The sequence below is a fragment of the Pedobacter jejuensis genome, from assembly GCF_003725795.1.
Taxonomy (GTDB): Bacteria; Bacteroidota; Bacteroidia; order Sphingobacteriales; family Sphingobacteriaceae; genus Pedobacter; species Pedobacter jejuensis.
The window spans coordinates 1-230,686 of sequence record NZ_RBEE01000023.1 but is presented as its reverse complement, the minus strand read 5'-3'; the positions used below and the strand labels follow the sequence as shown (position 1 = coordinate 230,686).

General features: G+C 36.7%; 155 protein-coding genes, 1 tRNA gene and 1 pseudogene (1 of these 157 cut by a window edge). 45 read left to right on the top strand and 112 right to left on the bottom strand.

Going from position 1 to position 230,686, the window contains the following annotated elements; all coding sequences use genetic code 11:
* The 3 genes from D7004_RS11735 to D7004_RS11725 form a co-directional block, all read left to right on the top strand.
* Window positions 1-237, top strand: partial view of a nitrilase family protein gene (locus D7004_RS11735; RefSeq protein WP_208646831.1) — the 3' portion only. 567 nt of this gene lie to the left of the window's left edge; 237 of the gene's 804 nt are visible here — the last part of the coding sequence; its start codon lies off the left edge, out of view; the stop codon is at window positions 235-237.
* A gap of 57 nt (window positions 238-294) precedes the next feature.
* On the top strand, window positions 295-1,329 hold the full coding sequence (locus D7004_RS11730; protein WP_123206040.1) for a N(4)-(beta-N-acetylglucosaminyl)-L-asparaginase: 1,035 nt from the start codon (window positions 295-297) through the stop codon (window positions 1,327-1,329).
* A gap of 69 nt (window positions 1,330-1,398) precedes the next feature.
* A complete protein-coding gene (locus D7004_RS11725; protein ID WP_123206039.1) occupies window positions 1,399-2,172 on the top strand; it encodes a copper homeostasis protein CutC in 774 nt (257 codons plus the stop codon).
* A gap of 344 nt (window positions 2,173-2,516) precedes the next feature.
* Here D7004_RS11725 and D7004_RS11720 read toward each other — a convergent pair whose 3' ends face one another.
* From D7004_RS11720 to D7004_RS11710, 3 genes are all read right to left on the bottom strand, one after another.
* Window positions 2,517-2,915, bottom strand: a complete 399-nt coding sequence (locus tag D7004_RS11720; protein WP_123206038.1) for a DUF983 domain-containing protein — start codon at window positions 2,913-2,915, stop codon at window positions 2,517-2,519.
* Window positions 2,916-3,028: 113 nt separating this feature from the next.
* Window positions 3,029-3,610 (bottom strand): Crp/Fnr family transcriptional regulator, encoded by a 582-nt coding sequence (locus D7004_RS11715; RefSeq protein ID WP_123206037.1) that lies wholly within the window; start codon window positions 3,608-3,610, stop codon window positions 3,029-3,031.
* Between the two features lie 23 nt (window positions 3,611-3,633).
* Window positions 3,634-4,620 (bottom strand): D-alanine--D-alanine ligase, encoded by a 987-nt coding sequence (locus tag D7004_RS11710; RefSeq protein WP_123206036.1) that lies wholly within the window; start codon window positions 4,618-4,620, stop codon window positions 3,634-3,636.
* A 215-nt stretch (window positions 4,621-4,835) separates the two neighbouring features.
* On the opposite strand from D7004_RS11710, the gene D7004_RS11705 reads away from it, so the two are divergent.
* The 6 genes from D7004_RS11705 to D7004_RS11680 all read left to right on the top strand — a co-directional run bounded on the left by D7004_RS11705 (window position 4,836) and on the right by D7004_RS11680 (window position 9,002).
* On the top strand, window positions 4,836-5,606 hold the full coding sequence (locus D7004_RS11705) for a PASTA domain-containing protein (protein WP_123206035.1): 771 nt from the start codon (window positions 4,836-4,838) through the stop codon (window positions 5,604-5,606).
* A gap of 17 nt (window positions 5,607-5,623) precedes the next feature.
* Window positions 5,624-6,679, top strand: coding sequence for an endolytic transglycosylase MltG (gene mltG, locus D7004_RS11700; RefSeq protein ID WP_123206034.1), 1,056 nt, complete (start codon window positions 5,624-5,626; stop codon window positions 6,677-6,679).
* Window positions 6,679-7,086, top strand: coding sequence for an acyl-CoA thioesterase (locus D7004_RS11695; RefSeq protein WP_123206033.1), 408 nt, complete (start codon window positions 6,679-6,681; stop codon window positions 7,084-7,086). The genes mltG and D7004_RS11695 overlap by 1 nt, the downstream gene beginning before the upstream one ends.
* Before the next feature lie 8 nt (window positions 7,087-7,094).
* On the top strand, window positions 7,095-8,084 hold the full coding sequence (locus D7004_RS11690; RefSeq protein WP_123206032.1) for a YihY/virulence factor BrkB family protein: 990 nt from the start codon (window positions 7,095-7,097) through the stop codon (window positions 8,082-8,084).
* A 94-nt stretch (window positions 8,085-8,178) separates the two neighbouring features.
* Window positions 8,179-8,268: transfer RNA gene (locus tag D7004_RS11685), tRNA-Ser, on the top strand.
* A 245-nt stretch (window positions 8,269-8,513) separates the two neighbouring features.
* Complete coding sequence (locus tag D7004_RS11680; protein ID WP_123206031.1) at window positions 8,514-9,002, top strand: Arm DNA-binding domain-containing protein; 489 nt, start codon at window positions 8,514-8,516, stop codon at window positions 9,000-9,002.
* A 98-nt stretch (window positions 9,003-9,100) separates the two neighbouring features.
* On the opposite strand, the gene D7004_RS11675 is transcribed toward D7004_RS11680, so the two are convergent.
* The 14 genes from D7004_RS11675 to D7004_RS21025 form a co-directional block, all read right to left on the bottom strand.
* Window positions 9,101-11,422, bottom strand: a complete 2,322-nt coding sequence (locus D7004_RS11675) for a DUF5703 domain-containing protein (RefSeq protein ID WP_123206030.1) — start codon at window positions 11,420-11,422, stop codon at window positions 9,101-9,103.
* Between the two features lie 96 nt (window positions 11,423-11,518).
* Window positions 11,519-12,946 (bottom strand): sialate O-acetylesterase, encoded by a 1,428-nt coding sequence (locus D7004_RS11670; protein WP_123206414.1) that lies wholly within the window; start codon window positions 12,944-12,946, stop codon window positions 11,519-11,521.
* Between the two features lie 83 nt (window positions 12,947-13,029).
* The gene (locus D7004_RS11665) at window positions 13,030-16,431 is read right to left on the bottom strand and encodes a glycosyl hydrolase (protein WP_208646830.1); all 3,402 of its coding nucleotides are present in this window, start codon (window positions 16,429-16,431) and stop codon (window positions 13,030-13,032) included.
* Between the two features lie 135 nt (window positions 16,432-16,566).
* On the bottom strand, window positions 16,567-17,859 hold the full coding sequence (gene fucP / locus D7004_RS11660; protein WP_123206029.1) for an L-fucose:H+ symporter permease: 1,293 nt from the start codon (window positions 17,857-17,859) through the stop codon (window positions 16,567-16,569).
* Between the two features lie 134 nt (window positions 17,860-17,993).
* Window positions 17,994-18,440, bottom strand: a complete 447-nt coding sequence (locus D7004_RS11655; protein ID WP_123206028.1) for a MaoC family dehydratase — start codon at window positions 18,438-18,440, stop codon at window positions 17,994-17,996.
* 225 nt (window positions 18,441-18,665) lie between these two features.
* Window positions 18,666-19,733: a Gfo/Idh/MocA family protein gene (locus D7004_RS11650; RefSeq protein ID WP_123206027.1), complete on the bottom strand. Its 1,068-nt coding sequence runs from the start codon at window positions 19,731-19,733 to the stop codon at window positions 18,666-18,668.
* Window positions 19,730-20,968 carry an extracellular solute-binding protein gene (locus D7004_RS11645; RefSeq protein ID WP_123206026.1) on the bottom strand — a complete coding sequence of 413 codons (1,239 nt, stop codon included), beginning with the start codon at window positions 20,966-20,968 and terminating at the stop codon, window positions 19,730-19,732. The genes D7004_RS11650 and D7004_RS11645 overlap by 4 nt, the downstream gene beginning before the upstream one ends.
* Window positions 20,961-22,124: a CaiB/BaiF CoA transferase family protein gene (locus D7004_RS11640; RefSeq protein ID WP_123206412.1), complete on the bottom strand. Its 1,164-nt coding sequence runs from the start codon at window positions 22,122-22,124 to the stop codon at window positions 20,961-20,963. The genes D7004_RS11645 and D7004_RS11640 overlap by 8 nt, the downstream gene beginning before the upstream one ends.
* Window positions 22,125-22,256: 132 nt before the next feature.
* On the bottom strand, window positions 22,257-23,408 hold the full coding sequence (locus tag D7004_RS11635; RefSeq protein WP_123206025.1) for a CaiB/BaiF CoA transferase family protein: 1,152 nt from the start codon (window positions 23,406-23,408) through the stop codon (window positions 22,257-22,259).
* Complete coding sequence (locus D7004_RS11630; RefSeq protein WP_123206024.1) at window positions 23,405-24,565, bottom strand: ABC transporter substrate-binding protein; 1,161 nt, start codon at window positions 24,563-24,565, stop codon at window positions 23,405-23,407. Before D7004_RS11630 ends, D7004_RS11635 begins: the two co-directional genes overlap by 4 nt.
* 116 nt (window positions 24,566-24,681) lie before the next feature.
* Entirely contained in the window at window positions 24,682-27,204 is a 2,523-nt protein-coding gene (gene galB, locus D7004_RS11625; RefSeq protein WP_244214321.1) for a beta-galactosidase GalB, read from the bottom strand.
* A gap of 1 nt (window position 27,205) precedes the next feature.
* Window positions 27,206-28,312 carry a glycoside hydrolase family protein gene (locus D7004_RS11620; RefSeq protein WP_123206023.1) on the bottom strand — a complete coding sequence of 369 codons (1,107 nt, stop codon included), beginning with the start codon at window positions 28,310-28,312 and terminating at the stop codon, window positions 27,206-27,208.
* Window positions 28,309-29,694 (bottom strand): alpha-L-rhamnosidase-related protein, encoded by a 1,386-nt coding sequence (locus D7004_RS21030; protein ID WP_279634757.1) that lies wholly within the window; start codon window positions 29,692-29,694, stop codon window positions 28,309-28,311. The genes D7004_RS11620 and D7004_RS21030 overlap by 4 nt, the downstream gene beginning before the upstream one ends.
* 48 nt (window positions 29,695-29,742) lie before the next feature.
* A complete protein-coding gene (locus tag D7004_RS21025) occupies window positions 29,743-31,062 on the bottom strand; it encodes a family 78 glycoside hydrolase catalytic domain (RefSeq protein WP_244214319.1) in 1,320 nt (439 codons plus the stop codon).
* A gap of 273 nt (window positions 31,063-31,335) precedes the next feature.
* On the opposite strand from D7004_RS21025, the gene D7004_RS11610 reads away from it, so the two are divergent.
* Window positions 31,336-32,109 carry an IclR family transcriptional regulator gene (locus D7004_RS11610; RefSeq protein ID WP_123206022.1) on the top strand — a complete coding sequence of 258 codons (774 nt, stop codon included), beginning with the start codon at window positions 31,336-31,338 and terminating at the stop codon, window positions 32,107-32,109.
* Between the two features lie 115 nt (window positions 32,110-32,224).
* On the opposite strand, the gene D7004_RS11605 is transcribed toward D7004_RS11610, so the two are convergent.
* The 21 genes from D7004_RS11605 to D7004_RS11510 all read right to left on the bottom strand — a co-directional run bounded on the left by D7004_RS11605 (window position 32,225) and on the right by D7004_RS11510 (window position 71,465).
* Window positions 32,225-34,390 (bottom strand): alpha-L-rhamnosidase-related protein, encoded by a 2,166-nt coding sequence (locus tag D7004_RS11605; protein WP_123206021.1) that lies wholly within the window; start codon window positions 34,388-34,390, stop codon window positions 32,225-32,227.
* 81 nt (window positions 34,391-34,471) lie between these two features.
* Window positions 34,472-36,061, bottom strand: a complete 1,590-nt coding sequence (locus D7004_RS11600) for a sodium:solute symporter family transporter (protein WP_123206020.1) — start codon at window positions 36,059-36,061, stop codon at window positions 34,472-34,474.
* A gap of 279 nt (window positions 36,062-36,340) precedes the next feature.
* Entirely contained in the window at window positions 36,341-36,871 is a 531-nt protein-coding gene (locus D7004_RS21020) for a Gfo/Idh/MocA family oxidoreductase (RefSeq protein WP_244214318.1), read from the bottom strand.
* 29 nt (window positions 36,872-36,900) lie between these two features.
* Window positions 36,901-37,425, bottom strand: coding sequence for a Gfo/Idh/MocA family protein (locus D7004_RS21015; protein ID WP_244214317.1), 525 nt, complete (start codon window positions 37,423-37,425; stop codon window positions 36,901-36,903).
* A 93-nt stretch (window positions 37,426-37,518) separates the two neighbouring features.
* Window positions 37,519-40,104, bottom strand: coding sequence for an L-rhamnose mutarotase (locus D7004_RS11590; RefSeq protein ID WP_244214316.1), 2,586 nt, complete (start codon window positions 40,102-40,104; stop codon window positions 37,519-37,521).
* Window positions 40,105-40,152: 48 nt separating this feature from the next.
* The gene (locus D7004_RS11585; RefSeq protein ID WP_244214315.1) at window positions 40,153-41,064 is read right to left on the bottom strand and encodes a sugar phosphate isomerase/epimerase family protein; all 912 of its coding nucleotides are present in this window, start codon (window positions 41,062-41,064) and stop codon (window positions 40,153-40,155) included.
* Entirely contained in the window at window positions 41,061-42,893 is a 1,833-nt protein-coding gene (locus tag D7004_RS11580) for an acetylxylan esterase (RefSeq protein WP_244214314.1), read from the bottom strand. Before D7004_RS11580 ends, D7004_RS11585 begins: the two co-directional genes overlap by 4 nt.
* A gap of 10 nt (window positions 42,894-42,903) precedes the next feature.
* Window positions 42,904-43,197 carry a GIY-YIG nuclease family protein gene (locus D7004_RS11575; RefSeq protein WP_123206018.1) on the bottom strand — a complete coding sequence of 98 codons (294 nt, stop codon included), beginning with the start codon at window positions 43,195-43,197 and terminating at the stop codon, window positions 42,904-42,906.
* Window positions 43,198-44,286: 1,089 nt separating this feature from the next.
* Window positions 44,287-45,519 carry a sialidase family protein gene (locus tag D7004_RS11570; protein ID WP_244214313.1) on the bottom strand — a complete coding sequence of 411 codons (1,233 nt, stop codon included), beginning with the start codon at window positions 45,517-45,519 and terminating at the stop codon, window positions 44,287-44,289.
* A gap of 697 nt (window positions 45,520-46,216) precedes the next feature.
* On the bottom strand, window positions 46,217-48,952 hold the full coding sequence (locus tag D7004_RS11565) for an alpha-L-rhamnosidase (RefSeq protein ID WP_123206017.1): 2,736 nt from the start codon (window positions 48,950-48,952) through the stop codon (window positions 46,217-46,219).
* A gap of 98 nt (window positions 48,953-49,050) precedes the next feature.
* Window positions 49,051-51,858, bottom strand: coding sequence for a glycoside hydrolase family 2 protein (locus D7004_RS11560; RefSeq protein WP_123206016.1), 2,808 nt, complete (start codon window positions 51,856-51,858; stop codon window positions 49,051-49,053).
* Window positions 51,858-53,186: a sialate O-acetylesterase gene (locus tag D7004_RS11555; protein WP_123206015.1), complete on the bottom strand. Its 1,329-nt coding sequence runs from the start codon at window positions 53,184-53,186 to the stop codon at window positions 51,858-51,860. Before D7004_RS11555 ends, D7004_RS11560 begins: the two co-directional genes overlap by 1 nt.
* Window positions 53,187-53,415: 229 nt before the next feature.
* The gene (locus D7004_RS11550) at window positions 53,416-55,248 is read right to left on the bottom strand and encodes a sialidase/neuraminidase family protein (RefSeq protein ID WP_123206014.1); all 1,833 of its coding nucleotides are present in this window, start codon (window positions 55,246-55,248) and stop codon (window positions 53,416-53,418) included.
* A gap of 89 nt (window positions 55,249-55,337) precedes the next feature.
* Window positions 55,338-56,270, bottom strand: coding sequence for a glycoside hydrolase family 43 protein (locus D7004_RS11545; RefSeq protein ID WP_244214312.1), 933 nt, complete (start codon window positions 56,268-56,270; stop codon window positions 55,338-55,340).
* 203 nt (window positions 56,271-56,473) lie between these two features.
* Window positions 56,474-57,874 carry a glycoside hydrolase family 140 protein gene (locus D7004_RS11540; protein ID WP_123206013.1) on the bottom strand — a complete coding sequence of 467 codons (1,401 nt, stop codon included), beginning with the start codon at window positions 57,872-57,874 and terminating at the stop codon, window positions 56,474-56,476.
* Between the two features lie 3 nt (window positions 57,875-57,877).
* Window positions 57,878-61,075 (bottom strand): DUF6298 domain-containing protein, encoded by a 3,198-nt coding sequence (locus tag D7004_RS11535; RefSeq protein WP_244214311.1) that lies wholly within the window; start codon window positions 61,073-61,075, stop codon window positions 57,878-57,880.
* Between the two features lie 437 nt (window positions 61,076-61,512).
* Window positions 61,513-63,153, bottom strand: coding sequence for a polysaccharide lyase (locus D7004_RS11530; RefSeq protein ID WP_123206012.1), 1,641 nt, complete (start codon window positions 63,151-63,153; stop codon window positions 61,513-61,515).
* Window position 63,154: 1 nt separating this feature from the next.
* On the bottom strand, window positions 63,155-64,813 hold the full coding sequence (locus D7004_RS11525; RefSeq protein ID WP_123206011.1) for a pectate lyase family protein: 1,659 nt from the start codon (window positions 64,811-64,813) through the stop codon (window positions 63,155-63,157).
* 389 nt (window positions 64,814-65,202) lie between these two features.
* Window positions 65,203-67,047 (bottom strand): RagB/SusD family nutrient uptake outer membrane protein, encoded by a 1,845-nt coding sequence (locus D7004_RS11520; protein WP_123206010.1) that lies wholly within the window; start codon window positions 67,045-67,047, stop codon window positions 65,203-65,205.
* An 11-nt stretch (window positions 67,048-67,058) separates the two neighbouring features.
* Window positions 67,059-70,331 (bottom strand): SusC/RagA family TonB-linked outer membrane protein, encoded by a 3,273-nt coding sequence (locus D7004_RS11515; protein ID WP_123206009.1) that lies wholly within the window; start codon window positions 70,329-70,331, stop codon window positions 67,059-67,061.
* A gap of 453 nt (window positions 70,332-70,784) precedes the next feature.
* A complete protein-coding gene (locus D7004_RS11510; RefSeq protein WP_123206008.1) occupies window positions 70,785-71,465 on the bottom strand; it encodes a DUF3826 domain-containing protein in 681 nt (226 codons plus the stop codon).
* A 390-nt stretch (window positions 71,466-71,855) separates the two neighbouring features.
* On the opposite strand from D7004_RS11510, the gene D7004_RS11505 reads away from it, so the two are divergent.
* Window positions 71,856-72,725 carry an AraC family transcriptional regulator gene (locus D7004_RS11505; protein WP_123206007.1) on the top strand — a complete coding sequence of 290 codons (870 nt, stop codon included), beginning with the start codon at window positions 71,856-71,858 and terminating at the stop codon, window positions 72,723-72,725.
* A gap of 20 nt (window positions 72,726-72,745) precedes the next feature.
* On the opposite strand, the gene D7004_RS11500 is transcribed toward D7004_RS11505, so the two are convergent.
* From D7004_RS11500 to D7004_RS11470, 7 genes are all read right to left on the bottom strand, one after another.
* The gene (locus tag D7004_RS11500) at window positions 72,746-73,678 is read right to left on the bottom strand and encodes a dihydrodipicolinate synthase family protein (RefSeq protein WP_123206006.1); all 933 of its coding nucleotides are present in this window, start codon (window positions 73,676-73,678) and stop codon (window positions 72,746-72,748) included.
* Window positions 73,679-73,714: 36 nt separating this feature from the next.
* The gene (locus tag D7004_RS11495) at window positions 73,715-75,286 is read right to left on the bottom strand and encodes a sodium:solute symporter (protein ID WP_244214310.1); all 1,572 of its coding nucleotides are present in this window, start codon (window positions 75,284-75,286) and stop codon (window positions 73,715-73,717) included.
* Window positions 75,287-75,380: 94 nt separating this feature from the next.
* The gene (locus D7004_RS11490) at window positions 75,381-78,944 is read right to left on the bottom strand and encodes a malectin domain-containing carbohydrate-binding protein (RefSeq protein ID WP_244214309.1); all 3,564 of its coding nucleotides are present in this window, start codon (window positions 78,942-78,944) and stop codon (window positions 75,381-75,383) included.
* Between the two features lie 20 nt (window positions 78,945-78,964).
* Entirely contained in the window at window positions 78,965-81,793 is a 2,829-nt protein-coding gene (locus D7004_RS11485) for a glycoside hydrolase family 95 protein (RefSeq protein ID WP_167459481.1), read from the bottom strand.
* Between the two features lie 9 nt (window positions 81,794-81,802).
* Window positions 81,803-83,395, bottom strand: coding sequence for a glycoside hydrolase family 28 protein (locus D7004_RS11480; RefSeq protein ID WP_123206003.1), 1,593 nt, complete (start codon window positions 83,393-83,395; stop codon window positions 81,803-81,805).
* Between the two features lie 18 nt (window positions 83,396-83,413).
* Window positions 83,414-84,967, bottom strand: a complete 1,554-nt coding sequence (locus D7004_RS11475; RefSeq protein WP_244214308.1) for an MGH1-like glycoside hydrolase domain-containing protein — start codon at window positions 84,965-84,967, stop codon at window positions 83,414-83,416.
* Window positions 84,967-87,711 carry an alpha-d-galacturonidase gene (locus tag D7004_RS11470; RefSeq protein WP_123206001.1) on the bottom strand — a complete coding sequence of 915 codons (2,745 nt, stop codon included), beginning with the start codon at window positions 87,709-87,711 and terminating at the stop codon, window positions 84,967-84,969. Before D7004_RS11470 ends, D7004_RS11475 begins: the two co-directional genes overlap by 1 nt.
* Window positions 87,712-88,244: 533 nt before the next feature.
* On the opposite strand from D7004_RS11470, the gene D7004_RS11465 reads away from it, so the two are divergent.
* Entirely contained in the window at window positions 88,245-89,090 is an 846-nt protein-coding gene (locus D7004_RS11465; RefSeq protein ID WP_123206000.1) for a hypothetical protein, read from the top strand.
* Between the two features lie 247 nt (window positions 89,091-89,337).
* Complete coding sequence (locus D7004_RS11460) at window positions 89,338-89,682, top strand: hypothetical protein (protein ID WP_123205999.1); 345 nt, start codon at window positions 89,338-89,340, stop codon at window positions 89,680-89,682.
* Between the two features lie 216 nt (window positions 89,683-89,898).
* On the opposite strand, the gene D7004_RS11455 is transcribed toward D7004_RS11460, so the two are convergent.
* The 8 genes from D7004_RS11455 to D7004_RS11420 form a co-directional block, all read right to left on the bottom strand.
* Window positions 89,899-91,140: an alkaline phosphatase family protein gene (locus tag D7004_RS11455; protein WP_123205998.1), complete on the bottom strand. Its 1,242-nt coding sequence runs from the start codon at window positions 91,138-91,140 to the stop codon at window positions 89,899-89,901.
* Between the two features lie 132 nt (window positions 91,141-91,272).
* Window positions 91,273-92,730, bottom strand: coding sequence for a SusD/RagB family nutrient-binding outer membrane lipoprotein (locus D7004_RS11450; protein ID WP_123205997.1), 1,458 nt, complete (start codon window positions 92,728-92,730; stop codon window positions 91,273-91,275).
* A 16-nt stretch (window positions 92,731-92,746) separates the two neighbouring features.
* Window positions 92,747-96,169 carry a SusC/RagA family TonB-linked outer membrane protein gene (locus tag D7004_RS11445; protein WP_123205996.1) on the bottom strand — a complete coding sequence of 1,141 codons (3,423 nt, stop codon included), beginning with the start codon at window positions 96,167-96,169 and terminating at the stop codon, window positions 92,747-92,749.
* 130 nt (window positions 96,170-96,299) lie between these two features.
* Entirely contained in the window at window positions 96,300-97,295 is a 996-nt protein-coding gene (locus tag D7004_RS11440) for a FecR family protein (protein ID WP_123205995.1), read from the bottom strand.
* A gap of 101 nt (window positions 97,296-97,396) precedes the next feature.
* Window positions 97,397-97,966 (bottom strand): RNA polymerase sigma factor, encoded by a 570-nt coding sequence (locus tag D7004_RS11435; RefSeq protein WP_123205994.1) that lies wholly within the window; start codon window positions 97,964-97,966, stop codon window positions 97,397-97,399.
* A 267-nt stretch (window positions 97,967-98,233) separates the two neighbouring features.
* Window positions 98,234-99,265, bottom strand: coding sequence for a GntR family transcriptional regulator (locus D7004_RS11430; protein WP_123205993.1), 1,032 nt, complete (start codon window positions 99,263-99,265; stop codon window positions 98,234-98,236).
* A gap of 85 nt (window positions 99,266-99,350) precedes the next feature.
* Window positions 99,351-100,604: a glycoside hydrolase family 28 protein gene (locus D7004_RS11425; protein ID WP_123205992.1), complete on the bottom strand. Its 1,254-nt coding sequence runs from the start codon at window positions 100,602-100,604 to the stop codon at window positions 99,351-99,353.
* A gap of 415 nt (window positions 100,605-101,019) precedes the next feature.
* Window positions 101,020-104,721, bottom strand: a complete 3,702-nt coding sequence (locus tag D7004_RS11420; RefSeq protein WP_123205991.1) for a two-component regulator propeller domain-containing protein — start codon at window positions 104,719-104,721, stop codon at window positions 101,020-101,022.
* Window positions 104,722-105,453: 732 nt separating this feature from the next.
* Between D7004_RS11420 and D7004_RS11415 the strand changes: the two genes are divergently transcribed.
* From D7004_RS11415 to D7004_RS11400, 4 genes are all read left to right on the top strand, one after another.
* Window positions 105,454-108,678 carry a SusC/RagA family TonB-linked outer membrane protein gene (locus D7004_RS11415; RefSeq protein ID WP_123205990.1) on the top strand — a complete coding sequence of 1,075 codons (3,225 nt, stop codon included), beginning with the start codon at window positions 105,454-105,456 and terminating at the stop codon, window positions 108,676-108,678.
* Window positions 108,679-108,692: 14 nt separating this feature from the next.
* Window positions 108,693-110,693, top strand: coding sequence for a RagB/SusD family nutrient uptake outer membrane protein (locus tag D7004_RS11410; RefSeq protein ID WP_123205989.1), 2,001 nt, complete (start codon window positions 108,693-108,695; stop codon window positions 110,691-110,693).
* 262 nt (window positions 110,694-110,955) lie between these two features.
* A complete protein-coding gene (locus D7004_RS11405; RefSeq protein ID WP_123206404.1) occupies window positions 110,956-112,566 on the top strand; it encodes a family 43 glycosylhydrolase in 1,611 nt (536 codons plus the stop codon).
* A gap of 111 nt (window positions 112,567-112,677) precedes the next feature.
* Window positions 112,678-115,047 carry a glycosyl hydrolase 115 family protein gene (locus D7004_RS11400; RefSeq protein ID WP_123205988.1) on the top strand — a complete coding sequence of 790 codons (2,370 nt, stop codon included), beginning with the start codon at window positions 112,678-112,680 and terminating at the stop codon, window positions 115,045-115,047.
* A gap of 68 nt (window positions 115,048-115,115) precedes the next feature.
* Here the strand turns inward: D7004_RS11400 and D7004_RS11395 are convergent, their stop codons facing one another.
* The 9 genes from D7004_RS11395 to D7004_RS11355 all read right to left on the bottom strand — a co-directional run bounded on the left by D7004_RS11395 (window position 115,116) and on the right by D7004_RS11355 (window position 130,832).
* Window positions 115,116-117,773, bottom strand: coding sequence for a glycosyl hydrolase (locus D7004_RS11395; RefSeq protein WP_244214307.1), 2,658 nt, complete (start codon window positions 117,771-117,773; stop codon window positions 115,116-115,118).
* 119 nt (window positions 117,774-117,892) lie between these two features.
* Complete coding sequence (gene rhaM / locus D7004_RS11390) at window positions 117,893-118,201, bottom strand: L-rhamnose mutarotase (RefSeq protein ID WP_123205986.1); 309 nt, start codon at window positions 118,199-118,201, stop codon at window positions 117,893-117,895.
* A 46-nt stretch (window positions 118,202-118,247) separates the two neighbouring features.
* Window positions 118,248-119,375: a glycoside hydrolase family 88/105 protein gene (locus D7004_RS11385; RefSeq protein ID WP_208646829.1), complete on the bottom strand. Its 1,128-nt coding sequence runs from the start codon at window positions 119,373-119,375 to the stop codon at window positions 118,248-118,250.
* A 45-nt stretch (window positions 119,376-119,420) separates the two neighbouring features.
* Window positions 119,421-122,327: an exo-beta-1,4-galactosidase gene (locus tag D7004_RS11380; RefSeq protein ID WP_123205984.1), complete on the bottom strand. Its 2,907-nt coding sequence runs from the start codon at window positions 122,325-122,327 to the stop codon at window positions 119,421-119,423.
* A 203-nt stretch (window positions 122,328-122,530) separates the two neighbouring features.
* On the bottom strand, window positions 122,531-123,325 hold the full coding sequence (locus tag D7004_RS11375; RefSeq protein WP_123205983.1) for a rhamnogalacturonan acetylesterase: 795 nt from the start codon (window positions 123,323-123,325) through the stop codon (window positions 122,531-122,533).
* Window positions 123,326-123,435: 110 nt separating this feature from the next.
* The gene (locus D7004_RS11370) at window positions 123,436-124,209 is read right to left on the bottom strand and encodes a rhamnogalacturonan acetylesterase (protein ID WP_123205982.1); all 774 of its coding nucleotides are present in this window, start codon (window positions 124,207-124,209) and stop codon (window positions 123,436-123,438) included.
* A 12-nt stretch (window positions 124,210-124,221) separates the two neighbouring features.
* On the bottom strand, window positions 124,222-126,078 hold the full coding sequence (locus tag D7004_RS11365) for a rhamnogalacturonan lyase (RefSeq protein ID WP_123205981.1): 1,857 nt from the start codon (window positions 126,076-126,078) through the stop codon (window positions 124,222-124,224).
* A 44-nt stretch (window positions 126,079-126,122) separates the two neighbouring features.
* Window positions 126,123-127,451, bottom strand: a complete 1,329-nt coding sequence (locus D7004_RS11360; protein WP_123205980.1) for a rhamnogalacturonan acetylesterase — start codon at window positions 127,449-127,451, stop codon at window positions 126,123-126,125.
* 723 nt (window positions 127,452-128,174) lie between these two features.
* A complete protein-coding gene (locus D7004_RS11355; protein ID WP_123205979.1) occupies window positions 128,175-130,832 on the bottom strand; it encodes an alpha-L-rhamnosidase in 2,658 nt (885 codons plus the stop codon).
* 204 nt (window positions 130,833-131,036) lie between these two features.
* On the opposite strand from D7004_RS11355, the gene D7004_RS11350 reads away from it, so the two are divergent.
* A complete protein-coding gene (locus D7004_RS11350) occupies window positions 131,037-131,369 on the top strand; it encodes a hypothetical protein (protein ID WP_123205978.1) in 333 nt (110 codons plus the stop codon).
* Between the two features lie 61 nt (window positions 131,370-131,430).
* On the opposite strand, the gene D7004_RS11345 is transcribed toward D7004_RS11350, so the two are convergent.
* Window positions 131,431-131,823, bottom strand: coding sequence for a response regulator transcription factor (locus D7004_RS11345; protein WP_123205977.1), 393 nt, complete (start codon window positions 131,821-131,823; stop codon window positions 131,431-131,433).
* Window positions 131,824-131,864: 41 nt separating this feature from the next.
* Window positions 131,865-132,629, bottom strand: coding sequence for a DeoR/GlpR family DNA-binding transcription regulator (locus D7004_RS11340; RefSeq protein WP_123205976.1), 765 nt, complete (start codon window positions 132,627-132,629; stop codon window positions 131,865-131,867).
* 156 nt (window positions 132,630-132,785) lie between these two features.
* Here D7004_RS11340 and D7004_RS11335 point away from each other — a divergent pair, with 156 nt between their 5' ends.
* Genes D7004_RS11335 through D7004_RS11325 form a run of 3 tightly spaced genes read left to right on the top strand, consistent with a single transcriptional unit; the run spans window position 132,786 to window position 136,655 of the window.
* Window positions 132,786-134,375, top strand: a complete 1,590-nt coding sequence (locus D7004_RS11335; protein ID WP_407946542.1) for a glycerol-3-phosphate dehydrogenase/oxidase — start codon at window positions 132,786-132,788, stop codon at window positions 134,373-134,375.
* Between the two features lie 19 nt (window positions 134,376-134,394).
* The gene (gene glpK / locus D7004_RS11330) at window positions 134,395-135,885 is read left to right on the top strand and encodes a glycerol kinase GlpK (protein ID WP_123205974.1); all 1,491 of its coding nucleotides are present in this window, start codon (window positions 134,395-134,397) and stop codon (window positions 135,883-135,885) included.
* A gap of 32 nt (window positions 135,886-135,917) precedes the next feature.
* The gene (locus D7004_RS11325; protein ID WP_123205973.1) at window positions 135,918-136,655 is read left to right on the top strand and encodes an MIP/aquaporin family protein; all 738 of its coding nucleotides are present in this window, start codon (window positions 135,918-135,920) and stop codon (window positions 136,653-136,655) included.
* Between the two features lie 186 nt (window positions 136,656-136,841).
* Here D7004_RS11325 and ligD read toward each other — a convergent pair whose 3' ends face one another.
* The 3 genes from ligD to D7004_RS11310 all read right to left on the bottom strand — a co-directional run bounded on the left by ligD (window position 136,842) and on the right by D7004_RS11310 (window position 141,277).
* Complete coding sequence (gene ligD / locus D7004_RS11320) at window positions 136,842-139,547, bottom strand: DNA ligase D (RefSeq protein ID WP_123205972.1); 2,706 nt, start codon at window positions 139,545-139,547, stop codon at window positions 136,842-136,844.
* 119 nt (window positions 139,548-139,666) lie between these two features.
* Window positions 139,667-140,026 (bottom strand): hypothetical protein, encoded by a 360-nt coding sequence (locus D7004_RS11315; RefSeq protein WP_123205971.1) that lies wholly within the window; start codon window positions 140,024-140,026, stop codon window positions 139,667-139,669.
* 246 nt (window positions 140,027-140,272) lie between these two features.
* Window positions 140,273-141,277, bottom strand: coding sequence for an LLM class flavin-dependent oxidoreductase (locus D7004_RS11310; RefSeq protein ID WP_123205970.1), 1,005 nt, complete (start codon window positions 141,275-141,277; stop codon window positions 140,273-140,275).
* A 150-nt stretch (window positions 141,278-141,427) separates the two neighbouring features.
* Here D7004_RS11310 and D7004_RS11305 point away from each other — a divergent pair, with 150 nt between their 5' ends.
* Complete coding sequence (locus D7004_RS11305) at window positions 141,428-142,147, top strand: DUF481 domain-containing protein (RefSeq protein ID WP_123205969.1); 720 nt, start codon at window positions 141,428-141,430, stop codon at window positions 142,145-142,147.
* A 14-nt stretch (window positions 142,148-142,161) separates the two neighbouring features.
* Here D7004_RS11305 and D7004_RS11300 read toward each other — a convergent pair whose 3' ends face one another.
* Together D7004_RS11300 and D7004_RS11295 are read right to left on the bottom strand one after the other, a co-directional pair.
* Window positions 142,162-142,851 (bottom strand): competence protein CoiA family protein, encoded by a 690-nt coding sequence (locus D7004_RS11300; RefSeq protein WP_244214306.1) that lies wholly within the window; start codon window positions 142,849-142,851, stop codon window positions 142,162-142,164.
* Complete coding sequence (locus tag D7004_RS11295) at window positions 142,844-143,158, bottom strand: hypothetical protein (protein ID WP_123205968.1); 315 nt, start codon at window positions 143,156-143,158, stop codon at window positions 142,844-142,846. Before D7004_RS11295 ends, D7004_RS11300 begins: the two co-directional genes overlap by 8 nt.
* A 368-nt stretch (window positions 143,159-143,526) precedes the next feature.
* On the opposite strand from D7004_RS11295, the gene D7004_RS11290 reads away from it, so the two are divergent.
* From D7004_RS11290 to D7004_RS11275, 4 genes are all read left to right on the top strand, one after another.
* The gene (locus D7004_RS11290) at window positions 143,527-143,727 is read left to right on the top strand and encodes a hypothetical protein (RefSeq protein ID WP_123205967.1); all 201 of its coding nucleotides are present in this window, start codon (window positions 143,527-143,529) and stop codon (window positions 143,725-143,727) included.
* Between the two features lie 130 nt (window positions 143,728-143,857).
* A complete protein-coding gene (locus tag D7004_RS11285) occupies window positions 143,858-144,457 on the top strand; it encodes a cupin domain-containing protein (protein WP_123205966.1) in 600 nt (199 codons plus the stop codon).
* A gap of 84 nt (window positions 144,458-144,541) precedes the next feature.
* On the top strand, window positions 144,542-146,374 hold the full coding sequence (locus D7004_RS11280; RefSeq protein WP_123205965.1) for an ABC transporter ATP-binding protein: 1,833 nt from the start codon (window positions 144,542-144,544) through the stop codon (window positions 146,372-146,374).
* A gap of 249 nt (window positions 146,375-146,623) precedes the next feature.
* Complete coding sequence (locus tag D7004_RS11275; protein WP_123205964.1) at window positions 146,624-147,151, top strand: hypothetical protein; 528 nt, start codon at window positions 146,624-146,626, stop codon at window positions 147,149-147,151.
* A gap of 61 nt (window positions 147,152-147,212) precedes the next feature.
* Here D7004_RS11275 and D7004_RS11270 read toward each other — a convergent pair whose 3' ends face one another.
* From D7004_RS11270 to D7004_RS11260, 3 genes are all read right to left on the bottom strand, one after another.
* Window positions 147,213-147,443, bottom strand: coding sequence for a hypothetical protein (locus tag D7004_RS11270; protein ID WP_123205963.1), 231 nt, complete (start codon window positions 147,441-147,443; stop codon window positions 147,213-147,215).
* Window positions 147,444-147,595: 152 nt separating this feature from the next.
* Complete coding sequence (locus tag D7004_RS11265; protein WP_123205962.1) at window positions 147,596-148,582, bottom strand: 2-hydroxyacid dehydrogenase; 987 nt, start codon at window positions 148,580-148,582, stop codon at window positions 147,596-147,598.
* A gap of 105 nt (window positions 148,583-148,687) precedes the next feature.
* Complete coding sequence (locus tag D7004_RS11260) at window positions 148,688-148,954, bottom strand: hypothetical protein (RefSeq protein WP_123205961.1); 267 nt, start codon at window positions 148,952-148,954, stop codon at window positions 148,688-148,690.
* A gap of 475 nt (window positions 148,955-149,429) precedes the next feature.
* On the opposite strand from D7004_RS11260, the gene D7004_RS11255 reads away from it, so the two are divergent.
* The 7 genes from D7004_RS11255 (at window position 149,430) to D7004_RS11225 (ending at window position 156,226) form a co-directional block, all read left to right on the top strand.
* On the top strand, window positions 149,430-150,527 hold the full coding sequence (locus tag D7004_RS11255) for an AI-2E family transporter (RefSeq protein WP_123205960.1): 1,098 nt from the start codon (window positions 149,430-149,432) through the stop codon (window positions 150,525-150,527).
* A 146-nt stretch (window positions 150,528-150,673) separates the two neighbouring features.
* Complete coding sequence (locus D7004_RS11250; RefSeq protein ID WP_244214305.1) at window positions 150,674-151,600, top strand: endonuclease/exonuclease/phosphatase family protein; 927 nt, start codon at window positions 150,674-150,676, stop codon at window positions 151,598-151,600.
* 112 nt (window positions 151,601-151,712) lie between these two features.
* On the top strand, window positions 151,713-154,367 hold the full coding sequence (locus D7004_RS11245) for a glycoside hydrolase family 78 protein (protein WP_123205958.1): 2,655 nt from the start codon (window positions 151,713-151,715) through the stop codon (window positions 154,365-154,367).
* Between the two features lie 154 nt (window positions 154,368-154,521).
* Entirely contained in the window at window positions 154,522-154,740 is a 219-nt protein-coding gene (locus tag D7004_RS11240; protein WP_123205957.1) for a DUF6965 family protein, read from the top strand.
* Window positions 154,741-154,836: 96 nt separating this feature from the next.
* Window positions 154,837-155,067, top strand: coding sequence for a hypothetical protein (locus D7004_RS11235; protein ID WP_123205956.1), 231 nt, complete (start codon window positions 154,837-154,839; stop codon window positions 155,065-155,067).
* A gap of 149 nt (window positions 155,068-155,216) precedes the next feature.
* Window positions 155,217-155,747: a DinB family protein gene (locus D7004_RS11230; RefSeq protein ID WP_123205955.1), complete on the top strand. Its 531-nt coding sequence runs from the start codon at window positions 155,217-155,219 to the stop codon at window positions 155,745-155,747.
* A 275-nt stretch (window positions 155,748-156,022) separates the two neighbouring features.
* Window positions 156,023-156,226 carry a hypothetical protein gene (locus D7004_RS11225; protein WP_123205954.1) on the top strand — a complete coding sequence of 68 codons (204 nt, stop codon included), beginning with the start codon at window positions 156,023-156,025 and terminating at the stop codon, window positions 156,224-156,226.
* Window positions 156,227-156,250: 24 nt separating this feature from the next.
* Here D7004_RS11225 and D7004_RS11220 read toward each other — a convergent pair whose 3' ends face one another.
* The 4 genes from D7004_RS11220 to D7004_RS11205 form a co-directional block, all read right to left on the bottom strand.
* On the bottom strand, window positions 156,251-156,508 hold the full coding sequence (locus tag D7004_RS11220; protein ID WP_123205953.1) for a hypothetical protein: 258 nt from the start codon (window positions 156,506-156,508) through the stop codon (window positions 156,251-156,253).
* A 161-nt stretch (window positions 156,509-156,669) separates the two neighbouring features.
* Complete coding sequence (locus D7004_RS11215) at window positions 156,670-158,157, bottom strand: TolC family protein (protein ID WP_208646828.1); 1,488 nt, start codon at window positions 158,155-158,157, stop codon at window positions 156,670-156,672.
* A gap of 15 nt (window positions 158,158-158,172) precedes the next feature.
* Window positions 158,173-159,531 carry an HlyD family secretion protein gene (locus tag D7004_RS11210; protein WP_123205951.1) on the bottom strand — a complete coding sequence of 453 codons (1,359 nt, stop codon included), beginning with the start codon at window positions 159,529-159,531 and terminating at the stop codon, window positions 158,173-158,175.
* Window positions 159,524-160,528 carry an ABC transporter transmembrane domain-containing protein gene (locus tag D7004_RS11205; RefSeq protein WP_123205950.1) on the bottom strand — a complete coding sequence of 335 codons (1,005 nt, stop codon included), beginning with the start codon at window positions 160,526-160,528 and terminating at the stop codon, window positions 159,524-159,526. The genes D7004_RS11210 and D7004_RS11205 overlap by 8 nt, the downstream gene beginning before the upstream one ends.
* A 155-nt stretch (window positions 160,529-160,683) precedes the next feature.
* Between D7004_RS11205 and D7004_RS21150 the strand changes: the two genes are divergently transcribed.
* Together D7004_RS21150 and D7004_RS11195 are read left to right on the top strand one after the other, a co-directional pair.
* Window positions 160,684-160,851, top strand: coding sequence for a DUF2256 domain-containing protein (locus D7004_RS21150; protein WP_341867670.1), 168 nt, complete (start codon window positions 160,684-160,686; stop codon window positions 160,849-160,851).
* A 261-nt stretch (window positions 160,852-161,112) separates the two neighbouring features.
* The gene (locus D7004_RS11195) at window positions 161,113-161,382 is read left to right on the top strand and encodes a hypothetical protein (protein WP_123205949.1); all 270 of its coding nucleotides are present in this window, start codon (window positions 161,113-161,115) and stop codon (window positions 161,380-161,382) included.
* A 10-nt stretch (window positions 161,383-161,392) separates the two neighbouring features.
* Here D7004_RS11195 and D7004_RS11190 read toward each other — a convergent pair whose 3' ends face one another.
* Window positions 161,393-162,472, bottom strand: a complete 1,080-nt coding sequence (locus tag D7004_RS11190; RefSeq protein WP_123205948.1) for a sensor histidine kinase — start codon at window positions 162,470-162,472, stop codon at window positions 161,393-161,395.
* Between the two features lie 267 nt (window positions 162,473-162,739).
* Here D7004_RS11190 and D7004_RS11185 point away from each other — a divergent pair, with 267 nt between their 5' ends.
* Window positions 162,740-162,955, top strand: a complete 216-nt coding sequence (locus D7004_RS11185; protein WP_123205947.1) for a cold-shock protein — start codon at window positions 162,740-162,742, stop codon at window positions 162,953-162,955.
* Here the strand turns inward: D7004_RS11185 and D7004_RS11180 are convergent.
* The 13 genes from D7004_RS11180 to D7004_RS11120 form a co-directional block, all read right to left on the bottom strand.
* Window positions 162,952-163,296: a hypothetical protein gene (locus D7004_RS11180; protein WP_123205946.1), complete on the bottom strand. Its 345-nt coding sequence runs from the start codon at window positions 163,294-163,296 to the stop codon at window positions 162,952-162,954. The two genes, D7004_RS11185 and D7004_RS11180, sit on opposite strands and share 4 nt — an antisense overlap.
* Before the next feature lie 67 nt (window positions 163,297-163,363).
* The gene (locus D7004_RS11175; protein WP_123205945.1) at window positions 163,364-166,129 is read right to left on the bottom strand and encodes a DUF5695 domain-containing protein; all 2,766 of its coding nucleotides are present in this window, start codon (window positions 166,127-166,129) and stop codon (window positions 163,364-163,366) included.
* Between the two features lie 164 nt (window positions 166,130-166,293).
* Window positions 166,294-167,619 carry a paraquat-inducible protein A gene (locus D7004_RS11170; RefSeq protein ID WP_244214304.1) on the bottom strand — a complete coding sequence of 442 codons (1,326 nt, stop codon included), beginning with the start codon at window positions 167,617-167,619 and terminating at the stop codon, window positions 166,294-166,296.
* Between the two features lie 44 nt (window positions 167,620-167,663).
* Window positions 167,664-168,989, bottom strand: a complete 1,326-nt coding sequence (locus D7004_RS11165) for a paraquat-inducible protein A (protein WP_123205943.1) — start codon at window positions 168,987-168,989, stop codon at window positions 167,664-167,666.
* Between the two features lie 273 nt (window positions 168,990-169,262).
* On the bottom strand, window positions 169,263-171,431 hold the full coding sequence (locus D7004_RS11160; RefSeq protein ID WP_167459480.1) for an outer membrane beta-barrel family protein: 2,169 nt from the start codon (window positions 171,429-171,431) through the stop codon (window positions 169,263-169,265).
* A 110-nt stretch (window positions 171,432-171,541) separates the two neighbouring features.
* Window positions 171,542-172,666, bottom strand: coding sequence for a helix-turn-helix domain-containing protein (locus D7004_RS11155; RefSeq protein WP_167459479.1), 1,125 nt, complete (start codon window positions 172,664-172,666; stop codon window positions 171,542-171,544).
* A 229-nt stretch (window positions 172,667-172,895) separates the two neighbouring features.
* A complete protein-coding gene (katG, locus tag D7004_RS11150; protein ID WP_123205940.1) occupies window positions 172,896-175,172 on the bottom strand; it encodes a catalase/peroxidase HPI in 2,277 nt (758 codons plus the stop codon).
* A gap of 207 nt (window positions 175,173-175,379) precedes the next feature.
* Complete coding sequence (locus D7004_RS11145) at window positions 175,380-177,416, bottom strand: glycoside hydrolase family 65 protein (RefSeq protein WP_123205939.1); 2,037 nt, start codon at window positions 177,414-177,416, stop codon at window positions 175,380-175,382.
* Between the two features lie 139 nt (window positions 177,417-177,555).
* The gene (locus D7004_RS11140; RefSeq protein WP_123205938.1) at window positions 177,556-179,064 is read right to left on the bottom strand and encodes a RagB/SusD family nutrient uptake outer membrane protein; all 1,509 of its coding nucleotides are present in this window, start codon (window positions 179,062-179,064) and stop codon (window positions 177,556-177,558) included.
* An 18-nt stretch (window positions 179,065-179,082) separates the two neighbouring features.
* Window positions 179,083-182,100, bottom strand: a complete 3,018-nt coding sequence (locus tag D7004_RS11135) for a SusC/RagA family TonB-linked outer membrane protein (RefSeq protein ID WP_244214303.1) — start codon at window positions 182,098-182,100, stop codon at window positions 179,083-179,085.
* A 107-nt stretch (window positions 182,101-182,207) separates the two neighbouring features.
* Window positions 182,208-183,128, bottom strand: a complete 921-nt coding sequence (locus D7004_RS11130; RefSeq protein ID WP_123205937.1) for a carbohydrate kinase family protein — start codon at window positions 183,126-183,128, stop codon at window positions 182,208-182,210.
* A gap of 6 nt (window positions 183,129-183,134) precedes the next feature.
* Window positions 183,135-184,316: a glycoside hydrolase 100 family protein gene (locus tag D7004_RS11125; RefSeq protein ID WP_123205936.1), complete on the bottom strand. Its 1,182-nt coding sequence runs from the start codon at window positions 184,314-184,316 to the stop codon at window positions 183,135-183,137.
* On the bottom strand, window positions 184,316-185,665 hold the full coding sequence (locus tag D7004_RS11120) for an MFS transporter (RefSeq protein WP_123205935.1): 1,350 nt from the start codon (window positions 185,663-185,665) through the stop codon (window positions 184,316-184,318). The genes D7004_RS11125 and D7004_RS11120 overlap by 1 nt, the downstream gene beginning before the upstream one ends.
* Window positions 185,666-186,083: 418 nt before the next feature.
* Here D7004_RS11120 and D7004_RS11115 point away from each other — a divergent pair, with 418 nt between their 5' ends.
* The 4 genes from D7004_RS11115 to D7004_RS11100 all read left to right on the top strand — a co-directional run bounded on the left by D7004_RS11115 (window position 186,084) and on the right by D7004_RS11100 (window position 189,291).
* Complete coding sequence (locus tag D7004_RS11115; protein WP_123205934.1) at window positions 186,084-187,079, top strand: LacI family DNA-binding transcriptional regulator; 996 nt, start codon at window positions 186,084-186,086, stop codon at window positions 187,077-187,079.
* Window positions 187,080-187,274: 195 nt separating this feature from the next.
* Window positions 187,275-187,928 (top strand): GTP cyclohydrolase I FolE, encoded by a 654-nt coding sequence (gene folE, locus D7004_RS11110; protein WP_123205933.1) that lies wholly within the window; start codon window positions 187,275-187,277, stop codon window positions 187,926-187,928.
* Complete coding sequence (locus D7004_RS11105; protein ID WP_123205932.1) at window positions 187,928-188,647, top strand: SDR family NAD(P)-dependent oxidoreductase; 720 nt, start codon at window positions 187,928-187,930, stop codon at window positions 188,645-188,647. The genes folE and D7004_RS11105 overlap by 1 nt, the downstream gene beginning before the upstream one ends.
* 26 nt (window positions 188,648-188,673) lie before the next feature.
* A complete protein-coding gene (locus D7004_RS11100; RefSeq protein ID WP_123205931.1) occupies window positions 188,674-189,291 on the top strand; it encodes a MarR family winged helix-turn-helix transcriptional regulator in 618 nt (205 codons plus the stop codon).
* A gap of 29 nt (window positions 189,292-189,320) precedes the next feature.
* Here the strand turns inward: D7004_RS11100 and D7004_RS11095 are convergent, their stop codons facing one another.
* From D7004_RS11095 to D7004_RS11080, 4 genes are all read right to left on the bottom strand, one after another.
* On the bottom strand, window positions 189,321-189,692 hold the full coding sequence (locus tag D7004_RS11095; protein WP_123205930.1) for a hypothetical protein: 372 nt from the start codon (window positions 189,690-189,692) through the stop codon (window positions 189,321-189,323).
* Between the two features lie 257 nt (window positions 189,693-189,949).
* Window positions 189,950-190,693, bottom strand: a complete 744-nt coding sequence (locus D7004_RS11090; protein WP_244214302.1) for an endonuclease/exonuclease/phosphatase family protein — start codon at window positions 190,691-190,693, stop codon at window positions 189,950-189,952.
* A 114-nt stretch (window positions 190,694-190,807) separates the two neighbouring features.
* Entirely contained in the window at window positions 190,808-192,583 is a 1,776-nt protein-coding gene (locus tag D7004_RS11085) for a RagB/SusD family nutrient uptake outer membrane protein (RefSeq protein WP_123206400.1), read from the bottom strand.
* Between the two features lie 28 nt (window positions 192,584-192,611).
* A complete protein-coding gene (locus D7004_RS11080) occupies window positions 192,612-195,920 on the bottom strand; it encodes a SusC/RagA family TonB-linked outer membrane protein (protein ID WP_244214301.1) in 3,309 nt (1,102 codons plus the stop codon).
* A gap of 264 nt (window positions 195,921-196,184) precedes the next feature.
* Here D7004_RS11080 and D7004_RS11075 point away from each other — a divergent pair, with 264 nt between their 5' ends.
* Window positions 196,185-197,210 carry an aminotransferase class V-fold PLP-dependent enzyme gene (locus tag D7004_RS11075; RefSeq protein ID WP_244214300.1) on the top strand — a complete coding sequence of 342 codons (1,026 nt, stop codon included), beginning with the start codon at window positions 196,185-196,187 and terminating at the stop codon, window positions 197,208-197,210.
* Here D7004_RS11075 and D7004_RS11070 read toward each other — a convergent pair whose 3' ends face one another.
* From D7004_RS11070 to D7004_RS11050, 5 genes are read right to left on the bottom strand one after another with little or no spacing between them, the layout of a single operon-like run.
* Window positions 197,211-198,182 carry an L-histidine N(alpha)-methyltransferase gene (locus D7004_RS11070; RefSeq protein ID WP_123205928.1) on the bottom strand — a complete coding sequence of 324 codons (972 nt, stop codon included), beginning with the start codon at window positions 198,180-198,182 and terminating at the stop codon, window positions 197,211-197,213.
* Window positions 198,183-198,188: 6 nt separating this feature from the next.
* Complete coding sequence (gene egtB / locus D7004_RS11065; RefSeq protein ID WP_123205927.1) at window positions 198,189-199,340, bottom strand: ergothioneine biosynthesis protein EgtB; 1,152 nt, start codon at window positions 199,338-199,340, stop codon at window positions 198,189-198,191.
* Window positions 199,340-200,908 carry an ABC transporter permease/substrate-binding protein gene (locus D7004_RS11060; RefSeq protein ID WP_123205926.1) on the bottom strand — a complete coding sequence of 523 codons (1,569 nt, stop codon included), beginning with the start codon at window positions 200,906-200,908 and terminating at the stop codon, window positions 199,340-199,342. The genes egtB and D7004_RS11060 overlap by 1 nt, the downstream gene beginning before the upstream one ends.
* Entirely contained in the window at window positions 200,901-201,857 is a 957-nt protein-coding gene (locus D7004_RS11055) for an ABC transporter ATP-binding protein (protein ID WP_123205925.1), read from the bottom strand. Before D7004_RS11055 ends, D7004_RS11060 begins: the two co-directional genes overlap by 8 nt.
* Before the next feature lie 2 nt (window positions 201,858-201,859).
* Entirely contained in the window at window positions 201,860-203,245 is a 1,386-nt protein-coding gene (locus tag D7004_RS11050; protein ID WP_123205924.1) for a mercuric reductase, read from the bottom strand.
* Between the two features lie 208 nt (window positions 203,246-203,453).
* On the opposite strand from D7004_RS11050, the gene D7004_RS11045 reads away from it, so the two are divergent.
* Window positions 203,454-203,936, top strand: a complete 483-nt coding sequence (locus tag D7004_RS11045; RefSeq protein WP_123205923.1) for an ankyrin repeat domain-containing protein — start codon at window positions 203,454-203,456, stop codon at window positions 203,934-203,936.
* Here D7004_RS11045 and D7004_RS11040 read toward each other — a convergent pair.
* From D7004_RS11040 to D7004_RS11030, 3 genes are all read right to left on the bottom strand, one after another.
* Window positions 203,933-204,538: a hypothetical protein gene (locus D7004_RS11040; protein ID WP_123205922.1), complete on the bottom strand. Its 606-nt coding sequence runs from the start codon at window positions 204,536-204,538 to the stop codon at window positions 203,933-203,935. The two genes, D7004_RS11045 and D7004_RS11040, sit on opposite strands and share 4 nt — an antisense overlap.
* A 124-nt stretch (window positions 204,539-204,662) precedes the next feature.
* Window positions 204,663-206,855 carry a catalase gene (locus tag D7004_RS11035; RefSeq protein WP_123205921.1) on the bottom strand — a complete coding sequence of 731 codons (2,193 nt, stop codon included), beginning with the start codon at window positions 206,853-206,855 and terminating at the stop codon, window positions 204,663-204,665.
* 5 nt (window positions 206,856-206,860) lie between these two features.
* A complete protein-coding gene (locus tag D7004_RS11030) occupies window positions 206,861-207,415 on the bottom strand; it encodes a YciE/YciF ferroxidase family protein (protein ID WP_123205920.1) in 555 nt (184 codons plus the stop codon).
* A gap of 316 nt (window positions 207,416-207,731) precedes the next feature.
* Between D7004_RS11030 and D7004_RS11025 the strand changes: the two genes are divergently transcribed.
* Both D7004_RS11025 and D7004_RS21275 read left to right on the top strand, forming a co-directional pair.
* The gene (locus D7004_RS11025) at window positions 207,732-209,261 is read left to right on the top strand and encodes a PAS domain-containing sensor histidine kinase (RefSeq protein ID WP_123205919.1); all 1,530 of its coding nucleotides are present in this window, start codon (window positions 207,732-207,734) and stop codon (window positions 209,259-209,261) included.
* 1 nt (window position 209,262) lies between these two features.
* A pseudogene (locus tag D7004_RS21275) lies at window positions 209,263-209,624 on the top strand (response regulator).
* Between the two features lie 214 nt (window positions 209,625-209,838).
* On the opposite strand, the gene D7004_RS11010 reads toward D7004_RS21275, so the two are convergent.
* The gene (locus D7004_RS11010; RefSeq protein WP_123205916.1) at window positions 209,839-210,300 is read right to left on the bottom strand and encodes a PA2169 family four-helix-bundle protein; all 462 of its coding nucleotides are present in this window, start codon (window positions 210,298-210,300) and stop codon (window positions 209,839-209,841) included.
* Between the two features lie 254 nt (window positions 210,301-210,554).
* Here D7004_RS11010 and D7004_RS11005 point away from each other — a divergent pair, with 254 nt between their 5' ends.
* Window positions 210,555-211,760, top strand: coding sequence for a sensor histidine kinase (locus tag D7004_RS11005; RefSeq protein ID WP_123205915.1), 1,206 nt, complete (start codon window positions 210,555-210,557; stop codon window positions 211,758-211,760).
* Here the strand turns inward: D7004_RS11005 and D7004_RS11000 are convergent.
* The 9 genes from D7004_RS11000 to D7004_RS10960 all read right to left on the bottom strand — a co-directional run bounded on the left by D7004_RS11000 (window position 211,757) and on the right by D7004_RS10960 (window position 230,241).
* Complete coding sequence (locus D7004_RS11000) at window positions 211,757-212,812, bottom strand: CehA/McbA family metallohydrolase (protein WP_244214334.1); 1,056 nt, start codon at window positions 212,810-212,812, stop codon at window positions 211,757-211,759. The two genes, D7004_RS11005 and D7004_RS11000, sit on opposite strands and share 4 nt — an antisense overlap.
* 178 nt (window positions 212,813-212,990) lie before the next feature.
* Window positions 212,991-214,394 (bottom strand): alkaline phosphatase, encoded by a 1,404-nt coding sequence (locus D7004_RS10995; protein WP_123205913.1) that lies wholly within the window; start codon window positions 214,392-214,394, stop codon window positions 212,991-212,993.
* Between the two features lie 9 nt (window positions 214,395-214,403).
* Complete coding sequence (locus D7004_RS10990) at window positions 214,404-215,468, bottom strand: phosphatidylinositol-specific phospholipase C1-like protein (protein WP_123205912.1); 1,065 nt, start codon at window positions 215,466-215,468, stop codon at window positions 214,404-214,406.
* A 22-nt stretch (window positions 215,469-215,490) separates the two neighbouring features.
* Complete coding sequence (locus D7004_RS10985) at window positions 215,491-217,080, bottom strand: RagB/SusD family nutrient uptake outer membrane protein (RefSeq protein WP_123205911.1); 1,590 nt, start codon at window positions 217,078-217,080, stop codon at window positions 215,491-215,493.
* Between the two features lie 11 nt (window positions 217,081-217,091).
* Window positions 217,092-220,079 (bottom strand): SusC/RagA family TonB-linked outer membrane protein, encoded by a 2,988-nt coding sequence (locus tag D7004_RS10980; RefSeq protein ID WP_123205910.1) that lies wholly within the window; start codon window positions 220,077-220,079, stop codon window positions 217,092-217,094.
* Between the two features lie 258 nt (window positions 220,080-220,337).
* Complete coding sequence (locus D7004_RS10975; RefSeq protein ID WP_123205909.1) at window positions 220,338-222,776, bottom strand: bifunctional YncE family protein/alkaline phosphatase family protein; 2,439 nt, start codon at window positions 222,774-222,776, stop codon at window positions 220,338-220,340.
* Between the two features lie 789 nt (window positions 222,777-223,565).
* Window positions 223,566-228,641 carry an nSTAND3 domain-containing NTPase gene (locus D7004_RS10970; RefSeq protein ID WP_123205908.1) on the bottom strand — a complete coding sequence of 1,692 codons (5,076 nt, stop codon included), beginning with the start codon at window positions 228,639-228,641 and terminating at the stop codon, window positions 223,566-223,568.
* Window positions 228,642-228,648: 7 nt separating this feature from the next.
* Complete coding sequence (locus D7004_RS10965) at window positions 228,649-229,689, bottom strand: ComEC/Rec2 family competence protein (protein ID WP_123205907.1); 1,041 nt, start codon at window positions 229,687-229,689, stop codon at window positions 228,649-228,651.
* Window positions 229,690-230,241, bottom strand: coding sequence for a hypothetical protein (locus D7004_RS10960; protein WP_123205906.1), 552 nt, complete (start codon window positions 230,239-230,241; stop codon window positions 229,690-229,692).
* Window positions 230,242-230,686 lie beyond the last annotated feature (445 nt).

Below are 230,686 nucleotides of genomic sequence, written 5' to 3'. Positions count from 1 at the left end.
CCTGCAAGAGCAATAGAAAATCAAAGCTATGTAATTGCTGTAAATCGTGTTGGACATGATGGAAATCAAGTTTATCACGGAGGACATTCTATGGTCATCGACCCTTATGGAAGCACAGTTTATTACAAACCCGAAGATGAAGATATGTACACCGTTACCATAAATTATGAAGAATTGGTAAAAATAAGGCGCCAGTTCCCATTTTTAAAAGATGCTGATAAATTCCAAATAGAGTAATACAGATATAATTGGCAATACTTAAAATATTAACCTAAAAAAATCATCACCAAACAGATGTTTAATCGTCGTAAATTTATAAAAGCCTCTGCTCTTTCAGCAGGCTTATTAGCACTTGATAAAACCAGCATGGCCAATGTTTTGCCATCTCAACCAAACAAACCAGCAAATTTGCCCATTGTAATTTCTACCTGGGATTTCGGCATTGCAGCTAATGCAGATGCCTGGAAAGTTCTATCAAAAGGTGGTAAATCGCTTGATGCTGTTGAACAAGGCGTTTGGGTACCAGAAGCCGATGAAAAAAATCAATCAGTAGGTTATGGAGGTTTACCAGATAGAGATGGTAAAGTTACATTAGATGCTTGCATCATGGATGAACTCGGAAATTGTGGAGCTGTTTTAGCTTTAGAACATATTAAACATCCGATTTCTGTTGCACGAAAGGTTATGGAAAAAACTCCTCACGTAATGCTTGCTGGAGATGGAGCACTACAATTTGCTTTAGAACAAGGCTTTAAAAAAGAAAATCTGCTTACACCATCTAGCGAAAAAGCCTGGAAAGAATGGCTTAAAACTGCCAAGTATGAACCTGTAATGAATATTGAGAATAAGCTTTACGACAAAGCTGCACCTCAAAAATTACCTGGAAACCAATACAATCATGATACGATTGGCATGTTAGCCATAGATGCGAAAGGAAATATTTCTGGTGCTTGTACAACAAGTGGAATGGCATATAAATTACATGGCAGAATTGGCGACAGCCCCATAATTGGTGCAGGCTTATTTGTTGATAATGAGGTTGGAGGAGCTACTTCTACAGGTGTTGGAGAAGAAGTTGTTCGTAATGTTGGGTCGTTTTTAGTAGTTGAACTTATGCGACAAGGCTACACCCCAGAAGCTGCTTGTAAAGAAGCCGTTATGCGCATTATAAAGAAAAAACCAGAAACTGCAAAGAACATTCAGGTGGGTTTTTTAGCCATCAATAAAAAAGGCGAATATGGTGCTTATGCCATTCAGCAAGGATTTAGCTATGCAGTTTGTAATGCTGAAAAACAAGATTTGCTCATCAAAGGGAAAAGTTACTATTAATCTCCCGAAACCACTATCTAATCAATGAACTGCTTCAAAAGACAGAACAATTAATTTTTTTAAAATAACATGAACGCTGTACATTCAAAGCCTCCATTGGGAGTTATAAGAATATTAGAAGTATGTGCAAATGGCTACGAATCTGCTTTGGCAGCACAAATTGGTGGTGCTAAAAGAGTAGAATTTTGTGATAATCTGGCCGAAGGTGGAACCACACCAAGTTATGGACAAATTGCACTGGCTAAAAAAAACCTCACCATAGAGATTTGGCCGATAATTCGTCCTAGAGGTGGTGACTTTTTGTATTCAGACCTTGAATTTAACTTGATGAAAGAAGATATAAAAATCTGTAAATCATTAAATTGTAATGGCATTGTTATCGGAATATTAACAGCAGATGGACATATAGATAAACCTCGCTGTGCTGAATTAATTGAGTTAGCTAAACCTTTGCCAGTAGCTTTTCATAGGGCTTTTGATATGAGCAACGATATGAATAAAGCTTTAGAAGATTTAATAGATTTAGGAGTTGTACGTGTACTATCTTCAGGAGGCGCAAACTCTGCAATTGAGGGTGCTGATGTTTTGGCACAATTAATCCAAAAAGCAAATGGACGAATTTCAATTATGCCTGGTGCAGGAATAAATAAAGATAATATTCAAGAACTGATGCTAAGAACCGGAGCAACAGAATTTCACGCCTCAGCTAAAAGCTTTGTAAATAGCCAAATGATATTCAGAAATACGCAGACGAAAATGGGAAGTATTGAAGATGAGTATCAATATGAACTAACATCTGTTGAAAAAGTAAGAGCTTTAGTTAAGTTGATAACTGGGAATTAATTTAAACTAGTAACCTGATTTCAATTATTAATTTTCTTTAACATTATTTATAAGCTGATTTGTTTTATAGTTAACGTCAACCTGAATTTATTTCAGGGTCTTTGTTGCAGGAAAGATGACGAAATAAATTCGGCATGAGGTATCTTACAAGCAATACGGCGATAAAAAAGCAAAATATTAAGTTAAGAATCGAACTCAGATTAGAAAATTCAACTTGATATAAACATTATAACTTATTAAAAATTAGATAAATAAATAATGTTATTTTATTTATTTTCAACATAAAAATTTCTTTTTTGTCTACTAAAAAACTGGGGCTAAATCATGAAGCAAATAAGTCTCATTTATTTTTTATCTCCACTACCAGGAACGTAGCCTAATCCTGGTGTTAACCAATGCAGAAGAATAACTCTGGAATAACGGTAATTTATTGGAGAAAGCAGTAGCACACCAACAAGGATTAAACCGACGTAATACCATAAATTTTCGTACACCAGCTCCAAACCTAAAACGTATGAAGCTACGCCGATTGTTATAATTTCAGCAACATTCATAGCATAACTCACAAACATCGAAACATAAAAAAAACCAGGTTCTCTTTCAAATTTTAAATTACAAACCGGGCAATTTACATTCGTTTTTTGCAGTTTAAACGCATAAGCATTTCCAGAAAAAATATCTCCTTTGCGGCAACGTGGGCATTTACATTGTATAACAGCCTGAAATTTTGATAACTCTGCCATAATCTATCTTATTTATTGATGCAAAGCTAATCCTTAAAAAACTGAATAATTATGATCTGTATCATATTTAAGAACAGTAAAAAACGCCAAATGTTATAAGGGTTTTGAATTGATTATTTCTTTATAATTTTTCCTTTATGAAGCAGAATTAATCCTTTATCAGCTAGCAATTTAACACCTCTAATTACGGTTTCAACACGCAGACCTGTCATATCAGCAAGATCTTGTCGGGTAACATTTAAGCTATCGCCTTTTGCTAAATCGGTAAATAAATAATTTATAATGGTTTCTAACCGATGTTCAGCTTTTTCATTCGCCAGTTCTTCCAGCATCATTGATTTATAAAAAAGTCTATTGCTTAAAACCTTAATTAAATCCATACTAAAATCAGAATCACTTTTCAATAGTTTAAAGAAATCATCTCTTCCTAAGGCAATTAATTCTGAATTTTTATTGGCAATTGTAAATGCCAGATATGGCCTATTTACCAACAATGCAGGCTCTCCAAAATATTGTCCGCTTTTAAAAACCCCTTGAATGAATTCTTTTCCTTCTTCGCTAACCGTAACCATTCGTATTTCACCACTTTTAATAAAATAAACAAAGCGTGGTTTCATACCAGGTTCGTAAATAATCGAATCTTTAAGAACGCTTTTTATCGGAAATCCTTTATCAATTAATTGTTGAATATACATCTGGCAGTTACAAAAAACTATTTTTAGCCTAAAGTTTCCTTCATCAAGCCTGTATAAAATTCTTTTAAAGATAATCCCATTGCCGCCACTTGTTGTGGAATAAAGCTTGTGGCAGTTTGCCCAGGAATTGTATTTATCTCAATGAAATAAAATTTACCTGTTTCATCCTCCAGGAAATAATCTATCCTAACTACTCCCCTACAATTTAGCTTACTGTAAACATCTTTTACAATTTGATGAACTCGTGCAAATTCTTCTTCAGTCATTTCACCTGGTGTAATTTCTTGAGTTGCGCCTGGAGTATATTTGGCCTCATAATCAAAAAACTCATTTTCGGGGATAACTTCAGTAGTTGGTAAAACCGTAATTTCTCCTTTAGCCTTAAAAACTCCAATAGAAAATTCCCTCCCGCTTACAAACTCCTCAATCAATACCTGTGTATCTTCTTTAAATGCCTTTTCTAAAGCACTTTCCAAATCATCGGCATGTTTTACTTTACTCATCCCAATACTACTACCACCACTATTGGGTTTTACAAAATATGGTAATCGTAAGTCTTGTTTAATTTGCTTTAAATCGTAATTTTCATTTTTAAAAATTTGGATGGATTTAGCCGTGTATAAATTGTCGATTCCTGCAACAATGGATTTGGTATAACCTTTATTCATCGTTATTGATGAAGTTAAAGCATCGCAAGTAGTGTATGGAATATGAAGCATATCAAAATAGCCTTGCAATTTCCCATCCTCACCCGGCGAACCGTGAATGGCAATAAACACACCATCGAACTTAATTTTTCGTCCATCAAAATTTAACGAAAAATCGTTTTTGTCTACTTCTATTTTAAAAGAATCAGCCGGTTCGTAAAACCAGCCATTATCATTTAGCATAATTTTATAAACATCGTATAGATTGGTATCAATATTTTGAGCAATTGTAGCTGCACTTTTTACTGAAACAACCCATTCGCCTGTGGTACCGCCTGTTAGCAATGCAATCGTTTTTTTCATGTTATAAAATCCTTTTTTAGAAATAGAAATTGATGTAAATATATCTTCAAAAATATAAATATCTTTGAGCAATATTTAATTTTGAATTGGAGAAATAACATTAGATGGTATTGTATTTGCTAAAAGCAGTGCATGCAATAATTCAAAAATCGCATATTCAATAATGAAAATAACTACATTTGAGTTTATAGCATTAACCACAGAATTTAAGATTCATGTCTAAATTTATAGATTATTTAAAAACCAGTTCTTTCAGAAAGACCATATTAGCAGCTGTTATTACCGTATTTGTACTGTTACTAGTTGCCTTTTTTAGTTTAAGATTTTACACCAAACACGGGCAAGGGTTAAATGTACCAATGGTAAAAGGACTTTCTTTTACTGATGCAGTTGTAAAACTGGAAGAAGCCGGACTTAAATATGAGGTAGATTCTGTTTTTATTTTAGACCAACCTGCGGGAATAGTTATCGACCAAGACCCTGATCCAAATACATTTGTTAAAGATAATAGAACCATCTATTTAACAATAAACGCCGGAAACATTCCCAATACTAAGTTTCCTGATATTGCATTTAAAACTTTAAGAGAGGCACAGGCAATTATAGAAAGTTCGAGGTTAAAGCTAGGCGATACCACATACAAAGCAGATGTAAGTCTTGATGTTGTTTTAGAAGCAAGCTTCGGCGGACAGCCAATACAAGCAGGAGAAACCATTCCGGTTGGGTCAAGAATCAATCTGGTATTGGGTGATGGACGTGGGAACCAGGATGTAGATATACCTCAATTGCTTGGCTTAACTATTGATGAAGCTAAATTTAGTTTAAAAGGTTCTGCACTTACCCTGGGTAATATTTTATATGAAGGAACGATAACGGATAGTGCGAATGCAGTTATCACCAAACAGGACCCAATGCCTGCAGATTCTATAACTAAAGTTACCATCGGCACAAAAATTAATATCACGTTATCTAACAAGCAATTATAAATTCGCATCGAAACATAATGACTGAAGTAGTAAAAAATAAAATGAGCGGCGGTAAAAAAGCTGCATTAATTATAGCAGTAGTAGTAATTCTAATTGCAGGATACTTTGCAGGAAATTTATACAAAGTATATTTCGCTCCAAATGTTACGGATAATCAAAAATACCTATACATAAAAACCAATTCTGATTATAACGCATTGGTAGAAAATTTGAAGACAAAAGATATTGTTAAAAGTGTTTCTTCATTTGAAACCGCAGCAGGGAAAATGAACTTAACGGGTAATGTTAAGCCCGGCCGTTATCGTTTGAGGAAAGGAATGACCAACCGAACGCTTATCAATTTGATAAAGGCAGGTAATCAAGAACCGGTAAAATTGAAATTTCAAAACATCCGTAAAAAGGAAGACTTTGCGGCTTATTTGGCGAGCAACTTAGAGGCAGATTCTTTAAGCTTCATAAGCGTACTCAATTCTACCCCACTCATTTCAAAATATGGCTTTAACCAGGATAATGTTTATGCTATGTTTATTCCAAATACTTATGAAATGTATTGGAATGTTTCGCCAATAGAGTTTTTCGAGCGCATGCATAAAGAATATAATAACTTTTGGACTGCCGAGCGTAAACAAAAAGCTTCAAGCTTAAATTTAACACCTGCACAGGTTTATACCTTAGCTTCGATAGTTGATGCAGAGGCATTATATGATAAGGAAATGCCCATTATTGCAGGCTTATATTTAAATCGATTAAACAAAGGTGTTTTACTACAGGCAGACCCAACCGTAATATTTGCTAACAATGATTTCACGGTGAAACGTGTTACCAATAAACTTTTACAAGTACAATCATTATACAATACATACAAATACGCAGGACTGCCTCCTGGACCTATCATGATGCCGAGCATAAATGCAATTGACGCGGTATTAAATCGCGACCAAAACGATTACATTTACATGTGTGCGAAAGAAGACTTCTCTGGGTACCACAATTTTGCAGTAACCAAACAACAGCATGAAATAAATGCTAAAAAATATCGTGAGGCTTTAAATAAAAGAAACATTTTTAAATAATGTACAGCCACACAACTAAAATAAGGGTTCGTTATGGTGAAACCGACCAAATGGGATATATGTATTACGGCAATTATGCCCAATATTACGAGGTAGGTAGAGTTGAAATGTTGCGTAGCTTAGGTATGAGCTACAGCTCTATGGAAGCTGAAGGCATTATGATGCCTGTATTGGAATTAAAATGTAAATACATTAAACCTGCCCACTACGATCAGGAAATTACCGTTAAAACTATTGTTAACGTATTACCAGGCATTCGTATTTATTTTGAATATGAATTGTATAATGAGAAAGATGAACTCATTAACATTGGTGCAACAACACTCGTATTTGTTGATATGAAGAAAGGTAAACCAACAAATCCTCCCGAAAATTTTATGAAAAAAATATCGGCATTTTTTAATTAATACTTAAAATGGAATGGTTACACAGGCAATTATTACATCTTAAATTCTATTCAAATTTTATTGAATGGTCTAAAGGTTGTGTATTGCCTGGTTTTAGTCCGCTTCCGCTCTATACTGTTGCAACCTTCTTTTTTAAAGAAATTGGCAAAGAGTCATTAGTTAATAAATCCTCTTCTCTTGCGTATAGCTTTATGCTTGCTATATTTCCAAGCATTATCTTCTTGTTCACACTAATACCATTTATACCGATATCGGGCTTTCAAGACAAGCTATTAAGCTTAATCGAACTGATATTACCACACAATGCATTCGAAGCGTTTGAGGTAACCTTAAAAGACATCGTTAAAAACCAAAATAAAGGTTTACTATCCTTCGGTTTTTTATCCGCTATATTTTTTGCGACAAACGGTGTTAAAAATTTAATGAAGGCATTTAATAAAGCCTCATTAGTCATCGAAACTAGAAGTTGGATAAAACAGCGGATAATTGCTTTGGTTTTAACCATGACAATCTTTTTCTCTGTTATATTATGCATTAGTGCAATGGCAATTGGAGAATTGCTTTTGAATTATATTAAAACAGAACTACACATAAAAGATAGCCTCGCTGTTTACGCCATACAGCTCACCAGATGGACACTTTTGACGGTTTTGTATTTTATAACGATTTCGATTTTGTACCGTTACGGACCATCACATGCAAAAAAATGGAAGCTTTTTAGTGCAGGTTCATGGCTGGCCACTATTTTGGCATTTTTAACGATTTGGGGCTTTTCATTTTACATTAATAACTTCGGCTCTTACAACAAAGTTTATGGCTCAATCGGGACATTAATTGTGGTTATGATTTGGCTTTACTTAAATTCTTTAATCTTATTAATCGGATTTGAGCTAAATGCAAGCGTTGATGTGAGCAAAAGAAGCGTTAAAATCCTTCGTCCCACCTTCAATTTATTCAAAAAAACGGCTTCAATTGAGGATAATATTACCAAGAAATAATTTTTTCTCTCTCTGTGTTAAGCAATTATCAACTTTTTAGAAAAAAAACGCAATCACTATTTGCAGATTTAAATGGGATTTGTACTTTTGTCGCGGAGAGTTGGCAGAGTGGTCGATTGCGGCAGTCTTGAAAACTGTTGACTTGTTAAAGGGTCCGCGGGTTCGAATCCCCCACTCTCCGCCAAAACGGTGTAAAAGCCTCTAAAAGCCTGCAAATCGAATGATTGCAGGCTTTTTTCGTTCACTGAGGGCACCTTTTTATCTACTCACTAACATATCACTGGTGAGTGATTCGGTGAGTTGAAGGGGAAAATAAAATGACTCACCGAATTCGATGTAATTAACTAATAATCAAGGTTTTCAATAGATGAACATCTTGACTTTTTCTGTCTGCAAAGCTAGATTTGTTAACTATTAATGTAAAACATTATGAAAACCAATTTCAGCTTGCTTTTTTACTTAAAGAAGCCAAAGAATTATCAAGACGGACCAGTTCCAATCTACATGAGAATTACTGTAGACGGAAAACGTTCGGAAATTACATCGGGAAGATCATGTGTGCCTGAGGGGTGGAGTGCCGTAAATGGAAGAGCTACGGGTAAAAAGGAAGATGCCAAATCCCTGAATGCGTATCTATCGGATCTTCAGTTTAAGGTCAATGAGGCGCATCGCCACTTAGTCCTTAATGGTAAATTGTTAACCGCAGACACCATTCGAGATAAGTTTCTTGGTAAAGAGGAACAACAATATACATTGATAGATGTATTTAAGGAACATAACAGAAAACTTGAAGTTCTTGTAGGGACAGAATATACCAACGGCACGGCAGAGAGATATCGTACTTCCTTAAAGCATACGGTCGACTTTCTTAAATGGAAATATTCCATAGACGACATTTTAGTAAAAAAGATAAACTAAATCCATTTTGAAATATTTAATTTATTTGCCCCTGATTTTCACAGATAAACACAGATTCTACTTTGTTAAATTCCTGCTCATCCTATTTCTGTGGTTAATTATTTAATCATATTAATTAAATCTGCCTTTCTGGATTCGGGCAATACTTTTAAATTTATCAATTTTCCACCCTTTAAAGTTCCTTCAACAGTAGTTTTGTAGGGTGCATAAAGCTTGAAATGAACATCCCAGTCTTTAGGCCAAGCCGGGAACAGATAAATCTTTTTTTCGTCTGCCTGCAACAGCATTTCCTGCAAACCAATCATGCCCGAACCACCCCAATTATGGTCGGGTGTCCAATCAAAACCAGGCCCCCAAAATGCAGGAAAACGTCGCCCGGAATCTTTCAGTTTCGCCGTGGTTAATCTTGCAGCATCTTCTGTTAACCCAAGTCTTGCTGCAAATATATTATCCTGTTTCCAACCCACGTGACTACGGAATTTCAAAACATCTGCATCATATTTGAAAGTATTTATCGCCGTGTCTAAACCAGGTTTTCCAATTCCATAAATTCCCCAGGGGTAAACCGGGTACAACTGCGGACTTTCGGTATTGTTAATTCGTTCCCAATGCATTGCGGGCGCAATTGTGGTATGTCCCTGGAAATTCCTGAAACTTATTGGCGGAATAGTTCTCAACATCCCCAGCCATTCTTCTTTTTGTTTTTCGGATAAACCGGGGTAAGCAATTAATCTTTCTAAGACAGTTTTCAAAGCAGCGATTGTTGATGTAGAATTATATGCCATTTTATAGGTTTCAGCTCCGGAACCCGGATATAGAACCAAATGACCATCAGCATCTAAACCCTTTGCCCCTCTTTGCTTAGCCAGAAAAGTATAATGTTCTTTGAAAAACGTAAGAGAGCTTTCAATCAGCGGAAGATATTTTTGAATGTTATCACCATTGTATCTTTCCGTTTCCAAAATCATCATACAGAACTCCAAAACAGTATCCCATTCGTATTCAAGCCAAGCATTATATTCCATGCCTTTATTGAAATCGGCAGGACGTTTCCAACCGTATTCGGCTGGATTTGGCAATCCAAAGTTCTCTAATTGCTCTGTAAAACTTGCCCCTTTATGCCCCCAGGCAGATTGTGTTCTGATTTCAGCATTCTTTAACAAGTTTAGATAGAAATCAAATTGAGGTTTCATGAGCTCAAAATCTCCGGCTTTTAGCATTGGCCAATACACCAAACGCTGGTTTTGAGCGGTATGTGTTCCACCTCCCCAATTCCTGAAGTCTGGTGAGTATTTTAAAGTTGAATCGGTGAGTTGCGGGTCGAATGTAAATAAACCACCGTTGAACTTTGTCGGATATTTTCCAAAAGCATTACAACCCAACATGTACCGGAAGAGTCGATAATTTTTAGCGGATTGATTTGCGGTTTCGTCTTTTGAATTAATGTAAATGAAACTTTTTTTCCAGAAATCGTTCCACCATTGGATACAGGCTTTTTGGTTGGTTTTTGTGTTTATTTCATTTAAGCTTTTCTCCCAATCCTGAACAGATTCAGTTTTTGAAATATTTAAAGTGATGGTAACATGAGCAGATTTGGATGGCTTTTTACTTTTCAAAACCCAGCCTTTATATGGTGTATTTAAATATGTTCCACTATAATTTCCTGAAGAAATCATGTTATCACCTTGCATAGAACCGCCAAAAATCAGGTTCTTAAGCGGATTGAACAATTCAGCTTTTCTAAATTCCAATCCTTGTTGTTTTACCGTAACGTCAAAAACGGTTTCAGGTTTATTTCGATGATAAAACTGAATAGCATTATTTTTAAATACAATTTCATCTTTAAAGGTCTTCACAATTCCTTGTGGCGCCCATTTATAAGAATTCTGGTTATTCTCCTTGCCTTTGGTAATTTGGTCTTCAAATCTCCAGCTTTCATATCTTGCCTCGGTAATTATTTTTTGATTTGATTTAATGTTCAGGTGGATTACTGGATTAAACACATCAACCCAAACTTTGATTTGAGTATTGATTTTGCCATTGGAACCTGAAATTTGTGCGCAACCATCGTTCAAAATCAGCTCCTGTCTGAAAGTCTTTCCTTCGAAAGGATTAGGACTGAATTTGAGTTTTACCCTGCCGAGCTTTAACAGTGTATTATTTTCATCAAACGTTCCGCTGCGAGATAAATAAAGATAAACTTCGCCTTTTTCTACCCAAAGGTTTAAACCAATATCACCTCCACCAACGGGCATCGATTCTGATGAATTATGACTTTGGGAAGTCCAGACAATGTTATGTGTTTCTTTTTCTTGCGAAAAGGCATTGGCAGTTACCAACCACAAAGACACGAAGAACACAAAGAAAGGATTTGTTTTCTTTGTGCAATTGAGATATTTGAAGACCGTGTATTTCGGCATTATTTTTCCTTGTATTTATTTAATATTCTCGTCATTGCGAGGCACAAAGCAATCTCTTATAAAATAGATTGCTTCGTGTCTCGCAATGACGTATCGCTAATTATCCCATTCATCAGTGCGGAAAGAAGAAACCGGCAAGCCATCGTTTCCGAATAAATCGCCAATTACAAAATCCTTAAATGCATAACGAACTGCAATCGGTGTTTTCACTTCTTCTGCCGAAACGGTTATGCTACTTCCTGTTATCGAGGCTTTCGCCGGATAAAATTTCTTGTCTGCTCCTGCTATTTCAAATAAACTCAACTCGTTACCAAATGAAGTTAAGCCATTCGTTACATTTTGAAACTTAATTACTGCTTTATTTTTTTCGATACTTAAAGATTCATAAACCGGACTTAATGCCCCAAAACCTTTTATGCCATAAGTTTGGGCCAAAGCAAGGTAAGCCAAACGTGTTCCGACTTGTTTTTTATTAGCTGGATGAATTGATTTTTCTTCTCCAATATCCATTAATACGGCCATGCCCGAATTCGAAATTTTGGTCAGAGATTTTCGCTGCGCATCTCTTAAAAATGCTGAATTAAACTTTTCACCTACATGATAAGGGGGAAGTTGTGTGTAATTGTAAGGCGCAATCTGTGCATAATAAAAAGGGAATTCACCATTATCCCAATTTTTGCGCCATGAAGATACCATCGCCGGAAATAACGCTTCATATCTATCCGGACGTTCATAATTTGATTCTCCTTGGTACCAAATGGCACCTTTTATTCCATAACCAATAAGGGGATAAAGCATGCCATTATAAAGCGTTGTTGGTGTTCTGCTAACTTCTTTAATTGTGTCTCCTTTTGTCGGAATTTTAACTTCAGGGAATGCTTTTAAATCTTCAGGAGACATCCATGCCTCAATTGTAGCGCCACCATAGCTATCATTTATAATTCCTACAGGAACATTTAACATCTCGCTCAATAAAGAGCCAAAATAATAAGCCGTTGCACTGAAATTGGAAACGGTTTCAGGTGCTGCTAATTTCCATGGTGAAGGTTTGCTGTTATCCTGACGTTCTGTAATTGAAGAACGTGGAACGGTATATAGCCTGATGTTTTTATTGGTTGATTTTAAAATTATTTCATTTGAACCAGTAATTGGCTGGCCTTTAAAGCCTTTCATCGGCATTTCCATATTCGACTGGCCACCGCAAAACCAAACCTCACCGATTAATATATCTGTTAAAACCAGTTTTTCGCCGTCGTTTAATTCGATGTCATAAGGTCCGCCCGCAGCTGGTGTAGTAACTTTTATTTTCCACTTCCCATCTTTCTCTGATGTAACCGAATAGTTCTTGTTATTCCACGAAGTATTGATTTCTACCTTTGTTAACGGTTTAGCCCAACCCCAAACAGCCACATTACTTTGTTGTTGCAAAACCATGTGGTCGGTAAAAATAGATGCGGGTTTAACCGTTGCCGATGCAATAATGCAATAAGCTAGGTTTAAAAGTATTGTGAGTTTTAGTTTCATTTTAGTTTCGTTTGTGGTCATTGCGAGGCACGAAGCAATCGCTCTTCATTAGATTGCTCCGTGCCTCGCAATGACGATGAGTTTTATTTCTCTTCGGTTTGTATCACTACTGGCCCTAATAATCCTGCAGGATTTAAGGGTTTCCCCTCCAAACGGAAAGGCGCAGTAGTTTTGGTAATTTTTTTATTTTCAGGCAATTTGCTATCTCCAATTAAACGATTTGCCCAGGTATTAGTCACTTCAATTTCGATTTTATTTTCGCCATTTTTGATGGCTTTGCTGATTTCCAAACGGTGCGGAGCAGTCCATAAGGTACCACAGTTTATACCATTGATTTTTACTTCAGCAATGCTGGAGAACTCGCCTAAATCAATCCAAATTTTATCATTCGGATTTCCGTTGAAAGTGAAGTTTTTAGTGTAAATAGCAGTGCCCGAATAGTATTTAATCAAGCTGTCAGCGCTTTTTGTCCAATCTGTTAACTCACTAAAAATGATGGCATTTGATGGCCCAGCATAAGCGATATCGAATTTTGCCTGCCAGGATTTTGAGATATCTTGGATGGTTTTAAAACTCGACCAGTTATTACCTTTGTTCGATTGGGTTTGCTTAGTTGGTTGTTCGAAGAGTACAAAAATCGATTGTTTTGGTTTTAGTTCTATCTTTAAAGTTGTTCTACCATTTGATATTTTCCATTCTCTTGCTTCAATTTTTTGGTTACTTACCGCATTGTAAAATTCAGGCACTTTACCGGAAACTCTAAATGAAGTCGAAATAATTCTATTCTCATTTTTCTGATTGGATATGAAGTAAATATCTTTTTCAGCAGACTTCCTGTGTGTAAATGCTAATTTATCAGCTTGTTTAGGCTGTCCTTCAACAGCATAAAAATCGGGGTGCAAAGTCATTTTTTCAAAGCTTTCTCCGTAATATGGTGCCTTATAAATTTGTCCTTTTCCTAAATTCTTGGTGTAAATTGGACTAATATCGTTATAAACCTCACTAAAACCTTCTCCCCAAATCTCCTCAACAACCCTATCAAATTCAGCCTTGCTTACTTGCTTTATTCCATTTTGATACAAAGGTTTATCTGCAACAATAACCTTGACACCAGCCTTAATTAATTGAGAAAGTTTTTTAACTACCTCATAACTCATGTATTGATAATTCGGATTCAATTTCAATTTGCCTGTGAAAACTAAAATTTTATAGGTTGCACCGCTTTCAAAAACGACCTCGCCATTTTTAACGATTGCCGTGCTTAACACATCAGGATTAAAACTATCATAAGCATAGCCACGTAAAGGATTTACCCAGTTTTCGGGGTCGGCCATGTTGGCTGAATGTGTTACGCCAGCAGGAATTTGCCGTAATGGTTCTCCCATATTTGCCAAACGTTTTCGCTCTGATTCCACTACATCCCCACCAAAAATTCCTGGTAAGGTTTCTACTAATCTATCTGGTAAAACCGAGCGACGAGGAAATTCTTCTCCTGTAAAAACGGCGATATCCACTACAGGTTTTCCCTGCTGCAATAAATTTTGAGTTCGCTCTGCGTAATCTATCCAAGCTTTTCCTGCTTTCCACCAGGTTTGGTCGCGTTGAAAATACAAACCCACGCCGTCTAAAGTCATACCGGGTTTTCTATCCATCCAGGGGTTATGCGTAAAAACATGGTATACTAATTTATTTATGCCAAGCGCATAATTCCTATCCTGCAAAGCCTTCATATTCGCCGGACTTTCATTCCAATCCATACGAACGGTTGTAAATGCCTCTGCCTGAATGATTTTTTTGCCGTAGATATGGGCACCGGAAATGGCATCGAGCATATCATTGGGTTTATCATGCGTCGGGCTGTTCAGCCAGAATTCTCCCATCGGTACATCAACAGTTTTGTAATGCATTAAACCATCGCTCATCATGGTTGGCGCAATACTTTCGGCGGTAAAAGTTACGCCCTTCTCCTTTGCCAATTTTGCCAGGATTTTGTAGAAATGGTCAACCACCAGTTCGGAAATAGTTTTTCTAACATCGTACAGAAAATTTTCAGAAACCGATACACTTTCTACAGGCAAGCCTGTAATGATTGGTAAATAAGGCGTTAAATCGTAACCTCTGCGTTTTAAAAACTCAGCCTTAAATAACGGCGACCAGTTCTGGCTACCACACTCCCAACTATCGACATGAAAAACGCTTAAAACTTTTTTTGCAATTTCCGGCCCGCCATGTTTTAAAGCTTGGCCATACCAACTATCAAACTGTAATTTTACGGCCTCGGGATTAAATTTATCACATTCCAAACCCATTCCTCCACCTGCAGTGGCATTGGTGTGGCCTGTAGAAGTATGACCAACTCTTAAAATTGTCCAATTGCCTTTCGGGGATTTCCAGTTTAAAGACCCATCAGGGTTTAGTTTATCGGTAAGGTTGATAATTTTATTCAAAGGAACACATAATTTTTTGGCGATTTGGTCATCAGTACTTCTCTTACTAACACGCCAAACAGAACCATTTTTACCCTCAAATTGATTAATTTGTGCCTCGGAGCTTAACTCGAGATTTACCAATTTTAATGATGGCTTCCATTTAGCAGCATCCAAATCTTCGGCGCCGGGCTCAGAACCCCTTTTATCATAAATAAACCTGAAAAACCTTGCAATAGTTGGTTTAATAGAATGTGTTACATTTTCATCAGTATCTTGCCAACCATGGCGAGGCGGCTCCAATCTTCCAATGGAACGAAAAACTTTACCATCATCACTCACTTCTATCGCTAAACGTTGCGCCTGATAATTATTTCCACTGATTTTAATGGTAACTGTTCTGCAGGTGAATGGCTTTTCGAACTCATATTGAATGTAACATGGTTCATTTGAACCGAAGTTTTTCTTATTTCCGGGTTGAATCAAATCTGTGGCATCAGCGCCATTACTTGCTGTAACTTTAGGGATAACTGTCCTGGTTGAAATGTTTTCGCCAATCGGCGATGGATAGGCATAAACCGCAATATCTCTATAATAGTTTTCTTTAGATTCAGGCTTTGGCAATATAATTTTGGCAGAAGAATTATTGATCAAAGACTTAGACCAAACAACTTTTTGCATGGATTTTTCAGGCGTAATCCATGGACCACCGGCAAGAGCAAAGCCATCGCTAACGTGCATTCCTATTTTTAAATCCAGGCGCTTTGCCTCATTCATCGCAAATTCCACCAACTTCCACCATTCCGGTGTGAGTTGAACAGCAGGCGGAGCATAAACAGGCGCCTTATCAGGGCCTTGAATGCTCATTAAATAAGCACCCGCAATTCCGTTCGATTTCATTGCTTCTAAATCGGCAGTGATGCCTTGTTTTGAAACAGCACCCTTAACCCAATACCAAAATACCCAAGGTTTCGCATTATCATTTTGTTGCGCATTAAGCTTAAAGCAAAAAACGCAAAAAAGAAAGAACAAGAAGATTTTACTAAACATTGGTTTCATTTTGATTTCTTTTCGTTATTGCAAATTTTCGGTTTTGACCGAAATGAAGCAATCTTATCTTGTGTAGGCCGTTTTCGACTTCCCACCGCTCTTCGCAGATTGCTTCGTGTCTCGCAAAGACGTATATTCTCTTCGCTATTTATGAGCGATTTTATAACCTCGTAAAGCGAAGAACAGAACGATAATGAAACAAACCAAAGGAATGCTATAGCCGATTTGAATGTTGTCACCATACATATCAATTAAAGTTCCCATTCCGAATGGTAAAATCGCGCCTCCGACAATGGACATGATTAGCCAGGATGAACCCGGTTTAGTATCGTCTCCGATTCCCTCAATGCCCAAAGCAAAAATTGTCGGAAACATTATCGACATAAAAAATCCGACGGCACCCAAAGCGTAAACCACATATGAACCTTGTCCTAAAATGGCCACTAAACACAGAATAATTGAAATAACCGCATAAATAGCGAGCAATTTATTTGATGATATAAACTGCAAAAGTGCCGTTCCGGCAAAGCGACCAGCAGTAAACAGAAATCCATAAACTACAAGATACGATGCAGCGGTTTTTTCATCAAAGCCGCCGCCTTGTTGTGCCATTCTGATAAAAAAACTTGTTACACAAACCTGTGCACCTACATAGAAAAACTGTGCCGCAACCGCCCAACGCAGATGTTTATGGCGAAGTGAACCAAAAAAACTTCCCTTAGCCTCGCCATCAATGCTTTTGGTTTTAATTTCCGGGAGATGAATAAAGTAAAATATAACGGCGATAACCAATAAAACTATTCCAAGTGTGATGTAGGGTGTTTTAACGGATGCAGCCTCTTCGAGGAAGTAATTATTTCGACTGACTTCAGTCATTGCAGCAAGTTCTTCCTTAGTATGCGATTTTCCTGAAAGGATAAATAATCCGCCGATAAGCGGCGCAACCATTGCTGCCAGGCCATTAAAAGATGCAGCCAAATTTAATCTGCTAGTTGCTTTTGCGGGGTCGCCCAGAACCGCCGCATAAGGATTTGCAGAAGTTTCGAGCAGGGTTAAACCGCAACCAATGATAAATAAAGCAATTAAAAATGTGATATAGGATAAATTGTTTGCAGCCGGAACGAAAAGAAAAGCTCCAAAAGCAAATCCCAACAAACCTGAAATCATGGTTGCTTTATAGCCCCATTTTTTTAAAATCATTCCCGCCGGTATTGCCATTAAAAAATAGGCAAAGAAAACCGAGGTATCGATCAATGTAGATTGTCTGTTGTTCAGATTACACGCTTTTTTTAAATGGGGAATCAAAATCGAATCAAGGTTGTGTGCCATTCCCCAAAGAAAAAATAAGCTTACCACTAATATAAATGGCAATAAATATTTTTTTCCTGAGGACGGATTCCCCTCAGTTACAATTTCGGGCTGTGTGTTGTGGTTCATTATATTTAGTTTTTTTATTAGTTCAATGGTTCATTAGTCATTTGTTCATTGGTAGTTGTGTTTGCTAACTATTATCGAGTTCATTAGTTGATTTGATTGGGCATTTGACTAATGAACGAGTGAACAAATGACTATTAAACTGACTTTTTCTTTACTACAAGCAGATGGTCGCAGACTAAAACGACTTCTCCATGTTGATTAATAATTTCTACATGTTCGGTTACGGTTCCGTATTCAGGTCGTTTGCTTTCTCCCTTTTCCAAAATCGTGATTTCAGAATGAATGGTATCGCCAATGAAAACGGGTTTTACAAAACGCAGTTTATCGTAGCCTTTACTCATGGCTTCAGGATTAATTTCCGATGCGGTTAGTCCGATTCCGATGCTAAAAATCATGGTTCCATGAGCAATACGCCGCTTAAATGGCTGCGTTGCACACCATTCTGCATCCATATGGTGCGGGAAGAAATCACCGGTATGACCGGCGTGAACTACAAAATCGGTTTCTGTTATCGTGCGGCCTAGGGTTACACGTTTGTCTTGTAATTGATAATCTCCAAAAAATGTTGATTTGAAATACATAAAAAGCTTCTCCTTATTAAATGTTTTGGGGTAATTGTTCTTATCTGCAATTCCTCTCCAGAAGAGAGGATTAGAAAGTTTCTGCTTTTAACCCTATATGTTGTTAAAACTTATATTTTTATTATTATCCCCATGATTGAAATCATAGGCTATGTATTTAAGAAAAAAGCCGTCCGGCTAAGACAAAAAAATGTTTTGCCATTTCTACTCGGAATGACGCTGTGCCTATCCAATTTTCACTCCTCCAATATCACTCGATTTATAAGCACTTTCCACAACAGCCATCGTTTGAATTACATCCTCCACGCTAGTCTGCAAAACATCAGTCGTACCTTCGTTAAACCGCATTAAATCCGCCATTGTTCCAATAAATGCTTCAGGAAACCATGAGCCATCTAATTTTACGGTTTGCCATTCAGGCGATTCTCCTTCTTCTATGATGCAGTATTCAAAAACATCAGGAACACCATGCGGATAATTCATCAGTAACCCGATTTTCGCTACGATTGCTCCTTTTGTTCCCTCCCATTTGATATAACTTTCCTGGTGGTTCGGACCGAAATCATGGTCGTGGTTGGTATTGATTACCGCATGCATGGTATCACCATAATCGAATAAAATCGTGGAACGAGAGGATGATAAATTCTTTGCAGGGTGTTTTAAAGTTTTAGCTAAAACACTTTGAGGATTACCCAAAAACGAACGAATTAAATCGACATAATGAATGCTGTGGTATTGAATTTCCAGTCGCGGGTGAATAATCACATGAGGAAAAATTTCCCATGGTGTTTTAATTGTTACACGGACTTCCATATCGTACAATTCACCGATTAAACCTTTATCAATCAAGTATTTTGCGGCACGTACAAATGGAGCAAAACGCAATTGAAAGTTTACCGCTGCCCTTAAATTCTTTGTTCTACAGAGTTCAAGAATTTCGTTTGCCTGTTTAAAATCATCTCCCATTGGCTTTTGAATTAAAACGGCACATCCATCAGGTAACTGATTTAAAGTTTCGATGTACTGTTCTGGCATGATCGTTAAGTCATACACAGCATTTTTCGGAGCAAGTTTTACCGCTTCCGCAACAGAATCATAAACATTGGGAATACCAAAAGCATCAGCTAATTTCTGCGCCCTTTCTTTAGTTCTATTGACAATACCATGAACTTCAAAACCCGCAATCTTATATGCAGGAAGATGTGCATCAGCCACAATTCCACCTGCACCGATGATGATGATGGGTTGTTGAGTTTGCGGTAATTCTGGCTTATATTCTATAACAATACTCATTTATCAATTTCATTAATTTGATTTTGTGCAAGCTGAATAAGCGCTTCGGATGGCGAATTTGTATTTATTGCCTGCAAAACCATTTTATCTATTATTGCCGCAATTGCAGCCCAGTTTTCTTTTTGAGGGAGCATATTTGCAACCTCATGCAGTTGTTCTAATTTATGATAATATGGAATGATTTCGTTGATTTCCGCATCTTTCCAGCTCGAGATTCTACAACCAATTCCACCTTCTAAAGTGAGTTGCTTATCTTGTTCTTGGGCTAGAGCAAAGCAAAGAAAATCGTAAGCAACTTTTTTATTTTTACTGCCCCCTGCAATAGTGTAAAGCCAGTAAACATTCAAGGATGCAGAATTTTTACCTGGGGCCGATGGTAATAATTCAACATCGATTTTGCCTTTAACTTTTGAGTTTACATCTAGTTCAGACATCGCAGCGAAGCCAAACCAATTTATCATCATAGCTGCTTCCCCTTGCGAGAAAGCAATTCCAGCTGCTACAGACTCGAATTCCGCTGATTTTGGATGGACCGCAGTCTTATCATTTACAATTGCACGGTAGAAATTCAAACCATCAATTGCGGCCTCGGTGTTAATTTGGATTGAACCATTATTGTCGACCAATGTTCCTCCTCTGGTCCATAACTGCAAACAAAAATCGAAAACCGTGTTGTGACCATCAGGATAACAGGCAAAAATACTTCCATATAAATTATCGGCAGGGCGGTTGAAAAATTGCGCCACCTGATGGAAATCTTCCCAGGTTTTCGGAACTGCCAAACTTTTACCGAATTGCACCAGATAATTAGCTTTTTCAATTTCACTCTCAAATAAATCCTTCCTGTAAATGAAACATTCAGGTCCGTCATGAAAAGGAAAGCCTACAACTTCCCAGCCGAAACGCTGCAAGCCCAATAGTGACTTACTCCATCCTCTTGGGAAATCTTCGGGTTTATTTCTATTGATGTAAGGATTTAAAACCTCGAAATCTTGATTTGAATAACCTTCCAAAACCCAATCGGTACTGATATGTGCAATATCAAAATCGCCATGGGCCATACCTTTTTGAGTAATTGTACAATCGTAAAGTTCATGCAAATCCATCACAACCATTTCCAACTTCAAAGTACAACCTGAAAATTCGCAATATTTATCCCAAAATTTCTTCATGGCAGATTCAAAGGGGGCAAACTTGCGTACAGCAATTTTGAAGGTTTCTATTTGGTTATGCATTTGCAATAGTACTCTGATTTATGAATTCTTTGATAATTTTTTCATTGTCCTGCCCCAATTTAGGCGAACCAACAGAGGATTTAAGCAACTCTCCATCAATGCGAATCGGGCATCTGGTCGTCTCATATTTGTAACCATCAACCATTTCCACTTCCTGTATCATGTTCAATACCTTAAAACCGTCGTGAGCCATCAAGGCATTCCAGTTCAAAACATCAGAGCACCAAATATCAGCAGTTTCTAATATCGAAAGCCATTTTTCAGTTGTATTTGATAAAAGGTGTTCTGCTAAAATCGCTTTTATTTTATCTCGTTTGTCAAATGCCTCACTAATTTCAGTGTAATCTTCTAATTTCTCGCAACCCAATAAATTACTAAGTTGAGGAATTGAGCCCATTGCCAATGCTAAATATCCGTTTTCTGTTTGATAAATACCATAAGGAGCGCTCAAATAAGCATTTGCATTGTTCTTTTTCGAACGTTCGGGCAAAGCGCCACCATCGTTCATAAAGGTTGTGATGGTTTCAAACTGGAAATCGTAAGCCGATTCCATCATGCTTACCTGTACAAAACCACCTTCGCCTTTTATCGCTTTGCGATATAAACAAGCTAGTAATCCTTGGGCCAGATGTGAGCCAGCCAACATATCTACGATGGATAAACCCATTGCAACGGGTCCACTATCGGCATTTCCAGTTAAATAAGTTAACCCCGTAACCGCCTGCAACAACAAATCCTGACCAGGGTTATTTTTCCATTCTGTCTTCATGCCGTAACCCGAAATTTCGCCGAAAATGATTGTCGGGTTTAATGCGACAACTGATTGATAATCGAAGCCCAAACGCTCCATTACACCAGGGCGGAAATTGTGAATCATGACATCGGCTTTTTTAAGCAGCTCACGAACCATTTCACAATCATCTTCATTTTTCAAATCGACTTCAAAGCTTTCCTTATTCCTGTTTATGGCGTGAAAAACCGACGATTCGCCATTCATAATTAACTTAGAGGTGTAAAGTGTACGACAAATATCGCCTACGCCTAAACGCTCAATTTTGATTACACGAGCGCCCATATCGGCCAAGCGCAAGCTCGCCGATGGTCCCGAAAGGAACTGGCTAAAATCAATAACTAAATAATCTTCAAGCGGTTTCATATTTTTATTTATCAATGCCGTCATTGCGAGGATTGGTTTTTCACCATCCGAAGCAATCTCCTTTGTGGGTAAAGCTTATCTTTTTTTTACCCACCCCACTATCAGATTGCTTCGTGCCTCGCAATGACGGACTTACGTTAATTCAAATTCTTTACTAATATCCTGCGTATCAAAACCTAGTTTTGGTGCGGCTTTCGCTGCAAATAATTTTTCGTTATCCAGCCTTATCGGACTAACAGTTGTCTTTATTTTTTTGCCACTGCTCAAATCTAATTCCTGCTCAATTTCTAAGTTTTTGTATGTACTCAAAACAGTAGCTGTTTGATAATTCAACACTTCGGCACACCAGATTCCATGCTGCTCTAAAAGGCCTAACCAGGTTTTCGTCTCTTCTTCTTTGAATGTTTCGGCCAGACGAATAATTAGTTTATCACGATTATCGAATGCTGAACCTGCCTCTACATACAAATCAGCAATATCACATTTTATGATTTCGCAGATGTTCGGAAGATTTCCCATTGCCATTGCAATGTAACCATCCCTGGTTTCGTACATACCATAAGGAGCGCTCAAATATGCATGCGCACTACCTTTTGCCTGGCTTCTATCAGGCAATTTTCCACCATCGTTTAAGTAAGTTGTAATCACTTCAAACTGTACATCCAAAATGGATTCCAGTAAACTCACTTCAACCAAAACACTTTTATCGGTTTTTGTTCTTTTGATTAAAGCTGCCATAATACCTTGCGCCAGATGGTTTCCACACATGATATCCGAAACTGATAGACCAAAAGGAACAGGCCCGTCGATATCAACGCCGGATAAAAAAGTGAGACCTGAAACTGCCTGAATGAGTAAATCCTGACCAGGTTTATTGCGCCAAGGTCCTTCATTTCCATAACCAGTTACAGCGCCATAAACAATCTTTGGGTTGATATTTTGAACATTTCCATAATCCAAACCAATTTTCTCCATTACACCCGGACGGAAATTATGAGTCATCACATCAGCCTTGCTGATTAATTTTTTCAACCGCTCTAAATCGTCCGGATTTTTCAAATCGGCTGCATAACTTTCTTTATTCCTGTTGATGGTATGAAAAAGCAAACTATCACCCTCAACAAAAAGGTTCTTGATGGATAATTGGCGACAAGCATCACCCGTTTTTGGTCGCTCAATTTTGATTACACGGGCGCCCAGATCTGCCAATTTTAAACCGGCTGATGGTCCTGCCAGAAACTGGCAAAACTCTAAAACCAAAAGTCCTTCTAATGGTCTGTTCATGATAAAACCATTGTTTTAGATTTTTGATACAATTCGTTCAATGCTGATAAAACTTTGATTTCATCGCCACCATTCATTAAATAATCCCGAACAACATCGCCGGCATGGTCTTGAAAATACATGGAACCGTGGTATCTCGGACGAAGAAATGCCCGTTGCAAAGCAGGTAAAGTATTGAAAAAGTAATTCTGACTCTGACGATTTACTGCTTCGTTTTTCCAGGCATCCAAATGCCCGGGCTGGCCGCCGCTTTCAAAAAACAAAGTAGATTGGCAAGCTGTAGAACCCACAAATTCAACATATTTTGCAGCAACATCAAGCTCTTCGCATTTGGAAGAAATTGCTAAACCTGTTCCTCCTAAAGTACTTCTCAAATTATTTTTTCCGTCTAGAGATATCATATCGTGAAAATGCAATGTTTTATGGGCGTAACCATTTCTAGAATAATTTGAGTAACCATAAGCAAATGGACAATAAGCAATTTCATCAGTTAAAGTCATCGACTCGTAAAGCTGAATCGGGTTTCTGCTAAAGTTTGCTTTATCAATTTTTGATGCCAATTCACGATACATTGTTAAAGCTTTAACCCCTGTCTGCGTGGAAACAACTTCGCTATCATTTTGGCAGGGGTCTTCGCCAAGTGAGCAGCAAAGCGTATAAAAATTCATTAAAACATCAATGGGAATGCCTGCGAAAGCAACTAATCCCTTATCGGCAAGTGCCAGTAAATCTTCAAATGATTTGGGTAATTCCAATCCCTTTTCAGCAAGTAAATCAGGTCTTGATGCTGCCACAGGAGTTGCTGCATCAATCGGCAGCGCCCATAAATGTTCATCATAGAAATAACTTTCATAAGATTGACCCACGGAATTGCGTTCCTGGTCTGCAAGGTAATCTTCAGAAAGATAAAAATCCAAAGGCACAATCGATTTTGTTTTGGCGGCAAAGCCCGCCCAGGGGTGGTCGATAACCAGCAAATCAAATCGATCTGCCAACGCCTGAATCGATAAATCGGCAAATTGTTGCAAACTTCTTTTCTCCCAGGTGATTTGAACATTAGGGTACAATTCTGAAAATCGTTGAGCCGTTGCCACCATCGGCAACAGCCCGCGACTGTGGTTCCAGGTTATTCCTTTTAAGTTAATTGTCTTCTCCACTTTATTATTTTTCTAAGTGCTGTTTAATTCAACACGATATTCCTGATCACTAAATCCCAATTTTTAGATACGCATCATCTGCGGATACAATTTCTATACTCTATATTTCGCAGACCTTATTTATTTGAGTTAATTGTAATTGCTGTAGCGGTTAAACCTGCTGAGGTAGCTGTAAGTTTAACCACTCCACTTTTTTCTGTTGATTGAATAATAGCTAAACACAAACCATGAAAAGCTTTTCGATAATTCGCTTTAAAAGGCTCTAAACTTGCCTGAAATCCATTGTCAACTCCTGCAATAAGACCATTTCCCTCTAATTTAAAATCAACCATATTATCAGCACTAGGAACAACATTTCCTGCTGCATCTAAAATTCGAACAGTGATAAATGATAAATCTTTCCCATCGGCCTTGATGTTTTTTCTGTCTGCAATTAATTCAATTTTTGCTGGTGCGCCCGCCGTTTTTACTTCACGTGTTAAAACATCTTTTCCATTTTTACGAGAAACGGCTTTCAGTGTCCCAGGCTCATAATTTACATTCCATTGGATGTGCAAATCATCATTTTGCTTTGATTTTTTACCTAAAGATTTTCCGTTCAAATACAATTCTACCTCATCGGCATTGTTGTAATACGCCCAAACTTCTACTGATTTTCCTGGCTCCCAATTCCAGTGCGGCAAAATATGTAAAACAGGTTTATCTGTCCATTCACTTTGATACATATAATAAGAATCTTTCGGAAAACCCGCCAAATCAACAATACCGAAATAAGAACTTCTTGCGGGCCAGGGATAAGGCAAAGGTTCTCCAAGGTAATCGAAACCTGTCCACACGAATAAACCTGAAACATGGTCGTATTTTTTAGCTTCTTTCCAGGTTTCTTCATGAGTAGAACCCCAATAAGCTGAAACGTTATCATAAGAAGATGCTGACAATTCCTTATTTCCTTCCATAAACTTTGTTTTTCCATCTTTCGGCCAACGGCGGATGCTATCTGCAGTATCGTAAAAACCACGTGTTTCTAATGCTGAAGTAGTTTCTGTTGCCAAGAACTTAATACCAGGATAATTTTTAGGGAAATCTTTATAAAGTTTATGGTTGTAGTTTAATCCGTAAATATCCAGGGCGTTAGCCTGATAAATAAAGTTTTTCTTTGCATCAGTTTCAGTCAGCGCCGAAATTACAGGACGGGTTTTATCCAAATTTTTTACGATTCTTACCAATTTTTTGGTAATTGCGAGGCCTGTACTGTCGAACTGCTCACGGATTTCGTTACCAATACTCCACAAAATAATTGACGGGTGATTACGGTCGCGTTTTATCATATCTTCCAAATCGCGTTTGTGCCATTCTGGATAATTCAAATGGTAATCATTTTTGGTTTTCTTCTTCGCCCACATGTCAAAGGCCTCATCCATTACAAGGAAACCCATTTTATCGCATAAATCTAAAAACTCAGGTGCAGGTGGATTATGGGAAGTTCGAATGGCATTTACGCCCATTTTTTTCATAATTTCGAGTTGGCGCTCCATAGCACGAACATTAACTGCAGCACCCAAAGCACCTAAATCGTGATGCAGGCAAACGCCTAAAATTTTCATCGGTTTACCATTCAGCGAAAAGCCTTTTTGAGCATCAAAATTGAAAGAACGAACGCCGAATTTGGTATGATAACTATCAATTACTTTTCCATTTTGAAAAATTTGAGTAACTAATTTGTATTGGTATGGATTTTCAACAGACCAAAGAACCGGATTTTTAATCTCCAAATTTGCTTTTAAGATTGCTCCTGAAGTATCTGTTTTCGCAGTTTGAGCTTTACTTTTAACCAGTAGTTTTCCTGTTGTACTGTAAACTGAATTGATTAAAACTACAGTTTGTAATTTTAAAGTTTTGTTCTGAATCTGCGTTTGTATCTCAACTTTACCTGAATTATCTGCAGTTATAAAAGTTCCCCAATTAGAAACTGCCACTTTTGCTGTGGATGTTAACCAAATATTTCTGTAAATCCCAGAGCCTGAATACCAACGGGAATCTGGTTGTGCTGAATTATCTACTTTAACCGCAATAATATTTTTTCCTGTTTTTAGATATTGGCTTATTTCATAAGCAAATGAAGAATAACCGTAAGGACGTTTGCCTAAGTATTTTCCGTTAATCCAAACTTCGCTGTTTTTGTAAACGCCATCGAATTCTATGGTAATTAATCTGTTTTGAAAATCTACCGGTGCTATAAATTCTTTTCTGTACCAGCCGATTCCGGTTGGCAAACCTCCGCCCTCTGGTTTTGCAGGATTTTTCTCATCGAACTTTCCTTCAATACCCCAATCATGTGGCAAAGTTAGTTTCCTCCATTTTGTATCAATAAAGGCCGGAGATTTTGCAGCTGGTTCATCACCCAGCAAGAATTTCCAATTTTTGTTGAAGTTGGTTCTGGTGCGAGGTTCGGAAATCGGTTTTGGTAAAGCGGTCGTCATTTCGAGGGACGAAGCAAACTCACTGCCAGGGATTAGCCTTTCGCTCGCAATAGGATTGCTTTCTGGTAATGACGCGACAAGCCTTGCATCGCAATGAAGTGTTGCAAACAAGCCCATTGCTAAAAAAACTAAAATCCTAAAATTGCTCAACATCTTCATTCTAATTCCCGTTAACAAAATTCACTTTACTTTTTCCTAATTCTCTCGATGTAGCCACCGCTATTCCGCGTTGGTTATCCTTGTTTACCGCACAGTAAAAATGGTAAACCACACCCTTGTATTTCAGCACAAAAGATTTGTGAGCATATAATTCATCATATTTTTCTGAAGATTCAATCAGGTTATCTCCAATCCAATCTGTCCAGTGCATTAAATCTTTCGACACTGCAAAGCGATTAAAAGACCCTTTTCTATCCTGCCAAAAAGCGCCGAAATAAAACATTACATAATTGTCGCCGATTTGTTGAATCACACCATCACCGGTAATACCAACAGGGTGATGAACCACAGGATTTTTGTTGAAACGTTGCCAATGAACCATGTCATCAGAAACGGCCATTCCAATCCGCTCGTACCAACGTGTTTTTTTGTTATTGACTAAAGAATCGCCGACAGCATTGTAATACATCACAAAGCGATGTCCTGTCAATCTTTTCTTATCTTCAATTACCGTGCTTTTAAAAAGCTTATTACGGTTTTCCCACCATCGAACATCAGCATCGGCAGAAGTTAAAACAGGTTTATCCAAGCGGTTCCATTCCTGTACAATCGATGGATGTTTGGTAGCGTAGGCCATTCCAATTGATAAAGGATCCACTTCGTAACCTTTTTCTTTTCCGCCGAAATACGACATCCAGTATTTACCATCAAATTGACTTACTCCATAACTTCCACCCCATTTGGTATCTAAAAGCGCATTGTAACCTGCTTTTTGATTATCATCCCACTTACCAGAATCCTCGAAAGACATTAGTTTTCCAAGATCTTTCCAATGCAATAAATCATTACTTTTTGCCATCCATGTCTCATAACCACGACCACTGAAAACCAAATAAGTCATGTACCATAATTTGCCTTTTCTAAAAATAGTCGGGCAATCCATTTTATGTTCTTTATCCTCAGGAACCATAACCAAACCATATTTGTATGGCGTTTTTACTTCCTGATAAATTTTTTCCATTTCATCGGCAGTAATTGAATTTGGTTTTTGAGAATTAGATTTCAAAGCCCAAACAAGGAGGAAAAGCATTAAGCCTATTTTTCTCATTTGCGCTTTAAATTAAATTTGTAATAACCCGAGTCAATAGAAACTTTGGCTTTTCCGTTTTCGACACCTGCATCGGTAAATGTTGAATTATGTTCTTCAACGATAACAGTTTCAGGAAGAGCCGGAAAGTAAACATCCGCTTTTGTATTCACAGGAATATTAATCTCCAGCGTAAATTCCTTATCTGTTCTTTTCCATTCAGATGAAATCTCACCATAAGGAGAGTTGAAGCTCACATTGGCTGAAGTTAAATTACCGACCAGTTCTGGTTCAATTTTAATATGATTGAAAGCGATAGAATTTTCAGCCTGACGGATACCACCCACGCCACTATAGAGCCATTCCATTAAATGCCCTAGCATAAAATGATTGTTTGAAACTGTCGGCAAAGCTGCCCAACTTTCGGTTAAAGCTGTAGCACCTTTTGCAATTTGCATCCCGTAGCCCGGCACATCCGAGCGGCTGTTCATGTCAAAAATTACATCTGATTTTCCTGCATCTTCCAAAGCACGTAAAACATAACGATAGCCGATATCACCAGCAGTTAAGCTGTTTTTTCTATCTCTGATATCGTTAACCAAATTATCAATCACTGCGCTTTTATATTTATCCTCTACCAAGCCCATGTAGACAGCCATGGCATTGGCTGCCTGAGAACCCGTTGCATATTGCCCGGTTTTACTATCAAAGAATTTATTATTGAATGATTTTCTTACTTCAACAGCGAGTTTAGCATAGTTTATCGCATCAGCTTTTTTACCTAAAAGGGTAGCCATTTTTTCTAGAAGTTTTAAGTCATGATAGTAGATGGCCGTTCCGGTTACACCCATTGGCGTTAACTGAGAAACCCCCGGAGGTTTGGTACCTAAATCGTACCAGTCGCCCAAACCTTGAGGTAAAATGTGATTTTCGGCTTTTGCAGCTAAATAATCCATGTATCGCTGCATCATCGGATAATAATCCACCATCGCCTGCTTATCCCCGTACCACTGATACAAATACCAAGGCAACAAAATGCCGCTACTTCCCCATTCAGGCGAATCGCGAAACATATCTCCACCCCATTCAAACTTTACATATTCGGGTGCAATTGCAGGAATTAATCCATTGGCCAATTGCGAATTTTTCATATCCTGCAAAGCTTTTTTGAACAATGGTGCAGCATCATAATTGTAGCCAACAGAGTTGCCCATTAAATGCAGCTGCTCTAACCATCCCAACTTTTCACGATGCGGACAATCCGTAAAAACGCTGACCATGTTGCTTTTTATGGACCAATCTATCAGCTCAAAAGTTTTATTAAACAATTCATTCGAAGAAGCAAATTTACCAACTTGTTCAGCAGCATTTCGTACATGAAGTGCTTTTAAACTTTTAACTATAGCTTTGTTTTGTGCATTTTCTGTTCCTGTTGGAATAGCACCTTTAACCTATCTAAATCCTGTGTAAAAAAACTTTGGTCGCCAGGTTTCGATACCCTCACCTTTTATAACATAGGTGAAGTAAGATGGTCCACCAACATTTTTCTGCGTAACCGAACCATCAGCTTTAATTAATTCCGCGGGTGTAATACGAACAGTATCACCTTTTTTGCCGCGAACTTTTAATTCGATAATGGCTGATGAATTCTGTCCCATATCATAAACCCACTCTCCGTTTGGTAGCGACTTAATGCTTTGAGCAGAAAAATTCTTGAAAACTTTTACAGCTTCCTCCTTTTGCGCATTCAATTTCGGTCCGTCAACCAGCAAAGCCGATTTCCAACTTTGATCATCAAAACCATTTAAATTCCATCCCTTTTGTTCGAGGTTAGCATTGTAATCTTCTCCGCCATAAATACTTGAAAACGTAACAGGCGATAGAGCAGTTTTCCAGCTTTGATTGCTGATGATATTTGCGGAAGTACCGTCACTGTATTCAACCAAAACACGGCAAATCATTTTAGGATATCCATAAGAAACCTTTAATTTCCTGTACCTGCCTTTAACCGGTGGAATATGATAAAAACCATTGCCAAGCATTACACCAATCGCGTTATTTCCTTTGGTTAGCTGACTGGTAATATCATAAGTAACATATAAAGCCTCTTTATCATATTTACTCCACCCGGGCGCTAAAAAATCATCACCAACTTTTTCGCCGTTTAAAGTCATTTCGAAATGACCTAAACCCGAAATAAAGGCTGTCGCTTTTTTGATGGCTTTAGAAACAGAAAAATTTTTACGAAACATCGGCAAGATATTATTTGCATTGTATTTATCTTTTTTGCCATCCGTTGGGAGTATGTCCAAATTCGAATCGGCAAGTTTTTCAAAAGCAATCCATTTTGCGCCTTTCCAATCTTCGCCACTCAGCAAACCCATTTGCCAAAAAGCAGCGTTACTCCAGGCAGATTCATTCCCTAAATTATCCCAAACGCGAACTTTCCAATAGTAAGTTCTGGCAGATAAAAGTTTAGCGCCTTTATATTGTATTTGAATCGACTGACCGGAGCTCACTTTTTTTGTATCCCACACATCGCCTATATTTTTATTCAGATTAGTCAAACTGCCCGAAACCAATAACTGATAGGCAGACTGCATCACATTGTGCTTTGATGATTGTAATTTCCAACTCAAATCAGGCGAAACAAAATCTATCCCAATCGGGTTATTCCGATAGCCGCAACTTAAACGAGCAACCTTAATATCCTGCGCAAATAGCGGAACAGTGAATAAGAAAAGACACAAAAAGATTAAAAGTTTGCTCATTAAATAATCTACACCTTTTAAGGTATTTTATTTAGATTTATAATTGGTTATCAGCGATAAGAGCAATTGAAAGAAAAATTATTTCTTTTACAATTAAGCTTAAATTTAAGCTCCACTTTAACCCTCGCTACTAATTCAAATATAAATATTTTTTTTAAATATGAAAACATTTAATACTTTAGATTGATATAAAAGCTTTCTGAATTGTAAATAGGAAAGCATTTTGTATGTTTGAAATTGTAAAAAATACGCTACGACCAAATTTAAATCTGTATGAACGAAAAGGAATCAAAATATCAAGCGCCGGCCTTAGATAAAGGACTTGATATATTGGAATATTTATCTGCACAATCCATCCCCCTGTCTCAAACGGAAATTGCCATTGGCATTGAGAAAACCCCCAATGAGATTTATCGCATGTTAATGAGTTTGGAGAGTCGTGGTTATATTTTACGTGATGAAGTTTCAGGAAAATACAGACTTTCGTTAAAGCTTTTTTACCTATCGCATAGGCACTCGCCAATGGATGAACTGCGCAAAGCAGCACAATTTCCATTGGAAGAATTGGCAAATACCATCCGTCAATCTTGCCATTTAAGTATTTTGTACATGAACCAGGTTATGGTTATCATTCATGCCAAAAGTCCGGGACCAATTGCACTTTCAATTGAAGAGGGAAACCTTTTCCCCTTACCTTTGACGGCATCAGGAAAGGTTTTGTTGGCTTATATGCCTGAAGCTGAACGAAATGTAACCTTGAAAAACAACGCTGTTTTTAAGAAATATACTAAGCCGCAACAAGATGATTTCAACAGCTCTTTAGAAGACATTCAAAAAACAGGTTCGTACTTTAAAAACAGTGATTCTGTTTCTGGCGTAACCGACATTTCAGTTCCTATCGGAATTGGGGGCAACAACGGTATCATCGCTTGTTTAACAATCTCGATGTTAAATGCCTTAAATGCTGATAATGCAATTGAGAATGATGTAATTCTTGCAGAGGCTAATAAATGCGTTAAAAAGATTGAGCAAAGGATTGGGGTTTAAGCTGTTCTAAAAGTCGTCATTGCAAGACACGAATCAATCTTTGCTATTTTAGGTTTGACGAAATAGCGCCAGATTTAAGATTGCTTCGTGCCTCGCAATGACGGAAAGCAGTCAATTATCCGGAATATTTCACATTATATTGTTTCCCTTTCTCAATCGTAATTTCATAAATACCTTTAGAAACTTCCTTAACCTCTATACCTTTAACCACGGGTTTGGTTTTGCTGGTTATCCTTAGTTTCCCCGTTCCCCCTGCAGATGAAACCTTGATGTCCTTTTTGCTGCAATAAACAGAAATATCACCATTTGCTGTTGGCACTTTACCTTCCATCCATTCTAAACCACCCAAATTTGGTGTTATGGTATAGTTTTCATAACCTGGTGCAGTTGGCTCTACACCTAAATAGTATTTCCCCAACAAATAAATCGGACTAGCACCCCAGGCATGGCAAAGGCTTTTTCCAAAGGGCCGACCATACATAGCCAAATGTTCGGTTCCTTTTTTATCAGGATTGTATTCTTCCCAAAAAGATGTAGCACCGAGTTTTAACATTCCACCCCAGTAATTTTTTATTTCCTTTAAAACGTATGCCTGCTCTCCCATGGCACATAATGCCTCCAATTCATAGAAACGCATATAAGGAGTTGTGATTTTTGCCACTTCATTATTTAAAAGCACGTTCTTTTTTACCGCTAGCTTTTGTTCAGGTGTGAAATAATCGAAGAAAATACCAAACATATTGGCATAACGGGTAACATTATCAGTTTGCTTATTATCGATTCTGCTGTGTACCAAAGCAATTTTATTTTGATCCCAGTATAATTCAAAAATTTTCGCTTTCAGTTCTTTTGCTTGTTTATCATATTTAGTAGCGCTTTGCGAATCGTTTGCAAGTTTTGCACATAAAGCCATCGTTTCTAAACTTCTTGCATATAATAATTGCTCAAAACTTACTTCGCCATCTTTACTTAATTTGTCTGCCCAATCAATAAAAATCCAATCCCCTGGCATCCACTCTAACAAGCCATTTTTATTCTTTCTGCCATCAATATAAGTCATTAGCGATTGCATTCTAGGGTAAATATCCTGCACGAACTTTTGGTCTCCTGTAAATTTGTAATAGTCGTAAATCCCCAAAAACCAATAAAAAGAATAATCCATAATGGTATTGATGTGAGCGGTAACCGGGTCTTTACCACGTTGAGCAAGTAAAGTTCTTTTAACTGTCGGTGCATCAAAAAACGAATAATAATTCATCAAATAACTTTGATAAGCATCACCACTCCAAACCCAACGGTCACGTTTTATACCATCAATAAAAAACTCTCGGGTATTTAGGTGGAAAGTATATTTAGCTACATCGTAAATCTTGTTTAGTTCTTTATCTGATGATTTGAAACTGCCACGGTCTTTAACAGGCGCATATTCATAGAGCATGGATATAGAATCTGCCGAAACACCATTTTCAGGTTGAAAATTCACATACCTGAATGCTTTAGAAAGCGGTATTATCGAATCTTTTTTCTCAGTCAAATCGATATTCAAATTATCTAACGTTTCGCATTTATCGATTGATAAAGCCTCTTCTTTCGATTCGCCATAATAAAGATTTAATCTCCCTTTGCCTATTAAACCATGAATTTTGATAAAACCAAATGTTTCTTTTCCAAAATCGGCAAGGTAACCATTGCCTGCCTTTTCTTTATGAATGATTGATTTAGCAACGACTGGCAATTTAAATTTTGATGGTTCGATTTGCGGGTCTGTTAAATTCCAGGAGCCTGCTGAAACGAAAGTCGTTCCCGATTTATCGGAAGTTTTTCCGCTGGCATCAATCCATTCTTTATCTTCAAAGGTAGTTAACCAGGTTTCATCAGAAATAACAGTTTTCCCCTGAACAAAAACTGCCGGAACATGTGCCTGATTGTAGACTTTTAAACTTAGTTTATGCTTTCCTGCAGGAATTTGAATGGTTTTCGGAAAACCGGAAATGGCCTGACCATCGATTTTAACATTATAAGTTCCTTCAACGAAAAGCTTTACTTCTTCTGGTTGAGCTAAATTAAATTCTTTATGAAAATCGACCAGAATATAGTGACTATCCATTTTCCAAAATACCGGAAAGAAAGAACCTCTTTCTGTTCGGCGGTTTTGCATCACATTACTCATATAAATATCGAAATCGCCCGGATACCAAATCCATGATGCTTTTTGGGAAAATGTTGGAAATGCCAAACAGCTTAAAAGTGAAAGCAAGAGTATTTTTTTGAAGTTTTTCATATTATTTAATTAAGGTTTTAACCACAGATTAACACAGATTTTTATCCGTTTTCATCCTTTTCATCTGTGGTTAATTATATTTTAATGTCCATTGAAGAAAATGTAAAGTGCAACCATTACAACTGCAAGTGCAATCCACGAAATCCAAACTGCCCTATCGGGTTTCTCTATGTTCGATTGATGTTCCTCATTTATCGTGTAAATGCTTGGTGTTCTATCTAAAAGGGATATTAAAACGGCTATAATCAGTAGTCCTGCAAAAATGAAAAAGGAAAGCATTAAATAGTGTGGCCAGAAGGTATATTCGCTTGAGGGAAGAATCCAAAGATAAGTTATGCCAGTTCCTAAACTCATGATAGATCCGACTGACAATGTAAAATTAACTGCTTTTCTGGTCGTTCTTTTCCAGAAAACTGTAAGCAAAAACACAACAGAGAGTGGTGGGGCAATAAAGCCTAACACCGATTGGAAAACATCGAATAAATTTAAACCCTTTATGCTATCGATAGCCAAAACCACAATAACTGCAATGATGCAACCTGCTACAACCGTCCATCTGCCCATTCGGATGATTTGTTTAGTACTAGCCTGCGGATTGATTTTCTTTACGTAAATATCCATAGTAAAAACAGTACTTAATGAGTTCAACGAAGAGCCGATTGTTCCAACCAAAACTGCAATTAACACCACAATTACCAATCCGTTCATTCCAGGTGGAAATAAGCTGGTAACCATCGTCATATAAGCCTCATTCGGGTCTTTAAGGTTTGGAAAAAGAACATAACAAATAATTCCCGTTCCTATAAATAATGGAAGTGAGAGTATTTTTAACCAAGCAATAAAGCTCACCCCTAACTGACCTTGCTTTAAGTTTTTAGCTCCTAACACCGACTGAACCATCGATTGGTCGGTACAGAAAAACGCCACTGCGGCAACAGGATAACCCAATAATATCGCATACCAGGGATATTTGGGGTCGCTTGCCGGTTGAATTAAGTTCCAAAAATGATGCGGCGTTTTTGCATACAAAGCTGAAATGCCGCCAACTTTGTTTAAGCCTAAAAGCATCAATGAAAGTGAAACGGCAATCAGCAAAATCATCTGGAAAACATTCACTTTTGCAATCGCTTTTAATCCACCGAAAAATGTAAACAATCCTGCAAAAGCTACTAAAACCGTCACAGACTGCCACATTGGTATTCCTAAAATCTGTCGGACTAAAAAGCCGCCGGCAAATAGGCCGAGCGATAACCAGGAGATTAATATCTTCACTAAAGCATACCAGGCAAGTATATTTTGAGTAGAATCTCCGTAACGGTTACCCATAAACTCGGGCATGGTACTCACTTTGGCTGCTAAGTATTTTGGGGCAAATACAATGGCCAGTAAAAACAAAAAGATGAATGCATACCAATCGAAATTTACAGCGACAATACCTGTGCTGTAACCAATGCTGGCAAAAGCCAACAGCATGGATGGACCAACATTAGTACCCCACATGTTAAAGCCGATGCTCGACCAGTTTAGAGATTTATTTGCGAGAAATAAGGTTTCTTGTTCGCTTTTCTTTTTCGAAAAACTGGCTCGGTACCCGATAAGTATCAAAATTATGAGGTATAGGATTACGATGAGGTAATCTAAGGCAGTTAATCGTTCTACAATGTTTCCCATTGATTTATTTGGTTAGTAATTGTCCTGGCCGGACGGGCTTTTTTTCTTTTGACAACAAAAGAAACAAAATTGCCGGCTTAAAATTTTTGTTTTAATGTTTTTGCATTGGCTTTGACAGTGCATCCCCAAAAATTTGTTAGGCTGGTTGAGAGCTTAACGAAGAATCTGTGCTTTGGCCTTTTAAAGCGCCCCGTCATTGCGAGGTACGAAGCAATCTCTTCAAATTGGATTGCTTCGTACCTCGCAATGACGAACTTTGTATGTTTTAGTTGCAAAATTTTACAATCCTATCGATTCCCTTGTGATATTATTCTCTTTCAAAACATCATCAATTTTTACCGGTAAACCGATTTCCATTGACTTATCCATGGCTTGCAAAAGCGCAACCGTTCCTATTCCTTCTTTTAAATCCGGATAAGCAGTAAATTTATTATTGATGCTGTCTGCAAAATAATCAAGGTAATTTTGATACTCGCCTGCATGGTGGCTTTGACCCTCGAATCGGAAATAGTGTTTCAAAGTAGAATCTCCCCAGGTAATAACCTTTTCTTCTCCGGTTTTTGTCGTAACAGAATAACGTAATTCATGGTAGTCGGCCTGACTTGCGCCTTCTGTTCCGCGGAGAATGCAGCTCATTCCGCTATCACGGACTGCAGGTTGCGTTGGCCCGGTGTAAGCGCCACTCACCCTTGCAATTCGGCCATCTTTTGCTTTGAAAATAAAGTGCATGGTATCCACATTTTTTATTCCGGCTTTTAAACCATTACTACTTAACATTCCGTAACCCATCACTTCTTCAATATCGGGCATGTACCAACGAATGAAATCGACAGGATGACTTAATCCTCCATACAGCCATTTAATGATTGTTTTAAAGACCAGCCTTTTTCTAAAAACCAACGATGGTCGGCATGGTAATAACTTTCTATTGTAATTAATTCTCCAATCAAGCCTTTATCAAAATCCTTTTTCTGACGCATAGCAGGTTCAAAAAACCTTGAGCTTTGTCCAACGAAAATCTTCTTTCTTGACTTTTTAGCCAACTCCAAAAGCTCGTTCGCCTGCGATAAATCATCTATGAAAGGTTTTGTACAAACCACATGTTTACCATGTTGAAGCGCTAGTTTGATGTGTTCAAAATGCAAATGGTCTGGCGTGTAAATCGCAATCATATCGATTTTATCACTGGTTAACATATCTTTATAATTGGTCGTCCAGTTTTCAAAATCAAACTCTAAAGCACGTTCTTCACAAAGCTTTTTATTCGCATCGCAAATTTGAATGAGCTTAAACTTTTTGCTAGCTAATGATGCAGAAATCGTACTTCTGCCCTCTCCTAAACCTAAAATCCCTAATCTTAACATGATATTATTTTTTATTTCTTAAGTCGTCATTGCGAGGCACGAAGCAATCTCTCTAAATAGATTGCTTCGTGCCTCGCAATGACGAGTATATTATTACTCTATCGGTTTAAAAAACACCCAAACCTCATCAGGTTTTGTGCCTTGAATTCCCTCCTGGTATTTTTTCATTATTGCATTCCATTCATTCACTTTTGGATTATTTAAAGTGGTTTTCGGATTTAGATCATCTAATTTTTTCCCTTTCGGAATACTGATGATCAACATTAATTGTCTTTCATTTTTAAAAATAGCTAACCTTTGAAATTCTGCATTACAGAACCCTTTTGATATTTCGGGCCATTTCTCAAATTGTGTTTTATGGTAATCCAAATATTCTTTTTGCATCTTTTCATCCTTAACCAAATTGACCGACAAAACGATATTATCCCATTCTGCTACAGGTTTTTCACCACAGTTCTTTTCTCTTTTAAAATCATAAAACAGATAAACATAAAGTTTAATCTCTGTTGCATTTAAGCGTTTCAAGGTTTGTTGTAAACTTTCAACTTTTAAGCTTGAAGTATAAATAACCAATCGATTATTCCACGTGTAAATTGAACTTGATGCCAGATTATTTTCTTTTGCAAAAGTTTTTAAAGCATTATAGGAAGGCAAATTATCTTCTTTAAAAATCAACTCAAAAACCGCCGATTTATCTTCCGCCAGATTAATTGAATTGTTAGAATATTGCGCCTTTTCTCTTAACAAATACTGAAAAGGCTTTTCTAAACCGGCCTTACGTTTAATATCTTCAGGAACTTTTGGCCCGTTGCTTTCCCATAAGTTATCAGGGCCATTGGCATTTTGAAGATATTTTTCAGCTGGCGTCCAATTGTTTTTTACTGTAAAATAGGATGAACCTTCATCAGTATAAAGATAAAACCAGTGTTCAGGAAGATGTGCAAATGGTGCTTTGTAGATACTGTCAATAACGTTTTCAGTGATAAAGGATTCAGGCTGTGCCGATAAAGTATAAATTCCCGCCACATCATACATGTGTTTTCCATAATGATGAATTTTATTTGAGCTGATGGTATTGTTCTTCATCGCATTTTGCGTTTTTGTCCACCCCCAACCCATGCTGATGCCCGAATAAGAAACATCGCTGATTTCGTTATGAAGAATTTTGATGCCACGTACATAACCTGCACCAATGCCAACCGCACCCCAATCCTCATTGGTTACATCAGTAATTAAGTTATTTTCAATATTATCATTGGTCGAAATCTCTCTGTTATCCGATGGGTTATATGGTAAATGAACTTCGGTAGCCTCATTAGAAAATGTTCCAATTAGAATTGCCGAGCCACCAATATCTTTGAATAAATTGCCTCTAATTTCATTATCTGAAGTTCCTATTTTGTAATCCAAACCCGTTGATGCCAAATGCTCAAAATGGCAAGAATTAAATGAAGTATTGTTGGCGTAGGTGACCTCAACTGCCGATGCAGGGCGGCCAACCCAAGCCTGATTCTCCAATGTTGGTTTATCGGGCGTTCCTGCTTTTTCCAGTTTGTAAGCATCGAGCATATACATGCCCGCTTGGTGCGGAACATGGCCTTGTTTTGAGGGCCTTAACCAAGTGGAGTGTTCAAAAGAAATACCTTTAAAATTTACATAGGCAACAGGGTTATCAATTGTCCCTTCTATTGTTAGCAAGTTTTCCAATACCGGAGCTATAACTTCTGCGTTAAGCATATTATCGGATGCTTTAGGCCAATAATACAATTTTTGATTTTTGAAATCTTCAAACCACTCGCCCGGTTTGTTTAAAAATTGAATGGCATTTGTAAGGTAAAAAGCCGAATTTCCTGTCTTTTTAGAAATCCAGGGTGCAGGCCAGGGATGCTCTGATTGAATTCTACTTTCAGGCTGCATGAACGAAAGTTCAGCAGCGTTACCAATAATTTTAACCGATTTAACCCGCAGATTTGCAACTGCCCACCATTGATGGATAAGCATTTCCATACCTTTAACATTGTCTAAATTGATATCCTTTTGTAACGGAATTTTGCAAGTTTGATTTTTTGTATCCCAGGATAAAATCCGGCCCATTGCATCGCCATCATAATTTTTAGCACGAACAGCCTTGCTTCCATTAACCCAGAGCTGCCGGAATAATAAACCGTTTCCATCAAAATTAGGCACATCTGCAACCCAAACTTTTCCCTTAGCTATTTTAGGTAATCCCGGAACTGTTCCGGCCAGCTTTCTCCACCCGTTGATTTTAACGCCCCCACTTAAAACGACTTTTTCAGTGGCGATAATTTCGGTAGGGCTATCTTTCTTTCCTGAATCTTCAGGGCGAAGAACTACGGGTTCGTGGAGCTGATAAATACCTTTGCCGATGATAATTCTGATTCCACCTTTTATTGAAGATTTGTTCAAGCACCTTAATTCACGGGCCTTTCTAATTGCGAAATGCAGTGTTGCCAAAGGCTTTTCTTTGGTACCCAAATTGTTATCAGAACCATTTTTTGCGATATAAATATCTTCCGCACTTGCTTTAAAGCCCAGTAACGATAGCAAAATCACAAAACCATAAAAAAGTTTCAATCTGAATCCCTTGGTTTGTGTCAACACGAACCAGGTAATTGAAGGTTTCTTTTTATTTATACTTTGCATCTTTCCGGCTTCCATAATTCTCTATTGAGTTTGTTTTCCCGAAAAGTCGGGACGGGCTGTGTCTCACAATGACGAGTTATCGATTTGAAAGACCGATTTCAAGTAATTCGTATTTGCACTAAAATTATATTTAACATTTGTCGGCTGGCTTGCATCTCTACTTCTCTCTACCACTAACCAACCTTTCCAGCCCATATCATCTAGGGTTTCTTTTACTTTTTTTAAATTAATATTCGGGTCGTTTTGCAGCCAGATGCCATCTTCGTTGGTTGCGTGAATTTGAATGATATTTTTCTTACCCAAAATTTTCAACTCTTGATTTAAGTCTCTCCCATTTTTAATGGCATTTGAGAAATTGAAGTAGGATTTCACATGCCTGCATCCAATCTCTTTTAGCAATTCAAGTTCTCCTTTTGCATCCAACGCCGTTTCAATACCGATGACAACGCCAGCTTTCGAAGCCATTTTACCAGCCACTTTTAGCCTTTCTAAAATTGGCACACGCAGTTCAGGGTTTTTAACCAAATCACCCTGAACACCCAAGGGAAGAAAAACAACTTTTATATTCATTGCTTTTGCGGTATCCAAACAATCCTGCATCATTTTTTGATAAGTTGGCCGCTTTGCGAAAGATTGCGCATAAAAACCTGTCATTGCCAGGGAGCAGATTTCGAGGTTTAATTCTTTTGCTTTATCTAAATACTCCTGACGAACTTTAGGATCAGCAAGTTTATTATCGAAAGTTTCGCGGTCGCCCAAGCCGCCCATATCAATTTCTAATCCATCGGCACCAATTTCTTTGGTTAATGGCAGCGCACTAATTTTCTGACGTTTCAAAATCATCAAATCAATTACGGCGATTTTATACCTGCTTTTCTTCGATGCGGCAAAAAGTAAATGCTCCGGAATCATCAGTCCGCCTGTCAACAACGTCGCTTTTACAATAAACGTCCTTCTATTATGCTGCTCCATCATTTTCTATTCGTTGAGCTTATAAATAATTTTTCAAGATTTTCAAAACCCATAATGGCATTTTTCGGAAGTTTTTCGCCTTTATCTCCGAAAACATATAGGGCATTTTCCTTTTCGATTGTTACTTTACCTTCATCGTATTTGCCATCTTTATCTTTTACTGCGGCACCATTGAGCTTGAAATTCTTAATTAAAAAATCGTAAAGCGCAATGCGTTTATTTATACCGAAATCATGCTTTTCTTCAGGAAGATGAACATTTTCAACTTTATCTTTCACTCCATAATAACCATACATTTTTTGCAGATAAGGAAAATCATGTTGAGGAGTATGAGCCGTCCAATCGCCACCATCTGAAACCAATAATTGGGGTCGTGGTGCAGCCATTGCCGCTAGCTCTACATTATCTGTTCCACCACCACATTGGTGAATTGGCATGCCGCTTTCGCAAGGGCAACCACCATAAAAGTATGAAGACATTGCAACTACAGGAGCGCTAAGCTTAATTCTCTCATCCATTGCCGTCATTAAAATAGAATGGCTTCCGGCGCCTGAACTGCCGCTGATGCCGATTCTACTTGTATCGGTTTCTTTTAGTGAAGAGAAATAATCCAAAATTCTGATTCCCCCTAAAGTTTGAACAGTTTGTGCTAAACTGCGGCGATGGTCTTCGTATTTGAACTGAAGCATAGACTCGCCCCAGGCAAATAAATCGTAACTAAAAGCCATAGCACCAATTCGGGCAATGGTAGCACAACGTATCTGACAATCTGGTCGGTAACGCTGCTTTTCCCAATGTCCGTCGGGACTCAGAACCACAGGAATTTTTCCTTTTAGATTTAACGGCTTGTATAATGAGCCGTTGATCCAAACACCCGGGAGGATTTCCAATGCGATGTTTTCCACAGAATAACCATCGAAAGTTCTTTTGGATGTTACAATCGGTTGTGAGTTTGGTTTTGCCGGCAATGGCGACAATAATAAAGCCTGATATAACTCGGGTTTGATTTCCGCCTTGCGTTTTTCCCAACTTGCCTGGTCATGATATTTTGTGGCTAAAGTATCCAAATATGCCCAACCATCCTGAACCTCCCAACGATAATATTCGTACTCTTTTAATTTGTAAACACCCGGCTTTTCCTTGTTTACTTTCATATCCAACGGTGTGAGCACATTCGCAAGTGTTTCATCAACATCGGCACGAAAACGCCAGTTAGCATAGTTTACCAACTTGTCTTTAACCTGTGGCTCGGCATATTTAATCTGAACTTTATACCGGGTTTGAATTTCTTTTAAAACATCAACTAATGGTTTTTTATAGAAATTATCGGTGTTTTGCGTTTGGGCGATAAGGTTTATGGAAAGGAATAAACATAGTATCGTTATTACGATTCTAGGTACTATACTAGTTTGGTTAAAATGAAAATTTAAAATACCAAAGCTTTCATATTTAAATTGCATCGTTCCTCGAAATGACAACCGCTTATCCGCAATTGCCAGGCTTGATTTTTCATCAGCCAAAGCAATCTCTATCTTTTTGGAGATGGCTTCGTTTCTCGCAACAACAACAGATGAATTAAGCGTCATTGCGAGGCTTGATTCTTCATCAGCCGAAGCAATCTCTATCTTTTTGTAGATGGCTTCGTTCCTCGCAACGACAACAGATGAATTAAGCGTCATTGCGAGGCTTGATTCTTCATCAGCCGAAGCAATCTCTATCTTTTTGGAGATGGCTTCGTTACTCACAACGACAACAGATGAATTAAGCGTCATTGCGAGGCTTGATTCTTCATCAGCCGAAGCAATCTCTTTAGAAAAAAGAGATTTTGACATAATCGATTGATTAGTCCAATGTTTCATATAAGTCATTCCAAATCGGATTAAATTCATTTATTAATTTAAGTTTGGCAAGTCTGCTACCACCTTTAATTCGCTTTTCCTCAGCAATTGCCTCCTCAATGCTCCAGAAGAAGTTGTAATAAACTAATTTGTAGCATTTGTATTGTGATGTAAAACTTTTTGGGTAATGATTATTAATATGTTCAAACACCCTATTCCTTAAATTAGAAGTGACACCTGTGTACAAGACCTTATGGTTCTTGTTGGTCATGATATAAACAAATCCTCCTCTTTCCATTGATTTAAGTTATAAATAATTTTGAGATTGCTTCGTGCCTCGCAATGACGAATTGGTTATGCATATTGCCTATTTTCTTTCGTCATTGCGAGACTGATTCTTCATCAGTCAAAGCAATCTCTTGTTGTAAATATTTCTTTTATTAGAGATTGCTTCGTGCCTCGCAATGACGAATTGGTTATGCATATTGCCCTTTTTCTTCCGTCATTGCGAGACTGATTCTTCATTAGTCAAAGCAATCTCTTGTTGTAAATCTCTCTTTTATAAGAGATTGCTTCGTGCCTCGCAATGACGATAGCCGTAACCTTTTTTTCCGCCGTCATTGCGAGACTGATTCTTCATCAGTCAAAGCAATCTCTTGTTGTAAATCTCTTATAAGAGATTGCTTCCTACCTCGCAATGACGATAGCCGTAACCTTTTTTCCGCCGTCATTGCGAGACTGATTCTTCATCAGTCAAAGCAATCTCTTGTTGTAAATATTTCTTTTATTAGAGATTGCTTCGTGCCTCGCAATGACGAATTGGCTAAGCATATTGCCCTTTTTCCGCCGTCATTGCGAGACTGATTCTTTATCAGTCGAAGCAATCTCTCTTGTTCTAAATATTTCTCTTATAAGAGATTGCTTCGTGCCTCGCAATGACGAATTGGCTAAGCATATAGCCCTTTTTCTTCCGTCATTGCGAGACTGATTCTTCATCAGTCGAAGCAATCTCTCTTGTTCTAAATATTTCTCTTATAAGAGATTGCTTCGTGCCTCGCAATGACGAATTGGTTATGCACATTGCCTATTTTCTTCCGTCATTGCGAGACTGATTTCTCATCAGTCAAAGTAAACTCTTGTTGTAAATATTTCTTTTATAAGAGATTGCTTCGTGCCTCGCAATGAGGAATTGGCTAAGCATATCGTGCTTTTTCCTACCTCATTGCGAGACTGATTCTTTATCAGTCAAAGCAATCTCTTGTTGTAAATATTTCTTTTATAAGAGATTGCTTCGTGCCTCGCAATGAAGATAGCCATAACCTTTTTTGCTCCGTCATTGCGAGACTGGTTTTTCATCAGTCAAAGCAATCTCTTTTGTTATCTATTCTCATGGCTCTTCGCTTTTAGTTGCTGTAATAACCGGAGCAGTATACCCTTTCAACTTTGGCCAAACCCCATTTTTGATTTTCTTCAACTTTAATTTTGACGGGTCGACAACTACATGTTTAATTTTTTCTCTTCTCCAGGTGTAAATGAAGTGAAGCATTCCGTCGGATGTTTGAATTACTGCAGGATATGAATATTGGCTAATTGGCGAATCTTCTAAAATTAATGCGGCAGACCAATTTTTACCATCCTTGGAAACAGAAACATTTAACGGTGTTCTTGGTCCTTTAGCTAAATCGCCCGGAGGCAATACATGATTGTAAACCAAAACCTGTCGACCATCTTTCATGGTTACCGCATCCGTTCCAGAATTGTTATTCGGTAAAGAAGTTTTTGTTAAAGCCGACCATGTTTCGCCGTTATCTTCCGACCAGGATTCGACAATTGCTCTGTTCGCTGTTCTGGCTAAGATTTGCAGTTTTCCATTTCCATGTTGCAAAATACTCGGCTGAATGGCTTTGACCCCGTTTTCAGGTAATGGTCCAACCGTTCTCCAAGTTTTACCGTTATCTTTTGTAACCTCGAAGTGGATTTTCCAGCCATCGCCTTCTTTACTCGATGGTGCAAAAAGGTTCCCGTTACTCAGTAAAACGGGTTTATTTTTAACCGGACCGATATAGCCATCAGGTAATTTAGTTGCATCAGACCAGGAGATACCGCCATCTTTTGACGTTTTCATCAAGCCCCACCACTCCGATGGTTTTGGTCCGATTTTGTAGAAAAGCAATAAATCTCCTCCAGGAACCTGGTATAAAACAGGATTCCAGGTAGGCAATCTCATGCCATCAGGCTGGATGCCGTCCGCTACTGAAACAGGTGCTAGCCATCCGCCATCAACAAAGCGACTAACGTAAATTTCGACATCAGGATTTCGCTCCTTCGTTCCGCCAAAAAACGAGGCGACCAAACCCGTTGGCGTTTCGGCAATCGTAGCAGAATGACAAGATGGAAATGGCGCCTTATCGTAAAGAAATTCTTGCATCACGATGCCAGATTGCCATTTTCCTACCTGAGCCTGAGCAGTAATTGCGATTGCGACCAGGAAATTAATGATGAGATATATTTTTCTTTTTCGCATATTATTTGTGTTAAGTTGCTTTATATAAGAGATTGCTTCGTGCCTCGCAATGATGATAGCCTTTTTTGCTCCGCCATTGCGAGAATGATTTTTCATCAGTCAAAGCAATCTCTCTTGTTCTAAATAGTTCTTTTATAAGAGATTGCTTCGTGCCTCGCAATGACGAATTGGCTAAGCATATAGCCTTTTTTGCTCCGTCATTGCGAGACTGATTTTTCATCAGTCAAAGCAATCTCTTTTGTTCTAAATATCTCTTTTATAGGAGATTGCTTCGTGCCTCGCAATGACGAATTGGCTAAGCATATAGCCCTTTTTGCTCCGTCATTGCGAGACTGATTTTTCATCAGTAAAGGCAATTTCTCTTGTTGTAAATCATATTTATTTCAAAGATTGCTTCGTGCCTCGCAATGACGAATTGGCTAAGCATATAGCCTTTTTTGCTCCGTCATTGCGAGGCTGATTTTTCATCAGTCAAAGCAATCTCTCTTGTTCTAAATATTTCTCTTATAGTAGATTTCTTCGTGCCTCATAATGACGATAGCCTTTTTTGATCCGTCATTGCGAGGCTGATTTTTCATCAGTCAAAGCAATCTCTCTTGTTGTAAATCTTATTTCAAAGATTGCTTCGTGCCTCGCAATGACGAATTGGCTAAGCATATAGCCCTTTTTCCTCCGTCATTGCGAGGCTGATTTTTCATCAGTCAAAGCAATCTCTCTTGTTCTAAATATTTCTCTTATAGGAGATTGCTTCGTGCCTCGCAATGACGGTGACACCAATGACCAAAGCCCGCATTTATTTCTCTACTACAAAAGAATAATCACCCGATCCGATTTCATAAACTGCTCGTCCGTCATCCATTTTTATAAATTTTATATCCTTAATTGAATTTAACTTTTCTGAAACATCATTTCTACTTTTAGCAGGAATGTACACCAAAGCTGATGTGTTTGCAGGAATGGTTATTTGCCACATCAACTGACTCGTGGTTTTAGTATAATTACTACGAATTAAACCATATGTTGAGTTGTAACTGGCATTTACTTTATCCAAACCATTAATCATTTCGGGTTTCATGATAATCTTTTTAAAAGCCTGGCTTTCAGATTTTATTCCGGCCAGATTTTCATAATACCAGATTAATAAATCACCGAGCATCATTACATGGTTTTGTGAATTCATTTTCGGGTCGGCGGTGTTGCCGTTCCAAAGTTCCCAAATGGTAGTTGCGCCATTATCAATCATATATCCCCAACCTGGATAGGTTTTCTGAGTGGCGATGGTGTAAGCCAAATCTGGCCTGCCGTAATCGTTTAAACAACGCATAAGCCACTGAATTCCTACTAAACCATTGCTTAAATGGCCTTTGTTGGTAACCTCAACCGTGTAAACAATATTCTTAAAAACCTGGTCAACTTTGCTTTGCGGTACCATCCCAAAATATAACGGAATGATGTTATCTGTTAAAGCATTAGCGGCGTAGTAACCCTTTTCATTATAATATTTTTGATTAAAGGCATTTTTGATTTTATTACCTAAAAGCAGATACATTTTCAGGTCTTCATCATCACCAATCGCTTTTGCAAATTGCATCATCAATTGTGTAAAATGATAGTAGTATGCCGTCGAAATTAATTCTGAAGGATATTTTTTATCGGCACTTTTGCCTCTTCCAAACTCGATAGTGATTGGCGGCATACACCAATCGCCATAGCTATCTTTGGTTAAAATGTAATCTTTCATATATCGGTCTTGCATGTAAGCCAGCCATTTTTTCATCGCCGGATAATTATCTCGAACTGCAGCAACGTCACCCGTTTGCTTGTAAACCATTTCGGTAACCAAAAGCATTGCTCCGGGCCAGGTCATGTTATCGCTGTAATAGCGCCAGAATGCGGGGGCAACATCAGGTATTGCACCATCTTCTTTTTGCGAATTGCGAATATCCTGCAACCATTTTGTATAGAATCTACCATTATCAAACACGAAACTTTCGCCGTATGCTACTGCCCCTCTATCGCCTAACCAAGGCATGCGCTCGTTGCGTTGCGGACAATCGATCGGGATACCTTTATAATTTCCAGCAATGCCCCACCATGCATTTTTAAAAATTTGATTGGTTAAGGTGTTTGATGTTTCGAATGTGCCAACAGTTTTAATATTATCATAAATCATTTTCCCTAAAAAATCATTTACCGATGGCTGATAGGTATATCCGGAAAGTTCTACATACCTGAAACCGCGATATACAAATGTTGGTTCCCAGCTTTCTTGTTCACCACCTTTTAAAGTGTATAAATCGGTACATTTCGCATTGCGCAAATTGGATGTAAAAAGCTCGCCATTACTTTGTAGAGATTCTGCAAAACGCATTTTAATCTGTTTTCCTTTTAATCCTTTCACTTTTATTTGCAACCAACCCACCATATTTTGTCCCATATCCAGGATGTATCTACCACCAACAAGTTTGGTAATGGAAACTGGTTTTAGCGTATTCATCACCCGCATATTTTCATTCATTTGCGCCTCTATCACTCCAGTTGGCTCTTGTACAAACTGGGCATTTAGCCATTTACTATCATCAAACCCACTTTTATCCCAACCCGTTGCCTCTTTTGTTGCATCGTATTCTTCTCCATCGTATTCGTTGTTGGTTCTGATTGGTCCACCAGCAGTAAATTTCCAGCTGTCATCCGTATCAATATTTACTGTCGTGCCATCTGTATAAATGATATTTAAATTCATCAGCATTTTTGGGAAACCAAACGTTTTGATTTTATAAGGCTTTTCGTTTTGGCGCATTGCGAAAAACCGACCATTTCCCAGAATAGCACCAATTGCATTTTTTCCCGTTTGGATGTATTTGGTCACATCATACGTGTTGTATTTTACGTTTTTTGTATAATCAGTTGGTGATGGCGATAAAACATCTTCGCCAACTTTTTTTCCATTGATATACAATTGATATAAACCTAAACCAATGATGGATGCCGTGGCAGATTTTATGGCTTTAGTGCTTTGAAATTCCTTTCGAAAATATCTTGCAGATAAGCGGGAATCGGTTTTAATGTTATCCCACGGGAAAGCGCTATCATAACCAATCCAGCCTTTCGGCCAATCTTTATAATACAACAAGCCCATCGAAAAGTAGTTATTTGCAGACCAGTCACTTTCACCGGCATTTGTCCAGATTTTAACTTTCCAATAAACTTTCATGCGGCTTTTTAATACTATTCCATTGTAAGCGACGTGGATTGATTCATCAGAATTAACCTTTCCTGAATCCCAGATATCGCCATCGTTTGCTTTCAGTTTTTCTTCAGTTGATGCAGCTAAAATCTGATATGCGGTTTGCATTACATTACTTTCTTTAGCCATAATATGCCATGCAAAACGCGGTTTTTGCTCGTCAATACCTAAAGGATTTACAAGCATTTCGCACGTTGTATTTTGCACAGCAACTTGCGCTTCCGAAATATAAATATTTAGAAAACAGATGCTTACAATTGCTATGTAGATTTTAAGATTCATTTAAGTTCTATTATTTTTAAATTTTGCTAGTTTTTTCAACGGTCGTCTATGCGAAGCTGGTAATGAGCGAGCTGAAGCAATCTCTTTTATTAAATTATTTAAGGAGATTGCTTTGTCGTGCCTCCTCGCAATGACGAGCTGTTAAGTGAAAAATCAAAATAAAATGTCATATCCAATGCTCTGCTTGGTTCTTTGTCAAAATCATAAAACACATGTTTCATACCCATTGGCCCGGTGGTTTCTGGTTTTTGCGTCTTTGTACCAATTGCCGAAATACCATTCATAAAAGAAATATCTCCATTTGGGAAGGTAGGACTCATATTATCGTACTCCGTATCTATTGATTTTTTAGGCGTGAATAGCCTCAAAAAAATGTCCTCTCTATCGGTTATCACTCTAAAATTTTGCGATTTACCAATAAATTCGCACCAGTACATGTTGGAGTAATAACCCTTAAATTCTGGATATTGCCAGGGCGGTTCACCCGTTGCAGAATTGTTGTAATCCTTCTTCCAAACACCAAATTCGGTACCTTTCATTCGGTTTTTCCAAACGCGGTAGGGTCCATTTCCTTTATATTCAACGCCTTTAATTTCCGTTTCAGGATAGGAAAAGTTAACACCTACAAAAGTGGTGAAGTAAGCAGAAGGAAAATATTTAACCTGCATTTTTAACCAACCCGAAGGATAAATTGTCCATTGCAAAGTATTGTAACCATCTTTTTTATCATAAGTGGATGAGATAATTAAATTTCCATCAACCATTTTTGCTGTGAAGTTTTTAAAATTATTAATGCCTTCCTGCAAAACCGGACCATTAGAAAAAGGGATAACGCCTGTTGAATTTTTAGCCTGCTGTAGTAATCCTGTTTGTTTATCAAAAGTTAATTGAATCCCATTGGCAGAAACCTGGTAAGCTATTGCCGATTCTTTTAAAACTACTTTTGATGAACCCGTTTTAACAACCATTTTATCAGCATCATCTTTCGGTAACGCAATCGGGAAACTCCAGGTAAATAATTCTTTGCCATAAAAATCTTTAACCGTTAGATACAAAGCATCAAAACTCCTCCAATCTGCCGGAAGATTGATTTGAAGTTTCCCCTTTTCAAAAGGTTTGATGTTTGGCGCATCGGCTTTACCGGTTTTAAATTCAGCATCGGTTCCTGCTTTTAATTTCTTCAATTTCCAATCGAAAGTACATTGGTTGAGATTGGTAAAAGCATAACGATTTTCCAATAGAAATGAACCATCGAAACCTGAAGTCATTTCTCTTTTCTCCACAAAAACGGGGCTCCAGACTTCTTTAATGGTAAAGAAACTGCCTTCTTTTTCATGATAAGGACCAACAATTCCGTCTGGACCATGATTTCCATCTGTATCTAACTCGTCATTTTTATCTGTACGAACTACCGCCTGATCGGCAAAATCCCATAAAAAACCCCCTGCCGACAATGGATTGTTCCACATGGCATTCCAGTAATCTTCTATTCCAGCACCATGACCACCATCCCACATGCCATGAAGAAATTCGGTTGGCATTAAAATATTGTGGCCGTGGTCATAGTTGCCAATTCCATAATTAAATTCGCGGTAATGCGTAGTTTCAAAACCATTAAACACTTCCCAGGGATGAATCAAAGGGCGTTTTTGCAGGTCATTTTCAGTAAATAAATGGTCTAGTTCACGGTTGTGGCCGCCTTCATTTCCATTTGCCCAGAAAATAATAGATGGATGATTCTCATCATTTGCCATCATTTCCTTAAATAATTTCGTTCCTGTAGGTGTATCGTAAGTGCCATGCCAGCCAGCCAATTCATCCATCACGAATAAACCAAGGGAATCACAAACTTCTAGAAAGTGACCATCAGGTGGGTAATGCGACATTCGAACGGCATTCATATTCATTTCCTTCATCAATGAAACGTCAGCAATGCTAATTTTTCTACTGGTTGTTCTGCCCGAGGATGGATAAAACGAATGGCGATTTACCCCTTTAAATTTCATTTTTACACCATTAACATATACACCATCACGCTCCCTTACTTCAACGGTTCTGAAACCTATTTTTTTTGAGATTTGATGAATAATTTTTCCATTTTTTATTAAAGTAAAAATGGCGTGGTAAAGGTTTGGAAACTCAGACGACCAAAGCGCCGGGTTTTTAAATTCCTGTTCAATTTTAGTAACACCAGCCATTATTTTTGCAGAAAACTCACTACCAAATTGCTTTCCGTTTGCGTCGCGTAATTCAATATTAACTTTATCGGCTTGGCCTAAAGTGAAAATATTTGCTGTGAAAACGCCATTTGCTTTTGCATCAATCTGAACGCTTTCAATATAGGTTTGTGGCAAAGATTCTAGATAAACCGGTCTGAAAATACCACCGAAAATCCAGAAATCAGCTTTCCTTTCTGCCTCATTAACCGATTGATTTGCAGAATGTTTAGAAACCGTTACTTCAAGTAAATTTTCTTCTCCCAACTTTAATAGCTTAGAAATATCATATTTGAAAACATAGAAAGAACCGTGGTGAATTGCACCTGCCGATTTACCATTGATTATAACTTCAGTATCCGTCATTGAGCCCTCAAACACAATATTTATTTTTCGGTTTTTCCAGTTTGATGGTACTGTAAATTTATATTTATACCATCCTTTTTCTTTTCCCTTATTTGCCTCTTTATTAAAGCCATAATTGTATTTCCCGAAACCTTGCAATTCCCAATTTGAAGGAACCGGTATGGTGGTCCATTTACCAGAATTCATTCCTTCGGTGCAGAAAAAATCCCAATTTACCGTATTGTCATTTCCAGTTCCTGATAGATATAGTTTTTCGCTTTGCTGTGCATGTACAAAGCAAAACATCATCATTAAAGAAAGGAAAAGTGTAAACCTGATTTTCATTAATTGGCCTTAAATTGAGTGGTTAGCGGATTATTGGTTCTAAAAGGCAAAGCGGGCAATCCATTGCTGTAAAAATTTCCGGTTGGATTTTCTGTCCAATTGTAGCGAACGGCAACAGGTTCTTTTACAGCTGTTGATGACACCACTACTTTCCCATCTTTAACTATTGCATCAGCATTTACATATTTTCCATCTTTACCAGCGATGGTGAAACCGGTAATTGGAGCCTGTGTATTCAGGTAATAAAAATCTACAAATGCTTTTCCGTTTTTAATTGAAAATGATTTATAAATCGGTCCTGAAAAGTCTATTTTTTGATAGTATGTTTTAGCTAAAGCCCAAAGTGCCAATCTTCTACCCACTTCCCATTTATAAGTTGGGTGCAAATCATCATTCGAATCGTTTAAGTCGTTTGTCGAAATCAAGCCAGTGTTTGGCAATCTTAACAACTGTGCTTGTGCTTCCCAAAAATTCGGTTCGGTATCTGCTGTTAAGGTAACTTTATCGCTTTTTTGCTTGCTGTAATTAAACGGAGCAATTTGCACGTAGTAGAAAGGAAATTCTTCACCCCAAGCCTTACGCCAACTTTTTATCAAAGCTTTCATTTTATAAGAGTAGCTCAGTGTTTCGTTTAAAAAGCAATTGGTTTCTCCTTGATACCACAAAACTCCACGAATTTTAAAATTGGTAAGCGGTTCAACCATTGGTGTGTAGAATTTGCCAGGGTCGTTTCCGACTTTTTTATCGTTGAAGTAAGGTTCAGCAGCGAACGCTTTTTCAGTAATCCATGGTTCGATGGCACTGCCAGGAACTGCCGAAGAAATTACCCCCACTGGAATACCAAGTTTGCTTTGCAATTCTTTCGCGAAAAAATAACCTACGGCAGAAAACGAACGCAAAGCAGAATCTTGCGCAACAGCCCAGCTTTTATGAACAGAATCTGGCTTGCTCAATTGTTTGCGATTCACCAGAAATATCCTGATTTGCTGATTTTTTGCCAGTTCCACTTCATCAGCAGGGAAACCTAATTTTTCATTTTTTGGTTTAGGAATTTTCGCCAATTTTCGCATGGCGTATTCCATGTTTGATTGCCCTGAACATAACCAAACTTCGCCAACAAGAATATTGGTTAATTGGATTGTATTGGTACCGGAAATCATCATCGTTTGAGGCAGAGCCGATGTTTTTAACGGAGCCAACACCACCAGCCAGTACCCATTTTTATCAGTGATGGCTTGCTTTTTCTGACCAGCAAATGTGATTTCCACTTTTTCATTTGGTGATGCAAAACCCCAAATGTTGATGGGTTTATCACGTTGTAAAACCATATTACTGGATAAAATTTGAGGTAAAAGGATTTTGGCGTTTGCGGAGATAGTAAAGAAAAAGAAGAGTAATAATAAGAGCGATTGCTTCGTAACACAGAATGATGGGCATACCGACGCGGTCGATATTACAAAGTCGGGATTGTGTAAGTTGACATAACCAGAATTCTGAAATGAGAATGCTTTGCCGCTCCTCCTCGCAATGACGATTTGTCTTCTAATTCTTACCATCTTAAAATCCCTCCGTTTTTAAATATTTAATAGAAAATACGGCCTCTTTTTGTTCTGACTCTCCAGCATTTTTCAAATCATTGGCTTGGTCGGCAGGGGTATCAACATCCGGAAAACGACGTACATCACCAGTACGGAAAACAATACGAGAAACCTCAGCCACGGGTTGAAATGCTAAACTTGTTAAAACATCTTTTCCGTTAATGCTTACGGTGTAGAATCTGGTAAAAGCATCCAGTTTCAATTTAATATCATAGGTTTTTCCCGCTTCATATTTCATGAAGTTTTTATAGCGGGCCCCAGCTTTTGCACTTAGCACGCCTGCCGTATCAAACGTTAAACGAACAGTTGCCATCCCTTTAGCATCCTGAAGTTCCACTTCCAACAAACCAAAGTTGTTTTGATTGGCCGTAACCGAAAACCAAGTAATAATCTTTTTGGATGCTGGAAATACTCTTTCAGCTTTCGCATAATCAAAAGGATCTTTATCTTTTAAAACCAATGTACCGCCTTCTATTTTAACAGGCGCCCAAACCGGACTATAAATATTCCATTTATCGAGCACCGAATTAGTGGACATTTTACTAAAATCGTCATTGATATGTTGTTTAACTTCGGTTTCAACTGGCAGAGGAATCGAAGAAACCCAGATATCTTCCTTATTCATGCTGTAGGTTACCCATAGCTTTCCGTCTGCGGGTTTTCCATTTCCCTCAATAATTCCACGAACATACTGCGGACCATAAGATTTGTAATTTCCACCGTAGCGCATTGGGGTAATTTCGCCATGCACCAAGGAAAGATTGGTATAATCCAAACCGTTCTTACTGGTTGAAATGGCTAAGGGCCATCTGTATTCTGAAGGATTATAAACTGTTGCATAGTTTCCATCAGCAGTTTTTTGTCCCCAGATTTTAGCGTTGCTATTTACAAAACCCGGTGCTCTTGCGGCATTTTCCGGCCAGCTTTTTCCGTTATCATTGCTTATTGCGGTTAAGGCATTTTTCCATAAACCAACTACCCTTCCATCAGATAAATGGTAGTAACTAAATGCTTTGTATTGTTTTTGCAAGGTTATTAAAGGATCTTTCCTATCAGCCTCCTCATTCCATTGCTGCGTCATTAACTTATTCGTTAACAATTCTTTACAAGCATTAACAAAAGCTTTGTTTTTACTTGTAGCGAAGCATGGATACTTGGTATTTTGAGCTGAATACCCAGGATTATAATGTATAAAATAGATTGGGCCATATTTTCCATCTGCCTGTATTTCGCGTACCGCTCTGCCAATTCCATGTCCATCATTCGGGTCGTCTTTGGCATCGAAACTGATGGCATAAAAGCCTAAAACCAAAAACACATTCTTGGTAGAAACATAAAAACCCATGCGTTGGTGCATTACAGCATCTAAATCTTTTGCCACATCTGTTCTTCCTTGTTTTGTAGTTCCATCGGGGATTCGGTAAATGGGAAATATCACATCGGGTTTTGTCCAGGTGTATCCATCTTTTGAAGATTGCAGCAATGTTTGTCCTGGCGGGATGCTTTCTCCAACCTTATCACTCAAATATTCGACGTAAAATTTGTTGTTCCAATAGGCTAACATTGGCGCATGGTTGTATGTCCAGCCAAAATTTTCTGCCCATTCCGGATGTTCTCTATTCGCTCTAAAAGTTTGGATATTATGCACCCCCACTACCGGTGTAAGTTGCCCGTGGTGATAATCTGCATTAACCAACGTTTTACCAGTATAACGTACGGTATCTTGCGCTTGCGAGGTTTGTATCGCAAATACAAAAGCTAGAAATAAAAAAAGTATTTTAACTATTATCATGTTATTATGCTAATTCTTTTGGTTCGTCTCTATGATTTGCTTTTCCAAAAGATGCTGAAATAAATTCAGCATGACGACCTTTTTAAACACTATCTATCATGCTTCAACCCCTCAATTATTTTCCTCTTCACTTTTATAATCGTTCCGTGTTTATGTCCTTCAGGGATGGAAACTTCTGAAGTCACATCCTTAAAAGATTTAAAATCAGAGGTTTTATATGCCGAATAAATCTTCTGCCCGTAAGCGTCGAAATATATCAACCAATCGTTTTTCACTTTAATCACCGTTGGCCCTTCGGTTAATTTGGGACTAAAAGTTTGAGAAACATTCTCGTAAGGACCTAATGCATCTTTCCCTGAAGCCACTTTTAAATTTCTATTCGGGCGGGTATTGTCTTTCAAAACCAATACAAAATCTTTGCTTGCTCGTTTTACAATTACCGCATCAATTACACTAAAACCCGGGTCTAAAAATAGTTTAGGTTTCGAAAAACCCACAAAATCTTTTGTCGTAATGGAATACATGCGATGGTTATTCTCTTCATCTTCAATACCCTTTGCGAAACGAAAAGGAATAGTGGATGCCCAGATGATTACAAATTCCCGCTTATAATCATCATAAAAAATTTCTGGTGCCCAAACGTTAACGGTCTTTGGTTCGCCTTCCATCACCGGAATAAATTTCTGTTCGCTCCAAACGATTAAATCCTTTGAGCTTGCGTAACCGAAACCTTTATCGCCTTTCCAGCTGCATGTCCAAACCAAGTGAAAAGTTCCATCTGGGCCTTGAGCAATCGATGGGTCTCGTAAAACCTTTTGAGTACCAACTTCCGGCTTTAAAAAAGTTTTGTTCAAATCTCTCCAGTGGTAAGCATCGTAACTATACAGCAATCTTAAACCTTCTGTAGCTGGTTCGTGAAAAGATGTAAATAAATAGGCTTGTTTTGAGCATGAAGTAAATCCGCAGAAGGCCAGGCCGATTACAGCTAAACGAAGGGATGATATGAAATTTGATTTAAACACTAATTGTTTTTATGTTATTCTTTGCACATTGCTTATTTCGCCTCGTATTTCCATTTTAGGCGTAACTCTTAATCTTTTAGCAGTTCTTTCATTTTATGATTTCCAATAAAATTGAGAATGACGACCGCCTTAACCTATCAAGGAGATTGCTTCGTACCTCGCAATGACGGTTTGGGCATACACGCAACGCCAAACTCCGTAATCTATTCACTATCCAAAACCAAAACCCAGTCATTACCATTTGCAGGTTCACCAGGAGGGTTAAATGCTTTAATTCCCTTATTTTCGAATACGCCAATAGCAATATTTTTTCCAGTTCGTGGATTAAACCATGTTGCCTTTACATCATCTCCATCAATCTTACCCAGCTGTACACTAAAATTTCTTCCGGTATAGGTGTAAAGCATGGCAAATTCTTCACCTCTGGTGCCCAATACCCTGTCATATTTTTCACCGTTTTCGCCGGCTATTAAAGTTTGGTCGGGCACTCGGTCGAAATATGAGCGAGAAAGCATTAAATTTTTCAGGTATTGCATTTGCTTCGCTCCAGGTGCATTAATTGCTGTAGCCCACTCCTCTTTAGGGCCATAAGCAGGTTTTTTATCGGTAAATTTATGCATTTGCATTACCGCGTTATTGCCATAAGTGTATCCAAAAGCACCGGCAAAAACCGACCAATAACCATAACGTCGCACATCAGCAGCTGTCCATCTAACTTCGGTTGTATCGTGTAAACCTTGCGGAATACCTTCGTAAGATGGTTCACCATCAATTGTTGGTTTTGTGGGTTTTAACTTATAATCAGACTCGATGTATTTCCAGTTATCTTCACCGTAATGCAGTTTTTCATTTTTAGAGGTATCCTGATCGTAACGGCGATGGCCAGATTGAATCATATCAAAATCGTTCCATTTTGCCTTATGAAACCATGCCGAGCCAGCTGTTCGTCCACGTGGATGAAAAGTGAGCAGATGATTGGTGTCGTTTTTTCTTAAGGTCTCACCAATTGTATTCCAAACCTTTAATCCATCGCTACCCTTAATATCGCCACCATTTAACCAAATGATGTTCCATTTATCTTTATATCGTTTGGCCAAAAATTCGGCATAAACTTTGGCCTGTGCGGCTGATACTTTACCCACTTTCACATTTGTACCCCAAACTGGCACTAAGGCCATGTAAAGTCCTTTTTCTGCAGCCTTATCTACAGCATAATCGATATGGTCCCAATAATCGTAAGCCACAGTATCCTGCGGATTGTTGCCAGGGGTAACCACTGGTTTTGAAACATCAGCACGAACTAAAGAAGAATCTAAATAGGTGTTTCTAGACTGAACATCATGCAAAACCATCACCTGAATAACATTAAAACGCTTTTGCTTTCTATCTTCCAGATAAGTGTTTACTTCATCTCGATTTAATCTGCTAAACAGTAACCAAGCCGTATCGCCCAGCCAGAAAAATGGTTTTCCATCTCCAGTAGTTAAGTATCTTCCATTTTCAGAAACCAACAAACTCTTATCACCAAAATGAGCTTCTCTCTTGCAGCCAAAGGTTAGCAAAGCTAGGATGGATAAAAGAAATATTTTAGATTTTATCTTCATGCGCTATATCTTATTGATGATGATGACTTCATCGCCCTTTCCAACTTTATTGATTTTAGCGATGGCATTGCCACTAATTTTTTCCTCTTTCAGTAGGCTTCCGTTCTTGGCATCAATGATTTTTACCACAAATTTCCCAGAAATTTTGCCTAAATCTAAAGTTGCAGATGCTGTAGATGCGTTGTATAAAATGTAATTTTTGCCCGCATTTTCTAAACCGTATTGTTGGGTATTCTTTCCTGCCGGAAGAAAGGTTCTCATTTTTGAAATCGAATTAAGTGTAGCCGCATCAATATTTTGAACATTAGATAATGAACCTCCGGCCATTAAAACTGCCCAACCGAAACTGTCGAAGTTATCACCAGAATACATCACTGCCTTTTCAGGAAATTTATTTCTATATTCTGAAACAGCATGATAAACTTCTTCAAAAGATGCTTTTTTAGGTTTTAACAATCTGGCATGTTGTCGTGGAGCCAGATTTAAGCCGCCATTTGGGGCATAAGCAGTTCCGTCTGCCTGATAATGCCAATATTTTATATCAATTAAATCAACTATATCGGCTCTTTGCTTATCTGCTAAAATGGCATCCTGAACGTCTTTCGTTACACTTAAACCCACAATTGGATGTTTGCCCGTTTCCTTTTCCCATTCTTTTATAGTATCTAACCAGAACTGCACAAAATGCAAGGGACCAGTAAACTCTGCACCAATTAATTGGATGACACCAGAATTTCCATCAAAATTTTCTAAGCATTTACGGATGTAAGCTTGATGTATTGCCTTGCGATTTTCGTTAGAAATATCGTAAAACTGTTCAGCCATGAAAATGCGTTTATCTCCTGCATAAGGAACCGGTTCTGGAAAACCAGTATTGTTGATGTTGTTTGCGGTACGACAGGGAAAATCTGCATAATGTGCCCCAGCCTCAATAATATTGTGCTGAAAATAATTTTCATGGATTAAGACTAAACCCTTTTGGTCGGCCAGGTTTGCAAAAGTTTTTAACCTATCCCAATACCAAAGGTTGTACTTTTTTATGTCATATTTACTCAGGCCGTCCCAGGCCCTATCTCGCCCGCTACGGGCAAAAGGCAATTCGTAAAACGGCGCCCAAACCTCACCATCCATGCGGCGAATGCGTTCGTGGTCGTCTCGTCTTCTATCATACCAAAGGCCATAATTATGGTCGATTATTTTAACGGAACCGTTTTTCATTGAGTCGGTAAGAGCGTCCAAATCATCGGTTAAACCATTCCCTGAGCGACCAGGAACAAAACGGGTTATGTGAAATTTGGTATTTTTTAAACCGTACGGACGAGCGCTGCCGTTCCACCAGGGAACATCCTGCCGATTGCCCAAAATGATTTTATCACCACGAACCAGCCAACCATTTTTTATGCGCATGGTTTCGGCCATTGCAGGCTGAACAACTTTATCCAAACCAATATTATCAATACTTTTTACCTGATTACGCTCTGTAGGAATTCTGTTTCTCTCAGATGCAGCATCGATGTATTCAGAAACCGTAAGTGCTGGTTGATAAGCCAATTTAGTAAGCTTTAGTGCAACATCAACCGGGGGGCTGCTTGAGGCTTCGGTTTCCATCGGCAATATAAAAGTTCTGTTATCCACTTCACTGCCCAATCTATCTTTCAATTGTGCATAATACAAGCTTCGGGGCTGAATTTGCTCGTTCGACATATCCCAATAGCCATTTCCGGCAAATTGAGCCCAGGTACCGAAAGCCCAGTTTTGAGCCGTTGGCGGCTGAAAATTATCAACTCTTGCTGCACTGCATTGCCAAAAAACACTGTTTGCCGCACTCCATCCTGCACCTTGCCCATCCTGACCACGATTTAAATAACTCAATGCTTGCCCATCGATGTTTACAATATCGAAAAGTACACCCGATGCCCAGCTATCAATTGTACCACTAAAACTAAATGGTAAATACGACTGGCATTGCACAAAAACATTTGGTCCGGGAGCACAAAAACCAACAGCAAAATCATGGTAGCCATATTCCGAATATAACCTTTGAAAAAGCGTTTGCTGACCTGTAGTTAAAAAAGTGTAGCGGCGTTCACCACCAATCTCCGAAATTGGGTTAAGGGATTTACAATCTTCAACAGTAATTCTTCTGGCCGTTTCGAGTACATTAACTGCAGAACCTGCAAAATGCTCAAAAACAACCTGACGAACCCATGCATCCTGAACATTTTCCAAACAAATGGCAGTCCAGCGGTGGTATTCATCTTTAATATTTTCTTTATGATAATCTGATTCGAATTTTAAATTTTCTACGCCGGATTGAGAAATTCTATTGTTCCATTGATATTTTGAAACGGTTGCACCCCCAAATTTAGCATCCAAAGCAGTTGTTATTGGTGCATCGATTGTAATTTCCGAACCATTTATTGCAATAATTTTTCTATCCCAATGGATATCTCTGGTTCCTGGTTTCCAACCTAAGGCGCTTTCTCCACCACCAAACTCAACTGTTTTTAAGGTTTCAATCCATTCTTTTGTAGATGGGCGATTGATTATGATTTGATCTCCAACTTTAAAGCCACTAACATTTGTTAAAGTGATTTTTGTCGCATTTACAGGAACATAATTATCTGCAATGGCAACCGGCGATTCTTGTATTTTATCGTTTTTGCCCAGAATTCTAATAACCCCAATCCTATCTAAACCCGTAGCGAAGATTTTAGTTCCATTTTCGCCCATTCCAGTTCCGCGTAGTACAACGCCAGAAGTTGATATTTTTAGCGTTCCGGAAACCTGGTAGGTTCCTTTGTCTAATAAAACTGCACCGCGTAAACCATCTTTTCCGGTGGGTAATTTTGACACGTAATTAATCGCAGACTGAATTCTTAAAGTAGCATCTCCGTCTTTTATAGGAACGAGGACTTTAACAGTAGCATCTGGAATTGATTTTTCACCAGCCATATAACCTGCAAAAGAAAAATCAGGAATGCGGTTTCCTTGCGCATCAGCGGTATAAGCCAATTTACCAACCTTACCTTTGTAAATTGGTTTTGGTGGCTCGATAGGTTTTATTTTTTGAGCGAATGATGTTAAATTGATGCCAAGAAAATAAAATAGAATAATCAGTTTTGAAAACCTGATAGGCGTGTTGCGCATCAAGTTGTCAAAGCTTTTTGTTACGTAATATTTTTGGTTAGTATTTAACATTTTTTTATTGTTCTCTACAGTCTATCAACAGTCGTCAACCTGAAATCATATCAGGGTCTCTATAGCATGAAAGATGCTGAAATAAATTCAGCATGACGACAGCCCTAATTCTTATTGCTATCTACCATTCTGTTAACGGTATTCACCCTATTCCTTCAGGGTCTTTATGGCATGAAAGATGCTGAAATAAATTCAGCATGACGACAGCCCTACAGCAAGCTTAATATGCAATTCCACTATTTTTACTTTATGCTTTCTGCTTTACACCAGCATCCATCTTCCATCCCTTCATCTTCCCTCATCCATCTTCCATCCCTTCATCTTCCCTCATCCATCCTTTCCTTTTCCATCTCTCCAATTCCACTATTTTTACCTTATGCTTTCTGCTTTACACCCTCATCCATCTTCCATCCCTTCATCTTCCGTGCCTCCATCCCTCAACTCTTCTCCGGTCTTACCTTATTTACCTCTACTAAACTATTTAAATAAACTTCAATATTTGCATACCCCGATTTTGTGATTTTCGCTGCATCTTTACCATCTTTTGGGTTTAAGCCATGCTTGATTTCGTATGCATCAGGAATACCATCGTTGTCGGTATCAACATACGGTGTTCCTTTATATTCTGGGTAGCCACCAACTTGGGCAATATCAGAAATTATCCCTTTTTTATAAGAATCTGCTGGTAAGCGGCGCTTGACATAACTTTGAAAAGCTGGCAATTTTTCATCCTCAACATGTTGTATTTTACCTGTTGAAACCTGCTCTACAATGCGTTTATCAACCGCATCGCGAATGGGCAAAGCTGCACCGGCATTAGCCAAAACATAATCGTAAGCTTTTTTGGTTTCGATGATGGAAATTTTTGCCATAGGTAGCGGTTTATCTACACGAATAGAATCCAACAGCTTTTGCTTATCCCGCTTACTTTCTGGCTGTACACCACCATCCCAATTATTTGAAGTCACTTTTTCGTTTCCTTCAACAATATTTCCGGTTATATACGCTTTGCCAAATTCATTTGTAAAGCGTTTATCTCTACCCGATTCTGGCTTCAAAATGCGATAAGCAATGGGTTCACCTGCAGGCGTTATGGGTCCAGGTTTGTAATAATTATTAATAAAACTATAAAAAGATGCGTTGTCGCCACCATCAGCACTTCTATTCCACCAGTTGAAAATTACATTATTGGCGAAACCAAAATCGCCATACATACCAACGGAAGGATTACGACTGATATTTGATGCCCATAAATTCCGCATAAAAGTAGAGTTTAAACCACCAATTGTACTTCCGAAGGCATGATTGTAAGTATCTAAAGCCTCAGAAAAAATGGAGTTTTGAATGGTAACGTTTACCGTTGGCAGTTTTACAGGTTTAGAGCCATCTTTTGGGTCGTAAACATGGCGATAAATCGACATATTTTCATCCAAACCCCAACTTGCCGATACATGGTCGATGATGATATTTCCTACCGGATTACCACCAATGGCATCATCTCTTCGCGTTACATCGGTAGCGCCACGGCGAAAACGCATGTAGCGAATCACCACGTCATGCGTATTTATCCAAACCGATTCGCCAGCAACACAAATCCCATCTCCGGGTGCGCTTTGACCGGCAATAGTAATATATGGTGCACGAATGATTAAAGGTGTTTTTAGTTTAATAATCCCCGAAACGTTGAATACAATAATTCTAGAGCCACCTTGTTCGCAAGCCTCGCGTAAGGTTCCTTTGCCGGAATCATTTAAACTGGTTACCACATAAACTTTGCCACCGCGACCGCCATATGCATAAGCGCCACCACCTTCAGCACCGGGAAATGCCACTAATTTTGATTGCGGTAAATCGCTGGGTTTTGCAGCCCATGGAATATATGGCTTGCCTTGTTTTGCCTCAGCATCAACAATATGCTTTACTCTTAAAAATTGTAATTCAGATTTCTGCTCAATACTCTTTAAAAGAGAATCGGCTTTTTTCTCCATCGCCTCCGGAATTACCGGGTATTGCGCAAATGCGATATTGCCGAAACCACACAAAGCAATGGCAGCCAGAATTGAATTCCAATTACGCATGTTAATTTGGTTTTACTGTTGATACCGGAACAACACTATTTAAATACACTTCGATGTTTGAATAACCAATTTTGGTAATTTTTGCCGCATCTGATGCATCTTTAGGATTCAACCCATTTTTCAACTCGTAAGCATCGGGCATTCCGTCATCATCAGCATCTTTATAAGGCGTACCTTTATATTCCGGGTAGCCACCAACTTGACTAACATCAGTGATGATGCCCATCTTATAAGAATCTTTTGGTAAACGACGGTGTTCGAAATCTTTTTTATCAGGTAGTTTTACATTTTCTAGAAAATCAATTTTACCTGTTTTAACCTGTTTAATTACCCGAATATCAACCGGGTCTCTTTTTGGTAAATTGGCACCAACGTTAGTTAAAACATAGTCTTTAGCTGTTAAAGTTGGCAAAATGGTAATCTTGGCCATTGGGAAAGGTTTTCTAACCCGCATTGCTGCGAAATATGGCGATGATTGCTCATAAGTCATCAATTCACCTTTTTTATTTTCAAGCTGTACGCCACCATTCCAATTGTCTTTAGTTACTTTTTCATTGCCTTCGATGATATTTCCCTCTACATAAGCACGACCGAAAACTACATAAGGCAGTTTACTTCTTCCAGATTCTGGTTTTAAAATGCGATAACTTATCGGCTCTTTCAAATCGGTAACCGGGCCTGGTTTGTAATAATTATTTATGATATTGTATAAAGCGGTATAATCTCCCCCATCTGTAGAACGATTGTTCCAATTGAAAATCACATTATTAGCAAAATTAAAAATGCCATTCCAACCAATGGAAGGATTTCTGGCACCATTATCCGCCCACAGATTACGCATAAAAGTACAGTTTTCGCCTCCTAATGTACTGCCAAAAGCATGGTTCCAGGTATCTAAAGCCTCGGCAAAAATTGAATTCTGAATGGTGATGTTAACTGTTGCCAGTTTATCCTCAATTTTACCCGTACTGTCGTTATACATGTGGCGATACATCGACATGTTTTCATCTAGCCCCCAGCTTGCAGAAACGTGGTCAATCATAATATTGCCAACGGGATTACCGCCTATGGCATCATCGCGGCGACCAACAAAAGTTTCACCCCTTCTAAAACGCATGAAACGAACAATTACATCATGTGTGTTCAACCAAACCGACTCACCGGCAACACAAACTCCATCGCCAGGAGCTGTTTGCCCTTCTATGGTGATGTATGGTGCACGAATGATTAGCGGAGTTTTAATTTTAATGATACCAGCAACATTAAAAACAACGATTCTGGCTCCGCCCTGTTCACAGGCATCACGCAAAGAACCCGGACCACTATCATTTAAATTTTTCACCACGATAACTCTTCCACCGCGACCGCCAAAACTGTAAGCGCCACCACCTTCAGCACCAGGAAAAGCCAAAATTTCTGCCTGTGGCAAATCTGTTGGTCGGCCAGCCCAGGGAACGTAAGGTTTGCCTTCCGCAGCTTCTTTAGCAATGATAGGCTTAGCTTTTTCCCATGCAATATCTGATTGGTAGTAAGCTTCCTTCATCATCGAATCGGATGTTTTTTTAACATCAGCAGGAATATTTGGGTATTGTGCAAAAGCAGAACCAGTTGAGAGTATTAACGCTGAAGAAAACAGCAGATTTAATAAGTTCTTTTTCATTTGTATTTAGCTCATTAAAGTGGCAAAAGAATTTTAGCATTTATTTTTTACCGAATAAAAATCTTTACCGGCCTTTGAAATATGAAGCTAAGTTCTATTGTTCTTTTGTTATAAATTTTGGTTAGAAAGTATAATATATTTCAAATTTGCATACTATCTTAAGTTGTTTTCAGTATAATTTTCTCTAAATACTGTATCATATTATCGATTAAAGAAAACACTTGTAACAACTCAATTTTATCCTGATAGCCACGTTACAAGATAGAAATAAAATTCATATATAAATGTAACATTCTTAAATAAAAAAAGGAAGCAATAAGTTGCTTCCTTTAAACCAAATATAAAATCGAGAACGATTGTGATTTAGATGTTATTTTAATCAGCTAAAATTATTGAAGTGGATCAAACGCACCGCCCCAAGTGTTATTTTGCACCAGGTTTATATTATTATTTAATGCAGCAGTTGGGATACCGTAGAAGTAATTACCAGCCTGAAAATTTATATTCTGATTATCCAGCACTTTTAAACTTACAATAAAGTTGCTTGTGTAAAATGCATCGAGTGATGCAGCGGCAGAAGCCTCTCTGGTTAATGCAATATAATCTGTAGATGTAGCCGTATTTCTTAATTGAACTACAAGTGCATTTCTACGCGTTCCGTTTAAGGTAGATTCCAATAACTTTCTTCTTCTCAAATCCCAGAATCTTTTACCTTCAAATGCAAATTCGATTTGTCTTTCTTTCATGATTGCATTTACCAAATCAACACGGTTTAAACCTGCTGTTAATCCGTATAATCCATCAGAACCAGCTTCTAATCCGGCTCTTTTTCTTAGTGCTATTAAATTTGCGTAAGATTCATCAGCCAAACCTGTTTTGTTTAATTCCGCAGCACATTCTGCAAGGTTTAATAAAACCTCAGCATAGCGAATTTCTGGCCAGTTTGTACCGATAAAAGTAGAAGGCGAAGCTTTACTTTCATCAACACCTTTACGTAAATAAAAGCCTGTATTACTTGCAGTTGCTTCGGTAGATTTATTAGTGGTACCCGCTGCATTCGTGAAGAAGAAATAGGTCCACAAACGTGAAGAACCCATAACACTGCCCCATGTTGCGCCATTGTAAGCAATGGTTTGATAAAAGCGTGGGTCTCTGTTTTTATAAAATGAACTTAATGCATAAGGATATTTTGTTGATGCACCCGTTCCGGCTGCTGGTTTACCATCGGCCATAGGGAAAGCCAAACTCATTTCGTAGCTTGGGTTAAAAGAACCTCCACCAGATACAGAACGTGGTCTTGCACCATTATCATACGTATTACTATTTGCTGCAGCATCAGCACTTGTGGTATTATATGCTGTAACAAAAACCGATTCAGGGTTTAGAGGAATTCCACCTTCGTTTGCTCCATCTAAAGTCCACATGGTGTAATCCCATTTGTTATAAAGGCCGTAACCGTTCGCAGATAAAAGTGTAACCGCTGTTTTATTTGCATCGTAAGCAGATTGCCATCTTGTTGCATCGTTGTTAGGGTTAAATTGCGGACTTGCGTAAGTTAACAAAACCCGACCCATAAAAGCAGCAGCAGCACCAGAAGTAATTCTACCATAATCGGCTTTTTTAGGCCATTTGCCAGGAAGGTATTTTACTGATGAATCTAAATCTTTTTTTATTTGTGCAAAAACTTCGCTCGTTTTACTTCTAGGTACCAAAGCATCTTTTTTAGCTTGGTCGCCAACAGCATCAAGCGGAACTAAAACCAATGGCACACCACCATATAATTTTACCAATTCGAAATAGCGGTAAGCTCTCCAAAAATAGGCTTGTGCAGCAAATCTACGTTTAACCCCTGCATCTAAAGTCCCGGCATTTATATCTCTAATAAATGTATTTATGGTACGTATTTTACCGTACGCATTCGATGTGGTATTTGCAACACCTATGTCTGTAACGTTTTCTATAGTCACAGTACCCAAAACAAAGTTATTACTACCCTGGCCTTCTTCTGTTAAGTTATAAGTACCTGCTGCGTGAATAGACCCGCCCGTGTTACCAAACCAACCAGGTTGATTTTGGCTATACAGGTAATCTATATTAAGCTTTGCTGTTGTGGAATCGTTAAATACCTGATCTGCTGTAAATGTGCTTATATCTTGCTGGTCAAGCACTTTTTTGCAATTGCTTAATCCGAAAACTATTAAACACGCTGCTGTTATAATGAATATTTTTTTCATGGTGATAAATATTAAAATCCGATGTTTAAACCAAACGACCAAGTTTTTAGAGTTGGATAGCTATATAATGATGTAGCTAAATCTCTGTAATCATTAGGAAATGGGTTGATAAATTGTATTGGATTGGTAGCTACTGCATAAACCCTTGCGCTAGACATGCCTATTTTGTTAGCAAATTTTGAAGGTATTGAATAGCTTAGGTTTAAGCTGCTTACGCTAAAACTAGTTGCGCTAACCAACCAAAAATCAGAAGTTGCTTCGAAGTTTGTTCTGAAAAATGGATTTGGATAAGTTGCATTTGTGTTTGTTGGTGTCCAATGATCTACCCAATAAACTGCTCTATTATTGTAAATTGAAGCACCTGTTGATGCGCTAGATTGGTTTGCTGGTTTTAAACCATCAATATTTGTCCAACCACCCCAGGACATGCCCATGATTACATTCAAATTTAAACCTTTATAACCAACGCTAAAGTTTAAACCTAAGCTGTTGTGGTTATTTTGACGGTCTTTAACATAATACTGGTCTTTCAAATCTGTTCCGATAACACCATCACCATTCACATCTTCATAGTTTATCATACCTGGCTGCAAAGGCTGACCTAAAATTTTAACATTTGCAGAACCGCCAGCGGCAGTAGCCCTTTGAGCAATGATTGCATCAGCTTCTGCCTGCGTTCTAATAATTCCTAACGATTTATATCCGAAAACACCTAAATCTGTAGAACGACCAGTTACATCTTGTATCGTACCAATAATGCTTGCAGATTGATCTACTTTTAACGCTTTGTTATCAGACCAAGAATAGAAGGGACTAAAGCTGTAAGTGAAATCTTCTCCAATACGATCTCTCCAGGCAAGTGAAAATTCGTAACCGAATGTATTTACGTTATTGTAGTTCTCGGTTGGTGTGGTTGCACCAATTGTTGCTGGTACTGAAGAGTTTAAAGCTGTTAAAATATTTGTTCCGCGGTTAAAGAAATAATCTGCAGAAAACGACAGGCGATTTTTTAAGAAAGCCATATCCACACCATAATCTGTTTTAAGTTCTTTGTTCCACCTTACATCTGCATTTGGGATAGCTAAATTTGGCTTAATTGCTACACTTCTATCGCCTTCGCCAAAAACAGCACCACCACTGCTACCAGTTCCTAAATTGTAATTTGCTAAATATTGATATGCTTTTGTATTATCTACACCAGATAAACCAACCGATACCCTAACTTTTAATTGATCTATCCATTTAAAATTATCGGCTATAAAAGCTTCTTTTGATAAAACCCACCCTACTGATGCCGCAGGAAAATAACCCCAGTTTTTACCTGGAGCAAACCTCGAACTTCCATCGGCACGAAATACCAATTGTGCTAAATATTTACCATCATAATCATAATTTGCACGAGAAATAAAAGCCTGAAAACCAGCCTGACCTAATTGACCCGTTTGTGTAGAACTGCTTACCCCTGTTGTAAAAGTTTGATATGGTAACGCACCAACAACAACTCCTGTACTTTCTGCAGCTACACCTTCGCTGTATTGTTCACGTTGCTCAAATAATGCAAGAGCAGTGATGTTATGTTTACCAAAACTACGGTTGTAATTTAAACCTCCATCAAACTGATAAGAATCTGCAAAGGTTGGGTTTAAGCGAACTTTATCGCCATTTAGTACATTAAAAGTTCCTAGAAGTGCGCCGCCGGGAATATGATTATTTGAACCCAAACCTGCATACTTGTAATAAACGAAAGTTGTACCAAATTGCTTATTGTTAGCACTATTTAAGTTTTTATTAAACGTTGCCGTAGCCATCAAGCCTTTAATACCAGGGATTTCGTAAGTTACTTTACCTAGGATATTGGTTGAGGTACTTGTACCACCGGTAAAGTTATTTGAGTTTTGAATTTGAAAAAAGTTGATGTTATCATTACCACCTGTATTGCTACCACCAATAATAACTGGGTTACCATTGATGAAATATTCTTGCCAAGGCTGTACATTTTGTAAAGAAGCAGCATCGTTGTCTAAGTTTTCTGAGGTACTAGTTAATTTGTACCAATAGCTACGGGAATAACCAACATTTGTATTTAATGATAATGATGTTACCAATCCTTTGGCTGGTTTTGCTTCAACTGAAGCTCTTAAGCCATATTTATAAGAATTAATTCCTTTAAAGTTTGAATTTTGATTTACATAATCGCCGCCAATAAAATAGGTTACTTTATCAGAACCTCCGCTAATGTTTAATGCTGTACGATAGACATAAGCATCTTTAAAAGCCTCATTGAAATAATCGTGACTATTATTACCGAAGTAAGCCAATTCATCAGGAGTAAACCAATTGGCATTTCTTGTTGTGGCTACAACACCGGTTGTACCATTAACCAAATAACCATCGGCATTGTAAAAATTAGGAACAGGCACACCCGGCACCGTTTGTATATAAGCTGAAGCCTGAGTGTAATCATTTAAAAACGTACCCAATTGAGACGAATTCATAAACTTAGGCATTGTAGTAGCAGTAGAAACGCCTAGCGAAGTACTTAGAGAAAGTTTTGGCGCACCAATTTTTCCTTTTTTAGTACGAACAAGCACTACTCCATTTGCACCTTGAACACCGAATACCGCAGCTTCTGCGTCTTTTAAAATCGCAACACTTTCAACTTCGTTAATATCCAAAAGGTCAAAATCAGTTTGGGTTCTAATGATATCATCAATTACAAAAATTGGATTTGTTCCTTGCCCGCCATCTTTAGCATAAGCAACAGGATTTCGAATGGTAATTGTTGTTCCTTGACCAGGGCGTTGAGCGCCACCTGACACACTTAATCCAACAACAGTTCCTCTTAATGCTGATGACATATTTAAAGCTGGAATATCTTCAACCTTTTTTAAATCAGGCGTAGAAATTGCCCCGGTTAATGACGCTTTTTTCTGTACACCATATCCAACAATAACTACATCTTCTAAATCTTTATTATCAGACACCAATCTTACATTAATTGTGCTTTGCGCACCAACTGCAATTTGTTGCCTTAAGTAACCGATGTATGAAAAAACCAAAACATCGGCATTGGATTTTACCTGAATGGTGTAAACGCCATCTGCATTGGTACTCACATTACTCGGAATACCCTTTAAGCTAACATTAACTCCTGGAATGCCAGTTCCGTCTGATTGATCGACGACTTTACCCGTAATCTTTCGATCTTGAGCAAATAGAATTGAACTTGCCAAAAGCATGAGCAGCAAGGACAAAGAAAGTTTGCGTAAAAATTTTAAGTTCATATGTATTATTTGGTTAGTTTTTAATGCTGTTAAAGCATTATATTTTCCGGCAATTATTTGCTTTACGTTTATCTGTTTAAGAAAGAAATATTTATGTGTTGAGCTAAAAAATTAAAATTTTAAATGCTTTTATATCATTAAAGAAAATTTACAGATACCTTTTTATAAAAACCGGGATAGGCGTTTAGATAAAGATGGCTCATTTCTTTGTTATAATTCTATTTATTATTTGGTTAGAAAGTATATTAATACTTCATTTTTCTATCAAAAACAGCTTATAAAAATTATTTTGCACTAAAGCTTATACTTTGTTATCATATAAGGTAACCTATTAAAGGTTAATAATTTAACTACTTTTAAAGCACTACAATATAGAAATAAAATTCATATATAAATATTATATTCTTAAATAAAAAAGCGAAAAATTTTTTAAGCGAAAATTATGGCTTCAGGTTAATTACCTTGGCCATTACTTTTTGCTTTACGCCTTTTTTCCCACTCTACTCCTTCTTTCTTTAAATCATATCCAGCAGCCGAGAGATAGTTATTAATTCTGCCTTTATATTTCCCGAACCAGGCATGCTTTTTATCAGATGATTCCGCATCAATTGCATGTTCTCGGGCTTCTGTTAACCAGGTTAAAATTTGTTTTTTCTGAGGTTCTGTTAAGGTTAGGATTTCTTCCTGATAAGCTTTATAAGTTATCGGCAAAACATTGTAAGTCATGCCATTTTTCACTAAGTCGATTTGTTCTGTAGTTAAATTAGCTGAAAGCTTATTGATGTATTTTTTGTGGAGCTTTGAAAGGGAAGATTCTACACCACGATTTACTTTCGCAATTGCAGTATCGCGTAAAGCTTTATCATCTTTATATTTTTCTTTAATTGATTTTACTTCGGCATCACGTTCGGCGTAAATATCATTGAGGTTACTGTATTGATCTCTAATAGTAGCAGTTACTTTTTGCGATTTTGCTACATCGCTTAAAGAAAGTGAGCTCACAATTTTTTCAGCACGTTCAGTAATTACTTTTGTGTATTTAACTTTATCCTCAACAGATGCCGATTTATTTTGCGCAAACATTGCGGCAATATTTGAGAGCATTAAAAACAAAACCAGTGTTGATATTTTCATTGCGTATTTATTGTTAATCAATGTAATTTTTTAATGTAAAATGTGTTTAAATGGTATTAGAAAATTGTCTATATTAAAAACATATCATATCAAAATCGACCAACTTTCTATCAGATTTTGTGTTTAAAACTACAGAAATTTTTATAGATTAATCGCCTTTAATAATTCATTAATAAACAAAATATTCATATTAGAATAATTTGTAGGTTTATATTTTGGTTATCGCCCATTGGGCTATATACAAAACTCAGCAATCAAGATTACTATTTAATGAAACTTTTTAGCAAATTAATATAGGATATTATCATCACATAGGTTAACTTTAGAGCTTTAAGCTGATGATGTGCCCAAACATTATTTCGCTGAAAGTAGCCAAATATAAATCATCTTATGAAACCTCATTTTCACAAAGTTCCCATTACGCTTCAAAGTTCATTTAGTATCAGGCATGATATCAAACCTGATTTTGGAAATATTTGGCATTACCACCCAGAGTTGGAGTTGCATTACGTGATTAAGGGCGAAGGTGTAAGATTTATTGGCGACAATATCAGTAATTTTGAACCTGATGAAATGATTCTTTTAGGAGAAAATTTACCGCATACCTGGCGTTGTAAAGATGAATATTTTCAAGGCAATGCCGATTTAAATACCGAAGCAATGGTTATCCATTTCTTGCCCGATTGTTTAGGGAAATACCTGATTAATTTACCTGAAGCATATTTAATTCCTAAATTATTTGAGAAAGCAAAAAGCGGAATGGTTATTAAAGGTTCTACAAAAGAAAAGCTGGTAGATTTAATGCATTTAGCCGTTAGCGCCGCAAATTTAGATAGGGTTATTATTTTGTTGTCTATTTTAAAAACACTGGCCGAAACAGATGAATTTGAAACCATTGTAGCGAGCAAAAACACCTTCTATCAATCAAATGAATCGGAAACCCTTCGTATAAATAAAATTTGCAATTATACCCTGAGCAATTACAAAAAGGATATTACACTTGATGAGGTTGCATCATTAAGCAATTTAAGCGTAACTTCTTTTTGCAGGTATTTTAAATTAATGACTAAGAAAACCTTTTACGATTTTTTAATAGAAATTAGGGTGAGCCATGCTTGCAGATTTTTAATAGAGAATAAGTTACCTACTGAAATGATATGTTTTGATTGTGGCTTTAATAACGTTTCTAACTTTTACAGGCATTTTAAAAAAGTAACTGGGATGACGCCGCTAGATTATAAAAGGAAGTACTTAAATTAATGTGTCAGAACAATTACCTATTAAATATATACCTGAATATTTAATTGGCTACGCAATGCCGTATAATCATCAAATAATTTTTCAACTCCTTCAATAATGGTTGGTGTTAAGTTTCCAACAGCTCTTCGAGTAAAAGTAGAAATATCTAATCCACGCTTTTGCAGGAAATATTTTGAAACCATAGGATAAACATGATGCATCACTTCCATATTATCAACTAAAAATTTATGTACTAAAGATAACTCCTCAGCAAAGGAATCATTATTATAATTATCACACAACCATACAATTAGCTCGGGAAAGTAATTGCCTTGTATGCAAGATAAACCTGAAGACCCAGCCTTCAGTGATTCTACTGCATGACCAATATAAGCATCATACAAACCGAATTTATATCCTTCCGTAAGTTTTAATTTTTCCTTAATTTGATGCAAATCCAAACTGGTGTCTTTGTGATAAATCACTCGGTTTGTTGCAACAAAATCGCTCAACTGCTTCGGTTTCAAAATCCTTTTATAGGGAACAGGGCACTCATAAAACCCGATGGGAATTGAATCTGTTTGCTTCAACAAATCAAAAACACGCTCGTTAAAAACCTCATCGGTTTCATCTTCCTGTGCTAGTAAACCTGTTATTGCAATTACTGCATCAACACCTAAATCGCTAACTCCTTTAATAAAATCTGCTTGTTTAACAATGGTACCACCAAAAGTTCCTGTTGCAACTACGGGTACAGCACCATTAACAACTTTTAAAACATGTTTAATGGATTGAATCCTTTCTCCATCCGTTAATTCAAACATTTCGCTCGAGAGGCAATTTGCAAATAAGCCCGATGCACCAGCTTGTAAATAAATTTCGGTAAGTTGGGTCAGCGCATCATAATCTATATTGCCATTATTTAAAAAGGGCGTTAGCATTACAGGGATGAACCCTTTTTCTGAGTTTTCCATTATTTTGGAGGGTTATAATTTATAGATTTGATCAGCTTAATTGGTAGTAGTTACTTTTTTATTCTTCAATTTTGTAAGGATAATGCCTGTTAAAAAGATGGTTAAAGTACCCACTACAATTATCATATTTTTGTGCAGCGGATAGCTGAAAGCTTCATACTTTGTTGGCAGCAGATAAGAAAAAGTCATCCAGATGATTACTGCAATACCAATCATAGTCGCAATAATTGCCTCATGATTTTTGGATTGCCGGCTTACAATCCCGAGTAAAAACAAGCCTAACATCCCGGCGGCAAAAATTCCTGAAAGTTCCCACCAAACATCAAGAATACTTTTTACACCAATCATTGCGATGCCGGCAAGCATACCTAATAGTCCAAATCCTATGGTTGCAATATGCAGTGCCGATAAGTTTTGCCGCTCTGTAACATCTGGCTTGATGTATCGCTTGTAAATATCAACTGAAAATACCGTTGCCGATGCATTCATACCCGAACTGATGGTACTCATTGCGGCCGATAAAATCGCTGAAACAATCAAGCCCACTAAACCAACAGGAATTTTTGTAACCATAAAATGAGGCATAATTTTATCTCCATAATCAGCAGGAGTAAGTGTATTTTCTAAATTTAAAATAGTAGCAGGCGAAGAATTTATTGGCAATCGTTCTAATGCAACCTGATGCTTTATGGATTGTATCAAATCCGGGGTAACTTCATAATAGGCGTATAAGCAAGATCCTATAATAAAAAACAATAGTGAAGCAGGTATATAGAGCCATACACATAGCCAAATAGATTTTGATGCTGCTTTGCTTGATGAAGCCGTGTGATAACGCTGAATATAATTTTGATCCATCCCAAAGTTGTTTAGGTTGATAAAAAATCCATATAACAAAACTACCCAAAATGATGAGCCAATAAAATCGGGTTTTAAGCTACCTAAACTAAACTTATTTGCCGATTGACCTATAGCTACAATTTTAGAAACACCACCAGGCATATTTGAAATAATGAGATACAGTATGAGTAATGCACCAAAAGTTTTAACAACTGCCTGCACAACTTCTGTCCATATTACAGCCTCAATACCACCTAAAACTGTGTATAGTATAATGCAAACTCCCATTACCACCATAATGATTTGCATGGAAAAGCCGGTTAATGCCTGCAAACTTAAAGCTATACCAAAAAAAATAGACCCCATCCTTGCCAACTGGGTAAGTAAAAAACAAATTACAGCATATACCCTTGCCCACGCACCGAATCTGTTTTCTAAATGCGTATAGGCTGATATTTCTCCACTATTTCTATAAAATGGAACGAAATATTTTGAGGCTATCCAGGCAGCAAAAGGCATAGATATACTGAAAACAAACGCATTCCAGTTTCCTCCAAAAGCCTTGCCGGGCACACCTAAAAATGTATTGCTGCTTAAAAAGGTTGCATAAATGGATAAACCTATTGCCCAGCCCGGGATAAGACCAGATGCCTTTGTAAACTGTTCGGTGTTTTTATTTTTTCTAGAGAAATAAAAACCAACCAATATCATTCCAACAAGATAAATGAAGATTATAGCAAGATCGAATACAGGTAATCCCTTAATCATCAGTTGGCTCGTTAATAATTTGGTCAAAACAAATATGCATTACCATATTTTGTTATTTATATAAGATTTTGGCTATAAACTATATCATATTACCTTATTGAACATCAAGAGCATCGATAAATAAACCTTTGCTTTCTGTAGCAATTATCCTTAGCTTGTAACTTCCAGCGTTTATCATGCTGCCCGTATTGGTATTGAAATAATTCCATTTTCCATCCTTAGTTGGTACAAATTCGGCATTTTCCGTTTTCATTCCGGTGCCATCAGCAGATGAAAATTCAAGTTTAGCTTTTAAAGGTTTATCACCAGGATTATGATATTTAATGGTTAGCGAATAGGTATCGGCTACGCCCACTCCAATTTTAAATTCTAAAACATCTTTATTTGTGCCGGTAAAAACAACTCGCTGTTTATTTAAAAATTCTTCTTTTACCAAACCATCACCAATTATGGTTGCATCAGTAGCTTTATAACTTGTAACTGTTTTCAAATCGTATGCAGGCTCTAAATTGCTTGGTGGTATTATGGCAACTATTGAAATGTTCTCATCCAGATCAACATTTTCTCCCTTTGCACACCTCTTTCTATAAACTTTGAAACTTTGCTCCGCACTGTTTTTTACAAAGGTTTTTGTGTCCTCAAAGCCAATAAATGTATCGGTATTTCCCTCCTTAATTCCTATAAATACGTCAGCTTCTTTATTAACGCGGAAGCTAAATTTTTGATGTTTTAACTTTGATTGAATCCACTCTGCACCGTAGAAATTAGGCGGTAATTCAGTCAATTTGATGTTATTATCCAGATATTGTTCATCACCAATATCCATCCAGCTTGAAGATTTAAAATTTTTATCTGATGAAATCAATGCATTACTTTTAGGAACAATCTTAAGTGATTTATCTAAACTAGCAATTGAAATTGCCGAAATTAAAGCTTGGCCAACTTTTACGTTGGGAAAAGATATGGTCAAATTACCCGATTTAGCAAAAACCTTGACCGTTTTTTTAAAAAGCGAGTTTGTTCCAACTTCTTTCCAAATATCTAAATCCTTTATTACTATTTTATTGTTTACGGCAACATCAAACAAACGCATTCCTTGAGCATTAATACCACCACCTATACCCAGCCAAGGTTCGATAAAATACATATCAACCAAGTATTCTCCGTCCTTTGGTACTGTAAATTCAAATTTAAGCTGGTCTCTACCATACCGAAAGGTTTGGAAAAGGTTCCAATCTTTGGTACCGTTTATTGGAGAAAAGGTTCTGCGCTGGCTTGCAAAAAAATCCGGAACTCCGGTAAATGCAGCAGTCCATGAGGTTGAGCCATAATTTACATCATTTTCCATTTGCTGGTCTTTATACCATAGATTTCCGTATCTATCTTTATAATCTGGTCCGCCGCAATTTATTCTATACAGGTAATTATAATCTGGGTTTGCCTTAAAGATATTTTTATCAGCTGTTAGTTTATTGGAATTGGGCGCCTCAGGTAAATTATTTAATATAATATAATCTTTGGCAACTGCTTTTCCATCAACATAGCCAATAGCATAAAGCAGGTTATAAGCTATATCTGGCTTATTCCATTGAAAATGTGTACCAATTCCAGCCCGAATTTTTCTTCCTAACGATTTATTATTTACATCATTAAACAGTTCTACTTCATCGCAATTTGAATAAACAACAATGCTATCTTTTATTCCAGATTTAGTCCATCTATTCGGCCAGGTGTGCGATACTATATAAACCATTGGTTCGGTTTTATTTGGAGCGTAATTCGCCCTGAACATATAATAAATATCCGTTGGTTCTTCCCAAGGGGTAAACATACCTTTATAGTTAACTGGTCCGATTCTATCTAAATCCCGAAGCCCTTCACCGCCCTGTACCCTTCCAGGATTATCGTGAGAGCTATAAAGCCAAAAAAAATGTCCTGCTGTTTTATCTCTAACTGATTCTGCCAAACGAACTTTCGTTTCCATTAAACTAGTCATGTTGTTTTCTGTATAACCTTTTTCGCCAGGATTTAAATGATGTAAATCGATGGTTCTCCAGGCACCATACTCCCCAACTAAAACCTGTTTCTGCAAATCATCACCATAGGTTAAAGGATTACCACCGTAGGTTCCTGTCCAGTTTTGCGGCACATCCCAATCGGTTCCTTTACCTCCATTACACGTTGTAACTTTGCGTTGAGATGAAGCGGTTGGATCTAACTTTCTAATCAGTTCGGTACATTCTTTAGCAAAATCTTCGGGCAAGGTACTCTCATTTTCTAATCCCCATAAAACCACAGCGGGGCTATTTCTTCGTTCCTTTACCCAATCTGTTAAAAGCGATTTAAAGTTATTTCTAAATTCTGGTGTATCATACCAAATGTGTGCTGCCATTTGCGTCCAACATAAAACACCTAGCTTATCCCAATAATCTGAGTATAACAAATTATGAGGTTGATGTGCATCACGAAATGCATTAAATCCGGCCGACTTAATTTGCATCACTCTTGACTTTATTTGCTCAGGCGAAAATGCATGGCTTTGACCAATCAGATGTTCATATTCTGCAATCCCGTTTATAAAAACTGGCTTTCCGTTTAAAAAGAATTGCTTTTGATTGGCTTTATCTCCTATTGGCCAGCTTATCCATCGGATGCCGTAAGGTGTTTTAATTTCATCTACAAGCTTGCCATTTTCAATAACTTTTGTATTTAAGGTGTAGAGGTATGGATTTTCGAGCGACCAAAGTTTTGGATTATTCAGGTCATCGATTTGTTGAGAAATGAAGATTTCTTTCCCTACAGCAATATACCTGGAAGCTTTTAATTCTTTTATAACGTTTCCTGTTTTATCTATCAGTTGAGAAATTATAATTAGAGATTTTGGTTTGACACCATAATTTTTTAAAGTAGTTTCGATGTTTAAGACTGCAAGTTTTTTGGATATTTTATCATCATTCCAGATGTGAACACCAAACGGTTGAATCCTTGCCTCGCTGGTTACAACTAAGTGCACTGGTCTGAAAATTCCCATAGGTTGCGAACCTTCAGAAAAACCGCGTTCGGTAGAACAACCGCCATCGACCCAGGGTAAATCCTGAATATTTGCTGGATGATCTGCTCTCAGAGCTAAAACATTATTTTGATTATTTAATTTGATATTTGCAGTTACATCCAAGGTAAAAGTAGTTCTTCCACCTGCATGAAAACCAACTTTTTTACCATTTAGCCAAATTGTAGAGTAAGAACCTACACCTTCAAAATATAGAAAAAATCTTTTTCCTTGCCTAATTTCATTGCTCTTGAATGTTTTACGATACCAAGCGTAGCCATGTTTGTTGCCATGCAGTTTTCGCTGGTAACCTTCATATTGATCCCAGTTATGCGGAACGCTGATTTTTTTCCAATGGGCTGTGTTGTAGGTTTCATTTTCAAAACCAGCAAAAGCATTAATATTCTTTTCATCTGCGATGCTAACCCAATCTGCATTTAATGAAATATCTTTTCTGATTTGAGCTGAAATTGGAATTGATAGAAATAGGAATAAAAAATTTATCAGGCTTCTGCGCCATGCTACACTTAGGAAGTTTAAAAGGCCTAAGCGATCGGAAACTTCGTAAATCTTCCAAAGAACTTGTGTGGAAATTTCAAAAGTCTTCACAGCTAATTTTTTCAAATCCTTCATAGCAACCTTAAATCTCCGTTAAAACTGTATGTCTCGCCAGCTTTTGTGTTTATACTAGTTAGCTTATCTTTATATTTGATCCTACATGCTCCACCCACTGTTGATTTTATGTTTAAGGCAATTAACTTTCCTTTATCCCAAATCAAATCGACAATGAAGCCACCCCTTGCGCAAAAACCTTTTATATCTCCAAAAGGTAATTCTACAGGCAACGCAGGCAAAATTTCAATATAGCCTTGATGGCTTTGCATTATCATTTCGGCAATCCCGGCGGCACCGCCAAAGTTTCCATCAATTTGAAATGGTGGATGCGCATCAAATAAATTTAAATAAGAACCCGCTCCATTTTGAGCCGGTTTAAGCAATAGTTTAATTAGTTTCATGGCATGATCGCCATCCTTAAATCTTGCCCAGAAATTAATTTTCCATGCCAAGCTCCATCCTGTTGCATCATCACCACGATATAATAATGACTGCCGAGCTGCTTCCATCATTTTTTTATCCTTCTCCCAGGTAATATCATCTCCAGGGAAAACGCCCCATAAATGCGAAACATGACGGTGTTTGTTGGTCGTATCATCTTTATCTTCTAACCATTCCTGCAATTGCCCGAACTTACCGATTTGATTTGGTGCAATTTGGGCAACCTTCTGTGCAAGCATTTTGCTAAACTCTTCATCCTCTCCTAACACTTTCGATGCTTCAATACAATTTTTAAAAAGTGTTCTGATGATTTGATGGTCCATTGTTGGGCCAGCGACTAATCCTCCGTTTTCTGGCGAATTTGATGGTGTGCTGATAAGCCATCCAGTTTTTTCATCTTTTACCAAAAAATCATTAAAGAATATTGCTGCGCCTTTCATTAAGGGATAGGCCTCTGCTTTCAGAAATTTTTTATCCTGCGTAAATAAATAATGTTCCCATAAATGCTGACTTAACCAACCGCCGCCTGTTACCCAAATCCCATGATTGGAGGCATTGATAGGCGCTGTACCGTCCCATATATCTGTATTATGGTGCAGAACCCAACCTTTGGCGTTGTAATATTCATTGGCCGTTTCTTTTCCTGCCAGAGATAAACTTTCAGTTTTTTTAAATAGTGGTTCATTTAACCGAGATAAATTTAAAATTTCTGATGGCCAATAATTCATCTCCATATTAATGTTTGTGGTATATTTACTACCCCAGGGTGGTGTAAGCAAATCATTCCAAATGCCCTGCAAATTGGCAGGCTGAGTTCCTGGCCGCGAACTTGAAATCAACAAATATCTTCCATACTGCATGTACAAACCTGCAAACGATGGATCGATAGATGTAGAAAATTGTTCCAGACGTAAGTCAGTTGGCAACTTATCATTAACAGAAGACCCGAAATTTACACTGAGTGTGTTAAAATAAGATTGATATTCTTGAATGTGTTTTTGCTTAACAATTTCATAACTATTACTTTTAAGACCCAATTGACGGCTATAATTTATTAAATTAGGGTTGCCAGAAACATTATTCGTGTTTACAAAATTAGTTGCTGCAGTTAAATAAAATGTAACTTCATTGGCACCGACAATGCTAACTTTATTGTTAAGGATTTTAATAGAACCATTTTTCGTTTCTACTTTTAACCAACTTTCACCATTTAAAGCACCATTTTTTACGGTTATGTGTAGCGCAATAGAATTTTTGCTTAATGTTTTTACCTGCGATTTTTGATGAATGCTTGATAATGCTGCATCAACGGTGATAGATTTGGTTTTACTTGCCGTTAAATGGATAACAACTGCCTGACTAGGTTCACTAGCAAAATACGATCTGTAATAAGTAATTCCACTGGCTGAATAAGTAGTTTTTGCAATCGCTGTCGTTAAATCTAAGGAACGTTTATAATTGGTTATTTGATTTTTACCATGCTTAAACGTTAGGTTTAAATCACCAAATGGCTGATAGCTTGCCTGGTATTGTGGAACTTCGGGCGGGTTTTCATCCTGAATTTTATATTTCCATTGCTTAACTAATGATACACCATTTTCGACATTTGAACCTTCTGGGAAAATTCCAATGTGTCTCTTGGTATCCTTGAAGCCAGCTATTCCGCCCTTGTCAAAATAGTTTAAAACCAGAATAGCAATTGAGTTTGTACCAGCTTTGATGTGTTCAGCAGGAATAATGTATTTTCTGGGTTCGAGGTTATCTGTATTACCCACCAAAGCACCGTTGATATAGGTGAAATCCTGATCGCGAATGCGGTTCAAATCCAAAACTAAATTTTTACCAAGCCAACTTGCCGGAACCATAAATGTTGTTCTAAACCATACAGCACCATCTACATTAGCCAATCCAACCAATTCCCAACCTTCATAAGATGGAACCTGAAGGGTTTTCCATTTGCTATCATCAAAATTTGGGAGCGATGGATCTCCTTTAATCCGTTTTTCAGATTGCATTTCTCTAACCCACTTTGCTCTATCTCCGGTTTCACTTTGTAGCCCCATAAACTCTTTCTGGGCTAAATCTTCTGCTTCTTTTTGTCTACCTGCTGATAGTAATTTTCTAATTTGTGGTAGATAAGCAGATGCGCCTTTTTTATTGTAATTTCTTGGCTTCCCTGTCCAAAGGGTTTCTTCGTTAAATTGAATGTGATCATTATCTACACCACCAAAAATCATTGCTCCCAAACGCCCATTCCCTATTGGTAAGGCATCAGTCCATTTCTCTGCAGGTTTGGTGTACCATAATGATGTATTCTTCTGTGCATAAACATTAAAATTTAGCAACATCAAAGCAATGCATATAAGCAGCCTCCAAGAAAGATTCACATTTAATCCTGCCATCTAAATTTATTATTGTCCCTTATCGCCAGAAATTACCCTAACATTTTCTGCGACTTCTTGCTCTTTAACAACACCCTTTTTAGCGTTATTAAAATTATTATTACCAATAGAAATGTTTTTAGTTTTATCGCCACTTAACCTCAAATAAGTGTTGGTTCCTAAAGTCGGAAAAGCATTATATAGAAAAACATCACTAACATTTTTTAAGTCGATAACTGCAGATTTTACTAGTGGCGTGTAGGTTTTGAAATTATCAATGGTTAAATTATTTACGTTAGATGCCGAAAGCGCAGCACCAATTTCAGTGTTGACTTCTACATTATGAAATTCGATTCTGCTTGCATATCCAATACTAAAACCAGTTTTTGCATCCATATTGATATCATTAAACGTAATATTTTCTATCGGCATTTCTTCCAATCCATTTAAGTAACCCGCTTGATTAACCTGCCCGGTTATATTACTGAAATGGATGTTTCTAAACTTTGGTGTTCGCTCGGAAACGGGTTCAGGATTGGTTTTTGTATATTGCATGTCCAATACAATTGCCTGCTGACCAATGTTTTTCATGATGATATTGCTTACTCTAATATCTTCTACAACTCCTCCCCGCCCTCTTGCAGTTTTAATTCTGATACCCCGGTCGGTTCCATCAAATACACAATTTGAAATGGCAATTTTTCTAACATCGCCAGACATTTCGCTACCAATAACAACGCCACCATGGCCAGATAACATCGTACAATTTGTTATGGTATAATTTTCTGCAGGGATTGCCATTTTTCTACCCGGCGCATCCTTACCAGATTTTATGGTAATGCAATCATCGCCTACACTGATGTGGCAATCGGATATATGAACATTTTTACAAGATTCAGGATTAATTCCATCTGTATTTGGCGAATGTGGATTACTGATGGTTACGGCATGAATTTTAATATTCTCACAAAATTCTGGGTTAATGGTCCAGAAAGGAGAATTTTTTATGGTTATTCCATTGATTATGATATTCTTGCAAAACATAGGCTGTATAAAAGGCGGACGAAGAAATCCACGCTTCATTTGCTTTGCATCATCAGGTAGTAAAATATCTTTATTTAATTCATCAAAAGTAGTTTGCCATTTCGAACGAGGCTGACCTTCTTTATATCCTTCTACAAAATCCCACCATTTTTTTCCATGTCCATCAATTAAGCCCCTACCAATTATCGAAATATTTTCAACTTTGTAGGCGTAGAAAAGAGGCGAAAATGAAGTTACATCAACACCTTCATACCTGCTTTTAACCATAGGCAAATAATCATCAAAATTATCGCTAAAATGTATTTCTGCACCAGCATCAATAAAGATGGTAATATTACTCCTGAGGTGAATAGCACCAGTTAAATATTTTCCAGCAGGGAAATAAACCGTACCACCGCCGGCTTTGGATGCGGCTTTAATAGCATTGCTAATGGCGGTTGTTGCCAATTTACTGCTGTCGTTTTTGGCTCCGTATTTTAAAACATTGTAAAAGGATTGAGCATTTAAAAAAAGAGAATAGCCCAATAATAACACAAGTAAGATTGAAAATTTGAAAGCCCTATTGAATATCCTAAACATCTTTAATTATTTTATTTACTAGTTCATGGGAACTTTTACAGGTTTCATCGTTTTTGATTGATAAATTTTCTTACCATCTACAAAAAGATGAAAACCCTTGCCTTTACTATATTTAAGACCTGTTTTATCCCATAATACAGTAACTATCTTGCCATGATATGAAACATTATCGAGTATAAACCAATCCCATTGGTTTTTAGGAATTAATGGATAAATTTCCAGAATGTTATCTTCGCGTGGTTTAATCCCAATCAAATCATTAATGATTAAATCATTAAATGTAGAATGATTATAAAAACTACTCCTTGGGTTATCGCCTTTTAACCACTCTCCCGTTTTTTCATCCTGATATTCGCCAATATAAGGCTTGCCATTTTTAATATGTGATGCAGCATATTGATGCAATTCGTTATAAAAAACTTCAGCATTCATTTTACCATGATTTTTATAATTCGTGAGCAATGTTGATAATCCTTTTAAGGTTTGAGAAGTGGCAAATGGCCAAAGTGCTCCATCCCATTCGCAACTATGACCTGTGCCACGTGTTCTGAAAGTCGAATCTCTTCGCTCAGCAGTGGTTAACCCCCACGGCGCATCAAAACCTGCGGTATCTAAAAGTTGATTCCAGGCTTTTGCATAAATCGGCTTATCGTCAGGCAGACTGAAATCCCAAGGCGTAAAACCGATTGCCTCACGCACATTTGCTAAACCATTTTTGGCTTTTCTGGTTTCGAAGAACGACGATGAAGCATTCCACAAACTATCCTGAACAAGTTTTTTAATTGCCACTGCTTTACTTTGATATTTTGAGACCAAAGATTGATCATCGAACATTTCAGCAATCTTACTTAAAGCAATCGCGTTCCCATACATATAACTATTGATGGTTGGCCGCTGATTTTGGTCTTTTCTAGAACCACTAATCGATTCTTCCATCCCATCCTTTACATCATTCTGCCAGAATAAACCATTTTTCAATTGTCTTTCATTTTCCCATTTTTCATAATCTCTATCCAATGCTGGCAAAATTTCCTTTAGAAAAGCTTGATCAGGTTTAACCAGGTAGTTTTTATAAACTGCATCATCTATCCAACTGCTAAATTGATGAAAACGTTGTTTTGTTTGTCCAGCATCAGCTTTATAAAGCCAGAATTTTATATAGTCCTTTAAATAGCTGTTATCCTTTAGCCACCTGCCCTCGTAAATATGGTGACCCAATGCACAGCTGATGGAGTTGTATTTACCAGCATGTTTAACTGGCTCGATAAATTCTGTAAAAATATATCCCTCTGGCGTTTTAACGAGATGTTTTCTATACGTCCACCAGCGATAATAGTAATTTTGCTCCAGAACCGAATCTGGGCATTCAAACAATGGTGTTTGATCTGCCAACCATGAAAAAGCCGCTGCATTGGGCACATGGTTTTTTACAGCTTCAGTATCTATCGAATTAAAATACTCCACATATTTCTTCAATTTCTCTGTGCCTAAAATAGATTTCTGTTGCGCAAAGCCAATTGTTGCTATCGCTAACAAAAATACAGTTGCTAATGTCTTTCTTGTGTTTACCATTATTCAAATAACCAATCTATATCTTTTCCACGACCATCCAAACCCGCATTAAATATCCTTAATTCCTGCTTATCACTAATAAAACCCAGCACCAAACACTCACCCTTGCCTAAATTTAAAGTGTGCGCACCAGCTGCAAAAGAGTAAGCATGAACATTTACAGGTGGAAATCCATTCAAAACCAAGGCATTTGAAATTTTGATTTCCGATTGACCATAATTATTTGCGCTGGCATCAGTTTCCAGTTGTGGTGAGGCCAGGTATTTAGGATCCTTTTGATTAAAAAAGCCAACCAATAATTTAACAGGAGTTTTTGAGGTAAATTTTATTTCCGTTCCTGTTTTTATCTGTTTATCCTTAGCTAACTTAATTCCTTTTAAACCAATTAATTCTGCGGTAACTTCTTTAATTTGAATATTTGTATCAGCAAAAACCGTTACATTTTTATCAATAAGATAGTTTTCTCCCTCGTTTATCACCGTTACTTCTGCAGGTTTATATGGCATTATCTTCACAACTGTATTGGGATTTACGGATTTTAAGGAATCAATGCTTCGCTTAAAATGGTTCAATTCTTTTGTAAAAACAGGTAGCATTTCTTTCCAATGAATGAACGTTTTATCAACGCCACGCATGGGAATTTTCCTCTGTTTGGTCTGCATGCTGTTGGCATACAAATAACTGCCTTCGCTTAATTTAACCAAGGTGGTATAATGATCTACACTTTTTTGCAGAAAAGGTATTGCTTGTTCCAAATCTGAAACATTATTACTGTATTTGTAACGCAATATCCAAAGTGCCGATTTCACTTTCTCAGCATAGAAATTTGCCATTTCATCATAGCAATACATGTCATTTTTCAACCGATTAAACTCGGCCGTATCCTTAGTTGCTCTTACCTCATTAATAGAAGCCAGTGCTTTTTTGCCATGTTCAACAACTTCTTTTGCAATTTGAACTGGTGTTTCGCCAATATGACCTTGCTTTTTCCATTCCTTTTCTGCGTAATCTATAATCATTTCACCTTCTGGTGCTTCAGATTCGTACATCAACGTAAATACACCATAACGATAAGGATTAATTAGCTGTGTCATCAACATTCCTAACGTTAGCGTTTGGCGGTTACCATCGGTAATTCCGAACCTACGTAAAAGTTTAGGGGAAATTTCTCCAGACTCCTCATATGCATTCAAAATTGACTTTCCATCGGCTAAACTCGACCCATACTTATCAGCCAGTTGTTTGCCCCAGTATTTAATTTCCTGTGGGCGATCTCTATCTGAATTCCAGGCATACCTTGCCCATTCTTTGTACCAAATCCAGTCACGATCTACTTCCAAAATCCTCCCTTTCACATCATCGGCAGCATAAGGCCAATCCCAATAACTGTGTTGTGGATATAAATGCAAACCTTTTGCATTATAAATTTTATTCATCGCTTGCACTGATTTTTGAATAAAATCTGCTGATCCATATCTAAAAGGCTCCAAATTTGCCAGAATATGAACATTAGAAATATTTACGGTTCCAATATCAGCCAATTTTCTGTTCAATTCTGCCCAAGCACCCCGAGGTGCATACGTGGTGAGCGCTTCACCATTAAATTTATTCTCTGTATAAAGATTTTTATAAAGCGGCAAAGCGGCCTTCATTACCGATGGTGCATCTGTATCATGGGCACGCAACACAATTGGTGGCTCTTCGTTTATTCCCGCGGCTTTCAATCCATCTTTTACGCCTGGAATAATGGTTTTGGTGAACCAATCGATATCGTCTTGACCAACACCTTCCATCGCTTCACCAAGCGCAACCATCAAACCAACATTTGGATATTTCTCTACAAATGCAGCAATCGATTTCTTGGTATAATCGGCAATTAAAGGAACAATCGGACGGTTTCTATCTTGTGTTTTTAAGCCATGTTTATCAGCAAAAGGCTTTGGAATAATGATGTTATAAAACATCTGTATCACCCAAATTCCACGTTTGTCAGCTTCATGTGTTAAAAACTGAAAAATTTCTTCATTTTTTTTTAGTGTAGCGGCATCTACCTCAACTGCGTAAGGATAATCCTTTAGTCTTAGCAAAGAAGAAAACGGATGCCCATTCCATAGATAAAGCGAATTGTAACGGTTTTCGACCATCATATCTAAATACTTTATCCATAAAGATCTATCGTAAAGCCATGGAAAAGTTTCTGGAGTATAAGGGTATTCGTAAACATCATGGCTAGGAAGATAATCGGGTTTTTGCAAACCTATACAAGTTCCCCTTAAAACCATTTCTGGATGATCGGTGATGGATATTTTTGTTGGAAGACTCCTCGTTTCCGAAATTTTTTCAGCCAATTCCAAACAGCCGTACAAGGTTCCAGAATAATCTGCGCCTACAATATATAAGTTTCCATCTTTAGCGTAAGAAATAGAAAAACCCTCTTTACCTGCTTCCGAAGCACTTTTTTTAATTGAATTTGGTAATTGAGAAAATAAAACTTTATCGTTAACTGTTGAAATTACAATTCCTTTAGCTCCTTTTGGCACTTTATTCTGGTAATCAATAACAGTAAATTTAATCTGAAAACCAGCTTTTATTAAACCATCCATTAATCGCTTGGCTCCATAACCTACGCGTTGACCGCTTTGCGAGGAAACATAGATGGTTTTGGTTTTTGGCGCTAGGCCAGCAGCTTTGGTTATTGTTTCAGTAGAAAATAATATAAAAATAAAAATTAGAAAATTTCTCATTTAATTTGGCTCAGATAACAAAACCTCATTCAAAAGGCTTAAAACACATTTGGTTAGAATATTTTTATTTAAATATAAATAAATTATTCAAATATAATTAATAACGAGCTTAGACTATGTAATATTTCTGCAAGGTAAAGTAGATTATAAGGGATAATAAGGCGCTCGATAAATGTTAAACTAGAATTAGTGCAAGTAAGGAATTAATAACAGGTGAGTTTTTTACGGATTAAATTTTGATTAAATTAAATTGGCCAATTGTTTAAATTTTCGTCACATTGGATAGCGATAGATGTTGAAATCAGATATATATTTTGAGCACTTAGAGCACCATCAATAAAATCAAATTAATGGCATAAAAGGTTGAGGAACTAACAAATAATTAAAAATTGGTTAAAGGAGGAGCAATTAAATTGGTTTAGAGAAACAATACAACGACACTGAACTTTCGAAAATATAGGTAGAGAATTAGCCTTGTTTTGCTAGATATGTTTCTGCTCAATTGATAAATTTAGCTATTTTTAGACATTATTATGCTGCCGATGCCTGTAAATCCTCTTTCGCTTTCAGAACTGGAAGACTTTAAAAGATCCCTTTCCAAACCAGAGCTTTCCGTGAAGGAAAATTACCAAACGTTGAGGAAGCTCTATTCAAGCTTCCTGATAAATGAAACCAATCTTTCAGAACTTGAATACCGCACAACGCTAAAGACAATCACAGAAGATTACCTGGTGGAAAAATCAGACTGCAAGTCAAAGATTGAAGGATTGAAGCAACAATTTAAACAGGTTGACAATCGTATAATTGCTGCCGATCAGAAACTTATTCGCGGAATACCCGACGATTTGGAGTTGATGGAAAAACTTATCAGTGAGCAGGAGTCAATTGTTGAGGAACAGGAAAAATTAATTGCAGCTGAACAGGAACTTCTAGAGCGCATAAGCAGCACAGACATCGCACATGGAAAATCTCTAGAAAAACTCGAACAAGCTAAAATCAACAGGCTGCAACCTATGACCTACAGATTTGCCCGCTACACCCAAGATATCTTAACAGCAGAAAAATCAAACCGTCTTAAGGTTCAATTAGCTTATTTAGTTCCACTTTTACTTGTACCCCTCTTTTTCAACTATTTAGCCAGCAAAATTGGCCTATTACCTGTAAAGCATAGTGAAGATCATCTGGTTTTAGCACATTATATATTTTTTATTACAATCATCCTATTCCAGTTTTTTGTAAGTGAACGCGTAGTTAATTTACTTTCAAAATTGTTATCGACAAAATACCTTCAGACCTCGGTGAAAAAACTCGAACAAATGATGAACCAAAATAAGGAACGCATACGCTCATTAGAGCATGGAAATGATTCTATAACTTAATCTAACGATAGAATAATAGTTAGATAATTTTTAGAAACTCGAGAAATTTGAATACTAATCCATTTTGGACTTCTTTAAATCCTTTAAAATACTTCAATTATCGTTCTCATCAATTTTTTTTCGGAAGCCATCTGATGGTCAGGTGTACTGAAATGCCATTATAACACTTGTCAATAGGTAAGGTACGCACTAGCCATGCTGGCTGTAACGATAATCTACTTTTTGCGTCTTAAAGCTAAAATCATCAATGGAAAAGCTTACATCGGGAAACTTTTTTGGTCATACCGATCAAACCATAAAATTAGACGGACTCATCATCACCAACACAGAATATACACACGAATTCGTTGATTGGCACTATCATGACAACGCTTACTTTACTTTCCTAATTGCTGGCAAGGTTTCTGAAATAAATAAAAATGATCACCATAAATACGTTCCTGGCAGCTTACTTTTCCATAATTGCCAAGAACCGCATTACAACGTGAAGCCTAGGGGCTACACCAGAGGAATGCATTTGGAGTTATCTCCGAAATGGCTATTAGAATTCGCTGGTAAAAATATGGACGAAGGCAGGCTTGAAGTTAATTAATCCATTGGTAAAATCGCTCTTCCATCAAATCTTAATTTCTACTAAAAATCCCGATGATACCACCCACTATCGCTTCATTCTCTTGCCATTAGCGCAGTGGATAGGCTTTCTGGACTTTCGAATTATCACAGATACAAGCAGCCACCAGAATGGGTCGACAAACTCAAAAGATTCACTTGTTCAGCTTTAAACATTTCCGAAATATGGTGTGCCTGACTATTTCATTTTAGCATTTAATACAATCCATTTGTTTACCGTATTTTCTGGAGTTTCCAAAACTATCTTATAAAAATCTGACGGGTATTTTTCTATGTTAATGAATGCATGTTTTTGAGCAACATTAACTTCTTGTAAAAGATGGTATTCATCCTTTCCTCCTGTTTTAAAATTATTGGTAGTGCTGAGAAATATTTTTACTTTACCACCGTTTTTTAAAGCTTTCCAATTTAAATCGATATTGCCGTGTACATAATTTGCCTCTACCTGGGCGATAGCAACCTCACCAATAAATGGCGTTCCGTCAACTTCATCTCTAACTTCTTTAGGTAAACTGATGTTCATAAACCTGGCTATAGAGGGCATGATATCTACAATTGCAGGGCGATAATAATTTGCATAAATATTTAAAGGCTTATAATTCGAAACCATCCAGGTAGAACGTTGCCTTGCAGTTTGACCGCCATGGTTTTTTCCTGTCTTTTCATCTCTACCGTGGTCAGTAGTAACAATCATTAGCCAATCTTCATTATGCTTTTTCTTTCTCAGTTGTATCACATCGTAGATTTTGCCTAATTGTACATCTAACTTTTTTATTGCGATTTCAAACTGCGGGCTATCACCGTACATGTGACCCATATCATCCGTATATTCTAAATATATCCATGAAAGGTCTGGCGCATCTTTGGAAATTGTTCTGGCAGCATCTACAATTACCTGTTCATCTATTTTATGCATAAATTCTCTGGCTCTGTCATGCTTAAACCGAACCGTATCTAACTCATAACCATCAAAATAAGTATCAACTTGTAAGTTCTCTGCCGCACTTAAATTGTGCCCCAGCAGCTTGGTTCGATTATCCGTCCAGCTAGAAAATATAGCCGTTTTTTTATTGGGATATTCATTTTTAAGCAACCTAAAAATATTGTGATAATTATAATTTGGCGCTTTTATATCATTATCAGGCACATTATGTTTATTAACCCAGGTACCTGTAAGCAGGCTGTTGTAACCTACCGCAGATATGGTTGGCGTTTGAGTATAGCCATCTTTTTCTCCACCAACCGACATTCGGGTATAACTTCCATCGGTAATAATTTTTTTAATATTTGGTAAATCCAAACGTTCAATTAAGTCAGCGGGAATACCATCGGCAATAATAAATACTGTTTTTTTCGCCTTTTGGGCATTTGCCTGCACAGCTGAAAATAATAAAACAGCAACAAAAAAATTCTTATACATATTGAAAATATAAATGCATCAATTTAGGTGAATTAATAAAAGGCTGTATCATAAATTAATCAGCTCGTAATCCTTGTCGAAGTTCTTCAACAGTTCTGGACGACATTTGTTACTTATAATACAGCCATACTTTTACGGCCTAATAGACCACATTACGCCATTAATATCATCGCCGCCAGTATATTGTGAACTTATGGCACCACTAACATTGGCTTGATTTAAGCGTAACTCTGATTCTGGATACATCCAACGTTTTGGAATACGTTTGTTGTTTAACACACCAGCACTACTAACATCAAAAGTTGGGATTCCGGTTCTACGCTGTTCATAAAAAGGTTGCCAATCGCTATTCATAAAAGAGGCAATATATTTTTGAGTAAGAATATTGGCTAAAGCACCCGAACCAGCTGATAATTGAACCGTACTTTGAGCTAAGTAGCTGTTAATTGCGGTTTGACTGATATTATAAAATAACATCGATGCCTGAATTCCTTTTTGATAATAATCATTTGCATTTCCAGCTATCCATCCTCTGGTAACACCTTCAGCTAATATAAATTGAACTTCTGCATAACCAAGCGCTATGCTTGGCTCGTTCACAGGATTGTTATAATATCGTGGATTTATTTTAGATAATTCTCCAGCAACACTTCTGGCATTGTTTTCATTAACAGGTGCGCTACCTTTTGCGCCACCATAAGCATTAAAATCGGTAGCAGCAAGGCTCGAAAATTTAGGTGCTTTATCTGCAAATGAAAATAAACGGTTGTCTTTTAATGATTTTAATAAATCAACAAACGTTTCTTCCATATAGTAAGCCGTTTGCATATCATTGCTATTGAAATAAGGATAACGGTTATTCAGCAAATCATAATACTTCAGCTGCGCATTATCGGTATTTGATACCATAATTGGATAGGTTGCTGGTGCGTTTACAATTTCGGCAAAACGCTTTTTAACTTCCAGTTTGGTATCATTTTCTTTAATGGATAAACTCAAAAGTACCCTTAACGAGAGCGAGTTAATCGCTTTTTTCCATTGTTGCATATTTCCACTGTAAACAATATCGCCGGCAACATTTGGCGTGGTAGTAGCGATAAGACTATTGGCGGTTTTTAGATCATTTAGAATGCCTAAATAAATATCTTCCTGCTTATCATAGATAGGTGTTGTTACAGCTTCATCACCTTTTAAAGCTTGTGTGTATGGTATATCGCCAAACATCTGCGTAAGCTGAAGAAAATACCATGCCTTATAAAATTTCGCAATTGGTATATACTCAGGCTTATTTTGGCTTGTTGCAGCTTGCTCCATTTTAATCACTTGCCTTAAATTGTTATAGCCGTTGTAACTTCCGCGTGTCCAACCATAATATTGCTCTAAAGAAACTGCATCGGTGTAAACCATTTGTCGCGATGCGAAAGCAACGGTAACGTTTGATGAGCGGAAAGCCGTTTGTTCAATAGAATTCAACAGCAAATCAGGCGTAGCAATTGTAGATTTATTGGGGTCGGTTTGAAACTCACTAAACTTTTTACAACCTGTTTGCAGGATGATGATGAGTACAAGTAGTGATAATAAATTTTTCATATCTATTTATGATGAATTAAAATTTCAGATTTACATTGAAACCAAACGAGCGTGTAGATGGCGTTTGCAAATTATCAGTAGCCGGGTCGGGGTCTACGTTTGGCATTTTAGAGAATAACAATAAGTTTCGGCCAACCAGCGATACATTTATTCCTTTGATTACTGATTTTTCCAACAATTTAGCGGGCACCTGATAGCTTAGGGTTGTTTCGCGAAGTTTTAAAAATGTTTGTGAGAAATAATTGTAATTGTTGTATGCTCCGTTGCTGGTATTTGTCATGTAATCGATATAATTTACGGCTTTTGTATTTGGTGCATAAACACGAGTATCGGTAATTATATTTCCGGTTGCGTCGTAAGTTGCCTGTCCGCTGGTTACCACTACCCCATCACCAATAAAAGTTGACAAGCCATTGTTTGCATCAACCCTGTATTGGTTTAAAGTGCCTTTATTTGTTCCGCCCCACCACATTTTCTGATTGGTTGTAGAGTACATCATGCCACCAATACGGCCATCAACTAAAAATTTTAAACTAAAGCTTTTGTAGGTAAATGTATTTTCGATACCATAAGTCCAATCTGGGTCTTGATCACCGATATACCTCGAAAAAGTATCATTTAGCGGGAATCCATTGCTGCCATAAATAATCTGGCCTTGATTGTTGGTTTGATAAACGCTAGTAAAAATCCTATCCATTCTATCACCTACTTTCAAAAAGTTAAGCGTTTGTGCACCTCCATAAATCTCTTTCAAATAGCGGCGGTACTGACTAAAGTTTAACGAAACATTCCATTCGAAATCGGTGGATTTTAAAGGAGTGCCAGAAACTACAAACTCTAAACCTTTACGCTGATAAACATTTCCATTTGCCAACTGACTGTTGTAGGCTGTAGTGATGGATACCGGAATAGATACAATGTTGTTAAAATCGCGGGTTTGGTAATAAGTAGCTTCCAGGCTTAATCTGTTTTTTAGAAATTTAGCATCTACACCAACCTCCCAGCTATCTGATGTCTGTGGTGATAAATTGCTGTTTAACAAGGCATCACCAAAAGTTAACGATGGCAAATTATTCCAAATAACACCTTTGTTAAACGATGGCAGGTAACTATATGTGTAAGCATTATCGTTTAAAGTAGCACTCGACACCCTCGACCATGATCCACGAGCCTTTAAATATGAAATCCATTTTGGCAGTTGAGCCAATTGAGAGATTACTACCGATGAACTTATTGATGGATAAAAAAAGCTATTATTTGCTGTTGGCAGCGTAGAAATCACATCATTTCTACCCGTGGCAGAAAGATAAATTCCGTTTAAAAATTCTAAATCTAAAACCGCATACACACTGCTGGTACGCCTTTCTTCAATAAAATTGTTGCCTTGTATCGGGTTAGCTGAATTGCTTAAGTTATAAAAGCCAGGTATGGTTAAACCATCGGTATTGGTCGAGCCGTATTTGTTATTGCGATAATAGTTTGAACCTCCCAGCTGCGCATGCAACTTAAACTTTTCGGTAAAAGTGTGGTTGTAATCTGCAATTAGGTCGGTAGCTAAATCGATATAATTACCTGTAGCAACTGTAAACTGACCTCTGGATTTATTTCCATAACCAATATAACTCATTGGTTCTTTGTAGGTTCTGTTTAAACCATAACCATTTATACCATTTCTAAATTGGATATTTAAAGCCGGACTGATTTTATAATTTAAGTTTAATGAACCAAAGGTATTATCCTTATCATAGCCTCTTAAATATTCATAGGCCTGAAAATAAGGATTGTTATAGTATGAAGTATTGTAATTGCGTTGCTGAATACCAACTTTTCCAGGCACCCAATAATCTCTTAAATCTGCAACACTAACATCTGCACCAGTCCACAGTACCAGATTGTACAAATAGTTTGTTGGACCATAACCCGTTTCAGGAAAGTTTTTGGTAAACTGGCGGTTGTAGTTTAAGCGGGCATCAATAGTAAAAGCATCTGATAGTTTGTAATTACCCGAAATGCTGAACGAAGAATTATTTAAATCGGTATTTGGCACAATACCGCGTTGGTAAATGTGTGATGCCGAGGCCCGGAATGAGCCTTTATCTGAACTTTGGGTAATGCTGATGTTGTTACTCGAAATTAATCCCGTTTGGAAGAAATCTTTAACATTATTTTTTCCTCTTGAGATGAATGGCAATGGAACGAGTTTACCGGTAATTGGGTCTATCGGACTATTGAATTGTGGCGTTTCAAAAAAGCCACTTGGGGTTGCAGCGGGCTGGTCTAATTTTGGTCCCCAAATCCAGCCAGAACCCTCCGGACCACCACCAGAACCATCAACGTAGGTGTATTTTCCTTTAAAGCCCGCACCATATTCGGTTTGTACTTCGGGTATTCTGATAAAACTTGGCTGAATTTGAGTTGATGAGTTTACATCAATGCTTAAATCTTTACCTTTTCCACGTTTTGTGGTAATCATAATCGCACCGTTCTGCCCAATTGAACCGTACAATGCCGATGCACTTGCACCTTTTAGTACCGTTAAACTTTCAATATCATCTGCATTTACTTTATACAAATCAGCCGATTGGTCTGGAATTCCATCTATTACAATAAGCGGTTTTCTACCACGAAGTGAAATAACCGGGTCTTGAAATAAATCTGTTGAATTACGAACGTTTAAGCCTGCAACCCTACCTGTTAAAGAGTTGATAATGTTTGGTTCGCGGGCTTTTACCAAGCTTTCACCTTGTACTTCTTGTACTGCATAACCAAGCTTAGCTTTTTCCTTTTTTATGCCCAATGCAGTCACAACCACTTCAGAAAGTGAACGCTCATCATCAGCCAATTCAATACTGTACGTATCCGTTTCGGTGATTACAACTTCTTTTGTAGTAAAACCAAGGCTGGTTAGTACCAAAACATCACCGGCGTTAACTTTAATAGAGAAATCACCCTCCTGATTGGTAACGGTTCCCGTATTCGAACCTTTTATCAGTACAGAAACACCAGGAATACCTTGCTTTTTATTGTCAGTTACATGCCCGCGAATAATTCTCTCAGCGGCTGATTTAATAATTAAAACAGGTTTAACAATAATTTTATTGTTTACCTCATTAAAAGTAAAAGGTACAGCTGATGAAATTTTTTGCAACACATGACCTAGGTTGCTGTTTACTGCATTGATGCTTATTTTTTTCTGAAGAAAGCCATCACGGTCAACACAAACGATGCTATAATTCGTTTGCTTTTGAATCATATTAAAAATTTGTGTAAGCGATTGGTTATTAGCCTGAATAGAGCATTTGATATTGTTTAAGCTTTCTGTTGCTGCCTTTTTATTTGATGCAGAAACTTGATAACATGTACTGGAGAAAAGCAGTGTTAGGATTAATAACCTGCATTTCAGAGAAATTAAAGACGATTTGTAAATCTTTTTTTTCATAAATTAGGAATTCGTTAAATAAGTTTTGAATAGTTTGTATGGCGAATTTTTAACCGGCATCTCGTAAATGCCGGTTATTTTTTTGAGTTCTGCCTTGCATTGCTCAATTGTTTTGTAACCGAGGTTTAATTCATTTTTTGTTCATTATGTATATTTTATTTCCATCATTGCGATAGCTTAAATTTCCTGTCGAGCAGATAATTTCCAGCACATCGTTTAAAGCGTCATTTTCAAAGCGGGCAAAAACACGTGTTTCAGCAGTCGATTCATCATCAAACACCAACTTTACGCCATACATTTTTTCGATTTTCTTTGCCGCATCGCTTAGCTTTTCATTATTAAAAACTAAGGTATTGGTCATCCAGCCCATTACGTTTGCGCTATCTAAAACGTGTTGATAAACCTGGTGGTTGGAACGATTTAAAACCAATTCCTGCCCTGGTTTTAATTTGTATTCTTCATCGTGATCATCTATTACATTAACATTTACTTTGCCTTCAAATAGCGATACGGTGGTTAAATTTTCGTTTTTGGTAGCATTAACATTAAAATGAGTACCCAGAACATTGATGCTCAAATCATCTGTACGAACCGTAAAAGGCTTATGTGGATTTTTACTCACCTCAAAATAAGCCTCACCAATTAATTCAACCTGCCTTTGATGCTTTTCAAATGCAGCAGGATATTTCAACATACTTTTCGGACCAAGGATAATCTTCGTTCCATCAACCAGATAGAATGTTTTAATCTCTCCGGCTTTGCTGACTTTTTGCAAATAAACTGGCGCTGTTGGCGCTAAATCTTGAGATGATATTACAATTAAGGCTATCACGCCAACTATTGCTATTGTAGCTGCAAGCATGGTCCATTTTAAAATAAATTGCTTGTTGCTGCGCTTTACTTTTACCTCTTGCTCATCAATAATCTGATTCAACTTTTGCAATGCATTTAAGCTATCTTCCTTGTCAGCCGATTTTACATCAAACCAACTCACTTTTATTTCCTCAAAAGTTTGTTCATTTTGTGGCAATGCAGTTATCCAATCAGCTAAAAATTCATTTTCTTCTGTGCTGGTTTGCTTAAGCAGGTATTGGGTAATTAATAAATAGATGTCTTTCTCTTCCAAAATAATATGTTGATTATGGGAAAGACGAAGTAGAACAGGAATATCCTTACAAGATATATGCGATTTAATGTAATGGTAATATGCGTAACACTAAGTTAACACTACAATTGCGATTTGTAGTGCCCATAATGTTCTTTTAGAAACTTTATTGCCCTGAACATGTGTGTTTTAACAGAATTTCGGGTTAGATTTAATAGTGATGCGATTTCATCATAAGTCAGGTTATCTTCCCTATTCATTCTGAAAATAAGCTGCGTTTTTGTAGGGAGTAGATTTATCATTTCCTCTATGCTATAATTAAGCTCCTTGAAAATCAAGATATTATCTGGTGATTGAGCAACACTCGTTTCTTCATTAAACTGCATCTCCGTTGGGTCGTATAGCGGGAGGTGTTTTTCACGGTAAATATCCTTAACCTTATTTTTTAAAGCGGTAAAAAGAAATGCTGATAATGAACTATGAATGATTAAGTTGTTTCTCTGACTCCAAAATTTTAAAAAAACTTCCTGTACCACATCATCAGCCTCATGGTTTGTGTTAGAGAGCAGAGATTTTCCATACCTAACTAAACCAGAATGATACTTCAAAAAAATGGCACTAAAGGCCGGCCGATTACCTGTTCGTAATTTATTAAGCAGTTCAAAATCCTCCGATTGATTGGTGGTTATCATGACCTCAAAAGTATGGTCAGCTTATTAACTCTCGGTTAAGGAATTATTTGGATAACAATATCTGTTGGTTAAGAAATCCAGCTTAATTAAAGATTAACTAAGTAAAGAAACATTAGCATTATGAAATTTATCAATACAGAATATGTTCAATGATTATTAAGATCTATGCTGACTAGAAGACTTCTACAATCGTTAAATTTGTAAAGGATACTTAAAATTTATCATGATGTTACACAGCCAAGCCTTGCATGTATAACTAAATGACTTCTAAAGAGAATTTCTTAACCTTAGATAAAAAGGCACATGAATTTTCTTTTGCAAATTATTCAAAATAAGAGATGCTGTTTCTGTACCAAGTTTTACAAAATCCGTAGAAATGGTTGTTATTCCGTTAAGAAGTATTCTTTTGATGGGTGCCTCATTGTAAGAAATTAAGCCAATATCTTTCCCGATAGTTAATTTGGCATTTTGCGTCATTTCCACAACTTCAACTAAGCTGTGTTCTGATAGCGTTATAAAAACATCTCCTTTAACTAGCTCCTGAGGTCGCATTAATTCGATTACCTGATAGTTGTAATTATTTGCCAGACAGAAATTTTTAAAACCTAATAAAATCTCCCTAGGAAAAAGATTGCCTTTAGGAAAAATGATTTTTAGGTTCTTGTACTTGGATAATGCTTTACATGCATTATTGAGTGCATAAAAAATATCTCGCCCAAAATCCTGAAATACTGCACACGAAGAATTTTGCAACTCTGTGGGAAAATTGTCCAGAATGATTAGCTTTTCGGGGGGAATGGAGCTTAATATATCCTTAACCTGATCCATTTTTTCTAAAGTTGGTGGAATAACGATATAATGCGTAAAGTGACCATTCTTATACGAGAATAGTTTTTCAAACTGCTGTAAATTATCATTGTAAATGTTTAATTCAACGGCAGCCTCATCCCCCATCTTATCAACAAAGGAATCGTAAATAATCTTTTTATGCTCGCTCCAGTTATCGAAAATTAAACAAACTTTATACTTTTTTAAACATTCGTTTTCCGCTACATAATAACCCTTTCCCGGCACAGAAGTTACGATACCCAAATCTCTGAGCGATTTATAGCCTTTTTCAATCGTATCTCTTGAAATATCTAAGGCAGCACTCAATTCATTTATGGATGGCAATCCGGTGTTTATAGATAACTTTCCACTTTCAACCAGATTCACAATCGAATCGGTTACCTGCTGATATTTCGGTATAGAGGAATATCTGTTTATTCTGATGCTATTGACAAGGTTGTAGGGATTCATATATTGTCTATAATGCTTACAAATACTGGGTCATTTAAATAGGTAAACCGGCCTCATTTGACTCCATTTTATTGTTGAATTTTCGCTATTTTGAATCAAAAGAAACTCCATTTACAATTACATTTTCCATCTTTACATCCTTATACTTATTTACGAAAAGGGTTGATTTGGCTGTAGCAGTAATATCAGAAAGCCGAATTCCGGAAATCAGATCATGTTGATTTCCTTCAATATGACCAAGACTTTTGCAGTTAACATTTACGTTAGAGATTTGAACATTTGTTATTTTGCCAAATGGCTTCTCTTTACTTGAACCTAAGTTGAAAAATTGCTTCCAGGGTTTAATATTAATAATCGAACCGCAAGTACCGGTAATGTTTTCCACTTTAATATTTTCAAAAACCTGGTAGGTATCGGGTCTCATTTTTAGATTAAGTATCGGGCAATCATTCTCTACGCGGCAGTTTCTAATGATTAAATTCTTCACAAAAATACTTTCACTTCCAATTGTTACGCTGGCGTGTGCAGGACCAAAAGTGCAGTTTTCAATTATGATATCCTCAACTGCTCCATTCTCTGGCAATTTATGCGCCGTTGGTCCTTTGCCACCTTTTATGGCTATAGCATCGTCGTTTACAGAAATGTAACAATTTGTGATAGATACTTTCTTGCATACATCTAGGTCAATTCCATCAGTTGAGGGTGCAGCAACAGGATTAAAAGGTGAACGAATATCACAACTGTCAATAGTAACATTATTGCATTGATACAGGTGGGTTGTCCAGAATCCGGAATTTCGTAGTTTCACATTTTTGACCACCACATTATCACACTTCCAGATAAAAATTAAACGCGGACGGTGTACTTCGAGATTAGTTGTCTCTTTTCCTACTTTCTTTAGTGAATCCCTGTGTTGCCAAAATGCTTTCCAAAACCGAAGACCGTTTCCATTAACCTCACCGGGTCCTGTTATTGAAAAATCATCTACATTGTATGCGTTTATCAGGGCCGCATAATAATCTAGTTTAACTCCTTCCATTCGTGATGGAATTAATGGATATTTTCTAATATCATCAGAACCTTTTAAAACAGCGCCCTTTAGTAATTTGAGCTTTGTTTTACTTTTAAAAAACAAGGCTCCGGAAAGGAATGTCCCCTGTGGTATAACCACTGTACCTCCTCCACTTTTAAAAGCTTCATCAATCGTTTTTTGAATAGCAATGGTACTAAGCGCCGTGCTATCTGATGATGCACCGTAAGTGGTAACCAGAAATTCTTGTGCCCGGACGTTATTTATAATTAATGATAAGAATATGCTGATTATTAAAGAAAACCTCATGAAATGTGTTGTGTATGAAACTGAATACCTAAAAATTACCTTTGTGATAGTGGAAAGTCGTACTTAAAAAATTAAAACCTTTTTAAACCAATAAGATACTTTATAGGTTTCCTGTAACGCATTGACTGTTGAACACTCAAAATTCAAGTGAATATTTAAGTCATTCCTAGCATTAAAATTTCGGCAAATGGGGCCTAACATTGAGTTTATCATAAAGAAGAGTAAGTTTACATTTGGTTACAGGAGAAAAATGATTGTTTGAAAACACAACCATTCTTCATTAATACAATATCAAAAGTAACGTTGGTAAAATTTCTTCTAGGGTAATAAACAGTCAAAAAGCGAGTAAAATTAATTCACAGTTATCATTTTAAGCAAATAAGCGGCAATTTCAAACGCTAAAATATTTTTAGTTTCAGCTGGTTTTCTGCCTTACATATTCGGAAGGAGATACACCTAATTCATTTTTAAAACATTTTCTGAAATAGTTGGCGTCTGTAAAACCAACCATATAGGTTATTTCATTAATGTTGAAATTCTTATCTTCTAACAGTTTCTTCGCACGTTTTAGCCGCATTTGGCGGATAAGATCTACAGTAGTAAGTCCGGTCAATGCTTTGGTTTTTCTATACAACTGGGTTTTACTTACAAAAATGTGTTCCGAAATATCATCTACACTCAAATCCGGATCACTCAGATTATCTTCAATATATTCTAAAAGCTTCTTCAGCAATTTTTCATCTGGCGTAACAGGATTAAAATTAGAAGGTTCTATCACAACCGTTGCCTGGTAACGCTCCCTTAAGCGTGCTTTAGATTGAAGTATGTTATTTATCTTTAAAGCCAGCAGGTCCAGATTAAAAGGTTTGGTGATGTAATCATCTGCACCAACACCTAATCCTTCCAATTGAAGTTCAAGCAGTGTTCTTGCAGTAAGCAAGATTATCGGAATATGGCTAGTGTTTTCATCATTCTTTAATATCCTGCAGAACTCAAGTCCATCCATTTCGGGCATCATCACGTCGCTTATCACCAAATCCAGCGATTGCTTGGCAGAAATCTGGAGGCCTTCCTTGCCATTTGAAGCTTCCAGTATCAGGTATTTTTCTTTCAGATAATTTTTAAGATATAGCCTCATTTCTGTATTGTCTTCAATGAGCAGAATCCTGGAACGGGTTTCCGGATTAGCTGTTGAATCGGCAAGCACATCAAGTTCTTCAAAATCCTGATTTGGCAAATTTTGTAGCAGCTCAGGTCGATTATCAACTTGTCCTGCCGGATTATTCCATGGAAGTTTTACAGAAAAGGTTGTCATATTTAACCCATTGATGCTTTGAAGACTTTCAACATCAATGGTGCCTTTGTATTGCTCAACGAGCGATTTCACATAGGCTAAACCTAGTCCGGTACCCTTTGTGGATTTTGAATTGCCCCGATTAAAAGGCTTAAAAATTTCCTGCAGCTCTTCTTTCGGAATTCCCGATCCATTATCCGTTACAGAAAATCCTATAAATTCTTGTCCATTATGAACAGACTTATCCAGTTTTACTTCTATCAATCCATTATCGGCGGTAAATTTTAAAGCATTGGAAAGTAGATTAAAAAGAATTTTACTGATTTTATCGCTATCAAATCTTGAAATCGTATTGGGAATGCTTGAGGTAAACTTCAAATTTATTCCCCTTAACACCGCTGCTTGTTTAAATGAATTAACAACACCTTCAATCAGGCTTTGCAAATCCCCATTTTCCAAAACCATCATATCATTTCCTGTTTCCAAGCGCCTAAAATCCAACAATTGATTAATTAAATCCAAGAGCCTATCACCATTATTTTTCATGGTAAAAAGCTGCGAGGATATCTGAGGCTCAGAATTCTTGATTTTCAGCAAGCTCTCAATTGGCGCAAGAATTAAAGACAGCGGGGTTTTAATTTCATGTGATATATTGGTAAAAAAATCAAGCTTGCTCTGGTGAAGTTCATTTTCCTTTTCATGTATTATCATTTCATAGGAAAGTTTAGTGCGTATCCGAGCCAGTTTATTGGAGTAATAATGATAAATATAAGCCGCGGTACCGAGCGCCAGAGCATAAATTAAATAAGCCCAGGCACTCATCCAAAATGGTGGCGTAATTGAAATTTTAAGAAAAGTTCCACGCATGTTCCAGATTCCGTCGCTGTTGGTTCCTTTCACTTTGAAGATGTAATTGCCTGGTTCTAAGTTTGAATAAGAAGCGATTCTTCTGTTTGCATCAGTATATATCCACTCTTTGTCGAAGCCTTCCAACATATAGGCATATTTGTTTCCTTCTGGAGCGGCATAATGCAGCCCGGCAAATTCAATGGCAAAGCTTCTGTCGCGATAGCCAAGGGATAATGACTCACTTAAGTACAAGGGTTTTGAGAGAATTATCCTTCCGTTAACTTTTTCATTTACGTCAACAGGTTTATTTAGCACCTGCAATTCAGTTAAAACAATTCTTGCAGAAGTTGTGTCGGGAAAGATTTCACCAGGTACAAAGGAGTTATAACCACTGGTTCCACCAAAATAGAGCATACCTGAAGCTTTATCGTTAAACGCTGCATCTTCAACAAATTCATTGCTTTGCAAACCATCCTTTGGGGTATAATTTATTATTTTAAAAGTTTTTGCCCTAATTTCCGAAATCCCTTTTTTATGGCTTACCCATAAGTTTCCCTTATCGTCTTGCAGAATCGCAGAGATTGTTGAATTCGACAGCCCTCCTGGCCCCACTTTAAAATGACTGAAGGTTTTATCTATGGGATTATATCGGTCAAGGCCATTACCTGTACCAATCCAGATTTTATGTTCAATATCTTCAAAAAGGCTGTAAATTCGATTATCGCTTATGGTATTGGTGCCGACTTTTTCGTCAAATTTATTAACAAGCTGGATTTGCTGACCCAATTTTTCATTGAACTGATAGAGACCGCTCCCATCCGTTCCAACCCATATCTGCCCAAAATTATCCTGAAGGATGACCCTTGACTTGAGTAAGGGCACCGTTTGAGGTGTTGATATTTTAACAAAAGCATCTTGTTTGTATAAAAACTTGTATAAGCCACGCCAGGTTGCAAACCAGATATCGCCCTTATCATCTTCGCAAATCCCATAAACCGCATTTCCCGGTAAATCAAGCATATTGAAGTGTTTAACCTGGCTATAATTACCTGGTGAAAAACGGTCGAGACCGTCTTTGTGACCAATCCACACAAAGCCTCTGGAATCACAAAAAATCTTGCGGATCTGGTCGCTTCCAATGGTCTGTTTATCTGTGGCTTTATGCTGTATATGTACAGTCGATTTGCCCTCGCGGATAACTGATATGCCTTTGTTTCGGGTACCAATCCAAAAATTACCGGATTTGTCTTTACAGAGTGCATTGATGTTATCATCAATTACAGATTTATTATTTTGAGGATCGTGATTAAAATAATTGAATGGCTTCGAGTTTAAATTGGCTTTATTTATACCGTTTCCGTACGTACCAACCCAAAAAATATTCTGGTTATCCAAATAGATATCAGCTACGTAGGAATCATTTAAAGACCACCTTACTGAAGGATTTGATCCGATTACCTTAGAAGCTTTGGTTTTTAGATTGGTTTGGATGAGGGAATTCGAAGCAGAATCAATGCGCCACTGCGTTCCGGAATAATTTACACTTACAGTTCGGTAATGATCAAATCTTGACATCGATTGTAAAAACTTTACAGGCACTTTAGCAACTGGTATCCGGTCAAAATCATCACTGAGATAATTATACTTCAGTACAAGTGAATCATTGAAGGTCAAAATCCAGAGATCATTGTTTTTGTCTTTAACAATATTATGTATTCGGTTATTTATGATGCTGTGTGGATTAGATTTATCATAGGTGTATACTTTAAATCGGTAGCCATCATAGCGGCAGAGACCAGACCAGGTTCCAAACCACATGAAACCGTATTTATCTTTTATAATTCCATGTATAGTATTTTGTGGAAGTCCGTTTTCGGAGGTGATGTGCTCAAATTTCAGTTCTGTTTGCTGGGCAAGAGCATCAACGAACGTGCTTAACGCTATTATAAAGAAAAGAAGTATTTTAAATTTCATATATAGTAATAAATACGCTAAAACATATACTATTCTTTATATCGCTATACAAAAATTAGGACGTTGGTTAAAAAGAATATCTAGTTAGATGATTATTCCAAATATATCAAATTTAGTGCAGATGGCATCTTAGGCACAAACACCTATCAACATTTATGACTGTTTTTTACCCATTAATTGACGAAAATTTACTGCTATCTACTTAGAATATGCGCTAATTTTATATCCATTAACCACCAAATATAAAGTTATGAGAAAGTCTAATGTCCTGCGCAAAAATTATTCGCAGTCCCGGTCGAACTGTATCCATCGAACCTATCTTATTATATGTGCATTTATAATTCGTGCTGTGCCGAAACAGGTCCAGCAAATTTATTATTGCGGTACCGTTTAAAACGATAAAGCAAAAAATTTGCTCCATTTCTGCTCACAAATACTCGCTAATTCATCCCAACAACATTTAACTACATTTTATTAGATTAGAAAGTTCTAGCGATAAGCAATCTGTATTTAGCTTGCAAAACTTGGAATTTGTGCTTAGTTGTAAAAAAAGAACTGTGTAATCAATCAAATTAATATTAGCGCTCGGCACATGAACGAATAAAACACAAACAACTGAATCGAAATCCAGACAAAGATTTTGCTCAACATTACCTCAAAAAGAAACAAACAAGATAGGCAATAACCAATCGCCTATTAACTAACCAAATATCTACTCAATAATAAAAAACTATGTATTTTAATTTACCCACAAGCTTAAATTATATATCAGTTATAGTGGCAAGGCAGAAACTCCTGTCTGTAGTGCTATCTGCCTTACTCATACTTTTTGCCGCCGCACCTACTAAGGCGAATCTGATCCCAAAAATCACTTATTTAAACAGTTCAGCGGATTTGAAAAAATTTGATGATGTGATTAAAGGTAAAGTAACCGATGATAAAGGCGAAAAGATGGTCGGTGTAATCGTAAAAGTTAAAAACACAAATGTAAGTACCGCAACTGATGCAAATGGTGCCTTCTCAATTACTATTCCAACCGGAACCACGAATCCAACGCTGGTTCTTTCATACGTAGGATATGTTGTTCAGGAGCTACCTGTTAATGGCAGGACTACTATTAATGCGCAATTGAAAAGTTCTGTAAATGACCTAGATGAAATCGTTATTGTTGGCTACAACACAGTGAAGAAAAGTGATTTAACCGGTTCTGTTGTAAGTGTTGGAGCTGAAGAGATAAGGTCAAGACCAGTAACCAATGCATTGCAAGCCATTCAAGGTAAAGCAGCTGGGGTAGATATTACCTCGAATGAGCGTCCGGGTCAACTTGGAAGTATTTTAATTCGTGGTGTACGATCACTTACAGCCAGCAACTCTCCTTTATATGTTGTAGATGCAATTCCGCTACAAGCAGGCGGCATAGAAGCCATCAACCCAAATGATATCGAATCAATCGACATTTTGAAAGATGCTTCTGCAACTGCAATTTATGGTTCCAGAGGTGCTAACGGTGTTGTTTTAATTACAACTAAGAAAGGTAAAGCCGGAAGACTTACAATGGATTATGTAGGAACAGCTACCATTGAAAAGTTGAGTGACAGGGCAGATATGATGAATTCAGGTCAGTATATTGAATTTCGTCGTGATGCCTATCGCCGAACAGCCTATCTTAACTCTATAAACGGTACGAATACAGCCCCTATTTATGCTTATCCAATTGTGGCAACTCAGGCGGCTGATAGAGAGATTTTCAAACAAGACCCCAATATGATTACTAACCTTGATAAAGGATGGGTTAATGGCGTTTTTGATGGAAGTTTAGTTCCCACAACAGATTGGGGAGATTTGGTTACCCGAACTGGTGTTACCCAAGATCATGTGTTAAGTGTTAGCGGTGGTACAGATAAAATTAAAGCTTACAGTTCATTTGGTTATTTAAATCAGGAAGGAACACAGTTAGGACAGGATTTTGAACGCTATAGCGGAAAGTTAAGTGTTGAAATTAATCCAGTTAAGTGGTTTAAAATGGGTGCTAATCTTTCGGCAACTTACGGATTGCAGAATTATGGTTTTCAGGCAGCTAGTGCTTCTGGTGCCAGCAGTATTTATTTTGCAGCAAGAGGTATGCTCCCATTAGCAATTCCTTTTGACGCAAATGGCAATAGAATTAATTTACCCGGTGGCGATATCAACATCCAAAACCCGGTTTTGGAAGCAGATTACAACATTAACCTACGTAAATCATTAAGAACATTGGGTTCTGTTTATGCGGAAATTAACATTTTGAAGGATTTAAAATACCGGGTTAATTTTGGTCCGGATTTTTCTAACTTCTACAACGGAAGATACCAGGATGCTAAATCTGTGAATCGCGATGCCGGTGTTCCGGGTTCCATTAACAACTATGCTCAATTAAACCAGAGCAGTAGATTTGCTTACACACTCGATCATTTATTATATTATGATAAAACGATTGGCAAACATAATTTCGGAGTAACTTTATTACAGAGTTCATCTTCATTCAGAGATGAATCATCATCGCTCACAGGAAGTAAAATATCATTGCCAAATTCGTTGTGGTACGGCTTGAATACCGCCAACATTACCGGTTTAGATGGTTTCAATACTGATTTAAGAAGATCAACATTGGTATCTTACATGGCAAGAGCCAACTATAGCTTTAACAGTAAGTATTTACTAACGGCTTCTGCACGTTGGGACGGTGCCTCTCAGTTGGCTGCAGGAAATAAATGGGATTTTTTCCCATCGGCGGCAATCGCATGGAGACTTGATCAGGAAGATTTCTTGAAAAACATTAAATGGATTGACCAGTTGAAATTAAGATTAGGTGTTGGTAGTACCGGAAACTCGTCGGTGGATATCGGCAGCACACTTGGACTTTTACAACCTTTAACTTATACCTTCGGCAGTTCGGCCCAAACCGGTTATGTGTCTTCAGATGCATCTTTGGCCTCACCGATTCCCTTGCCAAACAAATTATTGGGATGGGAAAAAACATTGCAGTATAACCTGGGGCTTGATTTTGATTTGATAAAAGGAAGAGTTAGCGGATCATTAGACGTTTATAAATCAAAAACAACCGACCTAATTTTGCTTAAAAAAATTGCTTCAGTTAATGGTTACACAACTTCGTACGATAACGTTGGTTCAACAAAAAACAAGGGACTTGATTTAACTATCAATACCGTTAACGTAAAAGCAAAGGATTTTACCTGGGAATCTACCTTAAACTTCTCGATGAGTAAGGATGAAATTGTAAAGCTAGATAATGGCGACATGGTTAATGACCGTTTCTTTATCGGCCAGCGAAATGGCGTTGCTTATGATTTTGTTAAAGAAGGTATCTGGCAAAATACACCCGAGGATTTAGCTGAAATCGCTAAATATAAACTCAATGGTGTGGTGTTTAGCCCTGGTAATGTTAAGGTTAGAGATTTAAACGGCGATTATAAGATTGATGCCAATAACGATCGCCAGGTTTTAGGCCATTACAATCCAAGCTGGACCGGAGGTTTAACCAATACATTTGGTTATAAAGGGTTCGATTTATCAATTTTTATCATTGCTCGTTACAACTTCCTTATTCAAACTGGTGCAGAAGCTCTTCAAGGTCGTTTTGCACAAAGAGTAGTTGACTATTGGACACCAACAAACCCAACCAATTCTTACCCGGCACCAAACTATGCAAGTGCCAGTGGCGACCAATACATTAGTGCTTTGAACTATCAGGATGCATCTTTTATTAAAATAAGGAACATTTCATTAGGCTATAACTTTACATCAAACATCGCTAAAAAATTAACACTGTCTCGCCTTAGAGTGTATGCCCAGGCAATTAATCCAGGTTTAATTTACTCCAATGTGAGCTGGATTGACCCTGATTTAGGCGGTTCTACTTTTAACAGAGGATTTGTATTTGGAATTAACGCTAGCTTCTAAACAATAAAAAGAATATGAAAAAGATTATAAATTTACTATCAACAGTAGCATTGTTAGGGGGATTAATGGTTCTTCCAACTTCCTGTAAAAAAAGCTTCTTGGATGAGGAAGTAATCAACTCACATAATACTTCCGATTTCCAAACAGCATCAGGTTTGGATGGACTCGTAATTGGAATGTACCAAAGTTTAAAATTCCACTTTAATTACACTTGGGCTTATACCACAACAAATTATGGCGTAGATGAATTTACCGTTGGCGGCGACCGTACCGAGCAAATGTTTAACTCTTACGACGGAAACTTCAATTCTTTGTCAGGAGACATTCAATCCATATGGGATAATATGTATGGTAACATCAATTCGGCTAACATTGTAATTAAAAATGTGCCGGTTTATTACGAAGGTGCAAATAAAAACGTTCGTTTAGGTGAAGGTTACTTTATGCGTGCATTTGACTATTTCAAACTTGTTAAACAATTTGGAGGTGTGCCTTTGAAATTAGAACCATCAGAAACGATACAGGAGGAATTTAGCAGAAATACGGCTAAAGAAATTTATGAACAGGTAATAAAGGATTTTACTCAAGCTTATGACCTTTTGCCTACTTCAGCAGCAGAACCAGGAAGAATTACTAAATGGGCAGCCGCACATTTTTTGGCTAAAGCGTACCTATTTCGTGCAAGTGAAATTAATAATGCCTGGAACAGCGATACTAAAACGGCCGATTTACAAAATGCTGTTAAATATGCTGATTTGGTTATAAATGGTGGTGGTTATACTTTAGCTACAAATTATAGCGACCTGTGGAATTTCACTACGGTTGATGGTCCGAATGAATCTAATAAAGAGATTATTCTTGCTGCCCAGTTCTCAAACAACATTACTACACAAGGCAGGTATGGAAATCAGATACACCTTTACTACCCTTCTATTTATCAAACGTTTCCAGGTATGGTACGTGACCTTGCAGGAGGACGGGAATTTCAAAGAATGAGATCAACTGACTATGCACTCGATGTTTTTGATAGAGTAAATGATTCAAGATTCTGGAAAAGCTTTAAAACAAGATATGTTTGTAATAACCCTGCAAGCGCCACCAAGTGGACTGCAGCAACAGCACCAACACCAGCACAGGTTGGTCAGGTAAAGTTTGTTGGCGGAGAAGAGTCTGTTCTATATATCGTTAATAACGCTGGAGATAGCCGCTATACACCACTAAATGCAACAGCAACCAACCCATTGTCAACTGATATTGGTCGCCGTAAGCCAAGTATGCTTGTAAGGTATTTTTCTGGTCAGTCACAAAGTTATCTGGATTCACACGGAAATTACGGCCCGAGTCAATTCGTAGCGCTGTCTAAATTCATGGATGGCTCGCGAAATTTAGTTGCCTCACAATTCGGACAGAGAGATGGTATCCTGGCTCGATTGGCGGAAACCTATCTTATAGCAGCAGAAGCATACGGCCGATTAGGTCAGTATGCACAAGCCATTCCTTATTTAAATAAAATCAGAGATCGTGCTGCCTATAAAGATGGAGAGAACAGAGAAAGTTATGTTGACGGAGGTATTTCTTATAAAACCAATCCGGCTACAAATGCAACAGCGCTTTCGTCATATTCAGATAAGAACACCTATTTTGAATCTAACAACATTGCGGCAACGACTTCGAATACTTTAGCTTCAATGCATTTAAACACCGAAGCGGATATCTTTAACTCTAATAAAGAATTTTACGACAAAATTGGAGCAAGTTCTCAAGGCGATAAATTCACAGCTTTTATTTTGAATGAACGTTCTAGAGAATTAATGGGCGAACTGCAACGATGGGAAGATCTGGCAAGAACTAAAACCCTGGTTGCACGTACCGCAGCATTTAATTCGGAAGCAAAACCGGTAGAAAACAAACACTATTTAAGACCAATTCCACAATCTTTCTTAGATGTTGTTAAAAGCAGCGGAGCAGCATTAACCGCTGCTCAGAAGCAGGCTTTGCAGAACCCGAACTGGTAAATTTAGACACCAATAAGAGGCTGTATCATAAATACGAAATATCATCCTGAGCCTGTCGAAGGAATTGCAAAAACTGCCTTTAGGCGTTTCAACAAGCTCACCGTGAAAAGATCCTAAGGGAAATCGATTTATGAGACAGCCTCTTTTTATACTCAAATTAACCTGAAACTTTAAGTTACGCCATTTTCATATCAATGGCGAGATGCCGGGAAGCAACTTATTGGCCATATCGACCGAATATCGCACTGCTAATCAAAATTATATGAACACAACTAAATCTCTCCGCCCCTTCCTGTTATTTTTATCGCTGCTTAGTTACTTCTATTTTGAGACTATCAATTCGATAAGGGCACAAACCAGGTATATAAAAAATGATTCCTTTTGGAAAACAACAGATGGAAAAGCTATTAATAGTCAGGGCGGTGGTGTTTTTAAATTCAAAGATCCTAAATCAGGAACCAGCAAGTATTTTTGGTATGGCGTCCATTATGATGAGGCCGACCTCTACCGAAACGATCCTTCTGTTACGTACCCAAACGCAACATTTGAATCTGTAAGTTGCTACTCTTCTACTGATTTAATAAACTGGAAAGATGAAGGAGATGTGCTAAGTAAAACCGAAACCAACAAAAATGGAAAAACCTGGGTTGGCCGCTTAGGTGTGGCATATATCCAACAGCTTAAAAAATATGCAATGTTCGTGCAGCATGGCAATCAAGTGCTTATCACGATTTCTGATACACCGAACGGACAATTTACCTGGTATCAAAAAATTAATATGGAGCCACTTATTGGAACCACAAATACAGGTGATCAAACTGTTTTTACCGATGAGGATACTAAAAAATCATATCTGATTTATTCTTACGGCCGAGGGCGGAATAAAATATACGTTTCCGAAATTGGGGTAAAAGACGGAAAAATAGCCTTATTGGATTGTACTGAGATTTTTAAGGGAGAAAGTAGAGAGGGAAACTGCATGTTCAAATACAAAGGGAAATATTATATGTACGCATCTAATATCTATGGATGGGATAGTTCATTGGCCTATTATTTAGTTGCTGATGATGTAAAAGGTCCTTATTTACCGATAAATAAGATGTTGGTTACCGATGGCAGCGTAGATGATTATGCACACGTATCTCAAACCGGCTTTTTCATTAATGTGAAAGGAACAAAAACCGAAACAGTTATTTTCTGTGGCGACAGGTGGTCGGATTTTGCAGGAAACGGACTAGGTTACAACCAATGGTGCCCCCTATCATTTGATGGAGATATCCCTTATTTCAATTCCTTAAATACCTGGAAAATAGATGCAAAAACAGGAAATTGGACGGTTGCCAAGGATAACGACTTCGTAAAAAATGGTAGTTTCGAAGCAGATAGAAAACGCATTCCAAGCATCGTAAAGCCTGTTCAAACGCAATTAACAGGTTGGTTTACCGAAATCATCGAAGGAAATAAAATTAGTTTAGATAGTTTAAATTCACCAAATCTTAATCATTTTAACACAGCAACCGAAAGAAAAATAGTTATTGGCGAAAAGAGTTTAAACATTAGTGATAAAATTAATTTTAAAAGGAAAATCTCACAAATTATTGCCTCCACAAAATACGTACAATTAGCAGATGGCATTTACAACCTATCAGCAAAGGTTAAAAACGATGGCAATTTCAATAACCTTGAAATGTTTGCACTTAGCGGTGGTAAAAAGTTTACACATCACCTTGAAAAAGCAAATGAGAATTGGAAACACGTTGTTCTGAAAGGTATAAAAATATCAGACGGGAAAATAGAAATTGGCTTCCTTGCAGAAGGGAAACCAAATGCCATTTGTTTAATTGATGATGTTTCTTTGGTCAAAATCAGATAGATAAGTTTATGAAATAATGTAAGTTTCTAAGAATCTATTATAATCAAATTGTCTATCAAAATACAAGACATAATATCTTTTCCATAATAGTCATTAAATAAATAACAGTTGATGAATTTAAAAGAAATACTTCCCTTAATCATCTTTGCCATCATGGCACCTCTTCAGGTTTTGGCTGATTTTAGGTTCCGCAAAGGTGAAGATATTACTATTTCAGTTTTATCAAACGAGGCACAAGTGGTTCATACAGCGTTCGATATCTTTACAAGCGATTATAAGGCTGTTTTTGGTGCCAACACAAATCTTGATAAAAATGCAAAAGTTCTTATCGGCACAATCGGAAACAATTCTGATGCAGAGCAGGCAATCGATCAGCAATCCATTGATGAATTAAAAAAACATGCAGAAGCTTTCCTCATTTTAGTTAAGAATGATAAACTATATGTACTGGGAAGTGATAAAAGAGGTACTGCTTACGGCATTTTGGAATTATCCCGTAAAATTGGTGTTTCGCCGTGGCAATGGTGGGCAGATTCAGCAATCGCAAAACAAAATTTATTGATTTTAAAAAATGGATTCCGTTTATTTCGGTATCCCTCTGTGGCCTACCGTGGCATTTTTATAAATGATGAAGATTGGGGACTAATGCCATGGAGTTCCAAAACTTTTGAGCCATCTAAAATCAGTGGTCAAATCGGCCCTAAAACCCATGCCCGTATCTTTGAATTACTATTACGTTTAAGAGCCAATGCTTTTTGGCCTGCCATGCACGAGGTTTCAGTCGCATTTTACCAAACGCCCGGCAACAAAGAAATTGCAGACAAATACGGAATCGTTGTTGGTGCATCGCACTGCGAACCTATGATGCGGAGCGCAAACACAGAATGGAAAATTGATGGCGTAGGAAATTACGACTATGTAAACAATAGGCAAAATGTTTTAAACTTTTGGCAAAGCCGTGTTGAGGAATTGAAAAACTCAGATAATATTTATACGCTTGGCATTCGCGGTGTACATGATGGTAAAATGCAAGACGCCAATAGTGTTCAACAGCAATTCGATGCCATTACTTCGCTCTTTAAAGACCAAAGAAAGATGATTGCTAAAAACCTAAATTCAGATGTAACGAAAGTGCCACAGGTTTTTATCCATTACAAAGAAGTGCTTGAGGTATATAACATGGGTTTGAAGGTGCCGGAAGACGTTACCTTGATGTGGACGGATGACAATTATGGCTATATCCGTCATTTTCCAAACGAATCGGAAAGCAGTCGACCAGGCGGGAATGGTGTTTATTACCACATTTCTTACTGGGGGCGACCGCATGATTATCTTTGGTTGGCAACAAATCATCCTGCTCAAATTTACACACAGATGAAAATGGCTTACGATAAAGGTGCCAAAGAAATGTGGATTTTAAATGTTGGGGACATTAAACCCGGAGAATACCTGATGGAACTTTTTCTGGACATGGCATGGGATATCAATTCAATTGAGGATAACCAAGAAGCAATTGACAGGCACTTAAAATCGTTCCTTTCAAGAGAATTTGGGAAACCACATGCAGATGAGCTGCTGGAAATTATGAACGAGTACTACCGGCTTGCCTATATTCGCAAACCTGAATTTATGGGCAATACCCGAACTGAGGAGCAGGACCCGAAGTTTAAAGCAATTTCTGATTTATCCTGGAGCGAAGAAGAAATTAACAAGCGTATTGCAGATTATGATAAAATTGCTGCCAAGGTTATCAGAATGTCGAAAACTATTCCTACAGAAAGGCAAAATACCTGGTTTGAACTGATTGAATATCCTGTACGTTGTGCGGCGGAAATGAATAAGAAAATTTTATACGGCCAATTAGCCAGGCACGGACTTGCGAAATGGTCTCTATCAGATAGTGCATTTGAACAAATTCAAAAACTTACGCTGAAATACAATACCCTGAATAATGGGAAATGGAAAAACATGATGGACTCGCAGCCAAGAGGTCTTGCAGTTTTCCAAAAATTACCTGAAGTAACTTCGGGTTTAGGGTTGCCGAAATTTAATCCGCCAGCGCTGATTTTAAATGGAAAACAATTTTCAAAGTTTGAAGGTTCAAAGCCAATTGCACATGGTTTGGGTTATGAAAGTGCTGCAGTGAGTCTTAAAAAAGGCAGCAAAGCTTTCTATACATTCAAAATTGGGAGGTCAGATTCGCTGATTGTTGAAATATCACTAGCACCCAATCATCCGGTAGCAGGCAAATTAATTCGATACGAAATAAAATTTGATGATGAACAACCGGAAACAGTAGATTATCATACCAACGACCGAAGTGAAGAATGGAAAATTAATGTTTTAACCAATCAGGCCGTACGAAAATCGAGATTTAAGCTACAGAAGAATAATACGGCTCATACCTTAAGCATAAAAGCTTTGGATGAGGGCGTAGTGTTGGATCAGATTAAAGTCTGGGGTGTTAATCAGAAATTATAACAATTGGTTTTCTGATAAAGCATATAATTTTCATAACAGGTTTAATCACTACCAATCATCGCTTTAAACTAAAAATATGGTGTAATGGATACCGGTCCGATTAAGCCTGAAGGCATCAATGACCAATCAGATGCATCAAAATTCTTATAATTAATATTTACAAAATTAATTTCATGATATTTTCTCCATTGGATTTTTTTCCTGTCCATATCCCGGATGCGATTGGCCATCAGGTTTACCACTTCAACTCTGATGGTATTATTTCCGGGCTTTAAATATTTACCAATTCTGGCTTCAAATGGAACGCTCCATAAAATCCCGACAAGCTGACCATTTATCCAAACTCTGGCGCTTTCATCCACCTTATTGAGATTCAAAACATATTCCTTGGCAGTTTTAGCCGCCAGATAAAAATGAGATTCGTAAATGCCGGTTCCTGAAAAAGCAGCTAATTTTGGATCGGCTAGTTCTGTCCAGGAAATTAGCTTTTTTAGTTTTTGATCAGCCGGAAGCTCCGGACCACCAGCGGTAAAATGCAAAGTCCAGGGATTATTCAGAACAAGCGGATTACTCTTTTTATTTAGATATTCCCATGGGGAATTTTGAACCGGTGTTTTTGAAACATTTAAAAACAAACTTTCACCAGATTTTATTTGAACCCTTACTTTGTTTCCCAGCTTAGATGCTAAGCCTGTATGTCCGTTTTGAGGATCTAAAATTACCGCACTTCCCATCGTATTTAACGGTATTTCGGTGTCAACATCTTTTGCAGTATGATTTACAAGATAATAATACGTCGTTTCGCCGCTTTTTCTTCTGATGAATTGTAATCCAGAATCTATCAAGGCCTCTCTATCGATAGTGTTTTGAGCGAGTGCAGACTTCACATCATTTGCTAAAATAATTTTGCCCTTACCGATTTTGTAAGTCATTGAACCTTTTTCAACTTTTGAGAAGGTAAAAGAAGAAAGGGTATTTTTAAATTTTGCTCGCCTCGATTCCAGTTCATTCAGTCCCGGAACATCTTTAGGCAGTGATTGGAATATTACCGTTGCGCCGGCATTAGCCAACCGCAAAATGTTTTCTAAAGTTTCATTACTCATCAAATCACAAGATGGAACAATCAATACCTTATAAGGCGAAGCATTTTTGGCGGTCAGGATGACTCCATTTTCAGCTTCAGTTTTGGCCAGCAATCTATCAGAAGCAAAGTCAAATGAATAACCTGTTTTTTTTAGCTCAACAGCCAATTTATAAAATGCGCTTGGATGCAACCATTTATCAACACCATGCACAGTTAAAGCCATATCAAGTCCTTTCGCCTTATTCCACACATCATAAATAGGCCAGTATATCAATAATTCATTATCGGGTTTTCCTGTTTGTAAAATCGATTGGCACCGGGCAAGATAATCATTAAGGCCTTTAGCATGCGGCCATAAACTGTTATTGGGATTTATCTCAACTGAGGCGTAAAATAGCCAGCCCGGCCAAGGCACATTTTCAGGAGAATTTGTGGTACCATGATAAAAAATGTGATTTACACCAGATAAAAATAACTGTTCTGCTTCAGGTTTACATTGCGAAAATGAAGTTTTAAAATGTTCGGTAAGCCAGGTAAAAGTTTCTGATGACACTAATGTTTTACCACCTGTATGGGCAGCTGAAGAGGCGAATTTGCTCATCATCGGGTCAGGATCAACATTTCTAACATCAGCAGGTGCTCTTCTGATTCCCGGAATATCAAATGAACTGGAGCCAAAAGTTTCTGTTTCCGGAATGTCTACTGCACCGTAGAGATCTAGCAGATTACCCGGCGAACCATGAGATTGATTCTTTGTTAATGATTTTAAACCATGTGCCCAGTTAGTCCAGTTCTTGGTAAAATTTTCCAAAAGCAATTCATCCATGGTTTGACGGTAATCTGATTTCAAACGGGCAATGGTTTCGCTAGTAGAATCTTTGCCGGCCAAATCTTTTAAATGCTTCGACAAATCGTAACCCCTATTCTTTTTAAATTCGGCAAAAAAAACAGGTGTCCAGGTAGCGCCATAAACTTCATAACTATCATTAAAAAAAGACCTTATGCCTTGTGGCTTGTTTTCGAATGAATCTGTAAATCTTTTTAAATAAACATCAACCGAAGGTTTATCTAGGTGGTCAAGCGTGAATCCTTCTCCACCGGGAGCGGCACGTTTAACCATTTGTCTGGTTTTGCCGGAAAAAGCTGCATAAATTTCCCAGGTACCCGATTTTGGTGACCAGCTTAACTGACCATCCGTGTTAAGGGAAGAAAGCAAATCCTGAGTTTCACCATTGGGACCATAAGCTGTGAGTGCCTGTAACTTTGCAAACTCCTGCTTAGTTTCCTTTACTTTAATGCTTTCTGATAATTTCTCTCCTGCGTTTAATTTATAGTCCTGAATAATCAATTTACCTGCAGCATATTCTGGCTTTACCTGCGGACCGCCAAATGGCCATCCGGTTCCTGTATTCATATCAACGCCCAAACCAAGCGAATTGGCTTTTTTAACGGTATAATGAAGTGCGTTCATCCAGGCAGGAGATAGAAATTGAAGGTACTCTTTTTCGAAACCTAAAGCACCATAAATGGGCGTAATCTCTACACCTCCAAGCCCTGCAGCTGCATATTTCTGTAAAACGAAACTCAAATCTTTTTCATTAACAGCATTACCCATCCACCACCACCTTGTCCAGGGTTTCATTTGCTGCTCCTGCTTTGGCCACGACACTATATTTTTAGACTGTGTTTGGGCACTGGCGAGGTTATAGAATGAAATTCCAATAATAAGTAAGGAAAAAAATCTTTTAGTCTGCATGGCTACTAGTCTAGATGAAATACCATTTCTAAGGGAAAAGATTTTGGAGATTTATCTTCATTGGTTTCCATGATATCAGCCATATAAGCCCACCACTTCTGAACGATTTCCTCTGTGCCTAAATCCTGCGATGAATTAGCATTTTGTCTCTGAACGGCAAATAACGTATCAGTCTGCTCATCTAAAAAAATAGAATAATCGCTGATGCCTTTTTCTTTCAAAAGTGTAGCTAATTCCGGCCAAACCATATCATGACGGGCTTTATATTCGGCCTTAAAACCAGCTTTGATTTTCATTTTAAATGCAACTTTCATTCGATATTGGTTGTTAAATTTATCAGAGCAATTTGAGGATGGTGTCCTACTTTTTTAATTTATAAACTTCAGAACCGGCCAGCAAAAAGCAGCCTAAACCATAGTCTTCGAAATCAGGTCTGCTGGCGTAAGTTACCGGCTGACCATCTTTAGGTTCTTTGCCTGTTCCCTGAGTAAAGCCCAAAGAGCCATCTTTTTGAACGGCATCTTTTGACATTCCGCTCCAGGCTTTATTAATGATTGGCAAATACGTTTTTTTATCCAACATTCCCTTATTCACGCCCCAAGCCATTCCGTAAACAAATAGTGCAGTACCGGAAGTTTCTTTTCCACCAAAATGGTTTGGATCGTGAAGGCTTACATTCCAAAAACCATCTATACGCTGTAGCGGAACAAGGGTCTTGATCATTTCATGATAGGTTTTCAGGTATTCATCGTAACCTGCTGCGTTTTTAGGCATAATTTCCAATATTCGAACCAGTGCTGCAACCACCCATCCGTTGCCTCTTGACCAGTAACAATCTTCACCATTTGGTTCTTTGTAAGGCGGAACGAAATCTTTATCTCTCCACCATAGCCCATCTTTGGCATTATACAAACCGCCACCCTGAACATTTTTACTATGAAGATACATTTTGTACATGTAATCGTAATAGGTTTTGTCGTTGTACAGCTTTCCGAGTTTGGCAAAAACAGGCATTGCCATTTGTAAAGCATCAATCCATGTCCAATCATCAACTTTACCAGAACTTATCATTAAATCAATTGAGGCTTTAATTTCTTTAATTCGTTCTGGCTGTTTATCAATATTGTACAAGTCGATGTATGTTTGTCCACAAGCCTGGTTATCGGCATCACGGGTTTTAATGCCACCTCTTAATCCCCAATTATGCTTCTCACCCCACTGTAATGCATAGTCGTAGTATATTTTATCAGGATTAATCTGATACAATGCCATTAAACCTTCATAATAAACCGCTCTGGTCCAAAGATTACTTGGCCTTTCTTTGTTGGTAATAATTGATTTTCCTGCATCAGGCCACTTATTCATAAAGTAAGCATTCGTTAACTTTAAGCTTTGCAAAACTTTCGCCTTATCGGGGATTTTTTGTCCATAAAGCAGTTGGATCGATAGCCCAACCAATAAGGTCAGACTGATTATTACTTTCTTCATTTTTATCGTTTTTATTTCGTTATTCCTGGCTTCAGGCTAAAATGATTAATTTGTTTTTGGCTTTGGTTTTAGCTCATCCGGACTATCTTTTGTGAAAGTATCAAATTGAATTTTAGATGGGCTTTGGAAAATATCCTTTATTGTGCTATAAGTAACCTCATATTTTGGATCGAACTTTTCAGACATCATGTACTGCTGCAGGCTAAAATAAAGTTGTTGTGCGGCCGGCGAATCCAGTATATCAGGAGAAAGGTTAGCACTCGAAATAATAAGCTTGCCTTTTCCCACCCTGGCTTCTAACACTAGAGCTAATTTGCGATTTAAAAACCAGGTATCGATTGGCTGTACGATCGGCTTAAAACCGGATGGAAAATCCTCAAGATTCATAACCTGTGCTTTGTTAACGATTTCCCACCATTGCATATCGCTGTGGTTTTCCGTTGGAAAGTTGGTAAAGGCGGGATGTTTGGGATCGCATAAAATACCTTGCGTATGCGGAGGACGCATTTTAAACCAGGATGTATTCCAGAAAACAGGCAAAAATGTTTGTACTACTTCTTTACCTTTTACTACTTTTCCGGCAGCATTGAGAAACACATTGCCTCCTTCATCCAAAACTTTTTTGGCCTGTTCATCCAAATCAGTGGTGTAGTAAAAATTGGTTTTAAGTTTTGGCAGTACAGAGGGATAAACCCAAAAATCCCAGTCGTTAGCAAACTCCGTTCCCTGAATACTTAACTCCAGATTTAATTTAGTTGCTTTCTGAATAGAACTAAAATTGAAGTTAATGTCTCCAATATTAACGCCATTTGCAACAGGTATCGTTTTTTGAAGAAAGCTTCCTTTGGCTAATACAAGGCCTTTTTCATCTTTTATCGTCCATAACAGGTTGGCATTAACCAACGGGGCTTTACCAAAATGGGCAACTTCAACTCCGGCAACTAGACTTTCGTTATTGGAGTAAACAAATTTAGGTACCCTAAGCAATGGAACAGTACTGTTGGAAAAACGCTTGAAAGCTTTCGCTGTTATGTAACCTTTTTCATCCCAAAACGCATCTAACACACCAACTAAAGCTGTTCCTTGTCCGGGATAATCATTTAAGGACAATAACTGATAGCCGTTGTAATTTGGGGTTCTCAACGCCTTTTCAATTTCATTTTTATAGCACAAAACCTGCAATTTACCTGAGGCCATCAAAAAATTTTTTGCCTGGTCTGCCATATCATGATCGGCTAAATCCTCCTGAAACATTTCAAAGTTTTTGGGTTTATAAACACCTGTATACTTCTTCATTTCTTCGAAATTCGGAAAAACACAATATTGTCCCATTTCGTGCGCCACAAAAGGTACTGAGAATTGTTCTATTTGCTTAGCATAAGTAGAAATGCTCTCAGGTCGTTTAGCCCAATCTAAACCCCGGGCTCCTGCGCGAACCATAAACTCATTATTTGGAATTACCGGCCAGCTGCCGCCTACCGAGGCTCCGGTATACAACCTTCGGGAATCTTTGGCCTTCCAGTAATTATTAAATTTGGTTAAATACTCTACCTGTTTCCCGCGGGGTTCATTACCGTAGGCCATCATGCAAAAAGAGGCATAGTTTCCGTAGTTTTTAGCCATGCGATTGGTTTCATCATAAATAAATTCGTCAACAGGCTTTCCCTCTCCGATGGATGTGCCGTGATTGGCCCAACTTGGTCCTTCAGGCTGCAGATAAAACCCGGATAAATCTGCCGCGATAAATGCCGCTTCAGGCGGGCACCAGGAGTGAAAACGCATGTGATTTAATCCATGCGCCTTGGAAATTTTAAATATTCTCTGCCAGGCAGCCACATCCATTGATGGATAAGCAGTTAGCGGAAATTCACAGTTATTGACGGTGCCACGTAAAAAAACCGGGCGACCGTTAATTTCAAAACGCCTGCCAACAGCTTTGAATTCCCGCATTCCGAATTGAATCTGCTTTTCGTCTTTCTTACCATCATCAGCAACTAACGAAGCCGATAAACGATACAATGCCGGATCGAATTCATCCCAGGTTACAATTTTATCACCCATCGGATAATTAACTTCTACTGTGGCTATACCATTTTTAAGTTGATAAGCCAAGCTAAGTGGCTTTACACCAACAATGTTTTTGGTATTGAAACTCTTTGCAGATAAAGTGATTGTCCCCGAAGATGAAACCCTCGCAGGTCCCTTTAAAGTGATTTTAATCTTTGCTGATTTGTGCTTTAAATCCGGATAAACCTGGACATCATCAAAATAAACCGGAGAGCCGGCTTTTAAAAATATTTTTCCAACTACGCCGTTCCAGTTTCCCTGTGTGTGATCAGTTAAACTATGCGAATCCGGACCAACATTGATGGCTTTAATCCGGTTATCAATTAGTAATGTGATGGTATGTTTTCCGCCCTTTAAAGAAGATGGAAGTTCAAAGTTTTGTGCAACAACGAATGTGTATTGAGTTCCAATTTCTATGTCATCAATCCACACGCGTGTTTGCGAATGCGGGTACTCTAAAGATAAAACTACGCGTTGTCCTTTCCAGTCTGCTGGAATTTCAACCTCTTTTTGATACCATGCAGCACCAGTATAATGTTTCGCAGGCGTTAACCAGAATGGAATTTTCAGGTTTCCGGGCTGACGATATTTTTCGAGCCGTGGGTGATAGAAATAAGAACTGTCATAAATACTTCCTGTCCATTTTGTTTTAAGGGTTATTTCATCGCCTTTTAAATTCTCAGCCATGGAACCAGGTAAATTTACAGTTTCAGGCAGTTTGGTAGCATACCATTTGGCTTGCACACCTTCATCTTTCGCATCGATTTTGAACCTCCACTGCCCTTTTAAGGAAATGGTTTGGCCGAACGTATTTGTTGCAAACAAAGCAATCAAACAAATCGCAGCAGCTATATACTTGACCAAAGAAAACTTTTTACTGTACATAATAAATGGATGGGATTGCTGAAGCATTAAACATATCTGGTCAAAGGCACTATTATAGCATTAAAAATAAGTATGGGCAACCTGTAGTGTCCTGCTGGATTGAATTATCTGCAGGTTTTTTCCATCCCTAGCAATAAATTAATTAGAGATGAATTCAATTGTATGTTAAAAAAGATTTAAACAAAGGAGCAATTCCATGGAATTTACTTCAAATACCGATTCAATTTGTTCGTTTTGACTGCCTTTAAACCCTCTACCACAAAGCTTGCATTTAGTTTAGCGCCCTCTTCATTAGTGTGGGTATGATCTTTTTCTGTAAAGTAGCTTTTAACCTGTTCTACAGATGAGGCTGCATATTTATCTTTTATTAATTGGTTGAGGGGAATAAAATCCACTTTTTCATCTTTAGCTATTTGGCCAGCCCATTCTGCATAGCTATCGGTTACCAGCACGATTTTCTCATTATTTACCGGGTTACGGGGAATAGATGAACAAACAATGGCTATAGCACCTTTAGCTTTAATATCGCTGATGAATTTCTTCATATACCAGCCATAAGTGTAAACAATTTCCTGTTTCTTTTTAATCGGATTGTATATTTCTTTGCTTTCCATCCCGATTCCTTTGATAGTACCTCTTGCACGAGCTGTATCGTCGAGCGGACTGCTATCGTTATGACCAAACTGCATCATTACAAAATCGCCTTTTTTTACTTTAGCCAATACGGCTGCCCATAAACCATTTGTTTGAAAGGTCCGGCTGCTGGTTCCGCCTAAGGCATCGTTTTCTACCGAAATTTTATCTTTATCAAAAAAGCTTTCTAAAAAACTTCCCCATCCCCACAAATTACCATCGCCTTTACCTTTACCATTTTTTACGGTTGAATCTCCGATTAAAAACAAGGTCGGCTTTTCTTTTTGTTTTAAGATAATACACGAAGAAAACACGATGAATGTGCTAAATAGACTTATTAATAAGTATGTTTTATTTGATTTCATTGGTTTCGTCCTTTATAAAACTATTCTGAATCTTTAAATGATGATGGCTTTGTAATAAGAATTTTTTAGAAAATGATTTCTTCTATGGAAAAAAATCAACCTTTACATATTCACAGTAGGTATTTTTTAAGTTTACAACCTTTCAATGCCTTAATTCCTTCTACAACGGATTGGGCGTTGACTTTAGCGCCTTCCAGATTGGTATGTGTATGGTCTTGGGGGAAAAATGTCTTTACTTTTTCAGGTCCCATTTCATCATATTTATCCCCTGTGATTTTGTTTAAATCTACAAAATAAATATGCTCCTGCTGCGCAACTTCTGCTGCCCATTTTCCAAAGTCTTTATCTGCTCGAAGTACTTTCCCATTCCTAAACTCGTTTCTAGGAATCATCGAAATTACAATTGGTGTAGCACCTTTAGCTTTGCATTCCCGAACAAATTTTCTGATATACCAGCCGTAAGTGTGAACGGTTTCAGGCTTTCCATCGGGCCATTTTAGTTGTTTTGTTTCTTCACCCGTTCCTTTTAGAACGCCTCTACGACCGGCCTTTGTGGTATCGGGTTCGCTACCTTCATTGTGGCCAAATTGCATGGCTACATAATCACCGGGTTTCAAGGATGATAAAACCCTATCCCATCTTCCTTCAGAAAGAAATGTTCGGGTACTCCTTCCAGCCATTGCATTATTTTCAACTGAAATTTTGGTGGTATCGAAAAGTGCGGCAATCGGCGTTCCCCAGCCCCAGGTTTCTTTGTTGGCATTTCTAACAGTAGAATCACCAATGATATGCAGTACCGGCTTTTTTTGTTGAACAAAAGCGGAAGCTATAATTGCAATTGCAACTATAAGGAGTCTTCCCGATTTATATATGTATTTTGCCATAGAAACGATAATCTAATGATGAGGTTCAACGAGAATAATGTTCGGCTTTGGCGCTTTCTTCATATCTAAGCCAAAATAAAAACCGGTGTGCGGTGGTTGGTTATAACCTACGTTTTGCCAGGCAATGCTTAAACGGTATTGCGGGTCGTGCATTAAGGTATAAGTTCTATGCGTTGTTGGAATTGTTGTGGTGTAAATTCTAAGACTTTGATTATCCTGCGAACGAAGAATAAGCTCTTCCCGCCAATCGCCGAAAATATCAGCACTTAGCACCGGAGTTGATTTGGTGCCATTATTTGCTACTGCGCCGATTGCCGTAAGAAGATTTCCGTGGTTATATTTGTCGATGTGATTGCCATCTAAAAGTTCACGGGAAAGATCCTCATCCCAATAAATCAGAAAATTAGTTGACGTCGGCTGTGAACCAATCCTGTTTCCTTTATTATCAAACAAACCATTTGAATCCGACCACCACATTTGCGCACCAATGCGGGTGTTGTCAATATTATCGGCTACACCGCGGCCAACATCCTCATCCTCTGATGCATGCCAGAGTATTTCGCCTGTTTTAGCATCATAAAGGGCAACTCCACAACCTTTTGTTCCTTCTTCAATTTCATGGACTCCAAAAACTTCCAGACCTGGCCTCTGGGGATCAAAATCTGAAACATGCAGCGCATCTCCGTGTCTCAAACCGGTGGTATATAAACCTTTGCCATTATCATCGATACACATTGATCCAAAAATGATCTCATCCTTACCATCGCCGTCAACATCCGCTACAGATAAGTTGTGATTACCCATACCAGAATAGGCATTTTTCTCATCGCTGGAGTCGAAAACCCATCGGGATGTGAGTTTTCCATTTCGCCAGTCCCAAGCTGCCAAAACCGTCCTACCGTAATAACCTCTGCCCATAACCAAACTTGGATGAATCCCATCCAGATAAGCAATGCATGCCGTAAATCTATCCACCCGGTTGCCGGTACTATCGTTTTTTCCATTACCTCCAACGCCGCCCCAAGCTGCAATGTTTCCCCTTTCAGGAAGGTAAAGCGTCGTTGCTAAAGCCGCTCCGGTTTTCCCGTTAAAGATGGTAAAAAACTCAGGACCCGATAATATTTTTCCGTTCTTATTCCGATAGTCTTTTGTAGAATCGCCAATTACTTTGCCCTTCCCGTCCACCGTTCCGTCGGCAGTTTTACAGGCAAACTCTGCGATTCCGTCCCCATCTAAATCATAAACCATAAACTGTGTATAATGAGCACCTTCCCGAATATTCTTTCCTAAATTTATCTCCCATAAAAAAGTTCCATCTAGTTCATAAGCCTGAAAAATAGGCGGATCAGTTATTCCATTTGAAGAATTATCGCGACCACGACCGGTTTGATGTAATACAATATCATATTCTCCATCACCATCGAGGTCGCCAATAGAAGCATCATTTGGTACATAGCCGGCTGGTGTATGCAATGGAATGTTTAAATATTGCTGAACCGGCGTTTTTGGCTTTAGCAAAAAAGCTTTCTCTGCCAGCTGTTGATGTTTATTGATTATTGGCTTGATAAAATATTTGTTTTCTAATTCAGGATTTACATTACCATCAGTAAAATTAGTTCCTGTTGTTAGCGGAAATTGATTTAGCTTTTTGGCAGGTAGGCTACCGGTTTGACGATAGAGGTTGAAGGAAATGTCATCAGGCTCGGTACCCAGAATTCTCCAACTTAGAAATACCGAATCCTTCCCTGTACGAAGGGCAACCAATCCTCTTCCCAACTTTTCCATCTGCCGCTGGGCAAAAGAATTTGTTGATAGTATGAGCAAAGAAAGCAAAAGGCAACATTTTATAACAATTGATTTATACTTCATTTAGTATATCTTATAGAGTAAATAACTGTTCCCTATTAATTCGTTTAATTTCCATCGGGTTTAACGATACTATTTCTCGGACTTTCAGGCCATTTCCACATCATTGGATCATCAGGTTTCGAAGGATTAAAGGCCGGAAAATCATCCACTATAAATTTCGAAATCCCCAACTTTTGGGCTTCTATCCCCATAACAACACATTTGGCAATTTCATAAGCACCATAAGGATTAAAATGCGTATTATCTGCAAGCGCTTTATCCTGACCAGGATAGCTATTGGCGGGATAGTGAACAAATGCCTTTTTGGAATTTTCTTCGCCTAGCGCATCATAAAGCTGAGCTGTCATTACATTCAAATCAATTAATGGTACGTTTTCAGCAGCTGCGACTTTTCTGGCAGCATCAGGAAAATCACCCAAGGTGTTTTGGGTTTTGCCGTTTGCATCAAACGACCTTCTGCTTGTTGAAGTTACAATAACAGGAATGCCGCCTTTTTTTCTAAACTCGCTGATAAAGGTTTTTAAACGGTCTGTGTAGGATTTGTAAGCACCATCGCCCGCCCCTTTATCCTTTTGATCATTGTGGCCAAATTCGATAAAAAGGTAGTCACCAGGTTTTGCAATACTCAATACTTTTTCAAGCCTTCGGCTAGCTATGGAAGAGCCAAGGGTTAAGCCAGATTCTGCATGATTGGCAATAGCTACACCCGGCTTAAAAAAACGAGGAATCATTTGCCCCCAGGATGCCCATGGTTCGTCTTCCTGATTAACGACCGTGGAGTTCCCTGCCAGGAAAATTGTAATCTGATCTTCTACTTTGGTAATTTCAATCGCAGCAAGAGCTGTTTGATGATCAAACTCCAATGTTAGTTTATCGTCCCAATCCAGCTTATTTAATTCTCGGGGTTTTAAACTAACAATACTTCCAGTACTGATATTTCTGTTTTTTACGTTTACCATGAAGGTTTTGGTTGTAAATACACCAGGTTTGGTTCTTACATCTTCAAGCACTAAACGGCGCGACTCTGCCTTGATAGTTGTATGAACCGATTGTCTGGAATCACCCAAAGTAACAGAAACCCTATAATTTCCTTCTGGTACCGCAACTGAAAAATAGAAAGGTTTATCACTCCTTACTAAATCAGCAGTTAGTAGGTTTTTTCCACCACGGTCAAATCCTTCCACTTTTGAGTCAAAATCAAAACCATATGTATCGTTTCGCGAAAAACTGGTTTTAGGCAGAATCTGAATGTAGTTTTTAGCCACTTTCCCGGGGCCAAAGTCAAATTTATAATCAGTTTTTTGTTGCGCAGCTACGCTTGTAAAAAGAGGTAATAAGGTGTGACCGATTAAAAGTATACGTTTGAAATTCATTTAGTTTGCTATTGGAATAAGTGACAGATAGAACTTAAAAATTGAGGCTTGTGAAGTTTAGATAATTATTTTTGTGTGGAAAATCTAGGAACGGCACCAAAATCAACTATTGAAAACCGTCTGTTACCCGAGAAATCAGGAACTTTAAAAGGAGGCATTACAAAAGGGTTCGCTAAATCGATTTGCACTATCTTAACAGAATAGATTTTGCTAGTGAAGGAAAGTATAAATCCGGAAATCAATAAATGAAATAATTGGAATACAATACGTTTTTTCATAGCCGGAATTGGGTATAATTGATTAGTTAAAGCTTAAATATGAGCTCAATCAAATATACAGAAACGAATCTCACTGGCTATCCTGTAGTCACCTGCTCAATGTTAGCACTGAATATTATATTGGCAAAACGAATTTATTAAGGCGAATCAGATATATATAAAGCTTTAAAACTGTTAATTGCAAATAACATAGGTAGAAAACATGACTAGAAGATCAAATATTTTTGGTCATCTATTCAACAATTTTCAACATTAAATTCGCGTAATATTCATTATAGCTATCCTATATCCTTTGCGGAAATGAATTTGGTGAATGGAATATTAAAATAACATTCGATATAGTTTAAACGCAGATTTTGTCATAGGTTCACGTCCCCAAGCTTCCACATAAATATTCTGCATCGAAAGACAGAAGTATTTTTTGGTTATAAGGGTTTATCAATAGTTACTTTACCTCAAATTCATAATTACCTGCTACAAGCTGAATTTTATTAGCTATTTCTTTTCCGTTAAGAAACAAAGTTTGTCCTTTGATTAAAGGTATTTTTGCGCTAGCTGAAGAATTAGCAGGAATAGTTACATGGTATTTAACACCTTTATCTGTTCTTTTCCATGATGAAATAATTTTTCCGAAAGGTCCATCATGCGAAGCTTCAAAATGATTTAGTCCTTCAACAAAGTGAGGTCTGAGTAAGATGTTTTTAAATCCAGGTTTATCCTCATCTACCTTTATCCCTCCTATACCTTTAAAGAACCAGCCACCTATTTCACCAAACATCATGTGGTTATCAGAAATATCTCTCTTAGCTTGCATGTCCCAATTTTCATGTAAGGTTGTTGCGCCATTAACAATCCACCAGCCCCAACCAGGATATGTATCCTGAGCAGCCAATTTGTAGGCGATATCGCTATGTCCATTATCACTTAAAGCATTTAATACCGCTTTTGCACCAAGTACACCAACGTCAATATGCATTCCATCTGCTACCACCCTCTTTGCTAAATTATCTGCTACCAATTGTCGCGAGGCCTCGGGTACGATATTCCATTGCAATGCGATACTCAGCTCGGTTTGCACACCCTTACCATAAATTCCGGTTTGGGCATTAAAATATTTCGAATTTATGGCATTTTTTATCTTTTTAGCCAATGCACTATAAACCAAATAATCATTGTTGTTATTAAATAATTTAGCAGCTTTTGCCAAAATATCTGCATCTACATAAAAGTAAACAGACGAGGTATATTCTAAATCTGAAGTAGATTTAACGGGTACCCAATCGCCTCTGCCGAAGGTTGTTAACCCATTTTTACTTATTCCATCAACATAATTAACATATTGTTTGATGCTTTGATAATTATCTGCGAGCAATTTGCTATCGCCATAAAAGGTGTAAATATTCCATGGAATTATCGCAATTGTACTCGTCCAATCTGTGCCATTTGCTGTGCCATAACCCCAGCCTCCGGTAGGAATAATATCTGGCAACACGCCATTTGGTTGCTGTTCATCCCGGTGATCACCCATCCATTTTTCGTAAACTGTAATCCCATCGAAATTATACAATCCCGTTTCAATTGCGAAATGTCCATCGCCCGTCCAGCCATTCTTTTCTCTTTGCGGACAATCGGTTGGAAAACCATACAGGTTAGATAGATATGAATTATTGGTTGCCCACCAAATTTTGTTAATTAGTGGATTTGAAGACGACAACTTCCCTACAGCTGGCACATCACTATGCATAAAATAACCTACTAAACTTTTTTCAGTTAATCTTATTGGCTTTGAACTGGTTACCTCAATATATTGAAAACCCTTATAATTAAATAACGGCATAAATTGTTCATCTCCTTCGCCATTTAAAATAAATATATCGGTTTGAAAAGGGTCGGATTTGTCTTTCGGGCGATGGTACACATCAATATTCGACAAATCTGCATGCCCCAGACTGTCTAACCGCTCTGCATGTTTTAACCTTATCACAATACCCCTTTCTCCTGTTACTTTAATTTTTGTAACACCTGCGATATTCCTACCTAAATCAAAAAGATAGGTGCTATCGTTAAATTTGCGCATGGTTTTTACCGGAATTTCTTCAACATTTCTTATTGGATGCATAGCTTGAGCCACAATATTTTTAGATGGTGCAGCTCTTAAAGTAATGCCCTTCCATTTTGAATCATCAAAATTTACGGTGTTCCAACCCTTTTGTTCTAAACGGGCATCATAATGCTCTGCAGTGTAGATACTGTTTGATATAATCGGGCTTAAACTTGTTTTCCAATCACTTCCGGATGTTATCGTTTCTACCGAACCATCGGTGTAAGTAATTCTTAAATCCAGGCAAAAAGTTGGTCTGGCACGCCATGGTGCTTTATCAAAATTCCACACTGCAAGCGATTGATGATTATACCATCCGTTGCCAAGAAGAACACCAATTGCATTTTTCCCATCATTAAGATTCGAAGTAACATCATAACTAACATATAGATTTCTTCTGTCAAAACGAGTGTACATTGGGTCTAAACGATGGTTCCCAACCTTTTTACCATTTAGGTATAATTCATACAAACCCGCAGCAGCAATATAAGCTCTTGCCGATTTAATCTTTTTTTCTGCAGCAAATACCTTTCTAAAATATGGTGCTGGTAAAGTGTTGATGTCATTTGTATCGCTTATCCACGTTCCTTTCCAATTTTCCATAGCCATCATCCCCATTTCAAATGTCGATGTAGCTGATGAAATTTTGTTGCTCTTATCCCAAATCTCAACCCGCCAATAATATTTTGTAAATGGCGATAGTGTTCTTCCATTATAGGTTATTAAACTATTCGATGAAAGAATTTTACCCGAATCCCATTGAATGCCTTGTTTATTCGCAAGTTGAATAGAATCTGTTCCTATTATAATTCGATAAGCATTCTGAACGGCTCCTTTGGTTTCATCGAGCATCATCCAGGTAAATCTTGGCTTTGGATTATCTAAACCGATTGGTCTTACCAAATACTCACATTTAAGCTGTACAGGTTTTGCAGCAAATACTGTTTGTTGCAGTATAACAAGCAAAAGCAAAATATAAAATTTACGTAGAGATAATATCATAAGCAATGAAAAAGATGGATAATTGGTTAATCGATTTACTATTGATGCAAATAACGTTGATTAGAAATACACTTTACAATAATATACATTTTGGATTACTTTTTACCTCCTTAAAAAGCAGTGGATTTAACGTGTGTTTTAAAATAAATTAAACAACAAATTTTTACTAATTTTACGCCCTATTTGTCATCCCTCTAATTACTTATGAAAAATTTCATCGTTCTTTTTGCACTTGCAATTACACTTTTTGCATGTAAAAAATCAATTCCCGAACCCGATGTAATTAGATTAAAAGTATATATAACTGAAATTGAGCATACGAATGAAAATGAACCAAGCTTTTTATATTGGTATGTTAGAAAGGCTAAATCTGGCGGTTTTTATTATGTCACATCAACAAAAAGAACTTTAGATTTTACAGATTACAATTTTAATCATATCCTAAATATGCCTACAGATTTAGAGGGTGCTTTTCAACTCGATGATATTGTAGTATCCATCAACAACCTTAACGGAAAAATTAAAACTGATTATTAGCAGGCATAAAAAAAGAGAGATAACTTGAAAATTACCTCTCTCTAAATATTAAATGAATTGGTTATGCCTGAGCTGGCTTACCTTCATGGCTCTTTTTTATCTGAGCATTTATTCTTTCTAAAACATCGTAAATATCAAATGGCTTGCTGATATAATCATCTGCAAAAGCATCAATAGCTTTTTGCTCGCTATTGTTTTGGGCAGACATTACGATAATAGGAATGTGCTTGGTAAAAATATCTGTTTTTAAATCTTCGCAAATTTCTGCACCATTTCCATCGGGCAACATCACATCCAGCAGAAATAAATCTGGCATTGCATCTTTAATATTTTTCTTTAATTCAGAAAAAGATGATGATAGCTGTAGTTCAAACCCTTCTTCTTTTAAAAGAATCTCAATCACGTTTCTGATTTCCTGATCATCTTCTAAAATGTGTATTCTCTTTTTTGACATAATTCAAATTATTGTTTGGTTACTGTATTGGGTGATTTTTACTATACGATAGTTACAGTAACACCTAAACTTTCTAAATGTTTTACAATTTGTTCAGAAATTCCTTTGTCTGTTATAATGTGATCGATTTCATCTAAACCACATATCTTTCCAAAACCTCTTTTACCAAATTTAGATGAATCTGCAAGGACAATCGTTTTTTGTGAAACGCTAATCATTTTCCTATTCAACTGGGCTTCCATAGCGTTTGTTGTGGTTAAACCGAAATCTAAATCAATTCCATCAACACCTAAAAACAATTTGTTAAAATAAAAATCGCCTAAAATTTGCTCTGCATAACTCCCCAAAACTGATGAAGAACTTTTCCTTAAAATCCCACCCAATTGAATAACTTCTATGCTTGGTTCTCTCATAAGTTCCAGCGCTACATTTAATGCCGATGTTACAACGGTTAAGTTGGTTGCGGGCTGTAAATTTTTGGCAAAATACAAAACCGTAGTACCCGAAGCTATAACTATAGAATCATTATCATTTATTAATGTAGCAGCTGCTGCACCTATTTTATTTTTTTCTGAAGATTGAATCTTTTCCTTTTCATTTACGGGCCTATCAACCGTATAAGGATTGTTCATAGTTGCGCCACCGTGTGTTCTAAAAAGCAAGCTTTTATCTTCAAGTAGTTTTAAATCCTTTCTTATGGTAACGGATGAAACCTTCAGTTCCTTACATAAATCCACAACATTGATATATTGATCGCGTTGTAAACGACTTAAAATTAATTGGTGCCTTTCGGCTAAATTCATCATAAATATTACTTGGTTTTTTGCAATGCCACAAATTAATCATTTGCTAAATCATTTGTGTAAATAAAATAATAATTTTTTAATGATGATATTATATTATTTCGATTAGGATTACTTATAATTGCGTATTGTTTCGTTTTATTACCTTTTGTTTTGATGATGAGAATTCATAATACGGTCATTCCTGAAAATACCCAATGGGATATCATCATTATTGGTGGTGGCGCAACTGGCTTAGGTACTGCTTTGGATGCAGCTAGCCGGGGATATAAAACTTTATTGGTAGAGCAGTCAGATTTTGCAAAAGGAACATCGAGCAGAAGCACTAAATTGGTGCATGGTGGTGTTCGCTATTTGGCACAAGGTGATATTGGATTGGTAAAGCATGCCCTGCAAGAACGAGGGTTATTACAGAAAAATGCTGCTCATTTAGTAAGTAAAGAAGAATTTATAATTCCTTGCTACAGTTGGTTTTCCATATTAAAATACCTTACTGGTTTAACCATATACGATTGGCTTGCAGGAAAATATAGTTTTGGAAAATCGAAATACCTCAATAAAAAAGAAACTTTAGAAGCCCTTCCAGAAATAAAATCAAAAGGCCTAAAAGGTGCTATAAGTTATTTCGATGGCAAATTTGATGATGCCAGATTAGCAATTAATATTGCCCAAACGGCAATAGAAAATGGCGCCACTTTGCTAAACTATACCAAGGTAGTTGCACTGCAAAAGAGTAACAATGGCATTGTTGGAATAGAAACTGAAGATACTTTAACAGGTAATAGAGCCAAATTTAATGGTAAAGTTATAATTAATGCAACAGGAGTTTTTGTTGATGACATTTTAAAAATGAGTAATCCTGAATCTAAAAACATGGTTCGTCCAAGTCAGGGTGTGCATATAGTTTTGGATAGGAAGTTTCTGAATAGCGAATCTGCGTTAATGATTCCAAAAACATCTGATGGAAGAGTGCTTTTCGCTGTGCCTTGGCATAAACATTTATTGGTTGGTACAACCGATACACCTTTGGATGAACATAGTTTGGAGCCACGAGCTTTAAAAGAAGAAGTAGATTTCATTTTAAATACAGCGGGTGAATATTTTAATCAAAAACCCACTGAGAAAGATATTTTAAGTGTTTTCTCTGGTTTAAGACCGCTTGCTGCACCATCAAAAAGTGGTGGAAGTAGTACAAAAGAAATTAGTCGCGATCATAAATTAATGGTTTCTACTAAAGGATTAATAACTATTACTGGTGGCAAATGGACAACTTATCGCCGCATGGCAGAAGAAACCGTCGATTTAGCCATTGCCCATGCTAACTTAAATGCTAAACCTTGTGTAACAAAAAATTTAAAAATTCATGGATGCACAGATTTCAGCGATAACAATTACCTGGATATTTATGGTAGCGACAGACCTAAAATTGAAGCTTTAATGGCTGAAAATCCTGATTTGACTGAGCTACTTCACCCCCATTTTCCTTACAATAAAGCAGAAGTTGTATGGGCAATAAGAAATGAAATGGCCGAAACTGTAGAGGATATTTTAAGCAGAAGGTTACGTGTTTTATTTATTGATGCGCATGCTGCTATGGAAATGAGTAAATCCGTTGCATCAATTTTAGCAAAAGAGTTACAAGCAGATAAAAATTGGGAAGCAAACCAAGTCGAAATTTTTAATAATTTGGCCTCTGGTTATATTTATCAACCCGATTTAAAATTACCTAAAGTGGCTTTGGCCAAATAGTACCTAACCAAATTTAGTTATGAGCAAGTTTATCTTGTCTCTCGATCAAGGAACCACCAGTTCGAGAGCAATTGTATTTAATCACGATGGTGAAATCGTAGCCATTGCACAAAGAGAATTTACACAAATTTATCCAAAGGCTGGCTGGGTTGAGCATGATCCGATGGAAATTTGGTCGTCGCAAATCGCAGTAGCTGCCGAAGTAATCGTAAAGGCTGGTTTATCAGCGAGAGATATTGATTCTATCGGAATTACCAATCAAAGAGAAACCACCGTTGTTTGGGATAAAGAAACAGGAATACCTGTTTACAATGCAATTGTATGGCAAGACAGAAGAACATCAGCCTATTGCGATGAAATAAAAGCGAAAGGACTGGCTAAAAAAATTCAGGAAAAAACGGGTTTAATTATTGATTCTTATTTTTCGGCAACCAAAGCAAAATGGATTTTGGAAAATGTAGAAGGTGCGAAAGAGAAAGCAGAAGCAGGTAAATTAGCCTTCGGAACGATGGATAGCTGGTTAATCTGGAAATTAACAGCTGGTAAAACTCACGTAACAGATGTGACCAACGCATCAAGAACGATGGTTTTTAACATTCATAATTTAACTTGGGATGATGAGCTTTTAGAACTTTTCGGCATTCCGAAGCAAATGTTACCCGAAGTAAAGTCATCAAGCGAAGTTTACGGAGAAACCGCCGGTAATATATTGGCTGCGAAAATTCCAATCGCAGGTATAGCGGGCGACCAACAATCGGCATTATTTGGGCAAATGTGCACAGAAGTTGGCATGGTTAAAAATACCTATGGTACAGGATGCTTTATGCTGATGAATATTGGTAAGGAACCAAAACTATCTGCAAACAACTTACTTACAACTATTGCATGGAAAATTAAAGATGATGTTCAATATGCTTTAGAAGGCAGTATTTTTATTGGTGGTGCCGTAGTGCAATGGCTTCGAGATGAAATGGGTTTAATATCTAAATCTGCTGATGTAGAAACACTTGCTAAAAAAGTTCCGGATACACAAGGCGTTTACGTTGTACCTGCTTTTGCTGGTTTAGGTGCTCCACATTGGGATCAGCATGCGAGAGGAACCATAACAGGCTTAACCAGAGGTACAAATAAATCGCATATTGCAAGGGCTGCATTAGAAAGTATTGCCTATCAAACCATGGATGTTTTAAAAGCTATGGAAGCCGATGCCGGTGTAAGTATATCTGAATTACGTGTTGATGGTGGCGCAACAGCGAATGATTTGTTAATGCAATTTCAGGCAGATTTACTAAGTTGTAAAGTTATCAGACCAGAAGTTACAGAGGTTACTGCAATTGGTGCAGCTTACCTTGCAGGCTTAGCAACAGGTTATTGGGATAGCATCGACCAAATCCGGTCGCAATGGAAAATAGATAAAACTTTTGCAGCCGAAGAAGGCATTGATAACACCGAACGTATTAAAGGCTGGAATAGAGCAGTTAAAGCAGCACGAGTTTGTGCAGAAGAGTAAATAGATAAATTCAGAATTTAACCAAATATAAAATGACAGAGTTTGTTGCAGAACTTATAGGTACAGCGCTTATAATTCTATTAGGAAATGGCGTTGTGGCAAACGTTGTATTAAAAGGAACTAAAGGAAACGATAGCGGATGGATGGTTATAACCACGGCATGGGCACTTGCAGTTTTTGTAGGTGTTGTTATTGCTGCGCCATACAGCGGTGCCCATTTAAATCCGGCAGTTACCATTGCACTTGCCATAACGCAAAAGTTTGCATGGATAAAAGTCCCTTACTATATTCTTGCCCAACTTTGCGGAGCCATGATAGGATCGTTTTTAGTATGGATAATTTATAAAGACCATTTTGATGCAACTGAAGATAAAGGTTTAAAAGCTGCTCCATTTGCAACGTCGCCAGCAATAAGAAACTTAAAATCCAATTTAATATCTGAAATCATAGGGACATTCGTTTTAATTTTCGTGATATTCTTCTTTACCAATGCAGAAATGGGAACAGATAAAACACCCATTGGACTAGGTTCTATTGGCGCAATTCCGGTGGCATTTTTGGTTTGGGTTATTGGCTTAGGATTAGGTGGGACAACTGGTTACGCCATAAACCCGGTTAGGGATTTGGGACCAAGAATTATACACAGCATAATACCAATGAAAGGTAAAGGCACAAGTGATTGGGCTTATGCGTGGGTTCCAATTGTTGGACCAGTGGTAGGTGCAACATTAGCCGCTCTACTTTATTTAGCACTCAATTTTAAATATTAGAAACTACCTAAAATGTGAATCCAGGTATTTTAAATCGATTAATTAACACAAATATTATCCTTTAAGAATATTTTTGAAACCAATATTTAATACATTTGTTAACTAAATAATTCATTCATGTTTGAGCGCATGTTTGGGTTTAGATATGGGGTAGGCTTCTTAGCTTACCCCTTTTTTTGTTCTAAATTATCCAAATGTATTTTTTGCAGCATTTATTGCTTTCTTCAAATCAATTCCCTTTCCTAAAACGCCTTTAAATAAATCTCCTTCTTTTTTTAAGCGCTCAATAGCATTAAAAATATTGAAGTCTGTCATTTTTAAACCCGGTTTAATTTCTTCCCAGTGCAATGGCATAGATACGGTTGCACCAATTTTTGGTCGCAAAGAATAAGGACCAGCAATTGTAGCCCCAGGCCTGTTTTGTAAAAAATCTAAATACATCTTACCTTTTCTGGCAGAAACCATACGTTCTAAAGATGTAAATTCAGGAATTTGTTTATGCACTAAGCTTACAATTATTTTAGCAAACATCTGGCTTTGCTCATAACTGTATTTTGCATTTAAAGGTATATAAATATGCATGCCTGTAGAACCAGATGTTTTAGGGTAACACGGTACTTCAATTGCGTCTAAAACTTTTTTCACCTCTAAAGCTGCTTCTACAACCTGGTCAAACGTATGCTTATCCGGGTCTAAATCTACTACACAATAATCTGGGTTATCAGGACTTTGAACCCGGCTAAACCATGGATTCATTTCAATGCAACCTAAAGATGCCATCCATAATAAACTGTCAACATCAGTTCCTACCAAATATTCTTTTTTTTCTCCTTCCCCATTCTCATAAGGAAAAGTCTTAACCCAATCCGGAGCTTTACCTTTAACATCTTTTTGATAAAAACTTGGTCCGTGGATGCCACCCGGAAAGCGATTGAGCGATTGTGGTCTATCTTTTAAATACGGCAAAATATATTCGGCAACCTGATAGTAATAGTTAAACATATCACGCTTAGTTACCTTATCTTCAGGCCAGTAAATTTTGCTTAAATTGGTAAACTTTAATTCATGACCCTTAATTTTTCTAACTTGGGTTTCATCTTTTGGGTTTAGTAAAGTTTTTGGCTCTTTTCCTTTTGGTGGCTTAATAGCATCAGCATGATCAGAACTTTTTGAAGGTTTTTTTTCGTCAACTTTTATAATTTCACCTGTTGCTTTTTCCTTCTCCCTCACAACATCTTTAGCCTTTTTATCTTCACGCATACCTTGAAAAGATGGGTGACGAAAAACGCCATCATCGGTAACCTCTGTATAGGCAACCTCGCATACCAATTCCGGTTTTAACCATGTTGCCTGTGCTTTTGGAGGGTTAGGGCGAAATCTTGAAGGCTTGTTAACATCGGGTATTGATTCGAAAGGACTTTTATCAATTATTAAAGGCTTGAATTGTTCCATCATCGTTTTCTGAAGCTTATCAGAAAAACCGGTACCAACTTTACCAACATACTGCAACTTTCCCTTTTCATAAACACCCAATAGAAGTGAACTGTATGATTTTGAAGTATCGGCATTTTTTGTAAAACCAGCTACAACAACTTCTTGCCGCCTATGAACTTTTATTTTTAACCACTCCTTCGAACGCCTATCCGGACTATACAAGCTATCAGATTTTTTAGCAATAATTCCTTCTAAACCCATCCTTTCGGCAGCATCGAAAAAATCAATTCCGCTAGCTTTAAATACTTTGCTTAACCTCACGCTATCATCATCTGTAGGCAAAATATCTTGCAAAATTGCCTGGCGTAGATTTAAGGGCAAATCCATTAAATTCTTTCCATCATACCAAAGGATGTCAAAAACATAGAATACCAACTCACCGTCAGCTTCACTTCGCCAATTTTGTAAAGAACCGAAATTCGAAATTCCCTTATCATTTAGTACCAATATTTCGCCGTCTAGTACCGCATTTATTTGCCAGGTTTGCAATAAATCGTATATGGGATAAAATTTATCGTTAAAAGATTTATTGTTTCTGGATAATAAATCGACCTTGCCCTTATTTATAAAAGCCAAAGCCCGATAGCCATCCCATTTAACTTCATATTGCCAATCTGGGTCATCGAAGGGTTCATCAACCAAGGTTGCTAGCATCGGTTTAATGCCATCTGGCAGCGCAGATTTTTTGATATTTTTTAAAATACTACTGATGTTAATATCTTCAGGCGCTGTTGGTTTTATTTTCTTTTCAAGCTTTTCTTCAGGAGTTTTTTTTGATGGCTTTAGCTTCTGCTCCTGCCCTTCTTTCCAAACCGTATCAGAGGTTTTAGCCATACTTTCTATGGTTTTACCTGATAAAACCGATTCATCTTGCTTGGTTATATCTTTTATAGAAGCAAAATCATCTTTATGTTTAATTAAAAGCCATCCATTTTCACCCATTCCGTGGGTTTTAACCAAAGCAAACTCACCTTTCAGTTTCTCACCATTAAGTTTTATTTTGAGTGAACCATCTTTTAATTGCTGAATCAAATGCTTTTCTTGTGCCTTTTTTCCTTTGATATCTTCAATAGGTTCGTAAGTGCCACTATCCCAAACGATTACTGTTCCACCGCCATACTCACCTTTTGGGATAATGCCTTCGAAATCTTTATAATCATAAGGATGATCTTCAACCATCATGGCTAAACGTTTGGTTTTAGGATCGGTAGATGGACCTTTAGGTACTGCCCAGCTTTTTAAAACACCATTCATTTCAAGCCTGAAATCGTAATGCAAGCGAGATGCATCATGTTTTTGGATTACAAAATGTAATTTATTACTATCGTTGCTTTTACCAGATTTTGGCTCGGTAGTTTTAGAAAAATCTCGCTTGGCAGCATATTTACCCAGACTCATAATAATCAAATTTTATATAGAACATCGCTCTAATACAAAAGGTTTGTTGCCGTACGTTGATTACTTAACCGGATTAAAATATAAGTGCTTTAGTTGTTAAACGATATGCAGACATCATTTTATTTTCTTACTGTATTATTATCCTTTTCCTTTGAACTTAATAAGGAAACCGCAAGAGAAACGGTTAAAAATGCACCTTGAAGAAGCAAATAATTTCTTTTTCGCTTAATGCCTCGATAGATGTTGTATAGTGCAATTGCACCTAGTCCACCCAATTCTATATTTTTTGTTAATTTACCAGATGACCCTTTTCTATTTAAAGCAAATCGCAATATTTGATTAACTAAGCCAACATTATTTGCTACCTTTCTACCAATAGTTCGTTTCGACTGATGCTTTCCAATTGCATCACCAGCCATTTGTAAACCACCAAGCAACACCTTGCTTATCTCAATATTCCTTGAATTTCTTTTTATCATATCATCCCAAATTAGATATGAACTCAACACAGCAAAAAGTAATATGGTTTTAAGAAAGATAGTACTAATTGGTTTATCTTATAAAAACCATGTGATAGAAATTTGCTATTTCGAAGATTTTGCTTTCTAAGAACAATGTTTCATTAACTCTTTGGAAGAACCAATATTTACATCAAACTTATCGCCTGTTTATTATGAAATTAATCGGCTAATTGTCAAATAGCCAATAGTAAATCAAATCGACAACTATTTGAAAATTCCTGCAAAAAGCAAATTAGAATGTAGTTTAGCTTGCTGATCGTAAATGTGTGATGTTGCCATAACTTCATTAACACCATATTTCGAGATAAAACCCTCCATATTATTCTTAATAGTATCTTGGCTTCCAATAAAGGAATAATAAAGCATTTGTTCTACGGCTTCCTTCTCCATTTGTCCCCAATGTGCATTCATATTTTCTACAGCAGGTTTTAACAACTCACGCTTACCCGTAATTACACCCAAAAACATTTTTTTAACAGAGCTTGATAAAATTTCAGCTTCATCATCAGTATCTGCTGCAACTACATTTACACATGCCATTACATAAGGCTCAGCTAAATGGATAGATGGTTTAAAATTGTTGCGATAAATTGATATTGCTTGCTCAAAATATGTTGGTGCGAAATGACTTGCAAAGGCATAGGGCAAACCTTTTTCGGCAGCTAACCTGGCGCTATCCGTACTCGAACCCAAAATCCAAATCGGAATATCAAGTCCTTCACCTGGCATGGCCCTAACATTTGAATTGCGATTTTCAGCAGAAAATAATTGTTGTAATTTTTCTATATCTCTAGGGAAATTGTGTGCAGCATTAAAATTCTCTCCTCGTATAGCCATTGCGGTAACCTGATCGGTACCTGGCGCCCTGCCTAAACCTAAATCTATCCGGTTTGGATATAACGAAGCAAGTGTACCAAACTGCTCTGCAACAATTAAAGGCGAATGATTAGGCAACATAATTCCGCCCGAGCCAACCCTGATTGTTTTTGTACCACCTGCAATGTAGCCTATTAAAACTGAAGGTGCCGAACTTGCTACACCGCCCATATTATGATGTTCAGCAAACCAATATCGATTGTAGCCTAAAGCTTCGGATTGTTGGGCAATTTCTAAACTATTTTTAAAAGTATCAGCTGCTTTATATCCATCTAAAACAGTTGCTAAATCAAGAATAGAATATGGTATATTTTTTAATGTATTTATTGACATATCAATGTGGTAGAAAAATTAAGAGTACAAAACTATCCTTTTAAAAAATCAATTGAGGGTTAATTAACAACAAATGACGGTAAGGAAACAGTTAAGTGCGAACGATGACATTTTTATTAAACATCACCTAGAATAAATTGTTAATCTGCTATGAAGATATTGTTACTGCTGTTTTTCTTGTCGCTTTTCACCATTCAAACCAAAGCTCAATACACTGATACAACCAATTATCATTTAAATTTATCATCAGCAGGTTCGATAAATAAAACGAATAATGAACAAGCTTATTTGTTGAACAACAGCCTAAATTTTGGAATTAAAAAGAAAAACATTGTACTAAACAGCAATACATCGTGGCTGTATGGAAAACAAAATAGCAATTTAAGTAACAATGATTTTTCTACCACGATGAATTTTAATCTGTACAAAACATTTCCCCACTTCTATTACTGGGGTTTGGTAAATTATAATACAAGTTATTCGCTTAAAATAAAAAATCAATTGCTGGCTGGTGGTGGCATTGCCTACAATTTTATAGATAAGCCTAATGCGTATTTTAACATTAGCAATGGCATATTATTCGATAATAGCAGTTTAGTTGAAATGGCGAGTTACAATACGTTAAGAAATTCTTTAAGACTGCAGTTTCATTTTGGATATAAAGATATAGTAACTTTTGATGGAAGTAATTTCCTGCAAAATTCATATTCAAGAAAGGGTGATTACATTATAAAATCTGTAACAACGCTTGGCTTGAAAATTAGAAAATGGATTAGCCTAACAACAGCATTAAACTACAATAAATTTAATATTACAGAACGAGAAAATCTGAATTTAACTTATGGATTAAGCATCGACAAGTATTTTTAGTTTCTTGCAGGATACTACTCAAAACATAAATACCCTTCAATAAAAGTTTTTCTGCTTATCATTTCTAGATAAGGAAAATTTCCTGATAGTTGCTCTCTACTCAGCATTCTGTACAAAAAATGCCCGCCCAAATCAACTAGTATTGGTGCTTTTGCTGCAAACCATACGGCATGTGGTTGTTTCCAGCAAAAATGATAAAAGTTAGATGTTATGGCCACACCTTTTATTTCTGGATGATAGAAATTTAAGACTTTCGGTTTTACAACTCCATTTTTGATTTCAGCTTTGCGGACCATTGATAAATGATCGGTATTGCAAAACTCATAATCCAACAATTTGGAGTCATCCGGATGAGGCAAGTTTTTTAAAATCCTGAAGCCTTTAAATTTTTTACCGTTAAGTATCCAAATCATGTTTGGATAGAACGCTTCCCTACTTTGCATTTCAGCCAAACTAATTGGCGAATTTTGAAATTCTATTGCGGTTGAGCATGGCGTGAAAACATCTGCTCGATGTAATTCACCTGTTATTTTACAACAAAAACTTTTTTCTCTATAATTTTCCGGAAAGGCCTTTTTCCAGTTTCTGTGCCATAAACTTTCTTTATGATATTTCTCGGGTAGTGAAAATGAAGGTTCATCCAACAATGTAGTTGAAACGATTGCTTCACTGATATTTTTGGTAATTATTTCATCACTAATCATTTCCTTTAAAAACGTTCACAACATTGGTTTTCCATTTTATGTATCCCAAGTTGCCGCATACAGTGGCTACAAAATTTTCTACATCTTGCGGTACATCGTTAACAACACGAAACCTAATGGTATATTTTGGATTATAACTAATGTAAACTACTAAATCATCTTTACGTTGTCCTACAGAAAGCATTGGTTCCAAATGAATATCCTGCATTTCTGCCGCCGCTCGCTTTAAGCGTTCGTTCATAATTCGGGCAAGTGAAACATCGGGAACAAAATCAGTTTCTGTAATGGCAAGTACCGTAACTGTCATAAAATATCTTCAAATTAATTTAGCCATCGAAATAAAAGATTGCTATGTTCTAACAACGGCAAAATTATACTAATATTTTTAGCATGCAAATATTTAGAAGGTAAATTTGCCAATATGCTGATAACCGACTGCTATTTAGCAAAATAAAATTCTTAACCTTTTAAAATAATTTTAGTGAATATGAAGATTGCAAACCTTGAAAATGGATATAATCAGCGAAATGATTTTGAAGGATATATCGCAATGTAATTTCATAGCCGAATCAACATATTTTAGTTGATAAATGTTTTTATATTGATATTGAGTTACTTAGCATTTAAGTTTCATAAATCTTAATAAATAAACAGCGAAGCCCGTACTTTTGTATCATGGCAAATCAAAACATCAGCAAATTATTGCAAAACAAGATAGAATTTTTAAAAGCAGAAGTAGAAAATGCTAAAGTGGAACTTCAAAAATGGCACACTATTGAAGAAGAGTATAATCAAAATCCAGAGAAATTTGAGCTTCTAGCAGCTTTACTTACTGGAGAAACCGCCGATCAAAAAAAATCAAGAAAAAAACCCTAATAAGTACAATCATTTTTAAACAAACGATCTCGAATAAAAATAAATGAATATATTCGCGTACAGGTAATTGTAGAAGTAAATAGATATCTAATTGAGATGTGATATCTAAGAAAAGATTAACATAAAACTATTGAAAGCAGTTGTAGATATTATTGAAAGTGGGTTATTAGAACTTTATGTACTAAATCTTTTGGAAGGTGATGAACTTGCTCAAATAGAAAATTTACGTTTAAATTCTTCGGAAGTTAACGATGAGATAAATAAAATTGAGTTGTTTTTTGAGCAACATGCCCTGCAACATTCTGTTCCGGTAAGCATTAATACGGAGTTAAAATTGCAGAATTTATTTCATCAACTAAGTTCTACGGGTGAATTAAATATCAGTAACCTTCCTTTAATTGATGAAAATGCTAATTATCAAGACTGGTTTAACCTTGTGGAAAATCTGATTCCAATAAATGGAGTTGATGGAACATTCACACACCTGCTAACAGGAAATGAAAAGGTTATGCAAATGCTTGTTGTTTCAGAAATAGACATCAAAAAAGAAATCCACGAAAACGAGTTGGAAAGCTTTTTAATTCTCGAAGGTAGCTGCATTTGTACTATTGATAACTCAGATTTTAGTATGGGCCCTGGAGATTATATGTCTATACCACTACATAAATCTCATACCGTTAAAATAACATCGCTGAGCGTAACCGCAATCTTGCAGCATGTTGCGTTATAGATTGTAGCTTCAAAATAAAGCCTTTTTTAAATTCCATTGTAAACCTACATCAGGATTGCATTAAATTGCGCATCACAAATATTAATGGCTAAAAATAGAAATACCATACCACTCCAAAATATAACCTTTCGGCAACGGTTCTCATCACTTAAAAACTTACCGGTATTTTTTAAATTAGTTTGGAAAAGCAGCCCGAAGAAAACGCTTATTAGCTTTGGCTTACGCATTTTGCGATCGGCAATGCCTGTGGCTTTGCTTTACACCGGCAAGTTAATTATCGATAATGTAATTGCACTAAATGCAAACCACACTGCAGATACGAGCAAACTTTGGGAATTGGTCGCCATTGAATTTGGCTTAGCAGTTTTAACAGATGGGTTAAATAGAATGATAAATCTAACCGATAGTTTGTTGGGTGATCAGTTTTCTAATTACACATCAATGCGTATTATGCGTCATGCAGCTACATTAGACCTCGATCAATTTGAAGATTCTGTTTTTTACGATAAGCTGGAAAGAGCAAGGCAGCAAACAGTTGGGCGAACTGTGTTGCTATCGCAAGTGATGAGCCAAATTCAGGATTTTATTTCGATGGCTTTTCTATTAACCGGATTAATCGCTTTTAACCCATGGCTTATTCTATTGCTTTTAATCGCAATAATTCCTTCATTTCTTGGCGAATCTTATTTTAACAGTAAAAACTATGCGCTTTCCAGAAGTCAAACACCTGAAAGAAGAGAACTCGATTACATCCGTTATTTAGGTGCGAGCGACGAAACTGCTAAAGAGGTAAAAATATTTGGTTTGGCAGATTTCATCATCAAAAGATTTAAAACTTTATCAGATAAATTTTATGCCGATAACAGCAAGCTGGCGCTAAATCGCTCTGGTTGGGGAACATTTTTTTCTGTCCTTGGCACAATTGGTTACTATGCTGCTTACGGTTTTATCATTTATCAAACCATAAATGGAAATGCATCGGTTGGTAGTCTTACTTTTTTAGCTGGCTCTTTCAGGCAGTTAAGTAGTTTGATGGAAACGACATTATCACGATTTACGTTGGTATCACAAGGCGCAATTTACCTGAACGATTTTATAGAATTTTTCGATATACAACCAAAAATTACCAAACCTAAAAACCCCTTACCCTTTCCAAATCCTATAAAAACAGGTTTTATATTTGAAGCCGTTGGATTTAAGTACCACAATAGTGAGAATTACGCCTGTCGTGACTTAAATTTTGACTTAAAACCTGGAGAAAAATTAGCACTTGTTGGAGAAAACGGAGCAGGTAAAACCACACTTGTTAAATTACTTGCCAGATTGTACGACCCATCAGAAGGTAGAATTTTATTGGATGGGCAGGATTTAAAAAATTATGATTTAGATGAGTTAAGGAAAAATCTTGGTATCCTTTTTCAGGATTATATCCGCTATCAAATGACATTCTCTCAAAACATTGCCGTTGGAAACATCGAAGAAATTGATAATAAAAACTTAATTGAAAAAGCGGCGACAGAGAGTTTAGCAGATTTGCTTGCCAAGAAACTTCCTTTGGGTTACGACCAATGGCTAGGAAGAAAATTTAATGATGGCATTGAACTTTCTGGTGGTGAGTGGCAAAAAGTTGCTTTGGCAAGAGCATATATGAAAGATGCTCAAGTACTTATTTTAGATGAGCCAACATCAGCATTAGATGCAAGAGCAGAATATGAAGTTTTTCAGCGCTTTGCTGAACTTACCCATGGTAAATCGGCTGTTTTAATATCGCATCGCTTTTCTACAGCAAGGCTAGCCGACAGAATATTGGTTCTAGATAAAGGAACTGTATTAGAAACCGGTAGCCACGAAGAATTGCTTGATAAAAATGGAAGATATGCTGAACTATTTAACTTGCAGGCAAAAGGCTATCAATAATAAATCAACAAAGTGATTTTAAATATTAACTAAAACTTAGTTTACATGCTTGTATTTCATAGTGTATTTTTCCATCTGAATTACGGATACGCGTACAACCAAAAATAAAATATATTCTATGTATAGGTTGAGATGCATGGAAACTGACAAATCCTACTCGATACTTTAAGCAATGTCATAATGAATTTCTAAACGGACATAATGGGTTTATGTGCCATATATTGCAGCCTGATTTGAATATCTAACCGAATGAACGTCCCAATTTTATCTATAAGTTTAACGTTGCTTGCTCTTATAAATCCTAAAGCAATTGTATTAAATGATAAGGATTTATTCAGTAACCCAAATCATATTACAGCATCATGGCTTGGCTTTTTACATTCTAAAAGTGATGAAAAGTTGATCAGTAATGTGCCAATGTTTATTTATTCTGATGCACAAACAGGGACAGCAAAAATAATCTGTGTACCGAAATCGCCGGTCCTTTGGAATTCAAAATTTAAGGGAAAAACCAAAGAACAAAAAGCATTGATAACAAAAACATTGCTAACTGGTATTATGAACCACACGATTGGCGATAAATACTTTAAAATTTATGCTTTGTTCCAATCCCCAAGCGTTAAAAGCAAAGCAAATAGCGCCGTTCAAAACTATCCATCAATTGTGGAAATTTATAAAAATGATGGAACCTTATGGAATAAAATAGAAAAAACCACGATTTCAAACGTGGCACAATTTAGAGAATTGCAGTATGATTTAGCTAAAGACTTAAAATAAAAGTGATAATAAGTCTATTGGGAAAACGCTTAAATAATTTTAGAATGAGGTGATAAAAATGTTATAAATCTCTAAGCTTACGCTCAACTTTTCTTATTAATTTATCTTTGCCTTCTTTATAAGTTTGAGGATTTGAAAAATCTTCGATGATTACATTTAACTTTTCATCTGGTTCATCTTCTGCCAGATGCTTATAATCTTTCACTACCTGATATGAGTTCATATCTCCAAAGCCACGTAAGTCTTTCACCTTCCTTAAAAAATCTTTCAGATCAGATTTGCGTTTTTCCATGGACACAAATCTAAAAAACATACTTACTAATCATACAACATTATAATCATTTTTGTAAACAAAATAGAAGTTGTCAACAAAAACTGGCGTACAATTAAAATGAGGCTAGGTAGTATTCCTAAAAGCTATTGCTTTTAACATTTCAAAAACACCTAATTAAACAATTCATTGTCAAGTACTTCACCATTCTCAAATGAATTGGCATTGAAAAACGTAATTTCTGCAATCTGTGTCATCGCTTCTTTTGTAAAAAAACCTTGATGCGATGTCACCAAGACATTAGGGAATGATATTAATCTCGAAATCACATCATCTTGAATAATATTGGCTGATAAATCTTTAAAAAACAATTTACTTTCCTGCTCATAAACATCTAAACCTAAGTAACCTAACTGACCGCTTTTTAATGCCTCAATAACGTCTCTTGTGGCTATCAAACCACCCCTACTGGTGTTAATCAGCATTGCTCCTTTTTTGAAGAGCTTAAGGGTATTGGTATTAATCAAGTGTAAAGTATCCTCGGTTAATGGGCAATGCAACGATACAATTTCGGCATCTTTTAATACATTTTCCAAGTTTTCATATTTCAATCCGTCGTTAATCAGTTCGGAATTAGGGAAAGGATCGAAGGCAGAAATATGGCAACCAAATCCCTTTAATATCTTGTAAAATGCTTTTCCAATATTTCCTGTTCCGATTAGTGCTACTTTACAACCGTATAAATTAAAACCTATTAAGTTTTCTAACGAAAAGTTTCCTTCTCTAACCCGGTTATATGCCTTATGTGTTTTACGATTTAAGGTAAGTATCATTGCCATAGCATGTTCGGCAACAGCTTCGGGAGAATATGATGGAACGCGAAGCACCTTAATACCAACTTCTTCAGCCATTGCTAAATCAACATTATTGAAACCTGCACATCGAAGGAGAATTAACTTTATTCCGTTATCAGCAAGCAAAGGCATCATTGCAGCATCTGCCTTATCATTTACAAAAATGCATACCGCTTCAAAACCTTTTGTTAGTAATGCATTTTGCGTATTAAGAGATTCGGTGTAAAAAGTAAGTTCGTGACCAGTGTTTAACAGTTCCAAATATTCTTTATCATAGGAACAGGTACTAAATACAGCAATTTTCATAAGGAATGAGATTTCTTACAAAGTAGTTATATTAATCTACAGAGAAACCAATTAAAACAATGGTGTAAAGTTAATGATAAATAAAACCTGAATTGGATAAAGGAATTACGCTACCCAGTTGAAAACCATGCTGCTACTACCCTCACCATCATCATTTAAAAAGCAAATTTTTAATGGTGCAGAAAAATCTACAAAAACGTTTACTTTAGGAATTAAACTTTCTGCAAATTCTACAGGTGGAGTGTCGTCCTGCAAATGAACAAACACCAAATCCTCTGACTTGAAGCTTACACGCTCGATTTTACCAGGCCACTCTAAATCCATTTTTCTTAAAAAGGATCTTATTTTCTGCTTTTCGATTATTGCTTCCATGTTTGAGAACTTTAGATACGATAAAAGTAGTAACAAAGTTTTTTTAAGAAAATAGCAGCTTATCGATTGTTAAAAAATACACCTTGACAAAAGTCATAACTTTCAACAATCAAAAAAGCCTATCGTTAAACACGATAGGCTAAATGGCGTGGGGTTAAGGTACATAGTAATTATCTGCATAAAGCTTATAAATTACTACGATTCCGGTAGTCCACAATTTTAAATAAGATTAACGAATAAAGAGATGTATTAGTTACGCTTATAATTCTCCCTAACACATTATAAAAAAAGGTTAAAGAAAAAGTCGCTTAATACGATAGCAAGCTATCCTCTATTACGTTTTTCTGAGTGATAAATGTATCTTATTGATTTGTTAATTGCAAATCTATTTGATTTGTTAATTGCAAATCTATTTGATTTGATATCATAAACTTTTAACGATATTTATTGTTAAGCCTACTTATTCAAAAAAATTATGGTTAAAAACTTTCCATTCTACATTAAAGCGCCGATAATACTTTTAGGTTTAGTGATAACTGTATTTATTCTAAATATTCTTCGGGATGTTCTGGTTCCGCTTGCCTTTGCAACATTGATTGCAATATTGCTAAATCCGTTATCAAACCGCTTGGAAAGAAAAATGCCAAAGGTTTTGAGCATTCTTATCACCATGATTATTGCGGTATTAATTCTGAGTGGATTGATGTATTTCCTTTCTTCTCAAATTGCACACTTTTTTGATAACCTCGATGCAATGAAGCAAAAATTTGCAGAGATTTTAAATATTGCGCAACAATGGCTTCAGCAAACTTTTGGTATTTCAGCACAGAAGCAGGTAGAAATGCTTAACGATGCAGCTAAAGGTAGTAAAGCGGTTATCGGCCAAACGCTAAGTGGTGTATTGGGTATTTTGAGCGTGATTTTTTTAATTCCGGTTTATACCTTCTTAATTATGTTCTATAAAACCTTAATTCTGAATTTTCTTTATGAGGTTTTTTCAGAGGAGAATCAAAAAAAGGTTGGCGACATTCTTTCAGAAACCAAGGCTGCAATTCAAAGCTATATTATTGGTTTACTAATAGAAACTTCAATTGTTGCTGTAATGAATTCTTGTGCTCTGCTTATTTTAGGTGTACAAAACGCGATATTAATCGGTGTTATTGGGGCCATACTAAACTTGTTGCCATACATTGGCGGTATCATTGCCATACTTCTTCCTGTGTTAATGGCAACATTAACAACTGATGGTTTTACAACCCAATTACTCATTATTGGAGCGTATGCATTAATACAATTTATCGATAACAATTTTCTTGTACCAAAAATTGTATCATCTAAAGTGCAGATAAATGCTTTAATTTCTATTATAATTGTATTATTAGGTGCAGCACTTTGGGGTGTTCCGGGTATGTTTTTATCGATTCCATTTATTGCCGTATTAAAAATAATTTTTGATAGAATTGAAGGACTAAAACCTTGGGGTAAATTATTAGGCGATACCATCCCAACGGAACATATGGGGCAAATTAAACGCATCAGAAGAAGAAAGCCTGCACTCAATGAAAAAGCTTAATAAACTACTTTAAACAATTGGAACTAACGCACGATATTTTGAATTACCTGGGTATATTTTTAATATGCTCTACCATAATACCTTTTATTAGACATAATTTTTGGATTTTTAGAGTTTTTGAATACCCTAGAATCCAAAAATTAGTATTGAACCTAATACTGATAATCAGTTTAGTAATATTTCTTGATTCAAACAAACCTATTGATATTGTGGTATTAGCCGCACTTTCGGTTAATCTGATTTATCTTTTCTATTTAATCTTTCCTTTTACCATTTTTGGCAAAAAGCAAATTGTTAGTAGTAAACTTGCTAATAACACAAACAATTTAAAGCTTTTAATTGCAAACGTTTACCAAGAAAACAGGCAATCTGCAACATATTATGGCTTGATAGAAAAATGTAAGCCAGATGTTATTTTAATGGTAGAAACCAATAAATGGTGGCAAACCCAAATGGATGTTTTAGAAAAAGAATATCCCTACCAGATAAAAGTTCCGTTAGAAAATACCTATGGGATGTTATTGTATTCTAAGCTTGAACTAAATGGCGAAGTTAAATTTTTGGTGGAGGAAGATATTCCATCAATAGAAACAGATGTTAAATTATCTTCTGGACAGACCGTTAAATTGTTTTGCCTGCATCCGCAACCACCTGTACCACAAGAAAATCCACGTTCTACCGAGCGAGATAAAGAAATATTATTAGTGGCCGAAAAAGCCAAGAAATGTGATTTACCTGTGGTGGTTATGGGCGATTTAAATGATGTAGCATGGAGTTACACAACCGAACTTTTCGGCAAAATAAGTGGTTTGCTAGACCCGCGAAGAGGAAGAGGCTTTTTCAACAGCTTCAATGCGAAGTATTTTTTCCTTCGCTTCCCACTCGATCATATTTTCTGCTCGCCTGATTTCTCATTAAGTTCGATTAAAAGATTAAAAAGTTGCGGTTCCGATCATTTTCCAATGTGGGTTAATTTACAATTCAATCCAGAGGCTGAGGAGTTAAATCACGTTCCAGAAGCTACGCAAGAAGACAAAGCTTTGGCAGAAGAGAAAATCAATACCCCTACCTAATTTAAACCTATCAAATTAGCAGGTAACGTTTTTAATAACTTGAATTTAAGATTTTGGAAAATCGTTTTAGTATAGTAATTTAAACGACCCTAATAAATCATACCATCAAATTATGAGCCTATTAAACCAACTTCGTGTTAAATTATTACTATTAATTTTCTCGTTCATTTTTACGCAAAATACGTTTGCACAAAAACTTTCAGTAAATAATTTAACGGTAGAGCATCAAACAAATCCGCTGAGTGTAGATAATCCTCTGCCCCGTTTCAGTTGGAAAATAAACTCTAGCTTGCAAAATACATTACAAACGGGCTATGAAATTAGAATAAGTTCAGCGGAATCTTTTAAAAATAAGGATGCTGTTAAAATGAGTAAAAAATCCGATCAATCGGTGTTAATCGCGTATAGTGGCAAAACACTCTTATCTAAAACAAAATATTATTGGCAGGTTAAGGTTAAAGATAATCATGGAAATACTTCGCCATGGTCTCCTACACAATATTTTCAAACTGGTTTATTGGATACAGATTGGACAGCAAAATGGATTAGCACGGCAAATCCAGATACTTCCTTGAAAAGTCCACTGATGAGAAAGGAATTCAATCTTGATAAAAAAATTAAGTCGGCAATGATATACATTACCGCAAAAGGTTTGTACGAAGCCAATATTAATGGTAAAAGAATAAGCAATGAATATTTATCTCCGGGATGGACGAGTTACAACGACCACATTCAATACCAGGTTTACGATGTAACATCATCACTAAAAAATGGACAGAATGCTATTGGTGTTACGCTTGGCGATGGCTGGTACAAAGGCAGAATTGGATTTGAGAATCAGAAGAACTTTTATGGAAATACAAGAGCTTTATTATTACAGCTTGAGGTAGAATACACCAATGGAGAAAAACAGGTTATAAACAGCGATGAAAGTTGGAAAAGCAATACTGGGGCTATTTTAGCTTCGGGTATTTATGATGGCGAAACATACGATGCGAGATTTGAAATACCGGGTTGGACAAATTCAGGTTTTAAAGAAAATAGTACTTGGAAACCTGTAAGAATTCTAGAAAAAGGAACTGAAAAGTTAGTTGGAATGAGCGGACCAGCCGTTATAAAGCATGAAGAATTTAAAGCGCTAAAAATTATTAAAACGCCCAAAGGTGAAACCGTTATAGATTTTGGACAAAATATGGTTGGTTGGGTTATATTAAAAGCTAAAGGGCCTGCTGGCACAAAAATAACCTTAAGCCATGCCGAAGTTTTAACTAAAGAAGGAAATTTTTATACTACAAATTTACGTAGTGCCAAACAACAGAATCAATATATTTTAAAAGGTACAGGTGAGCAAACTTTTGAACCGCATTTTTCATTTCAGGGATTTAGGTATGTTAAAGTAGATGGCTATCCTGGCTTAATAAGTTTGGAAAACTTTACTGCTGTAGCAATTTATTCTGACATGAAACCTACAGGAAAATTCACCAGCTCCAATCCACTAATAAATCAATTACAACATAATATAGAATGGGGGCAAAAAGGAAATTTTGTTGATGTACCAACAGATTGTCCGCAGAGAGATGAGCGATTGGGTTGGACCGGCGATGCTCAAGCTTTCGCCAAAACAGCAGCTTTTAACATGGATGTTTCTGGTTTTTTTACTAAGTGGCTTAAAGATGTAAAGGCAGACCAATTACCTAACGGTAGTATTCCCTATGTTGTACCAAATGTACTAAACTCGGGCTCTAATGGCTCTGCCGGTTGGGCCGATGCAGCCACGATTATACCCTGGGATATGTATGTATCATATGGTGATAAAGGAATTTTAGAAACCCAATACGAAAGCATGAAAAATTGGGTAACCTATATATCATCTGTTGCAAAAAATGATTTGTGGAATAGCGGCTCGCATTTTGGCGATTGGTTGTTTTATCGCCCTGAAGATGATAATGATGGTCGTGCGGCGGTTACAGATAAATATATGATTGCACAAACCTTTTATGCACATTCTGTACAATTGCTTTTAAACGCTGCAACAGTTTTGGATAAAAAAGAAGATGTTAGATTATACAAAGGATTATTAGAACGTATAAAAACGGCTTATTTAAAAGAATATATGACACCAAATGGCAAGTTGGTGTCTAATACACAAACAGCCTATGTACTTGCTTTACAGTTTGATATGCTACCAGAGAAGTTAAGACAGCAAGCAGCAGAACGATTGGTAGAAAACGTTAAGAGTTATGGCAACCACCTTACAACTGGCTTTTTAGGGACGCCATATTTATGCCACGTATTAAGCCGTTTTGGATTTGAAAATGTTGCTTATGATTTGTTGATGCAAGAAAAATATCCTTCATGGCTTTATCCTGTAAAGATGGGCGCAACTACTATTTGGGAACGTTGGGATGGCATAAAACCTGATGGAAGTTTCCAAACTCCAAATATGAATTCGTACAACCATTATGCTTATGGCGCAATTGGCGATTGGATGTATAAAAATATAGCTGGCTTAAATGCAGTTACCGAACAACCGGGTTATAAGGAAACTATAATTGCACCGAAACCTGGTGGCGGTTTAACAAGCGCTACTGCAGAATTAGAAACCAGTTATGGACTATTAAAATCAACATGGATAATCGATAATGGTATTTTTAAACTAGATGTTACCGTGCCGGCAAATACAACTGCTACCATTCTACTTCCTAAAAGTGATAAAAAAGAAAAGGTTGGTTCAGGTAATTACCATTTTGAATATAAATATTTATAAAGGGTAAAACACATATTACAAGTTAGATGAGTTGTGGGTTCAATTGAAGCACGTTCTAAGGATCAAATAGCTTTTTCATCATTAAATAGCTGAACTAGCATTTTCTTAATCAAAAATACTGCTGTTAAAATTTACTTTTTATTAATTTTGAAGGATGACAATAGAAGAAGTTAATAAACTTGAAGAATTTTTTGCAAATGCCGAAAAGCAGGCTACACCGATATACCTGAATCAGGCTACTGTGATTAACAATTATGAGCATTTTCTGGAAAGTCATTTTACTCCCTTAAAGATGGATCCAGCAAGTCGTGTAAATCAACCTTTAATTTGGCGATTAAAAGCGCTAAAATTAATAGTTGAAGCTAATGCATAGATTGAAAATAATATTTCATAAATATTAAAGTAAATTTTCAACTCATCCGTTTACTTTGGAAACCCCTACCTAATTTTTTTTGGGAAAAAGAAACGTATGATATCCATTTTCAAAACAAATGTGCACACAGAAGTAGAACTGCAACAAATTGTGCCAAACTTTAAGGTTAATGTGCCCAATCTCAATTGGCATATCGACCTTACTGATTGTGATAAAATTTTAAGAGTTGATTCTCCGGTAAATATGAATGATATTGTAATTGCTCTATTTAATAAACTAGGCTTTAGCTGCGTAGTTTTAGAAGTATTTCATGCTCCACCAAAATAAATCTCTTGGCAAAAACATTAAATATTTATGCTGAAAACCACTGCAAAAAATTAAGATATTACAAAATCCTTAATCCCAATAGGATTTTTAATCGATAAACTATTTTTGGTAATCTATCATATATTTGTTTTACTTAAACAAATCAAATTATGAAAAGATTAAAATTTTTAATGCTTATCGTTTGCTTAATGGCAATGGTAAGCAGTGTTAATGCGCAAGAGCAATTGACAACAAAAATTGCAGAATGGGAAAGAGCCAAAGCTTACACAAAAGAGTATTTAGATGCAATGCCAGAAACAGGTTATGCTTTAAAACCAACACCAGAAATGCGATCATTTGCTGAGCAAATGCTTCACCTTACCGATGCAAATTATGGCTTTACTGCTGCTGCGACGGGAGAAAAAAGTCCATACGGTTTTGGTGATTTAGAAAAGATTACAGATAAATCAAAGGCTAACGTTACTAAAGTGGTTTTAGCAGGTTACGATTATGTAATTGCAGGATTGAAAAAACTATCTGCTACCCAAATGCAAGAAAAAGTAAAACTTATGAATCGTTTTGACCTAACAAAAGACATGGTTTTTACTAAAGATTTTGAGCATCAAACCCATCACCGCGGTCAGGCTACAGTTTACCTGCGTTTGGCAGGCGTTAAACCACCACAAGAAAAATTATTTTAGTTAGATAAACTCTGTTGCTTTCGGCAGCAGAGTTTGAATAAAAACATAATACCAATTTATTTTACAGACGCTTTAGTAAAATGTTCTATTTTGATGAAATTTAAACAACATACATAACTTTAATGTTCGCAAGAGGAACACTGAAAAATATGATATACATAAAATATTATATATAAATTTGCGTTATTCGAAATAGTTCTAAATTATTGATTTATATTGCGTTACGAATTAGAAAATTATCTTTTGAATGCCACAATAATCATCCCACAGTTATCATGCGCAGAAGAGGTTATATTATATCTATCAATAAAGACATAGCACTTGGAACTATTGTAGATACTAATGAACAAGAAATAAATTTTCTTATACGAGAACTTATTTTCGTTCCTCTAATAAATCAGGAAATTACTTTTATTATTGAAATGACTGAGAGTGGGCTTATAGCAACTGATATAGAACTAAAAACTGAATCGAAATAGCGAATATATTTTTACCTAATCATATCAGTATTCTAAAATTATATGTTCTATATCGTTATACAATTTATCGATTTCTGGAGCGGTATCGGCATAGAGTTTTTTATACTCAACACCTTCTAACCAAAATCTAATCGATAAAACAGCTTTATCAGCCGTATCATAAACGTAGAGTGTAATTTCTTTATAATCCAGAACACTTTTAAAACCAGATTCACCAAGAAACTTCTCTATTTGATGGATAATCGTTACTACGGGAATCTCATTTTTAAAATAGATGGCCATATCAATAATTTAGAATAACTAATTTATAGATAAAGATAATTTCTATCAAGCAAACAAATAATAAAGCGTACTAATACTTAATTTTAAACATCAAAGCTATAAGAAAATTAACCTTTTATTAAGTTAAATATCCTAAAATCAAGCAAATATCTAAAAAATACTTAATTTTTAGTATCATTTAAAGTAAAACGTTTCCCAGCTTTAAAGTATAATTCTGCTAAAGCTTTTTGATAATAAGAAATAATTTCTGCTTGTTTTATTCTCATATCAATCAGTTTGGTTTCTCTACTATTGATAAGAAATAAATTACTTTCGCCTAGTTCAAATTTTTGCAGTTCACCCTTAACTAATGTTCGTTGACTTGCCAAATTTTTAGTCTGTAATACAAACTGTGCTTTTAAGGCTTTAACTTCATTCACCGCAGATAATACCCCGTTTTGGATTTCTCTGCCGGTTTGTTGAAGTCCATATTCAACCTCTGCCTGTTGAATTTTAACTTCTCTAAGTTTACCGCGTTCTTCTCGTAAAAACAGAGGAAAAGCAAAATCGATTCCTACTTTATAATTTGCCAATCGAAAATCATAGTAATCGGGTACATACGAAAAATCTCTCCTACCCGCTAAAAATGAACCTTTTATATTTAGTTTAGGCTTTAGCATTTCTTGCCGATACAAACGCTCAACATCCAGTTTTGATTTTTGATATCTGATTTTAAGTATCTCAGGATGACTTTCAGTAGCTTGCTGTACAAGTGAATCCAAAACCAACTGATTCAGTACATTCTCCGTATCATTAGTTTCTTGTGGCAGTGCATTTGCAGGAAGTTCAGTCGGTACACCTTGCGAATTCCACAAATGATTAGATAAGATTAACCGAGAATTGGCGAGTTTTACATTCGCATCCTGAAGCTGAACTTTTCTATCTTCAAGAGTTATAGAAGCTTCAACGGAATCAATTGGCGGTTTATCACCTAAAATAACTTGCTGGCGGATAGCGGAAAATCTTCGAGAGGCTAAATCAACACCTTCATTTATTAAATTATATTGTTGATGAGCATAATACCAACTCCAGTAATCTTTTACTGCTCCAAACCAAACCTTATTAATTTGATTGATTTTATCAGCTTCAGCATAATCGACCATAATTTTTGCCTGGCGTAAGGTATTACGGCGAGAATCGATAATTAAACCCTGGCCGAGGGGAATGGTAAGTCCAACACCTGATAAGCCAGTTGTGCTGGTTCGCGTTTCCGGATTGTTATAAACGCCAACATTCCTATCGTAACCAACATTTAAGTCGGCACCAGCTAGCCACAACGGAACTTTTAATTCACTATCCCAATGGTTATAGTATTCTGTACCACCAAAAATTTTTCTTCCAAATGAAGCATTAATAGCAGGATCGAACTTACCTAAAGATTGTAATACTTTTGCGCCAGCTTCCTTGCTTAATAGCGCAGCCTGTTTAACTATTGGATGATTTTGCAACACGATTTCTTCCATATCGTTAAGCGTAAAAATTGGCGCTGAACCTGAAACTGACTGCGTTTGCTGTGCAAATAATGGATTTAAAATCCAGGTAAAAAAAATAAAAAATATCCAGGTACACGCATTAAGTTTATGTTTTGCCCGCATATTAATATTATACATTTCTGTTGATTAGATTTATTTGTTATTTATATTTTCTTTGGATGGTGCTTTATCCAAACTAGGTGGAAAACCATTTAATTGGCGCCATATTTCGTACCATACTGGAACTGTTCTAAGTATAACCCTGCCGTACACACCAGAACCTTGCCTTAACTGAATTGGCCATGGTTCTTCATTTTTAGGTAAATGGGTTAACTGCCTAACCAAAATGCGGTATTTACCATCGGTACTAACCCTATCAATTACAGATACTTTACCTCCAAAAGTTCCGATTGCAACAGAAGGCCAACCCGAAAATTGAACTGATGGCCATCCTTCAAATTGCAACCTTACATCACTGCTATCTAATATCAATGGCACATCCATCGCATCTACATAAATTTCGGCAGCCACCATTGGCGAAAGTGGTTGTAAGGTGGCAATAGACTCACCTTCCTTTATGTTCTCACCTAAGCCTGCCTTTAATGTTTTTACAATATAACCGTCTTGTGGCGCTCTAACTATATATAAACTCCGCCGAATTTTAATGTTCGACATTTCATTTTTAAGCCTTGAAATTTCTTCGCGAACAGATGCCTTGCCCGAAAGTGCAGAACTTTTATCGGATTGTGCCGAGGCAAGTGACTGATTGTATTTAGCCCGGATGTTATCCAACTCGATAATTGCACTAGAAAGCGCTTGCCTTGCACTACTTAATTTATTTTCCTGACTAACTTCTTTCGCTTTATCTTCCTGAAGTTTTAATCTTCTGGTTTCAATATCCGTTAATGAAAATAAACCATTTTTATATCCGGCTTCGTAACGCTCTAACCTAGAGCGACTGGTTTGATAAAAATTTCTAATGGCTATTAAGTCGGCACTATCTATTCTTACTGTATTTTTGGCTTTCCTAACATCATTTTCAGCCGCTTGTAATTGAATACGAAGTCCGTTAGTTAAAGCACTAATTTGCGCATCTGTAGCTGCAATTTTTTGCTCCGCGGCAATTTCGCTGTTGCGTTTGGCGTCAAGTTGCTCATCTAATCTTTCAGGCAAATCGGGGTTAAAGTACGATTGATTTGTTTCGGAAATCACCAAAATGGTATCGCCTTTTTTTACTTCCTCTCCTTCTCTTACTGCCCAATATTCTATCCTGCCACCAATTTGGTTTTGAACTGTTTGAGGCCTATCTTCTGGTCTTAAAGCAGTTATTACGCCACGCCCGGAAATGGTTTGGCGCCATGGAAGCAATAAAATGATGATGAATATTACCAAAACACCTATCATTATCCTGCCAAGCAATCGTGCTCCGTTTGATGATATTAGTTGTGCTTTTGATAATAGAGAATATTCATCAACCTTTTGTACCACGAGTTTTTTGGTTTCGTTAGTCATGATGAACACCTCCTTCCTCAATTTCCAAATCGGTAACAACAGCTAATTTCTCGCTTCCTGTAACCATATCAAAAACAGTATTTAAGCTGGTCATAAGTTTTTCTACGGCATATGATATCTGAACAATAATTACTTCTGCAGCAACAAATTGTCCGAAAGTCATCTGGCGTTCTACCACAAAGTACGACCCAAGCAAAAGTAATCCGCCCATTAAAATGGTACGCAATGCTACAGCACTGGCAAAAAGTCTTCTTAAAATACTAAAGTGATCATTTCTTGCGGCAATGTACTTTGCAGTAATTTGATCTGTTATTGATGTTACTTTTGCCATTTTATCTTCCTGCCCGCGGTATTCATCTAAATTTGAAGCAACTTCTTCTAAATATCCGACTACTTCATATTTATATTCAGATTCTTCGATACTGGTTTCTACACCTCTTCTGTAGTAAATAAGTATAATTATCGAAATACAAAGGATGGTAAAAATTCCAAAACCGATAAATATTGGATGATAAAAGGAAAGCAAAATGGCACTGAACACAATAAGAACTGCCGCAGCAACAATATCGATTAGCAATTTTGTTAAACCCTTCTGAATGGTTAATACATCAAAAAAACGGTTAACCAATTCTTGTGGATTCTCACCTTCGAGTTCTTTTTTCTTAATCCGAGGCAAACGATACGCAAACTCAATAGCAGCTTTAATGAAAATCTTCTGCTCTAAAAATTCCACCAATGCAAGTTGACCCTTTAATAAAATTCCGCCAATAACTATACCTAATAATATTGCGGCGATTAGTATATATGTGGAGCTATACATAGAGCCGTTTGATAATAGGTTAAACACGGCTGCTGTACCTAAAGGGAGAGACAAGCCTATAATACCTATAAATCCGGCATATAAAAAAATGTAGTTGATTGTCGAACGCTCTACGTGAAGCATTTCCACAAGCCGTTGCCAGGGCGTAAGACTATTTACTCGATGGTGTTTTTTCATAAATCGTTCACGTAACAGGTTTCCTCAAATGTATGTTTTGTAACAAGCTGATTACAAATAAATATTAGCCGCTTGTAGCCAATATTTGCTGCAAATATGCTTTCGAAACAATAAAAAATCAATTTTATTTATGTTCTTTACCGATAAATTACATTATGCATACATACTATGATAAAGCAATGAACAACGTTAAAAAAGAAAATTTGCCTACAAAGATGTGTCCGGTTTGCCATCGTCCTTTTACTTGGCGAAAAAAATGGGAGAAAAATTGGGATAGCATAGTATATTGTAGCAAAAAATGCAGTTCGAATAGAGTTAAATAAAACTTATAAACTGAGTTCGAATCTTGAAGTTACTCCTCATCATTAACAAGTTGCTTTTTTTTTAGTTTACGTCACCCTGAATTTATTTCAGGATCTTTCTTGCATTTAAGATGCTGAAATAAATTCAGCATGACGTGTTGTACAAGCAATACGGACACAATGCAAACTGTAACTCTATATACTTATTCAATTATAGTTCATCTCTTTAGAAAGAAATTCTGGTAGCCTAAAACTATTTTTATCAATTGATGTTGATTGTTTATGCTTACTAAAGAATATATATACATCCCTTTTAATAAAACCGCAGATAATTATCTAAACACAATAGAAATTCTTTCTGCTAATATGTTTAATGTTAATACCAAAATCAGCTCTGATCATAAATCGTTAAAGATTGAAGCCAATAGCTTAAACTTAGTTTCTATAATGATTAATCCTGTTTATGCCATTATAACCAAATTAACAGAAAACGATTTGGCTAAAGAAGTTTATGATGCTATAACCATTAAAACTAAAAGTTTGTGTGGATAAATGATGAAGGTTAAACCTGATTTTTAAGATACACCTTAAAAGTTGTGCCTTCGTTTATTTTGCTTTCAACAGTAATGTGCCCACCTGCTAAATTAACAATCTCCTTAACCAGATAAAGGCCTATTCCTGTTCCTTCAACATCTTTGGCAATACGTTCATATTTTGCAAATATCTTTGACAAATCATCTTCTGCAATCCCCCGCCCGTTATCAGAAACCGAAATTGTTGTAAATCCATTTTCATTTGAAGTACTTAAAACAACTTTTGGGGTTCTACCAGGTAACGCATATTTTATAGCATTGCTTACAAGGTTGAATATAACGCTACGCAATTTTCGCCTTACAAAAACAATTTCAGAATGGCAAACCTCACATTCAATTATTGCCCCGGTTTCCATGATTTGAGGTGCAAGTGTAAGTCTAACATCTTCCATGATGTGCTCAAAATTTAACAGTTCTTCTATCGCATTATAGCGATGTTCAGATTGTCTTGATTCTGTTAAATCATAAATAATATCCTTCATCTTTATCAGGCTGCTCTCAACCTTTTCCAATAACATTGGAAATTTTCCCATGCCTTTTTCAGGAATTTTTCTTAGCATTTCAATCGTAAGACCTAGGCTGGTAAGTGGCGTTTTGATGTCATGAGAAATGGTATCCAATAATATTTCATGCTCTGCTATAAGCTTTTCCTGCTCTCTCAAATCACGAATACGCATGGTAATTTCTACAAAGGTTATGATAACTCCATCCGTTTTTTTTTCTTTAGCTACCAGGTAAGGCAAAATATTCATCTGATACCAGCGCATATCAGTAGTTTGAATTTCTTTCTCCAACAATTCTCCTGATTCTATAACATATTTCACATTTTCAATAATGCTCGGAAACCTGAAATTATCTTTAATATCAGCCATTGGCCTTCCTACATCCTCCATTTTTAAGCTAAATTGCTTCATAGCAGGCGGCGTAAATTTGCGAAGTATAAGATGAGCATCTACAAATAGCTGTGGAATAATTGTATTACGAAAATAATTTTCCAGCTCATCATTCAATCCGATCAGAGTTTTTATCTGCTCGCTTTTAGTCTCCATCTTCAAAGTCGGTGGGATAAATCGACGTTGGAAAGGTAGCTAAAAACCACCAATAACAATAATAATATCTATAAAATGAAGCATTATATCTACTTAATGCTGAAAATTAAAAGTAAAATATATAGATACTCAAATCTACTATATACATAGTTTAATCTACTCTATTTTGCATGTAAACTACACGGCTCAGATTTATCAATCAAAACTTTTACTTTAGACTTAGTAATACTAGAAATTTAGTATTGGAAGTACTACAAAATATACGAAATGCGTACTGGAATAATTCTTTCTTTTAACAAATCTGCCGGTGTCGGTATCATCAAAGACAGCAACAACCAGCATATCCGATTTTATAGAGACGACTCTAAAAAAATACCGGCAGTTGGTGAAACCGTTTCCTTTGAAATTGTATTTAGGAATAAAAATTTAGTCGCCTCTAATTTGAAAGCTTTTAAATTAGAAAGTAGCAATGAAAATTCTTAAGACTTTTTGTAGTGAATATTCTTGTTATCATCAATATACATTTCAATCTGCATATCCATAAAGTTGAAAGTATATGGTGATTTTTTAGTCGCGGCATCGCTTTGCAAATACAAAAACAGCTTTTCAAATATTGGTTTAACGTTTAAAATTGTTTGTAGAAATTCATCCTCCGCAGCATCAATTTCTTTTTTGTATTGCTCTAAATGTTCTTTTCCTGTTTCAGTTTTATCCTCTTTTAGCAGTTTTAGATGATCAGCCATTGTATAGTCGATGTATTCGCGTTGTACCAGTGCTTTTTCTTTTAGCTGAAAGTATTGTATTGCAAGTAGCTCTTTTTCCATGTTTAAATAACCTGAAAAATGCTTTATGGTTTCAAGAAATTTATAATTGATTGAAAATGAAACCAATCTATTGCGTACTTATATTTACATCAGTTGTGTTTTCACTTTTAAGTTGAAATTCATAAGCGCCTCTTTTTCCAATTTCTATATTCTTTACTTTGCAAACACCAATACCTTCAATTTTTGCAGGTTGACTTATTCTTAAAATTGCTCTAGCTGTGTGCTCATTAGCCTTGTTTAATTTCAATTTAATTTCTCCATTTTTAGTATTGTAACTCAGCTCATCAATTGTTCCGGCATCTAATGTAAGCCAAAGCCCGGCCGGCGCAATATAAACAGAAGACTTTGCAGCCGTGGTTGGCTTAATGGTAACAATATTAGATTGCTTAGTTAGATTTCCACCAAAAGCAAGCCATCCAAAATCATTATGATTAAAAATGTAGGATGATGTATTTACGGCATAACCAAAAAAGCCCGAACCATAATCTCCTGTAATGCCATCATTTTTTAGTGTAGATGGATAAGAATGAAAAGCCGCTGGTGCAAAACCATCTTTTGTGATATTAGATATAGAACCCATTAATCCGCCATAGCCTGTACGTAATAAATAAAAATCGTTGGGATGTTTACGATAATCCATTAAGACCGGAATTGCATTAAGCGCAGAACCATAGTGATGAATCATACGTTCGATACGCATTAACTTACCACCGTATAAAAAATCCCAATACCTGCGGGCATTGCCATTGTAAGCCCAATGTGGAACTACCGGCATGTAGGCAAGAATTGCATCGAGCGTTACCTGGGCTTTATCCTGATAACCAAAATAATTCGACCAAACATACACTTCCTCCTGCCCTGTCGAATCCCAAGGCATTTCGCTTCCAAAAGGGTAATCCAACGAGCGCCAATGGTTTGCTCTTTTTTTCATTTCACCTTCTAACTTGTTTGCTTCTTCGGTTAAGCCTTCATTTTTTAAATCCTTTAAAATCAGGTAAAAAATGGTGCCTTCCATTTGGCCAAACTGCGCATAATACGGAGCAATATTTATCATGGCTAAACCAGTTTCGGCGGCATTGATTAAATGTTGTTTCCAGGTTCTTTCATCAACCAAGCCTTGATAATTTCGAGCCAGGCGATACATTACCCAATGCGCTGCTGCAACATGTGGATAGTTATATGAACGACCAAGATTATCAGCCTCCTTTTTTGGCCATGCAGACCATGTTTTAAAATTTATATCTTGTGAATAGGTACCATTAGGCAAAGAATCTGGCGCATAATAAAATAAGCTTTTTCGAACCCCAAATTTTTCGGGTCCTTCCTTTATCTGGATTCGTCCGAACATTACGGTATCTACAAATTGCTTTAGTTTATCTACCTCTGCTTTTTTGGGCTGAACCAACTGTTTCATCATTGCACCAAGCCATGAACCAGCGCCACCTTCATCACTTAACCCAGCAATCCACGCTCTGTTATCTTGCGTAACCTGCTGTTGTTTTTCATAATCATAGGTGATAACAGATGGACTTCTTTTAAAAACAGCATCGGGTTTATCGAACCATTGTTTCGTTAATAAAAAATTGCCATAACTTGCAATTACTTCATTTTCAGGCTCAATAACTTTATAGTTTATCGTTTGAATTAACCCGTCTGCATAGTTTATAGTTAACCTTACTCTACCAGAAATTATACCTTTAACATTAAATTTTTTCCAACCTTTTTTAGTGGTACCATTTGCTTTTACTGTTAAAGCATTTGCCGGATAAAGATCAAAAGATTTAATTTTTTTATGATAGTTAATGAACAATTTTGCATCAACATCTTTTGGAAGGACATATCCAGGAACCGACATGGCAACCGGCTTGCGGTTTTCTATAAGCTTATTTTCGGTATCTTTTGCCGTTCCAGATAAAATGAATTGAAGTCCGTAACTTTTGGTTTCACCAGGTTTTATAATTATAAAAGTTGGATTATTCCACTGTTCAGCACCTTTCCATTCATTTGCAGCATAAGCTTTACTGCAAACCATCCATTCATAAAAACCTTCGAAAGCAATTCCACGTGGGGTTTTATCATCATTTAATGGATTATTAGCTTCAAATGGGGTTTTTCCATAAGGTGCTACAATTAAAGATGGCGCATGCCCACTTAATCGTGTAACTTGTAGATAACCGGCATCCATACCGATATAAGGATCGTAAAAAACGTTTTTAGCATGTGTTTGCTCGAGTGTTCTACCTTCTAAAATATTATCAAATACCATTGGGATACCTAAGGCACCTATTTCTATGTTTTGAGTTGTTTTATTGGTTAATTCGAAACGCAGAACCAATTTACCTGCTTTCATTTCCCAAATTCTTTTTAAGGCTAATGGAAAATCTGAAGGTAAAGTTTGACTTAAATCTGCCGCTGCAAGTACATTTGGTACCGAAAGATTTTTGACAGGATTGCGTTTAGCAGCCGTGCTGTAACTTTTCCACGTTGGATCATCTCCAATTCTGAGTTTTAAATTGATATCACCGAGGTGGTAAAGTCCATCAGAACTTCTCACTTTCAAGCTATCACTTGGTACAAAATCAAAATCATTAATCGTTTTGGGCCTTAATCCAGCGACGGTTTGCGAGGATTTTACAAGTTTTAAATTAAAATCGCCTGCATCAAAAGTTAAAAATCCTTGCTCCAACTCTAAAGTTGATGGTTTTTTGCCAAGTGCAATCCATGGTGATTGCGAGAAACTTTTTAATGTATTTGTAGCTATCAGAGCGGTGAAAAGAACAACCCATAAGATATTCTTTACCAGAGAATTTAAGTTATCTTGATTTAAAAGCATAATCCATCGATACCACTTAGTAGTGGCATGACCAAAAATATACTTTATAAATTTAAGGAAGTGCTTTTAGCAAAAACTGGGCAAAATCTGCAAATATTCAAGTTGTATAAAATCAACAACCTTTAAGTAGATATCTTGAGATGATAAACCCCTATTTCCCCTGATTAAATGATGGTATCGTTTGGTGTAATTCTTTTCATAATAACAGATAATATGATTGCATAAGCAACGTATCCAACAAATACATAATAACCAGGCTGCAATGATGTGTTGTTAACGGTCATTGTGGTTAAAAAATCGTTATGAATATTTAAATTGGATAATTGGCTTTTCAAAATTCCGTTTAAACCAATGTAGGTCATTAAAATCCCAACTACCATTACATCAGCCATATCCCATTTACCAGAGTCTAAAGCTAAGTATTTAACAACTTTGTTCTCACCAAACTCGTGATTTCCTAGAATGTGAATTCCTTTGCCTATCAATCTTAAAACCGGAAATATGATTACGAAAATAAAAATCAGTGCGCCAATAACTACCGAATCTGGCTTAGGCTGTTTAAGTAAAACCCAAATAATATCTAAAATACTTTTGCTTTGAAAGAATAATACTTGATTTTCAAACACGATTTTTTTACCAAGCAGCATAAAGTTTAGAGATTGTATTCTAGCATCAACTTCAATAATTGGCGTGGTTATGCCAACCGCTAATATCACAACGGCAAACAACAACGAAACAACAAAATGAGTGGTATGAAGCTGCGTTTGCTTTCTCATTATCAACCAAATTCCTAGCGCAACTACTAAGCAAGCAATCATGGCCCAAGCGGCATTTTGGGTATCTTTATTTATCCCTTCTAAACGGGAATTAATTTTCTTATTGAATTGTTCCGGATCGGATACATTATATTTTTTAGCGATGTACTTTGTAACTGCTGCTCCAGCAAATTCTGTACTATCGTAAGTTTGTTTTTCTAATTGATCTATTTTACTCGTTGCAATGCCTTTAAGTCTTTTAATACTTGCCGGACTATTAATCTTCGCAATAATTGTACTGGCAAATGATGGAACGAGTGCTTGTATTTTCTTCGGATCTACAAATTGTTTAAACGCAAACTTCTTTAACTTACCACCTATCGATTTTTGAGGTTTGTTAAACTCTGCAACCGTTTTTTTAACCAAACCACTAAGTTGCGCCTCAACTTGTGCTTGCAATTCCTTTTTCTGCTTAGCAGTCATTTTAAAATCGCCAACTTGCCCTTCTACTACAGAAACGATTTTATTTCTCCACTGATCTACAGAAAAAAGACCAAACGTGATGTTATTAACCATGCTGTAATCTTCTTTTATCTGCTCTCTTTCTATAGAAGTTTGGCGCAAACGATATCCAAAATAAGCCATACCGGCAAGCAATATACTTAGTGCGATGATTAGTATAACGTTGGCCAGACCATTTTTCTTAGCTGAAGGTTCTTGTATATGAGTTGTCAAAGCTGTATTAAATTTAAAATAATGAAAAAAGATTTAGAATAATGCTAATGAGAATCATGCGGGGTGATAAACTTTAAAATGGTTGATAGCGTTAAACCATATAACACAAAACTTATGAATATGATATAACCAGGTTGCAATGCTGTATTGTTTGTGGTGATTATGGTTAAGGCATCGCTCTTAATATTTAACATTGCTAATTGCGTTTCCAACAAACCATTTAAGCCGATGTAAACCATCAAAATTGCTATTACAATAACGTCAGCCATACTCCATTTGCCAGATTGAAAAGCGAAATATTTAATAAACTTGTTCTCAGCCAATTTCTTTTTCCCTAATAAATGAATACCAGTAGAGCTTAATTTCATTACCGGAAAAAGAATACTAAATACCAAAATCAAAACACCCACAAGTATCGAATCAATTGCTGGCTGTTTAATTAAAACCTCAACAACATCTAAAATACTCTTACTTTGGAAAAATAACACCTGGTTTTTAAATACCACATGTTCACCCAAAAGCATAAAATCTAATGATTTAATACGGGCGTCTACCTCTATCATTGATGCCATTAAGCCAACTGCCAGCAATATAAAGGCAAACAATAACGACATAATAAAAAGTGTAGCGTGAAGCTCTACCCTTCTTCTAAGCATCCACCAAAGTGATAAAACTATTACGATACAAATCAACATGATGAATGAGTAGGTGTATGTTTTATTTTTAATGTCATCTAGCGATTTGGTTAGCTTATTATTAAACTGATCAACTGTATTTACCTGATATTTTTTATACACTTTAGAAATTAAAGCTTCTTTTTCTGATAAAAGACTATCTACAACACCTGTATTTTCCATTTGTGTAAACTTACCCATAGCCATTGTACTCAATTGCTTTTTATTGTTTGGGTTATCTACCTGTGCTATAATTGTTTTTGCAAAGCCAGGAATCTGAGCTTTGATATCATCGGTGTCCACAAAATTTCTTACTGCAAACCTGGTAATTTTTCCACTTACCGATTTTTGTGGTTTATTAATTAAGCCTTCTGCCTTGTTAATCAGCGCTAATATAATCTGTTCTACCTCTACCTGAAGCGCTCTCTTTTGCTTCGGCGTCATTTTGAAATTTCGAACCTGATTTTTTAAGATTCCTGCAACTTCATCATGCCATTGATCAACAGAGAATAAACCCAACGTAATATTATTTACGTTCGAATAATCTTCCTTAATCTCCTTCTGCTGACCAGAAAGTGTGTGCAATCGAAAACCATAATAGCCTTCTACGCATAACAATAAACCCAGGCCAAGTATTAGCAATATTATTGAAACAACTGGTTTGCGTTCTGTTTGAGGTGTATTTTCTGTTGTCAAGTTGTATAATTTTATTCGAAAAAAATTGATTATTTATTAATTACCGAGAAATAAGTTACAGCAAATAATTAAGGTAGCTATTGATGTAATTATCTCATTATAGTACAATTTTAACTTTATTATTGGCTTTAATATTTGGCTTTATACATAATTCTTGAAGGCAAACACTCTAAAACCTAAGATTGTTTTAGTCGATACATAAAAATCGTTACTATTGAATCAAAATAACCACAACCACAGAACAAAATTCCGAAGATAATTTAAATTAAAGCTTTACCCTCTTGATTTAATTCGCTCCTGTTCTTCTGTTTTACCTTTGTCTGTACCTATACTTTTAACTTTTTTATTTCCAAAATTGTAATTCAAGCCCACGTATAAACCACGGCTTTCCCACTTTCTGGAGTTGGTTTGGTCTATCTGTCCGATGATGGCAGTTTGCTCCCATCTTTGTGTATTAAATACGTCTCTCAAGGCCAAATTTAAATTTAGCTTATCATCCATAAAAGATTTTTTTAGTGATAAATCTACACTGTAAATGGCTTTGGTACTATAAATAGATGACCGACTTGCATAATTAAACCAGCTGCTTAAACCAGCCTTCCAATTTTTCCCTAAATTAAATGTATTGCTTATATATCCGTTAAAGCCCGCGCCACCTCTGTTTATACTAGCTAGGCCATTATATTTACTTAAATCAGCTTTGTAAAACTGATAATATGGTTCGGCAGAAAAATAACCAGACCAAATTTTAAAAAATGTAAACGGCGTACTCAAACTGATATTCAAAAAGCTTCGAACCCCTGCGTTTATTGGGAGTTCTAATGTTTGGTCGCCTTGTTGGGTTCGTACAAATTCTATTAAATCGCGTGTTGAGCTGTAATTTAATTTTAACTGTCGCTGACCATCGAAAGTGTAATTGAACTCCAAATTTTGTGTAAATTGAGGCAATAACAAAGGATTCCCCTGCGATGCATAGTAGAAATCCGTTCTATAAATATATGGATTCTGATCTTGAAACAAAGGACGATTTACCCTTCTACTGTAAGCAAAACCCATGCTGCTTTTTTCACTTAGTTGATACCTTAGAAACAAAGTTGGGAAAAGATTAAGGTAAGATGTATCTGGTAAAGCTGTTTCGAAACCAATTTCGTTTACCGAAAGGCCTTTCATTTTAGTATATTCTGCCCTTAAGCCTATCTGTACATTCAATTTACCATAACTCCGCTCAAAACTTCCATAAACAGCTGCGATTTTCTCACCGTAATTAAAGTCATTAAATTGATTGATAGTTGTTCCAGAGGCTGCATTTTGAAATCCTCTCAAAGCATTTTCAGTTTTGCTGGATGAAAATTTAATTCCAGATTCGAAGTTACCCTTTCCAAGTTTACGGCTATAATCAACCTTACCAGAATATAAATTTATTGTACTTTTTGTATCATTGTTAAATAATGTAGCTAAGCCAGATGTTGTAAAAAGATTATCAACCTTGTTACCCAATTGAGATGTATAATGCATTTGATCTATTTCTACCATCAACTTACTTTCGTTTACACCTTGATATTGGTAATTAAAATTATTCGACAAACGATTTTCTGTCAAATTAGCTAAGGTATTGGTTAAAAGTAAATCACTGGTATTTCCTGATACCTGGGTATTTGCTTGCGAAGGGAAATCATCCCATGTACGTTGGTAACTGGAAATCATACCAATTTTATGTCTGTCTGTAATTACATATTCTAAACCAGCCCGAGCCATAGAATTGCTGTAACCTTGTTTCTCTAATCCACTCTGATTCAAAATTTTATCTGATAAAATACGATTACTATTCACCTTTGTAAACTGCAAGCTATTATCCAAATTTCCGTTTATAAAAACTGAAACCTTCTTCCCCTTACTATTTAGATTGAAAGCACCATTTTGCCTGTAATTATCCATTTTTTGGTAACCGGCAGTTAGGCTGCCGCTTGTGCCATAAGCACCAGATTTTTTGAAAACAAGGTTAATTATCCCGGCATTTCCGGCGGCATCGTATTTAGCCGACGGATTTGAAATCACTTCGATTGTTTTTAGGTTAGATGCAGATGTGCCCTTCAGCAAGGCACTTAATTGTTGTCCATTCAGGGTTTGGATTCTTCCATCTAATAAAACCTGAACGCCGTTTTTACCACTAATTTTTACGTTATCTTGTCCATCTACAGTAACACCAGGCACTTGCCTTAATAGTTCTAGTCCATTTAAGCCAACTGAATTCGGCATGGCATCAACATTTAATTGTGTTTTATCTGTCTTAACCTGAATTATTGGTATAGCGCTTTTTATATTCACCTCGTTAAGGCGAAAAGATTTTAGTGTATCTGTTTTAATCGAAATACTATCTGGCTTTTGTGCAATGGCTGATAAATTGATAAAACATAAAAACAAGTAAGTTAAGAAGTGTTTCATGATTGAGCTTTTTTTATCAAAACTCACCATAATCCAACAGGCTATCGCTTCAGATTATAATTTGAGGCAACATTATGAGGGCTCAAATTATAATTTGCAACCTATTTATTTTAATTAAGGAAATCTTTCGGGTTTTTGCCTGTAAACTTTTTAAAGCTTCGATTAAAAGTCGCTTTAGAATTAAAACCTGCATCGAATGCAATGGCAAGTAAAGTTTGATTTTTAAATTCGGGTAGAGATAATCGCTCAATTACTGCATTAACCCGATATTGATTAATATAGTCGTTAAAGTTAAGACCAAATTGTTGATTTACTGCCCTACTTAAAACAACAGCATTTGTATGAAGTTTTTTAGCAACTTCGCTTAAAGTTAAATCCGAACGTTCAAATAAAAATTCCTTCTCCATCAATTGCATTAGTGCCATTTTAAGTGCAATCATCTTTTCATCAACAACTAAAGGTTCATTTAATGCAATAGTAGATTCACTACTTTCTGTTATTGAAGTTAATTGTTCCTCATCAAATCCAGATAACAGCATCGGATTGAACTGGATCTTATACAGTGGCAAATAAACAGCATGATAGGCGTTAATGGCGATGTAATAAACAACAATAGCAAAACCTACATAATAATACCAAGGTCCGAAATACCGCATGCGCTCGAAAAAAGTAAAATTGGAAAGTATTGCTCTAATGATTGGCATTACACTCAATAAAGCAAATGCATACAGAAAATTTCTAAGCCATTTTAAGCTGGCTTGGTCTGCAAAAGATGTAGCAATGGCCGTATATTTTTTATATTGATTGTAATAACGTATTGATAAGAATAGATAGATAAGCACACTTATCATTGAAAGAAGTGTGTACCAAGTGGCGAAATCAGGATCTTCGTATTCGCTGGTTAGATGGTATTTTTTATAGATAAGCACATCAATTAAGCTTAACGCCATGTTTATTACCAAGTAAAGTACACCCGGCAATAAATGTAGAAATGCTTTTCCTTTTATTCGAAAACTATAATTAAAAATAGACTGGGTGTAGAAATACAGTATTGGCCCAATGAACAAACTATGTACAAAAGGGACAAAAAACAAAATATCGCGATAAGGCTGATTATCGTACCAGCCGGCAAAGCCGACCATAAAAGGAATGATCAAAAGCGCAGCAATGAGCAAAAACCAACCCATTAATTTATCTGCATAGTTTTCTAGTTTTATAGCTCTTTTAAAAAACAAAAAACTATATACTGAAATATGAAAGAAAAAGATGAGAAGAAGACAGCTGTAAAGGCTAAACTCAAAAAGCATAAGGCCAAATTATGAATAAATAATTAGGTTTTCAATTTAGCATTTCATTTGGCAGGAATGAAAAAGAGGCTGTTATCATAAATTTTAAATGAAAACAGCCTCTAATTAATTACAAATTTTTACTTCTCGATAGAACTACATTTAAGAGTCTTGTAAATTAGTTCTTGGTTACATCGAACCTATCAAGATTCATCACTTTAGTCCACGCTTTTGCAAAATCATGTACAAATTTATCTCCTGCATCAGCACTTCCATAAACCTCTGCAACAGCTCTAAGTTCTGAGTTCGATCCGAATACTAAATCTGCCCGTGTTGCCATCCATTTCGGTTGCCCGGTCGAACGGTCACTACCTAAATATATTTCATTTTCAGTTGAAGTAGCTTTCCAGGCCGTGTTCATATCTAATAAATGCACAAAGAAATCATTGCTTAATTGTCCTGGATTTTGTGTGAACACACCGTTTTTAGAACCATCAAAATTGGTATCAAGTACACGTAAACCACCAACCAAAACAGTTAATTCAGGAGCAGTTAACGTTAACAAATTTGCTTTATCAACCAACAACTCTTCTGTAGAAACTGATATTTTTGCTTTACGGTAATTACGGAAACCATCCGCAACCGGCTCCAAATAGTTAAAGGATTCTACATCTGTTTGCTCCTGCGAAGCATCCATTCGACCAGCAAGAAAAGGAATATTTATTTGACGACCACCATTTGCCGCAGCTTTTTCTACAGCAGCTGAACCAGCAAGTACAATTAAATCAGCCAATGATATTTTTTTACCTTCTGCATTAGAACTATTAAATTCTTCCTGAATGCCTTCTAAAACAGATAGCACTTTTTTCAATTGTACAGGATTATTAACTTTCCAATCTTTTTGTGGCGAAAGGCGGATACGAGCACCATTTGCACCACCACGTTTATCTGAACCACGGAAAGTCGATGCCGATGCCCATGCGGTAGATACCAATTCAGAAATGCTCAAGCCCGATGATAATATTTTGCTTTTTAACGATTCAACATCATTATCATTTACCAATGGATGATTTACTGCAGGAATTGGATCTTGCCATAATAATTCTTCTTGCGGAACATCTGCACCTAAGTAACGGCTTAAAGGACCCATGTCACGGTGCGTTAATTTAAACCATGCACGAGCAAAAGCATCAGCAAAATCTTCTGGGTTTTCTAGAAAATGCCGTGATATTTTTTCATAAGCCGGATCTAACCTTAGCGATAAATCTGTAGTAAGCATGGTTGGCAAATGTTTTTTTGTCGAATCAAATGCATCAGGAATAATTGCTTCAGCGTTTTTCGCTACCCATTGGTGTGCACCAGCCGGACTTTTAGATAATTCCCACTCAAATCCAAAAAGATTTTCGAAGTAGTTGTTGCTCCATTGTGTTGGTGTAGTTGTCCAGGTTACCTCTAAACCACTTGTAATGGTATCGGCACCTTTTCCAGAAGCATAACTATTATGCCATCCAAATCCTTGGTGCTCCATATCAGTACCTTCAGGTTCTGAACCCACATGGTCTGAAGAGGCTGCACCATGAGTTTTACCAAATGTATGTCCACCAGCAATTAAAGCTACTGTTTCCTCATCATTCATCGCCATTCGACCAAACGTTTCGCGTATATCCTTTGCTGCCAAAATCGGGTCAGGATTTCCATCTGGTCCTTCAGGATTAACATAAATTAAACCCATTTGAACTGCCGCAAGTGGCTTTTCTAAGTTTCGGGTATGCGTATCACCATCAGCATCATCATCACTTACCAATACGCCATCACCGCCTACACCAGATGAACCATGTGCATAACGGATATCACCACCTAACCAGGTTCTTTCTGAACCCCAATAAACAGATTCATCTGCTTCCCAAACATCTGCACGGCCGCCGGCAAAACCAAAAGTTTTAAAACCCATAGATTCTAAAGCGATATTTCCGGCAAGAATCATTAAATCTGCCCAGGAAATTTTTTGACCATATTTTTGTTTAATTGGCCAAAGCAACCTGCGGGCTTTATCTAAACTCACATTATCAGGCCAGCTATTTAATGGTGCAAAACGTTGTAAGCCTGCTCCAGCACCACCACGACCATCACCTACACGATAAGTTCCGGCGCTGTGCCACGCCATTCTGATAAATAGACCACCATAATGGCCAAAATCTGCAGGCCACCAATCTTGAGAATCAGTCATTAACGCATGTAAATCACTTTTAACTGCTTCTAAATCTAAACTTTTGAAAGCTTCTGCATAATCAAAATCTTTATCAGGATTTGATAAAGGAGAATTCTGACGTAGAATATTTAATTTTAATTGATTTGGCCACCAATCATTATTTCTTGTACCGCCGCCACCAACGTTATGTTTCATACTTCCGTTATGAAACGGGCATTTGCTGATATCATTTGAATCCATATCCATTTTATAATTATTATATTTTTGTTTCTATCTATAAAATTAATTCTTATAAATGTAGGATTATTAGGTTTAGAAAAACAATCATAAAAGTTTATAACGTTATAGTTAAAATCTATTGAAAAGCTTTGATTCCATAATAGAAAATGATTTATTAAGCTAAAATTCTATTGATACTCAAAGTCATCATTGTAAAAGTTTTGTTGCTGCAATTTAATTTTTACTTGTAACCGTAAAAGTTTTTCCTTCTACACCAACACCAGTAATTTTGAGTGATTTCCAGTTAAGAGGCAACACACTAGGGATTTGAACTATTCCTTTATTGGTAATGTCCAATCCGCCGAAACCCATCAATACGCTTTGCAAAACTCCACCTGCTCCAGTAGCAAAATATGGATTTGTACCTCCTTTGGTTTCTGCAATAACCCTAAAAGGCGGGTTTAAATTTGGCTGATAAGCCTCTTTGAAGTACGAATAAGCCTTTTCTGCATTGCCTGTTCTAGCATATAAAAGTGCGAAAATGGCATGCGTCATGGCCGGTGTACCTTCATCAGGAATACGTGTTTCATAATAAGCCAGGTCTTTTTCTATTTGATTTTTATCTGTAATGGTTTTTAACGGATATGATAGCAGGTTAACATCAGCCTGTTTAATGCCTTCGCCTTTGTAAGTTGCATGCTCTTTTGTAACACCATTCTCGAGTTTTAAAATCGGAATATTCTTTGCAACTAAATCCCAATCTTTATTTTGAGGCATACCCAAAATTACCGCCGCTGCATTTGCATTAACCAGATTTAACTTCGCCGCAGCATTTGTAAATGCATTATTATCAACATTTTCTGCCCATTCATCAGCAGCTACAACGTTTTTAATATCATATTGATTTGGTCCATTTCGTTCTACCCTGCTAGCCCAAAAATCAGCAGTTGCAGATAAGATTGGCCAACCTTTTTCTTTGAGCCAAGTTTTATCTTGCGTTACACAATAATAATTCCAAGCAGCTAAGGCAACATCTGCACTAATGTGGTGTTCAAATGGTCCGCTTAAAGCCCAAACCGGAGTTTCTTCTACGCCAGAATCGGCACTTTCCCAAGGATACATTGCACCTTTATAACCGTGTGAGAATGCATTTCTTTTGGCTGGCTCTAATCTTTCAAACCTATATTCAATTAATGATTTAGCAATGTCGGGATGTAGAACTAACAATGCAGGAAACATCCAGATGTCGGTATCCCAAAAAATATGTCCATTATACCCTAAGCCAGATAAACCCATTGGCGAGAGGGAATAAGAAGTTCCTGCACGAGAAAATGAGGTCAAATGATACAGCATGCTGTGTACATCTTGCTGTGCTTGTGGGTCTCCATCAATTATAATGTCTGATTTCCAAAGTTCATCCCAAGACGAATTGTGAAATTTAATCAACCTGTCGTGCCCTTCAAGCTTAGCGAAAATCGTCATTCGCTCCGCTTCATTCAATGGATCGGCATGTTGAGCAGAACTGATAGTACTACCGACAACCGAATATGTGTAGGTTTCACCAGCTTTTAAAGTTTTACTAAACTTCATTAAATGACTATTATTATCCCACATTTCGTGGATAATTTTGGGTTCACTCCCATGCTGCTCTGTGAATAAAAAACTATTCGAAGCACATAGCTGCAATTTACCAGTCGGACTTTTGGCTGTTGAAGTAAGCAAACTTAAAGTTACATGAGGCCTATCTATTTCATTATAATAATTTTCTACATCTCGTAACGCATCAGGAGTTTCCATTACACTTGCAGCAGTTAATTTTAAATCTTCATTTGCTGTAATGGTTACGTCCATTAAAACCGTAAAAGGTAAATGCCGAAGCGCATAATAAGTGTATTTTACATTTGCCTTTTTTCCAAATTGAAGCTGCGTTGTAAAAGCTGCATGCTTCATATCCAATTGCTGCTGCATGTTCGATGTATTCTGTTCGTCCAAACGTTTTCCATCGATTTCGATATACATGTTTAGCAAATTGAATCCATTTAAAAAATTGCTAACTCTTCCGCGACCATAAGTATCATAAGCACCAGCTAGTATCACATTTTTAACTTTAAACGGTTGAGGAGATGATACTATACCTAAAATTCCATTAGCAGCAGTAATGCCAAAATATTTGTTTGGATCAATCTTATCAGCACTAATTTTCCATGCATCTTGCGCTTTAGAACTAAAACTGAGAATTAGAAAAGAGAAAAATAAAAATTTGTTTTTCATGATTTGTTAGTTGATGATTTATAAAGCTTAAACCCTATATTTTAGAGAGGTTTAAAAAAGCAAGAGGTTGAACCGAAATCAAATTATTTAATAATCTGGTAACGATGCAACCTCTGGCATTTAAGATATTAAGGCGTGCTTAATACCCTGGATTTTGAATAAGATTAGGGTTACCAAGCTGATTATCAGGAATTGGGAACACTAAATATTTAGCTTCACTTGCTGGTTTTTCTTGCCAAGCTGCAAGGAATTTTCCAAAACGAATTAAATCTTGTCTTCTAAAGCTTTCCCAATACAATTCGCGACCGCGTTCATCTAACAAAACATCTAAAGTTAAGGCAGTTAATGTAGAAGCACCTCTAACAGTTCTTAATGAATTTACCAATGCTAATGCCTGAGCAGTTTGCGATGTTCTTAATTGAGCTTCAGCTTTCATTAACAATACATCAGAGTAACGGAAATAAACCCAGTCATTATCTGGTTTTCTAGAACCTGAATTTGCATAATCAATTGGATATTTAATAACACGAATACCTGCAACTTCCAAGTGATTAGGATCTCTTTCTATAATGCTTACTTCTGGAGTGAAAGCTAAAGGATTGCCCTTTCTATCTTTTAGAGCAACACCGTTTTGATCAACCTGCTGCCCAACCAAGAAACCTACTCTAATGCCAGAAATATTAGTTTGACCAGCATAACTTCCACCTCTTCTTTTGTCGCTGGCTTCAAATTTATTATAGAAGTTTGACAATGAAGAGAAACCATTGTAGCCATTTGGATTTTGGCTGTAATGCAAAGTGCACTTCCACTGACCATCTAAATCACTACCATCAACCCCTCCCGTATTAGCTGATGTAAAGATATTTTCTTTCGATAGCAGATCATTTGAGGGTGCAAAATTATCGAAGTAGTTAGTTGTTAATGAATATCCACCAGCTGCAATTTCATCTGCCAGAGAAATAACTTTAGCCATATCTGCAGCATCAAAAGTTGGATTACTGCGATTTAAAAAAGTACCCTTATTTAGGTAAACTTTCATTAACAAAGTTCTTGCAGCATTTTTATTTGCGACACTAGCAGGACCTATAGGTAAATCTGGAATAATAGCTGTTAATTCATTTATTAGATAAGATATTTCTTCAGATGCATTTCTAACTTTTGAAGGTTGAGTAACTGCTTCTCCGGGCTCTCTGTAAGGAACTTGCCCCCATCCATCTAATATAGAAAATTGAGAAAATGCACGTATAAAACGGGCAACTGCAGCTTGGGCCGCAGTAGGCTTTAAACCTAGAACATTTGTACTAACATAGTTAACGCTATTTAAATCTCTAAATACATCAGAAATTCTTGCATCATCAGAAGCCCATTTATGTAAATGCAAAGCACGCCATGCACCATTATCATCCCAATCACCAGCTCTTGTAGGCACAATAACCTCATCAGAAGTTACTTCTTGTAATGCCGACCAATTCCAAGGTGCTTGATATGGCCCTCTCATAGAGGTGTAACTAGCAGTTATCAAACTAGGAACATCATTTGTACTTAAACTGCCAGAACTTACCTGACCATTTAATTTTTCATCTAATTTAGTACAGCCTGATAATAATAAGGATGCTGTAACAAAACTCGCTATATATTTATTTTTCATGATATTATATTTAAAAGATTAAAGAGAAAAATTAACACCAAAATTGAATGTTCTTGCCGTTGGGTAAGCCGTATAATCTATACCTGCAGATGGCACACCATTTATGCTTTTATTCACATTCACCTCAGGATCAAACCCAGTGTAATTTGTAATAACAAAAAGATTCTGTCCATTAACATAAATATTTAATGATTTGATTGCTTTTCCAACATTTCCAATATTGTAATTTATAGTTGCATTTGCTAATTTCAGATAATCACCTTTTTCAATGTATCTTGAAGATGCCGCAATTGGATTAGCCGTAGATTCTTGAATCGATGAATTTAGCAATGCCGAAGAAACATTTCTATTGCCGAGGTTTGAAATTGCAAGTACGGAATTTGCAGTATTATTATAAATACTTTGACCAAAAGAACCATTTAAATTAGCAGTGAATGATAATTTTTTACATCTAAAATTCGTACTAATTCCCATAATCACTTTTGGATTCGGGTTTCCAAGATAATATTTCGTAAAACCTTCATCCGTATAATTAGAAAAACCAGTTGTAGCGTCCAAACCATTGTATTCTCTAGTAACCATCGCGAACAATGGAAGTCCGTTTTGGATAACTTCTAAATTGACGCCACTAAGACCCTGACCATTCAAAGAACCAGTTCTTATTAAACCTGTTAGATTTTTTACGTTGTTTTTAATGAATGTTGCATTACCACCAAGATTCCAAGAAACATTATCTTTTTCGATTATATTTGCATTTAAGCTTAGCTCAACACCTTTATTTTGTACTTCGCCACTCAGGTTATACCAAGTAACTACACCGTTGGGTGCTGCAGGAGTAAAAGCTGTTTGAGGAAACAATAAATCTGATGTAACTTTATTAAAATAATCTATTGAGCCTGAGATTTTATTATTTAAGAATCCAAAATCAACACCTATGTTTGATTGTTTGTCTTCTTGCCATTTTAAATCATCATTTTTATTATTGATACCTACTAAACCATCAATTCCTCTATTTACAAATCTTTGTTGAGCAGATCCTGATGGAAAATCCTGATTACCAGTCTTGCCATAACCAGCTCTAAATTTTAACTGATTAATCCACTCGGTATTTGCCATAAAGTTTTCCTTCTTAATATCCCAAGCTGCTGCAAATGATGGAAAATATCCATACTTATTATTTGTTCCAAATTTAGTAGAACCATCTGCTCTAAATGTTGCGGTCAATATGTATTTGCTATCGTAATTAAAAATTGCCCTCGCAAAATAAGACTGCAGTTCGGTAGTTGGATCATTATTAGTTACAAAAGTACGGTTGGCTTTTAGTGTAGCTTCGAAAGCATCTGTATAATCACTTTGAATATCGCCAAATCCAGTTGCAGTGCTTACTGCACCTTTATTAACGAAACTTGAGTATTCATATCCAATCACAGCATTTAAATTTAATTTACTCACAATTTCCTTATTGAAATTCAATGTGTTTGTAAATTGCTGAGTAACCAATTCAGTATTTGAATAACTTCCATATCCACCTAAGAATGTACCAGATGGCTGAATACCTTGAAGATTTAAGAAACTTCTGGTTGATGCCCTTCTAATACCTGTACTATAATTGACACTAGCAAGCATACGATACTCTAACCATGGTGCAATTTTATAATAGGGAGAAACACTTCCTAAAATGGTAGAAACCTTTGACTTATCACTGTTTGCAGCTAATGCGGCTAACGGATTAATTGTTGTAGAACCGTAATCGATAAATAAACTTCCATCAGGATTATAAAAAGATTGAGTAGGATTCCACGATAATGCCTGGCTTATTAAACTTCCTGTAAAACCAGCATCAGTCGTAATTGGCGCAATACTTTCTAAGTATTGGTTGCTTATCATATTTACATCAAGACCTAATTTTTTACTTTCTAAAAACTTAAAGTTTCCATTAAAGCCTGCACTATATTTTTTAAAATCGGTTGTTTTAACAATACCTTGTTGGTCTTGATAACCTAATGAGGCACGAAAAGTATTTCCATTTGCTCCTCCACTAATACCAACTGAATAATTTTGATTATAGGCTGTACGAAGAACCTCATCTAAAGCATCAACGCTTGTTCCAAAATCACCACTTGTAATATTATATTTCTTTAATGCTGCACGATATTCATCACCAGATAGTACGTCAATCCTTCTAGCAATGTTACTTACGCCTGCTGAAGCACTAATATCAATTTTAGGGTCGCCAGATTTACCTCTTTTGGTCGTAATTAAAACCACACCATAGGCAGCACGAGAACCGTAAATTGCCGTTGCAGAAGCATCTTTTAGAATCTCCATCGATTCGATATCGGCTGGATTGATAAAGTTTAATGGGTTGCCATCTGGTGCAGTACCGATTCCTGCACTAGCTGATGGTCGTGCTGATCTTCCGTCAAGTGCAACTCCATCAACTACATATAAAGGTTGTCCTGTTCCTGTAATTGCAGAGTTACCTCTGATACGAACGGTAGATGCACCACCTGGCTGACCGCTGTTGTTAATCATTTGTACACCAGCAACTTTACCTTGAATTAATTGATCTGGAGCGTTTAGTGGACCTTTGTTAAAATCCTTGGCCGAAACTGTTGTTGCAGCTCCAGTTAAATCGCTCTTTCTCACCGATGCATAGCCAACAACCACAACTGCATCTAAATTATTTAATGATGTTAGTGTAATGTTAACGATTGTCTGATTGCCTACGGTCACTGTTTGGCTTTCGAAACCAACAAAACTTACTAATAATTTTGATGTAGCCGATGGTACGGTAATTTGATATTTACCTTCTGCATCACTTTGTGTTTTTGTACTTGTACCTACAACCTGTACGGTTGCACCTACTAATGGCAGTTTATCACTATCGAGAATAACTCCTTTTACTACGGTTTGCGCAAAGGCGGCCGTGCTTAAAAAGAGCATAAAGAAACTCAAAACAATAAGTTTCTCCAGTGAAAACAATTTCTGTTTTATAGGTAAAACAGACCAATTGCTTGGTAGAGTCATGTTCATAATTGATTTATTAATTGGTTAGTAAAATTTAATTGTTTGTTTTTGTGTTTTTTTAAATGTTTAATAAGGTAATTTCTACATAGATTATTTTGTTTAATTTAACTAAATTATTTGTTATTTTTATATAAAGGATAAGGTTTTTCAATTTTTAATTTTGCAACCGTAAGTGCATGATTTACACATACTTCAATTGGTTGAGATTTAATAAAATACGCTAAAAATCCAGACCAAAAAGCATCACCGGCTCCAGTTACTCCAACCACCGATTTTACGTCGAGAGCAGGTTTGTATTTCCATTCTTCGTTTTGCGATTTAAACCAAACCCCATCTTTACCACAAGTAAGGCATATTGCATTTGCATCTAAGTTGCCTAACCATTCTTTCGACTCTTCGATGCTTAATTTTTCCCCAGTAAAGCGTTCCAAGTCATCTAAGCTTATTTTTAATAATGGGTTGAGTTTGCAAACTTTTTTAAATACATCTCTCCCATCGTCTTCCTGCCAAATGGATGGAGCAAAATTCCAATCAATCGATAAAAATTTTCCCATTTCATTTGCCTTCGAAAAAGCATTTAAAATATTGCTACGAGCAGGTTCTTTACTCAATGCAAAAGCTGTGGTGTGTATTAATGAACATGAATGAATTACTTCATCTTCAATTCTTTTTATTGATAAATCTGCACTACGGTAAGGAATAAAATCTGGTGTTTCTTCGTTTTTAGCAACTAAAACAATACTGGTTTGCCTGTTTTTTGAGCGGGATATATAGGTATCTGCTAAGCCTACTGATTTTAATTCATTAGTCAAAAAAGTTCCAAGGTTATCATCTCCTACTGTTGCATGTAATTCTGCATCCACACCAAGCCATTTTAAGTTTGCGCACAAATTAGCCGAACTTCCACCTTGATTGGTTGTATATTGTGATGATATGGCAAGTGATTCGATATTATCATTTGAAATAATATCAACAAGGAGTTCACCAACAACTAATATTTTTTTTACCAGTAAATTATCCTTCGCGTTTGTCATCAATTATTAGAATTTAAAAAGTTTTTTAAAATCGTTGTTTATCATTGCTTGTTCTGCAATTATTGCACCTGCGGCGCTCCAGGTACAATTTGGCACACCACAAGGCTTATCTGTTTTACCATGAAAGCATTCGTTAAAAAGATCGTCTTTGGCATTTGATTGGTGTATCGCTTTTAGCAGACTTTGAGCTAATTCATCTTTGCCTTGCATTTTTAAAGCACCAACAGCCCATCCGTTCCACACTGGCCACAAACCACCGTTATGAAAAAAATTGGGTTTGTTACGGAAATTATATGCGTAATTATTTTTAAGGTCGTTCATATCTGCATCACTAGCTTCAATAGTTGGATAAAATGAAGGTAATAACGATTGCCGTTTATCATGAAGATGAAGCATATAATTTGCCACAGTATCATTTTGAGATGTATTTCCTATGCCTAGCAATAGCGCAAAAGTATTGGCTTGTAAATCAAAGTAATTATAAATTCTTGCTGGATTGAAACCCATTAACCAAAAATCTGATGATGCATCTTTAAGTTGATGAACCAAGTTTGGAGCGTAGGCATTAGGTTGACCATCAGCTTTCCAATAGTTTGACTGGATAGATGAAGTGATTTGAGCGGCCTTATCTTCACAGCTTTTATTTTGTGTAAATTTGGATGCTAACCTTAAAGCCCAAAGCCTCAACAATTGGTCGAAAAGCACATAACCATGTTGAATGTATTCATCTGCCCAATCTCCACTTTGAGGCACGTAAATTAGGTGTTTGCCGTTAAATTCCCATGCCTCAAGCACAGCAAAACATTTTGAAACTTCAGGCTGATACTTATCCCACAAACTTTTATCATCAGTTAATAAAGTATATACACCTAAGCCAATTACTGCCCATGATGGATTATCGGCTCTACCTGATGTACCACCATAACTTACCGAACCATCTTCTGAGACATTGGATGGCATGTAACCATTCTTATGTTGATTATTCAGCAAGGTTTCAATTGTTATTTTAGCAGTTTCAATAAGTTTTTTATCTCCACTTAGTAAAGCGGCTATGCTTGTAATCACACCATCCCTAGTCCAAACACGCTTGTAATTATCATGTTCTTGCACAGCAGCAACAAAACCGAATGGAGTTGATGCTTTATGCAAAAGATTTAAAGCTTGCTGATATGATTGTGAATCGAACATTATACTATTGCTATATTATCTCTTTTCTTAATTAATAAAACCATAATCCCGGCAATGGTGATTAAAGCACCGGCAAAAATTATTGCATTTTCGGGGTTATGACCAAGCAAATATTTATAAACATATTTAAATGTTAAGGTTTCTAAAAGCATTGGTAAAACGATGAACATATTCAAAATACCCATAAAAATGCCTGTTTTGGCTTTTGGAATACTACCCGCAAGCATGGCATAAGGTGTTCCCATCATACTTGCCCAAGCAACACCTAAACCAATAATTGGTATAAAAAGTAGTGTAGCATTATGAATCATTGGAAGACATATTAAACATAAACCTCCAAATAACAAACTTGTTAAATGAACTTTTTGAGCAGTAATTTTCCTTGCAAAAAAAGCAAGCGGAAAGGCCACTAAAAAGGTTACAATATTATAACCGCCATTTACCGTTCCGGTAAGTAATTGAGCGGATGCAAAACCATCTGAAGCTGCGTCGGTAGTGTTGTATATGGTCTTGGCAAGACAAAGTGTAATGAACTGCCAATAAATAAACATAGCATACCAATTAAATAAATATACCACGCCCATCTTTTTCATCGTGGTTGGCATCACTTTAAATGCTTCGATAATATCTTTAAAGATTCTAATTATACCGCCTTGTTCAGCCTTTACCTTTTTAATTTCCTCATCAGATAATGGGACTTCTTTAGTGGTTAGGCAGCTATACATAATCGAACCAATTGATACAACTCCTCCAATAAAAAATGCAGCATAAGTCGTATAAGGAATATTATTTGCACTTCTTGAATTAATGCTGATTAAACCTGCAGCAATTAGAATTCCGGGTGTTAAATTGGCAAGTGTAATGCCTAAACCCGTAAAAAAACTTTGCGTTAAAAATCCAAGTGCATGCTGCTGTGGTGGGAGTTTATCACTAACAAAAGCACGATAAGGTTCCATTGTAATGTTGTTACCGGCATCTAAAATCCAAAGAATTCCTGCTGCCATCCAAATTGAACTGCTATAAGGCATTGCAAAAAGGCAAATGCTGCAAATTATAGCGCCGATTAAAAAATATGGTCTCCTTCTTCCGAATCTACTGGTTGTTTTATCGCTCATTGCACCAATAATTGGCTGAATGATTAGGCCAGTCATTGGTCCGGCTAAATTTAATAAAGGAAGTTGATCTGCATCTGCTCCTAGATAAGAGTAAATCGGTGTCATGTTGGTTTGCTGTAAACCAAAACTATACTGAATACCAAAAAAACCAAGGTTCATCGCAATGATGGAACCAAAATTTAACTTAACGGCCGAGGCAATGTTATCAACCTTTTCTGACGGAGAAACTATCATATTAAGGTTGGTTTAATTGGCATGTTAGATTCGCATTTACCATCTGCCCCGCAATGGCAAAAGCAATATTTTTCGATTTATCCAGTTGGATAACAAGGTTATAATTCTGCCCATAGCTCGCATTACAAGCAAAAATTAGAATAATGATAAATAATCGATTCAGGTAACTCATATTATTGACACAAAGAATCATAAAGCCATTCAAAATGGTTACGATGCTTTTTATATTTGGTTATTTTAAGTTAAGTACTAAAGTTTGATTTTTTGGCTGCTATAGTAGCTAACTGTAATATGAAGGTAGGATTATCTTGAGCTTAAAAATGGCTAAAAAAATAAAATTCTATCGCAAACGTTTGCGGAAACATTTGCGAAAATGTTTGTTGTGGATAACTTATATTTGAATACCAAATAAACTACAATGAGAGAAAACACAACTTTAAAGAAGATTGCTGAAAAACTAAACTTGAGCATATCAACAGTTTCGAGGGCCTTAAAGAACCATCCCGACATTTCTCCGGAAACTAAAAAGAAAGTTAATGAACTTGCAGAATTATTGGAATACGACCCTAATCCTTACGCTGTTAATTTAAGAACCCATAGCAGTAAGGAATTTGCCATAGTTGTTCCAAGCTTATCTAATTTCTTTTACCATTCTTTTATCACTGCTATAGAAGAAGATGCTAGAGATTATAGCTATTCTGTAATTATTTATCGATCTTCAAACGATGCCAAAATAGAGCATGAAATTTTGAAAAGTTGCAGGCATAAACGGGTATCGGGTATATTTATCGCAATAACTGCAGAAACAACTGAAATAGAGCCATTTTTGAAATTAGATGTACACGGTATTCCTGTTATTTTCTTTGATAAAGTACCTGAATATGAATCATGTAACAAAATTTGTGTTGGTGATGAACATGCGGCATCTATTGTTGCAGAAGAAATTTTAAATAAAGGCATTAAGAATGTTTTAGGAATTTTTGGCGATAAAAATATGTCGATAACCCAGGCAAGGATGAAAAAATTTAACGAAATCCTATCCGATAATTCACAAGTAAATATTAAATCTGTTCATGCTACAAGTTCGGAAGAAGCTGAAGCGCTTTCATTATCTTTAATTCCTGATTTTTTGGCTAAAAAATCTGCGGTATTTTGTATGAGCGATGAAATACTTGCAGGAACGATGAAAGCGATTCAGAAGATAAAATTAAAAATGCCCGATGATATTGGTGTGATTAGCATTAGTGATGGTATGATACCCAAACTTTTTTATCCGGAGATAACTTACGCCGAAACCAGCGGATACAACCTTGGTAAACTTGCATTTAGCCGAATGATGCGTTGCATTGCAGGTAGTTCTTTTGCACAAACCATTATTGATGAATCAAAGCTTGTACAGGGCGGATCGATATAGAAACAAATTCTTAACTTACTGAATTACAGCATAAAAAATTTATTTTTAATATATTCTGGCTACAGTTGAAATGTTAGTCTAATCGCTAAGATTAGTCATATAACTTTCAATTTACATCAAATACCAGTTAGATTGAAACAATTGATATATTTATATACTTTAATGATATATATTAGCATATAAATATACCAAATAATGAATATGCCAGAACGCGATATAGCAGAATATCAAATTGAAGCAGAGGAATATTTTAGAACACCACTAAAATCTAATGCTTTTGAAATGAATGATGAAACCAAAATTGCTTTGATTTCAGAACATTTTACCAGCATTCTTAATATTTTAGGACTTGATTTAACGGATGATAGTTTGAAGGGTACGCCTGGTAGAATTGCCAAAATGTATGTTAAAGAAATCTTTAGCGGACTAAATCCTGATAATAAACCTATACCAACGCTTTTCGAAAACAATTATCGATACAATGAAATGTTAGTGGAAAAGAATATAGCAGTTTTTAGCAATTGCGAGCATCATTTCGTACCGATAACTGGAAAAGCACACGTTGCCTACATTAGTAAGGGTAAAGTTATAGGTTTATCAAAGCTAAATAGGATTGTACAGTATTATTGCAGCAGACCACAAGTTCAGGAGCGTTTAACCATTCAAATTGCCGAAGAAATTAAGCGGGTAATGGGAACAGATGATGTTGCAGTAATGATTGATGCGAATCACCATTGTGTTTCATCAAGAGGAATACGAGATATTGGCAGTTCTACAATAACCACATCTTTTAACGGAAAATTTAAAGATGCAGATACTAAAAATGAATTTTTAAAATATATAGCCTAATGAGATTCGAGAATAAAAATATACTTGTGATTGGTGGCAGTTCAGGCATCGGGTTGAATCTTGTACAACTATTAGCTGAGCAAGGTGCAAATGTTTATGCAGCATCAAGAACAAAAAATGATGATTGGCCTTCATCTGTTAAATATTTAGAACTTGATGTAACCCAAGATTTGAATGCTTTGCCAGACTTTTTACCAGAACAACTGCATGGACTAGTCTATAGCGTTGGCAATATTAACCTGAAACCATTTGCTCGTGTAAGCGGAACAGATTTTATTGATGATTTTAAACTGAATGTTGTTGGCGCCGCCCTTGCCATTCAACACGCACTCAAATCATTAAAAAATGCAGGTTCATCGTCTATTGTACTCTTTAGCTCAGTAGCAGCAAAAACCGGTATGGGTTTTCATGCGAGTATTGCTACATCAAAAGCTGCAATAGAAGGACTTTCGGTTTCGCTTGCAGCAGAACTTGCTGGTCAAAACATTAGGGTAAATGTTGTTGCTCCTTCGTTAACGGATACACCACTTGCATCAAAATTTTTAAATACACCCGAAAAAATGGAAGCTTCTGCAAAAAGACATCCATTAGGTAAATATGGCTCACCAAAAGACATCAGCGCTGCAGCTGCCTTTTTATTATCAGAAGAAAGCAGCTGGATTACCGGTCAAATTATTCCGGTAGATGGAGGAATGGGAACTTTAAGAACAAACCTATAATAGATTTATATACAACGTTTTAAATTATGCTTTACAGTCTCCTTAACCAACTTATCGATTTAGTAAAAAAGTATGAAACCGAAGCTGAAAAGCCTAGCGAAAATATTTTAGAATTTAACAATTGGTTAAATGCAGAGTTGAAAGACAATGTTATAGACTCATTTTTAGAACCAGAATGGCTTGGCAAAGCTAATGGACGATCGGAAGATAGTGTAATTAATACATCGCTGGTACACTTATACAGATATGCGAAAATGCATGCTAAAAATGCGATTGCCGATACTTCATTTTCTACCCCAGATGAATTTATATACCTGATTGGTTTGGCTTCAGGTGGGAGTATGGGCAAAACAGCATTGATTAAACAAAACATCCACGAAAAACCTGTTGGTACGTTAATTATCAACAGGTTGTTAAAAAAAGGTATGATAGAAGAACGCCTGGCGGATGGCGATAAACGTAGTAGGATTATTAGTATTACAAATTTAGGAACTCAACATTTGAAGGAAAGCATGGACAAAATAAAAATTGCCTCAGCAAATGTTACTGAGCCACTTTCGCAAACAGAAAAAATGAATTTGATAAATCTATTGCTTAAACTAGAAAATTTCCACTGGTCACAATCAGAAAAAAAGATTGGATAAGCCGTTTATTTTTATCAGAGCCAATAAAATTATTGCCTTACAAATTTCAATCCGCAACCTTCAATGCAAGGTGGATTGATTTCTAATTTGTTTCCACTAACTTTATAACGATGCGTTATCGGCATAATGTAATTATTCGATATTAATTCAATCTTTACGCTATCTACAAGTTTGAAACGTGTAATATCAGGCATTACATCACCTTTTACTGTACCAGATTTATCAAATATTATAAACTTATATGGTCCGGTTACCTTTGTATATTTGCCCTGCCCATTGCCTATATCGAACAAAGTTTCCGTTAATTTCCATTTACCGTAAATTTCATTTGAACCTTCGGTATTCTTTTTACAAGATAAAATGATTGTTGTTAATAAAAGTGCCAAGAAGAGCTTTCTCATAATTTAGATTTTTTACTAAGTACGATGATTAGAAAGAAAATGCTACAATAGAATTGATTTTTTTCTAAAAATTTTATGCCTCTTGTAAATTAAACCACAAGAGGCATAAAATAACTATAATGAGTTAAACTACAATTGCTTGCAAAAATGCATTTTACAAATTACTTAAGTTCAACTTCGGCTAAAACCGGAAAATGATCTGAAGGAAATTTACCAAAATAGGTATCTGTTAAAATTCCCTATCTGCTTGCTTCAAACTATTTGCTCATAAAAATATGATCGATAACGGAGTTACCTCTCGGCATTCCAAAACCATTTGAAGATGAGTTATTTGCATACGGGAATTTAACTTTGCTGTTCACATCAATCAAAACATCCGAATTTGCAATGGCTCTATACCATTCGCTATCTCTACCGCCATTTAAATCTCCTGTAAGCAAAACTGGCTTATTGCCGGCAATTTCATTAATCTTTTTTAGTATTAGTTTACTGCTTTCTTTACGAGCCACAACGCCTTGATGATCGAAATGAACATTGAAAGTGTAAAATTGCTTTTTAGTTGTTAAATCTTCAAGGTAAACCCACGAACAAATACGGTTGCAGCACGTCGCATCCCAACCTTTTCCAGGAACATCTGGTGTTTCAGAAAGCCAGAAATCTCCGCTTTTAATGAGTTTAAAACGATCTTTTTTATAATAAATAGCAGAATGTTCTCCTGCATCTTTTCCATCATCTCTACCTTTGCCATACCTTGCATACTCTGGTAATGCGGTACTGATATCGTCGAGTTGATTTTTTAGTCCTTCTTGCACACCAAGAACATCAAATTGATGAAAGCGGATGAGATTTGCAACAATTGACGCTCGGTTTACCCACAAATTACCACTATCTTTTGGATTATCGAATCTGATATTAAAAGTTCCAACGATTAAATTTTGAGCTTCAGCTACATTAGAAGCAATAAATAGCAAAACTGCTACAGACCATATTTTTAGTTTCATTGATATAGTTTTTAAATTAAGCTACTTCATTCGAGAATGGAATTTGTCAAATTGAAAAGCAGTGATGAAATTATTGTTTGTACTTTAAATTTCATGACTACGTTTCTTTAGAATTTACCAGCCATTATTTTGTTTCAAATTTGGATTACGCTGTAAATCATTTAACGGAATTGGGTAATAATAATTTCTTTCCAGCCATTTTCTTGGTATTTCTTTCATCCATGTCAATTCACCAGATGAACCATTTTTTAAAAGCTGCGAATTAATTGCTGCACCAACTGTTGCCGAAACATCAACATATGTAACGCCTGCAACGGCTGGTGTTGGTCGGGTTCCTTGATAAAAAGCAACATCTAAAATCCCATCTTCATTCAAATCAAGCGGTGTGTTTAAAGCTGGCACATAGAAACCATTCCACTCCTGCTCCATTAGTGGTCCACGTTTCCATCTCAACAAATCAGAAAAACGAAATCCTTCTAAACTTAATTCTATGCCACGCTCTCTCCTAATTTCTAACAAAGCAGCGTTTGTAATTCCAGGGAAATAATTTGTTGTTAAGTATGGATCGGCAACAGTTGGTCTTGTAGTTAAGCCACCGGTAATCCCTGCTCTTGATCTTAAAGCACCAACGGTTATTGCCCAATCGGCATCAGTTAATGTGCCTAATTCTGCTTTAGCCTCAGCATAATTTAATAACACTTCTGCATAACGGAATAACGAAACGGCATTCGTATTTAATGCACCTGCATCAAAATAAGTATCATCAAGTGTCAATTTTATAGGTTGATAGCCAGTAAATGTATAAGAAAAAACTGGTGGTGCCGGAACCAGCTGACCGCTTGTAATTCTTTTATAGTCCCCTAAACGGATGGTTTGTTTTAACCTTAAATCGCGGTTTTTTACTTCATCTTTGAACAATTGCGTTCGGTATGATGGGTCATTTGTGTATGGCGTTCCATCAAGCTTTAAGTAGGTATTTATGAAGGTACGTGTAAAACTTGCTTTTGCCCCGTAGGTTCCGCTGGTCCACCACCAATTGGCGTCACTTAATACACCAAGATTTAAATCGGCAACGGCAGATTGTAAAACCTCATTTGCTACAGGCGTATTGCTGGTAAAAACCTGACGATAAGAAACACCTGGTCCGCCTGCTGTATTTAAAGAAAAACCACCATTTTTTATAATTTGCTCTGCAGCAGATGCAGATTCTTCTAACCATTTATTTGCTGTTGAACCTAAATTTAATTCGGTTTGATATTTTCTAAATGTTCCTTCAAACAAGCACAACCTTGATTTATAAGCATAAGCAACCCATTTTGTAATTGTGGTACGGCTTGCGTCATTCGTAGTTGTAATATTTGCACAGGCGAAGTTAATATCAGCTAAAACCGAATCCATAACCAATTCTCGCTTATCTCTACCCGCAAAAAGCGATGGATCATCAACATCAAGCGGTTTACCTATCCAAGGCACATCGCCAAAGCGTTTAACTTTTTCCATGTAAAAATAAGCCCTGAAATAACGTGCTAAACCTATGTAGTTATTACGAACAACAGCAGGTACGGCAGGGTCTTTACAGTTTTCAATAAAGTAATTTATATTTCGCAAATCTCTCCAGGTCCAGCCAGAGCTGTTGTTGGCAGCAAAACCACCTTCACGTACAAAATCCGGCACAGATCTAACAGCCAAATAATCCGACATTGCATCCAAACTGGTAGAATTTTTTGGCAAAAAATCCATATTGTAAAAAGAATTCGTGTAGAGTTTTAGGCCGTTTTCGGTACCAAATACAGCTTCTTTAGATGCCGTTGATTCTGGTTTCTGATCGAGCTTTTTGCAGGCTGCCAAACTCAGGCAACCCAGCAATATCCATATATATTGTTTTTTCATCTTAATCATTTTTTTGTGTTCAATAACCTTAAAATCCAATGTTTACTCCAAATGCGTAGCTTTTCAACATCGGATAATTATACCCATCTCCATTGGTGCTGTTCGGATTTAAATCCTGATCAGACGGCACCGCATTTTCAACATCAATTGTATTTTTTACGATTTTGTACATCGGAGAGTACGTAAACAGATTTTCGCCAGAGAAAAATACTTTTGCCGTACGTACACCAACTTTGTTAACCCATCTTGTTGGAAGTGTATAACCAACCTGGATATTCTTCATTCGGATATAGGCTACATTCTGAAGATATCGGGTTTGTGCTACACCAAGCGTACGATTGGTATTGCTAGATGCGGCTCGGGACATTGTACGCGGGAAATAGGCGTCTGTGTTTTGAGGCGTCCACATGTTTCCTAAATGGAAAGTTGGAATATTGTTGTATGGTCTGTTGTATTGTCCCCAAAACATTTCAGTTTCTGTACTTGGATACCATTGTTGCTTACCTACACCCTGAAAGAAAACAGAGAAAGAGAAATCGTGCCAATCTGCACCTAAGTTAATGCCATAAAGATACCTTGGTGCTGAATTACCAATGATTCTTCTATCGCCAGATTTACCTACTTTATTTTCGCCAACGTTGATAAAACCGTCACCATTTAAATCTTTTAGTTTAATATCGCCAGGAAACCATTTACCAGTTGGAGAAGCACGCATTTGAGGATCTTGCTTGGCATGAGCAGCAATATCTGCATCATCAATAAAAAATCCTTCTGTTTCGTAGCCCCAAATATCACCTAAGGTTTGTCCTTCATAATAATCGCTTAGCAATTTATCGGGATTGTTATATTTATCAATTTTGGTTTTATTATCGGCAAGCGTTAACCTTACGTTATAGCTGAAAGGCCTTTCAGATTTGCCAATTTTATCGTTCCAGCCTATTGAAACTTCCCATCCTCGTGTAGTTAAATCGGCATAGTTTCCTTTAGGAACATCAGCACCGAACACGGCAGGAGGTGTTAGTCCGAAGGTAAACATATCCGTAGTTTTGCGAATGTAAGCATCACCATTAAAACTTAAACGACCAGAAAGCATGGTTAAATCTAAACCAACGTTGGTTGTTGTAGAAGTCTCCCAGGTTAAACCATCAGGCAATACTGCCGGAATTCTGGTGATTGGTGGTTTAACACCGTTTAAAATTACGCCCGACTGGCTGATGTTAAAAATTTCCTGGAAGGCATAAGACGCAATGTTTCCATTTCCAAGTGAGCCATAAGAACCTCTGATTTTTAAATCAGAAATAATTTTATCTGATACATTCCAAAAGCCTTCTTTATTAACTCTCCAACCTGCTGATACAGATGGAAAAAATCCATAACGCTGATTGGCAGGAAATTTAGAAGAACCATCATATCTGGCATTAACCTCTAATAAATAACGATCTTTAAATGAATAATTCAATCGTGAAAATCCACCCAAAATAGCCCATTGCTCGTAACCACCACCGGTTGTAACAGCTTGACCAACAGCAAGATTTAAATCTGTAGCATCTTCGAAAATAATTCCGTTACGCTGTACGGCAACTCGGTTGTAGGTAGATTGTTCGTAATTGTAACCAACCATTGCTTTTAAATAGTGATTGGTACCAAATCGATTTTCGTATTCTGCAAAAACATTGGTTGCTATGTACTGGGTTTCACGTTTATCAAATAACAAGTCGTTGGTTGTTGTACCAACGAAAGATGTTACACCACGAAAGCTGCTGTAAGGTACCTGAACTCGTTTTTGTTCGATATCGTTATTGGTATTACGGAAAGTAAAATCGGCATTTATACGAAATTTGTTATCAAAAAATTTAGTTCTTATACCGCTAATATTTCTAAAAATTTGCTTGCGGGTATCGATACCATTTTTTCCGTAAATAAAATCGCCCACGGTATAAGCCGCAGCAAAAGTTAAAGAACCATCAGGATTATAAATTGGCATGGTTGGTTTACCTTCATCTGCAATATTTCTCCAAATGCCACCACCTTCACCAACGTTAATGGGATTGTGGTAATTTGAAACGGAATAATCGGCATTGTTTTCGATACTTAACCATGGAAAAACCTGTACAGAACCTCTTGCCCTGATGTTTTTCATGTCGTAATCGTCACTGTTATACCTAAACAATCCATCCTGATTTAAGTATCGACCTGATATTAAAAATGATACCTTCTCACTACCACCACTTACAGAAAGATTGTTTTCTGTTGCTGCAGTATTCTTTTTATATAGTTCGGCATAGTAATCTGTATTGCCATAATAAGTATATTCTCCTGTTGTAGGGTTTACCTCAACCTCGTTGTAAGGCTGACCAGATTCTGCTCGTCGCTTAAATTCATCAAGATAAGCCTGAGAAAATTTCTGTGTTTTATTGGCATTTTGAGGGAAGGCTCCATCTCCGTTTACAAATGCCTCTGCAAACATTTTTGCCCAGGTATAACCATCGGTTACAAAATCGGGAACTTGTAATGGACTTTTAATGGCGTAATTGCTTGAATAAAATATGCTTGTACGACCCTTCTCTGGTTTTTTTGTTGTAATCAATACCACTCCAAAAACGCCTCTTGCACCATAAATTGCTGCAGAAGCTGCATCTTTTAGAATCGTAACACTTTCTACATCATTCGGATTTAATAAGCTGGGGTCGCCTTCAAAGCCATCAATTAAAACTAACGCACTTCCACCCTGACCGATAGAAGTGGTACCACGAATATTATAATTTGGAGATTGATTTGGCTTACCATCCAACATTTTTAGATTTAGGTTGGGCAACAAGCCTTGCAAGCCTTGAGTTAGGTTGGTAATTGGTCTGTTTTCTAAATTTTTGGAAGTAATCTGATCTACAGCACCAGTTGCATTTTCTCTTTTCTGTGTACCATAACCAACAATAAGTACTTCATTTAAACTACCCGTTTCGCCTTTTAACGTTACATTTAAAGGTGTAGTTTCTTTAGCTTTAACTACAATTTTACCTAAAGTGACGGTGGTGTAAGACACAAAACTTACTTGAATGTTGTATGTACCAGCTGGAGCAGTGATGCTAAAACTACCGTCTGGATTACTTTGAACAACTTTGTTTAATTCCTTAATCAAAATGCTTGCTCCTGGAAGCGACTCTCCCTTTTCATCAACAATTTTTCCGCTGATGGTTCCGGTTTCCTGATTTTTAGCTTCAAACTCAGGATGATTCAGTTTTGCCGCAACAATTGGGGCGGCTAAAACATTGTTTTGTAGAAGGCATGCAATAGAAGTACAAAGCAAAAGCTTCCGCATTAGCAGTAAAGGTTTTTTCATTTGTTAAAAATTAGTTATCGGCCTAAACCGTTTTAGTTTAATTTCCTTGGTTCCTTAGAATGGGGCAAAGCTATCGCCCTTATGTGAACCTATGATTAACTTAGTTTTACCTCTGAAGTAGAAATGAACTGCATTTAAAGGATTTCTTATTCTTAAATTAACCTTAAAGCACTTATAAATTATAATTCTTATGCTAGAGTTATTTATTTATTTTTGAGGATGACGTTTAGCGAAAACTTCCCGATTCTTAAAAATTGCGTTTACTTGAATACAGCAAATTCAGGATTATTATCTGTAGAAATTGCCAATTGGCGTAAGCAACATGATGCTGAATTTATTGAAGGTGGAAGTACCTTTAGAGCCAATAATTTAAAAGTTATGGAAGATTTAAGACTAAATCTTTCCGAAAGCTTTTCGTCCAAGAAAGATAATACCTATTTAAATCAGAATTTTTCGAGTGGATTTAATGCTATTTTAAATGGATTGGCTGGAAATCACCGTTTTTTATTGCTGCAAGAAGATTACCCATCAGTAAGTTATCCGGTTACGAGCAGAGGATTTGAGTTTTTAGAGGTGGCAATTGATGCTAATCTTGAAGAAAACATATTAAATGCCATCGAAAAATTTAAACCGACCGTATTTGCATTTAGCATGGTTCAATACATCAGCGGTTTGAAAATGCAAAGTGATTTTATCAAAAATTTAAAAGCTAATTTCCCCGATTTGATTTTGATTGCTGATGGTACACAATTTTTGGGTACTGCTGAGTTTAATTTCGAGCAATCGGGATTAGATGTTTTGATAGGTAGTGGCTATAAATGGCTTTTAGGCGGTTATGGAAACGGATACATTTTCTTATCAGATAAAGTTAAAGAAGTACTTTACGAAAACAGAAAGCATTCTGCATTGCCATCTGCACCATTTTTAAGCGGCAGAGATTATTTATCGCTTAGTTTAGAACCCGGACATTTAGATAGCTTAAGTTTTGGAACATTAAACGAGGGTGTTAAATATCTAAACGAGATTGGCTTAAACTCAATTGAAAAAACTACAGCAAACCTGGCAAACCAAGCCAGAAGAGCTTTGCACCAAAAAGGATTGCTTACAGATTGGATGGTGGAGCGAAAAGAACAATCTTCTATTATGAGTTTACCACTTGATAAACAAACAGTTGATAAGCTAATTGCCGAAAAGATTTTATGTTCGCCAAGAGGTGCCGGAACGCGTATTTCTTTTAATTTTTACAATACAGAAGAAGATTTAAACTCTTTATTGGGTGTTTTGGATTAATTAGCCAACTTTCCACACTGCATCAACAAAATAGTTTTGTTGGTCGGTAAAAGAGTTTATCAATTGAAAACCTGATGATTGCGCAAGTTCATCAATCTCGTTTAGTGAGTACTTTTGTGAAATTTCCATCATAATAAATTCATTCTCTGAGAAATGAATTGCATTGCTACCAATATTTACGATTTGATTTTTTAAACTAATTAGATAGCTTTTGCATGAGCCAGTTTCTGGGTCGTAATTGGCGTAATGTTCAAAGGCACTTACATCAAAGTTTCCATCAAGTTCGCGGTTAATTCGGCTAAGTAAATTCAAATTAAACGAACGAGTAATGCCTGCTTTATCGTTATAGGCTGCTAATATTTGCTGTGGATTTTTTTTCAAATCAAAACCTATAATCAGAATATCATCAGGAGATAACAATTGTTTGAGGCTTAAGCAGAATTCTCGGGCTTCACTAACATTCATATTGCCAATGTTTGCTCCCATAAACAAAACAACTTTTTTCCTATCCGAAATCTCTGCAGCCTTTTTAAGCATATCGAAATAGTCGCCATTCAAACCTTCAAATGTTAATTCAGGAAGCTTTTCAGGCAAATTCGCGTCCAAATCGTTTATTACATGCTCCGAAAAATCAATAGGATAATATTTGAAATTCAGGTTTTTATCAAGGAGTGTTTTCAGCAAATGAATGGATTTTGTTGCATCACCAGCGCCTAATTCAATTAAATCAAAAGCTTCATTATCAACAGAAATTACGTTTGCAATGCTGTTTGCCTGGTATTGCATAATTTCCATTTCAGCATTGGTAAGGTAATATTCTTCCATATCCATAATCTGCTGAAAGATATGGTCGCCAGTTTCATCGTAAAAGTATTTTGAAAACATTCGCTTTGGCTCGGCATTTAATCCTGCCAAAGTTTCTTTCAAAAATTGAGTATTATTTACTGTGGTTTTTTCTGTTGTAAGCATCATAAATTTCTATTTAGCAAGACGAATGCCTGTGTATTGCCATCTTAAATGTGAGTGAAAAAAATTTCTGTATGTTATGCGACTATGTTCTGCAGGTGTAGCGATTGATGAACCACGTAACACTTTTTGGTTTACCATAAACTTTCCATTGTATTCTCCAATTGCACCTGGAGCTTTACTAAAACCTGGATATGGCAAGTAAGCACTTTCGGTCCACTCCCACCGCTCGCCCCAGTTAAAGTTTTTTGCTGCTATTTCCCATTCAAATTCTGTTGGTAATCGCAATCCTTTCCAACTTGCAAAAGCATAAGCTTCGTAATAACTAATATGGGTTACAGGCTCATTTAGATTGATTTCTTTTAAACCTTGAAGTGTATAATTCATCCACTTAACATCAATTAAATGCCAGTACATTGGTGCATTAATCTTGTTGGTATTTACCCAATCCCAACCTTCAGCATGCCAAAAATTAAAATTTTGATAACCTCCATCATTTATAAAATCTAAATACGATTCATTTGAAACCAAATTAGAACAGATTTCAAATTCGTTTAAATAAACTTTATGTCGGTTTAACTCATTATCGAAGCAAAAATCATTTCCATCATAGCCGATTTCATAAATGCCTTCGGAAACGGTAAGCATATTAGCGTTGTTGATATGCTCTGATATAGTTTCCTTTTTATTTGAATCGTAAACTGGGAAAAGTGGATTATTGCCAAGAATAAATTTTATATCTGTTAGCAGTAATTCTTGATGTTGTTGCTCGTGGTTGAAACCCAAAATTACTAATTCAAGCACTTCTGATGATATTTCTGTGGAAAGAAACGATACCATTGCATCATCTACATAATGGCGGTATTGATACACTTCATTTACGCTTGGTCTACTCAAGTTTCCTCTATCGGTACGAATAACACGATTGCCTACGGTTTCGTAATAACTGTTAAATACGTAATTGTAATCTTCGTTAAAAACCTGGTAAGAAGTTGAGTATGGTTTTAAAATAAAGGTTTCGAAAAACCATGTGGTATGCCCTAAATGCCATTTCGGCGGACTAACATCTACAACAGGTTGAACTACGTAATCCTCTATTTGTAAAGGCTCACAAAGTTGTTCAGCATGTTTTCTTATGCTTAGGTATTTTTCAGCAAGATTCATTAATTTTTATCGAGATAGTTCTTGAGATCTGTTATGGTATTAACATCTATTTCTGAGGATTGTTTTTGTCGCATCATCAACGCATAAGAATTATTAAACCCAATTGGTTTTAACCATTTAATCTTATATTTTTTACTAAACTCATCACTTACATATCTATACGTCTCATCTTTGTTGTGAGATATTTGCGAAACAATTTTATTGTCGGGTTTTAAAATGGCTAACAATCCGGTACCCGTATATTCTGGATAAAAATCGATTTGGTTGTTAACCAAAGCATCAAAACAAATTTTTGTGCCACCTAAACCGGTTTTAGTTTCCACTTGATAATTGGTATTTCCTTTTATAAGCATGCTGTAAATTTCTGCCAAAATGTATTGCTCGCCAAAAATTTTTGAGCCAATTTTAATGGTTTCTCCAGCTCCTCCTTTTGGCGATTTATATAAACCAACTTTCACTAAAAAATCTCTCGCTACTTTTTCTGGTGTTTGATGAAGATAATCGGTTCGATAATTTAAATCGGTCATAACAGAATCGGTGATTCTACCTGCCAATAAATTTAAAACATCTTCTAATTCGGGGAATTTGCTTAATGAAGCTTGATTTACAATGGGTGCGGCATAATAAGGTGGGAAGATTCCTTTATCGTCTTTTAGAATTTTTAGTCCAAAAGCTTTGAGCCGTCCATCAGTAGAGTAACCACTAATTACATCCAGTTCTTTTGAAAAAGCAGCTTTATACATTACTGCATCACTAATTACAACGGTTTTAATTTTTAATCCATAAGCCGATTTTAAACCTAAATCGCCATCCTGCCTGCCCATAAATTCTGGTGTGAAACCAGCCTTTAAACCAGAGCCATAAGCCGAGGGCAAAACGTAAAAAGCAGTTAAAAAAATTAAAAAAACGGAAGAAAAGATTAATACTTTTTTGAGTTTTTTAAAATCTAATTTTTGGGTTAGCGCAAGTAATCCATCCAATAAAATGGCAAGCAGCGCTGCAGGAATAGCACCAGCCAAAATCATATTGGTATTATTGAGCGATATACCACCGAAAATAAACTCGCCCAAACCACCAGCAGCAATGTACGATGCCAGCGTTGCCACACCAACATTTATTACGGTTGCGGTACGGATTCCTGCAAGAAGAACAGGCATTGCCAAAGGAATTTCTACTTTAAATAAAATTTGCGATTTGCTCATCCCCATGGCTTTTGCAGCTTCGATAATGTGTTTATCAATGCCAATAATGCCGGTGTAGGTATTTCTAATAATTGGGAGTAGTGCATAAATAAGTAGCGCAACAATTGCAGGTTTGGCTCCGATACCTAAAATTGGAATCATAAAGCCCAGCAAAGCAATGCTTGGTACGGTTTGTAAAACGCCTGCAACGCCTAAAATAATTCCAGATAATTTACGCCTACGAGCGATTAAAATCCCTAGAGGCAAACCTATTGCAATTGCGAACAACAGCGAAATAAACGTTAAACCAATGTGTTGTACGGTTTGGCTAAGCAATTTATCCGATTCCATCGACATGAATTGCCACAGCGTTTGTTGCTCATTCATGTTTTGTAAAATTTTTATACTGATTAAAAGCTTTAATTAATTCGTCAAAACTTGCGCTTTTATATTGTTGAGTCTTGTTTGAAAATTGCAGTTCCGTTGCTTGTGTGCTGCGTAATTTTTCCATTGCATCCCAAACGCTTACATTAGCACTTAAACTTTTGGTAGTGTGCATTGCATTTGGGAGCATTTCCCAGATGTCTTCAATGGTGACAATCTTAAATTCTAACGCCAAACGTTGTCCATCTAAAAACGTTTTTGCAAAATCGTTAGCGGGATTAAAAAGCAACTCTTTGGGCGTTCCAATTTGCATAATATTACCTTTATCCATCAAGCAAATTCTATCGGCAAGTTCAAAAGCTTCTTCGACATCATGCGTAACCATCACCATGGTTTTTCTTTTGAGTTCTTCTAAATCTTTAAATTCTTTTCGGATACTGGTTCTTGTAACATTGTCTAACGCACCAAAGGGTTCGTCCATTAATAATACAGCAGGATCTGATACCAAAGCACGAGCAAGGCCTACCCTTTGTTGCTGCCCTCCACTTAATTCGTTAGGAAAAAGTTTAAGAGAATTTGTTGGAAGATGAAGTTTCTCGGTAAGTTCATACACCCGGTCTTGAATTTTCTTTTTATCCCACTTTAATAATTTAGGAACTATCGCGATGTTTTCTTCTACGGTATAGTGTGGAAAAAGGCCTATATTTTGCATAACATATCCAATTCCTTTTCTTAAAATTTCTGTATTTTGATTGATAATATTTTGTCCGTTGAGAATGATTTCACCTTCGTCAGGATTAATAAGTCGGTTAATCATTTTTAGCGTTGTAGTTTTACCACAACCACTTGTGCCTAGCAAAACCAAATTTTCTTTTTCTTTAACTTCGAAAGAAACCTGATTTACGGCTATCGTTTCACCATACTTCTTACTAACATTTTTAAGTTCAATCATTTCTAATCATCAAGCTTCATAAAGAGATTATTCAGTGATTCTGAATAGGTTGGATGTGCAAAAACTCCGTATCTAATTTTATCATACGTTATACCGCCTTCCATTGCCATTTGTAAAACCGATACAATTTCCCCTCCTTCTGAAGCTAAAATAGCCGCACCTAATATCTTTTTACTCTTTGCATCAACAATCGCTTTCATTAAGCCTTTAGTTTCATTGGTTTCAATTCCTCGGGCAACATAAGCCATTGGTAACAAGGCAACTTTATAATCAAGTTTTTTCTCTTTGGCTTCTTTTTCAGACATACCAATTCTGCCCAATTGTGGGTCGGTAAACATGCAATATGGTACTGGTCTGTTTTTAATGCTGTATTTTGTTTTTTCGATTAAATTACGATAAACAATTGTGTAATCGTTGTATGCAATATGCGTAAATGCTGGTCCACCTTTAACATCACCTAAAGCAAAAATCCCCTTAACATTTGTTTCTAATTTATTGTTTAACAGGATATGTCCTTTCTCATCTGTTTTTACGCCACAAAACTCTAAGCCTAAATTTTTGGTTTGCGGTATCCTACCTGTAGCGATTAAAACATGACTAGCAGTTATCTTTTTGGTGGTGTTATCAGCTTTAAGTTCTACTTCTATTTTATTCTTTTTATGCGATGTAAACTTTTCAACCACAGCGTTGGTTATGATTTCAATTTTTTCATCCTTTAATATTTCGGTTAATGAAGCCGAAACATCTTCATCTTCTCTTGCCAAAATTGTGGATGACTGCTCAATGATGGTTACCTTGCTGCCAAACCTGCTAAACATTTGGCCAAACTCTAAACCAATGTAGTTGCCGCCAATTACGACCAACTCATCAGGAATTTTATCTAACTCAAGAATAGTTGTAGAAGTTAAAAAATCTACTTCATCCAATCCATCTATATCTGGTATTGCGGTTTTAGCACCCGTATTGATGAAAATCCAATCGGCAGTGATGATTTCTTCTTTCCCATTGCCCAACAAAATGGTAACTTCTTTTTCGCCGCTAAACCGGGCTTCTCCCATAATTAGCGTTAAACCTTTAGTTTCTTCCAAACCTTTTTGAGCAGATTGTTGAAACTGCTTTACAATATCATCTTTACGCTGTTTTACCTTCTTAAAATCAACTTTTATCGAACCGATGTTCACACCCAATTCATCGGCTTTACCAGCTTGATAAACCATTTTTGCGGAAGCAATCATGGCTTTAGTTGGTGTGCAGCCATCATTTATACAAGTGCCACCAACTATTCTTTTTTCTATTATAGCGGTTTTTTTTCCTGCCTGAGCAAGTTTTTTAGCTAAAGGAACGCCTGCTTGACCGGCACCGATAACTATAGCATCAAAGTGTTTCATTGTTTTGGGATGATTCTAAAGATAAGTAAAAATTTAAAGCTTAGAATAGAACCAGCAAAGTGTTTCAATGTTTTAATTGTTCCATAATTAGTTCCTGCAATTTGGAAAATTTAAGAAAATTTGATTTAAAATAATTATTAAATATTTTCTGAAATTCCTAAATCTTTACGCTGTTAAAACTTTTATAAAAAGCTAAGGTTATTAAAGCATGAACATTAACGAACTTATAATTCCTGCCGCCAGAAAAGGCGAAATTGAAGTATTAAAAGAACTGATTTTGCAAAAAGCAAATATTAACCTAAAAGATGAAAAAGGCTTTACACCCTTAATAATCGCATGTTACAATAACCAGTATGAAGCTGCTAAATTGTTAATAGAAGCAGGAGCAGATTTAAATGATGCTGATAACGGCGGTAATACAGCTTTGATGGGCGTTTCTTTTAAAGGTTATGCGGAAATAGCAAAATTGCTGATTGAAAGCGGAGCTGATTTGAACTTGCAACATGGAAACGGCGGAACTGCCTTAATGTTTGCTGCTATGTTTGGCAGAAATGATGTATTAAAATTGCTTCTAGATAGTAATGCAGACGTTACGATATTGGATAAAACGGGTCAATCTGCTTTGGAATTTGCAGCACTTCAAGGTAATGAAGCTGGAATGCAAATGATTCAAGAATATCAAACATCTTAATCGGCAAGCAGACCTTTAACCAGACTGCTCCATTGAGGATAGGATAAGCCAATTTTTGCAGCCATACCAACTACAAAGTTTCTTCCCTTATCGTACAAACTGCCTGTATTAGTATTTGGTAACTCATTACGGCCATGTTCTTCGGCATAAACTACATTTCCTCTTTGTCTCACAATAAACGTCGAAGTAGCGTTGTCTTTTAAGAAGTGTGCGGTATCATTTTTATCAGAAAGTGGATGCGGACATGGACGAACTCTAATTAAAATGTAACGCTCGTTTCCATCATCATTGCGTTCTATTTCTTCAATTCTAACCCAATCATAACCCATTCCTGCTTTAGTTCCTGGCCCTGGAATATCTATGCGGATATAATCTTGTTGTTCTGCAAGCCTTTGAGCACGAACGCCATGACTATCAATCAATTGAAAAGCTGAAATCCCAGCATACTTGCCCCAATTATTTATATCCAGAAGTCGTTCTGAAGATATTAAATATCTTTTCAGGGCTTCTTCGTCATGTTCAAATTTCCGTTCATCTACAACATCCACCTCACTTCCAACAACTTGCTCAGGGACTTTAGGAAGATTAGTATTGTTTTCCATTTTAGGATTTTAGGTTAGGTTGATAGTAAAATCATATATCGAATGCTATATGTAAACAGCATTCGATATATATTTGATTTGAAATGAATAAAATAATTCATAATCAATTTGCAACGCAGATTAATTATGCAGGAATTTTTCTTGGATTTTCTCTTTCCCAGAAACGGTGCATACCAATCATTTCTATAAAAGTACTAGCTAAGATTTTTATATCTGCCGAAACCAATACGCCTTCGCGTAGCACTGTTTCTTTAGAATACTCTGCTGGTAGTTTTTTATAAAAATAGGTTGATTCCAATACTTGTAATGCTTGTTCATCGGCTGCAATGGCTTTACAATGTTTAAAAGCTTCATTCAAAAAATGAACGGCATTTGCCTCTGCTTCTAACGTTGCAACTGAATTTCCACCACCTGGAACGTAAACAGCATCGTACAAAACAGATGCAGCAGTTAAAAAGCTTTGATCAACGGTAACTTCTACATCGCCTTCCGAAATGATTTTGCCTAATTTTGGTGCAATAATGTGAACCACTGCTCCTTCTGCTATTAATTCATCTTTAACTTTACTTAAAGATTTTTCATCAACGCCATCAGCTGCTAAAATTGCAATTTTTCGGGTTTGAATGGTATCTTTAATCGTACCAGCCATACTTAATGCTTCTGATTTTGCTAAACTACCTTCAGGATTTGTAGATGCATATTCATTTCTGTCACCATCAGCCGGAATGCTATTATTTAGTTCTTCAAGAGGAATTTTTGGAATGTGTAATCCTAGTGCATAAGCAACTTCGGCTGCCAAGTTTTTATCAATTTCGGCTAGTACTGCAAGCATACGCTCACGAATTTCTACTGCTTTAACTTTTCCAAGTTCGAAACTTAGTGCATCAGTAATATGATTTTTTTCAGGATCGCTTTGCGAGTTAAAGAACAGACGAGCTTGTGAAAAATGGTCGAAGAAACTTCTGCTTCTTGCTCGTATCTTTTTAGCATCAATTCTTTCATTATAGCTTACAAAACCACCTTCTTGTGCCTTGGCTTGTTGAGGGTCGTTGGCTGCAATTGCATTCGGACCATAACTGGTTTTACCACGGTTAATGGTTTGACGCATATAACCATCTCGTTGATTATTATGAACCGGAACTACTGGTCGGTTAATAGGAATTTCGTGGAAATTTGGTCCGCCAAGACGAATTAATTGTGTATCGGTATAAGAGAACAATCTACCTTGTAATAACGGATCGTTAGTAAAATCGATTCCTGGAACAACATGACCAACATGAAAAGCAACCTGTTCCGTTTCAGAAAAGAAATTATCCGGATTGCGGTTTAAAGTCATTTTTCCAATACGTTGTACAGGTACAAGTTCTTCAGGTATCAGCTTTGTTGGGTCGAGTAAATCAAACTCAAATTTAAATTCATCCTCTTCTGGTACAATTTGAACACCTAATTCCCACTCCGGAAAAGCACCTGCTTCAATCGCATCCCACAAATCTCTTCTATGAAAATCAGGGTCTTTACCAGAGATATTTTGCGCTTCATCCCAAGCAACCGAATGCACACCAAGGAGTGGCTTCCAATGGAATTTAACAAAATTAGAAACGCCTTCAGCATTTACAAAACGGAAAGTGTGTACACCAAAACCTTCCATCATACGGTAACTTCTTGGTAGAGCACGATCGCTCATTGCCCACATAATCATGTGTGCAGATTCTGGAAGTTGTGAAATAAAATCCCAAAAGGTATCATGAGCTGAAGCTGCCTGTGGCATTTCGTTATCCGGCTCTGGTTTTACTGCATGTATCAAATCAGGAAACTTAATAGCATCCTGAATAAAAAACACGGGCATATTATTACCTACCAAATCAAAGTTACCTTCCTGTGTGTAAAACTTGACGGCAAATCCACGTACATCTCTAGCTAAATCGCTTGAGCCGCGAGAGCCGGCTACCGTAGAAAAGCGAACAAAAACAGGCGTTTCAATACTGGTATCACATAAAAAAGCAGCTTTGGTTATTTCTGATAAATCATCGTAAACTTTAAAAACGCCGTGTGCGGCCGAACCTCTTGCATGTACAACACGTTCAGGAATACGCTCATGATCAAAGTGTGTGATTTTCTCTCTTAGGATAAAATCTTCGAGTAATGTTGCGCCTCTATCACCAGCTTTTAGCGAGTTTTGGTCGTCATTGATTTTTACACCATGATTGGTTGTCATAAACTGACCAGTAGAATCTGCAACGAAAGACTCTAATTTATTGGTTTTATCGTTCTCTTGCTGTGCGGGAGAACTATTTTTATCGGATGTTTTCTTAGCCATATTTTTTAAGCTTCTTCAGCTGCTTTGTAATTAATTTCGTTTTCGGCGATGTCACCTAATTTATTGTCGACAAGTTTTTCTTCAGCCAATGTTTGTTCTAAAAGCTCTGCAACATCTGATAAACCAAGCGTTATAGCCAATTGATACAAGCCATTGTAACTTGCAATTTCATAATGTTCAACTTTTTGCGATGCTAAAATTATTCCTACATCCCTTGTTGCAGTTCCAGGTTCTGTAGATTCTACAATACCTTCCGCTTCTTTCGTGAGACCTTCCATGGCATCACATTTTTTAGCAATTACCTTTTCTCCAAGTAGTTCAAAAATTTGCTCTAACCTGGTTACATGGTTTTTGGTCTCTTCAAGATGTGATTCGATAGCGCTTATAAGTTCTGGAGCTGTTGCAGCGGAAATCATTTTTGGAAGAGATTTAACCAAATGATTCTCTGCCCAATACAAATCAGCTATTGAATCTTTAAAAAGTTCGTTAAGTGCCGGAGAATCTTCTTTTGTGGTTTTAGTGGTAAACTTAGGTTCGCTACCAGTATCTTTTGTTTTCATAATAACAGGTGATGATTGTTTTGTTTACTTACATAACCCTAAAAACAAAGGTTAAGTTTTGATTAAATTCTAGAAGATTCTTGATATTTATCAGGAGGTAACGAGGGTGTGGTTGATTATTTGGTGCTTCGATGTGGCGAAATTTTATCGTACACTTAAAAAACTACCTGTCCACACATCATTTAGGAATATTTTACTTTTAATTTGATTAATTTCACATTTTACTAAACAAAACTAGGTGGCTTAAAGTTATCTTACGCGTAATGGTTAAACACAACCACTCCAAATTGTTAACCCCGAGAAAATGTTTTTATAAATGGAAGACTTTTTAGTGAATTTGCCAGATTTTGGAAATGCTGATTTAAGGTTATTTGCAGCAGCATTACATGCATCTAGCAATGGTGTAGTTATAACAGATCACAATCAACCAGATGAGCCAATTATTTACTGCAATAATGCATTCGAGAATTTAACCGGATATACGAAGAAAGAAATTATTGGTCACAACTGCCGCTTTTTACAAAGCGAAGACCGCAATCAAAAATCAAGAAATTTATTAGGAGCTGCGATAAAGAATGGGGAGCATTGTACGGTTTTGCTAAGAAATTATAAAAAAGATGGCAGAATGGTGTGGAATGAACTTATGATTTCGCCAATAAAAAATCCTCAGGGAAATGTTACGCATTTTATAGGTATTCAAAATGATGTAACAAAAAGAGTAAATGCCGAAAATGAATTGGTAGAGGAACGGGAGATATTGGATGAACAAGTTAGAGAACGTACGCATAACTTAGAAGAAAGCGAAAGTTATTTATCAGCTATTGTAGAAACCATTAGAGAAAGTCTTATTGTTTTAGATAGTGAATTAAGGATTTTAAGTGCCAACGAAAATTTTTGTAGTTTTTTTAGAGAAAGGTATCAGGATATTATTGGCGAACATTTATTTAAGATAGGAAATGGCCAATGGGATATTCCAGAGCTTCGACAGCTATTGTTGAATATTCTGCCTCATAACAATCCATTCGAAGGGTTTGAAATGGAGAATGAATTTGCATCTATTGGACGTAAAATGCTCATTTTGAACGCTAGGCAAATGACGCTTAAAGGAAAATATCAAGATAGAATTCTCCTGGCTATAGAAGATATTACCGAAAGAAAAGCTATTGAGCACAGAAAGGAAGACTTTATCAATATTGCCAGTCATGAAATGAAAACGCCTTTAACTAGCATTAAAGGGAATTTTCAGTTATTAGAAAAAATAGCAAAAAGAAACAACGATACTACTTACTTAAAAGGTTTTGCTACTGCTGGTAAATCTATTGGACGGTTAGAAAGATTAATACATGATCTACTGGATGTTGCTAGAATGCAATCGGGTAAGATTCAGTTTAATTTTGAGCCTTTTAGCTTAAGGAAGTTAATTGAAGATGCGGTAATTGTACTTGAGCAAAGTTCTCCTGAGCATAAAATTTCGATAACAGGCATCGATGATATCACGGTTGAAGGTGATTTTGGAAGATTGGAACAGGTTATGATAAATTTATTATCAAATGCTGTAAAATATAGTCCTATAGAAAAAGGAATAAATATTCATTTAAGCATGTTATCTGGATATTGCAAAGTATCGGTAACAGATTCTGGTGTTGGAATACACAAAAGAGATCATAAACGAATCTTTGAACGCTTTTACCGTGCGGATGAAATCTCAGAAAGATTTCCTGGTGTTGGTGTAGGTTTATACGTTTGTAGTCAAATAATAAAAGAACACTCTGGTACACTTTGGGTTGAAAGTGAAGAAGAAAAAGGATCGGTATTTAGTTTCACGATTCCTTTAAAGCAAAAATAATATGGCAATAAAAATAATGATTTGTGATGATGAGATGGATATATTGGATGTTACCGGTATGATATTGGAAGATGCTGGTTATGAAGTTATTTCGGTATCGGATAGTTTGAAAGCAGAAGAAGTTTTTAAAACTGAGATGCCAGATCTGCTTCTTATAGATTGTGGATGCCTGGTATTTCTGGTGATAAAATTATTGCTTCATTAAAAACTAACATCGCTTTTGAAAAGGTACCAATGATTGTGCTTTCCGCTAGTGATACCGGAAGGCAAACTGCACTTAGTTGTGGTGCGATAGATTTTATTGCCAAACCTTACGATATTGATAATCTTCTTGGAGTTTTGAATACTTATTTGCACAATTAAATTTTGATTAAAATCGATTGGTGTTCCCTGTATCATTAAAGAAATTGAGTAGCATAGTTTACAGTTGTATATTTTTTTTGAACCATTATGACATTAAGACCAAGCAGGTTTCAAATAAGATAATGCATAATTTTTAAAAGGATTTTATACGTAAAGACATAAAAAAAACCGCTAATGAAAATTCATTAGCGGTTTTTTGGTTCAATATTTAATTTTAAAGAGCTTTATGGGCATCTCTTAAACCTTTAATTAAATCGTGACCTGCATTGATTCCTTCTTGTTGTTTTAACAATGTAGAACGTAATGGCTCACTCAATTCATTTTCTGCCAACGCATCTCTGTATGCTTTTTTAATTGCATCTTCTCCACGCTCACATTCTGCTAAAATGCTGTGGCGATCATCACCACCAAAGCTAGCTTTGATGTCTATCCATGCTCTATGTAAAGTTCCTAAAATGGTGTTTCCAGTATCTGGAGCATCGCCATTTCTACCTACTAAACCTGCTAATTCTAAAGAGTTCGCACGGCTATCAGATGATAATTTTTCAAATGTAGCTTTCAAATCGATGTTAACATCATCTAAATCTGCTGATGCTTTATCAAATCCATCTGCTCTATCATTATTGATTTCAATTAAATCATTTAAAATTTCTACTGTTTTTTCTGTATTTTCCATTTTATAAAATTTTGAAGTTTCTTTTTTAAGTTTTGTTACTATACTACAATCGGATTTAGTTAATAGTTTTATTTTTTTATATTTTTAAGAAAGAAAATTAGCTTTGTAAATTGTTTTACTGATACGTTATTACACAGTCATTTTAGCATTCTTAAAAGCTATAAAATAGTTATCTACATTAAAAATAGATACCTTTGAAAATTAGTTTATCATCAGAAAACCAAATTGGCAATCTGCACACACATTAAAGTAGTTTGAATAAAGAATTGCCCTTGCCAAATAATGAAGCAGAACGCTTAGCCTCATTAAAAGCCTACAAAATCATGGATACATCTGAAGAGGATGATTTCGATGATTTAACTAAAATGGCTTCCGAAATTTGTGGTACACCCATCGCATTAATCACATTAGTTGATGAAACACGACAGTGGTTTAAAAGTAGAATTGGATTGGGGGTTACTCAAACACCAAGAGAACATGCTTTTTGTGCACATACGATTATAGATCCTACCGGAACTATGCAGATAACAGATGCTAGGTCGGATTTGCGATTTGCAGAAAACCCTTTAGTAACTTCTGATCCAAATATAGTTTTCTATGCCGGAGTTTCTTTGCAAAGTCCTGATGGTTATTCACTTGGTTCGCTTTGCGTAATTGACAGGGTGCCAAAATCTTTAACGCCGCAACAATTAGATGCATTGAAAATTTTAGCCAAACAGGTTATTACCCAAATGGAGCTTCGAAAGAAAATCACAGACCTCCACGAAGCAAATAAGCAGCTTAGCGAGACAAATGAATTTATGCAACGCTTTGCAACAACTGCTGCCCACGACTTAAAAAATCCTTTGAGTAGTATTTCAATGAGTGCAGAACTTTTAACACGACACCTGGAGCAGAATGGTGACACAAAAGCGCTGAAACTTGCATCAACAAATTTATCATCGACAAGAAGATTGGCAAAACTGGTTAATGATATGTTGGAGTATTCACTCAGACCAGAAACATTAACTCAAAATCATACATCAATTCTTCTAAGTACCTTTTTAGAGAAAACGGTTTCTATGATTACCATGCCCGAAAACGTGGTGATAACATATCCAATAGAAAACCCAATAATTACAACTTCAGAAATTGCACTTCAGCAAATATTTATCAATTTATTAACCAATGCGGTTCGCTACAACAATAAGCCTATTTGTAAAATTGTGATATGCTACGAAAAAAATAATGGCAAGGATATTTTTGTAATTCAGGATAATGGAATTGGAATAGCTAATGAAGAACTAGAACGCATTTTCGATAGAAATGTGACCCTAAATCATGTTGACAGATTTCATCAAAATGGCACTGGTATCGGGCTATTTACGGTTAGGTTTTTAGTAGAAAAATTGAATGGTAAAATTTGTGTTGAATCAGAAATTAACCAAGGAAGTTGCTTCAAGTTTAGTATAGGAGCTTAAAATTTCGGATCAAAATTAAAATAAATTGGATTGGAAAGTGCCACCATTTTTTCGCTTAAACCCATCGATTTTGGAACCTGCGGATAGGGTGTATTTTTACCTTCTACTACAACACGATAATAAGTTCGTATCTTTAAATCAGGTGTATCGGCAAATTCAACAATTGGTGTTTTGCCCTTTACTTCGTAAGCATTCAATTTTCTTCCATTTTTAATTACGGTAATGGTATAGGTTTCATCTACTAAAGTATTTCCCATTAACTGTACTTGAAATTTTATCGGCTTACCAGTTGAAACGGCATTATCACCCATCATCATTTCGAATTTTCCATTTCCTTTTTCATCAGCATAAAACTCTACCCTTGGAGAAAATGGATTTGCACTTACCGAAACCTTACCATTGTCTAATGCATAAACAATAGCGTCTAAGCTCCGTTTTTTTGCAAAAACCCAGGTTGTAGGTGTGCCAACATAATTAAATTCTGCCTGATAAGTATTTGAAGTTGGTTTTTCATCAGCAGTAGGTACGCCATGGTGCGAATCACTTCCTCCTCTTCCAGTCATCATTCTGCCCGATGAAAGCATATCATCCCAAATCATAATTGCATTGGCATTTTTTGGCCAAATTGCCGAATTCCATACCTCTATCGATTTTACCAAATCATACGAAAAGCCAAAATTATCTTTCCCGCTTGGATGATTTGCTGATAAGTGAACACCCAGCGAATTTTTAACTTTGCCAATATTTACGTCTCTCTGATCTCTAACATCAAACAACTTTTGATGGTCATAGGGTTTTGCAGAAAATACATTTCCATGTCCTCTTGTGGTGGTCCACTCAGCACCGTATAATAAAAGCAGCGAATCTGATTTAAATTCTGGGTCAGTCCAGGTGTTGTGCGCTACATCCCCATTTACATGATTATCATGATCGGTTATGCATAAGTAATCCATCTTTACCGATTTTGAAAAATTTATAATCTTCGAAATAGAATTGTTGGATGATTCTGTGCTATGTCTGGAATGCACATGCAAATCGCCCTTTAACCACATTCCCGATGGATTAATTATAACATTACGGATCGTACTTTCTTGAGCAAGAACGCCAATTGTGTTCAAACATAAAATTGAGAATAATATGGTAAAGGAAGATTTAGAGGAATAATGCATATCCAAAATTAAAGATTTGATTTAAAAGAATTCTATTTTTTGATAAACTGGTGATTTCAAATTAAGCTTTCACCATGAGTGATTCTGGCATTTCGGCTGCCTTTAGCATAAAATTATGCAGTTCGTAATTCTTAACAAATGGCTTTAAGTTTTCAGAACCAGGACCAAACATCGTGAGCTCTACATAATCTCCGGTATGATTCATCCCCGCCCATTGCACATCTGTGTATTTGCCCAAAATTTTTCCATATTCGTAAAACGGAAGATTAGATTCGTTATAAAGCTGTCCCGGTACAATATCTTTAAAATGCACAAGTAGCGATTTAACATCATCAGATTTCATTACAAAACCTTGGTTGTCTTTTATCAAATCAATAATTTTTTGCTCGCTAAAAGATTGATTTAACTGACCTAAAAGCCAGGTGTTGCTGTGTTTAAAATTTTGCAGGCTGTCAAATTTCTTGTTGGCTTCATCTGCATAAAATAACCCAGGATTTGAATTTCCATGGTCTGTTGTGATGATTACCAAAGTTTCACCGTCTTTTTCTGCAAACTCTATAACTTTTCCAACCGCTTCATCAAAAGCCAACTGGTCGAAAATTAATCCGCTCAAATCGTTCGAATGTGCTGCCCAATCTACTTTCCCGCCTTCCACTTGTAAAGCAAAACCGTTTTTGTTATCCTTCATTAATTCAATAGCCTTCATGGTCATTTCGGCCAAAGTTGGTGTACTTTTCATCAATTCAGCATCATGCTGGTGATCAACTTCATACGGCATTCCATCTTCAGCGAACAAACCCAAAACTGGCTTCGATTTATCTAAAGCCATCATTTCTGTTCTGTTTTCTGCAACTTTGTAGCCTTGCGTTAAATATTTAGGAATTAGATTACCACCAGCTCTTTTCTCACCAAAATATTTATGTCCGCCACCCATCATTACGTCAAACTTTAAACCAAGGTACATTTCGGCAATAATATCTTGTCCGCCGCGATTGTCTATATTGATACAAAAACCAGCAGGCGTTGCATGCGTAATAGGAACGGTAGTAACGCAGCCGACTTTTTTACCACTTTCTTTAAACTTTTGAAGAATTGGTTGAGGCTTTTCGCCCTTCATTCCAACATTAAGGGAGCCGTTTCTCACACGCATACCTCCACCCCATGATGAACTCGCCGCAGCTGAATCAGTAACCATGGAACTAGCAGAAGCGGTATCCATTAAAGCCCTTACTGCTTTGTTATCGCGGTATAAACCAAGCCATTTACTGCTTTTACCAAATGTACGGTTGGCATATAAATCGGCCATATTTAGCGTACCAATGCTCATGCCGTCGCTCACCATCATAATAATGTTTTTAGCTTTTTTGGCACCTGTATATGGCGAGGCTACAACATCTTGTAAGCCAATAAATGGTAAGCCTAACCCTGCAAGGAAACCACCTTTTAATAACGATCTTCTGTTCATGTACTTTGCTTATTTTTTAAACAGCGGATTTTCTCTAAAATATTTTCCATTAGAAAAGCTTACAGAATAATCCGATTTAAAATGAGTGCTTTTTTTGTAATAATCTGTGGTGATAATTTGTGCTCCTGATTTGCAGGCCGCTTCAAAATCTGTAAAATCGTTTTTTCTAGCCTGCTTGGTATCGGCATCGGCCCGGGTTCTGATGATGTAACCCTTTTTTACAAGTTCAGGAATTTGCACATCTTTTGGATTGTTCTTAATCATTATGGCAGCCTCAGGCGTACCGGCATCTGCATTGGCAAACATTACGCGACCCGTTAAGGACGGATGACCATTGATATAAGTTGTGCGTTTTCTGCCTGTAGCATCTAAAACAAATAGAAACTTACCTTTTGCCTTGCTAAGCTTCGGCCAATTTTGACCTAAAACGGCAGCCTCCAGCGTTTTATATTTTCCTTTAACTTCAGCTGGTGTAATTAGATGTTCTTTCCCCAAATTTTCGAGAATTGTTTTATCCAACTCATCAAATGTTGCACTGATAAAAACTTCGGGTTGGGTAAACCCTTTACGTTTAATCGAATCGTCTTTTGCTTCTAAGGTGATAAAAATTGGTGTATGCTGTGGATTGGCTTCCGACCATTTTTTGAGTTGCAATAAAGCCAATTTAAAGGTTAGTGCCGATGAACGGAAATCTAAATCAGGAACGTGCAAAACTTTAAAACCTGGTTTATTAAGTTCGCCATTTGTATCAAATTCCGGCTGACCTTTAATCATATCGAAGCCTCGTGGATGCGCATACTTGCCACCCTTTTCGTCCGCATAAACATCAATTTCTAGATTACGAAGCCCCATATCCAATTGTTCTGGCATAGATATGTGCTCATAATCTAAACTGTTTGCAGCGTTAGAATCTGTTAATTTAATCATTTTAAATAGTGCCAGATTAATGGCTTGTTTGTAGCTGTTATGCGAACCGATAACCTGAATTTGATTTATCGGTAAATCATCTTTTGAAGTTATTAGGGCGATGGCCGGAAGAACCAGCAATAAACCAACACAGGTTATCAGTCTCATATTTTATTTTTTTGTAGGATAATTAGTAACCAGGATTTTGCCTTAAATTGGTATTCAATTTTAATTCATTTGCCGGGATTGGATAAATCCTTCTGGTTAAATCTTTGTTCATAAAAAGTACATCATTTGGTAGCGGATATTCCGTTTCAAATTGCCCGAAACGGATTAAATCATTTCTTCTCCATGCTTCCCAGCTAAACTCGCGGGCTCTTTCATCAAGCAAAGAACTTAAAGTAACCGTTGCTACCGTTGGTGCGCCTGCACGATTTCTAATTTTATTTACCAGCACCATTGGCGTTTGCAATTCACCATTAACAGTTGTTGCAGCTGCTCCCCTTAAAATTGCTTCTGCTTTCATTAACATTACATCGGCCAAACGTAAGAGTGGCATATCATTACCGTTTAACCTTGTTGCCTGAATCGCGTTTACATCTGGCCAGTATTTTACCGAACGAACACCTTTTGCCTGGTCGGCTACGGTATTACCTAAATCCATTGGCTTACCAGGTTTTAAAATTAAATCTGGCGTAATCTCGATTTGAGTAGTTGTACCGGCAACAAATACAGGTTTGGTTAAATCTGGCTTTCTGTTGGCATCTGGCGCATATTGTTTACCAATTAACCAGAAACTATTTCTAATATCATTTGCCAGATTAAAACGGTTGTAATACTCTGGCGTTGTGCTCATTGCAATACTAAAACCAACATTAATTCCATAAGCAGGTGCCAAGGCTGGATAAAAACCAAATCTCGTCATCTGGTTACCTGGAATTTGCTGATCGTAAGGAACTGCAAATATGGTTTCATTAATTTGAGGACCATTATTCACATCAAAAATATCCGAATATTTATTGTCTAAAGCATAATTGGTATTTTTCAAAATATTATCAGCCATAATTACGGCATCAGCATAGCGGGGTTTTCCTGTGTAAACTTCTGCATTTAAATACATTTTTTCTAACAATGCATAAGCCATAGCTTGTGTAGGGCGACCATAAACTGCAATTCGGTTGTTATTATCTTTTACCGGTAACTGTGCAACAATGGATAAAAGTTCCTTTTCAATAAATTCGAAAACTTTATCACGGGTTTGGTTTCCCGGTAAAGTGCTAACCGGAAAAGTATCAATGATGGGCACATTTCCATATAAATCCATCATAAAAAAATAATACAAAGCCCGCATCGCTTTTACTTCGGCCAAACTGCTTGCTTTAGTTGCTGCTGCAACATTCGATTCGTTGGTAAGATTTATTAAACGATTACAATTGTTGATACCACCAAAACCCCACTGCCAAATGTCTCTAACGTTGGGATGGTCGATGGTCCAGGTGTGGTAATGCAGCTGGCGATACTGACCACCATCATCAAAGTTACCATCGCGTGCAGGAATAATTGCTGCATCTCCGGAAAGCTCCTGCATTCTCCAATAAGGAACACCATATTGAGATGAAAGGTTGGAATACATGGTGCCAAAAAGTGCTGCATAATCAGAATTGGTAACCGGAAAGTTATCTTTTACGTATTGCGATTCTACATCTACATCGAGCTTGCTGCATGATTCTAAAACCATTAAATAGGCAAGAATATTAAATAAAATTATAAGTTTTTTCATTTTCGTATTTTTTAGAATGATGCACTAACACCAAAACTGAAGGTTCTTGTTTTTGGATAATAATTATTGTTATCGATACCCGGAGTTAAGCCACCGATGTTGATTTCTGGGTCTATACCGGTATAATTTGTAATTACAAAAAGGTTATTTGCAGTTACGTACAACCTAATTGCTTTAATTGAAGGCGTTTTTGGTTTAATGGTATAACCTACTGTTGCGTTATCTAAACGCAGGTAAGAACCACTTTCCAGAAAACGATCTGAGATTAGGTAAGCATTAATATCGTTAAATGATTCTCCTAACGTAAACCTCGGGATATTTTGAAGTTTAGCATCAGCAGGGTTATTTAATGATGCGGCTGTTGCATTTAAAATTTTGTTACCCAACACGCCGCGAACAAGGAAGTTTAAATCCCAGTTTTTGTAACTGAAACTGTTTGCCCATCCATAAATTAATTTTGGTTGTGCATCACCAGCAATTTTCGCATCAGTTGTTAAGGGCTGTGTAGCAATGGTTTGTCCGGCTGCGTTAATATATGTACTTACACCCGCAGCATTTTTGCCTGCATAATTCCACAAGTTAAAAGTACCCAAGGCATAACCTGGCTGTATTAGCTGACTGAAATTTCCTGACTGACCTTTACCGCCTAATTGTGCGGTTTGGATTGCGGCAATTTTATAAAAATCATCAGATAGAGTTTCTACTACGTTTTTGTTGTGCGCAATATTTGGCGAGGTTGTCCATCTGAAATTGTCTGTTTTAACTGCTACAGCATTTAATGAAAACTCGATACCTGTGTTTTTGATTTTACCAACATTTGCCGTGATGGTTGGCAAAAAGAATTGTGTTGTTGATACCTCGTAACGGTCGTAAATTAAATCAGAAGTTTGTTTTACATAAAAATCTACCGAACCGGTTATTCTATCTTTAAACAAACCAAAATCTAAACCGATGTTTGTTGTAGCCGTACTCTCCCATTTTAAATCGGGATTTTCATTTCTAACCGGACCAATTGCATTACTTACATTGCCATTGTTTAAAAATTTATTGCTTCCAGAAAGTGTACCGTAAATTAGTAAAGAAGAAAAAGCATCGAAACCTAAACTATTACCCGAAACGCCATAACCAGCACGAAGTTTTAAATCGCTAAAAACCGGAACAGCTTGCATAAAATCTTCACCAATAATTCTCCAACCTGCAGAAACAGCCGGGAATAAGCCCCAACGATTGTTTCTTCCAAACGCAGAAGAACCATCATTTCTTAACGAAGCCTGGAATAAATATTTTTCGTTATAGTTATACTGAACCCTTCCATAATACGAAATTAATCTTAACGTAGAAATTGGCGCATTGTTAAAGGCAATTTGCGAAAGTAAAGTTGGGTTAGAAAGGAAAAGGTTATTGTAACCTAAATTATCGTTAGAGAAATTCTGTGTGGTAACACCGAAACCATCATTGGTTCTATCTTCTTGCCATGAATAACCACCCAATAATTTCAAACTGTGCTTGCCAAAAGTTCTGTCGTAGTTGAAGTAACCTTCCAAAACCTGACTTTTGTTTAATACATCAATTTTTTGTGCTTGTCCGTTAACACCTCTGGCCAAACCCGATTGACTATTTAAATAGGTGCTATAATTGTTCTGGTCACGCTGAGATGAAACACTAGCCGTAAACTTTAGTCCATCGATAATGTTAACCTGAGCCATCCCATTGATCAATGTTTTGTTATTCAGGTTATCGATATTGTTGTTATCTACAATTGATAATGGGTTACGTGTACCACTTCCTGTACGATTATAATTTTCTTTATACGTACCATCAGCATTAAAAGGACTTACCGTTGGTAGATAGAAAAGCATATTTGGTAAAGCCTGAGATTGATAAATATCTAAGCTTTTTGAATTGCTATTGGTAATAGTTAAACCAAGTTTTAATCTATCATTGAAAAACTTTTGATTTAAATAACCTCTAACAATAGTTCTTTTTAACGATGTGTTTTTTAAAATGCCTTTGTTATCTAAGTAGTTTACACTTGCACCATAATCTGATGACTGACCAGAGCCTCCATAAGAAATGTTATGGTTTTGCGAATAACCAGTTCTTTCCAGTAACGATTGCCAGTTGGTGTCAGAACCATCATCATCAATCGCATTTAAAGTTTGTTTATTATCAGCAAGATATTGTCTTAATTCAGGAGCGGAAAGCATATCATATTTTTTTGATACCTTTTCTACCGCGGCATAGCCATTGTAAGATAAACGAGCCTGACCATTTTTTGAGCGTTTAGTAGTTACGATAATTACACCATTTGCAGCTCTCGAACCATAAATTGCTGTTGAAGATGCATCTTTTAAAATGTCGATATTTTCGATATCAGATGGTGCAAGTAAATCGATAGATGCACCAGGTACACCATCAATAACGTAAAAAGGTTCTTGTGCCGCTCCTTCTCTTAATGTTGATGGTCCACGTAAAATTGTAGATGGTTTTGAATTTGGGTCGCCACTTTTAGTAACGTTCAAACCCGCAACCTTACCTTGTAAAAGCTGTGCAGGGTTAACCAAAACACCCTGATTAAATTCTTCTGCTTTTATCGAAGTTACCGCACCTGTCAAATCTTTTTTATTGGCTGTACCATATCCAATTACAACAACATCTTTTAAGGTTTGATTATCGGGCATCATGGTAACATTAATATTGGTTTGGGTGCCAATAATAATTTCTTTAGATACACTACCGAGCATAGAATAAACAAGCACATCGCCATTTTTTGCCTGTATGCTGTAAACACCATCTGTATTTGTTGATGTTCCGCTAGTGGTACCTTTTATTCGGATGGTAACGCCAGGAACAGGTTGATTGGTTTCGTCTATAACCTTACCTGTTATTGTTTTGCCACCCTGTGCGAAAACATTAAGGCTAAATAAAAGTAAGAACAAAGCAAAAGATTGCCATTTTCTTACCAGACAAAAATGATTGAATTTGTAATTTTGTTTCATGAATAATCAGTTATAATTTGTTTGGAAAACACATGCATAGCGACCGATTCGGGCGCTTTAAACGTGCCACAAAGATGGATTAACAGCGTTAGGGATTTGCTGATATAGCGTTATGATATTGTTAATATAACACCTGCTGTTTTAACTGAATATTAAGAATTTGCGGATATTAGAGCTTAGGATAGCAATGATTTAACAAGAGCTAGGACTACCCAATGTTTGAGTTTACTTTATTATTTCAGACTAGTTTTGAAAAACTTAATCATCATCATCTTTCTTTTTCTTTTCGAGAATTACAAAAGCACTTCTTTTTGGTGCAGGCATAACAGAATTCTCCCCTTTAACTGATTTCCAAACTACTTCATTTAAATCCAAATCAGGTGCAGAATCTTCTTTCGCAAAGTTAAAAAATTCCGACCGCCTGCTGCTTTCGTTTACAGCAACATTTCGGTTATCCAAATTTATCGCAGGCTTAATTGTAGTAAAAGGTCTAAAATCTGGTTTGCTGGTAAAGCATTCAAATAAGGGTATAGCTGCTGCATCATACTGACTCATTGGTGGCAATCCTAATATTAATTCCATTGTTCTTAAAAAGCCAGAGGTAGAATACATGGTGTGTACTACTGCATTTCTTTTTACATAAGGCCCAACTACGAAGGCTGGAGAACGATGTGCATCTACATGGTCAGGACCATTTTGAGCATCATCTTCTAAAATAAAAACAACAGATTCTTTCCAAACCGGGCTATGAGAAAGTTTATCTATGATACGACCAACAGCCAAGTCGTTATCGGCTACGGCAGATTGAGGCGAAACTTTACCCTTCTTTTGTCCGCTGGTATGGTCGTTAGAAATTCTTAAAGTGCTAAACTGCGGAACCTTTCCTGCTACCAGTAGTGAATCGAAATCATGAATCCATGCATCAGCTCTCACTTGGTCTGTTATATCCATATCAAAGCCTGGCGAACTCGGGCACATATTGCCTTGCAAGGATTTGATATTGGCCTTTCCATAATCGCCAAACTCGCCATAACTGCGATAAGTAACGCCCGCACGTTGGCAATAATCCCAGATAAAACCATCTTTAGGATAGGTTACCGGGCGACCACCTTCATAATTGGTTGTTCCGCCACGTGCACCATAACTAGTGGGCCAAGTTTTTTCGACAACATCAGTTGCATAAGCCGCCATACTCCAATTATGTCCATCGGCACTCACCTCAGCGTCAACATAAAAATTATCCAAAAGCACATAGTTATCTGCCAAAGCATGCTGATTTGGGGTAATCTTTTTTCCAAAAAGTGTTAAGCTCGAATCACCATTACCTTTTGGCATATCGCCTAAAACTTGGTCGTAGGTTCTGTTTTCCTTAATGATGTAAAACACATGTTTTATTGGAGATTTTTCATCTTGTTTTCGCGGGATTGGGTTACCTTTTTCACCATCAGCTGTGATTGTTTTTTTATCATTAAACGGCGTGTTTGCGTAAACCTGTGTGGTATAAAGTCTTAATTGTTCGATTTTTGGCGCATCAATAAATGATAAAGAACCTTTAAACAAACCAGCAATGTATTGAAGTTTATTGTTTGCAGTACTTCCCATTTGATAGCCACTATTATCGGCTTTTGATATAGGTTGCGGACCTTGAGGATTTGCTAAAGAAGTATTGCCTTTACCATTGGTTACCAATATTTTATTCCCAATTACTTTAACATTTGTTGGATACCAACCCACAGGAATAAATCCCTGGCTTTGGCTATTACCTGGCTGGCTTACATCAAATACAGCGAGGCAGTTGTTATCTGCATTAGCAATAAACAGGCTTTTTTCGTTCATGCTTAGTGCAAGCCCGTTTGTTGTAGAACCCGTTAATTGTGTAGCATAAAGTGTTGTAGCAATGGTTTCTATAACTTTATTTGTAGCAGTATTAATTACCGATACCGTGTTATCGTTCGCATTAGCTACAAAAAGATAATTTCCTTTTTTATTCAGCAGCAATTCGTTCGGGTGGTCTCCAACAGGAATAAGATTTGCGATTTTCTCTTCAATAAGATTTACAACCGCAACAGCACGACCACCCCATAACGAAACGTAAATTTTTGTTTCGTCAGGCGATAAAGTACAGCTATAGGCTATAGCGGGCAATTGAATTTTCTTAAGTATCCGTTTCCCTATCGGATTAATGATGTACAAACTGCTATCCTCTTTTGTAACCGTATAGAGTTTGGTATTAAGCTTGTTAATTGCAATTCCTGCCGGACTAATTTTATTTTTCGGCCAGCTCTCACCGAGTTTTATAGTGTCGCTATCTGCAAACCTATTATTTTTAATGCTGTAATTGATGATAACGTTATCATTTCCTCCTGAGGCATATAAGTGCTTTTCATCTTTACTAAAAGCCAAGCCGTACCAGGATTTTCTTATGATTTTTTCATCAAGCAAACTTTCAGTTTTAGCATCAATAAGCTGAATTGATTGTGTGCTCTGCCCATTATTGGTAATTGCAATAAATTTCCCAGAAGAGCTTACCTGCATATTCAGCGGCAAATCACCTAAAGTAATAGAATGCCCGGCAGGACTTAATTTCCAACCATTCGGCAACAAAACTTGTTTCGTGTTTTCGATTTTTCCTGGTAGTTGACTGTATGCACTTTGGCAAACCAGAGCAATGGCGGAAATGATTAAATATTTTTTCATAAGGAGATTGAACACTAAATAGCTAAGATTGCTAAATGAAATATGACATTCATTTTTGATTGATCGCAATAATGTTATCAAATCAAAAATATGAGCAAAAAATTAAATTGGTGTTAATTTAATATTAAGAAGAAGCAATTAATCATAAATATTACAATATAAAATATATTGATATCTTCTTTAACTATTCTATTTTGATGAGCGAGTTCTGCTTTATTTTTAGTAAGCTATATCGTAAACAAAATTAAATCTATATTTTCTTGGTGGCTGTTAAGCAACCCGATGGGCTAAATAAAAACTTATTACCTGTACATCGAAAAATTAAAACACATATAGAGTGACTAAATATCTTTTAAATAGTCGCAAATAAACTATAAAACAAAAAAAGCAGCTCTTTTCAGAACTGCTTTCAAAACTTGGGTCAGTGGAGGTATTCAATTCAAACCAGTTTGTGGCTGAATTGATTGAAATAGGCGATTTTTCGAAAATTTTAGAGAAATCGCAAGAAATTCAAAAGTGATTGACTAAATACCTTTCCCTTTCTATCGTTGAGAGGGAATACTTTCATCATTTGGAGAACTATTTGCGGCTTATTGAGCCAATAATTCAGGATTTGAAAGTTAAAGGTTTCATAAAATAGTAAAAACTTTTAGTTGTATAGGGAAGTCCGAGGGCTTTCACCATACAATTTTTCAACCCAAAATTTGGCAGAATTGAAACTTATTTATTAAGCGTTAATAAAGTTTAATTTTAGAAGTTTCGATAGTTCACTCCAGATTGACCACCTTTCTAACTTTTTAGTGAAATAAAGTCGTCACGTATAATATATGCTGATGATGAAGAACCGGTATTTATCAATTCATCCAAAATATTTATAAACGCCTCTCTATATCGTACAGTGGTTTTTAATATATTTCTTAGCCTGCTATCATAATAACATTGAATAACAAGTTGCTCAAAATAAATCGACATATCCTCTTCTGATAATTTTGCTTCAGTTAATCTGTTTGAAAGCCATAAAACGCCATCTGGTACAAATTCATTAAATCCTATCCCCGCAATTAGCTTAGCACTGGCGCCAATATCGGCTCCAGCTGCAATAAATTTGGCATACAAATCCTTTTTGCCCACAAGCGGTTCCCAGATCCTGGCCGCTGATGAAAATATATAATGGTCAAGTAATAAATACTTGTTCAAGGCCATACTGCCGCCTTCTATATCTTTATCAATTAAGTACTCCCAAAGTTTCCAGAAAATCACCGCCTTGGTCTCATCAATTACAACACAGTTGATCATTTCTTTCAAACATCCTTCTACCAATTCATATTTTTTGTCACGGTACCTTTTTTTAGATGCTGTTTCATACACCCAATCAGTGAGAACTTTCAAACCTTCAAACGCAATAGGAGCTGGTTGGCTTAGCAGAAATGCTGCAAACTCTTTCTCAAATTCCTGGATCTGTTCATAGTGAAAGCGATCATTTACCCCAAATCCCTGCTCTTCGTCATTGTCTATATGTTCCAAAACAAATTTTAACAGATTCATATAATACTTCCTGATCTCACGGACTTCTACATTTTCAGGAATAATTTTCATCACATAGAACAAGAGTCCCGCAGCTTTACCAACCATCGAAACCTCTGTAAGGTCTATCCTGATTTGACCCTCGCCAATTTGCTTTATTAAATTGTCAAATTTGATCTCCGCCTCATCAATTTTATCTTCAACAGGTGGTTTTCTGAATGGACCAGTAAATATTTTCCATATTTTCCTTAAAGCACTTTCCTGATGAGTTTTGATTATCATCTCCCGGTTTCTTCCAATATATAACAACCGTTGGATGCCAGCGTATTCTATAACCCCCTTTACACAACTAATAACAAAAGGTTGGTCATTTTCCCATAGAAAAGTTCGTAAGGACGCAATCAGCGCATCTTTTGAGGATTTCTCATCATGTCGGATCAGCGAGGTAAAAATGTACCGCTTTAACTCCGTTTTTTCTCTGCCCTTGGATATATGCATGATTTTTGGCAAAACTGAAAATGCAGCTTCTGTTTCGAAAGGTGTATATTCAATATGCATGAAATCCCGCTCTTTATTTGCTTCGAAAGTCTGATAGTGAATAATATCCCACACTTTACCAATGCACCACGACCTTTCTTCCTCGCTCAACTTGTCAAAAAAATCCCGGATTCCAATTCCGGCAAGTAAACCAGGTTGCGTCTTTAGGTTGGATAATTTACTTGTTGCGATAGTCTGCAAGGTCAGGTTGTAATGGTCTCTCCATTTATCAACACTATCTTCTTCCACACTTTCATGCTGAAGCTTTTTCATGCCCCACAATGACACACCCGCAACAGCATTATGCGCCTCGACATCTTTTTTGGCTTCTTCACTTACCTCCTTTAATTCTCCTTCCAGCTTTGTTTCAACCATAATACCTCCGTCAACGACTTCTCCAAGCTCAAAAAGTCTACTATCCATGCTGCTTACCATAATTTTCCATTGGGCATCTGCATCTTCAATAGCATATAGTTCATCTAAGACTGTAAAAATCTGCTTGTTCGTAAAGCTTAGGTTTATGACAAGTTCTCTGATATCACGTTTACGATGTGGGAGTCTTTGAAATTCGGCCAAAGCTTTTTGCTTCTGTCTTCCATTCCTTTTGGAGGATAATGGACTCAATAAAGTTCCGCGATCCTTATTTGTTCTCATAAAGTCCCAGAAATATATTTGCTTAGCATATAATAGCGGGATTATCTTCTCTCCAGCTATATTACGGTAAGCATGCGCCACACTCAACAAGACAGAGCTACCCATCACATTGTTACTCTCTTTTAGCAGCTTATCGAAAAACAGGTTCCAGATTTTCTGACTGTATTCTTTATATTTTTCGTCTTTTGATTTTTCAATTGTCTCCCCCAAAGACAACATAAATGCTTCCAATGCCATTAGCACCGATTGAAGAAGATTAGGAATTGCAATGTATGTTCCCCGGAACGCAGTCCAGAGCGTTACGCTACCGTATTGCTGATAGATAGAGCCATCATTAAACTTTATTTGAATCTTGCAACGTTCTTCTTGGCCTCCGAAAAACGGGTTATTTAACGCATAATCCGACTTTACGAACGCATCCGCAACATGGTTTAGAAATTTCAGGAGAAATTTTAATGTCAGTACAGGTTTAGCATACAATAAATTCAGAATGGGTGTTTGCTCAGGAGTTGCCGGAAAGTATTTATGATTTGTATTTTTTTTCAATCCAAAATCTTGCTCCTTATCAATACCGCCTGATTCATAAGCCCAAAATCGCGGATCGTTTTTCCGCTTTTCAAGCTCTTCTGGGGTTGGCGGATAATAGAACCACTTGGCCTCAAGAATTTCAATGACAAGTTCCGGATAGTATTTGCAAACATACGTATCCTCATAACCATCAACTGTAAATTCAATTAGCTTGTCATACAGATTGCTTAATGCATAGTTTTCAGCTTTTCGTTCATATTTGAAAGCTGTACTAATCAAAGCCTTTAGTTCTTCCCGAATAACCTCAGTAAGTCGGAACAATAAAAGAATAAATTCCTCCATGTAATCTTTTCTTTCTGAACGCTTAGCTACTTCACTTTCTTCATTTTTGTACTCTTCAAAATAAGATAAAACAATTAGTCCTGCTGAGCGTGCTTCAGCTGGAAGCGTACCAATCTCACTTAATCCCTTTTTCCACTGTAACACGACCTCGGTAATATGGACAAAGCAATTTTTAAGCTCATCAAGATTTTCACTTATGAAAATTATCGTATTAGCCCATCCATCACCGATAGGCAAAAGGTTAATATCATAATATAACTTGATTTTTTCTTCAGCCGGAAAAATATCTATATAACGAAAATCAGGTTGCTGGCAGGCAACCCTTAATATGAATGCAACCCTTTTGAATATCTCATAATTATTTGCAAATAGGAACGCTTTATTGTCTGAAAGAAAGGACTTGCTGTAAGGTGACTGCATAATTGCTACAAGAAGTTCATCCTGCCAGTACTTCGCAATGCTTTTTTCCTGGATGGAACATTTAAGAAAGTCACTAAGTGCAAGATCCATTACCTGAATTTTTTCAGAGAACCAAAGCCTGAATGCCCTTCTTACCGCAGGGGCACTTCCTAATTGATTATAGAACTTTATATATTGGCCATGTTTGACAATTATTTCCTGATAATGAATCTCAATATACCTGATTAATGCCCAGTCCTCGTAAATATCATGGGTCACAGAATAAGTTAAACCCAGAGTTGGTTCTTTATCGACCAAATGATCTGCAACCAAACCATTTAAAATATCCATGCTACAATCAGGAATATATACGTAAGCAACCATAGCGGATGCTCTCTCAATCGCTATTTTCGAAAAAAGGTTGCCACGCAACTTGCGTTTTTCTGCATCGACTACTTTATCTTTCCCTTCGACTACGTACTCCCACATAATTCTGCTGAATTCTTTCTCAGAACCGATACCTTCCTTAATAGCTGCCTCTGGAATAAGCACGGCTTTATCGAGGTTAAATGGGATTTTCAGAATATCTAACAGTGCAAGATTGGAAAGCAGTGGTTTTATATGCGGATATTTTAATGCAACTACTTCCAACTCCTTTTCCTCCAGAACATCAATTTCAAAATTGGGAAATGATGGAAATTGCCTCAAAAATCGAATTTTGAGCTGTTCTATTGCGTAGCTTCTGCAAGTTAACACTAAACTGATATCGCTGCGCATCTTTAAAAGATCAAAAAAGTCCAGTATCGTATCGGCATTTTCAGTTTCCAGTATCTTCTCTATGCTATCGATAAATACTATTTTATTGCCACTAAATGCTGGGGAATCCAATAAGGTCTGCAGAGGATCGTTCAACAAAAATGGGCTTAGCGCAAAAATATCCTCAATACTTGGTTTGTCAAGTTGCTCACCTTGCAGGGCAATAAGACGATATTTGCCCCGTAGATCAATTATTACTTTTTTTGCAATCGCAGACTTTCCGCTTCCTGGCTTACCACTGATTATAACAAGCTTGGATGATTTGATTAACTTACTTACCTCATCATATAAATTTTTTCTATCCAGCTCTACTTCACCAATATTCTCGCGGACGCGTCTTAAAATCCTGTCAGTATTAATCTTTAGCCTCGCAAGACCTTCGATCACGCTACTATTTATTTCAATGACATTTAGCTCCAAGGGTATCAGGGATGACGCCAATAAAAAACTGTTTAGCAAAGACAGATCAATACCAAGAATTCTTTTGGTTTTTTCCTCATACCGGAGGAATATTCCGCATATAAATTCTACTTCCTTACTTTTGATGATCAGAGGGCTACCCGAATAACCTTCTACCAGGTTGTCCGCATTATATTCTTTTGTAAGCGGATCATCTGACTCGACCTGCACCTGACAAGGATAGTCTTGCTCATCCAGGAATTTGACTTTAAACAACGACCTTTTAAGTGCATTGTTTGTCACTTTCGGAAATCCGGTTATTACGAGATTTCCTTCCTTTGGAGGAACGCAAAGCTTAGGAATTTCTTTGTCATCCAGATGTAGGGGTACATTTTTCTTTTCTACGATAATTAAGCCAATATCCTCGGTTTCATTATCCTTGCCTACGTAGATTTGGTCATTGTCTTTGAGTTTATAATTGGCCCAAATACCGTTGTTTAGGAAACCGACCTGCAACTCATGCTTTTCAAATGGTGTTCCATTGGTATGAACCAGGCAGTGACGGGCTGTTATGATATAAGCGTAATCGCTTTCCTCATCGGGATAGGTTATAAACGCACTACCAGGTCCCTCTGGGTTGGTAATTTTTAGTACATATTCCTTCATTGCTACTTCATAAATTAATCTGAATACCAGCACTTCCTTTTTTGGGAAAATGCACGTTAATTTTTTGATCCTTGTCTACAGAAAATATGCTTCTGGTTTGATCATTTTCCTGTGTAATATGGAAATTCACTTCCTTCCCAGGATTTAGCGCAAGAATTTTCGCAAGACTTACTTTATTTGGCAAATTAGACTTGTTGAAACCATCGGCACTAATGATGTATTGTTCGCAGTCGATGAGTTTTAGTAACGAGTTACTGATGTTAAAGCGGCTACCATGATGAGGTACCTGCATATAATCCAATTTTATCATTTCATCATCGTTCAGCCTGCTCAGTGACTGAATGAGTACAGCAGGATTACTGTCAGCTGTAAACAATACTGCTTTTCCATTGAATTCAAGGATGAATGCTATGCTTGATGCATTTTCTTCGGAATCATCCAAGACTTCTTTTGCTAGATCAAAGTCCACAATTTTTGTTTTATAATCGTTCTCTGTACTTCTCTTTGGCCCCGAGGATTTCTGTGTCCTGATCTTGATTTCTTCATTATTCCATTTAACAAGTAGTTCCTGGTAGGCCTGTTCATTTGGTGAAACAATGGTTAGTGTCGCCCCCCACAAATCAACCGCAGGCATCGCATCTGTCACAGGTGAAACCAAATTTCCTGCCTCACTAAGGTAAGTTCTGAGACGGATGCCTTGCCTGTAGCTCTTCTGGTTATTTTCCCGAATCCCGGTATCGTAATCCCATATTGAATAGTTATACCAAAAGATGGTTTTGCCCAAGTCAAGCTGGGAAAGTATTTCTTCATCCTTTATCAAACGGAGGATGCCTCCAATATGATCATCGTCAATATGGGTAATGATCCAAAGGTCGATAGTCTCATGGCGTAGAATGATCTTTTCCAGAGCTTTCCTTAAAGAACGCTCATAAATATCACCTTTCTCCATTCCACCGTCTATCAGTATATTATGAAAAGTACCATCAGTTCCTTTATAGTGAATATGAATGGCGTCACCACATCCTGCATCTAAAAATTCAATGTCCATTCAGGTCGGTGTATATGTCCAGCCGTACGCCTTTTCAAATTCAGAACGGTACTGTGTCTTCACACTTATTGGTGCTCTCCGGATATAGGTTTCAGCTAATTTCTTTATGCTATCTGGCAATTGTGCTAAATATTCCAACGCTTCCTCTTTCGTTGGTACTACACCATTTGTATCCCTGAATCTTGGCCCAAGGTTGGTCCAGATTACCGCATCCAGATCCTTACTCTGAAGCCAGGAATGAATCGTCTGTTTTATGCCATTTTCAGGTAATGGATCTGATTTCCGAATAGAACCAATTGGTCTTGTGGTTGTGCATTTTTCTCTCACCATCAATGATTCAATTGCTTCGTCAAGATCTTCAGTGGTCATTAACGACCAAAGAGTAGGAACGGGCAAAAAATCTTTATGTAAGACCAGGGTAAGCCTTCCATCATCTGATTTTCTTAAAAACTCGACTGGCAAGTGTGGTCCATCTTCATTCCAACGCTTATCAATAAGCAGACCTTGCGGGTCCCAGAACAGGGAACCCCAACCAATGCATCCGATTTTCATACAATTTTAAGTTAGAGGTTAATTTGTGACAGCTAGAAACTGCAATACTAAGATAAGAATTAAGGTTTAATAAAGTTATTTTTCCGGCTGTTCCCTTCGGGCGGGCTTTCCGCTCATAGTCCTCACTATGTTGCGGGCTAACCGCTGCAATCCCTAACAGTTTTTGTTATCCTTCGGAAGGGCCTTCTCCCCAAACAATATATCCATGCTTATCCCTCACCGCGCTTTTGATTTTTTCAAGATCTGTCTCGGACATCGCACCAGGTGGATAAACCGCTTCAAATTGACCCCTCTTCGCCAATCTAAAAAGTTCCCCTTAGCCGAGTTAATTTGATAAGGTTCGCCAAAGGAAAAAGACCCCTTTGCGCCAATCCAAATTGACCCCCTTGAAATTGCAGATTCGTTTGTGCTAAATGGTTTATAGGAATATGTTTTTGTTTAGCTT

Excerpts from the sequence above, each read along its gene's own strand:
- D7004_RS11580 (WP_244214314.1), bottom strand. The coding sequence starts at position 42,893 with ATGTCAAAATCTCTTTTTTCTAAAGAGATTGCTTCGGCTGATGAAGAA.
- D7004_RS11675 (WP_123206030.1), bottom strand. The coding sequence starts at position 11,422 with ATGCCGAAATACACGGTCTTCAAATATCTCAATTGCACAAAGAAAACA.
- D7004_RS11210 (WP_123205951.1), bottom strand. The coding sequence starts at position 159,531 with ATGACTAACGAAACCAAAAAACTCGTGGTACAAAAGGTTGATGAATAT.
- D7004_RS11215 (WP_208646828.1), bottom strand. The coding sequence starts at position 158,157 with ATGTATAATATTAATATGCGGGCAAAACATAAACTTAATGCGTGTACC.
- D7004_RS11515 (WP_123206009.1), bottom strand. The coding sequence starts at position 70,331 with ATGAACTTAAAATTTTTACGCAAACTTTCTTTGTCCTTGCTGCTCATG.
- D7004_RS11705 (WP_123206035.1), top strand. The coding sequence starts at position 4,836 with ATGTCTAAATTTATAGATTATTTAAAAACCAGTTCTTTCAGAAAGACC.
- D7004_RS11465 (WP_123206000.1), top strand. The coding sequence starts at position 88,245 with ATGCTGCCGATGCCTGTAAATCCTCTTTCGCTTTCAGAACTGGAAGAC.
- D7004_RS10965 (WP_123205907.1), bottom strand. The coding sequence starts at position 229,689 with ATGGACATTGAATTTTTAGATGCAGGATGTGGTGACGCCATTCATATT.
- D7004_RS11590 (WP_244214316.1), bottom strand. The coding sequence starts at position 40,104 with ATGGAAGCCGGAAAGATGCAAAGTATAAATAAAAAGAAACCTTCAATT.
- D7004_RS11045 (WP_123205923.1), top strand. The coding sequence starts at position 203,454 with ATGAACATTAACGAACTTATAATTCCTGCCGCCAGAAAAGGCGAAATT.
- D7004_RS11450 (WP_123205997.1), bottom strand. The coding sequence starts at position 92,730 with ATGAAAAATTTATTATCACTACTTGTACTCATCATCATCCTGCAAACA.
- D7004_RS11560 (WP_123206016.1), bottom strand. The coding sequence starts at position 51,858 with ATGAAAATCAGGTTTACACTTTTCCTTTCTTTAATGATGATGTTTTGC.
- D7004_RS11275 (WP_123205964.1), top strand. The coding sequence starts at position 146,624 with ATGAACGTCCCAATTTTATCTATAAGTTTAACGTTGCTTGCTCTTATA.
- D7004_RS11115 (WP_123205934.1), top strand. The coding sequence starts at position 186,084 with ATGAGAGAAAACACAACTTTAAAGAAGATTGCTGAAAAACTAAACTTG.
- D7004_RS10975 (WP_123205909.1), bottom strand. The coding sequence starts at position 222,776 with ATGAAAAAATATTTAATCATTTCCGCCATTGCTCTGGTTTGCCAAAGT.
- D7004_RS11245 (WP_123205958.1), top strand. The coding sequence starts at position 151,713 with ATGAGCCTATTAAACCAACTTCGTGTTAAATTATTACTATTAATTTTC.
- D7004_RS11730 (WP_123206040.1), top strand. The coding sequence starts at position 295 with ATGTTTAATCGTCGTAAATTTATAAAAGCCTCTGCTCTTTCAGCAGGC.
- D7004_RS11135 (WP_244214303.1), bottom strand. The coding sequence starts at position 182,100 with ATGAACATGACTCTACCAAGCAATTGGTCTGTTTTACCTATAAAACAG.
- D7004_RS11505 (WP_123206007.1), top strand. The coding sequence starts at position 71,856 with ATGAAACCTCATTTTCACAAAGTTCCCATTACGCTTCAAAGTTCATTT.
- D7004_RS11160 (WP_167459480.1), bottom strand. The coding sequence starts at position 171,431 with ATGAAACACTTCTTAACTTACTTGTTTTTATGTTTTATCAATTTATCA.
- D7004_RS11500 (WP_123206006.1), bottom strand. The coding sequence starts at position 73,678 with ATGGAAAACTCAGAAAAAGGGTTCATCCCTGTAATGCTAACGCCCTTT.
- D7004_RS11185 (WP_123205947.1), top strand. The coding sequence starts at position 162,740 with ATGCGTACTGGAATAATTCTTTCTTTTAACAAATCTGCCGGTGTCGGT.
- folE (WP_123205933.1), top strand. The coding sequence starts at position 187,275 with ATGAATATGCCAGAACGCGATATAGCAGAATATCAAATTGAAGCAGAG.
- D7004_RS11145 (WP_123205939.1), bottom strand. The coding sequence starts at position 177,416 with ATGAAAAACAAATTTTTATTTTTCTCTTTTCTAATTCTCAGTTTTAGT.
- D7004_RS11420 (WP_123205991.1), bottom strand. The coding sequence starts at position 104,721 with ATGAAATTTAAAATACTTCTTTTCTTTATAATAGCGTTAAGCACGTTC.
- D7004_RS11425 (WP_123205992.1), bottom strand. The coding sequence starts at position 100,604 with ATGAGGTTTTCTTTAATAATCAGCATATTCTTATCATTAATTATAAAT.
- D7004_RS11520 (WP_123206010.1), bottom strand. The coding sequence starts at position 67,047 with ATGAAAAAAATATTCATTATAACAGCAGCGTGTTTAATAGTTTTCGGA.
- D7004_RS11570 (WP_244214313.1), bottom strand. The coding sequence starts at position 45,519 with ATGAAAAATCATTCTCGCAATGGCGGAGCAAAAAAGGCTATCATCATT.
- D7004_RS11480 (WP_123206003.1), bottom strand. The coding sequence starts at position 83,395 with ATGTTTAGGATATTCAATAGGGCTTTCAAATTTTCAATCTTACTTGTG.
- D7004_RS11530 (WP_123206012.1), bottom strand. The coding sequence starts at position 63,153 with ATGCGTAATTGGAATTCAATTCTGGCTGCCATTGCTTTGTGTGGTTTC.
- D7004_RS21020 (WP_244214318.1), bottom strand. The coding sequence starts at position 36,871 with ATGCCCGATATTGAAGAAGTGATGGGTTACGGAATGTTAAGTAGTAAT.
- D7004_RS10990 (WP_123205912.1), bottom strand. The coding sequence starts at position 215,468 with ATGAGACTGATAACCTGTGTTGGTTTATTGCTGGTTCTTCCGGCCATC.
- D7004_RS11195 (WP_123205949.1), top strand. The coding sequence starts at position 161,113 with ATGCTTACTAAAGAATATATATACATCCCTTTTAATAAAACCGCAGAT.
- D7004_RS11690 (WP_123206032.1), top strand. The coding sequence starts at position 7,095 with ATGGAATGGTTACACAGGCAATTATTACATCTTAAATTCTATTCAAAT.
- D7004_RS11540 (WP_123206013.1), bottom strand. The coding sequence starts at position 57,874 with ATGAAGATAAAATCTAAAATATTTCTTTTATCCATCCTAGCTTTGCTA.
- D7004_RS11345 (WP_123205977.1), bottom strand. The coding sequence starts at position 131,823 with ATGTCAAAAAAGAGAATACACATTTTAGAAGATGATCAGGAAATCAGA.
- D7004_RS11225 (WP_123205954.1), top strand. The coding sequence starts at position 156,023 with ATGCGCAGAAGAGGTTATATTATATCTATCAATAAAGACATAGCACTT.
- D7004_RS11100 (WP_123205931.1), top strand. The coding sequence starts at position 188,674 with ATGCTTTACAGTCTCCTTAACCAACTTATCGATTTAGTAAAAAAGTAT.
- D7004_RS11120 (WP_123205935.1), bottom strand. The coding sequence starts at position 185,665 with ATGATAGTTTCTCCGTCAGAAAAGGTTGATAACATTGCCTCGGCCGTT.
- D7004_RS11455 (WP_123205998.1), bottom strand. The coding sequence starts at position 91,140 with ATGTATAAGAATTTTTTTGTTGCTGTTTTATTATTTTCAGCTGTGCAG.
- D7004_RS11280 (WP_123205965.1), top strand. The coding sequence starts at position 144,542 with ATGGCTAAAAATAGAAATACCATACCACTCCAAAATATAACCTTTCGG.
- rhaM (WP_123205986.1), bottom strand. The coding sequence starts at position 118,201 with ATGAAAGTTGCATTTAAAATGAAAATCAAAGCTGGTTTTAAGGCCGAA.
- D7004_RS11140 (WP_123205938.1), bottom strand. The coding sequence starts at position 179,064 with ATGAAAAATAAATATATAGCGAGTTTTGTTACAGCATCCTTATTATTA.
- D7004_RS11575 (WP_123206018.1), bottom strand. The coding sequence starts at position 43,197 with ATGGAAAGAGGAGGATTTGTTTATATCATGACCAACAAGAACCATAAG.
- D7004_RS11355 (WP_123205979.1), bottom strand. The coding sequence starts at position 130,832 with ATGATATTATCTCTACGTAAATTTTATATTTTGCTTTTGCTTGTTATA.
- D7004_RS11340 (WP_123205976.1), bottom strand. The coding sequence starts at position 132,629 with ATGATGAATTTAGCCGAAAGGCACCAATTAATTTTAAGTCGTTTACAA.
- D7004_RS11000 (WP_244214334.1), bottom strand. The coding sequence starts at position 212,812 with ATGTGGTTAAAGGGCGATTTGCATGTGCATTCCAGACATAGCACAGAA.
- D7004_RS11470 (WP_123206001.1), bottom strand. The coding sequence starts at position 87,711 with ATGAGAAATTTTCTAATTTTTATTTTTATATTATTTTCTACTGAAACA.
- D7004_RS11105 (WP_123205932.1), top strand. The coding sequence starts at position 187,928 with ATGAGATTCGAGAATAAAAATATACTTGTGATTGGTGGCAGTTCAGGC.
- D7004_RS11635 (WP_123206025.1), bottom strand. The coding sequence starts at position 23,408 with ATGAACAGACCATTAGAAGGACTTTTGGTTTTAGAGTTTTGCCAGTTT.
- D7004_RS11585 (WP_244214315.1), bottom strand. The coding sequence starts at position 41,064 with ATGATGGAGCAGCATAATAGAAGGACGTTTATTGTAAAAGCGACGTTG.
- D7004_RS11295 (WP_123205968.1), bottom strand. The coding sequence starts at position 143,158 with ATGACAGTTACGGTACTTGCCATTACAGAAACTGATTTTGTTCCCGAT.
- D7004_RS11385 (WP_208646829.1), bottom strand. The coding sequence starts at position 119,375 with ATGAAGAAAGTAATAATCAGTCTGACCTTATTGGTTGGGCTATCGATC.
- D7004_RS11565 (WP_123206017.1), bottom strand. The coding sequence starts at position 48,952 with ATGAATCTTAAAATCTACATAGCAATTGTAAGCATCTGTTTTCTAAAT.
- D7004_RS11375 (WP_123205983.1), bottom strand. The coding sequence starts at position 123,325 with ATGAAATCAAATAAAACATACTTATTAATAAGTCTATTTAGCACATTC.
- D7004_RS11555 (WP_123206015.1), bottom strand. The coding sequence starts at position 53,186 with ATGGTTTTACAACGTGATAAACCCATCAACATTTGGGGTTTTGCATCA.
- D7004_RS11300 (WP_244214306.1), bottom strand. The coding sequence starts at position 142,851 with ATGATTAGTGATGAAATAATTACCAAAAATATCAGTGAAGCAATCGTT.
- D7004_RS11180 (WP_123205946.1), bottom strand. The coding sequence starts at position 163,296 with ATGGAAAAAGAGCTACTTGCAATACAATACTTTCAGCTAAAAGAAAAA.
- D7004_RS11510 (WP_123206008.1), bottom strand. The coding sequence starts at position 71,465 with ATGAAAATATCAACACTGGTTTTGTTTTTAATGCTCTCAAATATTGCC.
- D7004_RS11670 (WP_123206414.1), bottom strand. The coding sequence starts at position 12,946 with ATGAAACTAAAACTCACAATACTTTTAAACCTAGCTTATTGCATTATT.
- D7004_RS10980 (WP_123205910.1), bottom strand. The coding sequence starts at position 220,079 with ATGAAACAAAATTACAAATTCAATCATTTTTGTCTGGTAAGAAAATGG.
- D7004_RS11325 (WP_123205973.1), top strand. The coding sequence starts at position 135,918 with ATGACAGAGTTTGTTGCAGAACTTATAGGTACAGCGCTTATAATTCTA.
- D7004_RS11610 (WP_123206022.1), top strand. The coding sequence starts at position 31,336 with ATGAACGAAAAGGAATCAAAATATCAAGCGCCGGCCTTAGATAAAGGA.
- D7004_RS11640 (WP_123206412.1), bottom strand. The coding sequence starts at position 22,124 with ATGAAACCGCTTGAAGATTATTTAGTTATTGATTTTAGCCAGTTCCTT.
- D7004_RS11445 (WP_123205996.1), bottom strand. The coding sequence starts at position 96,169 with ATGAAAAAAAAGATTTACAAATCGTCTTTAATTTCTCTGAAATGCAGG.
- D7004_RS11365 (WP_123205981.1), bottom strand. The coding sequence starts at position 126,078 with ATGAAGTATAAATCAATTGTTATAAAATGTTGCCTTTTGCTTTCTTTG.
- D7004_RS11725 (WP_123206039.1), top strand. The coding sequence starts at position 1,399 with ATGAACGCTGTACATTCAAAGCCTCCATTGGGAGTTATAAGAATATTA.
- D7004_RS11410 (WP_123205989.1), top strand. The coding sequence starts at position 108,693 with ATGAAAAAGATTATAAATTTACTATCAACAGTAGCATTGTTAGGGGGA.
- D7004_RS11095 (WP_123205930.1), bottom strand. The coding sequence starts at position 189,692 with ATGAGAAAGCTCTTCTTGGCACTTTTATTAACAACAATCATTTTATCT.
- D7004_RS10985 (WP_123205911.1), bottom strand. The coding sequence starts at position 217,080 with ATGAAAAAACTTATAATTTTATTTAATATTCTTGCCTATTTAATGGTT.
- D7004_RS11130 (WP_123205937.1), bottom strand. The coding sequence starts at position 183,128 with ATGACAAACGCGAAGGATAATTTACTGGTAAAAAAAATATTAGTTGTT.
- D7004_RS11050 (WP_123205924.1), bottom strand. The coding sequence starts at position 203,245 with ATGAAACACTTTGATGCTATAGTTATCGGTGCCGGTCAAGCAGGCGTT.
- D7004_RS11255 (WP_123205960.1), top strand. The coding sequence starts at position 149,430 with ATGGTTAAAAACTTTCCATTCTACATTAAAGCGCCGATAATACTTTTA.
- D7004_RS11620 (WP_123206023.1), bottom strand. The coding sequence starts at position 28,312 with ATGAGAAAAATAGGCTTAATGCTTTTCCTCCTTGTTTGGGCTTTGAAA.
- egtB (WP_123205927.1), bottom strand. The coding sequence starts at position 199,340 with ATGAATCTTGCTGAAAAATACCTAAGCATAAGAAAACATGCTGAACAA.
- D7004_RS11265 (WP_123205962.1), bottom strand. The coding sequence starts at position 148,582 with ATGAAAATTGCTGTATTTAGTACCTGTTCCTATGATAAAGAATATTTG.
- D7004_RS11430 (WP_123205993.1), bottom strand. The coding sequence starts at position 99,265 with ATGAATCCCTACAACCTTGTCAATAGCATCAGAATAAACAGATATTCC.
- D7004_RS11715 (WP_123206037.1), bottom strand. The coding sequence starts at position 3,610 with ATGTATATTCAACAATTAATTGATAAAGGATTTCCGATAAAAAGCGTT.
- D7004_RS11335 (WP_407946542.1), top strand. The coding sequence starts at position 132,786 with ATGAGAATTCATAATACGGTCATTCCTGAAAATACCCAATGGGATATC.
- mltG (WP_123206034.1), top strand. The coding sequence starts at position 5,624 with ATGACTGAAGTAGTAAAAAATAAAATGAGCGGCGGTAAAAAAGCTGCA.
- D7004_RS11680 (WP_123206031.1), top strand. The coding sequence starts at position 8,514 with ATGAAAACCAATTTCAGCTTGCTTTTTTACTTAAAGAAGCCAAAGAAT.
- D7004_RS11720 (WP_123206038.1), bottom strand. The coding sequence starts at position 2,915 with ATGGCAGAGTTATCAAAATTTCAGGCTGTTATACAATGTAAATGCCCA.
- fucP (WP_123206029.1), bottom strand. The coding sequence starts at position 17,859 with ATGAACCACAACACACAGCCCGAAATTGTAACTGAGGGGAATCCGTCC.
- D7004_RS11525 (WP_123206011.1), bottom strand. The coding sequence starts at position 64,813 with ATGAAAAAGAACTTATTAAATCTGCTGTTTTCTTCAGCGTTAATACTC.
- D7004_RS11230 (WP_123205955.1), top strand. The coding sequence starts at position 155,217 with ATGAAAAGATTAAAATTTTTAATGCTTATCGTTTGCTTAATGGCAATG.
- D7004_RS11645 (WP_123206026.1), bottom strand. The coding sequence starts at position 20,968 with ATGCATAACCAAATAGAAACCTTCAAAATTGCTGTACGCAAGTTTGCC.
- D7004_RS11080 (WP_244214301.1), bottom strand. The coding sequence starts at position 195,920 with ATGAAAAAACCTTTACTGCTAATGCGGAAGCTTTTGCTTTGTACTTCT.
- D7004_RS11010 (WP_123205916.1), bottom strand. The coding sequence starts at position 210,300 with ATGGAAAATACAGAAAAAACAGTAGAAATTTTAAATGATTTAATTGAA.
- D7004_RS11070 (WP_123205928.1), bottom strand. The coding sequence starts at position 198,182 with ATGATGCTTACAACAGAAAAAACCACAGTAAATAATACTCAATTTTTG.
- D7004_RS11405 (WP_123206404.1), top strand. The coding sequence starts at position 110,956 with ATGAACACAACTAAATCTCTCCGCCCCTTCCTGTTATTTTTATCGCTG.
- katG (WP_123205940.1), bottom strand. The coding sequence starts at position 175,172 with ATGGATATGGATTCAAATGATATCAGCAAATGCCCGTTTCATAACGGA.
- D7004_RS11485 (WP_167459481.1), bottom strand. The coding sequence starts at position 81,793 with ATGGCAGGATTAAATGTGAATCTTTCTTGGAGGCTGCTTATATGCATT.
- D7004_RS11205 (WP_123205950.1), bottom strand. The coding sequence starts at position 160,528 with ATGAAAAAACACCATCGAGTAAATAGTCTTACGCCCTGGCAACGGCTT.
- D7004_RS10995 (WP_123205913.1), bottom strand. The coding sequence starts at position 214,394 with ATGAACAGAAGATCGTTATTAAAAGGTGGTTTCCTTGCAGGGTTAGGC.
- glpK (WP_123205974.1), top strand. The coding sequence starts at position 134,395 with ATGAGCAAGTTTATCTTGTCTCTCGATCAAGGAACCACCAGTTCGAGA.
- D7004_RS10970 (WP_123205908.1), bottom strand. The coding sequence starts at position 228,641 with ATGAAGGAATATGTACTAAAAATTACCAACCCAGAGGGACCTGGTAGT.
- D7004_RS11650 (WP_123206027.1), bottom strand. The coding sequence starts at position 19,733 with ATGAGTATTGTTATAGAATATAAGCCAGAATTACCGCAAACTCAACAA.
- D7004_RS11370 (WP_123205982.1), bottom strand. The coding sequence starts at position 124,209 with ATGGCAAAATACATATATAAATCGGGAAGACTCCTTATAGTTGCAATT.
- D7004_RS21150 (WP_341867670.1), top strand. The coding sequence starts at position 160,684 with ATGCATACATACTATGATAAAGCAATGAACAACGTTAAAAAAGAAAAT.
- ligD (WP_123205972.1), bottom strand. The coding sequence starts at position 139,547 with ATGAGTCTGGGTAAATATGCTGCCAAGCGAGATTTTTCTAAAACTACC.
- D7004_RS11220 (WP_123205953.1), bottom strand. The coding sequence starts at position 156,508 with ATGGCCATCTATTTTAAAAATGAGATTCCCGTAGTAACGATTATCCAT.
- D7004_RS11190 (WP_123205948.1), bottom strand. The coding sequence starts at position 162,472 with ATGGAGACTAAAAGCGAGCAGATAAAAACTCTGATCGGATTGAATGAT.
- D7004_RS11435 (WP_123205994.1), bottom strand. The coding sequence starts at position 97,966 with ATGATAACCACCAATCAATCGGAGGATTTTGAACTGCTTAATAAATTA.
- D7004_RS11495 (WP_244214310.1), bottom strand. The coding sequence starts at position 75,286 with ATGATTAAGGGATTACCTGTATTCGATCTTGCTATAATCTTCATTTAT.
- D7004_RS10960 (WP_123205906.1), bottom strand. The coding sequence starts at position 230,241 with ATGAAAATCGGATGCATTGGTTGGGGTTCCCTGTTCTGGGACCCGCAA.
- D7004_RS11360 (WP_123205980.1), bottom strand. The coding sequence starts at position 127,451 with ATGAATTTCAAACGTATACTTTTAATCGGTCACACCTTATTACCTCTT.
- D7004_RS21025 (WP_244214319.1), bottom strand. The coding sequence starts at position 31,062 with ATGAGCAAACTTTTAATCTTTTTGTGTCTTTTCTTATTCACTGTTCCG.
- D7004_RS11175 (WP_123205945.1), bottom strand. The coding sequence starts at position 166,129 with ATGCTTTTAAATCAAGATAACTTAAATTCTCTGGTAAAGAATATCTTA.
- D7004_RS11310 (WP_123205970.1), bottom strand. The coding sequence starts at position 141,277 with ATGTCAATAAATACATTAAAAAATATACCATATTCTATTCTTGATTTA.
- D7004_RS11260 (WP_123205961.1), bottom strand. The coding sequence starts at position 148,954 with ATGGAAGCAATAATCGAAAAGCAGAAAATAAGATCCTTTTTAAGAAAA.
- D7004_RS11025 (WP_123205919.1), top strand. The coding sequence starts at position 207,732 with ATGGAAGACTTTTTAGTGAATTTGCCAGATTTTGGAAATGCTGATTTA.
- D7004_RS11710 (WP_123206036.1), bottom strand. The coding sequence starts at position 4,620 with ATGAAAAAAACGATTGCATTGCTAACAGGCGGTACCACAGGCGAATGG.
- D7004_RS11380 (WP_123205984.1), bottom strand. The coding sequence starts at position 122,327 with ATGTACAGTAAAAAGTTTTCTTTGGTCAAGTATATAGCTGCTGCGATT.
- D7004_RS11550 (WP_123206014.1), bottom strand. The coding sequence starts at position 55,248 with ATGATAATAGTTAAAATACTTTTTTTATTTCTAGCTTTTGTATTTGCG.
- D7004_RS11400 (WP_123205988.1), top strand. The coding sequence starts at position 112,678 with ATGAATTTAAAAGAAATACTTCCCTTAATCATCTTTGCCATCATGGCA.
- D7004_RS11535 (WP_244214311.1), bottom strand. The coding sequence starts at position 61,075 with ATGTTAAATACTAACCAAAAATATTACGTAACAAAAAGCTTTGACAAC.
- D7004_RS11290 (WP_123205967.1), top strand. The coding sequence starts at position 143,527 with ATGGCAAATCAAAACATCAGCAAATTATTGCAAAACAAGATAGAATTT.
- D7004_RS11235 (WP_123205956.1), top strand. The coding sequence starts at position 154,837 with ATGATATCCATTTTCAAAACAAATGTGCACACAGAAGTAGAACTGCAA.
- D7004_RS11040 (WP_123205922.1), bottom strand. The coding sequence starts at position 204,538 with ATGGAAAACAATACTAATCTTCCTAAAGTCCCTGAGCAAGTTGTTGGA.
- D7004_RS11090 (WP_244214302.1), bottom strand. The coding sequence starts at position 190,693 with ATGAAACTAAAAATATGGTCTGTAGCAGTTTTGCTATTTATTGCTTCT.
- D7004_RS11055 (WP_123205925.1), bottom strand. The coding sequence starts at position 201,857 with ATGATTGAACTTAAAAATGTTAGTAAGAAGTATGGTGAAACGATAGCC.
- D7004_RS11350 (WP_123205978.1), top strand. The coding sequence starts at position 131,037 with ATGAAAAATTTCATCGTTCTTTTTGCACTTGCAATTACACTTTTTGCA.
- D7004_RS11305 (WP_123205969.1), top strand. The coding sequence starts at position 141,428 with ATGAAGATATTGTTACTGCTGTTTTTCTTGTCGCTTTTCACCATTCAA.
- D7004_RS11600 (WP_123206020.1), bottom strand. The coding sequence starts at position 36,061 with ATGGGAAACATTGTAGAACGATTAACTGCCTTAGATTACCTCATCGTA.
- D7004_RS11665 (WP_208646830.1), bottom strand. The coding sequence starts at position 16,431 with ATGAAACCAATGTTTAGTAAAATCTTCTTGTTCTTTCTTTTTTGCGTT.
- D7004_RS11035 (WP_123205921.1), bottom strand. The coding sequence starts at position 206,855 with ATGGCTAAGAAAACATCCGATAAAAATAGTTCTCCCGCACAGCAAGAG.
- D7004_RS11475 (WP_244214308.1), bottom strand. The coding sequence starts at position 84,967 with ATGGTAAACACAAGAAAGACATTAGCAACTGTATTTTTGTTAGCGATA.
- D7004_RS11695 (WP_123206033.1), top strand. The coding sequence starts at position 6,679 with ATGTACAGCCACACAACTAAAATAAGGGTTCGTTATGGTGAAACCGAC.
- D7004_RS11085 (WP_123206400.1), bottom strand. The coding sequence starts at position 192,583 with ATGAAAAAACAATATATATGGATATTGCTGGGTTGCCTGAGTTTGGCA.
- D7004_RS21015 (WP_244214317.1), bottom strand. The coding sequence starts at position 37,425 with ATGTTAAGATTAGGGATTTTAGGTTTAGGAGAGGGCAGAAGTACGATT.
- D7004_RS11395 (WP_244214307.1), bottom strand. The coding sequence starts at position 117,773 with ATGAAACCCTGGACAAGGTGGTGGTGGATGGGTAATGCTGTTAATGAA.
- D7004_RS11030 (WP_123205920.1), bottom strand. The coding sequence starts at position 207,415 with ATGAAAACAAAAGATACTGGTAGCGAACCTAAGTTTACCACTAAAACC.
- galB (WP_244214321.1), bottom strand. The coding sequence starts at position 27,204 with ATGAAGATGTTGAGCAATTTTAGGATTTTAGTTTTTTTAGCAATGGGC.
- D7004_RS11270 (WP_123205963.1), bottom strand. The coding sequence starts at position 147,443 with ATGGAAAAACGCAAATCTGATCTGAAAGATTTTTTAAGGAAGGTGAAA.
- D7004_RS11460 (WP_123205999.1), top strand. The coding sequence starts at position 89,338 with ATGGAAAAGCTTACATCGGGAAACTTTTTTGGTCATACCGATCAAACC.
- D7004_RS11240 (WP_123205957.1), top strand. The coding sequence starts at position 154,522 with ATGACAATAGAAGAAGTTAATAAACTTGAAGAATTTTTTGCAAATGCC.
- D7004_RS11125 (WP_123205936.1), bottom strand. The coding sequence starts at position 184,316 with ATGTTCGATTCACAATCATATCAGCAAGCTTTAAATCTTTTGCATAAA.
- D7004_RS11315 (WP_123205971.1), bottom strand. The coding sequence starts at position 140,026 with ATGATAAAAAGAAATTCAAGGAATATTGAGATAAGCAAGGTGTTGCTT.
- D7004_RS11060 (WP_123205926.1), bottom strand. The coding sequence starts at position 200,908 with ATGAATGAGCAACAAACGCTGTGGCAATTCATGTCGATGGAATCGGAT.
- D7004_RS11655 (WP_123206028.1), bottom strand. The coding sequence starts at position 18,440 with ATGTATTTCAAATCAACATTTTTTGGAGATTATCAATTACAAGACAAA.
- D7004_RS11415 (WP_123205990.1), top strand. The coding sequence starts at position 105,454 with ATGTATTTTAATTTACCCACAAGCTTAAATTATATATCAGTTATAGTG.
- D7004_RS11605 (WP_123206021.1), bottom strand. The coding sequence starts at position 34,390 with ATGAAAAACTTCAAAAAAATACTCTTGCTTTCACTTTTAAGCTGTTTG.